Source organism: Larsenimonas suaedae, from assembly GCF_023712105.1.
Taxonomy (GTDB): domain Bacteria; phylum Pseudomonadota; class Gammaproteobacteria; order Pseudomonadales; family Halomonadaceae; genus Larsenimonas; species Larsenimonas suaedae.
Window position 1 is genome coordinate 228,486 of sequence record NZ_JAMLJI010000001.1, and the last position, 229,053, is coordinate 457,538.

215 protein-coding genes, 6 tRNA genes, 1 pseudogene and 2 riboswitches (2 of these 224 running past the window's edge) are annotated in these 229,053 nt (G+C 58.6%); of the genes and pseudogenes, 128 read left to right on the top strand and 94 right to left on the bottom strand.

Annotation, left to right across the window (positions count from 1 at the left end; genetic code table 11):
- Together NAT49_RS01055 and NAT49_RS01060 are read left to right on the top strand one after the other, a co-directional pair.
- Window positions 1–290, top strand: partial view of a lipoprotein-releasing ABC transporter permease subunit gene (locus NAT49_RS01055; protein ID WP_251589663.1) — the 3' end only. 955 nt of this gene lie to the left of the window's left edge; 290 of the gene's 1,245 nt are visible here — the last part of the coding sequence; the start codon falls outside the window, past its left edge; its stop codon occupies window positions 288–290.
- Window positions 283–969, top strand: a complete 687-nt coding sequence (locus tag NAT49_RS01060; protein ID WP_251589665.1) for an ABC transporter ATP-binding protein — start codon at window positions 283–285, stop codon at window positions 967–969. Before NAT49_RS01055 ends, NAT49_RS01060 begins: the two co-directional genes overlap by 8 nt.
- Before the next feature lie 105 nt (window positions 970–1,074).
- On the opposite strand, the gene NAT49_RS01065 is transcribed toward NAT49_RS01060, so the two are convergent.
- A complete protein-coding gene (locus tag NAT49_RS01065; protein ID WP_251589666.1) occupies window positions 1,075–1,593 on the bottom strand; it encodes a DUF2062 domain-containing protein in 519 nt (172 codons plus the stop codon).
- Between the two features lie 186 nt (window positions 1,594–1,779).
- Between NAT49_RS01065 and NAT49_RS01070 the strand changes: the two genes are divergently transcribed.
- From NAT49_RS01070 to murB, 7 genes are all read left to right on the top strand, one after another.
- On the top strand, window positions 1,780–3,972 hold the full coding sequence (locus tag NAT49_RS01070; protein WP_251589668.1) for a DNA internalization-related competence protein ComEC/Rec2: 2,193 nt from the start codon (window positions 1,780–1,782) through the stop codon (window positions 3,970–3,972).
- A gap of 109 nt (window positions 3,973–4,081) precedes the next feature.
- Window positions 4,082–5,779: a lipid A export permease/ATP-binding protein MsbA gene (gene msbA / locus NAT49_RS01075; RefSeq protein ID WP_374708799.1), complete on the top strand. Its 1,698-nt coding sequence runs from the start codon at window positions 4,082–4,084 to the stop codon at window positions 5,777–5,779.
- Window positions 5,780–5,794: 15 nt separating this feature from the next.
- Window positions 5,795–6,778, top strand: coding sequence for a tetraacyldisaccharide 4'-kinase (lpxK, locus tag NAT49_RS01080; RefSeq protein WP_251589673.1), 984 nt, complete (start codon window positions 5,795–5,797; stop codon window positions 6,776–6,778).
- A gap of 15 nt (window positions 6,779–6,793) precedes the next feature.
- A complete protein-coding gene (locus tag NAT49_RS01085; protein ID WP_251589675.1) occupies window positions 6,794–6,985 on the top strand; it encodes a Trm112 family protein in 192 nt (63 codons plus the stop codon).
- Complete coding sequence (gene kdsB / locus NAT49_RS01090) at window positions 6,982–7,746, top strand: 3-deoxy-manno-octulosonate cytidylyltransferase (protein WP_251589676.1); 765 nt, start codon at window positions 6,982–6,984, stop codon at window positions 7,744–7,746. Before NAT49_RS01085 ends, kdsB begins: the two co-directional genes overlap by 4 nt.
- A 1-nt stretch (window position 7,747) precedes the next feature.
- The gene (locus NAT49_RS01095) at window positions 7,748–8,239 is read left to right on the top strand and encodes a low molecular weight protein-tyrosine-phosphatase (protein ID WP_251589679.1); all 492 of its coding nucleotides are present in this window, start codon (window positions 7,748–7,750) and stop codon (window positions 8,237–8,239) included.
- Window positions 8,227–9,252 carry a UDP-N-acetylmuramate dehydrogenase gene (gene murB, locus NAT49_RS01100; RefSeq protein WP_251589681.1) on the top strand — a complete coding sequence of 342 codons (1,026 nt, stop codon included), beginning with the start codon at window positions 8,227–8,229 and terminating at the stop codon, window positions 9,250–9,252. The genes NAT49_RS01095 and murB overlap by 13 nt, the downstream gene beginning before the upstream one ends.
- A 99-nt stretch (window positions 9,253–9,351) precedes the next feature.
- Here the strand turns inward: murB and rne are convergent, their stop codons facing one another.
- Complete coding sequence (gene rne, locus NAT49_RS01105; RefSeq protein ID WP_251589683.1) at window positions 9,352–12,477, bottom strand: ribonuclease E; 3,126 nt, start codon at window positions 12,475–12,477, stop codon at window positions 9,352–9,354.
- A 632-nt stretch (window positions 12,478–13,109) separates the two neighbouring features.
- Between rne and NAT49_RS01110 the strand changes: the two genes are divergently transcribed.
- From NAT49_RS01110 to sppA, 3 genes are read left to right on the top strand one after another with little or no spacing between them, the layout of a single operon-like run.
- Window positions 13,110–14,057, top strand: coding sequence for an RluA family pseudouridine synthase (locus NAT49_RS01110; protein WP_251589685.1), 948 nt, complete (start codon window positions 13,110–13,112; stop codon window positions 14,055–14,057).
- A gap of 23 nt (window positions 14,058–14,080) precedes the next feature.
- The gene (locus NAT49_RS01115; RefSeq protein WP_251589687.1) at window positions 14,081–14,740 is read left to right on the top strand and encodes an HAD-IA family hydrolase; all 660 of its coding nucleotides are present in this window, start codon (window positions 14,081–14,083) and stop codon (window positions 14,738–14,740) included.
- 28 nt (window positions 14,741–14,768) lie between these two features.
- Entirely contained in the window at window positions 14,769–15,857 is a 1,089-nt protein-coding gene (gene sppA, locus NAT49_RS01120; RefSeq protein WP_251589689.1) for a signal peptide peptidase SppA, read from the top strand.
- Here sppA and NAT49_RS01125 read toward each other — a convergent pair.
- Together NAT49_RS01125 and NAT49_RS01130 are read right to left on the bottom strand one after the other, a co-directional pair.
- Window positions 15,842–16,444, bottom strand: coding sequence for a Maf family protein (locus tag NAT49_RS01125; RefSeq protein ID WP_285835982.1), 603 nt, complete (start codon window positions 16,442–16,444; stop codon window positions 15,842–15,844). The genes sppA and NAT49_RS01125 overlap by 16 nt on opposite strands.
- Before the next feature lie 108 nt (window positions 16,445–16,552).
- Entirely contained in the window at window positions 16,553–16,747 is a 195-nt protein-coding gene (locus tag NAT49_RS01130; protein WP_251589691.1) for a hypothetical protein, read from the bottom strand.
- 39 nt (window positions 16,748–16,786) lie between these two features.
- Between NAT49_RS01130 and NAT49_RS01135 the strand changes: the two genes are divergently transcribed.
- From NAT49_RS01135 to NAT49_RS01205, 15 genes are all read left to right on the top strand, one after another.
- Window positions 16,787–17,077, top strand: coding sequence for a YceD family protein (locus NAT49_RS01135; protein WP_251589693.1), 291 nt, complete (start codon window positions 16,787–16,789; stop codon window positions 17,075–17,077).
- A 27-nt stretch (window positions 17,078–17,104) separates the two neighbouring features.
- On the top strand, window positions 17,105–17,278 hold the full coding sequence (gene rpmF / locus NAT49_RS01140; RefSeq protein ID WP_251589694.1) for a 50S ribosomal protein L32: 174 nt from the start codon (window positions 17,105–17,107) through the stop codon (window positions 17,276–17,278).
- A gap of 23 nt (window positions 17,279–17,301) precedes the next feature.
- On the top strand, window positions 17,302–18,318 hold the full coding sequence (plsX, locus tag NAT49_RS01145) for a phosphate acyltransferase PlsX (RefSeq protein ID WP_251589695.1): 1,017 nt from the start codon (window positions 17,302–17,304) through the stop codon (window positions 18,316–18,318).
- A 141-nt stretch (window positions 18,319–18,459) separates the two neighbouring features.
- On the top strand, window positions 18,460–19,416 hold the full coding sequence (fabD, locus tag NAT49_RS01150; RefSeq protein WP_251589696.1) for an ACP S-malonyltransferase: 957 nt from the start codon (window positions 18,460–18,462) through the stop codon (window positions 19,414–19,416).
- Between the two features lie 11 nt (window positions 19,417–19,427).
- Window positions 19,428–20,171, top strand: coding sequence for a 3-oxoacyl-ACP reductase FabG (gene fabG / locus NAT49_RS01155; RefSeq protein ID WP_251589697.1), 744 nt, complete (start codon window positions 19,428–19,430; stop codon window positions 20,169–20,171).
- 95 nt (window positions 20,172–20,266) lie between these two features.
- Window positions 20,267–20,500, top strand: coding sequence for an acyl carrier protein (acpP, locus tag NAT49_RS01160; RefSeq protein WP_250937436.1), 234 nt, complete (start codon window positions 20,267–20,269; stop codon window positions 20,498–20,500).
- A gap of 238 nt (window positions 20,501–20,738) precedes the next feature.
- Entirely contained in the window at window positions 20,739–21,971 is a 1,233-nt protein-coding gene (fabF, locus tag NAT49_RS01165) for a beta-ketoacyl-ACP synthase II (protein WP_251589698.1), read from the top strand.
- Between the two features lie 2 nt (window positions 21,972–21,973).
- Window positions 21,974–22,777, top strand: a complete 804-nt coding sequence (gene pabC, locus NAT49_RS01170; protein ID WP_251589699.1) for an aminodeoxychorismate lyase — start codon at window positions 21,974–21,976, stop codon at window positions 22,775–22,777.
- Between the two features lie 34 nt (window positions 22,778–22,811).
- A complete protein-coding gene (gene mltG, locus NAT49_RS01175; protein WP_251589701.1) occupies window positions 22,812–23,816 on the top strand; it encodes an endolytic transglycosylase MltG in 1,005 nt (334 codons plus the stop codon).
- A gap of 13 nt (window positions 23,817–23,829) precedes the next feature.
- Entirely contained in the window at window positions 23,830–24,474 is a 645-nt protein-coding gene (gene tmk, locus NAT49_RS01180; RefSeq protein ID WP_251589703.1) for a dTMP kinase, read from the top strand.
- Window positions 24,465–25,457 carry a DNA polymerase III subunit delta' gene (locus tag NAT49_RS01185; RefSeq protein ID WP_251589705.1) on the top strand — a complete coding sequence of 331 codons (993 nt, stop codon included), beginning with the start codon at window positions 24,465–24,467 and terminating at the stop codon, window positions 25,455–25,457. The genes tmk and NAT49_RS01185 overlap by 10 nt, the downstream gene beginning before the upstream one ends.
- A 31-nt stretch (window positions 25,458–25,488) precedes the next feature.
- A complete protein-coding gene (locus NAT49_RS01190) occupies window positions 25,489–25,827 on the top strand; it encodes a PilZ domain-containing protein (RefSeq protein WP_251589706.1) in 339 nt (112 codons plus the stop codon).
- Between the two features lie 90 nt (window positions 25,828–25,917).
- On the top strand, window positions 25,918–26,793 hold the full coding sequence (locus NAT49_RS01195) for a TatD family hydrolase (RefSeq protein ID WP_251589707.1): 876 nt from the start codon (window positions 25,918–25,920) through the stop codon (window positions 26,791–26,793).
- 11 nt (window positions 26,794–26,804) lie between these two features.
- On the top strand, window positions 26,805–27,344 hold the full coding sequence (locus NAT49_RS01200; RefSeq protein WP_251589708.1) for a DUF1285 domain-containing protein: 540 nt from the start codon (window positions 26,805–26,807) through the stop codon (window positions 27,342–27,344).
- A complete protein-coding gene (locus tag NAT49_RS01205) occupies window positions 27,341–29,554 on the top strand; it encodes an ATP-dependent helicase (RefSeq protein ID WP_251589709.1) in 2,214 nt (737 codons plus the stop codon). Before NAT49_RS01200 ends, NAT49_RS01205 begins: the two co-directional genes overlap by 4 nt.
- Window positions 29,555–29,578: 24 nt before the next feature.
- Here the strand turns inward: NAT49_RS01205 and NAT49_RS01210 are convergent, their stop codons facing one another.
- Window positions 29,579–31,231 carry an electron transfer flavoprotein-ubiquinone oxidoreductase gene (locus NAT49_RS01210; RefSeq protein ID WP_309619137.1) on the bottom strand — a complete coding sequence of 551 codons (1,653 nt, stop codon included), beginning with the start codon at window positions 31,229–31,231 and terminating at the stop codon, window positions 29,579–29,581.
- Between the two features lie 358 nt (window positions 31,232–31,589).
- Here NAT49_RS01210 and NAT49_RS01215 point away from each other — a divergent pair, with 358 nt between their 5' ends.
- The 8 genes from NAT49_RS01215 (at window position 31,590) to NAT49_RS01250 (ending at window position 38,547) form a co-directional block, all read left to right on the top strand.
- Window positions 31,590–32,339 carry an electron transfer flavoprotein subunit beta/FixA family protein gene (locus NAT49_RS01215; RefSeq protein WP_251589710.1) on the top strand — a complete coding sequence of 250 codons (750 nt, stop codon included), beginning with the start codon at window positions 31,590–31,592 and terminating at the stop codon, window positions 32,337–32,339.
- Window positions 32,339–33,265: an electron transfer flavoprotein subunit alpha/FixB family protein gene (locus tag NAT49_RS01220; RefSeq protein WP_251589711.1), complete on the top strand. Its 927-nt coding sequence runs from the start codon at window positions 32,339–32,341 to the stop codon at window positions 33,263–33,265. Before NAT49_RS01215 ends, NAT49_RS01220 begins: the two co-directional genes overlap by 1 nt.
- 216 nt (window positions 33,266–33,481) lie before the next feature.
- Complete coding sequence (locus tag NAT49_RS01225) at window positions 33,482–34,324, top strand: DUF3450 domain-containing protein (protein WP_251589712.1); 843 nt, start codon at window positions 33,482–33,484, stop codon at window positions 34,322–34,324.
- Window positions 34,321–35,676: a MotA/TolQ/ExbB proton channel family protein gene (locus NAT49_RS01230; protein ID WP_251589713.1), complete on the top strand. Its 1,356-nt coding sequence runs from the start codon at window positions 34,321–34,323 to the stop codon at window positions 35,674–35,676. The genes NAT49_RS01225 and NAT49_RS01230 overlap by 4 nt, the downstream gene beginning before the upstream one ends.
- Window positions 35,660–36,196, top strand: coding sequence for a MotA/TolQ/ExbB proton channel family protein (locus NAT49_RS01235; protein WP_251589715.1), 537 nt, complete (start codon window positions 35,660–35,662; stop codon window positions 36,194–36,196). The genes NAT49_RS01230 and NAT49_RS01235 overlap by 17 nt, the downstream gene beginning before the upstream one ends.
- Complete coding sequence (locus NAT49_RS01240) at window positions 36,189–36,599, top strand: ExbD/TolR family protein (protein ID WP_251589717.1); 411 nt, start codon at window positions 36,189–36,191, stop codon at window positions 36,597–36,599. The genes NAT49_RS01235 and NAT49_RS01240 overlap by 8 nt, the downstream gene beginning before the upstream one ends.
- Window positions 36,596–37,327, top strand: a complete 732-nt coding sequence (locus NAT49_RS01245; RefSeq protein WP_251589719.1) for an energy transducer TonB — start codon at window positions 36,596–36,598, stop codon at window positions 37,325–37,327. Before NAT49_RS01240 ends, NAT49_RS01245 begins: the two co-directional genes overlap by 4 nt.
- 2 nt (window positions 37,328–37,329) lie before the next feature.
- A complete protein-coding gene (locus NAT49_RS01250; protein WP_251589720.1) occupies window positions 37,330–38,547 on the top strand; it encodes a tetratricopeptide repeat protein in 1,218 nt (405 codons plus the stop codon).
- A gap of 30 nt (window positions 38,548–38,577) precedes the next feature.
- On the opposite strand, the gene xthA is transcribed toward NAT49_RS01250, so the two are convergent.
- Window positions 38,578–39,414 (bottom strand): exodeoxyribonuclease III, encoded by an 837-nt coding sequence (gene xthA / locus NAT49_RS01255; protein WP_251589721.1) that lies wholly within the window; start codon window positions 39,412–39,414, stop codon window positions 38,578–38,580.
- 2 nt (window positions 39,415–39,416) lie between these two features.
- Window positions 39,417–39,701: a hypothetical protein gene (locus NAT49_RS01260; RefSeq protein WP_251589722.1), complete on the bottom strand. Its 285-nt coding sequence runs from the start codon at window positions 39,699–39,701 to the stop codon at window positions 39,417–39,419.
- Between the two features lie 267 nt (window positions 39,702–39,968).
- Here NAT49_RS01260 and NAT49_RS01265 point away from each other — a divergent pair.
- A pseudogene (locus tag NAT49_RS01265) lies at window positions 39,969–41,255 on the top strand (DEAD/DEAH box helicase); the annotation flags it as partial.
- 1,014 nt (window positions 41,256–42,269) lie between these two features.
- Window positions 42,270–44,396, top strand: coding sequence for an ATP-dependent DNA helicase DinG (gene dinG, locus NAT49_RS01270; protein ID WP_251589723.1), 2,127 nt, complete (start codon window positions 42,270–42,272; stop codon window positions 44,394–44,396).
- A 73-nt stretch (window positions 44,397–44,469) separates the two neighbouring features.
- Here dinG and NAT49_RS01275 read toward each other — a convergent pair whose 3' ends face one another.
- Window positions 44,470–45,546, bottom strand: coding sequence for a 3-deoxy-7-phosphoheptulonate synthase (locus NAT49_RS01275; RefSeq protein ID WP_251589724.1), 1,077 nt, complete (start codon window positions 45,544–45,546; stop codon window positions 44,470–44,472).
- A gap of 296 nt (window positions 45,547–45,842) precedes the next feature.
- On the opposite strand from NAT49_RS01275, the gene rpoE reads away from it, so the two are divergent.
- From rpoE to NAT49_RS01290, 3 genes are all read left to right on the top strand, one after another.
- Complete coding sequence (rpoE, locus tag NAT49_RS01280) at window positions 45,843–46,436, top strand: RNA polymerase sigma factor RpoE (protein ID WP_251589725.1); 594 nt, start codon at window positions 45,843–45,845, stop codon at window positions 46,434–46,436.
- A gap of 94 nt (window positions 46,437–46,530) precedes the next feature.
- Entirely contained in the window at window positions 46,531–47,205 is a 675-nt protein-coding gene (locus NAT49_RS01285) for a sigma-E factor negative regulatory protein (RefSeq protein WP_251589726.1), read from the top strand.
- Between the two features lie 189 nt (window positions 47,206–47,394).
- A complete protein-coding gene (locus NAT49_RS01290; protein ID WP_251589728.1) occupies window positions 47,395–48,816 on the top strand; it encodes a DegQ family serine endoprotease in 1,422 nt (473 codons plus the stop codon).
- Between the two features lie 56 nt (window positions 48,817–48,872).
- Here NAT49_RS01290 and NAT49_RS01295 read toward each other — a convergent pair whose 3' ends face one another.
- Window positions 48,873–49,061, bottom strand: coding sequence for a hypothetical protein (locus NAT49_RS01295; RefSeq protein ID WP_251589730.1), 189 nt, complete (start codon window positions 49,059–49,061; stop codon window positions 48,873–48,875).
- Window positions 49,062–49,389: 328 nt separating this feature from the next.
- Between NAT49_RS01295 and lepA the strand changes: the two genes are divergently transcribed.
- The 12 genes from lepA (at window position 49,390) to NAT49_RS01355 (ending at window position 64,285) form a co-directional block, all read left to right on the top strand.
- A complete protein-coding gene (gene lepA / locus NAT49_RS01300) occupies window positions 49,390–51,207 on the top strand; it encodes a translation elongation factor 4 (protein ID WP_251589732.1) in 1,818 nt (605 codons plus the stop codon).
- Window positions 51,208–51,221: 14 nt separating this feature from the next.
- Window positions 51,222–51,980: a signal peptidase I gene (gene lepB, locus NAT49_RS01305; protein ID WP_251589734.1), complete on the top strand. Its 759-nt coding sequence runs from the start codon at window positions 51,222–51,224 to the stop codon at window positions 51,978–51,980.
- 71 nt (window positions 51,981–52,051) lie between these two features.
- On the top strand, window positions 52,052–52,747 hold the full coding sequence (gene rnc / locus NAT49_RS01310) for a ribonuclease III (RefSeq protein ID WP_251589736.1): 696 nt from the start codon (window positions 52,052–52,054) through the stop codon (window positions 52,745–52,747).
- Window positions 52,744–53,670, top strand: a complete 927-nt coding sequence (gene era / locus NAT49_RS01315; protein ID WP_251589738.1) for a GTPase Era — start codon at window positions 52,744–52,746, stop codon at window positions 53,668–53,670. Before rnc ends, era begins: the two co-directional genes overlap by 4 nt.
- A gap of 4 nt (window positions 53,671–53,674) precedes the next feature.
- Entirely contained in the window at window positions 53,675–54,370 is a 696-nt protein-coding gene (gene recO / locus NAT49_RS01320) for a DNA repair protein RecO (RefSeq protein WP_251589740.1), read from the top strand.
- 32 nt (window positions 54,371–54,402) lie between these two features.
- Complete coding sequence (gene pdxJ, locus NAT49_RS01325) at window positions 54,403–55,209, top strand: pyridoxine 5'-phosphate synthase (RefSeq protein WP_251589742.1); 807 nt, start codon at window positions 54,403–54,405, stop codon at window positions 55,207–55,209.
- A 50-nt stretch (window positions 55,210–55,259) separates the two neighbouring features.
- Window positions 55,260–56,159, top strand: coding sequence for a cysteine synthase CysM (gene cysM / locus NAT49_RS01330; protein WP_251589744.1), 900 nt, complete (start codon window positions 55,260–55,262; stop codon window positions 56,157–56,159).
- A gap of 3 nt (window positions 56,160–56,162) precedes the next feature.
- A complete protein-coding gene (rlmD, locus tag NAT49_RS01335; protein WP_251589746.1) occupies window positions 56,163–57,527 on the top strand; it encodes a 23S rRNA (uracil(1939)-C(5))-methyltransferase RlmD in 1,365 nt (454 codons plus the stop codon).
- Between the two features lie 73 nt (window positions 57,528–57,600).
- On the top strand, window positions 57,601–59,874 hold the full coding sequence (gene relA / locus NAT49_RS01340) for a GTP diphosphokinase (protein WP_251589747.1): 2,274 nt from the start codon (window positions 57,601–57,603) through the stop codon (window positions 59,872–59,874).
- Window positions 59,871–60,692, top strand: coding sequence for a nucleoside triphosphate pyrophosphohydrolase (mazG, locus tag NAT49_RS01345; RefSeq protein ID WP_251589749.1), 822 nt, complete (start codon window positions 59,871–59,873; stop codon window positions 60,690–60,692). The genes relA and mazG overlap by 4 nt, the downstream gene beginning before the upstream one ends.
- A 138-nt stretch (window positions 60,693–60,830) precedes the next feature.
- Entirely contained in the window at window positions 60,831–63,482 is a 2,652-nt protein-coding gene (ppc, locus tag NAT49_RS01350) for a phosphoenolpyruvate carboxylase (RefSeq protein WP_251589752.1), read from the top strand.
- Between the two features lie 173 nt (window positions 63,483–63,655).
- A complete protein-coding gene (locus NAT49_RS01355) occupies window positions 63,656–64,285 on the top strand; it encodes a superoxide dismutase (RefSeq protein ID WP_251589753.1) in 630 nt (209 codons plus the stop codon).
- 67 nt (window positions 64,286–64,352) lie between these two features.
- Here NAT49_RS01355 and NAT49_RS01360 read toward each other — a convergent pair whose 3' ends face one another.
- Window positions 64,353–66,326 (bottom strand): DNA topoisomerase III, encoded by a 1,974-nt coding sequence (locus NAT49_RS01360; RefSeq protein ID WP_251589755.1) that lies wholly within the window; start codon window positions 66,324–66,326, stop codon window positions 64,353–64,355.
- A 149-nt stretch (window positions 66,327–66,475) separates the two neighbouring features.
- Entirely contained in the window at window positions 66,476–68,377 is a 1,902-nt protein-coding gene (locus NAT49_RS01365; protein ID WP_251589757.1) for a hypothetical protein, read from the bottom strand.
- 169 nt (window positions 68,378–68,546) lie between these two features.
- On the opposite strand from NAT49_RS01365, the gene NAT49_RS01370 reads away from it, so the two are divergent.
- Entirely contained in the window at window positions 68,547–70,364 is a 1,818-nt protein-coding gene (locus NAT49_RS01370; RefSeq protein ID WP_251589759.1) for an SEC-C domain-containing protein, read from the top strand.
- Here NAT49_RS01370 and NAT49_RS01375 read toward each other — a convergent pair.
- From NAT49_RS01375 to NAT49_RS01420, 10 genes are all read right to left on the bottom strand, one after another.
- Window positions 70,361–71,548 carry a glycosyltransferase family protein gene (locus NAT49_RS01375; protein ID WP_251589761.1) on the bottom strand — a complete coding sequence of 396 codons (1,188 nt, stop codon included), beginning with the start codon at window positions 71,546–71,548 and terminating at the stop codon, window positions 70,361–70,363. The two genes, NAT49_RS01370 and NAT49_RS01375, sit on opposite strands and share 4 nt — an antisense overlap.
- An 11-nt stretch (window positions 71,549–71,559) precedes the next feature.
- Complete coding sequence (locus NAT49_RS01380) at window positions 71,560–73,044, bottom strand: WecB/TagA/CpsF family glycosyltransferase (protein ID WP_251589763.1); 1,485 nt, start codon at window positions 73,042–73,044, stop codon at window positions 71,560–71,562.
- Window positions 73,044–74,072, bottom strand: a complete 1,029-nt coding sequence (locus NAT49_RS01385; RefSeq protein ID WP_251589765.1) for a glycosyltransferase family 2 protein — start codon at window positions 74,070–74,072, stop codon at window positions 73,044–73,046. Before NAT49_RS01385 ends, NAT49_RS01380 begins: the two co-directional genes overlap by 1 nt.
- Complete coding sequence (locus NAT49_RS01390) at window positions 74,069–75,355, bottom strand: oligosaccharide flippase family protein (RefSeq protein WP_251589768.1); 1,287 nt, start codon at window positions 75,353–75,355, stop codon at window positions 74,069–74,071. The genes NAT49_RS01385 and NAT49_RS01390 overlap by 4 nt, the downstream gene beginning before the upstream one ends.
- Before the next feature lie 7 nt (window positions 75,356–75,362).
- On the bottom strand, window positions 75,363–76,571 hold the full coding sequence (locus NAT49_RS01395; RefSeq protein WP_251589770.1) for a glycosyltransferase family 4 protein: 1,209 nt from the start codon (window positions 76,569–76,571) through the stop codon (window positions 75,363–75,365).
- The gene (locus tag NAT49_RS01400; protein WP_251589773.1) at window positions 76,568–77,821 is read right to left on the bottom strand and encodes an O-antigen ligase domain-containing protein; all 1,254 of its coding nucleotides are present in this window, start codon (window positions 77,819–77,821) and stop codon (window positions 76,568–76,570) included. The genes NAT49_RS01395 and NAT49_RS01400 overlap by 4 nt, the downstream gene beginning before the upstream one ends.
- Window positions 77,776–79,209, bottom strand: coding sequence for a GumC family protein (locus tag NAT49_RS01405; RefSeq protein WP_251589775.1), 1,434 nt, complete (start codon window positions 79,207–79,209; stop codon window positions 77,776–77,778). Before NAT49_RS01405 ends, NAT49_RS01400 begins: the two co-directional genes overlap by 46 nt.
- A gap of 21 nt (window positions 79,210–79,230) precedes the next feature.
- Window positions 79,231–80,364 carry a polysaccharide biosynthesis/export family protein gene (locus NAT49_RS01410; RefSeq protein WP_251589776.1) on the bottom strand — a complete coding sequence of 378 codons (1,134 nt, stop codon included), beginning with the start codon at window positions 80,362–80,364 and terminating at the stop codon, window positions 79,231–79,233.
- On the bottom strand, window positions 80,361–80,732 hold the full coding sequence (locus NAT49_RS01415) for an STAS domain-containing protein (protein WP_251589779.1): 372 nt from the start codon (window positions 80,730–80,732) through the stop codon (window positions 80,361–80,363). Before NAT49_RS01415 ends, NAT49_RS01410 begins: the two co-directional genes overlap by 4 nt.
- Before the next feature lie 98 nt (window positions 80,733–80,830).
- Window positions 80,831–82,054 carry an AmpG family muropeptide MFS transporter gene (locus NAT49_RS01420; RefSeq protein WP_251589781.1) on the bottom strand — a complete coding sequence of 408 codons (1,224 nt, stop codon included), beginning with the start codon at window positions 82,052–82,054 and terminating at the stop codon, window positions 80,831–80,833.
- 271 nt (window positions 82,055–82,325) lie between these two features.
- On the opposite strand from NAT49_RS01420, the gene NAT49_RS01425 reads away from it, so the two are divergent.
- Window positions 82,326–82,832 carry an FKBP-type peptidyl-prolyl cis-trans isomerase gene (locus NAT49_RS01425; RefSeq protein ID WP_251589783.1) on the top strand — a complete coding sequence of 169 codons (507 nt, stop codon included), beginning with the start codon at window positions 82,326–82,328 and terminating at the stop codon, window positions 82,830–82,832.
- Between the two features lie 20 nt (window positions 82,833–82,852).
- Here NAT49_RS01425 and NAT49_RS01430 read toward each other — a convergent pair whose 3' ends face one another.
- From NAT49_RS01430 to NAT49_RS01465, 8 genes are all read right to left on the bottom strand, one after another.
- A complete protein-coding gene (locus NAT49_RS01430; protein WP_251589785.1) occupies window positions 82,853–83,467 on the bottom strand; it encodes a lytic transglycosylase domain-containing protein in 615 nt (204 codons plus the stop codon).
- Window positions 83,406–85,109 (bottom strand): proline--tRNA ligase, encoded by a 1,704-nt coding sequence (locus tag NAT49_RS01435; RefSeq protein WP_251589787.1) that lies wholly within the window; start codon window positions 85,107–85,109, stop codon window positions 83,406–83,408. Before NAT49_RS01435 ends, NAT49_RS01430 begins: the two co-directional genes overlap by 62 nt.
- 104 nt (window positions 85,110–85,213) lie before the next feature.
- A complete protein-coding gene (locus NAT49_RS01440) occupies window positions 85,214–86,935 on the bottom strand; it encodes an ABC transporter ATP-binding protein/permease (protein WP_251589789.1) in 1,722 nt (573 codons plus the stop codon).
- 59 nt (window positions 86,936–86,994) lie between these two features.
- Window positions 86,995–87,762 carry an RNA methyltransferase gene (locus NAT49_RS01445; RefSeq protein WP_251589791.1) on the bottom strand — a complete coding sequence of 256 codons (768 nt, stop codon included), beginning with the start codon at window positions 87,760–87,762 and terminating at the stop codon, window positions 86,995–86,997.
- Between the two features lie 122 nt (window positions 87,763–87,884).
- Window positions 87,885–89,531, bottom strand: a complete 1,647-nt coding sequence (groL, locus tag NAT49_RS01450; RefSeq protein ID WP_309619142.1) for a chaperonin GroEL — start codon at window positions 89,529–89,531, stop codon at window positions 87,885–87,887.
- Between the two features lie 51 nt (window positions 89,532–89,582).
- Complete coding sequence (locus tag NAT49_RS01455; protein ID WP_251589793.1) at window positions 89,583–89,876, bottom strand: co-chaperone GroES; 294 nt, start codon at window positions 89,874–89,876, stop codon at window positions 89,583–89,585.
- Window positions 89,877–90,035: 159 nt separating this feature from the next.
- Complete coding sequence (locus NAT49_RS01460; protein WP_251589794.1) at window positions 90,036–90,527, bottom strand: FxsA family protein; 492 nt, start codon at window positions 90,525–90,527, stop codon at window positions 90,036–90,038.
- Between the two features lie 151 nt (window positions 90,528–90,678).
- Complete coding sequence (locus NAT49_RS01465; protein WP_309619138.1) at window positions 90,679–90,960, bottom strand: ComEA family DNA-binding protein; 282 nt, start codon at window positions 90,958–90,960, stop codon at window positions 90,679–90,681.
- A 185-nt stretch (window positions 90,961–91,145) separates the two neighbouring features.
- Here NAT49_RS01465 and pyrF point away from each other — a divergent pair, with 185 nt between their 5' ends.
- Window positions 91,146–91,835 (top strand): orotidine-5'-phosphate decarboxylase, encoded by a 690-nt coding sequence (gene pyrF / locus NAT49_RS01470; RefSeq protein ID WP_251589795.1) that lies wholly within the window; start codon window positions 91,146–91,148, stop codon window positions 91,833–91,835.
- 30 nt (window positions 91,836–91,865) lie between these two features.
- Here the strand turns inward: pyrF and lapB are convergent, their stop codons facing one another.
- From lapB to NAT49_RS01485, 3 genes are read right to left on the bottom strand one after another with little or no spacing between them, the layout of a single operon-like run.
- Complete coding sequence (lapB, locus tag NAT49_RS01475) at window positions 91,866–93,050, bottom strand: lipopolysaccharide assembly protein LapB (RefSeq protein WP_251589796.1); 1,185 nt, start codon at window positions 93,048–93,050, stop codon at window positions 91,866–91,868.
- 2 nt (window positions 93,051–93,052) lie between these two features.
- Window positions 93,053–93,358 carry a lipopolysaccharide assembly protein LapA domain-containing protein gene (locus NAT49_RS01480; protein ID WP_251589797.1) on the bottom strand — a complete coding sequence of 102 codons (306 nt, stop codon included), beginning with the start codon at window positions 93,356–93,358 and terminating at the stop codon, window positions 93,053–93,055.
- A gap of 50 nt (window positions 93,359–93,408) precedes the next feature.
- A complete protein-coding gene (locus NAT49_RS01485; protein ID WP_251589798.1) occupies window positions 93,409–93,705 on the bottom strand; it encodes an integration host factor subunit beta in 297 nt (98 codons plus the stop codon).
- Window positions 93,706–93,904: 199 nt separating this feature from the next.
- On the opposite strand from NAT49_RS01485, the gene NAT49_RS01490 reads away from it, so the two are divergent.
- Together NAT49_RS01490 and NAT49_RS01495 are read left to right on the top strand one after the other, a co-directional pair.
- A complete protein-coding gene (locus NAT49_RS01490) occupies window positions 93,905–94,180 on the top strand; it encodes an FAD assembly factor SdhE (RefSeq protein WP_374708795.1) in 276 nt (91 codons plus the stop codon).
- Window positions 94,181–94,274: 94 nt separating this feature from the next.
- On the top strand, window positions 94,275–94,523 hold the full coding sequence (locus NAT49_RS01495; RefSeq protein ID WP_251589802.1) for a hypothetical protein: 249 nt from the start codon (window positions 94,275–94,277) through the stop codon (window positions 94,521–94,523).
- Here NAT49_RS01495 and NAT49_RS01500 read toward each other — a convergent pair.
- Both NAT49_RS01500 and NAT49_RS01505 read right to left on the bottom strand, forming a co-directional pair.
- A complete protein-coding gene (locus NAT49_RS01500) occupies window positions 94,514–95,647 on the bottom strand; it encodes an FUSC family protein (RefSeq protein ID WP_251589804.1) in 1,134 nt (377 codons plus the stop codon). The two genes, NAT49_RS01495 and NAT49_RS01500, sit on opposite strands and share 10 nt — an antisense overlap.
- 1 nt (window position 95,648) lies before the next feature.
- Entirely contained in the window at window positions 95,649–96,569 is a 921-nt protein-coding gene (locus NAT49_RS01505; RefSeq protein WP_349773774.1) for a S66 peptidase family protein, read from the bottom strand.
- A 731-nt stretch (window positions 96,570–97,300) separates the two neighbouring features.
- On the opposite strand from NAT49_RS01505, the gene NAT49_RS01510 reads away from it, so the two are divergent.
- Window positions 97,301–97,510: a hypothetical protein gene (locus NAT49_RS01510; protein ID WP_251589808.1), complete on the top strand. Its 210-nt coding sequence runs from the start codon at window positions 97,301–97,303 to the stop codon at window positions 97,508–97,510.
- 51 nt (window positions 97,511–97,561) lie between these two features.
- Here the strand turns inward: NAT49_RS01510 and NAT49_RS01515 are convergent, their stop codons facing one another.
- From NAT49_RS01515 to uvrC, 6 genes are all read right to left on the bottom strand, one after another.
- The gene (locus NAT49_RS01515) at window positions 97,562–98,539 is read right to left on the bottom strand and encodes a calcium/sodium antiporter (protein ID WP_251589810.1); all 978 of its coding nucleotides are present in this window, start codon (window positions 98,537–98,539) and stop codon (window positions 97,562–97,564) included.
- 439 nt (window positions 98,540–98,978) lie between these two features.
- Window positions 98,979–99,065, bottom strand: a tRNA-Leu gene (locus NAT49_RS01520).
- Between the two features lie 23 nt (window positions 99,066–99,088).
- Window positions 99,089–99,162: transfer RNA gene (locus NAT49_RS01525), tRNA-Cys, on the bottom strand.
- Window positions 99,163–99,171: 9 nt separating this feature from the next.
- A tRNA-Gly gene (locus NAT49_RS01530) sits at window positions 99,172–99,246 on the bottom strand.
- An 84-nt stretch (window positions 99,247–99,330) separates the two neighbouring features.
- Window positions 99,331–99,879 (bottom strand): CDP-diacylglycerol--glycerol-3-phosphate 3-phosphatidyltransferase, encoded by a 549-nt coding sequence (pgsA, locus tag NAT49_RS01535; protein ID WP_251589812.1) that lies wholly within the window; start codon window positions 99,877–99,879, stop codon window positions 99,331–99,333.
- Between the two features lie 75 nt (window positions 99,880–99,954).
- Window positions 99,955–101,772: an excinuclease ABC subunit UvrC gene (uvrC, locus tag NAT49_RS01540; RefSeq protein WP_251589814.1), complete on the bottom strand. Its 1,818-nt coding sequence runs from the start codon at window positions 101,770–101,772 to the stop codon at window positions 99,955–99,957.
- Window positions 101,773–101,945: 173 nt separating this feature from the next.
- On the opposite strand from uvrC, the gene NAT49_RS01545 reads away from it, so the two are divergent.
- Window positions 101,946–102,021 (top strand) — tRNA-Ala (locus NAT49_RS01545).
- Window positions 102,022–102,182: 161 nt separating this feature from the next.
- Here NAT49_RS01545 and argF read toward each other — a convergent pair.
- Window positions 102,183–103,103: an ornithine carbamoyltransferase gene (gene argF / locus NAT49_RS01550; RefSeq protein WP_251589816.1), complete on the bottom strand. Its 921-nt coding sequence runs from the start codon at window positions 103,101–103,103 to the stop codon at window positions 102,183–102,185.
- 280 nt (window positions 103,104–103,383) lie between these two features.
- On the opposite strand from argF, the gene grxD reads away from it, so the two are divergent.
- Window positions 103,384–103,734 (top strand): Grx4 family monothiol glutaredoxin, encoded by a 351-nt coding sequence (gene grxD, locus NAT49_RS01555; protein ID WP_251589818.1) that lies wholly within the window; start codon window positions 103,384–103,386, stop codon window positions 103,732–103,734.
- A 98-nt stretch (window positions 103,735–103,832) separates the two neighbouring features.
- On the opposite strand, the gene astE is transcribed toward grxD, so the two are convergent.
- The 8 genes from astE to NAT49_RS01595 form a co-directional block, all read right to left on the bottom strand.
- On the bottom strand, window positions 103,833–104,873 hold the full coding sequence (astE, locus tag NAT49_RS01560) for a succinylglutamate desuccinylase (RefSeq protein WP_251589820.1): 1,041 nt from the start codon (window positions 104,871–104,873) through the stop codon (window positions 103,833–103,835).
- A 16-nt stretch (window positions 104,874–104,889) separates the two neighbouring features.
- Window positions 104,890–106,242, bottom strand: coding sequence for an N-succinylarginine dihydrolase (gene astB, locus NAT49_RS01565; protein ID WP_251589822.1), 1,353 nt, complete (start codon window positions 106,240–106,242; stop codon window positions 104,890–104,892).
- Window positions 106,239–107,699 (bottom strand): succinylglutamate-semialdehyde dehydrogenase, encoded by a 1,461-nt coding sequence (gene astD, locus NAT49_RS01570; protein WP_251589824.1) that lies wholly within the window; start codon window positions 107,697–107,699, stop codon window positions 106,239–106,241. Before astD ends, astB begins: the two co-directional genes overlap by 4 nt.
- Window positions 107,696–108,739: an arginine N-succinyltransferase gene (astA, locus tag NAT49_RS01575; protein WP_251589826.1), complete on the bottom strand. Its 1,044-nt coding sequence runs from the start codon at window positions 108,737–108,739 to the stop codon at window positions 107,696–107,698. The genes astD and astA overlap by 4 nt, the downstream gene beginning before the upstream one ends.
- A gap of 10 nt (window positions 108,740–108,749) precedes the next feature.
- The gene (locus NAT49_RS01580; protein WP_251589827.1) at window positions 108,750–109,733 is read right to left on the bottom strand and encodes an arginine N-succinyltransferase; all 984 of its coding nucleotides are present in this window, start codon (window positions 109,731–109,733) and stop codon (window positions 108,750–108,752) included.
- A gap of 198 nt (window positions 109,734–109,931) precedes the next feature.
- The gene (locus NAT49_RS01585) at window positions 109,932–110,384 is read right to left on the bottom strand and encodes an Lrp/AsnC family transcriptional regulator (RefSeq protein WP_251589828.1); all 453 of its coding nucleotides are present in this window, start codon (window positions 110,382–110,384) and stop codon (window positions 109,932–109,934) included.
- Window positions 110,385–110,423: 39 nt separating this feature from the next.
- A complete protein-coding gene (locus tag NAT49_RS01590; RefSeq protein ID WP_251589829.1) occupies window positions 110,424–110,900 on the bottom strand; it encodes a 6,7-dimethyl-8-ribityllumazine synthase in 477 nt (158 codons plus the stop codon).
- A gap of 79 nt (window positions 110,901–110,979) precedes the next feature.
- Window positions 110,980–111,127: riboswitch (FMN riboswitch) on the bottom strand.
- A 51-nt stretch (window positions 111,128–111,178) separates the two neighbouring features.
- On the bottom strand, window positions 111,179–113,458 hold the full coding sequence (locus tag NAT49_RS01595) for a putative bifunctional diguanylate cyclase/phosphodiesterase (RefSeq protein ID WP_251589830.1): 2,280 nt from the start codon (window positions 113,456–113,458) through the stop codon (window positions 111,179–111,181).
- 323 nt (window positions 113,459–113,781) lie between these two features.
- Between NAT49_RS01595 and NAT49_RS01600 the strand changes: the two genes are divergently transcribed.
- Together NAT49_RS01600 and NAT49_RS01605 are read left to right on the top strand one after the other, a co-directional pair.
- Window positions 113,782–113,958 (top strand): hypothetical protein, encoded by a 177-nt coding sequence (locus tag NAT49_RS01600; RefSeq protein ID WP_251589831.1) that lies wholly within the window; start codon window positions 113,782–113,784, stop codon window positions 113,956–113,958.
- A 273-nt stretch (window positions 113,959–114,231) separates the two neighbouring features.
- Window positions 114,232–114,408 carry a hypothetical protein gene (locus NAT49_RS01605; RefSeq protein ID WP_251589832.1) on the top strand — a complete coding sequence of 59 codons (177 nt, stop codon included), beginning with the start codon at window positions 114,232–114,234 and terminating at the stop codon, window positions 114,406–114,408.
- A 61-nt stretch (window positions 114,409–114,469) separates the two neighbouring features.
- Here NAT49_RS01605 and gpgF read toward each other — a convergent pair whose 3' ends face one another.
- The 6 genes from gpgF to NAT49_RS01635 all read right to left on the bottom strand — a co-directional run bounded on the left by gpgF (window position 114,470) and on the right by NAT49_RS01635 (window position 121,293).
- Window positions 114,470–115,492, bottom strand: a complete 1,023-nt coding sequence (gene gpgF, locus NAT49_RS01610; protein ID WP_251589834.1) for a glucosaminyl phosphatidylglycerol flippase — start codon at window positions 115,490–115,492, stop codon at window positions 114,470–114,472.
- A gap of 38 nt (window positions 115,493–115,530) precedes the next feature.
- On the bottom strand, window positions 115,531–116,310 hold the full coding sequence (gene gpgD / locus NAT49_RS01615) for an N-acetylglucosaminyl phosphatidylglycerol deacetylase (protein WP_251589836.1): 780 nt from the start codon (window positions 116,308–116,310) through the stop codon (window positions 115,531–115,533).
- Window positions 116,303–117,430 (bottom strand): N-acetylglucosaminyl phosphatidylglycerol synthase, encoded by a 1,128-nt coding sequence (gene gpgS, locus NAT49_RS01620; protein WP_251589837.1) that lies wholly within the window; start codon window positions 117,428–117,430, stop codon window positions 116,303–116,305. The genes gpgD and gpgS overlap by 8 nt, the downstream gene beginning before the upstream one ends.
- A gap of 75 nt (window positions 117,431–117,505) precedes the next feature.
- Window positions 117,506–119,467, bottom strand: coding sequence for an exoribonuclease II (locus NAT49_RS01625; RefSeq protein ID WP_251589839.1), 1,962 nt, complete (start codon window positions 119,465–119,467; stop codon window positions 117,506–117,508).
- A gap of 86 nt (window positions 119,468–119,553) precedes the next feature.
- Window positions 119,554–120,186, bottom strand: coding sequence for an SDR family oxidoreductase (locus NAT49_RS01630; protein WP_251589841.1), 633 nt, complete (start codon window positions 120,184–120,186; stop codon window positions 119,554–119,556).
- A gap of 72 nt (window positions 120,187–120,258) precedes the next feature.
- Window positions 120,259–121,293 carry a CobW family GTP-binding protein gene (locus tag NAT49_RS01635; protein WP_251589843.1) on the bottom strand — a complete coding sequence of 345 codons (1,035 nt, stop codon included), beginning with the start codon at window positions 121,291–121,293 and terminating at the stop codon, window positions 120,259–120,261.
- Window positions 121,294–121,482: 189 nt separating this feature from the next.
- On the opposite strand from NAT49_RS01635, the gene nagA reads away from it, so the two are divergent.
- The 5 genes from nagA to NAT49_RS01660 all read left to right on the top strand — a co-directional run bounded on the left by nagA (window position 121,483) and on the right by NAT49_RS01660 (window position 126,356).
- On the top strand, window positions 121,483–122,595 hold the full coding sequence (gene nagA / locus NAT49_RS01640; protein ID WP_251589844.1) for an N-acetylglucosamine-6-phosphate deacetylase: 1,113 nt from the start codon (window positions 121,483–121,485) through the stop codon (window positions 122,593–122,595).
- On the top strand, window positions 122,588–123,481 hold the full coding sequence (locus tag NAT49_RS01645; RefSeq protein ID WP_251589846.1) for a glucosamine kinase nucleotide-binding domain-containing protein: 894 nt from the start codon (window positions 122,588–122,590) through the stop codon (window positions 123,479–123,481). Before nagA ends, NAT49_RS01645 begins: the two co-directional genes overlap by 8 nt.
- Window positions 123,478–124,275, top strand: a complete 798-nt coding sequence (locus NAT49_RS01650) for a Cof-type HAD-IIB family hydrolase (protein ID WP_251589847.1) — start codon at window positions 123,478–123,480, stop codon at window positions 124,273–124,275. The genes NAT49_RS01645 and NAT49_RS01650 overlap by 4 nt, the downstream gene beginning before the upstream one ends.
- A gap of 225 nt (window positions 124,276–124,500) precedes the next feature.
- Window positions 124,501–125,577 carry a FecCD family ABC transporter permease gene (locus NAT49_RS01655; RefSeq protein ID WP_251589848.1) on the top strand — a complete coding sequence of 359 codons (1,077 nt, stop codon included), beginning with the start codon at window positions 124,501–124,503 and terminating at the stop codon, window positions 125,575–125,577.
- The gene (locus NAT49_RS01660; protein WP_251589849.1) at window positions 125,574–126,356 is read left to right on the top strand and encodes an ABC transporter ATP-binding protein; all 783 of its coding nucleotides are present in this window, start codon (window positions 125,574–125,576) and stop codon (window positions 126,354–126,356) included. Before NAT49_RS01655 ends, NAT49_RS01660 begins: the two co-directional genes overlap by 4 nt.
- A 15-nt stretch (window positions 126,357–126,371) precedes the next feature.
- On the opposite strand, the gene NAT49_RS01665 is transcribed toward NAT49_RS01660, so the two are convergent.
- The 3 genes from NAT49_RS01665 to NAT49_RS01675 form a co-directional block, all read right to left on the bottom strand.
- Entirely contained in the window at window positions 126,372–127,397 is a 1,026-nt protein-coding gene (locus NAT49_RS01665; RefSeq protein WP_251589850.1) for a YcjF family protein, read from the bottom strand.
- Window positions 127,394–128,782 (bottom strand): YcjX family GTP-binding protein, encoded by a 1,389-nt coding sequence (locus NAT49_RS01670; RefSeq protein WP_251589851.1) that lies wholly within the window; start codon window positions 128,780–128,782, stop codon window positions 127,394–127,396. Before NAT49_RS01670 ends, NAT49_RS01665 begins: the two co-directional genes overlap by 4 nt.
- 97 nt (window positions 128,783–128,879) lie before the next feature.
- The gene (locus NAT49_RS01675) at window positions 128,880–129,362 is read right to left on the bottom strand and encodes an FKBP-type peptidyl-prolyl cis-trans isomerase (RefSeq protein ID WP_285835984.1); all 483 of its coding nucleotides are present in this window, start codon (window positions 129,360–129,362) and stop codon (window positions 128,880–128,882) included.
- Window positions 129,363–129,608: 246 nt separating this feature from the next.
- On the opposite strand from NAT49_RS01675, the gene NAT49_RS01680 reads away from it, so the two are divergent.
- Window positions 129,609–130,259, top strand: coding sequence for an MBL fold metallo-hydrolase (locus NAT49_RS01680; protein WP_251589853.1), 651 nt, complete (start codon window positions 129,609–129,611; stop codon window positions 130,257–130,259).
- Between the two features lie 50 nt (window positions 130,260–130,309).
- Complete coding sequence (locus NAT49_RS01685; RefSeq protein WP_251589854.1) at window positions 130,310–130,585, top strand: hypothetical protein; 276 nt, start codon at window positions 130,310–130,312, stop codon at window positions 130,583–130,585.
- A 211-nt stretch (window positions 130,586–130,796) separates the two neighbouring features.
- On the opposite strand, the gene putP is transcribed toward NAT49_RS01685, so the two are convergent.
- The 7 genes from putP to NAT49_RS01720 form a co-directional block, all read right to left on the bottom strand.
- Window positions 130,797–132,278, bottom strand: a complete 1,482-nt coding sequence (putP, locus tag NAT49_RS01690) for a sodium/proline symporter PutP (RefSeq protein ID WP_251589855.1) — start codon at window positions 132,276–132,278, stop codon at window positions 130,797–130,799.
- 82 nt (window positions 132,279–132,360) lie between these two features.
- On the bottom strand, window positions 132,361–135,549 hold the full coding sequence (gene putA / locus NAT49_RS01695; protein WP_251589856.1) for a bifunctional proline dehydrogenase/L-glutamate gamma-semialdehyde dehydrogenase PutA: 3,189 nt from the start codon (window positions 135,547–135,549) through the stop codon (window positions 132,361–132,363).
- A gap of 185 nt (window positions 135,550–135,734) precedes the next feature.
- Window positions 135,735–136,505, bottom strand: a complete 771-nt coding sequence (locus NAT49_RS01700) for an AraC family transcriptional regulator (RefSeq protein ID WP_251589857.1) — start codon at window positions 136,503–136,505, stop codon at window positions 135,735–135,737.
- 29 nt (window positions 136,506–136,534) lie between these two features.
- Window positions 136,535–136,906, bottom strand: coding sequence for a hypothetical protein (locus NAT49_RS01705; RefSeq protein ID WP_251589858.1), 372 nt, complete (start codon window positions 136,904–136,906; stop codon window positions 136,535–136,537).
- Window positions 136,907–137,122: 216 nt separating this feature from the next.
- Window positions 137,123–138,628 (bottom strand): tripartite tricarboxylate transporter permease, encoded by a 1,506-nt coding sequence (locus tag NAT49_RS01710; RefSeq protein WP_251589859.1) that lies wholly within the window; start codon window positions 138,626–138,628, stop codon window positions 137,123–137,125.
- The gene (locus NAT49_RS01715; RefSeq protein ID WP_251589860.1) at window positions 138,628–139,071 is read right to left on the bottom strand and encodes a tripartite tricarboxylate transporter TctB family protein; all 444 of its coding nucleotides are present in this window, start codon (window positions 139,069–139,071) and stop codon (window positions 138,628–138,630) included. The genes NAT49_RS01710 and NAT49_RS01715 overlap by 1 nt, the downstream gene beginning before the upstream one ends.
- Window positions 139,071–140,063, bottom strand: a complete 993-nt coding sequence (locus NAT49_RS01720) for a Bug family tripartite tricarboxylate transporter substrate binding protein (RefSeq protein ID WP_251589862.1) — start codon at window positions 140,061–140,063, stop codon at window positions 139,071–139,073. Before NAT49_RS01720 ends, NAT49_RS01715 begins: the two co-directional genes overlap by 1 nt.
- 209 nt (window positions 140,064–140,272) lie before the next feature.
- Between NAT49_RS01720 and NAT49_RS01725 the strand changes: the two genes are divergently transcribed.
- Entirely contained in the window at window positions 140,273–141,277 is a 1,005-nt protein-coding gene (locus NAT49_RS01725) for an adenosine deaminase (RefSeq protein WP_251589864.1), read from the top strand.
- Window positions 141,278–141,315: 38 nt separating this feature from the next.
- On the opposite strand, the gene NAT49_RS01730 is transcribed toward NAT49_RS01725, so the two are convergent.
- Window positions 141,316–141,471: a hypothetical protein gene (locus NAT49_RS01730; RefSeq protein ID WP_251589866.1), complete on the bottom strand. Its 156-nt coding sequence runs from the start codon at window positions 141,469–141,471 to the stop codon at window positions 141,316–141,318.
- A 357-nt stretch (window positions 141,472–141,828) separates the two neighbouring features.
- On the opposite strand from NAT49_RS01730, the gene NAT49_RS01735 reads away from it, so the two are divergent.
- Complete coding sequence (locus NAT49_RS01735; RefSeq protein ID WP_251589868.1) at window positions 141,829–142,893, top strand: acyltransferase family protein; 1,065 nt, start codon at window positions 141,829–141,831, stop codon at window positions 142,891–142,893.
- Between the two features lie 502 nt (window positions 142,894–143,395).
- Here NAT49_RS01735 and purH read toward each other — a convergent pair.
- The 8 genes from purH to ppa form a co-directional block, all read right to left on the bottom strand.
- Window positions 143,396–144,970 (bottom strand): bifunctional phosphoribosylaminoimidazolecarboxamide formyltransferase/IMP cyclohydrolase, encoded by a 1,575-nt coding sequence (gene purH / locus NAT49_RS01740; protein ID WP_251589869.1) that lies wholly within the window; start codon window positions 144,968–144,970, stop codon window positions 143,396–143,398.
- A gap of 42 nt (window positions 144,971–145,012) precedes the next feature.
- Window positions 145,013–145,288, bottom strand: a complete 276-nt coding sequence (gene fis / locus NAT49_RS01745) for a DNA-binding transcriptional regulator Fis (RefSeq protein WP_251591900.1) — start codon at window positions 145,286–145,288, stop codon at window positions 145,013–145,015.
- A gap of 11 nt (window positions 145,289–145,299) precedes the next feature.
- The gene (dusB, locus tag NAT49_RS01750) at window positions 145,300–146,310 is read right to left on the bottom strand and encodes a tRNA dihydrouridine synthase DusB (protein ID WP_251589870.1); all 1,011 of its coding nucleotides are present in this window, start codon (window positions 146,308–146,310) and stop codon (window positions 145,300–145,302) included.
- Window positions 146,311–146,403: 93 nt separating this feature from the next.
- Complete coding sequence (prmA, locus tag NAT49_RS01755; RefSeq protein ID WP_251589871.1) at window positions 146,404–147,324, bottom strand: 50S ribosomal protein L11 methyltransferase; 921 nt, start codon at window positions 147,322–147,324, stop codon at window positions 146,404–146,406.
- 70 nt (window positions 147,325–147,394) lie between these two features.
- Window positions 147,395–148,738 (bottom strand): acetyl-CoA carboxylase biotin carboxylase subunit, encoded by a 1,344-nt coding sequence (gene accC / locus NAT49_RS01760; protein WP_251589872.1) that lies wholly within the window; start codon window positions 148,736–148,738, stop codon window positions 147,395–147,397.
- Window positions 148,739–148,756: 18 nt separating this feature from the next.
- Complete coding sequence (gene accB, locus NAT49_RS01765; protein WP_251589873.1) at window positions 148,757–149,227, bottom strand: acetyl-CoA carboxylase biotin carboxyl carrier protein; 471 nt, start codon at window positions 149,225–149,227, stop codon at window positions 148,757–148,759.
- Window positions 149,228–149,436: 209 nt separating this feature from the next.
- Window positions 149,437–151,401 (bottom strand): protein-disulfide reductase DsbD, encoded by a 1,965-nt coding sequence (gene dsbD / locus NAT49_RS01770; protein WP_251589875.1) that lies wholly within the window; start codon window positions 151,399–151,401, stop codon window positions 149,437–149,439.
- A 134-nt stretch (window positions 151,402–151,535) separates the two neighbouring features.
- Window positions 151,536–152,072: an inorganic diphosphatase gene (ppa, locus tag NAT49_RS01775; protein WP_251589877.1), complete on the bottom strand. Its 537-nt coding sequence runs from the start codon at window positions 152,070–152,072 to the stop codon at window positions 151,536–151,538.
- A 204-nt stretch (window positions 152,073–152,276) separates the two neighbouring features.
- On the opposite strand from ppa, the gene NAT49_RS01780 reads away from it, so the two are divergent.
- Window positions 152,277–154,013 (top strand): bifunctional protein-serine/threonine kinase/phosphatase, encoded by a 1,737-nt coding sequence (locus NAT49_RS01780; protein ID WP_251589878.1) that lies wholly within the window; start codon window positions 152,277–152,279, stop codon window positions 154,011–154,013.
- A 33-nt stretch (window positions 154,014–154,046) separates the two neighbouring features.
- Here NAT49_RS01780 and NAT49_RS01785 read toward each other — a convergent pair whose 3' ends face one another.
- Entirely contained in the window at window positions 154,047–155,306 is a 1,260-nt protein-coding gene (locus NAT49_RS01785; RefSeq protein ID WP_251589879.1) for a 6-phosphofructokinase, read from the bottom strand.
- A 174-nt stretch (window positions 155,307–155,480) separates the two neighbouring features.
- Between NAT49_RS01785 and mpl the strand changes: the two genes are divergently transcribed.
- Window positions 155,481–156,857, top strand: coding sequence for a UDP-N-acetylmuramate:L-alanyl-gamma-D-glutamyl-meso-diaminopimelate ligase (gene mpl / locus NAT49_RS01790; RefSeq protein WP_251589880.1), 1,377 nt, complete (start codon window positions 155,481–155,483; stop codon window positions 156,855–156,857).
- 26 nt (window positions 156,858–156,883) lie between these two features.
- Here the strand turns inward: mpl and NAT49_RS01795 are convergent, their stop codons facing one another.
- On the bottom strand, window positions 156,884–158,293 hold the full coding sequence (locus NAT49_RS01795) for a bifunctional DedA family/phosphatase PAP2 family protein (RefSeq protein WP_251589881.1): 1,410 nt from the start codon (window positions 158,291–158,293) through the stop codon (window positions 156,884–156,886).
- Between the two features lie 136 nt (window positions 158,294–158,429).
- On the opposite strand from NAT49_RS01795, the gene NAT49_RS01800 reads away from it, so the two are divergent.
- From NAT49_RS01800 to NAT49_RS01870, 15 genes are all read left to right on the top strand, one after another.
- A complete protein-coding gene (locus tag NAT49_RS01800) occupies window positions 158,430–159,707 on the top strand; it encodes a glutamate-5-semialdehyde dehydrogenase (protein ID WP_251589882.1) in 1,278 nt (425 codons plus the stop codon).
- Window positions 159,708–159,717: 10 nt separating this feature from the next.
- Window positions 159,718–160,338 (top strand): nicotinate-nucleotide adenylyltransferase, encoded by a 621-nt coding sequence (nadD, locus tag NAT49_RS01805; RefSeq protein WP_251589883.1) that lies wholly within the window; start codon window positions 159,718–159,720, stop codon window positions 160,336–160,338.
- 65 nt (window positions 160,339–160,403) lie between these two features.
- Window positions 160,404–160,763, top strand: coding sequence for a ribosome silencing factor (rsfS, locus tag NAT49_RS01810; RefSeq protein ID WP_251589885.1), 360 nt, complete (start codon window positions 160,404–160,406; stop codon window positions 160,761–160,763).
- The gene (gene rlmH / locus NAT49_RS01815; protein WP_251589886.1) at window positions 160,760–161,227 is read left to right on the top strand and encodes a 23S rRNA (pseudouridine(1915)-N(3))-methyltransferase RlmH; all 468 of its coding nucleotides are present in this window, start codon (window positions 160,760–160,762) and stop codon (window positions 161,225–161,227) included. Before rsfS ends, rlmH begins: the two co-directional genes overlap by 4 nt.
- 23 nt (window positions 161,228–161,250) lie before the next feature.
- Window positions 161,251–163,155: a penicillin-binding protein 2 gene (gene mrdA / locus NAT49_RS01820; RefSeq protein WP_251589887.1), complete on the top strand. Its 1,905-nt coding sequence runs from the start codon at window positions 161,251–161,253 to the stop codon at window positions 163,153–163,155.
- A gap of 8 nt (window positions 163,156–163,163) precedes the next feature.
- A complete protein-coding gene (rodA, locus tag NAT49_RS01825; RefSeq protein ID WP_251589888.1) occupies window positions 163,164–164,282 on the top strand; it encodes a rod shape-determining protein RodA in 1,119 nt (372 codons plus the stop codon).
- Window positions 164,283–164,298: 16 nt separating this feature from the next.
- Complete coding sequence (gene mltB, locus NAT49_RS01830; protein WP_251589889.1) at window positions 164,299–165,330, top strand: lytic murein transglycosylase B; 1,032 nt, start codon at window positions 164,299–164,301, stop codon at window positions 165,328–165,330.
- Between the two features lie 136 nt (window positions 165,331–165,466).
- A complete protein-coding gene (locus NAT49_RS01835; protein WP_251589890.1) occupies window positions 165,467–166,207 on the top strand; it encodes a septal ring lytic transglycosylase RlpA family protein in 741 nt (246 codons plus the stop codon).
- A 79-nt stretch (window positions 166,208–166,286) separates the two neighbouring features.
- Window positions 166,287–167,447, top strand: a complete 1,161-nt coding sequence (locus tag NAT49_RS01840; RefSeq protein ID WP_251589891.1) for a D-alanyl-D-alanine carboxypeptidase family protein — start codon at window positions 166,287–166,289, stop codon at window positions 167,445–167,447.
- Between the two features lie 121 nt (window positions 167,448–167,568).
- On the top strand, window positions 167,569–167,844 hold the full coding sequence (locus NAT49_RS01845) for an HP0495 family protein (protein ID WP_251589893.1): 276 nt from the start codon (window positions 167,569–167,571) through the stop codon (window positions 167,842–167,844).
- The gene (lipB, locus tag NAT49_RS01850) at window positions 167,841–168,536 is read left to right on the top strand and encodes a lipoyl(octanoyl) transferase LipB (RefSeq protein WP_251589895.1); all 696 of its coding nucleotides are present in this window, start codon (window positions 167,841–167,843) and stop codon (window positions 168,534–168,536) included. The genes NAT49_RS01845 and lipB overlap by 4 nt, the downstream gene beginning before the upstream one ends.
- Window positions 168,533–169,507 carry a lipoyl synthase gene (lipA, locus tag NAT49_RS01855; protein WP_251589897.1) on the top strand — a complete coding sequence of 325 codons (975 nt, stop codon included), beginning with the start codon at window positions 168,533–168,535 and terminating at the stop codon, window positions 169,505–169,507. The genes lipB and lipA overlap by 4 nt, the downstream gene beginning before the upstream one ends.
- A 166-nt stretch (window positions 169,508–169,673) precedes the next feature.
- A complete protein-coding gene (locus NAT49_RS01860) occupies window positions 169,674–170,711 on the top strand; it encodes an ABC transporter substrate-binding protein (RefSeq protein WP_251589898.1) in 1,038 nt (345 codons plus the stop codon).
- Window positions 170,711–171,739, top strand: coding sequence for a FecCD family ABC transporter permease (locus NAT49_RS01865; protein ID WP_251589899.1), 1,029 nt, complete (start codon window positions 170,711–170,713; stop codon window positions 171,737–171,739). Before NAT49_RS01860 ends, NAT49_RS01865 begins: the two co-directional genes overlap by 1 nt.
- A 28-nt stretch (window positions 171,740–171,767) precedes the next feature.
- Window positions 171,768–172,529 carry an ABC transporter ATP-binding protein gene (locus NAT49_RS01870; RefSeq protein WP_251589900.1) on the top strand — a complete coding sequence of 254 codons (762 nt, stop codon included), beginning with the start codon at window positions 171,768–171,770 and terminating at the stop codon, window positions 172,527–172,529.
- A gap of 189 nt (window positions 172,530–172,718) precedes the next feature.
- On the opposite strand, the gene NAT49_RS01875 is transcribed toward NAT49_RS01870, so the two are convergent.
- A tRNA-Pro gene (locus NAT49_RS01875) sits at window positions 172,719–172,795 on the bottom strand.
- Between the two features lie 139 nt (window positions 172,796–172,934).
- On the opposite strand from NAT49_RS01875, the gene NAT49_RS01880 reads away from it, so the two are divergent.
- The 3 genes from NAT49_RS01880 to NAT49_RS01890 are packed head-to-tail and all read left to right on the top strand — an operon-like array spanning window position 172,935 to window position 174,862.
- On the top strand, window positions 172,935–173,303 hold the full coding sequence (locus tag NAT49_RS01880) for a CidA/LrgA family protein (RefSeq protein WP_251589901.1): 369 nt from the start codon (window positions 172,935–172,937) through the stop codon (window positions 173,301–173,303).
- A complete protein-coding gene (locus NAT49_RS01885; protein WP_251589902.1) occupies window positions 173,300–174,025 on the top strand; it encodes an LrgB family protein in 726 nt (241 codons plus the stop codon). The genes NAT49_RS01880 and NAT49_RS01885 overlap by 4 nt, the downstream gene beginning before the upstream one ends.
- 48 nt (window positions 174,026–174,073) lie before the next feature.
- The gene (locus NAT49_RS01890; protein ID WP_251589904.1) at window positions 174,074–174,862 is read left to right on the top strand and encodes an amidohydrolase; all 789 of its coding nucleotides are present in this window, start codon (window positions 174,074–174,076) and stop codon (window positions 174,860–174,862) included.
- A gap of 101 nt (window positions 174,863–174,963) precedes the next feature.
- Here NAT49_RS01890 and NAT49_RS01895 read toward each other — a convergent pair whose 3' ends face one another.
- Complete coding sequence (locus NAT49_RS01895; RefSeq protein WP_251589906.1) at window positions 174,964–176,271, bottom strand: LysM peptidoglycan-binding domain-containing protein; 1,308 nt, start codon at window positions 176,269–176,271, stop codon at window positions 174,964–174,966.
- A gap of 20 nt (window positions 176,272–176,291) precedes the next feature.
- A complete protein-coding gene (gene gloB, locus NAT49_RS01900) occupies window positions 176,292–177,059 on the bottom strand; it encodes a hydroxyacylglutathione hydrolase (RefSeq protein WP_251589907.1) in 768 nt (255 codons plus the stop codon).
- An 81-nt stretch (window positions 177,060–177,140) separates the two neighbouring features.
- Here gloB and NAT49_RS01905 point away from each other — a divergent pair, with 81 nt between their 5' ends.
- From NAT49_RS01905 to nudC, 4 genes are read left to right on the top strand one after another with little or no spacing between them, the layout of a single operon-like run.
- Window positions 177,141–177,935, top strand: coding sequence for a class I SAM-dependent methyltransferase (locus NAT49_RS01905; protein WP_251589909.1), 795 nt, complete (start codon window positions 177,141–177,143; stop codon window positions 177,933–177,935).
- 56 nt (window positions 177,936–177,991) lie between these two features.
- Entirely contained in the window at window positions 177,992–178,426 is a 435-nt protein-coding gene (gene rnhA / locus NAT49_RS01910) for a ribonuclease HI (protein ID WP_251589910.1), read from the top strand.
- Between the two features lie 39 nt (window positions 178,427–178,465).
- The gene (gene dnaQ, locus NAT49_RS01915; protein WP_251589911.1) at window positions 178,466–179,233 is read left to right on the top strand and encodes a DNA polymerase III subunit epsilon; all 768 of its coding nucleotides are present in this window, start codon (window positions 178,466–178,468) and stop codon (window positions 179,231–179,233) included.
- A gap of 3 nt (window positions 179,234–179,236) precedes the next feature.
- Complete coding sequence (nudC, locus tag NAT49_RS01920; RefSeq protein WP_251589912.1) at window positions 179,237–180,001, top strand: NAD(+) diphosphatase; 765 nt, start codon at window positions 179,237–179,239, stop codon at window positions 179,999–180,001.
- Between the two features lie 10 nt (window positions 180,002–180,011).
- Here nudC and NAT49_RS01925 read toward each other — a convergent pair whose 3' ends face one another.
- Window positions 180,012–180,338, bottom strand: coding sequence for an SCP2 sterol-binding domain-containing protein (locus NAT49_RS01925; RefSeq protein WP_251589913.1), 327 nt, complete (start codon window positions 180,336–180,338; stop codon window positions 180,012–180,014).
- 84 nt (window positions 180,339–180,422) lie between these two features.
- Between NAT49_RS01925 and sohB the strand changes: the two genes are divergently transcribed.
- Complete coding sequence (gene sohB, locus NAT49_RS01930) at window positions 180,423–181,475, top strand: protease SohB (RefSeq protein WP_285835986.1); 1,053 nt, start codon at window positions 180,423–180,425, stop codon at window positions 181,473–181,475.
- Window positions 181,476–181,571: 96 nt separating this feature from the next.
- On the opposite strand, the gene NAT49_RS01935 is transcribed toward sohB, so the two are convergent.
- Entirely contained in the window at window positions 181,572–181,886 is a 315-nt protein-coding gene (locus NAT49_RS01935) for an ArsR/SmtB family transcription factor (RefSeq protein WP_251589914.1), read from the bottom strand.
- A gap of 208 nt (window positions 181,887–182,094) precedes the next feature.
- Here NAT49_RS01935 and NAT49_RS01940 point away from each other — a divergent pair, with 208 nt between their 5' ends.
- Genes NAT49_RS01940 through NAT49_RS01950 form a run of 3 tightly spaced genes read left to right on the top strand, consistent with a single transcriptional unit; the run spans window position 182,095 to window position 184,479 of the window.
- On the top strand, window positions 182,095–182,748 hold the full coding sequence (locus NAT49_RS01940) for a queuosine precursor transporter (protein WP_251589915.1): 654 nt from the start codon (window positions 182,095–182,097) through the stop codon (window positions 182,746–182,748).
- Window positions 182,749–182,778: 30 nt separating this feature from the next.
- A complete protein-coding gene (locus NAT49_RS01945) occupies window positions 182,779–183,690 on the top strand; it encodes a LysR family transcriptional regulator (protein WP_251589917.1) in 912 nt (303 codons plus the stop codon).
- A 9-nt stretch (window positions 183,691–183,699) separates the two neighbouring features.
- Window positions 183,700–184,479, top strand: coding sequence for an alpha/beta fold hydrolase (locus tag NAT49_RS01950; RefSeq protein WP_251589918.1), 780 nt, complete (start codon window positions 183,700–183,702; stop codon window positions 184,477–184,479).
- 28 nt (window positions 184,480–184,507) lie between these two features.
- On the opposite strand, the gene NAT49_RS01955 is transcribed toward NAT49_RS01950, so the two are convergent.
- The 5 genes from NAT49_RS01955 to NAT49_RS01975 form a co-directional block, all read right to left on the bottom strand.
- A complete protein-coding gene (locus NAT49_RS01955) occupies window positions 184,508–185,770 on the bottom strand; it encodes a GIY-YIG nuclease family protein (RefSeq protein ID WP_251589919.1) in 1,263 nt (420 codons plus the stop codon).
- Between the two features lie 26 nt (window positions 185,771–185,796).
- Window positions 185,797–186,270, bottom strand: a complete 474-nt coding sequence (mntR, locus tag NAT49_RS01960) for a manganese-binding transcriptional regulator MntR (RefSeq protein WP_374708801.1) — start codon at window positions 186,268–186,270, stop codon at window positions 185,797–185,799.
- 156 nt (window positions 186,271–186,426) lie between these two features.
- Window positions 186,427–187,293, bottom strand: coding sequence for an ABC transporter substrate-binding protein (locus NAT49_RS01965; protein WP_251589921.1), 867 nt, complete (start codon window positions 187,291–187,293; stop codon window positions 186,427–186,429).
- Between the two features lie 236 nt (window positions 187,294–187,529).
- Window positions 187,530–188,297 (bottom strand): ABC transporter permease, encoded by a 768-nt coding sequence (locus tag NAT49_RS01970; protein ID WP_251589922.1) that lies wholly within the window; start codon window positions 188,295–188,297, stop codon window positions 187,530–187,532.
- Entirely contained in the window at window positions 188,294–189,031 is a 738-nt protein-coding gene (locus NAT49_RS01975; RefSeq protein ID WP_251589923.1) for an ABC transporter ATP-binding protein, read from the bottom strand. Before NAT49_RS01975 ends, NAT49_RS01970 begins: the two co-directional genes overlap by 4 nt.
- A 19-nt stretch (window positions 189,032–189,050) precedes the next feature.
- A riboswitch (TPP riboswitch) is annotated at window positions 189,051–189,151 on the bottom strand.
- Window positions 189,152–189,344: 193 nt separating this feature from the next.
- Here NAT49_RS01975 and NAT49_RS01980 point away from each other — a divergent pair.
- The 5 genes from NAT49_RS01980 to flhC all read left to right on the top strand — a co-directional run bounded on the left by NAT49_RS01980 (window position 189,345) and on the right by flhC (window position 193,724).
- A complete protein-coding gene (locus NAT49_RS01980) occupies window positions 189,345–190,064 on the top strand; it encodes a hypothetical protein (protein ID WP_251589925.1) in 720 nt (239 codons plus the stop codon).
- Between the two features lie 27 nt (window positions 190,065–190,091).
- Complete coding sequence (locus NAT49_RS01985) at window positions 190,092–191,798, top strand: potassium/proton antiporter (RefSeq protein WP_251589927.1); 1,707 nt, start codon at window positions 190,092–190,094, stop codon at window positions 191,796–191,798.
- Window positions 191,799–191,990: 192 nt separating this feature from the next.
- The gene (locus NAT49_RS01990; protein WP_251589928.1) at window positions 191,991–192,344 is read left to right on the top strand and encodes a hypothetical protein; all 354 of its coding nucleotides are present in this window, start codon (window positions 191,991–191,993) and stop codon (window positions 192,342–192,344) included.
- 476 nt (window positions 192,345–192,820) lie between these two features.
- On the top strand, window positions 192,821–193,168 hold the full coding sequence (flhD, locus tag NAT49_RS01995) for a flagellar transcriptional regulator FlhD (protein WP_251589929.1): 348 nt from the start codon (window positions 192,821–192,823) through the stop codon (window positions 193,166–193,168).
- Window positions 193,161–193,724, top strand: a complete 564-nt coding sequence (flhC, locus tag NAT49_RS02000; protein ID WP_251589930.1) for a flagellar transcriptional regulator FlhC — start codon at window positions 193,161–193,163, stop codon at window positions 193,722–193,724. Before flhD ends, flhC begins: the two co-directional genes overlap by 8 nt.
- A 119-nt stretch (window positions 193,725–193,843) precedes the next feature.
- On the opposite strand, the gene NAT49_RS02005 is transcribed toward flhC, so the two are convergent.
- Entirely contained in the window at window positions 193,844–195,100 is a 1,257-nt protein-coding gene (locus NAT49_RS02005; RefSeq protein WP_251589931.1) for an SGNH/GDSL hydrolase family protein, read from the bottom strand.
- A gap of 501 nt (window positions 195,101–195,601) precedes the next feature.
- Window positions 195,602–195,686: transfer RNA gene (locus NAT49_RS02010), tRNA-Leu, on the bottom strand.
- 181 nt (window positions 195,687–195,867) lie between these two features.
- On the opposite strand from NAT49_RS02010, the gene NAT49_RS02015 reads away from it, so the two are divergent.
- From NAT49_RS02015 to NAT49_RS02035, 5 genes are all read left to right on the top strand, one after another.
- On the top strand, window positions 195,868–196,548 hold the full coding sequence (locus NAT49_RS02015) for a ComF family protein (RefSeq protein WP_251589932.1): 681 nt from the start codon (window positions 195,868–195,870) through the stop codon (window positions 196,546–196,548).
- Window positions 196,532–197,506 (top strand): serine/threonine protein kinase, encoded by a 975-nt coding sequence (locus tag NAT49_RS02020; RefSeq protein ID WP_251589933.1) that lies wholly within the window; start codon window positions 196,532–196,534, stop codon window positions 197,504–197,506. Before NAT49_RS02015 ends, NAT49_RS02020 begins: the two co-directional genes overlap by 17 nt.
- Window positions 197,475–198,665, top strand: coding sequence for a murein transglycosylase domain-containing protein (locus NAT49_RS02025; protein ID WP_251589934.1), 1,191 nt, complete (start codon window positions 197,475–197,477; stop codon window positions 198,663–198,665). Before NAT49_RS02020 ends, NAT49_RS02025 begins: the two co-directional genes overlap by 32 nt.
- Window positions 198,666–198,764: 99 nt before the next feature.
- Window positions 198,765–199,322, top strand: a complete 558-nt coding sequence (gene folE / locus NAT49_RS02030) for a GTP cyclohydrolase I FolE (protein ID WP_251589936.1) — start codon at window positions 198,765–198,767, stop codon at window positions 199,320–199,322.
- 42 nt (window positions 199,323–199,364) lie between these two features.
- A complete protein-coding gene (locus NAT49_RS02035; RefSeq protein WP_251589938.1) occupies window positions 199,365–200,822 on the top strand; it encodes an NAD-dependent succinate-semialdehyde dehydrogenase in 1,458 nt (485 codons plus the stop codon).
- Window positions 200,823–200,900: 78 nt separating this feature from the next.
- On the opposite strand, the gene guaD is transcribed toward NAT49_RS02035, so the two are convergent.
- Entirely contained in the window at window positions 200,901–202,217 is a 1,317-nt protein-coding gene (gene guaD / locus NAT49_RS02040; protein WP_251589939.1) for a guanine deaminase, read from the bottom strand.
- 262 nt (window positions 202,218–202,479) lie between these two features.
- On the opposite strand from guaD, the gene NAT49_RS14975 reads away from it, so the two are divergent.
- Together NAT49_RS14975 and NAT49_RS02055 are read left to right on the top strand one after the other, a co-directional pair.
- Window positions 202,480–204,237, top strand: a complete 1,758-nt coding sequence (locus tag NAT49_RS14975; protein ID WP_285835987.1) for a methyl-accepting chemotaxis protein — start codon at window positions 202,480–202,482, stop codon at window positions 204,235–204,237.
- 243 nt (window positions 204,238–204,480) lie between these two features.
- Window positions 204,481–205,734 carry an O-antigen ligase family protein gene (locus tag NAT49_RS02055; protein WP_251589940.1) on the top strand — a complete coding sequence of 418 codons (1,254 nt, stop codon included), beginning with the start codon at window positions 204,481–204,483 and terminating at the stop codon, window positions 205,732–205,734.
- Between the two features lie 85 nt (window positions 205,735–205,819).
- Here NAT49_RS02055 and NAT49_RS02060 read toward each other — a convergent pair whose 3' ends face one another.
- Window positions 205,820–207,256, bottom strand: coding sequence for an SLC13 family permease (locus tag NAT49_RS02060; protein WP_251589941.1), 1,437 nt, complete (start codon window positions 207,254–207,256; stop codon window positions 205,820–205,822).
- 165 nt (window positions 207,257–207,421) lie between these two features.
- On the opposite strand from NAT49_RS02060, the gene galE reads away from it, so the two are divergent.
- The 14 genes from galE (at window position 207,422) to NAT49_RS02130 (ending at window position 220,838) form a co-directional block, all read left to right on the top strand.
- Window positions 207,422–208,441, top strand: coding sequence for a UDP-glucose 4-epimerase GalE (gene galE / locus NAT49_RS02065; RefSeq protein WP_251589942.1), 1,020 nt, complete (start codon window positions 207,422–207,424; stop codon window positions 208,439–208,441).
- An 86-nt stretch (window positions 208,442–208,527) separates the two neighbouring features.
- Complete coding sequence (locus NAT49_RS02070; RefSeq protein ID WP_251589943.1) at window positions 208,528–209,874, top strand: UDP-glucose dehydrogenase family protein; 1,347 nt, start codon at window positions 208,528–208,530, stop codon at window positions 209,872–209,874.
- Between the two features lie 11 nt (window positions 209,875–209,885).
- Window positions 209,886–211,037 carry a glycosyltransferase family 4 protein gene (locus NAT49_RS02075; protein ID WP_251589944.1) on the top strand — a complete coding sequence of 384 codons (1,152 nt, stop codon included), beginning with the start codon at window positions 209,886–209,888 and terminating at the stop codon, window positions 211,035–211,037.
- Window positions 211,034–211,522: a DUF2489 domain-containing protein gene (locus NAT49_RS02080; protein WP_251589946.1), complete on the top strand. Its 489-nt coding sequence runs from the start codon at window positions 211,034–211,036 to the stop codon at window positions 211,520–211,522. Before NAT49_RS02075 ends, NAT49_RS02080 begins: the two co-directional genes overlap by 4 nt.
- Before the next feature lie 284 nt (window positions 211,523–211,806).
- On the top strand, window positions 211,807–212,706 hold the full coding sequence (locus NAT49_RS02085) for an OmpA family protein (RefSeq protein WP_251589948.1): 900 nt from the start codon (window positions 211,807–211,809) through the stop codon (window positions 212,704–212,706).
- 218 nt (window positions 212,707–212,924) lie between these two features.
- Window positions 212,925–214,835 carry a threonine--tRNA ligase gene (gene thrS, locus NAT49_RS02090; RefSeq protein WP_251589950.1) on the top strand — a complete coding sequence of 637 codons (1,911 nt, stop codon included), beginning with the start codon at window positions 212,925–212,927 and terminating at the stop codon, window positions 214,833–214,835.
- Window positions 214,729–215,394, top strand: coding sequence for a translation initiation factor IF-3 (infC, locus tag NAT49_RS02095; RefSeq protein ID WP_432806148.1), 666 nt, complete (start codon window positions 214,729–214,731; stop codon window positions 215,392–215,394). The genes thrS and infC overlap by 107 nt, the downstream gene beginning before the upstream one ends.
- A gap of 71 nt (window positions 215,395–215,465) precedes the next feature.
- On the top strand, window positions 215,466–215,660 hold the full coding sequence (gene rpmI, locus NAT49_RS02100; RefSeq protein ID WP_251589951.1) for a 50S ribosomal protein L35: 195 nt from the start codon (window positions 215,466–215,468) through the stop codon (window positions 215,658–215,660).
- A gap of 30 nt (window positions 215,661–215,690) precedes the next feature.
- Window positions 215,691–216,047, top strand: a complete 357-nt coding sequence (rplT, locus tag NAT49_RS02105) for a 50S ribosomal protein L20 (protein WP_251589952.1) — start codon at window positions 215,691–215,693, stop codon at window positions 216,045–216,047.
- 136 nt (window positions 216,048–216,183) lie between these two features.
- Window positions 216,184–217,203 carry a phenylalanine--tRNA ligase subunit alpha gene (pheS, locus tag NAT49_RS02110; protein ID WP_251589953.1) on the top strand — a complete coding sequence of 340 codons (1,020 nt, stop codon included), beginning with the start codon at window positions 216,184–216,186 and terminating at the stop codon, window positions 217,201–217,203.
- A gap of 21 nt (window positions 217,204–217,224) precedes the next feature.
- Window positions 217,225–219,597 (top strand): phenylalanine--tRNA ligase subunit beta, encoded by a 2,373-nt coding sequence (pheT, locus tag NAT49_RS02115; protein WP_251589954.1) that lies wholly within the window; start codon window positions 217,225–217,227, stop codon window positions 219,595–219,597.
- Between the two features lie 19 nt (window positions 219,598–219,616).
- Window positions 219,617–219,928: an integration host factor subunit alpha gene (gene ihfA, locus NAT49_RS02120; RefSeq protein WP_251589955.1), complete on the top strand. Its 312-nt coding sequence runs from the start codon at window positions 219,617–219,619 to the stop codon at window positions 219,926–219,928.
- A 71-nt stretch (window positions 219,929–219,999) separates the two neighbouring features.
- A complete protein-coding gene (locus tag NAT49_RS02125; protein ID WP_251589956.1) occupies window positions 220,000–220,449 on the top strand; it encodes a flavodoxin domain-containing protein in 450 nt (149 codons plus the stop codon).
- Complete coding sequence (locus tag NAT49_RS02130; protein ID WP_251589957.1) at window positions 220,431–220,838, top strand: hypothetical protein; 408 nt, start codon at window positions 220,431–220,433, stop codon at window positions 220,836–220,838. Before NAT49_RS02125 ends, NAT49_RS02130 begins: the two co-directional genes overlap by 19 nt.
- 74 nt (window positions 220,839–220,912) lie before the next feature.
- Here the strand turns inward: NAT49_RS02130 and ppnN are convergent, their stop codons facing one another.
- Together ppnN and NAT49_RS02140 are read right to left on the bottom strand one after the other, a co-directional pair.
- Window positions 220,913–222,274 carry a nucleotide 5'-monophosphate nucleosidase PpnN gene (gene ppnN / locus NAT49_RS02135; RefSeq protein ID WP_251589959.1) on the bottom strand — a complete coding sequence of 454 codons (1,362 nt, stop codon included), beginning with the start codon at window positions 222,272–222,274 and terminating at the stop codon, window positions 220,913–220,915.
- The gene (locus tag NAT49_RS02140; RefSeq protein ID WP_251589960.1) at window positions 222,271–222,576 is read right to left on the bottom strand and encodes a hypothetical protein; all 306 of its coding nucleotides are present in this window, start codon (window positions 222,574–222,576) and stop codon (window positions 222,271–222,273) included. Before NAT49_RS02140 ends, ppnN begins: the two co-directional genes overlap by 4 nt.
- A gap of 182 nt (window positions 222,577–222,758) precedes the next feature.
- Between NAT49_RS02140 and NAT49_RS02145 the strand changes: the two genes are divergently transcribed.
- Window positions 222,759–223,685, top strand: a complete 927-nt coding sequence (locus NAT49_RS02145) for a LysR family transcriptional regulator (RefSeq protein ID WP_251589961.1) — start codon at window positions 222,759–222,761, stop codon at window positions 223,683–223,685.
- Window positions 223,686–223,829: 144 nt separating this feature from the next.
- On the opposite strand, the gene gcvP is transcribed toward NAT49_RS02145, so the two are convergent.
- On the bottom strand, window positions 223,830–226,706 hold the full coding sequence (gcvP, locus tag NAT49_RS02150) for an aminomethyl-transferring glycine dehydrogenase (RefSeq protein WP_251589962.1): 2,877 nt from the start codon (window positions 226,704–226,706) through the stop codon (window positions 223,830–223,832).
- Window positions 226,707–226,796: 90 nt separating this feature from the next.
- Window positions 226,797–227,189, bottom strand: a complete 393-nt coding sequence (gene gcvH, locus NAT49_RS02155) for a glycine cleavage system protein GcvH (RefSeq protein ID WP_251589963.1) — start codon at window positions 227,187–227,189, stop codon at window positions 226,797–226,799.
- 247 nt (window positions 227,190–227,436) lie between these two features.
- On the opposite strand from gcvH, the gene NAT49_RS02160 reads away from it, so the two are divergent.
- Together NAT49_RS02160 and gcvT are read left to right on the top strand one after the other, a co-directional pair.
- The gene (locus NAT49_RS02160; RefSeq protein ID WP_251589964.1) at window positions 227,437–228,801 is read left to right on the top strand and encodes an alanine/glycine:cation symporter family protein; all 1,365 of its coding nucleotides are present in this window, start codon (window positions 227,437–227,439) and stop codon (window positions 228,799–228,801) included.
- A 72-nt stretch (window positions 228,802–228,873) separates the two neighbouring features.
- Window positions 228,874–229,053, top strand: the 5' portion of a protein-coding gene (gene gcvT, locus NAT49_RS02165) for a glycine cleavage system aminomethyltransferase GcvT (RefSeq protein WP_251589965.1). 930 nt of this gene lie beyond the right edge of the window; the window shows 180 of its 1,110 coding nt (coding positions 1–180); it begins with the start codon at window positions 228,874–228,876; its stop codon lies off the right edge, out of view.

Consider the following 229,053-nt stretch of genomic DNA (forward strand, 5'->3'; position numbering starts at 1 on the left):
TTATCGTGCAGGGGCTGACCATCGGTGTGGTGGGCATCATTTTAGGGGTGATTTTCGGCATCGTTGGCGCGCTAACCGTTGCCGACGTGGTGGCCTGGATTCAGGGCATGTTCGGGGTTACCTTCCTAGACCCCAATGTCTATTTCATCAGCTACCTGCCCTCGCGGCTCGAGCTGTCGGATGTGCTTGTGATCACGGGCTTTGCCCTGTTGTTGAGTTTCCTATCGACGCTTTATCCCGCCTGGCGGGCGGCGCGTATTCAGCCGGCGGAGGTGCTGCGTTATGAGTGAGCGGACAATGCTTGAATGTCAGGGGGTCACTCGAGTCTATAACGAAGGCCCGCAAGATCTGACCGTGCTCGACCAGCTGTCGCTGAACGTGCGCGCCGGTGAGCGCGTTGCCGTGGTCGGAAGCTCCGGCTCCGGCAAGACTACGCTCTTGAATCTATTGGGCGGACTCGACCGGGCGAGCGAGGGCGATATCGTTATTGCCGGGCAGTCGATCAAGGGGCTGTCGGAGGCCGAGATCGGGCGCTTTCGTAACCGCCACATCGGCTTCGTCTATCAGTTTCATCACCTGCTGGCCGAGTTCACCGCCGATGAAAACGTGGCCATGCCGCTGATCATCCGTGGAATGCGCCGGCGTGAGGCGCGGGCTCAGGCGCGAACGCTGCTTGCTCGGGTCGGAATGGAGCCACGGGCAGCGCACAAGCCGGGCGAGCTTTCAGGCGGTGAACGTCAGCGCGTTGCCATTGCGCGTGCGCTGGTGACTGACCCGAGTCTTGTGTTGATGGATGAGCCGACTGGTAACCTCGATCAGACCACGGCCGGCCGGATTCTCGAGCTGATGGACGACATTGCGCGCACGAGTCAGTGTGCCTTTGTGATCGTGACCCACGATACCGGTCTCGCGCGTCATCAGGACCGTGTGCTGCACCTCGATCAAGGGCGGCTTGTCGAGCAACCCTGAAGCAGACAGTCACTGGCGGATCGATCGCGTCACTGGTGGATTGATCGATGATGGATTGAAAACGGGCGGCTCATTGAGCCGCCCGTTTTCATGTGGGAATGTAAGTTACTGCGCGCGACGCCTGCGACGGCGGCGCCACTGCCGAGAGACATGCCACCGCCAGATCAGGCGGATTAAGACATTGCAGGCCCCGCCAAGCACCACACCGGCAATGATCGACCCCACCAGCAGCGGCGGCAGAATGTCGGCAAGCTGCGTTGCAAGCCAATGTGCGCTGAAGTGATCCGGCACATCTCGATGGGGTGAGTTTAGAACCCAGGTGCCCAGCCGATAGGTGCTGTAGAAAATGACGGGCATCGTCAATGGGTTGGTGATCCAGACCAGCGCGATCGACAGCGGCAGGTTGCACCTGAGCAGCCATGCGCCGGCGGCAGCAACAAGCATCTGGGCTGGAATGGGCAGAAGGGCGCAGAAGATACCGACCATGAAGGCATTGCCGACTGTCCGTCGCGATACCTGCCACAAGGCAGGTATCGCGATGAAGTGGCTGACGCAGCGCAGTGATTTCTTTCGGCGCAGCGTTTCAGGTTTTGGCAGATAGCGCTGGATCAGTCGACGAGGCATTGGATGTGCCGAAATTTCACGTGATCGAAATGGGCGAAATACATGGTGCGCGCCCCGCGTATGCATTGAGCGATGGTACAGGCAATGCACAGTATGGGTGAAGCACCGTTTCATCGGCCATTACAATCGGCGATGACGCTGCCTCTTGCCGGGTTATCGGCCCTGGCAGGCGTGACGTTAGAGCCAATGCCGCTTTTTTGGCTGGCACTTGCCCTGGCAGTGCTGGCCGTTATCGCCCGCCCATGGCGCTGGGCGGCGGTATTTTCGCTGGCGGTGCTCATGCTGTCAGGGCTTGATCTTCGACTGCGCGCGCCCGAGCCGATGCCCGAATCCATGGGGACAGTAACGCTTGAGCGTGTGATTCGAATCGAGGCGCTTGAGCGCGATGCAAACCGCGTGCGTTTTCGGGGGCGGGTAGATACCTGTCCAGATAAACGCGACTCGGTAGTGTGCAAGCCCGGTCAAGCCTATCGGCTTTCCTGGTATGACCCCGAGCCATCATTGCACTCAGGCCAGCGCTGGCATGTGACGCTTCGACTCAAGCCCAATCACGGGTATCACAACTTCGATCGGTTCGATTATGGCGCGTGGCTATCAAGGGAGGGGTATGTCGCGACGGGCTACGTTTTAGCGCATAACGTGCGGTTGCCCGATGCGTCCGTCACGCTCAGGGCACGGCTATCCTCGATGCTTTCGCATCTCGACGCTCGGGGTGGGCGCTGGCTCGATGCGCTGACGCTTGGGCAGGGCAAGGCGCTGACACGCGATGAGTGGGATCAGCTGCGCGATACCGGCACGACGCATCTGTTCGTGGTGTCCGGACTGCATGTGGGGTTGATCGTCGGTGGACTTTGGTGGGTCAGCAGGCGCGTTATCACGCTGCTGTGCCCGCTTGACTGGCGAACACGCCGGGCGCCCTGGCTTGTTGCCGGAGTGGGAGCGCTTCTCTATGCAACGCTTGTGGGTTGGGGGCCGGCGGTAAGTCGGGCAACGATCATGGCATTGATCGCACTTTGGGTGCGAAGCGGCTACCGGTCGCCGAGTCCATGGCAAGGCTGGTGGCTGGCGCTTGTCCTGGTGATTCTGATCGATCCGAGCGCACCCGGTCGCAGTGGATTCTGGCTGTCGTTCGGTGCCGTGGCTTGGCTTTTGATGATGTGGCTTGACCGCCCGCGGCCTCGCCCGTGGGTGTTCCTCGCGCGTACGCAGCTTTTTCTGACGCTTGCGATGGCGGCCATGCTGGCGCTGTCTCATGGGCAGTGGGCGCCGATCTCGCTGCCAGTGAACCTGATTGCCGTGCCCTGGGTCAGTCTCGTGATGATGCCGCTTGCGTGTCTGGCCTGGATCGGGGTGCTGTCGGGTATTGAGAGTTTCGTGTTGCCTTTTTACGCAGCGTCCACCGCGTTCTGGGAGGTCACCGCAGTGGCCGCTCGTCTCGCCCCGGTCTGGACGCTTCCGGCGGCGATAACATCGGTTTGGGTGCTTGGCGTGAGCGGTGCCGCTCTGTGTCTTTTGCTGCCGGGGCTTGGGTTGAGAACGCGCGGTGTGTGCGTGTGTGCGATGCTCTGCCCGGTGGCCCTGGCGCTTTTGAATCCGGCCACGCCGTCGTTTCGGGTTACGGTGCACGATGTTGGGCAAGGACTTGCCGTGTCGGTCGAGCAGGCGAGCTATCACGTCCTCTACGACACCGGGGCTCGGTTTCGTTCCGGATTTGCGCCAATTTCGACGCTTTGGGACCGGCCGCCCGCGTTTGACGAGGTGGTGGTCAGCCATGGCGATAACGACCATTCCGGAGGCCTTGGTTGGCTTCACGAGCAGGCGGTGGTGATGGCGCGCATCTGGCGGCCTGTGGCCGAGACTGGCGCGGTCTCAACTGCGCGCTGTCGCGCCGGGAGGGGCTGGTCCCACGCAGGAACCCGGTTCACGTTTCTGTGGCCGCCGGCCGGCAACGCGTTGCCCGAGGACAGCAATGACCGCTCCTGTGTACTCTTGATCGAGCACGAAGCCATCAAGATACTTCTGATGGGGGATGTCGGGCGCGGGGTAGAGCGACAGCTTCTTAAGCGCTACGGCGACGCGCTTCGCGATGTGGATGTCATGGTGGCAAGTCATCATGGCAGTCGAACCGGGTCTGACCCGGCGGTCATCCGTGCGCTTTCACCCCGTCATGTGGTCTTCAGCGCGGGCAAGGCCAATCGCTATGGCCATCCGCATCCGGAGGTGGTGGCATCGTTCAGGGCGGTGGGCGTCTGTCAGTGGCGCAGCGATCTCCATGGTGCCGTTCGCTTTGACTACGTCCACGGTGAACTTAAAGGCGCAAGCTCACGCACGCCCCGTGGTATCGATCCCGGCTGCCTTGGGGTAGAATCCGCGCGGTAGTGGAAGGCAGCGCGTGCATGGGGTTGGCGCGCGGTTTCTCGTCGGTGCAAGGATGGTCTTTGGAGTGGATGTGAACAACACCGGTAGCTGGCCGTTGTACAAACGGCTAATGCGGTACGTGCGCCCCTACTGGCGATTTTTCGCGATCGCGGTCGTGGGGTATGCGATCTACGCCGCCTCGAGCACGGCGTTTGCCAAGGTCATGGAGTACCTGACCAACGGCATACAGAATCCGGACGCCGAATTTCGTCAGTTTCTGCCGTTGATGGTGATTCTGATGTTCGGGCTGCGGGGAGTGGGCACATTTCTTGGCAGTTACTTCATGCAGAAGGTGGCGCGCAATACCGTGCACGCCTTGCGCGTGGACGTATTCAAGCGAATGCTGCATCTGCCCGGGCGGTTTTTCGATCAGCACTCGGGAGGGCACCTGCTTTCTCGTGTGACCTATCACGTCGAACAGATCACCGGCGCGGTTACCAAGGCGGTGACGGTCATCGTGCAGGAGGGGCTCTATGTGCTTGGCCTGACCTGCTACCTGTTCTGGACCAACTGGAAGCTGACGCTCGTTTTTATCGCTGTCACGCCGTTGATCGCAGGTGTCGTTGCCTACGCCAGTCGCCGGTTTCGAAAGCTTGCCCGGCGGATTCAGCGCTCGGTGGGCGATGTGACGCATGTTGCCTCCGAAAGCATTACCGGTTACCGCGTCGTTCGCATGCACGGCGCCGAGCAGTACGAGTACGAACGCTTCTACGCCGCGAGCGAATACAATCGGGTGCAAAGCCTCAAGGAAGGCTTGACCAAATCCATCAGTGCACCGGTCATCCAGACGCTGATGGCGGTGTCGCTGGCGCTGCTGGTCTGGCTTGCCCTGCGCCCTGACATCATGGGCAACATGAACGCCGGTCAGTTTGTCGGCTTTATTACAGCCGCGTCGCTCATGGCCAAGCCGATCAAATCGCTGACCGAGATCAATGGCATGATCCAAAAGGGGCTGTCGGCGGCCCATGAGCTGTTCTTGATCATCGATCATCCCCCTGAGCCTGACACCGGCGATCTCGACCCCGGCCGGGTGCGTGGCGCCGTGCATTTCGAGGGCGTGCGATTTGCCTATGGCGAAGGCGAGAGCAATGTACTTCACGGCATCGACCTTGAGGTCAACGCCGGTGAAATGGTCGCGCTGGTGGGGCGTTCGGGCAGCGGCAAATCAACGCTCATCAGCCTGCTGAGCCGCTTCTACGACCCAAGTGACGGGCGCATCCTGATCGACGGTCAGGACACTCGCGAGATGGACCTCAAGGCCCTTCGTCGTCAGATGGCGCTGGTCACCCAGCAGGTCACGCTGTTCAACGCAACCGTTGCCGAAAACATCGCCTATGCCCACCCCGAGGCGAGCCGTGAATCCATCGTGGCGGCAGCGAAGGCGGCGTACGTCGATGAGTTCATCGAGCGGTTGCCCAACGGCTACGATACCCTGATCGGCGACAATGGTGTCATGCTCTCCGGCGGTCAGCGTCAACGGCTCGCGATCGCCCGGGCGATCTTCAAGGACGCGCCGATTCTGATTCTTGATGAAGCGACCTCGGCGCTTGATACCGAATCGGAGCGCTATATTCAAAAGGCGCTCGAGGATGTGTGCCGGGATCGAACGACGTTTGTTATCGCTCACCGTCTATCCACGATCGAGCGGGCCGACCGGATCGTGGTGATGGAAAACGGGCATATGGTGGAAACGGGCACTCATGAAGAACTTCTGGCCCGGGATGGGGCGTATGCAGCGCTGCACCGTGTTCAATTTCAGCAATCCTAACGCAGGGCAGGCCCCATGAATCGACTCGAACGCGCATGGTACAACGGCGCCCGCTGGCCCAAGCTCCTGTGGCCTCTGGAACTGGTGTACAAGGCAGGTGTTGCTCGCCGCAATCGGCAGTTTGCCCGGGGGCAGAAGGCGACCTGGGAGGCGTCGGTGCCCGTGATCGTGGTGGGTAACATCACCGTGGGCGGCACTGGAAAATCGCCGCTTGTGGCCTGGCTTGTGCGCTGGCTGCAGGAGCAGGGCTGGCGGCCGGGCATTATCTCTCGAGGCTACGGCGGTCACGCGCCGCGCTACCCGCTTTACGTCGATGAGACCACCTCGCCGGATCTGGCCGGGGACGAGCCGGTGATGCTTGCGCAGCAGACCGGGCTGCCGGTCGCTGTCGACCCCGACCGCCCGCGGGCGGCGCGAAAGCTCATTGCGGCCGGCTGCGATATTTTGGTGTCTGACGATGGGTTACAGCATCACTATCTGGGCCGGGACATCGAGCTGGTGGTGGTCGATGGTCAGAAGGGCTTCGGTAACCGGCACTGTCTGCCGGTCGGGCCGCTTCGAGAGCCGCTTGACCGACTCACCTCCGTCGATGCGGTCATCACCAACGGCGATCTGTCGTGCCCGACCGACGCCAGTACCTTCGGTATGACGCTGACCCCGAATGCGTGGCGGCACTTGAGCGATGGCGTGTGCTACCCGATCGAGGCTCGACCCTTTACCGGCCCGGTGCATGCCACCGCCGGCATCGGCAACCCGCAGCGATTTTTCAATACGCTGGACGCCCTTGGCGTCGAGTTTGAGCGCCACCCCCACGGTGATCATCATCGCTTCACGCCTCAGGATTTGAAGTTTGCCGATAATCGACCGGTGGTCATGACGGCCAAGGACGCGGTCAAGTGCCGAGGCTTTGCCAACGAGCGCTGCTGGTCACTTGATGTCGAGGCCCGCCCAGAACCTGCACTGATCGACTATCTTCGAACACGTCTTTCGGTACTTTGAGTCAAGGAGAATTCCATGGATAAAGAATTGCTGGCCATGCTGGTCTGTCCCCAGAGCCAAGAGGCGCTCGAGTTCGACAAGACGGCCAATGAGCTTGTGTGCCGTCAAAGCGGTCTGGCGTATCCGGTTCGTGACGGCATCCCCGTGATGATTGTCGAAGAAGCGCGCGTGCTCGACGCCGACGAGGTCATGGCGAAGCGCTCATGAGTGCATTTGTTGTCGTCATTCCGGCTCGGTTCGGCTCCACGCGCTTGCCGGGCAAGCCGCTTGAAGACATCGGCGGTGAACCGATGGTCGTGCGGGTCTGGCGCCAGGCGTGCGCCTCCGAGGCCGCCCGGGTCGTGATTGCAACCGATGATGTGCGTATTCAACGCGCCGCACAGGCCTCCGGTGCCGAGGTGGTCATGACCGATCAAGCGCATCCGAACGGCACCTCGCGTCTTGCAGAAGTGGCCGAGCAGCTCGGACTCGATGACACCGCCTGTGTGGTGAACGTGCAAGGCGATGAGCCCATGATTCCGCCTGAGCTTATTGATCAGGTGGCAAGGGCCCTGCAAACGTCCGAGGCATCGATTTCAACGCTTGCCGAGCCGATCACGTCAACTGATACCCTGCTGTCTCCAAGTGTTGTGAAGGTGGTCTGCGACCGGGCCGGTCGGGCGCTTTATTTTTCAAGAGCGCCTATCCCCTGGGACCGTGATCGATTTCCGCCGGCGACGGGCAACACGCTCGAGTCAGGCTGGCTCAGACACATCGGCCTTTACGCTTATCGGGTCGGGTTCTTGCGTCAGTACGTGACTTGGTCCGAGGCGCCGATCGAGGGGCTTGAATCGCTTGAGCAGCTCAGGGCGCTTTATGAGGGTCACGTCATCCAGGTGAGCGTGTGCGATCAGGAGTATCCAGCGGGCGTGGACACCGAGGCTGATCTCGTGCGTGTGCGCCAATGCTTCAACGAGCCGGGAGTGTGACATGAGTCAGACCGTTCGAGTGTTGTTCGTGTGTTTGGGAAACATCTGCCGTTCGCCTACGGCAGAAGGCATTTTCCGGGATAAGGTCGCTGCTCGGGGGCTCGATGAGCGCTTTGAGATCGATTCCTGCGGTACCGGCGACTGGCATGCGGGTTCACCGCCGGATGCAAGGGCTCGCCAGGAAGCGACGCGCCGAGGCATCAATATCGATCACCTTCGCGCCCGCGAGCTCCGTTCGAGCGATTTCGAGGACTTCGACTGGATCCTCGTCATGGACAACGACAATCTGGCCAATGTGGCACGCCGTTGTCCGGCGGATTCCACCGCGCGCTATGCAAAGCTTCTTTCCTGGACCACGCCGGCGCCTGGCGATGACGTTCCTGACCCGTACCGTGGTAACGGTGACGATTTTTCTCACGTTTATGACCTCATCGAGCGCGCCTGTGATGCGTTTATCGACGAGCGGGTCGCCGAGCATCAATGGTCCAGCTGACACATCGGGCCGACCTTGGTGGCGCCAATACGTTTCACTTGCCCTGCACGGCGCGCTTTAGCGCCGAAGTGGGTTCGGTCGAGGGGCTTCGTGCGGTGCTTGCGTTTTCCTCGGCCGAGGGTGTGCCGCTCAAGGTGCTTGGCGGTGGCAGTAATGTCATCCTGCCGAACATGCTGTCATCGCTTGTGCTTCGCTATATCGGAAACCGGGCCTGGTGGGGCGAGTGGGTGTCTGATACCGAGCGGCTCCATCACGTGGAGGCGGGCGCGGATTGGCACGGGCTTGTCATGGCGCTTGCATCCAGTGGGTGGTGGGGGGTCGAAAATCTCGCGCTGATACCGGGAACGGTCGGTGCTGCACCGATTCAAAACATTGGCGCCTACGGGGTCGAGCTTGCCGATGTGGTCGAGGAGGTGCACGTTGTCGAGCGGGCGAGCGGTCAGTACCGACGTCTAGCGCAGTCGGAATGCATGTTCGGTTACCGCGACAGCATCTTCAAACAGGCGCTGTCCGAGCAGGTCGTGATCGTGCGTGTCGTACTGCGGCTGTCCTCCAGGCCAACGCCCAAATTGGCCTATCAGGGGCTCGACGCCCTTGCCGGTCTTGAGGTGTTAACGCCCTTGATGGTTGCCGAGCGCGTGTGCGCGTTGCGCCGGGCCAAATTGCCGGACCCGGCTGAGATCGGTAATGCCGGCAGCTACTTCAAGAATCCGGTTGTGCCTCTGGCGCTTGCCGAGCATCTTCGAGCGAGTCATCAAACGCTGCCGACGTACCCCGTGGCTGAGCCCGGGTTCATCAAGCTGGCGGCGGGCTGGCTGATCGATCAATGTGGGTTCAAGGGCGCGCGCGACCCCTCGGGCGTTGGCGTGCATGAGCATCAGGCGTTGGTGGTCGTTAACGAGGGTCATGGCCGGGCCGAGGATATTCTCGCGCTGGAAACCCGTATTCGTGAGGCGGTTCAGACCCGCTTCGGTGTGACTCTTGAGCGCGAACCCGGTTTCTGGGGGGAGTAGCGCGAGACGGTGCGACACGGTATTGGATACAAGAACGCCCGGCCATGGCCGGGCGTTCTTGTATCTAACCGGGGCAACCTTGCCCCGGTTGGTGTGGCATCAAGTGCTGGACTTTTGGTCCGAACCTGCCTGCGCAGTCTGCTTTTGTGCTTCCAGACGACGCTTTTTAACCTCGCGCGGATCATTGTAGGCCCGCTGAGGCTTGCCAGACGACTGTGTTGCTGCAGCGCTTTGGGCGTCAGATGCTGGCGCTTCTGTAGTTTTAGTCGGCGATTGGTCGGCAACGGGCTTGCTGGATGAGGCCGGCTGGGTCGACACTGGTTCAGCCTTTTCAGCCTTTTCAGCCTTTTCAGCCTTTTCAGCCTTTTCAGCCTTTTCAGCCTTTTCAGCCTTTTCAGCCTTTTCAGCCTTTTCAGCCTTTTCAGCCTTTTCAGCCTTTTCAGCCTGAGGGGCCGAGGTGCTGTCGGTCAGCGTCGGTTTGGTCTTCGGCGTAGCCTCGGTTGCAGACTTGGTCGAACGCGCGTCTGAGTCATTACCGTTTGATGAGGTGTGTGACGCGGGAGTCTTGTGATACAGGCTCGGAGCACGAGACGGGGCCGTTGAAGCCTTGTCCTGTGCGGCGTCTTTTGACGAATCCTTGGCGGCTGATGCTTTGGGCTGAGACGTACTCGTCTCCGCGCTGGATGTCGCCTTGGGCGAGGCGTTGGATTTGCCATCGCGCTTGGCCTGCTGAGCATTATCCGCCTTGCCCTGATCTACGTTCTTTGACGTGTCCGTCGCCGTAGCTGCCACGCTTTCCTCGGAAGAGGTCGCTGTCTGGGTCGCATCAGCAGGTGCGGTGCCGCCCGCATTCTGGGCTTCTACCGCCTTGGGGTCCAGCGCATGAGTGCGCGACCGCTTACGTGGGTTATTGCGCGTGCGCTTGGGTTTGGCAGGCTGCTCGTCCTTGGCGCTGTGCTCAGGCTTTGAGGCGGTGTCAGCGGCGCTCTCGCTCGGCTTGACGCTTGCCTTGTCATCCTTGCCGGAAGACGGCTGCTCGGATTTATCGGCCGCCGTATCGAACTTGCCGGATTTATCCTCGGATTTGCTGGCTTTTTGCGGCGCTGGCTTGGCGGACTTTTTCTCGTTCTGCTTGCCGTTGCTCGCGGTATCGCCCTCCTTGTGGGAGGCACTGCTTTGCTTGTCCGATTCGTCAACACGTGAGGGCGCTCGCTTGGATTTCGACTCGCCGGCGGTGTTTTTCTCGCCACGCCCGGTGTCTTTGGGCTCGGTTCTGCCCTTGCTGGAGCGGTTGCCGCTGTCTCGACGGTCGCTGCTGTCTCGACGGTCGCTGCCTGAGGCGCCACTCGATGCAGTGCTTGATGACGTTCGCGTATTCGACGACGTGTCCGGTCTTTCCTTGCTGGCCTGTTCCTGGCCGCGACTGCGCTCGGTGCCTTGTGTGCTCGAGCGTTCCGGCTTGGCCGAGGCTTCACTGCTGGAGGGGCGACGAGGCTCCGTTGTTGCGGTGTCATTGCCCAGTAGGCGACTTACGCCACGGAAGAGGCGTCCCATAAACCCGCCGCTTTCCGGCTGTGGCGCTGGTGCGGCCTCATCCTGTTGCTTGAGCGAGTCAGGCGCAGGGGCATGAGCCACGGTTTTAACGGCCGCTTCCGGGCGAGAAACCGGCTTGTCGGTGGCCAGTGACTCATCGTGCTGCTGATATTCAAATTCAGCGGAAAGCTCATAGCTTGATTTGCCCAGATCGTTTTCATCGACCTGATCGTCTCTGAATCGCTGAACCTCGAAATGCGGCGTATCCATGTCCGGCTGAGGCAGCAGCATGACACGAACGTTCTGGCGGCTTTCGACGGCGGCAAGCACGCTTCGCTTTTCGTTGAGCAAATAGGTTGCAACCGGCACCGGCAGGAGGGCACGAATCTGTGAGCTGCGCTCTTTCATGGCCTCTTCTTCGATCAGGCGCATGACGGAAAGCGACAGGGAACGCACGTCGCGAATGGTGCCCTGGCCGTCACAGCGCGGGCAGACCACACCACTGGTTTCACCCAGTGACGGGCGCAGGCGCTGGCGCGACATTTCCATCAGGCCAAAGCGTGAGATGCTGCCGGTCTGTACGCGGGCGCGGTCGAGCTTGACCGAGTCGCGCAGGCGGTTTTCCACGTCGCGGCGATTTCTGGCCGGAGACATGTCGATGAAGTCGATAACGATCAGACCGCCGATGTCGCGAAGACGCAGCTGACGGGCGATTTCCTCGGCCGCTTCCAGATTGGTCTGGAGGGCGGTTTCCTCGATGTCGCCACCCTTGGTCGCACGAGCGGAGTTGATGTCGATCGACACCAGAGCTTCCGTGTGGTCGATGACAATGGAGCCGCCCGAGGGCAGTTTGACGTCGCGCTGATAGGCGGTTTCGATCTGGGATTCGATCTGAAAGCGTGAGAACAGCGGGACATCGTCGGTGTAGAGCTTGATCTTGTTTTCATACGTCGGCATGACCGAGCGCACGAACGCCATCGCTTCTTGATGAATGGCCGGACTGTCGATCAGTACCTCACCGATGTCCTGGCGAAGATAATCGCGCATGGCGCGAATGATGACGTTGGATTCACGATAGATCAGAAACGGTGCGGCGCGCTTGCTGGCCTCGGTCGTGATCGCTTCCCACGCCTGCACGAGGTATTGGAGGTCCCATTGAAGCTCTTCGGTCGAGCGGCCGATGCCGGCCGTGCGGACGATCACACCCATTTTCTCGGGCATGTCGAGCTGGCTCATCGCTTCCTTGAGTTCAGCACGTTCCTCACCCTCGATCCGGCGAGAGATGCCACCGGCGCGTGGGTTATTGGGCATGAGGACCAGAAAGCGTCCGGCAAGGCTTACAAAGGTGGTCAGTGCCGCGCCCTTGTTGCCGCGCTCTTCCTTGTCGACCTGAACGATGACTTCCTGACCTTCCTTGAGGACTTCCCGAATATTGGGACGGCCATTGACGTCCTTGACGAAGTATTCGCGGGAGATTTCCTTCATGGGGAGGAAGCCGTGGCGCTCGGCGCCGAAATCGACAAAGGCCGCTTCAAGGCTTGGCTCGACGCGGGTGATCTTGCCGCGATAGATATTGGCTTTTTTCTGTTCTCGGGCGCCGGACTCGATGTCCAGATCGTAAAGGCGTTGCCCGTCCACCATGGCGACCCGCAGTTCTTCTGGCTGGGTGCCGTTGATTAGCATTCGTTTCATGTTGTCTCGCACAAATAAAGCGCGTCGTAAGACAGCCATGAACCAGTGTCCAGCCCCGTTATCAGGACGGGGGCCAAGGCAACAAACTATGTCGGGTGTCGTCCACCCTCAAGACCATTGTCATTGTAGTGCCCGCATAAGAGGGCGGGGCTCGGCATTGGCTCAAAGCATCGGTGATGCCGAACCGGCAAGCGTTGTGCTGTGCTCAGTGCATGTCGAGAAGGCGCCTCATGCCTTTGGGAAATCCCCAGTGCATGAGTGATCATGTTGAGTACGCGGTGGTATCAGGACGTGTCGCGGTGATGTGTTTATCTACCGGCCCTTGTTTCTACCACCAGACACCTGGCATTCGTCGGTTCGGCGACGCCGGTCTTTTCGACACGGAGGTCAGTTGCTTCCTGGTGTGAATGGTTCACATTCAGGCGTTTAAAATACGGTTATATACAGTCGATATTCGTTGCTTGAGCCTGCGTAAATATCGTGTTGCAGGCGCGTTGACAAGCGAAAAAACGGGCTCATCCAAGCGTTTAGCAATATATCAGTTAACCTCCACCCCAGCAATTCGCGCTTGCGGATCGATTATCCGTTACCATGCGCGTTTGAGTTTCGGCCGAGGCAAGTGAGGATAAGCGATGTCGCAGGGGCATGACGTACAGTGGATCGAGATCGACGAAGGCCATGCCGGCCAACGGCTGGACAACTTTTTAATGACGCGCCTCAAGGGCGCGCCGCGCTCGCTGGTGTATCGCATCATTCGAAAGGGTGAGGTTCGCATCAATAAAAAGCGGGCGAAGGCAGACCGTCGACTTGAGCTCGGGGACGTCGTCCGTGTACCGCCGCTGAGGCTCAGGCCCGAGGAGGCGGTCAAGGATGTCAGTGACAATCTGAAAAACGTGCTGGCGTCCTCGGTGTTGGCCGAAACCGATCAATGGCTCGTGATCAACAAGCCTTCAGGGCTTGCCGTGCATGGTGGCAGCGGCGTGAAAATCGGGCTTATTGAAGCGCTTCGACAGATTCGAACCGACTTAAGCTTTCTGGAACTGGTGCATCGGCTTGACCGGGATACGTCAGGCTGTCTGCTGCTGGCCAAATCGCGCGAGGCGCTGCTTTCATTGAACGAGGCCATGAAGCAAAAGCAGATGGATAAGCGCTATATGGCGCTGGTGGAGGGGCGGTGGCCCGCCCGTCGCGACTGGGTCAGCGCGCCACTGGACCGGTTCGATGCAGGTAACGGTGAGCGTCGCGTTCGTGTGGACAAGGAGGGCAAGCGTTCCCGCACGCGCATCGCCGTATTGGAAACATTTCCCGAGATGACGCTGATCGAGGCCGAGCCGGTGACCGGGCGTACCCACCAGATTCGAGTGCATGCCCAGCATGTAGGCCACCCGCTTTTGGGCGACAGCAAGTACGGTTCGCGAAACGGGGAAACGCTTGCCCGAAGCGTCGGGCTTCAGCGACTGTTCTTGCATGCCCACACGCTTGGTTTTCCCGATCCGAAAACGGGGCGCACGATCACGATCACGGCCTCACTGGGTGCCGACCTTGCCAAGGTGTTGGAAAACGCACGCCATCGCGGTTGATGCTTGATTCGATTGGAGTCCACATGACGTATGACCTGATCATTTTCGACTGGGATGGCACGCTGATGGATTCAGCGGCCCGGATCGTCGCCAGCATGCAGCATGCCGGTCAGGACGCTTCCGTGCCCGTGCCCAGTGGCGAGGCGGTACGCCGCATTATCGGGCTTGGGCTGCCTGAGGCGATTCAGACCCTCTGGCCGGAGCAGGACAGCACTACCCGGGAGCGGATTCAAGCCCGTTATTCCCATCACTTTGTGCACGCCGAGACTCATGAGGCGCCCCTGTCGTTCTTTGAGGGGGTCCCCGAGGGCATTGCACGCCTTCGTGCTCACGGGGCGCTCAAGCTCGCGGTCGCGACCGGGAAGAGCCGCAAGGGACTTGATCGCGTTTTCAGGGATCATCAGTGTGGCGATTGGTTTGAGGCCAGTCGAACTGCCGATATGACGGCCTCAAAGCCCGACCCCAGAATGCTCGAAGAGCTATTGAGTGAGCTTGGGTGTTCGCCAGACAGAGCGCTCATGGTGGGCGATACCACCTTCGATCTCGAGATGGCCGAGCGCCTGGGCATGGACCGAGTGGCGATGACGTACGGGGTGCATGATCGTGACGAGCTTCTAAGGCACACCCCGGTCTTTGAAACGTGTGACTTCCTGGCGCTGGTGCGCTGGGTACTCGAATCGTGATTCCCGTGATCGATAAGGAGTGGCCTTTATGAGTGATGAGCGACCGGATGACCCCTGGCGAGAAGGTGGCAAGGACCACCCGAATGACCAAGGCAGTAATGATGGGCGCAGTGAGTGGGCGCGAAGGGATGATGTAGCACGACTTGAAAAGCGCCTTGATGAGCGTGAGGACGAGCGCACATTGATGGCGCGCTGGGCGCGTGAGGTCACGGCCGAACAGCGCCGAGCCCGGCGGTGGAAGATTTTCTTTCGTCTGGTGCTTTTGGTGATTGTCGTGTCACTAATCGGGCTTGGTTACAAGGCAATGACGCGCGGCGGTAGTGATGTGAGCGTGCGGGCGGCCAAGCCTCACGTGGCTGTGGTATCGCTTGACGGTGTGATCGACTCGAAGGGGCGAGCCAGCGCCGATACGATTATTGAAGGGCTTCAGAACGCCGCACGGGATGACCGCGCCAAGGCGCTGATCCTTCGAATCAATAGCCCGGGCGGTTCACCTGTGCAGTCACAGCGTATCTATCAGGAAGTCACTCGGATCAAGGGGCAGCTCGATGCGCCGGTGATCGCCGTCATCGAAGACATCGGCGCAAGCGGTGCCTACTACGTCGCCGCCGCGGCCGATGAAATCTATGCAGCGCCTGCAAGCCTTGTCGGCTCGATCGGGGTGATCTATTCAGGCTTTGGCTTAAAAGATGCGATCCAGAAGCTCGGCGTGGAACGGCGTGTGTTCACCGCGGGTGACAACAAGGATTTTCTTGATCCATTTCAGGACGTCACACCCGAGCAGCGTGCGTTCTGGCAGCGCATTCTGACGCTTACGCATCAGCAGTTCATCAATGACGTCAAGGCCGGGCGAGGTGATCGTCTGAAAAACGAGCCCGAGCTCTTTTCAGGGCTTGTCTGGACCGGTGAGCAGGCGGTCGAGCTTGGCTTGACCGATGGCGTTGATACGTTCGACCACCTGATTCGTGGACGGTTTGAAACCGATGACACGAAGGATTATACCCCGGAGCCAGACCCCTTTGAGCGCTTGTCCAGAAAGCTTGGTCAGGTCGCGGCCGAATGGCTTGAGGTCGGTGTTGACTCCAGTGCATCGCCTGTTCGCTACGAGTTGCCCTGAGTATTCCGTAGCGGGTGGCAGTCAAACTCGGTCAAAAGGCGGCTCAAGGCGATCAGTGGCAGGCCAATGAGGGCGGTGGGGTCATCGCCCTCGAGGCGCTCGAACAGCGTGATGCCAAGCCCTTCCATCTTGAAGCTGCCCGCGCACTCAAATGGCTGCTCCTTGTCGATGTAGGCGTAAATTTCGTCCTGGGTCAGGGTGCGAAAGTGCACGCGATAGGGCTCGACATGCAGGCGCATTCCATGATGTGGGTGATAAAGCGCAAGGCTTGTCAGAAACAGCACGCTTTGTCCGGAAAAGCGGGCAAGCTGCGCGCAGGCGCGCTGAGTATCGCCCGGCTTTCCGAGTATTTCGTTTCGATGCAGTGCCACCTGGTCGCTTGCAATGACCAGGTGGTCCGGGCGGATTCCTGCGACCGTCTCGGCCTTTTGTTGGCCCAGGCGCCTGACCAGCGCCTCGGGCGATTCATCGGGCAAGGGCGTTTCATCGATGTCGGGTGAGAGGGTGTCGAAGGGCAGGCCCAGGCGAGTCAGCAGCGTCTTTCGGGCTGGTGAGCGTGACGCCAGAACAAGAGGCAGTGCGAGCATCGTGATTTCCGAGAGTCGATGGGTGGTGCGTTTATAAGCATGTCATGAACGAGGCCGGCAATAGGTTTTGACAGCACACAAGACAATCCCTATTATTGCGCGCCTATGTCAACCACTAGATTGCCAAATACCGTCGAGCCCTATCGGCTTGCTGCTCAGGGTGAAGTCCTGAGCGGCGCTGTTGCGCTTGACCGCTTTGCTCGCCTTGTCGATGCTGTCGGCCAGCAAACGGGCGAGTGTCAGGTTGAGCTGGTGTTTGGGATCGATATGCAGCGCCAGCATTATATTGAAGGCCGTTTGCATGCCGATGTCGATATGCCATGTCAACGGTGCCTTCAGCCGATGTCAATTTCGCTCGACAGCTCATTTCTCTTGGGAATGGTAAGCTCCGATGCATTGGCTGCGCAGATGCAAAAGCGCTATGAGCCGGTGTTCGTGGAAGACGAGCAGCTCGATCTATTCCCGCTCGTCGAAGATGAGCTGTTACTGACGCTGCCGCAGGTGCTGTATCACGATGAAGATGAGTGTCCGGTCGGTCAGGATGCGCTTCAAAGTGGCGACCCTGTAGCAGAGGGTGAAGAGACCAAAACGAATCCATTTAGCGTGCTCGGCTCGTTAAAGGACAAAAACTGATTTAGCTATCACGACTGGAGATCCGTCATGGCAGTTCAAAAAAGCAGCAAGACCCGTTCCAAGCGCGGCATGCGCCGTTCGCACGACTCATTGAGCGCTCCGACGCTGTCCGTTAACGAAAACGGTGATACGCATCGTCGTCATCACGTTTCCCCGGATGGCTTCTACCGTGGTCGCCAGGTTGTTGAAGCCAGCGAGTAAGCATCTCGCAGACGCGCGTTCGCGTGCGTATTGCCGTTGATGCCATGGGCGGGGACTTAGGTCCCCGCGCTACTGTTGAAGGTGTGGCTCATGCCTTGAGTCTATTGCCTGCCAACAGTGCCGTACTGCACGGCCCCTCTCATGTGCTTGATGCACAGCTTGATGCTCTCCCCAAATCCCTGCGCTTTACGCGCTCACGTCTTCAAGTCTCGCACGCCGATACGGTGGTTCATGAGGCTGACAGACCTTCCCAGCTTCTTAGAATGCCCGAAGAGACCAGTCTTCACCGCTGTTTAATGTCATTGGCTCGCGACGAGGTGTCTGCGGCCATCAGTGGGGGCAGTACTGGGGCGCTCATGGTGCTTGCGCGCCGCTATATCGGCATGAGTGCCGGTCTGGAGCGTCCGGCGATCAGTTGCGCTGTTCCTACCGAGGGCGGTGGACGTTGTTATCTGCTCGACCTGGGCGCCAATGTGGACTCGTCACCCGAAATGCTGGTGCAGTTTGCGCATATGGGCGCCGCCATGGCCTCGGTTGTGGATGGGGTGGCAAGGCCTCGGGTGGCGTTACTGAACGTGGGTGTGGAGCCGAGCAAGGGGGCGCACCGTGTTCGTCAGGCCCATGTCCGTTTGAGCGCCGTGCCCTATCGGTCATTTGAATACACGGGGTTTGTCGAAGGCGGTGGAATGTTTGCCGGCGACGTCGATGTCGTGGTCTGTGACGGTGATGTGGGTAATGCGGTTCTAAAAAGCAGTGAAGGGCTTGCAAGGATGCTTGGAAAGCGCCTTCAACACCGGTTCGAGGACGGGATTTGGACGCGGATCGTAAGCTTTATGGCGCGGCCGGCTCTGACCCGGTTTCATCATGAATTGGATCCCGTGCGCTATAATGGCGCAAGTTTTCTAGGGCTTGCCAAAACGGTGGTTAAAAGCCACGGCAGCGCTGATGCGCGGGGCTTTTCGTTTGCTGTGCAGCGGGCGTTTTCCGAGGCGGAAGAGCGGCTTCCGCAGCGGCTTGCGAGTCGATTATTGGATGTATAAGACCATCGACGGTTTTGATTCGTGCGCCGGTAACGTATTATGCGCGGCGAACTTAACGTGCTCTTTACCAAGCAGGCCTCGTGCTTTGTAAAGAGCACGCTCGGTGCTCACGTGTGTAACGAGAATAAATAGGTGATCATCATGACCAACACTCTGGCCTTCGTCTTTCCCGGACAGGGCTCTCAGCAGGTTGGAATGCTGCGCGAGCTGGCTGAGCGCTATAGCGTTGTGCGGACAACCTTCGAAGAGGGTGCCTCTGCGCTGGGATACGACCTCTGGAGCGTGGTTCAGGAAGGCCCCGAGGCATCGTTGAACGACACGGCATGCACGCAGCCGGCGCTGTTGACGGCAAGCGTTGCCATCTGGCGTGTCTGGCAGGAGCTCGAAGGGCCGCGTCCAGGTGTCATGGCCGGCCACAGCCTGGGCGAGTACAGCGCACTGGTCTGTGCAGGCGCCCTGGGGTTTGCCGATGCCGTGCGTCTCGTGCGTGCGCGCGGTGAAGCCATGCAGGCGGCTGTGCCTCAGGGGCGTGGTGCCATGGCTGCGATTCTCGGGCTTGATAACGCCGTGATTGAGCAGGCGTGTATTGATGCCGCCCAGGGCGAGGTGGTTTCTGCCGTCAATTACAATGCGCCTGGTCAGGTTGTTATCGCCGGTGACAAGGCAGCGGTCGAGCGCGCAATCTCTGCCTGCCAGGACGCTGGGGCCAAGCGGGCGATCCTTCTGCCAGTGTCGGTGCCATCGCACTGCGCGTTGATGGAGCCGGCTTCCAAAACGCTTGAGCGCCAGCTTGCGGGGATGGACATTAAATCGCCGCGCTACAAGGTGTACCAGAATGTTGATGCACGGGTCGCCCAGGACGTGGCAACGCTTACCGACAATCTCGTCCAGCAGCTCTATCGTCCGGTACGTTGGGTCGATTGCGTAACAGCCATGAGTGAGGCCGGTGCGTCGACCTTTATTGAATGCGGGCCTGGTAAGGTGTTGACCGGGCTTGGCAAGCGGATCAATCGCCAAAGTCGTGGTCAGGCCATCAATGATCCTGAAAGCCTTGCTGATGCGCTTGAAATGGCGCGCGAAAGTGTCAGCGACAATTGAGAGAATGATGTATGTCGGATATGCGTAAAGTGGCCCTGGTGACTGGCGCCAGTCGAGGAATCGGTCAGGCCATCGCCCGTGAACTGGGCAAGCAGGGAATGATCGTTGTCGGTACAGCGACCTCCGAGTCCGGTGCCGAGCGAATCGGTGCTGACCTTGAGGCTCACGGCATCGACGGGCGTGGTCTTGCGCTTGATGTGACAAGCGCCGAATCCATCGATGCTGCACTCAAGGCAATTGCCGAAGAATTTGGCGCGCCCACCGTATTGGTTAACAATGCGGGGATTACCCAGGATAATCTGCTGATGCGGATGAAAGAAGGGGAGTGGGACTCGGTACTGGATACCAATTTGAAATCCGTCTACCGTGTTTCTAAAGCGTGTCTGCGCGGGATGACCAAGGCACGCTTCGGTCGTATCATAAGCGTAAGTTCGGTGGTTGCGTCATCGGGCAATCTTGGTCAGACCAACTACGCTGCGGCCAAGGCTGGAATGGAAGGCTTCTCCCGTTCATTGGCACGCGAAGTGGCTTCACGTAATATTACCGTCAATTGTGTTGCGCCGGGGTTCATCGCAACCGATATGACAGAAAAGTTGCCGGAAGAGCACCGCGAGGCCCTTCTGGGTCAGGTGCCACTGACGCGCCTCGGTACGCCGGAAGAAATTGCGGCGGCCGTTGGTTTTCTGGCCAGTGATGGTGCAGGTTACATCACTGGCGAAACTATCCATGTCAATGGCGGCATGAACATGCGCTGATTGCTGCGGGGCCGCGGTTGCGTCCCCCGGTAGTGGCCTATAAACTACCCGCTGATTTGAGCTAGCGGATTCGTCCTACTAGGAGTAAGTAAATAATGAGTACCATCGAAGAGCGCGTAAAGAAAGTCGTGGCGGAACGCCTGAATGTCAAGGAAGACGAGATCCAGAACAGCTCTTCCTTCACCGAAGACCTTGGCGCGGACTCTCTTGACACCGTTGAGCTGGTGATGGCGCTTGAAGAGGAATTCGACACCGAAATTCCCGATGAAGAAGCGGAAAAGATTACCACTGTGCAGGAAGCAATCGACTACATCAACGCCCACCAGTAAGTAGGCGTTGTCGAGCGTCCCCGCGACGCCTGCCGGTTACGAAGCCGTTCTGGAGACAGAACGGCTTCGTCTTGTATGGGCAACCGATTGAGCGAACACGCCTTCTATCGTCGTTTACCCATCCCAAGTGGCGCGTTTATCAGTATAATGCGGGGTTTGTTGCCTGCACCCATAGATCTGCAGGGCGTTTTAAGTGCGGCCATGACCCGCATTCACTAGGTAGTTTGGAGGAATATCAATGCCTCGCAGAAGAGTCGTGGTGACCGGCTTGGGCATGCTGACCCCCGTTGGCAATAGCGTGGACGACACCTGGGCCAACATCAAAGCCGGTAAAAGCGGGATCGGGCCGATCGAGCACTTCGACGCCTCGAACTTCAATACGCGGTTCAGCGGTGCGATCAAGAATTTCGAACCTGGGCGTTACTTCAATCCCAAAGATGCCCGCAAGATGGATCTGTTCATTCAGTACGGCATCGCAGCGGCCGTTCAGTCGATTCAGGACGCAGGTCTTGAATGCACTGAAGAAAACGCCGAGCGCATTGGCGTGGCGATCGGTTCCGGCATCGGTGGTTTACCGATGATCGAAAATAATCACCAGTCGATGCTCAAGGGCGGTGCGCGACGTATTTCACCGTTTTTCGTGCCGGGCTCGATCATCAACATGATTGCGGGCAACCTGGCGATCCAATACGGATTCAAGGGGCCGAACATCGCCATCACCACGGCCTGCACGACCGGTACACACAACATCGGGTATTCCGCACGCACCATCGCCTACGGCGACGCCGACGTCATGATCTGCGGCGGTGCCGAGATGGCCTCGACGCCGCTCGGTGTTGGCGGTTTTGGGGCGGCTCGGGCGCTATCGACTCGTAATGACAATCCGCAGGCGGCCAGCCGGCCGTGGGACCGTGATCGGGATGGCTTCGTGCTTTCTGACGGCGCGGGTGTCATGGTGCTCGAGGAGTACGAGCACGCCAAGGCTCGAGGCGCCACCATTTATGCCGAGCTTACCGGTTTCGGCATGAGCGATGATGCCCACCACATCACCTCGCCCAATGGCACCGGCGCGGGCCAGGCCATGCGTCAGGCGCTTCGGGACGCAGAGCTCAACCCCGAGCAGATTCAGTACATCAATGCTCACGGAACGTCGACCCAGGCCGGCGATGTGGCCGAGAGCCAGGCGGTTGAAACGGTGCTTGGCGAGGCCGCCAAGAATGTTGCCGTCAGCTCGACCAAGTCGATGATCGGCCATTTGCTGGGTGCGGCCGGGTCGGTCGAGGCGATCTTTTCGGTACTTGCCATCCGTGATCAGGTGGCGCCGCCCACCATCAATCTGGATGAACCCGGTGAAGGCTGTGTGCTTGACTACGTGCCCAACACCGCACGGGACATGCACATCGACAACGTCCTCACCAACTCCTTCGGGTTCGGCGGAACCAACGGTTCGCTGGTGTTCAGTCGCATCTGATCATGAGTACCCAGCAGGTCGATTCCTTTCCCATGAGCGATCGTGGCCTCGCGTACGGGGATGGTCTTTTCGAGACCATTCTCGTGCGAAATGGCTCGCCGTTTTTCTGGAACGAGCACATGGAAAGGCTGGCTGATGGGGCTGCGCGGCTTGGCTTCACGCCTCCATGTCGATCCGAGCTCGAGGCTGTTCTGACCCGGGCAGGCGCTGGGCTTTGTGTGCTGAAGCTTCTCTTCACCCGAGGCAGCGGTGGACGCGGCTACGCGCCGCCCGCGCAGGCGCTGCCCTCGTGGAGCTATCATTTTTCCCCTTTTGAGCCCGACCGAGCGCGCCAGCATCAAGGCGTCACGGTGAGGCTGTGTGCGCTTAAACTGAGCATTCAGCCCCAGCTTGCCGGCATCAAGCACTTGAGTCGGCTCGAAAACGTGCTGGCGCGGCAGGAATGGTCAGACTCGAGAATTGCCGAAGGGGTGCTCTCCGACCTTGATGGTCACGTGATCGAGGCCACCGCGATGAATGTCGCATGGTTCGATGGTCGTCAGTGGCTCACGCCGAGGCTCGACCGCTGTGGAGTAGGCGGCACACTTCGCCGTGCCTTGATCGAGCGGGGTTTCCTCACTCAAGCGGTGCTCAGGACGCAAAACCTGCCTTCAGTACAGGCGATGATCGTTTTCAATTCGGTGCAGGGCTGCTGGCCGGTGACTTCGCTTGTAAGCGCGGATGGCGCGCCGGTGACGCACTGGGCCTTGTCCGAGCCCGTCAAGACCATGACCCGGCAGGCCAATGCGCTGCTCGGGTATGACTAGGTTTCAAGAAGCTAGGTTTCAAGGAGAGCGTGTCGTGAAACGGATCATCACCTTCATCGTCGTACTGATACTGCTGTGCGGCGCGGCGTTGGGAGGCGGCTATGCCTACTGGCGCCACACGCTTGCTTCGCCCGTGGCGCTTTCATCACCGGCGGTGTTCGAGGTCGAACGTGGGGAAGGGGCGCGACAGGTCCTTGAGCGTTTGCAGTCGGCGAACATCATCAGTGCGCAGTGGCCTTATAAGGTGCTGGGTGTGCTCGAGCCTGAACGGTTGAGGCAGTTGAAAGCCGGCGAGTTTCGCATCGATCCGGACATGACAGGCTATGAGATGCTTGAAAGGCTCTCGAGCAATGAGGTGGTCACGTATCGCTTCACCGTGCCCGAGGGATGGACGTTTTCCAACATGCGCGCGCACATCGATGCGCTCGACAAGCTCGATCATTCGACAAAGGAATTGAGCAACGAAGCCCTGATGGCCAAGCTTGGTCACGAAGGGATAGACCCCGAAGGGCGTTTCTTTCCCTCGACCTATCAGTACCACAAGGGCACCAGTGATCTAAGGCTCTACCGCGCCGCGTTCGAGCGCATGACATCGACGCTCGATCAGGCCTGGGCTGAGCGCGACGAAAACCTGCCGCTCGAGTCGCCGTATCAGGCGCTGATTCTGGCCTCGTTGATCGAAAAGGAAACCGGTGCGCCCGAAGAGCGTCGAGAGATTGCCGGTGTCTTCGTGCGCCGGCTCGAAAAAGGCATGCGGCTTCAGACCGACCCCACGGTGATCTATGGCCTTGGCAAGAGCTATGACGGCAACATCACCCGGGCCGATCTCGAAACGGCCACCGCCTACAATACCTACGTCATCCATGGTCTGCCGCCGACGCCGATCGCGCTGCCGGGCAAGGCGGCCATCGATGCCGCCGTTCATCCGGCGCCGGGCACCGCGCTTTATTTCGTGGCGCGGGGCGAAGGCCGGCATTATTTCTCCGATACGTTGGCCGAGCACAATCGCGCGGTCAGAAAATATCTGCTCAACAAATGAAAGGGCATCAGCGATGACAGTACGCCGGGGCGCCTTCATTACGCTTGAAGGGTCGGAAGGGGTGGGCAAGACCACCAATGTTCGATTCGTGTGCGAGCGCCTCGAATCGATGGGGCATGAGGTCATTCGTACCCGTGAACCCGGGGGGACACCTCGCGCCGAGCAGATTCGTGGCTTACTGTTGGCGCCTGATAGCGAAGAGCCGTTGAGCGACCTGGCTGAGCTGCTGCTGGTCTTCTCCGCGCGAGCCCAGCATCTCGAGCAGGTGATTCGCCCGGCGCTCGCGCGCGGGGCGTTCGTGGTCTGTGACCGTTTCACGGACGCGACCTACGCCTATCAGGGCGCGGCCAGGGGCTGCGATACAAAAGCCATTGAGCACCTTGAAGCGCTGGTGCAACAAGGGCTGAGCCCTGATCTTACGCTGCTGCTCGATATGCCGGTCTCGGCAGCGGCCGAGCGTCTGGCATCGCGTGGCGGGCAGGCGGATCGTTTCGAACAGGAACGCTCGGTCTTTTTCGAGCGTGTGCGAGCCGGGTATCTGGCCGCGGCTCAGCGCGCGCCGGAGCGCATCGAGACGATTGACGCCGCTCGTCCCCTCGAGGACGTTCAGGGGAGCATCGATGAGGCACTGACGCGGTTGCTGGCGGCATGGAACTGACGCCCTATCCCTGGCAGGCGCCCCTGTTCGAGCAGTTCACACGCCTTTTGACGCATGAGCGTCTGCCGCACGCCCTTATGCTTAGCGGGCCGGAAGGCGTCGGCAAGGCCCAGCTTGCCAGCGCGTTTGCCGCGCGGGTGCTGTGTCGGCATGCGCGTGGCGCCGCTCACGCCTGCGGTGAATGCCATGATTGTCGAATGTGGCGCGCCGGACACCACCCGGATGTGCTTCATGTGCATCCACAGGACGCCGGGCGCTTGATTCGTGTCGATACCATTCGGGATGTCAGTACGTTTGTCTCGCAAACCGCGCAGCAGGGCGGGTACCGCGTCATCGATCTTTCGCCTGCAGAGCGTATGAATACGGCGGCGGCCAATGCGCTTTTGAAAAGTCTGGAAGAGCCGGGGGAGCGTACGCTCTTTCTGCTGAGTGCTGATGTGGTGTCGCGGGTCATGCCGACCATTCGAAGCCGGTGTCAGCAGTGGACGCTGCCGTTGCCGCGTCATGACGTGGCTCTTCAGTGGCTTGGTGAGACGTACCAGATGAGCCCGGATGACGCCGAATTCTGGCTGAACGTGGCCGGGGATGTGCCGCTTCTGGCTGCGCGTCTGGCCGAGCCCGAGCGTCGAAAACTCAGACAGCAGCTGATGGACAGCTTCGACGGCCTGATTCGCGGCGCCGACCCGGTCTCTGAAGCGGCGCGGCTTGATCGCCAGACGCTTGATCTTTCGCTTTGGTATGGCATTACCTGGCTGGAGGATTTGATCCGACTTGGCCTTTCCGGCGATGAGCGGGGGGTACGCAATCGCGACCTGTTGCCGTTATACCGTCAAGCGATCAAGAACGGCCGGGTACGGGACTGGTTTCGTCTGCTCGATTACGCCAAGGAGCAGCGTCAACTGGTGGCGAAGGGCGGGAACCCCAATGCGCAGCTGGTGTTCGAAGCCTGGCTGATTCGGTGGGCGGCGCTGCTTCGCGCGTGACCCGGTCGCGTTGGCCTGGAAAGGAGGTGTCATGAGTTCGTCCAATAAAGCGCTGTCTCTAAGCTTTGATAATCTCGATACGCTCTTGTCGGCGTACATGCCGTTTCTGGAATATGGCGGGGTATTCGTGCCGACCCGAGACCGGTTTGAGCTCGGTCAACGCGTTTTTCTTCTGTTGTCGCTGCCGGGAAGCAATGACCTGATGCCGGTCTCCGGCCGCGTGGCCTGGGTCTCTCCGGCAGGGATGAGCGGCCGTCGCCTGCCCGGCATTGGGGTTCATTTCGACCCCGGTGAAAGCGGGCTCTGTGCAACGATCGAGGCGCTGCTCGGTGAGCGGCTTGCCGAACCGCACATGAGTTATACCCTCTGATTCAAGGCATGCCCCACGCGCGAACTCTGCGAGAATGGCCTTCAAGCTGCTAAACTGGCGCCTTTATCGATCAATGAAAAGGCAGTACGCATGACTTCGCAAGCCAACCCGATCCCGATGATCGACTCCCATTGCCATCTGGACATGCTGGGCCTTGCCGATAACGACGACGGCATCGATGCGCTGCTTACGCGCGCACGCGCCGACGGCGTCAGCCAGTTCCTGGCCATCATCACCGACCCTGACGACGCCCAGAAAACCATCGACATCAGCCGTGCTCATGACGATGTGATCTATGCGCTCGGCGTGCATCCGCTCAAGTCGCGGGAAACGGAGCTTGAACGCCAGGCGCTCATCGACGCCATCGACGCCTTCGAGCCGGTCGCAGTCGGAGAAATCGGGCTCGATTTCGTCGAGCACCGAGGTCAGCCGCCTCGGGTGCCGATCGATGTTCAGCGCGAACGCTTTGCGTGTCACCTGCAGGTCGCACGTGAAAGCGAACTGCCGGTCATCATCCATACGCGCGGGGCCAAGGAGGAGACGCTTGAGCTGCTCGAGCGTTACATTGATCCTGCGGTGGGCGGGGTGCTGCACTGCTTTACCGATGATCTTGATATGGCCCGTCGGGCCATCGCGATGGGCTTTTATATTTCGCTTTCCGGCATCGTGACCTTCAATCAGGCAGAAAACGTGCGTGAGCTTGCGCGGGTCTTGCCGCTTGACCGACTCCTGATCGAAACCGACAGCCCCTATCTCGCGCCCGTACCTTACCGTGGCAAGACCAACGAGCCGGCCTATGTGGTCGAGGTCGCCCGCACCATTGCAGATGTTCGAGGCATTTCACTCGATGAAGTGGCCATGCAGACCACAGCCAACTTCTATCACCTATTCAAACGCGCGGCACCCAAGATGCCGCAGCGCATTCAAAGCCAGCTGGGTCAGCTCAACGCGGCCTTTCGAGGCTGAGGCGTCACGATATGTTGCAACGAATCATCGCTCATCTGGACGGCCATCCGCCGGATTCCATTCCCCCATTGATGGCCTGGGATCCGCCGTTTTGTGGTGACATGCCGCTTGAAATAGACCATGACGGTCAGTGGTGGCACGAAGGCGCGCTCATTACCCGTGAGCGCCTGCGGCGGCTTCTGGCAACGCTAATGCGTCGTGAAGACGATGGGCACTACTATCTGGTCACGCCCGCCGAAAAGCTGCGCATCAAGGTCGAGGACACCCCGTTCGTGATCATCGACGTTGAGCCGATCGAGGCGGGCTGGGTGCTGATCAGTGATGTTGGCGATCGCATCCCGCTTGACGGTGAACATCCCCTGCGCCTCGATGGCGACGACACGCCGCCAAGAGTGGACGTGCGTTTCGGGCTGACCGCGCGGCTTCATCGCAATGTGTTCTACCGCTGGGTCGAGAGCGGTGACACGCGTGAAAGCGACGGCGTGCTGGAGGTCGGTGTCGAAAGTCAGGGGCACTGGCACGTACTGGGGCGGATGACGTCGGCCTCATGAGTTCGGAGCACGCGCCCGCACGGGCGCTTACACGTGAGCAGCAGTGCGTCATAGCGCATGGAACCGGCCACGCGCGGGTCACGGCGGTGGCCGGCGCCGGCAAGACCACCACCATGGTTGCCCGGGTCGAGCACCTACTTGCTGCAGGCGTTGCTGCGCCGCGGGTGATGGTGCTGATGTTCAACCGGCAGGCCAAGGATGATTTTTCCAGAAAGCTGTCACAGACGCTTGCCGGCGTCTATCCGATGCCTCAGGTGCGAACCTTCCATTCCATCGGCCACCGGCTGACTCAAACGCTGACCCGCTGGGGCGCGCTTGCGCCCCGGCAATTGATTCAGGCCGACTGGCAGCGTGAACGGCTATTGAAACAGGCCGTGGGTGCGGTGATCGGGGAGGATCGTGAGCGCCTTGAATGGGCGCTGGAGCCCGAGCGGCTCGAGGAATTCGGTCAATTCTGCGAGCTGGTCAAGGCTGAGCTGGTAACGCCTGAGGCGCTGTTCGAGCGTGATGGCTATGGCCGTGAGGCGCGCTATTACATCGAGGCCTACGCCGAGCTTCAGCAAAGCATGGAGGCTCAAGGGCTCATGACCTACAGCGATCTGCTGTTTCGGCCCTATCAGGCGCTTCTGACTGACCCGGCCCTGCGCCAGCGCGTGCAGGGGTTCGTCGAGCACATCATTGTCGATGAGTATCAGGACATCAACGAAGGCCAGCTTCAGCTTTTGGCCCAGATCGCCGGACCCGATGCGTCGATCATGGCCGTCGGTGACGCCGATCAGTGCATTTATGAATGGCGGGGCGCTCGGCCGGATGCAATGAGCGAGGCCTTCACGCGCACCTTCGGTGACAGCACCCAGTTCGCACTGCCGCATACCTTTCGTCATGGCCATCGCATCGCGCTGATGGCCAACCATCTGATTCGCCACAACCCGCGCACGGACCGCCCCTTATGCGTCGCTGCGCCAGGCACGCCGTCCAGCACCTTCGAGCGGGTCTCGACTCTTGAGCAGGCACTAACCACGCTCAAGGACGACGCATCAGAGCTTTCAAATACCGCTGTCCTGGTGCGGCACTGGTCATTGAGCGTGCCGGTGCAGCTTCAACTGCTGCGGGCCGGCATTCCGTTTCAGGTCGGACGTCAGGAGCGGTTCGTGTTTCGTCTGCCGCTGGTGCAGGCGTTGGCGGGGTATCTGGAGCTTGCGCGCAGCCCTCGGCTGATTCATGAGCCCGAGCATCTTTTGTTGCTGTTTGCTCAACCCACGCCCTTTGTCGCCCGCGAGCGGTTGCAGGTGCTGTGCCGGCAGCTGGCGCTTCAAAACGCCTGGTTCGAACGGGGCGACCCGATGCTCAATGGCCTGTCCCGCGCGCAACAGCGTACGCTCAAGAAGCGCTGGCAGCTGATCGATGATCTGGCGCGAAACGCCGGCCGCTGGACGCCGGCAACCGTGCTGTCTCACGTGATTGATACCCTGAACGCACACGCGGTGTTAAAGCGCGCGGCGGCTCGGCCGGACAAGGGGGAAGAGGATGGCCGTCTGCTTGATGTGCTGCTTGAACAGGCGCGGGTGATGGAAAGCGACCCGGCGGGCTTCATCGATATGCTGAAGGCGCCGATCGAGGATCGAAACGATGGTGTGGTGGTCTCGACGGTGCATGGGGCCAAGGGGCTCGAGTGGGATCATGTGATCCTGTTCGGGCTCAACGAGGAAGACTTTCCGTTCTACCATCGTGACAGTCCGCTGACCCCCTCGAGGCTTCTTGAAGAGCGCCGTCTTTTCTACGTTGGCATTACCCGGGCCCGGTCGCGGTTGACGCTTGTATGTGAGCCGGGGCAAACGCTGAGCCGATTTGTTGACGAGTGCGCGCCTGAATGCGCCAACCGCATCGCAGAAGCCCTTGCCAGTGAGGTTGGTGATACGCCGGTGGCGGTCAGTGAACCGGCCCTCGCGGCCCGTTACGCCGATGCAGTGGGTGCTTCCACCGTAGCGTTTGAGCCGATGACCGGTGGGGGAGGTGATTCATCGTTCGTTGCAGGCGCCCAGGCAACGAACTGGGTCGCCGGACAGGCAATCATTCACGATGTGTTCGGCGCAGGAACGATCGAGGCCATTGAAGGCGAGGGCGCACGGACGATTCTGACCGTGCGGTTCGATAAGGCCGGCACTCGGAAGCTGGTGGCCGATCGGGCGCCGCTGCGGCCTGGCCGCTAGGCAGCGCCCGAGTGCGTCCGGTGGTTACATGTTGGGGTAGTTGGGGCCGCCGCCGCCTTCCGGGGCGACCCAGACGATGTTCTGCTCCGGGTCCTTGATGTCGCAGGTCTTGCAGTGCACGCAGTTCTGGAAGTTGATCTGGAACTGGGGTGCACCGCTCTGGTCCTCGACCACTTCATAGACCCCGGCCGGGCAGTAGCGCTGTGCGGGCTCGGCGTACATGGGCAGATTGACCCGAATCGGAACGCCTGGGTCTTTAAGCCTTAGATGACTCGGCTGGTCTTCATCGTGGTTGGTGTTGGACAGATACACCGACGAGGCCTTGTCGAACGACAGCACGCCATCCGGTTTCGGGTAGTCGATCGGCTCGAAGCGGTCCTTGTTTTCAAGCTTGGCGTAGTCGGCCGTACGGTCATGAAGCGTCGGAAGCTTGCCCTTGATCGCCTGATCCAGCGTGTTCCAGGCGCCACCGAGCAGGGTGCCGAACTTGTGGATCGCCGGGCCGAAGTTTCGCGCCTGATAAAGCTCTTCATACACCCAGCTCTGCTCGAAGCGCTCGGCGTGGCCGCTTAACGTGTTGCCGCCCTCATCGCCCGAGGCCAGGGCCTCGAACACGCTCTCGGCGGCAAGCATCCCGGATTTCATCGCGGTGTGCAGGCCCTTGATCTTGGCAAAGTTCAGGGTGCCGGCGTCACAGCCGATCAGAAGCCCGCCCGGGAACGCCATCTTCGGCAGGCAGTTGTAGCCGCCCTTGGCAATCGCACGGGCGCCGTAGGCCACGCGGGTGCCGCCCTTCAAGTGCTCGCTGATGACGGGGTGATGCTTCATCCGCTGCATTTCATCAAACGGGGACACCCACGGGTTTTCGTAGCTCAGATCGAGGATCAGTCCGACCATGACCTGCTGATTGTCGCCGTGGTAGAGAAAGCCACCGCCATGGGCGTGGCCCTCGGTCGGCCAGCCGGTGGTGTGAACGACACGGCCGGGCTGATGGTGCTCGGCCGGCACGTCCCAAAGCTCCTTGATGCCGATGGCGTAGTGCTGCGGGTCGCTGTCGGCGTCGAGTGCGTAATGCTCGATCAGCGCCTTGCCCAGATGCCCACGCGCACCTTCGGCAAAGAGCGTGTACTTGCCGCGAATGCCCATGCCGGGCATATAGGTGTCCTTGGGCTCGCCATCGTGGCCGACCCCCATGTCACCGGTGAGAATGCCCTGAACCTCGCCATCGTCCCCGAAAAGCACTTCTTGAGCGGCAAAACCCGGGAAAACATCGACGCCGAGCTCTTCGGCCTGTTCGGCCAGCCAGCGGCAGAGATTGCCGGCGCTGATGACGTAGTTGCCGTCGTTCAGCATCGTTTTCGGCGCGGCAAGATGGGGAATGCGGGTGGCATTTTCCTCATCGCGGAGAAGGTAGATGTCGTCGGCGCTGACCGGTGTGGTCAAAGGCGCCTTGCGTGCCTCCCAGTCCGGAAACAGCTCGTCCAGGGCGCGGGGCTCGAACACGGCGCCCGACAGGATATGGGCACCGACTTCCGCCCCTTTTTCCAAAACGCAGACGGAGAGCTCCGTGCCGGCCTCGTTGGCCTGCTGCATCAATCGGCAGCCCGCGGCAAGCCCCGACGGGCCGGCGCCAACGATTACCACGTCGAAATCCATGTACTCGCGTTCATCATCCACTAGACGGTCTCTCCTCTCATTCGGGGCGGTCCGAACATGCTCTTTTATTCATTGGGCCTGATCTCCATATAAGCTGGAGCGGCTTCATCTTTTTTGAGCCGTGTTACACTCTGACTCATTCCATCAAGCGCCGCGTCTTCGCTGAATGCGTGCGCGATGTAAGTTGTCGCTATTGTGGCATTTTTTTATCGAATGCGGGAATCTCGGCCGGCCGTATCGGCACAGGCCAAGCGCGCGTTCGAACGGATCCAGACGGTGCCACCGCCTTGATCTGACATATGTTTTACGGGTTTAGACGCCACGCCGGAACTGCTTTTCTTATAAGGCATTTCGGCCTACTTAAAGAAACGAGGACCTCATGAAAGTACTCGTCGCGGTAAAACGCGTGATTGATTACAACGTCAAGGTTCGGGTCAAGCCCGACAACTCAGACGTTGATCTGACCAATGTAAAAATGGCCATGAATCCCTTTTGCGAGATCGCGGTCGAAGAAGCGGTTCAGCTGAAAGAGCGCGGCATCGCATCCGAGGTCGTGGCCGTCACGGTCGGGCCAAAGGCCGCCCAGGAACAGCTTCGCACCGCGCTGGCGCTCGGGGCGGATCGGGCCATTCATCTTGAAACCGATGAGGTGGTCGAGTCGTTGGGTGTGGCGAAGCTCCTCAAGAAGGTGGTCGAGGATGAGCAGCCGAACCTTGTCCTGATGGGCAAGCAGTCCATCGACACCGACAACAACCAGACCGGCCAGATGCTTTCCGCGCTGATGGGCTGGGCTCAGGCGACATTTGCGTCCAAGGTTGCGATCGAGGGCGATACTGCAACGGTCGAGCGTGAAATCGATGGCGGCCTGCAAACACTGTCGCTGAACCTGCCGGCGGTGATTACCACCGACCTTCGTTTGAACGAGCCGCGCTACGCCAAGCTCCCCGACATCATGAAGGCCAAGAAAAAACCGGTCGACACCCGCGCTGTGGCCGATCTGGGCGTGGACATCGCGCCCCGGGTCGAGCTGGTGCGGGTCGAGTTGCCCACCGAGCGTCAGGAAGGCGTGCGTGTGGGCAGTGTCGATGAACTGGTGGATAAACTGAAAAACGAAGCGAAGGTGATTTGATGGCAACCCTTATTTTCGCAGAGCACCAGGACGGTGCGCTCGACCCGGCCACGGCGCGCGTGGTTGCAGGCGCCAAGGCACTTGGTGAGCCGATCGACGTGGTTCTGATGGGCCATCAGATCGATGGCGCCGCGCGTCAGGCTGCCGAAATCGACGGTGTCTCTCGCGTGCTTGTTGCGGACAACGAGGCCTATCAGCACGTGTTGGCCGAGAACGTTTCCAAGGTTCTGGTCGAGCTCTCTGGTGAGTACACGCACCTGCTCGCAAGCGCCTCTACCACCGGCAAGAACGTCCTGCCGCGGGTGGCCGCGCTCAAGGACGTGTCACCGTTGACCGACGTCATCGCCATTGAATCAAGCGATACCTTCCGTCGCCCGATCTATGCCGGCAGTGCCATTGCCACCGTCAAGAGTCTCGATGCGCTCAAGATCGTGAGCCTTCGGGCCACGGCGTTTGAGCCGGCTGGCCAGCAAAGCGCCGCGTCGATTGAGCCGGTGACCGTGGTCGAAGTCTCGACCACCTCACGCTTTGTCAGCGAAGCGCGTCCGGAAGGCGAGCGGCCAGAGCTTACCAGCGCCGGCGTCGTTGTTTCCGGTGGCCGTGGCATGGGCAATGGTGAAAACTTCAAGCTGCTCGAGGCGGTCGCCGACAAGCTGGGCGCCGCGATCGGCGCTTCTCGCGCCGCCGTCGATGCAGGCTATGTGCCCAACGACATGCAGGTCGGCCAGACCGGCAAGATCGTGGCGCCAGAGCTTTACATCGCCGTTGGTATTTCAGGCTCCATCCAGCACCTGGCCGGCATGAAGGATTCGCGGGTCATCGTCGCCATCAACAACGACGATGAAGCGCCCATCTTCAAGGTTGCCGATTACGGGCTGGTCGGGGATCTGTTCGAGGTGCTGCCGGAGCTTGCCCAAAAGCTCTGAAGTCCCCTCGCGTAAGGCACGATCAAAGGCATGGCTTCGCCATGCCTTTTTGCGTTTATAGACCCCATGAACGGCAGGCGCGGCGAACTGATCCGATGGCAAGTTTAATTGATAATTGTTCTTGTTTGTATTAGCGTACGCCTTGCCGAATTAACCGGGTGCGGTGTATCAAGGCACCCATGATTACCCTTTCATGCGATGAGTCTGGAGATGCGAGTGAAGTGTCGGATACCAACCGGGCGGCTGGCGGCCATGACGGGCGCGCTGGGTGTGGCGCTGTTGTCATTGCCGGCGATCGGAGCCCCGTCTGCGCTCAGAGACGCCACCACCGAACATCAGGCGACACAGCAGGCCATTCAGTCGGCGATTAACGATGCCGACGATGAAACCAAGGAACTCTTGATCAAGCTGCGTGACACCGAGCAATCCGCCAAGCGTCTGTCGACGTATAACGAGTCGCTCGAGCGCCAGGTCAACGATCAATCCCAGCGCATCAAGTCGCAAACGCGAGCACTTGAACAGGCTGGCAGCCTGAAGCAGGCGCTTCCGAGCGAACTGGAGGCGATGGTGTCGCGGCTCAGGGCGCTGGTCGAGGCCGATCTTCCCTTTCGTCGCGACGACCGGCTGGCCCGAATCGACAGCCTTGAAACCATGCTTGGTCAATCCGACATGAGCGCAAGCGACAAGCTCAAGCGCATTCTTAGCGTATGGCGCGCCGAGATTGGCTATGGCGACGGGCTTGATACCTGGCGGGGGGCGTTGTCTCTCGATGAAAAGGCCGATAGTGAGGCCCCGGCACAGGTTCAGTTCGTACGCATCGGCCGGGTGGGGTACTACTACCTGAGTCTTGACGGCAAGCGCGGCGCCGTCTGGCGTGAAGGCGCCTGGCAGCCGCTCGAGCATGATCAGGTCGTGACCCTGCGTCACGCGGTCAAGATGGCGCATGATCAGCAGGCCCCCGAGCTTCTGACATTGCCGCTGTCGCTGGATGCCACTCAACGCGGCGCGTCCGCCGCCACCGACAACGACAACGACAATGCTCAGGGAGGTGCCCAATGATGCGTACTGCAAAAGCGCTGCTTCTGGGCACGCTTACCGTGCTTGGGGCGTCGCATGCGCTTGCGGCGCCGACCTCGCTTGATGAGGCGGTCAAGCAGTATACCGCCGAGGCGCAGAAGGCCGAGGCGCGTGATCAGGCACGCTTGACCGAGCTTGCCAATGACAAGAGCGCGCTTCAGGCCGAACTTGACAAGGCCACTGACCGGCTCACTCAGGCCAAGGCCAAACAGTCGAGGCTCGAGGCCCGATTCGATGAGCAACAACAAGTGCTTGATGATCTAGGCACCCAGCGAGGCCAGCAGGGCGGTGACGTCACCGCGATTACCTCGACGCTCAATGCGCAGCTTGGCAAGCTCGACCAGTCACTCGATGCGAGCTGGGCGCACGCGTTCAAGGGCGTCACGGTACCTGGCCCGCTGGACGACGATGCGCTGCCGGGCGCGGATACGCTCTCAAACCTGAACGATCAGCTGGCAAGCCTCCTGGTGGCCACCGGGCAGGTAAGCGTTGATTCAGAGCCGGTGGCCGGGCAGGACGGCACGGTCGCACCGGCGTCTGTTGCGCGCATCGGTAACGTCATGGCCTTTACCGATCAGGGCCTCTTGCGGCTTCCTAAGGCCGGCCAGCCGCTGACGCTTGCACCCGCAACGCCTGGTGACGTCAAGAACGCGATGGCGCGTTTCATTGACTCAGGCGGCATCGTGCCGCTGGACGTCTCCGATGGCGAGATCGTCAAGGCGCTGGCGGATCAGCCAAGTCTTACCGACCGCCTCGCTCAGGGCGGGGTGGTTGGTTACATCACGCTCGGGCTCGGCGTGTTGGGGCTTCTGGTCGCGATCGCGCAGTGGGCGTATCTGCAGCGCATCTATCAAAAGGTGCGTGCTCAGGTGAAATCATTGAACACGCCCAGCACTGACAATCCGCTTGGCCGCGTGCTGGCCCGGTTCAAGAACGTTCATCCCGGCAGCGAGCCCGAAGCGCTCGAGGCGCGACTCGATGAGCTGCTCCTGGCCGAGCAGCCGGTGATCGAGCGCGGCCAGTCATTGGTCAAGCTGATTGCGGCCATTGCGCCCTTGATGGGGCTACTGGGGACCGTGACCGGCATGATCGGCACGTTCCAGTCAATCACGGTATTTGGCAGCAGTGACCCCAAACTGATGGCGGGTGGCATCTCGCAGGCGCTGATCACGACCGTGATCGGTCTGATCGTTGCGATTCCTTTGCTGTTCGCGCATACGGCCTTGAGCTCACGCAGCCGCAAACTGTTGAACGTGCTCGAAGGGCAGGCCAGTGCCCATCTGGCCGAGCGGCTCGAAGGCGGCGAGGGCAAGGGTCATGTACCAACTGCTTGATCCCATCGAGCGCCTGAGCGATGCCGGCGGGCCGGTGCTGGTCGCGATCCTGTTCGTGGCCATGGTGCTCTTTGGCCTTGCAGTCGAGCGCCTGCTTTACTGGCGCCTCGGGTACCGACGCGACCGGCGCCAGCTGCTGGATCGCTGGCAGCGCCGGCGCGACCACTCAAGCTGGAGCGCGCGCACCCTTCGCGCCTACTGGAGCGATGAGCTTCTGCGCAGACTCCGGGGCACATTGCCGTGGGTGAAGGTGCTGGTGGCGCTTTGCCCGCTTTTGGGGCTTTTGGGGACGGTGACCGGCATGATTCAGGTGTTTGACACGCTTGCGTTTGCCGGCACCGGTCAGTCCCGCGCCATGTCCGATGGTGTCGCGCGCGCAACGCTTCCGACGCTTGCCGGTATGGCCGTGGCGGTGGTGGGGCTGTTGTTTGCCAGTCATTTCGAACACATCGTCCGGCGTGAGGATCAGCGGCTGCATGACCGCATGGCTCGCGCCCTGGAGGAGCAGGGTAATGCGTAGACGTCGTCGTCAACTTCAAGAAGACGCCACGGCCGGGGTCGACCTGACCCCGATGCTGGATGTGGTCTTCATCATGCTGATCTTTTTTATCGTGACGACCAGTTTCGTGCGCGAAAGCGGTGTCGAGATCGACCGGCCCGAAGCCAAGGGGGCCGTGTCTCAGCAAAGCGCGCAGGTGCTGGTCGCGATTACTGCCAATGGCACGCTCTGGCTCAACGGCGAAACGGTCAGCCCCGATCAGGTCGGTCAGAAAGTGGCCGATGCCGTGCGCCAGGGCAGCGGCAACGTGGTGGTGCAGGCCGATCGCCGCTCGCAGACCGGGCTTCTGGTCGAAACGATGGACGCGATCCGCCAGGCGGGGGTCGATAACGTGGCCGTGGCGGCTACCCGGAGCGGCCCATGAGCTATCTGCGTCGCCTGGGGGGGCTGACGTTCGGTGCGGTGCTGGCGCTGGCGCTTTTTTACATGCTGGCGCTTATGGTTGCGCCGCCGGAGCGCATTGAGGAGCCGCCGAAGAAGCTTTCGATCTCGATGACCGAAGCGGTTCAGGCGCAGAAGGCAAAAGGTGAGACCGCCAAGCCCGAGGCGGCGCGTCCCAGCACGCCGCCGGCCGCGCCGCCTCGGCCAGAGGCGCAGCCGGCGCCGTCGGCTTCGGCCCAGAGTCCGGTAACGCTTCCGCCGACCAAGACACCGCCGGTGTCGCCCAAGGTCACGCCAACCAAGACCTCAACGCCTCAGCTGGAGGTTGCCAAGGCGGCGCCCAAACCGACGCCTCAGCCGGCAAAACCGTCCAAGAGTGCGCCGACCGAGACCCAGACCGCCTCGAGCGCCAGCGGCGGCTCGATGAAGGAAACCACCGCCGAGCGCTCCGGGTCGCCCAACCCGACGCGCAAGGTGCTGCCTGAATACCCGCGCAGGGCTCGGCTTCGGGGAACCGAGGGGTTTGTTGAGCTTCAATACGTCATTCAGCGAAACGGGCGGGTCGATAAGGCCTCGATCCGCGTTATTGAGTCGCGCCCGGGCTCGACGTTCAATGAGGCGGCCAAGGACGCGGTGGCTCAGTGGCGCTATCCGCCGCAGCCCCAAATGCGCCAGACCCGTCAGCGCATCGAATTCAAGCTGCGAGGCTAGCCATGAACCAACGACGCTCTTTTCGTATCGCGCTTGCCGCGCTGGGTCTTAGTTTAAGCATGGGCGTGCAGGCCGCTGGGCCTGCGCTGTCGCAGTCCACGGTGGACCGGATCGACGCGCTTTCGAGCACGCTTTCCTCGAATCCGGCGGCAGTGGTTCAAAAGGCCGGCGCGTCAATCGAGGCGCTTGGCAAAGGCCGAAGCCAAAGCCAAAGCGATCGCTGGGCCAGGGCGCTTTATGAACACTTGATGGCCAGGGCCTACGCTCATCAGGGCCAGCCGGGTGAGGCCGCACGGTATTTTGCCCGTGCTCATTCAGATGACGTGGTGCCGCTGTCGCTTCGTCGCGAGTGGCTTCGAGAGGAGGCGCGCTATCGGCTTGAGGCCGGCCAGACCCGCCGGGGCCGGGCGCTGTTCGAGCGGTGGGCGGCTCAGGCGCGTCCGGATGCCAACGATTACTGGACGCTGACCGAGCTTGCGGCCGAGGCCCGGGACTGGCCCGGTGCGGCGCGCTATCTCAAGCGCTCGCGTCGGGCCGGCATCGACCTGACGCCACAGCGTCAATCACTTGCCGATGCCATTCACCAGCACAGCGGAGATTACGCCTCGCTGCTGTCGCCGCTTCTTAAGCGACTCGATGCCCACCCCGGCGATCAAGCCCTTCGACTCCGGGCTGTCGCGCTCTATCAACGACTCGGAGAGGCCGGCAAGGCCGCAGCCATATGGGAGGCGGGCTGGCAGCGTGGGGTGCTGTCAGGCGCGAAGGCGCTCGATCGGCTTGTTGCACTCCACCTTGCTGCCGGCACGCCCGCGCGGGCAGCCGAATGGCTTGAAAAAGGGCTGTCTTCCGGCACGCTCGAGGAGACAACCGCACGGCGTCGCACACTGGCTGAGGCTTGGACGGCGGCTCGAGCACGGGGCAAGGCCCTTGCGAGCTGGACTGCGCTTGCCGAGCGCACCGGGGCCCCCGAGGACTGGCGCGACCTGGGCGAACTCGCCTACAGCTGGGGGGGCTGGTCGCAGGTCATTACCGCGATGACCAACGCACGCAAGGCAGGGCTTGAAGACACCGGGCGAAGTTGGCTGTTGCAGGGTGTTGCCGCGTTTTCGCTCGAAAAGGACGCCGAGGCCACTCAGGCGCTCGAGCAGGCGATCGCCACGGCGCAAGGGCAAACCAGGACGCAGGCCCAAGCCTGGTATAAAGCGCTGACGGCCTCGTGAGAGGCCGTTTCAAAACGGGGTGATGGCCGCCTAAAGCGACAGTTCGGTCCAGACCGGGGCGTGGTCGGAGGGCTTTTCCATCGCGCGACAGTCGTAATCGATGCCGGCGCCGGTGATGGCGTTCTTGAGCGGTTCACTGACCATGATCAGATCGATCCGAAGCCCGCGTTTCGGGTCCCGGTCAAAGCCCTTCGAGCGGTAGTCGAACCAGCTGAAGTAGTCTGTCGATGTCGGGTGGCACAGCCGGTAGCTGTCGCTCATGCCGAGCGCCTCGAGGCGCTTCATCCAAGAGCGTTCTTCCGGCTGAAAGCTGGTCTTTCCTTCCTTGAGCCACCGCTTGCGGTTGGCCTCGCCAATGCCGATATCGATGTCCTGCGGTGACACGTTGTAGTCGCCCATGACGACCACGTTGTCGCCGGCGTCATGATGCTGCTCCAGCAGGGCAAACAGCTGGGAATAGTACCGCTGCTTGTGGGGAAACTTGACGGGATGCTCGATGTTTTCGCCTTGTGGAAAGTAGCCGTTCCACACGGTGACCGGCCCCTTGGGGCTGTCGAGCGTGACCCCGATCATGCGCCGCTGCGCGTCGCCGGCGTGCGGGGCAACGTCGGTTTCAAGTGTGTCCGGAAAACCGTAGTGCACCGACAGCGGCGCCGCCCTGGTCATGAGCGCGACGCCGTAGTGGCCCTTCTGACCGAAGAAGTGCACGTGATAGCCCAGCGCCTCGAGATCACTGAGCGGAAACTCGCTGTCTTGAACCTTGGTTTCCTGCAGGCCGATCACATCCGGGGCATGAGTTTCAACGAGCTGTGCCAGCTGATGCGGGCGCGCCCGCACACCGTTGATGTTGAAGGAAATCAGCTTCATGGTCAGTCGTCGCTCTTGGTGGTCTCGTCACCGGCAGACGCGTCAGGCGTGCTTGTTTCGTCCGGGGACGACGCCGAGTGCAGCGGCAGGGTGAACCCCTCGCGGGCCTGACGCTCAAGCTTACTGTCGGACTGGGCCTTGCGCTGGCGCTTCTTCTTTTGGGTGTAACGGCGCGAGGAGGTGACCTCGTCGGGATTGTCGCGACGCCATTTGCGATAATCCTTGCGCTTGCCGGTACGAATGGTGACCTTGTCGGCCAGGGAGCGGGTCTTCTTGTGTCGTGTCATGGAGTGGGTCGACATGTTGGTGAGTAATTGCCGCCCATCTTACCAAGTCTGGCACCGCTTCGTCGCCCTGAAGGACCCATGTGTGCCAAGCGGTGTGTCATTGCACCGGACGCTACCGACAACTCCTGATACAATGCGTGTCTTTGAGTCGTCATCGGTGTTGGCAGGGAGCATTTCAGTTCGCCGCTTCCTTGAGGCACAATGACCGCCCCGGGGTGGATGTGTTCAGCGCCGGATTTTTCTTATCTAACGAAGTGATGATGATCTATGAGCGAGTCGGATAAGACCTCTCAACCGACCAATAACGCGAACCGTCAGCCCAAGCGTCGGCGTCGCAACAATAAATCCCGCCGTGGCAACGGTGCCCGTCAGCAACGCTGGGACCTGTCCCAGTTCCAGGTGCCTGTGGTGCCCGGCAAGTGGCGTTTTCATGACTTCAACCTGCCGTTGCCATTGATGCGCGCCATTCACGCGCAGGGATTCGAGTACTGCACACCAATTCAGTTCGAGTCGCTTCAAAAGACGCTGCTCGGTGGCGACATCGTTGGCAAGGCGCAGACCGGCACCGGCAAGACGGCGGCCTTTCTGATTTCGATTCTGGCCTACTTCCTCGAAGAAGAGCTGCCGGACGGTCAGAAAGAGGGCGCACCGCGTGCCTTGATCGTTGCGCCGACGCGCGAACTCGCGCTTCAGATCGAGAAGGACGCCAAGGCGCTGATGCGCTTCACGCGCTTGAAAGTCGCAAGTGCTGTTGGTGGCATGGACTATCAGAAGCAGAAGAACGCGCTGTCTCGACAGCTCGACGTGCTGGTCGCAACGCCTGGGCGACTGCTTGATTTCCATCAAAAGCGTGACCTCGATCTGTCCCAGGTCGAAGTGCTGGTGCTCGACGAAGCCGACCGCATGCTGTCGATGGGTTTCATTCCAGACGTCAAGCGCATTATCCGCCTGACGCCGAAAAAGGAAGAGCGTCAGACCTTCCTTTACTCGGCCACGTTCACGCAGGACATAATGAACCTGGCGGCGCAGTGGACCCATGAGGCCGAGTTCGTCGAAATCGAAACCGACCCTCAGACGGCCAACAATATCGAGCAGCGGGTCTATCTGGTCAGCGACACGGAAAAACTCAACGTGTTGACCAACCTGATTCGTGAAGAACAGGTGACCAAAGCCATCGTATTCGCGAACCGCCGCGATCTGGTGCGAACGCTCAATGACCAGCTCGGCAAGGCCGGCGTCAAGGTCGCGATGCTTTCCGGTGAAGTGCCGCAGCCCAAGCGCATTAAGACGCTCGAGCAGCTTCGAAACGGTGAGATCGACATTCTGGTCGCAACCGACGTTGCCGGCCGTGGCATTCACATCGACGATGTCAGCCACGTCATCAACTATACGCTCCCTGAAGACCCGGAAGACTACGTCCACCGCATCGGCCGGACCGGCCGCGCGGGCGCCTCGGGCGTGTCCGTAAGCTTTGTCGGTGAAGAGGACGGGTTCGCGCTTCCCGACATCGAGGCCTACATCAAGGATACGCTTCCCTGTGTTCAGCCACCGGAGCACCTGTGCACGCCGGCGGTAACGGCTGCGCAGCACGACGCGCGAGTTCGTAAGAATGAGGCCGTTGACGCCTCGAGCGAACATAGCTCCGAGGATAAGGCGGTATCCAGCCCTGACGCGGCAAGCGCTCAGGCCGATGCTGAGCCCGCGGGCGCGCCCAACGCTTTTGAGCGTGATCAAAACGCGCCTTCGGAGCGCGCGCCCATGGAAGGCAATGCCAAACCGACCGACGACGCTGATTCGGCGTCAGCCCCGGCCAGCGCGTCAGAGCCTGCCTCTGATGAGGCACTGGTCGCTGACAAGACAGCGGATGCTGACAGGGATGCACCGGGCACGCGCGATACGCGCAAGCCGCGGTCGAAAAGCGGTCGAGGCAAGCGCGCACAAAACGTGGAGCAGGACGCGACGCCAGAGCCCGCGACTGATGCGGCCGAAAGTGCCCAGGCGCCAATGGCCACGGACGTATCGCTTGGCAGTGAGCCTAAAGCGAGCGCGGATACACTGGCTGCGCCGGAGACAGCTCCTTCCTCCAGCCCGGCCGGCGATGCCGACCAAGCGGTGAGCACGGCGGTTGAGCCCGACAGCACGTCAGGCGATAAGGCAGTCAGTGCGCCCGCCAAACGTGATGCTAACGACGCCGCTGAGTACACGTCATCAGTGGCGTCAGAGCCTGCGTCAACGCCGCAGCCGAACGCGTCTGACGCGACCGGTGACGGTGCCCGCCATGCTCAGTCGGAGGCGCCGGGCACCGAGAAGGTTGCTGCGGATGCGCCGGTAGCGGTTGCCAAGGATACGCACGCCACTGAAAACGCGGCGGGCACGGCATCCACGGAAGACACGTCGTCAACGGCGCGGCCTTCACACGCAGATGAGGCTTCGACCGATACGCGCGGTGATGGCGAGACGCCGGCGCCGGATACTGCTGCCGAATGGCAGAACAGTGACCCGCTTCGTGAAAAACCGGCATCGAGCGCTGACTCGGATTCGTCTCAGAGCAAGCCATGAGGCGGTGCCATGCTGGATGAGGCGCTCAAGAGCGAAATACAGAGCGCCTATCGTCAGGTGGTGGAGTCGCTGTCGCTGACCCCCCGCTATGGTCAGCGTCTGATGATGGCGGAGATTGCTCGGACGCTCGGTGACATCGAGCAGGACGATGAAGGGCGACGTGTCGGCAACGAGCATGTGTGTGTGCTTGAAGCCGGCACCGGCACCGGCAAGACGCTGGCATACCTGCTGGCGGCCTTGCCGATTGCGAAAGCCCGTGGCAAGCGTCTGGTGATCTCGACCGCAACGGTCGCGCTTCAGGAGCAGGTGCTTCATCAGGACCTGCCGCGTTTGAAAAAGCACAGCAACCTCACCTTCGACTACACGCTTGCCAAGGGGCGCGGGCGCTATATCTGCCTGACCCGCCTGGAGCAGATTCTCGATGGCAAGGAGCCCCAGGCCAACCTGGCGCTTTTTGAGCAGTTTGCGAGCGAGCCAGGCGTGACGGCGCTTGCCGAAGAGCTTGCCGAGGCGCTTGGCAGCGGGGAGTGGAGTGGCGACCGCGACAGCTGGCCTGAATCCATCGACGCGGTGCACTGGCAACAGTTGACCATGGATCATCGTCAGTGCACCAACCGCCGTTGCCCCCACTTCAGCGCCTGCCCCTTCTTCAAGGCGCGTCGCCGTCAGGACGAGGCGGACGTGATCGTGACCAATCACGATCTGCTGTTGGCGGATCTGTCGCTCGGCGGCGGGATGGTCCTTCCAGCCCCCAAGGAGTGCATTTACGTACTCGATGAAGGACATCATCTGCCTGACAAGGCGCTGGATCACTTTCATTCACGGGTCCCCGTCAACGCAACGCTTCGCTGGCTCGCGCAGTTCAAGAAATCCCAGACCGAACTTCTGGCCGCACTCGGGCATCAGGCTGCGTTCGCGCGCCTGATCGAGGGCGTGTCTGAGGCGCTGTCGCAGGCTGAAAGCGGTGTCAGTGACGCGGTACAGGTGACGCGCCAGTTCGCGGCGTTCGAGGGTGACAACGACAGCGGGCGCGACCGTCATCACCGATTCGAAAAAGGGCTGTTGCCGCAGCCGCTCAGAGAGCAGGCCGAACGGCTGGTTGTCCCGTTTGCAACGCTTTGTCGGGCGCTTGAGAGCATGACCGACATCCTGCGTGACAGCCTCGACCCGGACAAGGCGACCGGCATCGAGCGTGATGAAGCCGAGCGCTGGCTGCCGATGCTGTCGATGCTTCACGGTCGAGCCCTTGAAAGTCACGGCTTGTGGCAGGCCTATGCCGCGCAGGACGATCCGACCAAACCGCCTCAGGCGCGCTGGTTGACCCAGGCCTTTCAAGAGCAGGGCGACGGCGAGCTTTTGTTTTCGGCAAGCCCGGTCAGTGCCGCGGAGACGCTGGCCCGCCATCTGTGGGGCGCATGTTTTGGCGCGATCGTGACCTCGGCCACACTGACCGCACTTGGTCGGTTTGACCGGCTTCAGGAGCAGGCGGGGCTTGCCAACCGTTTTCGCTATCAGTGCATGCCGAGCGCGCTCGATTATTCGAAGGGGCGGCTGTGTGTGCCGAAACTGGCCGTCGACCCATCCAATCGTGAGGCCCACGACAAGGCGATCGTCACGTTTTTGAGCAAGCGGCCTGACGATGAGGCGCTATTGGTGCTCTTTTCGTCGCGAGCGCAGCTCAAGAGTGTCTCGGATGCCTTGCCGGAGGCGGTCGGTGCGCGGGTGCTGTCACAAACGCGGCTGCCGAAGCGGGAGTTGATCGAGCGCCACCGAGCCGCGGTCGATGGCGGCAAGGGCAGTATGATCTTCGGCCTGGCAAGTTTTGCAGAAGGCATTGATCTGCCGGGAAATTACTTGACGCACGTGGTGATCACGCGGCTCCCGTTTTCGGTGCCGGATGATCCGGTCGGGGCAACGCTTGCCGAGTGGATCGAGTCTCAGGGCGGTAACCCGTTCATGCGAATTTCGGTGCCGGATGCGTCGATCAAATTGATTCAGGCCACGGGGCGATTGATTCGAAAGGAAGGCGATTCGGGCACGATTACGCTGCTGGACCGTCGGGTGTTGACGCGGCGCTACGGCAAGGCACTGCTTGATGCGCTGCCGCCGTTCGAGCGGGTGATCGAGCAGGAGTGATCGAGCAGAGATGATCGAGGCAGGCGGGATTGAAGAAGACGTCGTCCGTGACGTCTTCTTCGTAGGGCCTGTGTCAGCCGTTCAATCGCGCCTTGAGTGCAGGCGCAAGCTTGTCGGCCATTTCGATGAATGTCTGCTCGGTGGTGGGCCAGTCGATGCAGGCATCGGTGATTGAAACGCCGTACTCGAGATCGCTCAGAGTTGCGGGAATCTTCTGGCTGCCCCAGTTGATGTGGGATTCAACCATGACACCGATGATCGAGCGATTGCCTTCGAGAATCTGCTGGGTGACGTTGTCGAGTACCAGCGGCTGAAGGCCCGGGTCCTTGTTGGAGTTGGCGTGGGAGCAGTCGACCATGATGTTGGTTTTCAGTCCGGCCTTTTCGAGTTCACGCTCGGCAAGGGCAACGCTTACGCTGTCGTAATTGGGCTTGCCGTTGCCGCCACGAAGGACGATGTGGCCGTATCGGTTGCCGCGGGTGCGTGTGATCGCGACCTTGCCGTCCTTGTCGATGCCGAGGAAGTTATGCGGGCTCGCGACCGATTTCAAGGCGTTGGTGGCCACGTCCAGGCTGCCGTCGGTGCCATTTTTGAATCCGACCGGGCCGGATAGGCCGGACGCCATTTCACGGTGAGTCTGGGATTCGGTGGTGCGCGCGCCGATGGCCGACCAGCTGATGCAGTCCTGCAGGTACTGCGGCGAAATCGGGTCGAGCGCTTCGGTGGCAAGCGGCAGGCCCAGCTCGGTCAGGTCGACCAGAAGCTTGCGTGCCATCTTGAGGCCGGTTTCGATGTCGAAGGAGTCATCGATGTGGGGGTCATTGATCAAGCCTTTCCAGCCGGTAGTCGTTCGCGGCTTTTCGAAGTAGACCCGCATCACCAGAAACATGCTGTCGCTGACGCGGTCGTGCAATGCCTTGAGTTTTTTGGCGTAGTCCATTGCGGCATCGATGTCGTGAATCGAACAGGGGCCGACCACGACCAGCAGGCGAGGGTCTTCACCATCGAGAATGCGCTGGATGGTCTGTCGACCTTCGACCACGGTGCGTTCGGCACTCTCGCTCAAGGGAATGGCGCGGGTAAGCTCTGACGGCGTGGTAAGCACGTCTTGTGAGAGGATGTTGAGGTTGTTGACCTGTTGTTCTGACATGGTGATCGACACCTGAGTTATTTGAGAGCGTATGCAACGCAGTGATTGGCACGTCATAGTAACATGGGGTCGGTGACGGAAAAGCGTACCCCATGGCGCTGAAAATCCTTTTTAACGCCTTGATAGCCTTTCTATAAACAGGAACACTAGCACCCTTCTCAATGGATAAGGCCGAATGGCATGCGGTTGAGCCTTTTGCACATGACTATCTTTACAGCCTTCACGCAGGGTCTTGATACCTCAAGCGGTCGCAACACCGCCGTGGCCGAATGCGCGTTTGAATACAGGTCGATGCCATGACGGATAACGTGACCGACCAGCAGCTGGTCGCTCGAGCTCAAAAAGGGGACAGCGCGGCGTTCGATCTGCTGGTCAGAAAATATCAGCACAAGATCATCGGGCTGATCGGGCGCTACGTGAACGATCAGGCCGAGGTTCAGGACGTCGCCCAGGAAGCGTTCATCAAGGCGTATCGGGCGCTTGGCAAGTTTCGCAGCGAAAGTGCGTTCTATACCTGGATCTATCGCATCGCCATCAATACGGCAAAGAATCATCTGGTGTCCAAGGGGCGACGGCCTCCCGGCAGTGATCTGGACATCATGGACGCTGAAGTAGTCGATGCAAGCGGTCGACTGTCCGACATGGAAACCCCCGAGGCCGCCCTTGCCCGGGATCAGCTCGAAAAGGCCGTGTTCGATGCTATTGACGCCCTGCCGGAGGATCTAAAGACCGCGATCACGCTGAGAGAATTCGAGGGGCTGTCCTACGAGGACATCGCGAGCATCATGCAGTGTCCGGTGGGCACGGTTCGCTCGCGCATCTTTCGGGCCCGTGATTTTGTCGATCAGCGCATCGCGCCGTTGATGACCGGCAAGGACGATGCGCATTAACGATGATCTTTTTTAAGCGAAACGTAAAACTTCCTGGCGCGACTGTGGTCTATGGGGGGAAGCGAAACACCGTGTTCAGTATGAGGGAGGTGCAATGAACCAGGATCAACGCGAATCTCTATCGGCCGTGATGGACGGCGAGGGTGATGAGCTGTCCTTGCCGCGCGTGCTCAAGTCGCTCGAGGGCAACGAGGAAATGGCCGATCAGTGGCGTCGATACCACGTGGCGCGAAGCATCATGAAGCGCGAACGTGATATCGACGTCTCGATGGACATCTCGGCGGCCGTGCGCCAGCGCATCGAGCAGGAGCCCATGGTCGATCAGGCCGAAACAGCCACGACCGAGGCAGCAAAAACCGGGCGTACCGCCCGACGCCACGCGCCGTTTTCCTTCATGGGCAGTGCCGCAATTGCAGCAGCAGTTAGCCTGATGGTCATCACCGGCGTTCAGGTCTTCAGAGGTGGGGATGAGGTCGGCACCGGGACATCTCTTCCGGGCAGTAACGACTTTGCCCTTCAGGACGCCTCTGTCCAGGGAGGCGAGGGCGCCAGTCGGCTTAGAACCAATGTGTCACTGGTCAGCCTGCCGATCTTCGAAAGTGGTGCCGAGGCCAAGAGCGGCCCGATCCGGGTCAATGCCTCGACGCCCTGGATGACCGAAGGCAGCGCCAATGACAGCGATGATGCCTGGGCGCAGTATCTCTCGACGCTACCCAGCGACCAACTTAATCGCATGAATGATCTGGCTCCGCTTCGCGCCGCGCAGTAACTGAACGCCCCTCCTTGATCGAACGCATCGACGCAGTGCCTGGCACTGCGTTTTTTTGTGCGCGATGTTTTTGCTTAAGTTTCGGTTATGTTGTTACGGCCAGTGAACTTCTTGTAAGTTTCGGCGTCTCATCCACGCGACATGTCGCCCGACCCATGACCCATTAAACGATGATTCCAGGAGTGCTTCATGGATGCTGTTTATCGACGCTTTTACACCTGGCTGATGGCGGCCGTAATGGTCCTCGGGGCGCAAATGGCCCTTGCCGCACCGCCTCAGTCGCAGTTGCCCAATTTCACCGGGCTTGTCAAAAGCGCAGCCCCGGCGGTCGTCAATATCTCGACCACGCGTGAAATGAGCCGTTCGAGTGCTGCGTACAATCAGCAAATCCCCGAGATTTTTCGTCACTTTTTCGGCAACCAGCTTCCGCCGGGGTTCATGGGGCCGCAGCCTCGTGGTAACCGCGAGCTGAGCTCGCTCGGTTCGGGCTTTATCATCAGCAAGGATGGCTACATCCTGACCAACGCTCACGTGGTCGATGGCGCCGATTCGATCAAGGTTCGATTGAACGATCGTCGTGAGCTCGATGGCACGCTGGTCGGTGAGGACAAGAAAACCGACGTGGCCTTGATCAAGGTCGATGCCAATGATCTTCCCACACTTGAGCTTGGCGATTCCGATGCGTTGGAAGTGGGGCAATGGGTGGTCGCCATCGGTTCACCGTTCGGCTTCGACCACTCGGTGACCTCCGGCATCGTCAGCGCGATCGACCGGACCCTGCCCGACGATACCTACGTGCCGTTCATTCAGACCGATGTGGCGATCAATCCGGGCAACTCCGGTGGGCCGCTGTTTGACCTTGACGGCAAGGTGGTCGGCATCAACTCCCAGATCTACACCCAGAGTGGCGGCTTCATGGGGCTCTCGTTCGCGATTCCGATCAATGTAGCCATGGACATCGCCGACCAGCTCAAGACGGACGGCGAAGTGCATCGAGGCTGGCTCGGTGTCGTCATTCAGCCGGTGTCGAAGGATCTGGCCGATTCCTTCGGGCTCGATGAGGCGCGCGGCGCCCTGATCGCGGATGTCGCGCCGGATGGCCCGGCGCAGAAGGCCGGACTCAAGGCCGGGGACATCATTTTGTCGGCCAATGGCGAGGCGATCGATTCCTCCGACAAGCTCCCACGGATCGTCGGGCATCTATCACCGGGGGATGGGCTGACTCTCAAGGTTCTGCGTGATGGCAAGCAGCGCACCCTCAAGGCGTCCGTGGCAGACTGGCCGGACCAGGGCGGCGATGCTCAAGGGCAGTCCGACCGGGAAGGCAAGCGCTCACTTGGCATGCAGGTGTCGCCCCTGGATGCGCAACTCAAGGAGCAGCTTGGCGTCGATCAGGGCGTGGTGGTCGAAGACCTCGATCCGCGTGGTACTGCGGCCAGGGCCGGCGTTCAGCCAGGCGATGTTATCGTCTCACTCAATGGCGAGCCTATCGACTCGGTCGCCGCGCTTAGAAAGGCGATCAAGCGTCTGCCGGAAGACAAGGCCGTGCCGCTTCGCCTCAGTCGGGAAGGTCAGTCGCTTTATGTCGCGATTCGCCTGCCCAAGTCGTAAGGCCTGAAACGAAAAAGCCCGCGTCAAGCGGGCTTTTTTATGTCACTGTGCAACGATCATTCCGCGTCGAGATGACCGGCACGCTGCTGACGCTTGAAAGAGATGTGCCAATCGACCATGGCGTCAAACCGAGCGCGGTAGGCGGTGTCACCGGATTGCATCCATTTCCACCATGCCAGGAAATTGGCGTCGCAGGGTTCGGTGCTGGCGTTTTGGGTGTTATTGGCAGAGGACGGCTTTTCCATAACGAATCGATCTCTTGGCGTGTGCAAATTGATAGGCGTGATCAGGGGTGCGTCACGCAAGGCGGCAAGGTGCCGAGCAAGTGAGTCCATGGTACTCAATTCCCCAATACGCTTTTGTGCCAGATGGCTCGCCCGGGCCCGTGGGACTGTGCCGTAGCGCGCGTTGGGTCGGTTTCGAGCTCGAGCCGTGCCTTTGACAGGTGTCGACCTTAGTTTATCCCTGCGCTGTAACTCGCCGGGCGATATCGGTACAATGCCCGACAATTTTTATCATCAGCCTGCACGGCAGCACGACGCGCGTGAGGGCTAAAAAGGCGGACAGTGTTTCATGGCGCAAGACGCATCTCGTCGCGATCTCAGCAAGATTCGTAATTTCTCGATCATCGCTCACATCGACCACGGCAAATCCACGCTTGCCGACCGGATCATTCAGGTCTGCGGCGGGCTGACCGACCGGGAACTGAAAGAGCAGGTGCTTGACTCGATGGACCTCGAGCGTGAACGCGGCATCACCATCAAGGCGCAGTCGGTCACGCTCGACTATCACGCCCAGGATGGTGAGATCTATCAGCTCAACTTCATCGATACACCGGGCCACGTCGACTTTTCCTACGAAGTCTCTCGCTCGCTGTATGCCTGTGAAGGGGCGCTGCTGGTGGTCGATGCAGGTCAGGGGGTCGAGGCGCAGTCGGTCGCCAACTGTTACACCGCCATCGAGCAGAATCTGGAAGTCCTGCCGGTGCTCAACAAGATGGACCTGCCTCAGGCAGACCCCGAGCGGGTCGCGCACGAGATCGAGGAAATCATCGGGCTCGAGGCGCAGGACGCCGTTCGCGTTTCTGCCAAGAGCGGGCTGAATATCGATCTGCTGCTCGAACGCCTGGTGCGTGATATTCCGCCGCCCAAGGGCGACCGGGATGGCGACCTTCAGGCGCTGATCATCGATTCCTGGTTCGATAACTATCAGGGCGTCGTGTCACTGGTGCGTCTGTTTGACGGCACGCTCAAAAAGGGCGACAAGATTCAAATGAAGTCGACCGGCCGGGACTGGGAGGTGACCGACATCGGCATCTTCACGCCCAAGCAGCACAGCACCGGTATGCTGCGCGCCGGTGAAGTCGGCTTCGTGATTGCAGGCATCAAGGACATCCACGGGGCGCCGGTGGGCGATACCATCACCCACACCAAGACCAAGCACGTCGAGCGGCTGCCGGGCTTTCAGAAAGTGAAGCCGCAGGTGTATGCCGGCATGTTCCCGGTGAGCTCCGATGATTATGAGGATTTTCGTGACGCGCTTGAAAAGCTGGCGCTCAACGACGCCTCGCTCGACTATGTGCCGGAAAACTCGGACGCCCTCGGGTTTGGCTTTCGCGTCGGCTTTCTCGGCACGCTGCACATGGAAATCATCCAGGAGCGGCTCGAGCGTGAGTACAACCTCGATCTGCTGACCACGGCGCCGACGGTTATCTATGAGCTTCTGATGGATAACGGGGAAGTGGTTTACATCGCGAACCCCTCTAAACTTCCGGATCTGGCCAACGTGCAGGAAATGCGCGAGCCGATCGTGCGTGCCAACATCCTGGTGCCGCAGGAGTTCGTGGGTAACGTGATCTCCGAGTGTGTCAATCGTCGCGGTGTACAGCTTGACATGCAGGTGCTCGGTAATCAGATGCAGCTGGTCTATGAGCTGCCGATGGCCGAGGTCGTGATGGATTTCTTCGACCGGCTCAAGTCGATTTCCAAGGGCTACGCCTCGCTCGATTACAGCTTCGAGCGGTTCGATCCGGCGAAGCTTGTGCGGCTCGACATCATGATCAACGGCGACCGGGTCGATGCCCTGGCGCTGATCATTCATCGCGATCACGCGCATTCGCGCGGTCGGATACTGGTCGACAAGATGAAAGAGCTTATTCCGCGTCAGATGTTTGACGTGGCCGTACAGGCGGCAATCGGCGGGCACGTGGTCGCGCGCTCAACCGTGAAGGCGCTTCGCAAGAACGTGACCGCCAAGTGCTATGGCGGTGACGTGACTCGAAAGAAAAAGCTGCTTGAAAAGCAGAAGCAGGGGAAAAAACGGATGAAGCAGGTCGGTAAGGTCGAAATCCCTCAGGACGCCTTCCTGGCCGTACTCAAAGTCAATGATTGACCAAGGATGAAAGCATGAGTTTTTCCCTGCTGCTGGTAATTGCGGTTGTTGTCACGGGTGTGGTCTGGTTGCTTGACAAACTGGTGCTCCGAAAGCGCCGAACGCCAGTGGAGGGTGGCCAAGCGGGGAAAGACCCTTGGTACGTCGACTATTCGAAGTCGTTCTTTCCGGTCCTGTTGATCGTCTTGATCGTGCGCTCTTTTATCGTCGAGCCGTTTCAGATTCCGTCCGGCTCGATGCGCCCGACGCTCAAGATCGGCGATTACATCGTGGTCAACAAGTTTGCCTACGGATTGAGACTGCCCGTTGTGAACACCAAGATTCTGGATGTGTCCGAGCCCGAGCGCGGTGACATCATGGTCTTTCGATTCCCGGGTGATCCGAACGTCGATTTCATCAAGCGTGTGATTGGCCTCCCGGGCGATACCATCCGCTATGAAAACAAGCAGCTCTTTGTTAACGGCGAGCCGGTTCCCAAGTCGCTGCTTGAGGCCGATGCGCCGGATAACGCGGGTGAGAAACTCCTTGAGGAGCAGCTTGGCGATGTCTCGCACCGCATCTACAACAACCCGGCCGACCCCGGCCCGCAGGTTGGCACCATCGAAGTGCCGCCGGGGCACTACTTCATGATGGGTGACAACCGGGACCACTCCAACGACAGCCGTTACTGGGGCTTCGTGCCGGAAGAAAATATCGTAGGCAAGGCCTTCGCCGTGTGGATGCACTGGCCCGACGGTCTGCCTGACTTTACAAAAGCTCGTCTTCTACACTGAGCACACGGTGATCCGGCGGCTTTCGTCCGCCGGGTACGTATTCGTATCAAATGGATAAAAACAGGACGATCGTGAGCAGTTCTTTACAGGCGTTAAGCCAGCGCATCGGTTACGAGTTCAATGACGTGACATGGCTGGAACTTGCAATGACGCATCGAAGTTATGGCGGTGACAATAATGAGCGCCTCGAGTTTCTCGGTGATTCGATTGTCAATTTCATTGTGGGTGAGGCGCTCTATCGCCGCTTTCCGGAGGCGCGTGAAGGGCAGTTGTCCAGACTGCGTGCGCGTATGGTCAAGGGCCAGACCCTGGCGGAGCTTGCGCGCGAGTTCAAGCTCGGTGAGTTTCTGCGCCTTGGCACCGGCGAAATGAAAAGCGGCGGCCATCGACGCGAGTCGATTCTTGCAGATGCAATGGAGGCCGTGATCGGGGCGATCTATCTGGATGGCGGCATGACTCATGTCAATGAGCGCGTGCTGGACTGGTATGAAAGCCGTCTTCAAAAGCTCGACCTTAAAGACACCCAGAAAGACCCCAAGACTCGACTCCAGGAATACCTGCAGTCCCGACAGTACGCGCTGCCGCGCTATGAAGTCCTGTCGGTGGAAGGCGAGGCGCACGCACAGACGTTCACGGTCGCCTGCCACATCGATCTTTTTTCGACCCCCACGCAAGGGGAAGGCGCAAGCCGACGCTACGCCGAACAGCAGGCCGCCGAGTCTGCTCTCAAACAACTGGAAGCCATGACTAAAGGGACCCGGGTATGAACGACGAACCCATCGACACCGGTGAGGCCGTGCGCTGCGGTTTTGTCGCGATTGTCGGCCGACCCAACGTCGGCAAATCCACGCTGATGAACCGGATTCTCGGACAAAAGATTTCGATCACTTCTCGTCGGCCACAAACGACGCGCCATCAGGTGCTCGGCGTCAAGACCGAAGGCGCACGCCAGGCCGTCTACATCGACACGCCCGGCATGCACGTGATGCACAAGGACCGCAATCGCGCCATTAACCAGTTCATGAACCAGGCCGCCACTCAGGCACTTCGAGACGTGGACTGCGTGGTCTTCATCGTCGATCGAACCAAATGGACCGATGAAGACGATGTGGTGCTCTCACGGCTTGAGAACGTCAAGGCGCCGGTGATTGTCGTGATCAACAAGGTCGACTGGCTCAATGACAAGAGTGCGCTGCTGCCCTGGATCGAGACGTTGAAGGCGAAGCGCGAGTTCGCGGCGATCCTTCCGATATCGGCCAAGCACGGTACTCAGGTCGACCAACTCGAGCAGGAAGTGGCAAGCTATCTGCCTGAAAGCGAGCACTTTTTCCCCGAAGATCAGATTACCGACAAGAGCTCGCGCTTTATCGCCGCCGAGCTTGTGCGTGAAAAGGTCATGCGCCAGCTTGGCGATGAGCTGCCGTATCAGATGACCGTCGAGATCGAAGAGTTTCGAAGCGAGCCCAACATCATTCACATCAGCGCCCTGATGCTGGTGGAGCGTGACGGTCAGAAAAAGATTCTGATCGGTGAGAAGGGCGAGCGCATCAAGCAGATCGGTCGCGAGGCGCGCCTTGATATGGAAAAAATGTTCGATTCCAAGGTCATGCTCAAGCTCTGGGTCAAGGTCAAGCGCGGCTGGTCCGACGATGAACGGGCACTGAAAAGCCTGGGCTACCACCTGGACTGACGCGATGCAGCTTCAGCCGGCCTATTTGCTCCATCGACGCCCGTACCGGGAAACCAGTGCGCTAGTGGATCTCGTTACGATGGAGCACGGCCGCATCCGGGCCGTGGCGCGGGGCATCATGCGCCCAAGCAGCAAGGCGCGTTCGAGGCTTCAGCCCTTTACGCCGCTTCACATTACCTGGAGCGGCGAGCGCGAGCTCAAGACCCTCAAGCAGTACGAATCCGGCGTGCCAGGGCCGATGCTTGCCGGTGAATCGCTGGTCTGCGGCATCTACGCCAATGAGCTTCTGACCCGATGCTTGCCGCTTGAAGGTGCCGTGCCGACGGTGTTTGCTGGGTACAGTGTGCTGCTTAACGATTTGCCAAGCCCTGCAAAGCGTCAAGGCGCGCTCAGGCGCTTCGAGCATGCCTTGCTCGAAGCACTCGACGCCGAGCCCGTTTTCACGACCCAGCACGAGGCGCCGCTCGAGCCCAAGATGCACTATCTTTACGACAGTTCAACGCGCCGCTTCTATCCGGTAGCACCCGGCGAGGGCATCGATGGGCGTTCCCTGAACGCGCTGGCACGCGATGACTGGGGCGCGCCCGGTCATGCGCGCACCACCAAGTATCTCGCTCGTACTGCCCTCGCGCCGCTTCTGGGCGCAAAGCCGCTTCGTTCAAGAGAGCTGATTCACCGGCTCAATCGCACCACTGACTAAATTCCCGTTTCCACCACTGGAAGGACCTTCGCATGCACCCACCTCGCATCCAGCTTGGGATCAATATCGATCATGTTGCAACGCTTCGTCAGGCGCGTGGCACACGTTATCCGGATCCGGTGCAGGCCGCGCTTCTGGCCGAGGAAGCCGGGGCCGATGGCATCACGTTGCACCTTCGCGAAGATCGCCGCCACATTCAGGAGCGCGACGTTCGCCTGATCGCGGAGGTGATCGCCACCCGTATGAACCTCGAGATGGCGGTTACCGAGGACATGATCGCCTTTGCCGAGGCGCTCGCGCCTCGCCACGTCTGCCTCGTGCCCGAAAAGCGCGAAGAGCTGACCACGGAAGGCGGGCTCGACGTTATCGGTCAGTTCGAGTCGATCGCATCCGCCTGTCGCCGGCTGAGCGCGGTGGGCGTCGAAGTGTCCTTATTCATCGACCCCGAGCCCGATCAGATTCAAAAGGCCTTTGAGGCCGGAGCGCCTGCCGTCGAGCTGCACACTGGCGGCTACGCCGATGCGGTTGGCGAAAACGCGCGTCGCGAACACGCACGGATCACCGCCGCGGCGGAAATGGCCAGCGAGCTTGGGTTGATCGTCAATGCAGGCCACGGGCTCAACTACCATAACGTCGAGGCCATCGCCGCGATCACCGGCATCAACGAGCTCAATATCGGCCACGCCGTGATGGCTCGGGCCATGTTCGTCGGCCTGAAGGAGGCTGTGGCGGAGATGAAACGGCTGGTGATCAGCGGGCAGGAAAACGGATTGATGATGGCGCTCGATGAGCATGACCATCACGATCATGACGACGACTGTGGCTGCGACCACGACTAAGCTTAAGACCGACACCCGCGTGAGACGGGTTTGGTGACGATGAGGATGTGATGGCGTACAAGACACTGGAAGACACGATCGGCCACACGCCGCTTGTGGCACTGAGACGAATCACGGCAGGGCGCAACAACACGCTGCTTGCAAAGCTTGAGGGCAACAACCCGGCCGGCTCGGTCAAGGACCGTCCGGCAGTGTCGATGCTGACGCACGCCGAGCGCCGCGGTGAGATTGCCCCGGGTGATACGTTGATCGAGGCGACCTCCGGCAACACCGGTATTGCCCTGGCCATGGCCGCGGCGATCAAGGGCTATCGGATGGTGCTGATCATGCCGGAGAACGCCAGCAGCGAGCGCAAGCAGGCGATGGCCGCCTACGGTGCCCAACTGATCGAGGTGACCAAGGACGAGGGCATGGAAGGCGCGCGGGACGTGGCCGAACGGATGATTGCCGAAGGCAAGGGCAAACCGCTCAATCAGTTTGCCAACACCGACAATCCCCTGGCGCACTATCAGACCACCGGGCCCGAGCTCTGGAGCCAGACCAACGGCGAGATCACCCATTTTATCAGCTCGATGGGCACCACCGGTACCATCATGGGCACCTCCAGGTACCTGAAAGAGCAGAATCCGAACATCGAGATCGTGGGCCTTCAGCCGGCCGATGGCGCAAGCATTGCGGGCATTCGACGTTGGCCGGAAGCGTACCGCCCGAGCATTTTCGAGGACTTTCGGGTTGATCGTATCCTCGACATTACCCAGGACGCGGCCGAAGACAACATGCGTCGGCTGGCCCGTGAAGAGGGTATTCTGGCGGGGGTCTCCTCCGGCGGTGCGCTGGCCGGTGCGCTGCAGCTTGCCGAGACGCTTGAGAACGCCGTCATCGTGTTTATTGTGTGTGACCGGGGTGACCGCTATCTCTCCACCGGTCTTTTCGCACCGGGGCAGGAGTAAGCCGTGGCACGTTTGGGCCAGAAACGAGCGTCGCGTTCCGCAACGCGACGAGTGCTCGAGTCGCGCACGGCACACGAGCAGGGCGAGACCGAGGGTGTGATCGAGCGGCTGTCGTATGAAGGTCGTGGCGTTACTCGCAGCCAGGATGGCAAGGCGGTTTTTGTCGAACGAACGCTTCCCGGTGAGCGCGTCGTGTTTGCCGTGCATACCAGCCACCGTCGCTTCGATGAAGCGCATCCGAAAGAGATTCTTGTGGCCTCGCCCGAGCGGGTCGAGCCCATGTGTGTTCATTTTGGCGTCTGCGGGGGCTGTGACCTTCAGCATGCATCGATCGAAACGCAACGCCGCCACAAGCTCGAGACCCTCAGGGCGCACTTCGAGCAGCAGCGCATCGATGCCCCTGAGCCCTTGCTGCTTGCCGGCGCCGAAGCCGGGTATCGCCGCCGGGCGCGTCTGGGTGTTCGGGTCAACCGAGACGGCGAGGTGCTTCTTGGGTATCGCCGGCGCGGCAGTGACCGTCTGTTTGCGATCACCCAATGCCCGGTGCTGGTGCCCGCGCTCGAGTCACTGATTTCGCCGCTGCGCGAGTGCATCACGCAGCTCGAACACCCGCGCCATGTCGGCCACATTCAGCTCAACGATTCCGATCAGGGCGTCGAGGTCAGCGTTCGATTGATGAAACGTGTGCCCGAGGATCTCGAGCGCTTAAACGCGTTCGCCTGTGCAGAAGGCATCAGTCTCAGCGTGGTGGTCGGCCGTGATACGCCGAGCGTTGAGTGCATCAACGGTGAGGCCGAACACGGCTATACGCTGACGATTGATGGGCTAGACCCGGTGAGCCTTGCGTTCGGCAGCGGCGATTTCGTTCAGGTCAACGCGTCGGTCAATCAACAGATGGTAGACCGTCTGGTTGAGTGGTGCGGCCCGCTGGCGCAATCGGTGGTGGTTGATCTGTTCGCGGGCATCGGTAATTTCAGTCTGCCGCTGGCTCGATTGGGGGCGCAGATTCAGGCATTTGAAGGCCAACAGAGCATGGTGACCCGGCTGCTCGATAATGCCCGTGCCAATGGTCTTGATTCGCACATTGAAGGGCACGTGGCGGATCTCAGCCGGGCGCTTCGAGGTACGACGCTTGCCTCTGCCGATCTTGTCGTGCTCGACCCCCCTCGCGCCGGGGCAGAAGCCATTGCCCGTCAACTTGCCGACCACGGGCCTGAACGCATTCTTTATATCGCCTGTGATCCGGCGACACTTGCGCGCGACGTCGCGCATCTGTGCGAGGGTGGATACCGAGTGGTCGAGCTGACGGTCGCGGATATGTTTCCCCAGACGGCCCATCTTGAAACGATGGTATTGCTGGAGCGGTAAGTTCCAGATAAAACTAATATAATAAGCAATCAAGAACGAAGTCTTACGGGAGACCCCGGATGGGGGATAGGCCATGGTAAAAGTACGAGAGTCTCAGCCGCTCGGCGCCGACGGGCGAATCGATGTCACCGCGTGGCTTGAGGCGTTTGCCGCTCAGGTGCCGCTCAAGGAGCCCGATCGGTTTGCCCGGGCCTGCCGGCTTGCCGAGCGCCTGGCGGTGGAGGCGGAGGCACGTCATTCGGAAAGTGCCTGGCGCGACCCGGGCGCAAGTCTCCATATCGGACTTGAGATGGCAAGCATCGTTGCCGAGCTCAAGCTCGATGAGTCGGCGCTGATTGCGGCCGTGCTTTACCGCTGCGTGCGTGAATCCCTGACCACGGTCGAGGCCGTTACCAAGGAGTTCGGCTCTGAAGTCGGTCAGTTGGTGGATGGCGTACTGAAAATGGCCGCCATCAGCCAGCTCCAAGCGCCTGCCCACGGGCTCGACCAGCACAACCAGCAGGACAACCTGCGCAAGATGCTGGTGACCATGATCGATGACGTGCGGGTGGCGCTGATTAAGATCGTGGAGCGAACCTGCATGCTGCGCGAGGTTCGCAACAGCTCGCGCGAGCGCTGCCTGCGCGTGGCCCGTGAGGTATTCGATATCTACGCGCCGCTGGCCCATCGGCTCGGGGTCGGACAGCTCAAGTGGGAGCTCGAGGACCTGTCGTTTCGCTATCTGCATGAAACGGACTACAAATCGATTGCCAAGCAGCTTTCCGAAAAGCGCCTTGATCGCGACCGCTACATTTCGGAAGTAATCTCGATGCTCGAGACCATGCTCACCGAGCAGGGCATCGTGCCCTACGATATTTCCGGGCGCGCCAAGCACATCTATTCGATCTGGCGAAAGATGAAGCGCAAGCGCATCGATTTCTCTGAAGTCTATGACGTGCGTGCCGTCCGCATTCTGGTCCCGAAAGTCGCCGACTGCTACACGCTGCTCGGACTGGTGCATTCGAAATGGCACCACGTCCCCAATGAATTCGACGACTACATCGCCAACCCCAAGAAAAACGGCTATCAGTCGCTGCATACCGCGGTCATCGGGCCTGAAAACAAGGTGCTCGAAATCCAGGTGCGTACCTTCGACATGCACGAGGAGGCCGAGCTCGGGGTCTGCGCCCACTGGCGGTACAAGGGCACCGATGTCGATTCCAAGAGCCGCGGCTATGAAGAAAAGATCGCCTGGCTACGGCAAGTGCTCGAGTGGCAGGAAGAGCTTGGTGAGCTTGGTGACATCAGTCAGGGGCTTCGCTCGGACGTGGCCCCGGACCGCATCTATGTATTCACCCCCGAAGGCCACGTTATTGACCTGCCGAGCAAGGCCACCCCGATCGATTTCGCCTACCGCGTTCATACCGAAGTCGGCCATCTGTGCCGGGGCGCGAAGGTCAATGGCCGGATCGTGCCGCTGACCTATCTTCTAAAGACCGGGCAGCAGGTCGAGATCCTGACCGCGACCCGCGGCGGGCCAAGCCGCGACTGGCTCAACCCAAGCCTCGGCTTCGTTCGAACTTCGCGGGCGCGCGCCAAGATTCAGTCGCGGTTCAAGGAACAGGACCGCGCGCAGAATCTGGAAGAGGGGCGTTCACTGCTTGAAAAAGAGTTCAAGCGGCTCGATCTGGACAACCTTGACCGCGTAAAGCTTGCCAAGGCGGTCAATTACACCGCCGTTGATGACATGTACGCAGCGATCGGCGCGGGTGACCTTCGCATCGGTCAGGTGCTTTCCCAGGCGCAGAACCTGTTCGGTGAAGACGATTCCGACCAGGAGCAGCTCGATCGACTCCTGACTCGCCCCCGCAAGGGCGCCGCACCCGACAGCGACAGCATCACGGTGCTCGGGGTCGGCAATCTCAAGACGCAGATGGCCAACTGCTGCCATCCGGTGCCCGGCGATCAGATTGTCGGGTTCATCACCCAGGGCCGGGGTGTGACCATTCACCGTCAGGATTGCCCCAATCTGTTGCAGCTCAAAAGCGATGAGCCCCAGCGCATCGTCGAGGTCGAGTGGGGCGATCGTCAAATCGCGCAGTACCCGGTCGACATTGAAATTCAGGCCTGGGACCGAAACGGGTTGCTTCGTGACGTCACTACCGTGTTGACCGGCGAGAAGGTCAACGTGCTCTCGGTCAATACCCGCACCAATACGCAGGAGCATATGGCCACGCTCAATATCACGCTCGAGGTGTCGAGCATCGAAGCGCTGGGGCGTCTGTTCAGCCGTATTCAGCAACTCTCCAATGTGACCGACATCAAGCGGCTGCGTCAGGGCGGCCCATCAGAGCGAGGCGAACCATGACCGCGGCGACCCCGTACACATTGAGCGATCTGCGCTATTTGATGGCCACGCTTCGCGACCCGGAGCAGGGGTGCCCGTGGGACCTCAAGCAGCGCTTCGAAACGATCGTGCCGCATACGATAGAAGAGGCGTACGAAGTGGCCGACGCCATCGAGTGCAAGGCCTTCGATGAGCTGCCGGGGGAGCTTGGCGATTTACTGTTTCAGGTGGTGTTCTACGCCCAGATTGCCGATGAGGACGCCAGGTTCGATCTTGATGATGTGATCGATACGTTGGTGCGCAAGATGGTGCGTCGCCACCCGCACGTGTTTCTCGATGGCACGCTCTACGGCGAAAAGAACGACGGTAACTCTCAGCATGAGGCGTCAATCAACGCCCGCTGGGAAGCGATCAAGGCTTACGAGCGCGAAACGCGGGATGCATCCTCGCTGCTTGATGACGTGCCGGTCGGGCTTCCGGCCCTGACCCGGGCGGGCAAGCTTTCAAAGCGCGCCGCGCGAGGCGGGTTCGATTGGCCGGACGCCCGGGGCGCGCTTGCCAAGGTGCATGAAGAGCTTGCAGAACTTGAGCAGGCCATGGCCGAGGGCCAGGCTGATGCCTGTGAGGACGAACTGGGCGATGTGCTGTTTTCGGTCGTGAACCTTGCCCGCAAGCAGGGGATCGATCCGGAACAGGCGCTTAGGCGCACCAACGCCAAGTTCGAGCGGCGGTTTCGCTACGTTGAACGCGCGATCGGCGATGAGGGCGGTGCGCTTGAATCAGCGTCGCTCGACACAATGGAAGCGCACTGGCAAGCGGCCAAGCGTCAGGAGCGTTGACGCGGGTGCCTCGCGGCTGAGCCGACGCCTTTAAAATGCGACCTAGGTCGCATTTTTTATGCGCGGGTGACAGCATTGAACCGGGTTTCTCGGCTAAGCTGCTAGCGCAGCACCGTCAATACACTAAGGGGGATCACCATGAGCGATGACTTGCACGAGTCCTTGAGAGAAAACGTTCGTATTCTCGGCGACAACCTGGGACAGACCATCGCCTCGGACATGGGCAAGGATTTCCTGGCCAAGATCGAACGCATTCGCGCGCTGGCCAAGGACGGGCGGCGTGAGGGCAGTGATGAGCGCAAGGAACTGATCGATTACCTGCGCCGGCTCCCCGAAAGTGAATTGTTGCCCGTCACCCGTGCGTTCAACCAGTTCCTGAACCTTGCCAACCTCGCCGAGCAGCACTACCGCACTCGAGCGCGCCGGGTCGAGGATTATCGTCCCGGTAGCCAGCCTGAGATGGGCGAGCTTCTGGAGCGCATTCATCAAAAGGGCCACGACGCTCAGGCCATCATTCGGGCATTCGAGGAAATGCGGGTCGAGCTCGTTCTAACGGCGCACCCGACCGAGGTCGTACGGCGCACGCTGATCCAGAAATACGACGCCATTGATGAATGTCTGACGCTGCTCGAGCAGGCAACTGATCATCCCGAGCTTGAAACGCGGGTCAGCAGTCGTTTGACCGAGCTGGTAAGCCAAGCCTGGCACACCGACGAGATTCGCAAGGAACGCCCAACACCGGTCGATGAAGCGCGCTGGGGCTTTGCCGTCATCGAGAATTCGCTGTGGCAGGCGGTGCCCGAGTTCTACCGTGATCTGGACAATCGGCTGCTCGAGCTTGCCGGTGAGCGGCTGCCGCTTGACGCCTCGCCGCTGCGTTTTGCCTCCTGGATGGGCGGTGACCGCGATGGCAACCCGAACGTGACCGCCAGTGTGACCCGGGAAGTGCTGTTGCTCGGACGGTGGATGGCGGCGGATCTCTACGCGCGGGATCTTCTTCAGCTCAAGCGTGAGCTCTCGATGTGGAAGGCCACCTCTGCGCTTCGCGCGGAAACCGGCGATGTGGCCGAACCTTACCGGGAGCTCTTGAGACGGTTGCTGCACCGCGTGGAAGAAACCCGTGACTGGGCCAAGGCGCGCCTTGACGGCAAGCCGTTCACGCCGTCGGTGGCTGTCATCGAGACACGCGAACAGCTCTTCGCACCGCTTCTGCTGTGCTACCGCTCCCTGTGTGACTGCGGTCTTCACACCATCGCCAACGGCGCGCTGCTGGACACCCTTCGGCGAGTGGCGTGTTTCGGTGTGACGCTTACCAAACTCGATGTGCGTCAGGAATCCTCGCGCCATTCGGAAGCGCTCGATGAGCTGACCGAGCATTTGGGTCTTGGGCATTATCTTGATTGGGACGAGGCCCAGCGTCAGCGGTTTCTGCTCGAGGAACTCACCTCCAAGCGGCCGTTGGTGCCACCGCACTGGCAGTGCTCCGAGCCAACGCGCGAAGTGCTTGATACGTTCGAGGTGGTGGCCTCGGAGCCGAAGGAGGCGCTTGGTTCCTACGTGATTTCGATGGCAGGCCAGCCTTCCGATGTGCTGGCGGTGGCGCTGTTGATGAAGGAGTACGGCGGCAGCGTAAAGCTTCCGATTTCACCGCTGTTTGAAACCCTTGATGATCTTGATCGCGCAAGTTCAGTGGTCGACACCCTGCTTGGGTTTGAGGCGTACCGCGCGGTAATTGATGACCGCCAGGAAGTGATGATTGGCTACTCCGACTCGGCCAAGGACGCCGGTCAACTGGCGGCGGCCTGGGCGCAGTACCGCGCTCAGGAAACGCTGGTCGAGGTCTGCAAGGCGCAGGGCGTCTCGCTGACGCTCTTTCACGGGCGCGGCGGCACGGTCGGGCGCGGTGGCGGCCCGGCGCACGCCGCGATTCTTTCGCAGCCCCCCGGCTCCGTCAATGGCAGTCTGCGCGTCACCGAGCAGGGCGAGATGATCCGTTTCAAGTTCGGCCAGCCCGGCATTGCCGTGCGGTCGATGGAAATCTACGCCTGCGCGGTGCTCGAGGCCTCGCTTCTGCCGCCGCCCAAGCCCAAGCAGCACTGGCGCGATGAGATGGATACGCTGGCGCGCTGTGCGCACGAGGTATATCGAAGCGTGGTGCGTGAGGATCCGAGCTTCGTACCGTATTTCCGCGCTGTCACGCCTGAAACCGCGCTGTCGCGCCTGCCGCTCGGCTCGCGCCCGGCCAAGCGCCGACAGGACGGCGGGGTCGAAACGCTCAGAGCGATTCCCTGGATCTTTGCCTGGACACAGACGCGTCTGATGCTGCCGGCCTGGCTTGGTAGCGGTGAGGCCTTCCGGCAGCGCGCCGACAGCGCCGAGGGTCTTGGCGTGCTGCGCGAAATGATGGAGCAGTGGCCATTTTTCGGTACCTACGTCGACATGCTCGAAATGCTCTTGGCCAAGGCCGATGTCGACATCACCGCCTACTACGAACAGCGTCTGGTGGATGAGCCGCTGCTTCGTGCGCTGGGCGAGAAGCTTCGAACGCGCTTTACCGAGCTTGTCGATGTGCTGCTCGAGATTCGCGAGCAGGATCAGCTTCTTGAGCATGCGCCGCTGATTCGTCAGGCGATCGAGGTGCGAAATCCCTACCTTGATCCGCTCCATGGGGTTCAGGCCGAGCTTTTACAGCGAAATCGCAACGCCGACGGCGCGATTTCCTCGGAGCTTTCCAGGGCGCTGATGGTCAGTATGGCTGGAATCGCCGCCGGGCTTCGAAATACCGGCTAACGCAAAATTTTTTTAGAAGCCCGCCCTTGAAATGCGTCTCATGGCACCTAATGTTGTGGGGTAGAACAACATGTGGCAGTGGCAATCTTGCCGCTGCCGATCGTGGTTTTAGAGCGGGCACATGAAGGTGCCTTCCCGTAAAACCGAAAGCTGTCGTAAAAGGAGTCCTTCCAATGGCTTATCAGCTTCCTGAACTTCCGTATGCGTACAACGCGCTCGAGCCGCATTTCGACGCGATGACCATGGAAATTCACCACACCAAGCACCACAACACCTACGTGACCAATGCCAATGGCGCGTTGGAAAAACTCCCGGAAGAGCTTGGCCAGCTGTCAGCCGAGGAACTTGTTCAGAAAATCGATCAGGTCCCGGAAGCTCAGCGCACTGCCGTGCGCAATAACGCTGGCGGTCACGCCAACCACAGCCTGTTCTGGACTGTTCTGTCTCCTGAAGGTGGCGGTGAGCCGAAAGGCGACGTGGCAGACGCGATCAAGGAAACCTTTGGCAGCGTCGATGCGTTCAAGGAACAGTTCGAAACCGCGGCGAAAGGCCGTTTCGGTTCCGGTTGGGCCTGGCTTGCAGTCAAAGACGGCAAGCTGATCGTCACTTCGACGGCCAACCAAGACAGCGCCCTGATGCCTGAATCCTTCGGCGGCGCCTCCGCTACGCCGATTCTAGGACTCGACGTCTGGGAGCATGCGTACTATCTGAACTTCCAGAACCGTCGCCCGGACTACATCAAGGCGTTCTGGAACCTCGTCAACTGGGACGAAGTTGAAAAGCGCTATCAGGCGGCCAAATAACCGGTCTTCCTGCACACGCGAAAAACCCGGCCTAGGCCGGGTTTTTTTATGGCTGTGACATGATCGGTCAGGAGGTTTTCCTTGGCGCTCGTTGACGACGCGTTGTTTTCTTGCTCTTGTCGCCCTTGCTTCCCTTGCTTCCCTTGCTTCCCTTGCTTCCCTTGCTTCCCTTGCTTCCCTTGCCTCGAAGTGCCGAGAAATCGCTGCGCTCGACCTCCGAAATCAGCGTTTTGAGTTCATGGGTGAGCGGCTGCATGAACTGCGCATAACGCATTCGCTTGTCGCTGATGGCCTCGAGCTGGGATTCCCAATGTGCGGTCATGTCAGGCACAACCATTCGATTAGGCAGGCTTTTCACGAGTTGGCGGCCGATATCGGTCGAGTGGATTTCCTTGCCTTTTTTGGTCAAAAATCCACGTTTGAACAGCAGCTCGATAATGCCGGCGCGGGTGGCTTCCGTGCCGAGCCCGTCGGTATCCTTGAGCACCTTCCGGATGTCAGGGTCGGAGACAAATCGCGCGATACCGGTCATGGCCGATAGAAGGCCTGCATCGGTGAACCGTTTCGGCGGGCTGGTTTCCTTGTCATCCACCCGGGCCTCGCGGCAGGTGAGATCGTCTCCAACGTTGACCTCGGGCAGAGGTGATGATGAACATTCGGACGCCTTGGTGCCTTTTCGGGGCGGCAGCAGGGTTTTCCAGCCGTCCCTCAGAACCGATGTCTGTTTGGCAACGAATAGCCCACCTTCAACCTGACTGTCGATCTGATGTTCGGCGTACTCGAACGCTGGATAGAACTGCATCAGGTACTGCCGGGCCACAAGATCGTAGATATTCTTTTCATCCTGGGTCAGCCGGTCGGCCGATACCGCCTTGGATGTCGGAATAATGGCGTGGTGTGCGCCCACCTTGGCGTCGTTCCAGGCCTTGCTCTTGAGGTCAAGATTTGCCTGCTGGGCCGGATCAAAAAGCGCGTCGCTGGTTTTGGCGATGGCCTGAGTGACCGTGTGCCGGTCGCTGTAGTGTCCCTTGGGTAAATACCGACAGTCCGAACGCGGGTAGGTAATCAGGGTGTGGCGCTCATAGAGCTGCTGGCAGATATCCAGTGTTTTCTGGGCGTTCAGGTTGAAGCGTTTCGAGGCGTCGATCTGAAGCGTGGACAGATTATAGGGCAGCGGCGCAGCCTGCTTTTTGACTGTGCGCTCGACGTTTCGAACGTGGCCGGGTTTTCCGGTTACTTTCTTTACAACGGTGTCGGCAAGCTTTCTTGAAAGCACCCGACCGTCGTCGTCCATGTACGGGGCGCAGGCCTCGCTCGGGACCCACTTGGCGCTGAAGGTATCACCGGCTGCGGTGGCAAGCGTGACGACGACCTCGTAAAACGGCTTGGGTACGAACTGTTCGATGGCTTCATCGCGATGAACCACAAGGCCAAGCACCGGCGTTTGTACCCGCCCGATCGACAACACGCCGTTGTAGCCTGCGTTTTGACCGAGCAGGGTGCACAGGCGGGTCATGTTGATGCCGTAGAGCCAATCGGCCCGCGCCCGTGCAAGCGCCGAGGTGGCAAGCGGGATGAAATCGCTGTTCGGGCGAAGATCATCCAGGGCTTTCTTGATCGCGGCCGGGTTCATGTCATTGACCAGGCAGCGAAGGGTGGCGGCGCGCTTGGCCTTGCTGATACCTGAATGATTGATCACCTCATCGACCAGAATCTGGCCGACCCGGTCGGGGTCGCCCATGTTGATGAGCTGATCGGCCTCCCTGATCAGCTTCTTGACCGTGGTGAACTGCTGGCGGGTCTTTGACTTGATCTGTTGCTTCCACTCGCTCGGGACGATTGGAAGATGCGCGCGCTTCCAGCTCTTGTAGGCGGGGTCATAAGCCTCGGGCTCGGCCTGCTCGAGGAGGTGACCGATACACCAGGTCACCACGTCGCCCTTGGCGGTACGGATGAATCCGTCGCCTTTCTGGTGCGGTTTCGGCAGAACCTCCGCAACCGCGCGGCCCACGCTTGGTTTTTCGGCGATGATCAGGCGCAAAACATCAAATCCATGTGGTTTTATACAGTGTCATGGTAACCACGGTCAGGGGGACTGTCGATCCAGGGCACTGTCGACTCAAAGTACTGTCGACTCAAAGTACTTTCGATTCAGGGCACTTTCGATTTATAACACTGCTGATCCGGGAGCTAGCCCAGCGCTCGACGCGCCCGAACCAGCGCGCGGTACCATTTCCGCGGGCGCTTGCCGATAACCGGGGGGCGATGGGTCAGAAGGCTCACCGGGCTGTAGTCGGCGCTGTGATAGCCGGCGATCATGCTGAGTGTCGCCTCACGCGCCTTGTAATGCGTGATCAGAAACTCGGCCGCCGAATCGTCCAGTGGTACGCCATAGTGGCGCACCAGTGCCAGAGCCAGGGATTCGGCAGAGCGCGATAGATCCGGCTCAATGCTCTTGACCATGGCCGCGCCGATCGCGGCCTTGGCCGGCGCCGACATGTTGGGCTCGAGCTGGCCGAAGTAGGCGGCGTTGGTTGCGTTGATCGCGCGTTGCACTTCGGGGCGAGAGAGGTGGATATGCGGTTCGAGGGTCAGGGCCACATCGATGGCGAACCGTTTAAGCGTATCCGAGCCGTGATTGAGCAGCGTTTCATGGCTCAAGGGCGTATGGCGGGGGTGCCCCCAGTGGCGAATATTGACGCCCTGCATCAGTTTTGACAGTGCCCGGCAGACGTCAGCCTTGGCCGCATCGTCGAGCGCGATGCGTTTTTCGCGAACGCGAAGGCCTCGCCGTCCGCGCCCGGTTCGAAGTTTCTGGGTCTGCTTCTCGCTTGAATGCATTTCCTCCCAGCGGGTCGACAGACGCAGTAGCTGTGCGTGGCTGCGGCCGGCGTTTTCATAAGCCTCCTGCACACTCTTGAAGAGCTTCAAGGCGTTGGTCAGGATGTCCGATTGCTGTCGAAGGCGGGCACGAAGCTGGCTGTCGAATGCGCGCTCGAGGTCTGCGGCGTCGCGTACGATCTGATCGGCCAGCGCATCCATCGCCTCACGAGAGCGGGCCAGGAGGACTTCGGCGCGAAGGCCGGACGCGGCGTCCTCAACCAGGGTGTCCGACTGTTCGGCGAGATAGACCGTCAATGCCTTCACGCGTGAAAGCCCGGTGGCCTGTGCGATGCGATAGCGCGCGCGCGCGTCCTCGAGCTGATCGAGCGCCCGCGCCAGGTGCCATTGACCGCGGTACTCGAACGTCAGCATGGTGATCTCGCGCCCGCTGATCAGCTCAAACGCGAGAATCAACAATTCCTCCACGTCCTGAAGCGTCATCAGCAGGTCGTTGTCCTGCTCGCTGGCGGCGAGAATTCGCTCGAGAAAGTTGTCATCGCGCGGCACGCCGTGATGGAGATTGGGCGCGATGCCGTAGAAACGATCCCGCAGAAGGCCGATGGCTTCCGGCGCAACGTCGGCAAGGTCTGTGAACTGAGGCTCCAGCGTGTCGCTGTAGAGGCTGTTCAAATCCCGGATACGGGCGTATAGCCCGACCCGGCGATAGATGTCGATCCGTGCTATGATTCGCGCCGAATCCGCATCGTTTAAAAGCTCCTGAACGGCCAGTTCGACCCCCTCAGGGGACAGGTCCTGCTTTCTGAGCAGCATGGCGGCTGCTTCACGCCGTCGGGCATCGCCCTCCAGACTTTCAACGATCAGGTTGCGGGTGGTGAGAATCAGATCCGGAAGCGTATCGATGACGCGCGAAATCTTGGCTTCGGTACGCTCGTATTGGCGTCCTCGGGTCAAATGATGCACCAGATTGGCCAGTACCCCGGCCACACCCGTAATGACCGTGTAGGAGATGAAAAACACGTAGTTTTCCATGGTCGGTGCCTTGCCATACCCCATGAGGTAGCCGCCCCAGGCACCAATCAGAGTGACGGGTCCGGCGGTCCAGAGGATCTGCATCAGGCTGATCGACCACGGCACCTTTTCGACCGCCTGGGTGATTCGCCGGATTTCATCACGGCCTTCACGTTCGAGGCTGACTGTTGAGGTGCGTTTTTCGTCTGCGCGGCGTTTGAGTAGGGGAAGAGGCAGCACAAGAAACCTTAAGCGACAGGATGGGTCATCGGCCGCTGACTTGGCGGACCGAGTGGCTATAGTACCGCCTTCGTCTGGCGGTCACAAAGCGGCTTGCGTATCCTGTTCGGGTAGAAATCTTTGGCGTGGGATGTGGCACAAATACATGATGGCGCAGGGAACACTTTGAATGTTGGCGAATTGGGTTGATCAGTTGCTTGGGTTTGCCACGAAAGCGCAGGCCGTCATCCATCAAGACGAGCAGTACCCCGAACTTACGCGCTGGGCCCGACGCGAGGGCGCAACGCTTTTAGGCGACGATGTGTCGCTTGCCCAGGCGTTGACGCCGCTTCTCTGGAACCAGACGCCCTTGGTCCGGTGCGGCTTTGCCTGCGAACCGTTGGCGCCGCCCGCCGTTGATGAGCCCTGCTGGTGCGATTCGGGCAAGCGGTTCGATCGCTGCTGCGGAGCGGTGACCCTGCCCGGGCCTGTGCCTTCACATCTGATGTGGATGTTGAGCCTGCAGGAATGGCGGGGGGAGCGTCTTCGTCGTGCGCTTCTGTCACTTAAGGCGCCGACCCAGGCCCTGCTCGAGGCCGCCATCATCAGCGTCGAAACCGGCCAGCTCGGTCGCGCCCAGCGCCTGCTCGAAGCCTTTTTTCAGCTCGATGAGTGGGAAGCCACGCCTGAAACGTCCGAGTCGGCCTTTGAGCTTCTGACGGACGTCTATCATGAGCGCGGCTTCACGCGGAAAAAGGACGCGTTCGTTGATGATATCGTCGATCGGGGCCCGAATTTTCTGAAAGGTGCGGCGCTCGAGCGGGTCTGCCTTGCGTTCATGGACAGCGACGACCTGAGCGGGGCACGAGACGCGTTCTTGAAGGCGCTCAAGCTGATTCCCGATGCCCCGTCACTTGCCTACATCGAAACCATGCTCCTGCTGCATGAAGGCCAACCCCAGGAAGCCGGCGAGCGTGCCGGCTTCTGGGCGCGTCGCCTCAAGCGGCAGGCGGGGCTTGATGAAGAGTATCTGGACTTTCTTGAGCAGCTCGCGCATGCGCCGGCAGATACCCTCGCTGAGCAGATGATCTATTCCGAGGAAGAGCTTGCCGAGCCGCTTGCCATGCTGTCCACGGTCCTCATGGAATACCCGCCGGTCGAAGAGCTGCCGCTGAGCCGCAATGAATGCGGCACGCTCATGTATCTGCCCACGGCTGACCACACAGCGGATTACACGCAGTGGCGCCAATACTTTACCGCCGACGATGTAGGTGAGCCCGGCAAGAACGCCAGCAGCGACCTGTGGGTCGATGCGCTCAAGTGGCTCGATGGGCTGTGCGAGCACCCGGACTGGCTGGCAACTCCTGCCATTTTGCAGGAGCTGACCATGGCGCTGGCCGTCCGGTTTGGCAATCTGCCGTGGATGATGCGGCCCTTTTTCGAACCGATCGCCAAACAGTTCGAGCTGTGGCTTGGCTGCATCGAGCAGGAACAGGGTGTCTTCAGCTGGGAAGAGGGGGACAACGACATCATCTACCAGCTCGGGCTCGGTCTGATCATGGGAATGGAGCGCGGTGATCCGCTTCGCTCGAAAGCGTTGTCGGAGCGGCTTTTGAGTCTCGACAAGCAGGACGATCTAGGGCTTCGAGAGGTTCTGCTCGAACAGCACCTGCGTCAGGGCGAGGACGACAAGGCCCTGTCACTGGTCGACCCGCTCCTGCCCGAGCAGTCAGACTGGCTTGGTCTGTTGGTCGGGCGCGCACTGGTGTTCTACCGGCTCGGACGCATGGATGAGGCGCAAGGGGCACTTTCCCTCATTCATCAGCACAACCCCCACATGCTGACCCTTCTTGCCAGGGCCAACCCCAAGCGTGAGCACAATGAAGCCCATTCTGTGGCGCCAGGCTCTCGTGGCGAGGCCTGGCAGTATCGTGTGCTGTTGCGCGGCCAGTGGCTTGCAACGCCAGGTGCCATCGACTGGTTGAAGCGGGCACTCAAGCGGTTTTAGTGGCCCCGCTTCAACGAGACCATTCGAAGCAGGACCTGGCGAAGCTTGGGGTATTCGGTCAAGCGAATCGCATCGATGCAGTCGGCCACGATGTCGGGGCGTAGGCGGCGCTTTGGGCCGATGAAAACGCCGCGGGTCACACGAGCGGCGTAGCCGAGAATGGCTGGTGTGTGTTCGATGTTGGGGCCGAACAGGCGCTGCTGCTGACCCACCACCTTGGCAAGCTCCCCACGCAGTGCCCGTGTCTTGCCGGCAAGCGGCAGCACCATGACCCAAAGCAGTGCCGAGAGCAGGCGCTCGCTCTTGCCCGGTCGGTGTTGCGGTTTGAAGGCCACGCCGCGAAGCACCAGCGTACCGGCCTGACGACGGTCCTTGAACCAGTAGCCGAGTTTGGGGTCGAGCAGTTGCCCCTCGTAATAGATGCCGTTTTTAAGGCGCTGCACGCCGCCTACATGGGAGTAGGGCATCACGACCATGTTTTCGAGTTCGGCGCCTTCCTCGAGATAGCAGCCGGTTTCGAGGCTGCAGTGGCCGGTAAGCCAGGCCCCTCGCTCAACATGGGCAACTGCCCCCATGAATCCCTGTTCAAGTACGGACGTGTCTGGCGTTGCCGTGCCGGCCGAGCCCCAGAGTCTGTCCAGAACCTCGGTGCCATGCGGGGCTACCGGCGTCTGGCGCTGCAGGATATCCATCGTCAACTGGTGATAATCCGAAAGCGAGGCGAGCAGGCACGGGCTCAACGTGCGCTCCTCTCGAAGCTCGCTCCAGCGAAGGCGAATCAGGTTAAGATCCTCCGGGCCCCGGGCGACCACGACGGGCGCGTCCTTGCCGGGTGCCTTGATCCAGTCGGGGTGCAGCAGAATATCACCGCGTACCACAAGGCAGGGGTACATCACGTTGCCGCCCAGACGCAGTAGGTGTTCGCGCGGGTCACGCTCGCCAATGACCGGATAAAGCTCGATCGGCATGCCCCAGCGGTCGCTTCGATTGAACATCGCGCGAAACAACTCCGACGAGCGCCCATACAGCAGGCACGCTGCCTGAATGTTGGGCGTATCCGCCAGGAGGTCCAGATTGCGTTCCAGCACGCTGCGCCCGACGAGCGGCAGCAGGGCAGGCGGATAGCGCTGATCCATCGGGGCCATTTCCTGACCCATGCGATCGGCAAGAATGATCACTTGCATCGACGTTCTCCTCAGTACGCCCCACGCCCCTTGATGACGGCGGGTATGGTTCTTAGAAGCAGCTTGATGTCTTCACGGATGCCCTGTCGGTGCAGGTAGAACAGGTCGAGGTTGATCTGTTCGTCAAACGACAGGTCAGACCGGCCGGATACCTGCCAAAGCCCGGTCAGCCCTGGACGTGCGTCAAGACGCATCCGTGCGCGGGCTTCGTAAAGCGCGACTTCCCGAGGCAGGGCGGGCCTTGGGCCGACCAGCGCCATGTCTCCCTTCAAGACGTTCCAGAGCTGCGGGATCTCATCGATCGACAGTTTTCGAATGATTCGCCCGGGTGTGGTGATCCGTGGGTCCTTTTTCATCTTGAACAGCACGTTGCCAGACGATTCGTTGCGCTCGGTAAGCTCTCTCAGGCGTTCCTCGGCATCAACGTACATCGAGCGGAATTTCCACATCTTGAACAGGCTGCCGGATTGACCGACGCGGGTCTGGCTGAAAAAGATCGGGCCCCTGGAGTCGAGCTTGATCCAGAGCATGACCAGCACCAGAAAAGGCCCGCCAAAACCGAGAATCGACAGTGATAGACCGATGTCCAGAAGCCGCCGGGCCTTCGGGCCGTACCAGCGTCTGAATAACCACCAACAGCGCCGTGCAAACGAGCGCCATTTGTAAAAGGTTGGATAGTCGCCTTCCAGGTAGCTCCGAAGACGTCGGCACGGGCGCTGACCGTGTCGTGTGATGTTCAAAAGAAAGACTGGATTGCCGACCACGTAGCGCTTCCACATGCGCCCGGGTTCCTGCATCAGTCGCCAGCTCCATTCCATGCCGATCGAGCGCAGCCATTTCGGCGCGCGACTGACTTTCTCGGCGCTGAAATCAAATAGCCCACCTACACCCATGGCCAGTTTGACCTTGAGTCGATGGCGATAGCGTTCGACCCAAAGCTCCTGATGCGGTACGCCCATGGCAACGCACAGGAGGTCGGGGCGCGCCTCATTGATCTTGTCGATGACCTGATCGGTGCCGGTGGTACCGAAAAAGCCATGCTGTACGCCAACAATCTCAAGCTTTGGAAAGCGCTGCTTGAGCTTATCCGCCATGGTATCGGCCACACCCGGCGCTGCGCCAAGCAGGAACAGCCGAAGCCCTTCCTCTGCCATCTGCTCACAGATCAGTGGAAAAAGGTCCGTGCCATTTAGGTTGGCAACCAGTGATTCGCCTACGCGCTTGCACGCGATGGCTACGCCGCTGCCATCCGGCAGCACCATGTTGGCGTTCAAAAGCGCCTGATAATAGCGGGGATGGTTTTGAGCGACGTTGGCGCAGTGAGCATTGATGAAATGCACCGTTGCGTTGGTGTGCGGGGCGCGCATGTAGTCAAACAGGGCCTCAAGCGCTTCCTCGCGGCTGATATTGACAAACGGCAGCCCGAGAACGGTGACAGTCGGGCGCGGTGGTGCCTGCTCGTTTTCCAGTTCGACACTATAGGCGTGTAACCCCATCAGACATCCCCCGAGTTGATGCGACGGCGCTGAGCGCTGCCGATGATGGACTGCGCGATGGCTTCGAAAAACAGATAAAGCCGTGTCGGGATGGTGCCAAGTAAGATGGCTGCGCCAGTGGTGGCGACTGTGCGCCCCGGCTCATCCAGCCAGATGCCCGGCCAGCTTTTCGTCGCTCTCAACAGTGCCTTCAGGGCGTAGCGCCCGTCCCGCAGCCGGATGGCCTGACGGGCGAGGTAGCGAAGCTGATAGGCCCTTGCGCGCTTTTCGGCGCGGGCAATGAAGTCCGGGGCGTAACCGCGGGTCTTTTCGACCAGCTCGACCCAGGAAGCGAACTGCTGGTCGAGTGAGGCCGAGAGACCGCCGGCGTTGAGTCGGTATAGGGTTAACGGAGCATTGAGGCCTTCGATATCCCAATGGGTCGTAAGCGCCAGCCGCACCCAACACTCGATGTCTTCGCTGCGCCGTAGCTGTTCATCGAAATAGCAGGAGGCATGGTTTTCGCCCGCGATGTCGGCAATAAAAGCGATGTCCTCGAGCGCTTCTCGGCGCATCACCGGCGCCGAGCCATTACCGACCGGGTTGCGGCAAAAAAGATACTCGGGGTCGATGTCACTCAGCCGGGGCATCTGATAGTAATTCATGGGCGCGCCGGCGGCGTCGATGAAGGCTGAGCGTGAAAAGGAAAGGCCAACACGAGGTGCGGTTTCGAAGTGGCGCTGATGTGCGGCGAGCTTGCCCGGAAGCCAGATGTCGTCGGAATCGATAAAGGCAATGTACTCCCCCTGCGCGGCGCGCACGCCGGTATTTCGAGCGCCGGCAAGGCCTCGATTGACAGGGTGGGTCAGTATACGAAGCCGTGGGTCGTCGTAGCGCTCGCATATGGCTCGGCTGCCATCGGTGGCGACATCGTCAACGATCAAAAGCTCGAAATCGGTCACGGTCTGGGCAAGCACGCTGTCGATGGCATGCTCGATAAACGCCTCGACGTTGTACATGGGCATGATTACGGAAAACAGGGGCGTCATGGTGAGAGTACCTCGGGCGTTGTGGGGGCGAGACGTCGGTGCGTCAGGGCGTAGGCAGGCAATGCCGCAAGGGTCGTTCCGATCAAGATGCCGGTGGCAACGCCCTGAATGCCCCAGGGAAGACCTGCCATCATGCCCACGCCGAACAGCACCGTGGTCAGCAGTTGCAGTTTGAGATCGATACCGGGTACGCCAGCCGCGCGAAGGCCCTGGGAGCAGGTGTCGAGTACGATGCGTGGCAGTGCCGACAGACAGATCAGAATCAGAATGGGCAGAGCGCCCAGTTCGACCCAGCGCTCGCCGAAGAGAATGGGAACGTACCAGGGCGCCAACAGGCACTGAGCCAGAATGACCGGCACCGCAAAACGGGCGAACAGACGCATGCCCCGAAGCATGCTGTCGCCCTTTTGGGCTTCGCTGGTGGCGCAGAGATGAGGAAACAGGGCGGTGGAATAGGCGCGCAGCAGGCCAAGGCTCAACCCAAGCCCCGCGTTGAAGGCAAAGTAGTAGACCCCCAGAACGTCAAGGCTCAGGAAAAAACCGATCAGCAGATAATCCATGTGGTTTCTGAGCGCAAAGACCACCTCGTTGCCGATCATCGGGCCGGAAAATCGGGTCAGTGCGGGAGGAATACGCCAGTGGTTTGGCGGCGTAGGTGTCCAGCTTGTTGCCCTGCGGTAGACATAGGTCCAGTAGGGGGCGGTCAGAAGCTTGGGCAGAACCAGCGCCCAGAACCCAAACCCTGCCACTGCGAACACGATGATCAATACCGCCTCGCCCAGGCTCTGGCCCATTTCGGCACGGGCGACCACGTTGAGCCGGTTTTCGCGTAACACCTTGGCGGCGTGGATCGTGGCTGGCGGCAGGCACAGAAAGCTCAGTGACAGCACCGCGATGGCCGGGAACAGAATCGGGTCGTTATAGGCAAGGCTTACGCCGTAGCCGATGGCACACTGAAGCCCCATCAAAAGAATGCACAAAAGCCAGTTCAGGCGGTGAGCATGATTGCAAAGCATGTCAAAGGCATCGTCTCGTGCCTGAACCAGTGCGGGCACGAACGCTGAATGGGTGATGGCGTTGACAAGCTCATGCACGGTCAAAACGATCGCGGCGATACCGAACGCTTCCGGCATTAGAAGGCGCGCCGCGATCAGCGTCGCGCCGAGTCGGGCGATGCGATGCACGCCCTGAGTCAACGCCATCCACAGCATATTGCGGCCGAACGACGGCTTTTCGGTACGAAGCCGGTTCAAGAGCGCTTTGGGTTTCAGCGTGTTCGGCATGACAACCTCATTGTGATCGGGATGACACCAGTTGGGTATAAAGCGCTTCCAGTCGCTGGGTGAGTGCCGGCCAATGGTAGAGCGTGGTCAACCGGCGGTGGCCCTCACGGCCCAGTGTGTGTCGAAGCGTCGAGTCGTTCAGTAGTAAAAGAATTTTCTCATGTAGGTCCTTTCCATCTAAACGGCCGAGCAGCCCGGCTTCTTTATGACCAATCACCTCTTTTAAGACCGGAAGATCGAGCGCAATTACCGGCTTTTCGAACGACCACGCTTCTAAAAACACCACACCGAGCCCTTCGTGAAGCGACGGAACACACAAAAGGTCGCAGGTCGCAAGCGCCGAGGCCTTGTCGTGCTGGGAGGGCATGGGAATACGTATGAGCCGTGGGTCATCGCTGTGATCGTGTTCGAACTGCACTTGGCCATCCGGACCCATCATCACCACTCGAAGCTCAGGCACGCGCGCCCAAACGGGGCCGAGTGCGTTATGAAGCAAGTGAACGCCTTTTAGCTGATCATGGCGGCCGAGAAACAACAGAACAGGCGCCTCGCCGAGGCCATGGGTTCGGCGAAATTCGTCGGCATCAAAGGTATTTGAAAGTAGGGTCGAGACCGGAATGATATGGGTGCGCTCCGAGGCCGCGCCTTGCTTGATCAGCCAATCGCGCTCGAACGCGGTCAGCCCGATGACCGCGTTGGCGCGGCGATAAAGGCGCTTGAACCGTGGCGTTGTCCAGGCCGATGCCACGCCGACTTCGCCGCACAGCGGCGTGAATACGAACGGAACCTGATGCTTTCGAGCGAGGCTTTCGGCCAGCTCGGCAAGCCCGGTCATGCCGTTGTAGATCACGTGTACTGCATCAGCGCGCTCGATCAGCTGCTCGAGCTGAGGTCTCAACGCCTTTTTGAGGAGGTACGTGTAAAGCGGTCGCACCCAGCGCGTTGTTCCGACAAGGCCCCCGAGCCGGCTCAAGAGCCCACGCGTTTTGCCATGGGCGCGAAGGCGAACCACGGCCGGGCCGTCCTCGTCGATGATGGCTGGGTTCGAATCAGTCACTGCCACTTCCAGCAGGCTGTTGCTGTCCTGGGCGATACAGGCGACCGTTGCCTCGATACGATCACTGTGTTTTAAAAGCTCGCGGGTATGAAGCTCGGCGCCGCCGACCGCCGGCCAATAGCGTGGAATGATGTAGAGAACAGCCAGCTTATCGCTCATTGCTTGAGCCTCGCATCGTGATGGGCCTTGCCGATCAGCATTAGCCCCGGCCAGATGAGGTACGCCAGAATCTCGAGGTTCTCACCGAAGGAGTAAACGACAAGAAGACCCACCATGATCAGTCCGCTGCGGGCGATGTCTGAGTTTGGCGCGTGGAAAAGGAGGTGGAGAAAGCTTATGGCCATGGGGGCGGCCAAGGCGTAGAAGCCGACAATGCCCTTGACGAACAAGAGCCCATACCAGCTGTGATGTGAGCCGATCGGCATGTATTCGACCAGGTGTGGTCCGCGTTCGACGATGCCGTGTCCCCAGGTCGGGTTTTCGGTTTTCCAGCGATGTACCGCGATGCGCCCAAGAGCCGCACGTACGCGGGTCGAATCCGCCCTGGAATTTTTGAAGCCGGTGATGAACGAGTCGATCGCTTCCAGAAGTTGTTCCCCGATGACGCCAAGGCCAAGCGTGGCGCCGCTGGCGGTGAACCAGAGCCCTGGCGTTTTAAGCCGCTGCAGGAAAAACTGGCCACCCACGATCAAGACAATCGCGACCAGCGCCATGCGCGAGCCCGACATCAGAATCATCAAAACACTTCCGAACATGCCGATGGCCTTCCAGCGCTTGTTCTGCTCGATCAGGGCGAACACGAAGTAGATGTTGGCAACAAAGCCCACCGCGGGCGCCCATGGGGTGAAAAGACGCCAGCGGGGCAGGCCGGAACCGGGGTCGATCTCATATAGCGACAGTGCAAAGAACTCCGGACCCGGCCCGCCGATGGCTTTCAGTGGTGAGATGTAGGGGGTTTGAGGCAGGCCCGCGGCCCAGGCGCCGACAAACACCGGCAGCAGCAGGATGGTATAGAGACAGACCTTCATGCAGGCCCGGGCGATCAATTCGATACGAATCGGCAGGCAACCAAGGATCGGAAAGACCGCCAGAAGCGCCCAGCCCTTGGCCCAGCCAATAGAAGACTTGATGGTCTTGCCGGTGCCGAGGTCGTTGATCATGTGCCCCATCAACAGCGCCACCTCCATCACGATCATGCCGATAATCCAGGCCCAGATCGGGAACGGCAGTTTTGGAAAGGTGCGCTCTTTCTTGATGCACAGGAGCACGTAATACCCAAGCAGTGACCACGCAAGCACCGGTGCCAGCACATAAAGACCTCCGATTACATAGATCGGGTAGGTCGCTGTGATCGAGAGCCAGACTATTCGCTCTTCTGGAGTTTGCGGAGATAGGGTTTTCGAATCCATAGCAGCACCATACCGATGGTCGCGAAGAGCGTGGCTCCAACGGCGCCCAGGAGCGTGAGTTTCTTGCCGAGCTTATCGGGCTGCTCTGGCATCAGTGGCGGTGCGAGCATCTGAAGCATCGGGTAGCTGGTGAACGGGTCGATCTTGGCGATGTCCATCTTGGCAAGTGCGGTGGTGTAGACCGCTGTCGCCACCTGCTGTTCGCGCTGAAGGGCTTGAAGCCGCGCTGCTTCCTCGACCGTATCGTTAAGCGTGCGCTCCCGGGCCTGATAGGTGATGCGGTAGTTATCGAGCTCGCTTTTCAAGCCACGATAGGTGATTTCAAACGAAACGATCTGTTGAATAAGGGCCTCTTGCGTGCTCCGGCTGGCGAATCCGCTCAGTGTCTTGAATTCGGCGCGGGTCAGTGACGAGGACAGAAGCTGTCGCGCTCGGGTAAGCATTTCGCGATCAAGCGCGTCGAGCCCGGCCTGGCTGGTCAAGACCTCCGGGTGGCGCGCGCCCCATTTGCCGCGCTGTTCGGCAATGGTTGAGCCAAGCGTTGCGCGCTCCTGCATCAGGGCCTGAAATTCGGCGTCACGGTGTAGCACAAGCGCTTGGCCTGCCTGCGTTGAGCTCACGCCCAGGCGTGCCATCAGGGTGTCGCGCTTGATCTTGGCCGCGTCCAGCTGCGCGTTGGTCTGGTCGATTTTTTCCTTGAGATTGCTAAGCGAGACAAGAAGTGACTGAAACTGGTCGGCGGAGACAATCTTCGATTGGCGTTGGAACTCGAGCAGCTTGCGTTCGGTTTGCTTGAGCGTCTTTTCATAGATATCGACCGACAGGCGCGTTGACTGCTCACGGGTGGCAAATTCGTCCTTTCGCAAAAACGCCAGCACCTCTTGCAGGGACTGATAGTGGGAAATGGCTTTTTGATACGCCTGCTCGGCCGTTGGGGCGGTGATACTGAAGTTCATCAATGCGGTCTGGTCGACCAGCTTGATCTTGAGCGAGGCGAAATCGTCGTAGCTTGATGCGCTTTTTTCAGCGGCCTTTAAAAGCACCGGATCACTGGTTGCGATGGCTTGGTAGTTGACCTTGGGGTCGACCGAGGTATTGCCATAGGGGGAGCTTGATTGAGCACTGGCCTGCCCAATGCTTTCGAGACTGACTGCAAGACCCGCGCCCGTGCCGGGCAGGATCACCACCCAGCGGGTGGTGTAGGCGGTAGGTGCGGTCGACACCAGGGTTATCGCGATCGCCCAGATCGCGCCCCAGATGCTTCCAAGCAAAATGAGATAGGTGGCCAGCCGTTTGGACAGGCGCATGCTGGAGCCATAGGCCACCCACCGCCAGACCCAGGCAAGCAGGCGTCGATGCAGAGTGAATTTAGGCAGACGTAGGCGCATCAGTAGGGGTTCCCTAACCGACTAGAACAGGCTAAACGGCAGAACCAGTTCCGTGATGGTTTTGGCAACATCTCTGAGATTTGTCACCCCCGAGTCGTAGCAGCTGACAGTGTCGCCGGGCATCAGCCATGGGTTGATGCCAGTGTCGTTGGAGTTTCTGACCAGTTCGCCGGCCGAGCGCTCGATGACCACCGGTTTGCCGGTGATCAGGTCAGTACTGATCAACACGATGTGGCGGCCGCCCGAGGTTGCCTGTGTGCCCCCGACACAGTTCGATTTAATCGCAGCCTGCAGAAAGCGTGCGCCATAGGGAAAGCTCATTGCGTCTTCGTTGAGCGCGGAGCCTGCGTTGTGTGAGGCCGGAAGCGTCAGATTCGAGGCATAGATCTTGAGGCCTGGCAGGGTAATGGGCAGCGGACGCATCAGGGCGGGTGAAAAATAGCCGGAACTTTCGATGATCAGGCGATCGCCCGCCTGAAGGTAGGGGTCGATCACCGTGGTGCCATCCAGAAACCCGGAGAGGTCGATGTCGAAGTGAACCTCGTTTCGGATCAAGGTGACCCTGTGGATGTCGGCATCGGGCCTGACGCCGCCGGCGGCGGCAATGGCGTTCGAAAGCCGCCGACCGGAGCCTGCCTCTCCTGAGGCCACAGCCTGACGCTCGCTGCGGTCGATGGCGCTGCGGGCGCTGATGTCGACGCGGCCGGGATTGAAAACCGCCCCTTCGATGCGCACGCTAATCGGTGCCCAGCTGTGAAGCTGAACCGTTACGTAGGCAAGCCCGCGCCTGAAAAGGCCCTCGTCCTCGAGCTTGGCCGCAAGGGTTTTCGATACATCCTCGACGGTACGACCGGTAACCTGGGTTGGTGTAATCCAGGGCATGCGCAGCGTGCCGTCATGATCGATTTCATAAAGCCCATTGAAATGCTCGCCGGCGGCAATCGTGATTTTTACGCGATCACCCGGCGAGAGCTGCTGTCGGTTAAGCTCTTCCAGATAGCCCGGATAGGCCGGGACGGCAGTCAGTGCGTTTGTCCAGTTCTGCTGATTCTGCCAGTAAGCCTCTGGCGATACGCGGCTGTGCGAGATCGGGGTGCATCCGCTGACAATCAACAGGGCCATGCCCATCAAGCCACATGCAACGCGCGCGATCATGAGGCGTACCGGCGATCGTCTGCGCCACTCAGCAGGATCGGCATGACGTACTTGCGATCGAAATAAATGTCGAAATGCTCGAACAGGCGCAGCGACTCAAGGTGTCGCAGCATGTTTTTCGACGGTTCAATCACCTTGAGCGGGCGGTGGGCGATATCGGTGTGCAAAAAAGCCATGACCGACAGGCCGCGGGCATCGATCCGGGTGACCGGATGCACATCGAAATAGAGGTCGGCGCCGTCAGCGAGCGGATAGCTTGCGAAATAGTCCTTGATGAGCACCTTGAACTGGTAAGCGTCCTCCCCGGTAAAGTCCGCCGGGGGGATCAGCAGCATATGGGCTTCATCGAGAGCGAAAATATGGCGCATCGTTACAACCTCATGCTGTTTGATGAGGTAACTAACGGCGCTACAAGGAAATAGTTAAGAAATTCCTTGTGAAGAAAAGCGCTCTATATAAGCGCCAATTAGGCGCTTACGAGATACCGCTTGAGCCTAAGCAGCAGCAGTAGCCCCGGAAGCGCAACCAGCGTGCAGACGATAAAGAAGCCATCCCAGCCGACGCTGTCGGCCAGATAGCCACTGGGGGCGGCGATAACCACGCGAGGCAGGCCCATGACGGATGACAACAGGGCGTATTGGCCGGCCGTGAAGCGCTTGTCGGTCAGCGACGCCATGAACGCCGTGAAGGCGGCAGTTCCCATGCCGGCGGCCACGTTTTCGAAGCTGACTACAGCGGCGAGCCAGTAGAGGTGATGGCCCATGTGATTCAGGAGCACGAATCCGGCGGTCGAGAGCATCTGCAGAATTCCGAAGATCACCAGCGAGCGGTAAATACCCCAGCGCATGATCAAAAGGCCGCCGATAAAGATGCCGCCCAGAAGTGGCCACAACCCGAAGATTTTGACCGTGGCGCCAATTTCGGCATTGGTAAACCCAAGGGCCTTATAGAAGGGGGTGGTCAAATTGCCTGCCACCGAGTCGCCAAGCTTGTACAGCAAAATGAACAGCAACAGACCGAAGGCACCGGGGCGGCTGATGAAGTTGACGATAGGGTCCAGAAAGGTCTGGTGAAACTTGCGTGGCGGCGCCATCTCGACCCGTACCGGCTCCGGTGCCCAGAGCGTGACCAGCATGGCCACGCCAAGAAGGCCGGCCATGAGCAGGTAGGTTTGGGTAAAGCCAATGACATCGGCAAGCATTAGACCGCCGCCGGAGGCGAGCAGCATGCCGACACGATAGCCGTAGACGTAAAACCCTGACCCAAGCCCCAGCTCGTTGTCCGGCAGGTGTTCACGGCGGTAGGCATCGATCACGATGTCCTGAGTGGCGCTCAGGAAGCTGACGCCGAGGGCGACCAGCCCCATGAACAGGGGCGTGATGGCCGGATCAGTCAGTGCCATCACGATCAGCATGCCAACAAGCAGGGCCTGGGTGATCAAAAGCCAGCCGCGTCGTCGTCCGAGAAACGGCAGATGAAAGCGGTCCAACAGCGGCGCCCAGGCGAACTTCAGGGTATACGGCAGCCCGACCAGGGCCAGAAGTCCCACGTTTTCGAGCGACACGCCTGAGTCGGTCATCCAGGCCTGTAGCACACTGCCGGTCAACAGCAGGGGCAACCCGGAGGCAAAGCCCATCAAGAAGGTGATGACGTGACGACGAATCATTGAAAGACGGGAGGTACTGATCACCGTGAGCCTGCTTCCTTACCTGGATATGAACGACCCGTGGCCGCGATGCAGTGCAAAGGTCGCATGGCGATTGCCCCTTCGCAAGGCGTTCGAAACGCGCGGCCTCGAAAAAAGCCGTTGAACGCTGTGAAAGACGGCCAAAAAGCGCATTCAACATCGAAAGGTTACTTGACTCATGCCATCATGTAACAAAGTAAGATGCGCCGTTTTGCACCGCTTTCCTCGAAATGAGGCGCAGAGTTTTTCGTCCAGGGCAGCAAGAAGGTTTTGAATGACCCCAATAGAATCGCATCAAGTCGTCGGGTTTCACTATGTACTGCGCGATGAGCGCCACCGAGTGCTCGATGACTCCTTCAAGCGGGCCAAACCGCTTTATTATCTCCACGGTCATGCCAACATCATGACGGCACTCGAACATGAAATCGACGGGCGAACGCCAGGCGAGACGTTCGAGATCACAATCGATCCTGCAAACGCCTACGGTGAGCGCAACGAAGCGTTGATGCAGTCCGTCAACCGCGCTGCATTCGGCAATGCCGAGTTGGCCCCGGGTATGCGCTTCGAAGCCAACGGGCCAGATGGCGCGCGGACCGTCACGGTGGTCGATATTGATGAAAACGCTGTCACCGTGGATGCCAATCATCCGCTGGCCGGTCGCACGCTCAATTATTACGTCGAACTGCTTGATCAGCGCGAGGCCACTCGCGCCGAGCTTGCCAAGGGCCATCCGCTCGACCCGAGTGTGCAGCCTTCGGAGGTCGAGGATAAGAAGCTCTGAGCTTCTTACCCTTTCAGACGTCAGCGCATGACCCACCAATTGTGATCCCAGGCGCGCATGACGCGCTCTGGGTACCATGTCTGGCCAAGGCTTCCGTTGTAGCGTGCCAGGGCCTGCGTCATGTCGCCGCCGCTTCGTTTGAGGTAGTGCGCTAAAATCGCACAGCCGTAGCGGAGGTTGGTGGCAGGGTCGAGCAAGTCGTCGCCAGGGCGGTCAAACACCGTTTTCCAAAACGGCATGATCTGCATGAGGCCGACAGCGCCGGCCGGCGATACCGCCCTGGGGTCAAAAAGGCTTTCCACCTCGATCACCGACAGCACCAGCTCGGGCGATAGCCCAGCTCGGCTGGATTCCTGAATAATCAGCGTCAAAAAGCCATGGCGAAAGGTGGCATCCGAGAGGTAACGGCTCAACCTGAAATCCATGTCGAGCTGCCAGACACGGGCGTCGAGGTCGGTATCGAAGTAGCTGGTAGAGGCGGTGGGGAGGGCAGCGAGCAGGCTTGATTCGTCGGTCAGTGCAGCCCCTGCCGGGGCTGCACTCAGAAGTGATACGCAGGCGCTTAGGCCGAGGTTAACGGCCCACCGTGTGAAGGTGTTCGATGATCGCGTCTTGCGCCACCATCGTAGCGTCACTGTCTCGTCGTCCCTTGTATTCGTACTCACCCGTTTTAAGCCCTCGATCACCGATGACAATCCGATGTGGCACGCCCAGAAGCTCGAGGTCGGCAAACTTGTTGCCGGGGCGAAGGTCACGATCATCGAGCAGGACATCGAACCCGGCGCTTGTAAGCGTCTGATAAAGCGCTTCCGACGCCTCGCGAACGGCCTCTGACTTGTGCGCATTCATCGGCACCAGCGCGACATCGAACGGTGCGAGCGCCTGCGGCCAGGTAATGCCCTGCTCATCGTGATTCTGCTCGATGGCAGCCGCCACGATGCGTGAGACTCCGATGCCGTAGCAGCCCATGCTCATGGGCACGGCCTGGCCGGTTTCATCGAGCACGGTCGCGCCCATGGCCTCGGAATACTTGCAGCCGAGCTGGAACACATGACCGACCTCGATGCCGCGGGCAATCGACAGTGCGCCGGAGCCGTCCGGGGCCGGGTCACCTGCGACCACGTTGCGAATGTCGGCAACCTCGGGCAGTGGCAGATCTCGCTCCCAGTTGATGTTGACGTAGTGCTTGCCATCCTGGTTCGCGCCGGCCGCAAAATCGCTCATGACTGCCACATCCCGGTCTATAACGGCGGGAAGGTCGAGACCTACAGGGCCGATTGAGCCGAATCCGGCGCCTACTGCGTTTCGAACTTCCTCATCGCTTGCCATGGTCAGCGGCGCTTTCACCTGAGGCAGGTGCTCGGCCTTGACTTCGTTAAGCTCGTGATCACCGCGCACCAAAAGCGCGACGAGGCCGTCTTCGCCATGAACGATCAAGGTCTTGATGGTTTTTTCGATCGCAAGACCGTGCTCGTCGACCAGCGCCTTGATGGTCTTGGCGTTCGGTGTATCGATCAGCGACATCGGCGCCGTCGGCGCAGCACGCTCGGCGGAGGGCGCCTCAGCGGACGCCTTCTCCATGTTGGCTGCGTAGTCTGAGTTGGCCGAAAACACGATGGCGTCTTCGCCGGAATCGGCAATCACATGAAACTCATGGGAGCCTTCACCGCCAATGGAGCCGTTGTCGGCGATCACGGCGCGAAAATCAAGGCCAAGGCGCGTAAAGACGCGCACATAGGCGTCGAACATGCGCTGGTAGGTCTCGGCAAGCGAGGCCTGGTCGAGGTGGAAGGAGTAGGCGTCCTTCATGATGAATTCGCGCGAGCGCATCACGCCAAAGCGCGGACGGATTTCATCGCGAAACTTGGTCTGAATCTGGAAGAAATTGACCGGCAGTTGCTTGTAGGAGCGAAGCTCACGGCGAGCCAGGTCGGTAATGACCTCTTCGTGGGTCGGGCCGATGCAGAATTCACGCGCGTGACGGTCGTGCACCCGTAGAAGCTCCGGGCCGTACTGCTCCCAGCGGCCAGACTCCTGCCACAGCTCACCCGGTTGCACGGCTGGCATCAGTATTTCCTGAGCGCCGGCCTGGGTCATCTCTTCCCGAACGATCGCTTCGACCTTTCGAAGGGTTTTAATCCCAAGGGGCAGCCAGGTGTAAAGGCCGGAGGCGAGCCTGCGAATCATGCCGGCGCGCAGCATCAATTGGTGGCTGATGATCTCGGCGTCGGCCGGCGTCTCTTTAAGCGTTGAAATCAATAGATCGGTGGCGCGCATCGTGCCGCATTCCTTTTTTATAAGGGCAACTGAAGAGGTAGGGGCCGATTGTACGGTCTAACGTGAACTCCGGCAAAGCGCCTGCCGCCTTGCCGGCAATGCCCTCAAGGTGAGGGCGTCTTGAAGTCTGAAAGATTGAGTGTGTGTTCGTGAAATGCGCCGAGGCTGTCCCGGTGAGCGATGCTCACTCGGGTAGTGTCTGGAAGCCGCTCGGCCAGAAGCTCATAGAGCGCGCGCTCGGTGTCCATGTCGAGCGCCGAGGTTGCCTCATCCAGAAACAGCCACTCTGGCGCCTTGAGCAGGGCGCGTGCGAACGCCAGCCGCTGCTGCTCGCCGGGCGAGAGCTGCTGGGCCCAGTGATCGTAATCATCCAGACGCTCGGCAAGTGCATCCAGTCGGCACGCCTTGAGCAGCGCTTTCAGTGCCTGATCGGTTTGATCGGTGGTGCGCTCTGGGTAGATCAAGGCCTCTCTCAAGGTGCCGATCGGCAGATAGGGGCTTTGAGGCAGAAACATCAGTTGCTCACTGCGCTCAATCTGGCCTTCCCACCAGGGCCAGATGCCGGCAAGCGTTCGGAAAAGAACACTCTTGCCGGTGCCGGAGGGGGCAGTGATCAGCGTGTGCTGACCGGGGTCGAGCCGCAGGTGATCAATGTTGATCAGCGACCGGCCATCGGGCAGACCGAGCGTGACGTTATTCAGATCAATGGCGTGTGCGGTGGTGTCGAAGTGCTGTTTTTCCCGCAGATTGGGCGGCGTCAGTTGGGCCATGTTCTCGTTCATGGTGGTCAAGCGATCGACGACCGAGCGCCAGGCGGCAAGCGCTGCGTAGTTATCGACAAACCAGCTCAACGCATCCTGAACGCGCCCAAAGGCGTTGACGACCCGCATCAACCCACCAAGCTGCATGGCACCGCCGAAGTACGCCGGCGCCGCGATCAGAATCGGGAAGATGATGGCTGCCTGGCTGTAGGCCGAGGTGAAGCCCACCAGGTATTTTTGCGTGTTCATGATGCTCATGAAGTTGCGCCAGACCATGGTAAATCGCTGACGCAGAAAGTGCTTTTCTGTCTCTTCACCCCCGTACAGTGCAATGCGCTCCGAATTTTCGCGAAGCCTTGCCATCGAGAAACGAAAGTTGGCCTCATAGCGCTGCTGAGTGAAATTCAAGGAGATCAAGCGGCGGCCGACGTAGTGAGTGATGACGCTGCCGATCACCGCGTATAAAAGCGCGGCCCACAGCATGAAGCCCGGGATGGCGATTTCTGTGTCGCCGAGATTGAACGTCACGGCGGTGGAGAGGTGCCAAAGGATGACAGAGAAGCTTGCGAGCGAGACAAGTGAGCGCAGCAGGCCAAGTGACAGGCTCAAGGTGTTGTCTGTAAACCGGTCGATGTCTTCCGAGATACGCTGATCGGGGTTGTCCGACTCGTCGTGGCGAAGCTCCATCAAATAATAGGTCTTGTTGTCCAGCCAGCGGTCGAAGTAGACGTTGGTCAGCCAGCGACGCCACCGAATCTTGAGCCAGGCCGTGAGGTAGTACTGCAGCACCGCGAAAAAGATATAGATTGAGGCCAGAATCGAAAAGTAGCCGATCAGCGACCAGAACGCCTCGAGATCGAGCTCTTGAAGGGCATTGTAGAACTTGCCGTTCCACTCATTGAGCAGCACCGTGAAATAGACCATCAAGAGCGACATCGAGATGATCGTGATCAATAGCGCCCAGGCCGACCAGCGTTCTTCAGAGGTTGTCCAATAAGGCTTGGTCAGTGCCCAGACCTTGGCCAGAAAGTGGCGATGGCGGGACGTATTCAAGAGTCGAGACAAGAGAGTTCCTTAACACATCGATCGGTGCGCGGTTGTCAGTCGTTCAATCAGGCAGGCTATTAGTCCGGGTTTTGGCGCACGGGTTCCCCTCGGGAAGACTCATCGGTCGGCGATTGCAAGGCATTGATCATGCCTCGAAGCATCGACAGTTCTTTCTTGCTGGGCTGGGCGCGGGTAAATACCGCCCGCAGCCGATCAAACGTTCGAGCATGAGGCTGGTTGTGAAAGCCGGCGTCGTCAAGGCGCTGCTCGAGGTGATGAAAAAACGCCTGCATTTGGGCCTGCGTTGGTTTTTCAGCTTCCCGGGGCGCCTGCAGCCGGTAGTCGCTTTCCGGCAGCTTGCGCCACGCGTTAAAGACTTCATGGGCGCAGATCTGAACGGCTTGCGCCAGATTCAAGACCGGGTAGTCGGGCGCGGTCGGGAGTGTCATTTGATGGGTGCAGCACTGAATCTCGTCATTGGTCAGGCCGAACCGCTCACGACCGAACACCAGCGCGACACTGCCGCTTCTGGCTTCATCGAGCACCTGATGTGCCATATCGTCGGGTTCGCTGAAGTGCGGCAGGGGAAAGCTTCGAAGCCGGGCACTGGCGCCGATCACCATTGTGCAGTCGCTGACGGCGTCTTCCAGGCGCTCGACAACGGTGGCGCACTCCAGAAGGTCGGTAGCGCCAGCGGCCATGGCCGACGCGTTATTGTCTGGAAAGCTTCGTGGGGCGACCAGCGTGAGCTGGTTCAGCCCCATGGTTTTCATGGCTCGAGCGGCCGAACCGATGTTGCCTGGGTGGTAGGTTTGAACCAGTACAATTTTGATATTGGAGAGCATAGCGACTCGATCAAGCGGGGTTGGTGCGCAGGCTAGCGTAAAGCACACTCGCTTAAAAGGCACGGCATAAAAAAGCCCCGCCAGTGGCGGGGCTTGATCGTGCTATGGCGAAGGGGTGGGGCTTACATCATGCCGCCCATGCCACCCATTCCGCCCATGCCACCCATGTCGGCGCCGCCTGAGTCTTTCTCATCAGGGTCGTCTGCGATCATGGCTTCGGTGGTGATCATCAGACCGCCGATGGAGCCTGCAGACTGCAGTGCAGTACGGGTAACCTTGGCCGGATCGAGTACGCCCATGTCGAACAGGTCGCCGTACTCGCCGGTTGCAGCGTTGTAGCCATAGTTGCCGCTGCCGGCCTTGACGTTGTTGACGATGACGGACGCTTCTTCACCGGCGTTGGTGACGATCTGGCGAAGCGGCGATTCCATGGCGCGAAGCGCGATCACGATGCCGTGCGTCTGGTCTTCGTTTTCACCACGAAGGCCTTCGAGGTTGGTCAGCGCGCGAATCAGTGCAGTACCACCACCCGGGACAACGCCTTCTTCGACGGCGGCGCGTGTGGAGTGCAGCGCGTCTTCAACACGTGCTTTCTTCTCTTTCATCTCGACTTCGGTGGCTGCACCGACGCGAATCACGGCAACACCGCCGGCCAGCTTGGCCACACGTTCCTGCAGTTTTTCGCGGTCGTAGTCGGACGAGGTTTCCTCGATCTGAGCGCGGATCTGGCTGACACGTGCTTCGATGTCGGCTTCAACACCAGCGCCATCGATGATGGTGGTGTTTTCCTTGCTCATGGTTACGCGCTTGGCGGTACCGAGGTGATCAAGAGTCGCTTCTTCAAGTGTCATGCCGACTTCTTCGGAGATGACGGTACCGCCGGTCAGGATCGCGATGTCCTGAAGCATGGCCTTGCGGCGATCACCGAAGCCCGGCGCCTTGACGGCTGCAACCTTGACGATGCCACGCATGTTGTTCACGACCAGAGTCGCCAGCGCTTCACCTTCAATGTCTTCAGCAACGATCATGAGCGGCTTGCCGGCCTTGGCAACGGCTTCGAGCGTCGGCAGCAGTTCACGAATGTTGGAAATCTTCTTGTCGACCAGCAGGATGAACGGGTCTTCAAGTTCGACCGCCATGGTTTCCTGGTTGGTGACGAAGTAGGGCGAAAGGTAGCCACGGTCGAACTGCATGCCTTCGACGACTTCGAGCTCGTCTTCGAAACCACGGCCTTCATCGACAGTGATGACGCCTTCCTTGCCAACTTTTTCCATCGCGTCGGCGATGATGCGACCGATGTTGCTGTCGCCGTTGGCAGAAATTGTACCGACCTGAGCAATGGCCTTGTTGTCAGTGCACGGGACGGACAGCTTCTTGACTTCTTCGACGGCGGCGGCGACGGCTTGGTCGATGCCGCGCTTGAGGTCCATCGGATTCATGCCGGCAATGACGCCTTTCAGGCCTTCATTAACGATGGACTGCGCCAGAACAGTTGCTGTCGTGGTGCCGTCACCGGCGGCGTCGGAGGTCTTGGAAGCAACTTCCTTGACCATCTGTGCGCCCATGTTTTCGAACTTGTCTTTCAGCTCGATCTCTTTGGCAACGCTAACGCCGTCCTTTGTGACTGTCGGTGCACCGAAGGATTTCTCGAGTACAACGTTACGGCCTTTCGGGCCCAGTGTCGTCTTGACCGCGTCGGCGAGGGTGTTGACCCCGCGCGCCATGCGTTTGCGAGCGTCGTCAGAGAAACGAATCTGTTTAGCCATGATTAGTTCTGCCTCGAAAAAATGATGTATTTAGTAATGAAGACTGTTTCTTGATCAGCTTTCGAGTACGCCAAGAACGTCGCTTTCGCTCATGATCAATACTTCTTCGCCATCGATGTTTTGTTTTTCGATACCGAAGCCGTCCTTGAAGATCACTGTGTCGCCGACTTTGACGTCCAGCGGGCGCGTGTCACCGTTATCCAGGATGCGGCCATTACCTACAGCGAGGATTTCGCCACGGGTCGGCTTCTCTTTGGCATTACCAGGCAAAACGATGCCACCGGCGGTTTTTTCTTCTTCTTCGACGCGGCGAACTACGACGCGATCGTGCAAGGGACGAATGTTCATTGCTCACGTTCTCCTGATGGTTGCATGAACTCAAACGAGAATGTTCAAGGTTCGGAAGGCCACGGCCTTCGCAGTTTCAAGGACCCCAATTCGTCTTTCTGGGTCGTGACTGCTTAATGTGGTCACCAAGAGAAGTTTCAAGGGGATAAGCCAAAAAAATTATCGACGCGAGTCATCATCCTTGGGCACGTATTCGCCTTCGATGGTGGTGCCGGATTGATCGTTCTGCGCATCGTGGCGCTGGGTGTGATGTGTCGAGCTGTCAAGGGTCTGGCCTGAGGCGGTGGGGCCTGCGCCGTGAACACCCTGACGCTCCCTGAGCTTTCGAGACACCATGGGGCGCATGAACGGCATCAGCATGAAAAGCCCGGCAATGTCGGAGAGCGGCCCTGGTAGAATGAGCAGTACCCCGGCAAACACGTAGGCGGCCACTTGGATGAAGGTGTCGCTCGGTGCGGCCTGGCCTGCCATGACGCTTTCCTGGGCTTCACGAAGCGTTGCCAGTCCTTCACGTCGAATGAGATGCGTGCCAATTGCGAAGGAGCCAATGATCCAGAGTAGGGTCAACAAAAAGCCCAGCTGCTGGCCAAGCATCACAAGAGCTGTGAAATCCAGGATCAGCAACAGGGCGAGAATAAACAGTATGGGCATGAGTGGTCCCCGGTTTCATGATAGAGGGTGAGTCATGATGGCGAGTGTACACAAATGCAAGTGCCCCGACATCGGGGGCACTCTTAATGCGCCGCATGCTACGCCTTTTGGCATAATCGTTGATGCGGCATTGAAATGGGTAAAGGCGGATTCAATTGGAGGAAATGTGCATTCGATCCCGGTTTTTTTCGATCAGGCTCTCGCCGATGCCCTTGACGTCACTTAATCCCTCCAGATGCTCGAAAGGCCCGTTCGCTTCGCGGTAAGCAACGATGGCTTCGGCTTTTTTCTCACCGATGCCCTTGAGTTCCGAAAGCTGCTCAACCGTTGCGGTGTTGATGTCGATCTGAGTATTGGTATCGCTTGCAAAGGCTTGTGTGTGCGCCATCGATAGGGCCGCTGTTGTGATCAGTGCGGCAACGAGTTTTTTCATGAAAGCCTCTCTGAGTCAGAAGGTAATTGAGTTCTTTAATATGAGGTAATGCCGATTCATACTAATGTGAGGCTTTTCTTATCTATCTGTTTTTTTGATGGGTAAAACGTATCCATTTATCGGCTTTGGACCGCTTGGGTTCTAATTTCGTATACTCACGTTTTTCCGATTCGATAGGACCCCTGATGACACCTCTGATCATCGCGCTGGACAAGATGGATTGTGCTCAGGCGCTGGCGCTGGCCGATACACTCGACCCCGCGCAGTGTCGCGTGAAAGTAGGCAAGGAAATTTTCACCCGTGAGGGTCCGGCGGTGATCAATGCCCTGCATGCCAAGGGATTCGAGGTGTTTCTCGATCTCAAGTTTCACGATATCCCCCATACTGTTGCCCAGGCCGTTGAAGCTTCGGCCGATCTGGGCGTCTGGATGGTAAACGTACACGCCCAGGGTGGGCCTGCAATGCTCGAGGCGGCGGCCAGTCGATTGGCTGCGGGCGGCTATTCCACCAAATTGATTGCCGTTACCGTACTGACGAGTATGTCAGAACAGGAGTTGAGCCACATTGGGGTGAGCGGATCCCTGGAAGCGCATGTCACGCGACTGGCCGCCATGAGCTTTAACGCAGGGCTTGATGGGGTCGTGTGCTCGGCGCACGAGGCATCAATGATTCGAAAGGCAACAAGCGATGCGTTTTTGAGAGTGACCCCAGGCATTCGGCCTGCCTTTGCGGCGAAGGACGATCAGTCGCGCATAATGACGCCAAAGCAGGCGCTTGAGGCTGGAAGTACACATTTGGTCATCGGGCGACCGGTAACTCAGGCAGCGGCGCCCCAACACGCGTTGGAGCATATCATTCAGGAACTTAACGAATAAGGCCTGGAGATATTCACGCTTGAACAGGAATTATTCGCCCTCGATGCCTGTAATCGGCAGTATGGCACCCCACTGTCGGCACTGTGGGCACTGCCAGTAGTGCTGACGGGATTTGAACCCGCATTCGCCGCACTGAAAACTCGGGCGCAGTTTGAGAAGGTGCTCGGTATGCTGTTTCAACAAATCGAGCTGCTGCTCGAGCGCGTCGGTGGCGCCGCCACCTTCAAGGTACAGTGCAAGCAGATAGTCGACGCCCTTTAGGCTTGGAGAACGCTTGAGCTGTTGGCTCAATAGCTCTGCCGCCCTGGCCGGGCCATCTTCGGTGCGGGTGCGCTCGGCAAGTGCGATCAGTGCGGAGCTGTTGGGGTGGTGGTGCAAGAGGGCGTTCAGGTACTGAACCAGGCCATCATGATCATCGAGCGCGTTATACGTACCGACAATGCGTGGAAGCGTCAGGCCTACGATATGGCTGTCCTGGGTATGCATGCGCTTCAAGTATTTAAGCTCATCCTCGTAGCGCGCATTGATGTGCTCGATGTCGGCCAGTAGCCAGTTGGCTCTCAAGCAGTTCGCATCGATCGATAGTGCCTGTCTTAGCTGCTTTCGCGCTTGGGGAAGCTGACCATGATCGATGCTTTTCTGAGCAAGCTCGCACTGCCAATAGGATGCGTCTCGTCGAAGCTTTTTATCCTGTTTGAGCAGGGGTTGGGCGGTATCAAGGGCTTCGTGCCATTCCCGCTCACGCTCGAAAATATCGATCAGAAGTCGTCGAGAGGCCTGTGTGACATCCGTGAACGTATCGGTTTTAAGAAGCGAGACCAGCAGACGCTCCGAGCGGTCCAATACACCGAGTCGAAAGAAGTCCCGTGCCAGTTCAAGTTGAACCTGCGCACTTTGATGGTCTGAAAGCGCGGGCCTGGCCAGAAGGTTCTGGTGGATCTTGGCTGCGCGGTCAGCCTCGCCGCGAAGGCGAAAGACATTGCCGAGTGCGATATGCGTATCGATCGTGTCGCTGTTGACTTCGAGTGCGTGCGAGAAGGTTTCGATGGCCTTGTCGGGCTGCTCGTTAAGCAGGTAGTTCAGCCCGACGAAATAGTCCTTGGAAAGTGTCCTGGTGTCAGATGCAGTGCGTGGCGTCGATCGTTTGATGCGACCCAGTGCCCAGCCGATGGCAAGCGCAGCGACCAGCAGTAAGAACGTACCCGCATCGAACATGGTCAGGAGGCTTCCTTGAGCTCCCGGGTTCTGAGCTGATCGAGTTCTTTCTGTTGGGTTCGCTGGTCATGGCGTGCACGTACAAGCGCTGTTCTAAGTCGCAAATACATCCCTGTCATTGCAAGCATGCCAAGCAGAACGCCGACAACCAGCGTGGAGAGCAACCAAAGTGAAAGCGAAGCCGGGGGAAGTTTGGCCCAGATAATATCGAGCGGGATCGCTGCCTGGTTTCTAACGGCGAACAGGATTCCGAAAATCAAGACAATCAGTGCAATGATTGCGAGGATGACGCCTTTTATCCAGCGCATGAGTGGTCCTTTATCATAGTGTGCACGCGCAAATAGGCGCGGGGAAGCGGTCAGTATCCGAGCGAGCGGCTGGCATCAACCTGCTCTCGAAGCTCTTTTCCCGGTTTAAAGTGAGGTACGTATTTCCCGGTCAGTGGCACCGGATCACCGGTCTTGGGGTTGCGTCCTACGCGAGGCTCTCGGTAGTGCAGTGAAAAACTGCCGAAACCCCGGATTTCGACACGACCGCCTTCGGCGAGCTCGTCGGTAATATCATCAAGAATCAATCGCACGGCTGACTCAACATCTCTTAACGAGAGAGAGGTCTGCCTACCGGCAATCTGTTCGATCAGCTCGGATTTGGTCATCGCGTCCACTCCGTAGTCGCTTCCTTGGCTGGGCACATTTTTATTGTGTCGAAAGCATAGCGGCTAACCGCCTTCAAAACAACGAATTAGCTTTGGAAGGTTATCCATAATCGTGCATGCTTTTCAAGCTCATGTCGTGATTGGGTGCATGACGGTATACTGACTTAAATTCAATGTATGGCTTTTGAGGACGATGAACATGGAAGACGCGCAGCGCAAACGGCTTTACTGGCATTCCCGCCGCGGCATGTGGGAGCTTGATCTCATGTTGGTACCGTTTCTTGAACGCCGTTTCGATACACTCGATGACGCTGACCAGCAGGCGTATGTTGCGCTGTTGGCCGAGGAAGATCAGGACTTGTTCATGTGGCTGATGCGTCGCGAGCAACCCGAAGACGCATCGCTTCGCCAAATCGTGGGGCTGATTATCGATGACGCAGAAAACGCTAGCACCAGTCAGGTTCGTCCCTTCTAGACACGCGCTCCTGTTCGCGCTAGTGGTCACGGCATTGGCAACCTTGTTTCTGACCTATTTCTCGCCCGTAGCAGGGTTCATTCTGGGGCCGTGTATGGCCTTGGTTGCAGCGCACGAGGCTCGCCGGTATCCACCGCCACTGTCGTACGTTAAGGATGCGCGATGGCAGCAGATGGATGAGCGGGCCGAGTGGTTACCCGCGCGCGTACAGGTCGTATATCTGGGGCGTGTTCTGATCGGGCTCAAGGTCGAGCGGCGCCTTTACTGGGTGTTTCCGGATAGCGCCGAGCCTCACGCGCTTTGGCATTTTCGGCGCCTGTGTTCGGCAGAGTTTCAGCGCTGATCATCCCGCTCGGGCAAGGGGAGGGGTTTTTCCTCGCTCAGGAGATAATGGCGTTTGGCGCGCCTTTGAAGCCGCTGGCTGGGAAGGCGCTGCATATTGGATAAGAACGTGATCATCGCGTTTGTCTGGCGTCCAAGTTCACGGTTCAGCCATAAATAGCCCGCCGGGCTGAACAAGGGGCGGCCCGATTGGCTGCGTGCCCCCATGGCTCGTTCGGCGTGAGTGTCGAGGCTGAACGCTTTTGCACGCAGGTCGATGTTCTGGCCGGTTTTGACCTGATAAGCCAGCGTACTTAGTGACGTTGTAAGCAGATACTGCTCCTCACGAAGTCCTTCCAGATGCTCGATGATGTCGTGACCGTCACGGGTTGCCCAATGTGTTTCGAGCAGCAGTTCAACCGTTGAGATCATTCGGCGCTCAAGCGAGAGAGTCTCGCTCAACGCCCCGCGTTTCAATCGCCCCTCTTGGTGAACGGCATCGATCAGTCCGCGCTGTTTGACCAACTGTGAGGTGATCTTTTTGAGCATGTACTGCACGTCATCGTCGTCGTAACGCTTGTCATTGGTATGGGCGTGATAAAGACGAGACAGCTTGTCGAGGTTGTCGGCGATAAGAAAGCGCATCTGATCGGTTGCTTTCTGAGGTAGAAATACCGCCGTGACCGTGATGCCAATCACGGTGCCGATCAAGACATTGAACGAACGCCATAGGGCAATGGCAATGTCGTGATTGCCGTCACCGACCACCATGACCAATGTGATACCGAAAATAAGTGAACTGTATCCGAAGCGACTACTGAAGGTTGCATGGATCGCCAGGGCAATGGCGGCGAGGGTGGCCGCTGGAATCAAGAGTGGGGGCGGTGAGGGAATGCACAGCAATAAAAGCCCGAGCACCGCACCCAGCAGGGTGCCAAGCAGGCGCTGAGCGCCTTTATCGAGGACGCCGCCAATATGGGGTAGATTGCCCATGACCATGAGGGTGCTGACCAGGGCCCAGGCACTGTGGGGTAGAGCAAAAACCGTAATGACGGTGTAGGTCAGGGCAAGAGCCAGCGACGAGCGCAGTACGTGGATCTGCTTTCGGTGCCGATGGATTCGATACGGATCGAGAAAACGAAACATGCTAGTGCGCCTTTAAAAAACGCAGTGACACCCTATCCAGAATGGCGCGTTCACCATAGGGCCAGGCGAGGTTGCGTGGGCCGTGCCCGACCGGAAGCCCTGCGACAAGCTTAATGTCGTGGGCGTCGAGGTGTTCTTGGGTCATGGCGATAATAGCGTCTGTCTCCCCGCAGCCAATAAATTCGCCCAGCCCAACGGCGCTGACGCTACCTTTCGGAAGACTCTCGAGTAACTGACACAGGCTCCGCTCGAGTCGATACAGTGGCTCGCCGACATCCTCGAGAATCAGGATGGCCCCGGGTGGTGGTGAGGGCGCGTATGGCGTGCCGCAAAGACTGGCAAGAACCGTTAGATTGCCCCCAATCACCGCGCCTTCGACAGGCGTATCGATACTCACTGGCGTGACGTCAAACACAGGCCATGTGCCAGCCAAAAGTGCGGTGACCGAGTTTAGAGAGCGTTGGCGCTCGATCTGTTCGGCGCTCGTTTCACCCTCGATTGCCCATTCGGTCAGAACCGGCCCGTGAATGCCCGGTAACCCCTGGCGGCGGGCGTATTCAAGCCAGGCAGTCAAGTCCGAATAACCGATCAGCGGCTTTGCATGAGAGAGCTCTTTCCAGTCAAACGACTCGAGGAGCTGAGCGCAGCCATAGCCACCGCGAAGCGCCCACAGGGCGTCGATGTCCGGGCTCTTGTATGCGTGATGCAAGTCCGATAGCCGTTCAGTGACTGTGCCGGCCATCGCGCGATGTTTTTGTCTTACATGTTCGCCGAGCCAGAAGTTGCAATGGCGTTCCTCGAGCGCCTTAACGCAGCGGTCAAGTCGTGCCGGTGATAGTGTGCCGGAAGGGGCGACCAGGCCAATATGTGTGGCGTCGGGCCAGTCGATTCCAAAATCAGGCAAGGAAGGTTCAAGGGGCAAAGCAGTGCCTTATGCGGAAAGGGCCCGCAATTAACATTGATGGCCAACTATAAAGAGCGTCCACGCCCGGGCGCAAACGCCATGTCATCAATGCGTCACTAAACGATCACTAAAACATCATTTCAAGAAATTGTTTCGTAAGGATTTTCCCCATAGATTCAATAAAGCGTTACGGAGTTGATCTGGACGCTCGGACTAAGGGGAAACTCATGGCAATCTGCTTGATCGATACACACCGCCGACACGATGGTTTGATTCAACTCTCATGTCGCAGCTGTGACGGCCGAGTCGAATCTCATTTCGACTGGAGTCACTTTTTCAAGTTCGCAACCGCCCCGCTCGAGCATGGTGGACGATATGTGCTGTGCAAGAAGTGCACGTCTAGCGCCGTCATGAAGGATTCGTGGGTGGCGGCCTCACATGGAAGTGATTCGGTATCCGATGTGGAGAGGGTTGGCCTTCGATAATCTAGAAAGCGCCTTGCCTATTTTGGTGGCTTTATTATCGAAAGGTATGTGTGGTCAAGTGCGCCCACTGCACTTTATGCGCAGTTTGACAGCGAGGCCTCGTATCTACATTCACACCATAAAGCGATAAACAGGCTGAGCGGTTCTCGCTTTTTCCGAACATAACTTCGGTTTATCTCCCTCACAATGACTGCGATCAAGGAGCATCGGTTTTTCGATGTTTTCCCGCGTTTAAAGGCAGGTTAAAGAGAGAGCATAAGCGCCATGAACGAGTCACGTGATGCTGTCGAGCTCAATCAGCGCGTTGGTCAGACGTTTCAGAGTGTCAGGGGGCATGAGTGGCATGGTAAACATCGCTCGCGCCTGTTCTGGAAAAGTAGGCAGCGATGCAGGCGCATTGTCCGTAACTTGAAACGGAAACTGGTGCGGGCGCTTTGCAGTAGCCTCGGCCTTGATGAAAACGATCTGCCCTGACTCGATTCATCTACCTGGCAAACCCGGCACCCGATGATGCGCCATGTTCGCTTAGCTGCCTATAACTGAAGTAACCAGCCAACCGGTGTAGATGACAAAGGTTGTCAACAGCACACCCCCTTCGACACGATTGATCCTCCCCGGTCGCCGAACTCCCAGGCCCATGATGAGCAGGGCGACGGTCAAGGCCATCATGATGCTCCAATCCCTTGCGACCACTTCGGGGGCCAATGCCTGCATGGGGGATATGGCGCCTGCGATGCCGATAACCGCCAGAATGTTGAAAAGGTTCGAGCCTACAACATTGCCGATAGCGAGGCTGCTTTCGCCCTTGCGTGCGGCAATGATCGACGCGGCAAGTTCAGGCAGGGATGTGCCGATCGCCACGACGGTCAGCCCGATGATCAGGTCACTGATGCCAAGGCTTTGAGCGATCAAGACCGCGCCCCATACCAACAGTCGAGAGCTCACGATCAAAAGCACCAGCCCAATGATCAGCCAGGTGATTGCCCGCCCAAGCGAGGACGTCTTTTCGGTGTGAGCTGCGGAATCGGACGCTAGTGAATCCGTGGTCGTGCGCGTCTTGAGAGCGGTCCTTATCGACCAGCCAATCAGTGCGACAAGTGCCAGAAGCAAAATGAATGCCTCTGTACGGCCGAGCGCGTGATCCCAAAGCAATAGCCCGGCCAGAGCGCTTGCGCCTAAAAGCAGCGGCAGCTCTCTGCGTACGATGGCGGAGTCGACCGCGATGGGTGCGATAAGCGCCGTGAGTCCAAGAATTAGGCCGATATTGGCAATATTCGAACCGAGCGCATTACCCAGGGCAAGCCCCGGGTTGCCATCGATCGCGGCTGATGCTGAAACGACCATTTCCGGGGCGGATGTACCAAAGCCGATGACCACCATGCCAATCAAAAGTGGCGGCATGCCAGCATGACGCGCGGTTGCCGCGGCGCCGTCCACAAAACGGTCGGCACTCCAGATCAGTAGGATCAGACCGCCGATAACGGCCAATACCGCAAGCAACATAATCGCTCCTAAGCTCTATCGTATTGAGTTGAATGCAGGGTAGCGAGGAATCGAGCGATTCGCACCCTTGAAGGGCGGTATCATGGTTGGTTGTTAGAGAGCGGTTGTGCGTCGGGAGCAGTGGGTGAGAACGCGTGGCTTCATCGAATGCTCGCGGTATTAAACAGTTATTGGCTTGGTGCGATTCAAGGGTCAATACGGTGATTACTCATTGACGAGCTTGGCGCCGATTTTTTCGTTTTTAATCGATCAAGTGGGCTACACGGATTGGTGGTCAGAAAGTGCTGAACTGTCGATTTAAACGCGTTGGATCGCAATAATGATCAGGCCCGGTAAATGATCGGGATCAGTGTTGGTTGCGAAAGCGATGGGTATAAAGAGGATGGATCTAAAAGAAAAATGCTGTCAGGAGGGTGACGCAGTCAGGAAGAAGGGGACATGGTGCCCGGAGCCGGAATCGAACCGGCACGCCCTAACGGGCGAGGGATTTTAAGTCCCTTGCGTCTACCTATTCCGCCATCCGGGCGGATGCGCGTCTTTGTTCGGAAATGGAGGCTGGAGTCGGAATCGAACCGGCGTACACGGAGTTGCAGTCCGCTGCATGACCACTCTGCCATCCAGCCTCTTCAAGTTGGAGCGGGAAAGGAGATTCGAACTCCCGACCCTCGCCTTGGCAAGGCGATGCTCTACCACTGAGCTATTCCCGCTCAACTCGGGGAGGTATTATACGTGCTGATCGCCCCGTGTCAAACCCAGTCGTAAAAAAGCCGCGTAAAAGCGATGGTTTACGCTTACAGCGATTGACTCATCTCAGGCCAGGCCGCCTTGAGGTACTTCCACATTGACCAGAGCGTAAGAATCGCCGCCAAATAGAGCAGGACGACGCCTACAAGACCGAATGCACTTTCCGGTGCAAAGGCAAGCAGCGCAAAAATGGCGATCATCTGAAGTGTGGTCTTGAGCTTGCCGATGTAGGACACCGCAACGCTCTTGCGCTTGCCAATCTCTGCCATCCATTCTCGAAGCGCCGAAATGACGATTTCACGGCCGATAATCACCAGCGCGGGCAGCGTCATCAACGGCGTGTTGTAAACCTCGATCAAAAGGCCGAGTGCAACCGCCACCATCAGCTTGTCGGCCACCGGGTCCAGAAAGGCGCCGAAGGGTGTGCTCTGGTCGAGTTTTCTGGCCAGATAGCCATCGAACCAGTCTGTGATGCCTGCGGCTGCGAAAATCAGACCGGCAGCCCAGTGAGCCCAGTCAACCGGAAGATAAAAGATCACGACCAGAAGCGGGATACACACGATCCGGATCATGGTCAGGATGTTGGGTATATTCATGGAGCACGTTTATCCTTAACGAATGGCTGAGTTGGGTGAGCGCCGACCCTAGTGTATCGCGCCAGATGCATCTTCTCAGCCATGAAGTGCCAGATAAATCTGTTCGGCCAGCTGCGCATTGATGCCGGGCACCCGAATCAGTTCGTCTCGCGTGGCCTGGCGCACGCCCTGGAGCCCGCCGAAGAACTTCAAAAGCTCGCGTCGACGCTTTGGGCCGACGCCTGCAATTTCCTCGAGACTCGAGGTTCTTCGCGTCTTGTCACGGCGCTGGCGGTGGCCCGTGATGGCAAATCGGTGCGATTCGTCTCGAATGTGCTGGATCAGATGAAGGGCCGGCTGGGTGCTGTCGAGCACGACGCTTTGATCGATGGTTTCGATAAAAAGCGTCTCGAGACCGGGTTTGCGCGTCGTGCCCTTGGCCACGCCGATGAGAATCACGCCGGTGACGCCGAGTTCCTCGAACACTTCCCGAGCCATGTTGAGCTGGCCCTTGCCACCGTCGACCACCAGAATATCGGGCTTTTTGGCTTCCTTGTTCTGGATGCGCTTGTAGCGGCGGGTCAGTGCCTGCTTCATGGCGCCATAGTCATCGCCGGCCTCGATGTCTTCGATATTGAATCGACGATAATCCGACTTGACCGGTCCATTGGTTTCAAACACCACGCACGAAGCAACCGTTGCCTCGCCATGGCTATGACTGATGTCAAAGCATTCCAACCGGCTTGGCGCCACCTTGAGTCCCAGCACGTTTCGAAGATCCTCGAAGCGGCGGTCCATCTGCTGTTGGCCACTGAGCTGTGTGGTGAGGTGCTGTTCCGCGTTGGTGCGGGCAAGCGTCAGCCACTGGGCGCGGTAGCCGCGGACCTGATCGGTCAAGCGGATACGGCGCTCGGCCTGTTCACTGAACGCCTGCTCCAGTACCTGTTGACCGGGTAAGGCGTGCGTGACCAGCACTTCCTGAGGAAGCTCATGGCTCTGGCCCAGATAGTACTGACTGACGAAGCTCTCGAGCAGCTCGCCGCCACTGAGGCCGAGTTCGTTTTTGGGCATGAAGTGGCGTGCGCCGAGCATTCGGCCATCCCGCACCGCCAGTACGCTGATGCTGCTGCCGCCCGGCCGCTCGGCGAGTGCAAAGATATCGGCATGCCCACTGTCGGTTTCGACCGACTGCTGGCTTTGCATGCTGCGAAGATCACCGATTTGATCGCGCAGAAACGCCGCCTTTTCAAACTCGAGTGCCTGACTCGCGGTCTCCATGTCCTGTTCGAGCTGGCGGGTCACCTGCTCGCTCTTGCCGGACAGACACATCACCGCATGCTCGACGTCACGTTGATAGTCCTCCTTGCTGATGTAATCAACGCAGGGCGCGGTGCAGCGGCCGATCTGATACTGCAGGCACGGGCGGCTTCGGTTTGAAAAGACGCTGTCCTCGCAGTTTCGAATACGAAAGATTTTCTGCATCAGGTTGAGGCTTTCACGAACCGCACCTGAACTCGGGTAGGGGCCGAAATAGCGTCCGTCGTTGCCTCGGCTTCGTACACGTTTGAACTCGAGCGCCGGGTAGGCATGTCGGTCGCTGACAAAGACGTAGGGGTACGACTTGTCGTCGCGCATCAGGATGTTGTACGGCGGGCGATAGGATTTGATCAGCGTCTGTTCGAGGATCAGGGCCTCGGTCTCGCTTCGGGTGATTGTGACCTGAATGTCGGCGATGCGTGCGACCAGCGCCTGAGTCTTTGCGTTGAGACCGCGGTTTCTGAAATAGCTTGAAAGCCGGGCCTTGAGCCGTTTGGCCTTGCCGACATAAAGCACGTTGCTGTCCTCGTCGAACATGCGGTACACGCCCGGGGATTCCGAAACGGTCTTTAAAAAGGTCTTAGCGTCAAAGGCCATGGGTGTCCTAAAAGCGATGAGTGTCCCGAAAGCGATGGGGATCTGAAAAATCGAAGCGCCACGAGCTTAGTAATGGCGCTGATTGCTTGAAAACTCAAGGCAAGTAATTGAAAGATTTATTGTTGGTACTTGACGAGCCTGCTCGATCCCCGTAAAGTTCGCACTCGTTGAAAGGGGCCTTAGCTCAGCTGGGAGAGCGCGACGCTGGCAGCGTCGAGGTCATCGGTTCGATCCCGATAGGCTCCACCAAATATCAAACCGCCGACTCTCTAATCGAGAGTCGGCGGTTTTTTTATGCCTATCGAAAAAGCTCATCTGCCGAAAAGCCCATCTGTTATCCGTGCGCGTATAAAATCTTTATGCGGTGCCGATACCACCTTTCAAAAAAGCCCGCGTTCGCGGGCTTTTTATCAATCGTTGATCTGTCCGAGCACCAGAAACTCCATCAGCGCCTTTTGAGCATGGAGACGGTTGCCGGCCTCCTGCCATACGGACGCGCGGGGGTCGTCAAGCAGCGTCTCGCTGATCTCTTCGCCACGATGTGCCGGCAGGCAATGAAGAAACAGCACGTCCTCATCGGCGGCGTCCAGCATCTGTTCGGTCACCTGGAAGCTCTTGAAGGCCGCTTCACGGGTGGCCTGCTCTTCTTCCTGGCCCATTGAGGCCCAGACGTCGGTGGTGATCAAGTGCGCGCCCTTGACGGCGGCCATCGGGTCACGTTCGATGCGCACCCGGTCGCCTGCAGCCGCCATGATCGATTCATCCGGGTCGAAGCCTTCGGGGCAGGCGATGACCAGATTGAAATCGAACTGACGTGCCGCGTTGATCCAGGAGTGGCACATGTTGTTGCCATCGCCGACCCATACGGCGGTCTTGCCTTTCATCGGGCCGCGGCACTCCTTCCAGGTCTGCATGTCCGCGAGCAGCTGGCAGGGATGGTAGTCATCGGACAGCGCGTTGATCACCGGCACCTGGCTGTAATTGGCGAACTCGACGAGTTTTTGATGTTCGAAGGTTCGAATCATGACCAGATCAACCATTTCCGAGAGAACGCGGGCCGTGTCCGGCACCGGCTCGCCGCGGCCGAGCTGGGTGTCGCGGTTGGATAGAAACAGGGCGTGCCCACCGAACTGCGCCATGCCACTTTCAAACGAGACACGGGTACGGGTCGATGATTTCTCGAAAATCATCGCAAGCGTGCGGTTATTGAACGGTGTGTAGGTCGGGCCGTCGGCCTTCAGGCGGGTCTTGAGCGTAATGGCGCGGTCGATCAGGTGATCGAGTTCAGCGGGGGTGAAATCCAACAACGTAAGAAAGTGTCGTACGGCCATGATGGCGCTCCTGTTTCCCTTTGTTATCACATTGGCGAGACCGGCAATGAAAAAAGCGCTACGTTGCAACGCAGCGCCTCTCTGGCGCGGCCCGGCAGGGCCGCCTTGATTCGGAAAACGCTACATCCTAGCGTCTGTCCTTGTCTGACGCAATTATGCCCCCATCTAGACCATAATCGGCGGCCAGGCCCCCTGATTTTTTGGCCGGCCATGCGTAGAATGACCGTATTCGCCCACTCACGAAAGCGACTTTCGTGACGCAATTACTCGAGGAAACACCATGAGCGCGACGCTTGATACGATTAAGCAGCAGATCGAAGAAAACAGCATTCTGCTTTACATGAAAGGCACGCCCCAGCTGCCGCAGTGCGGTTTCTCGGCGCAGGCCGTTCAGGCCCTGATGGGCTGTGGCGAGCAGTTTGCCTTCGTCAACATTCTGGACAATCCCGATATTCGGGCAGAGCTTCCGAAATACGCCAACTGGCCGACGTTTCCGCAGCTTTGGGTCGACCATGAGCTGGTCGGTGGCTGCGACATCATCGTTGAGATGTATCAAAACGGTGAACTTCAGGACGTGATCAACAAGGCGGCCAGCAAGCGCAACGCGCAGTCAGAATCTGACGCCGAATAAGCGTGACGGCCCGCTGTCTGAAAAGCCCGCCTTTGGCGGGCTTTTTTTATGCCGTAATGCGTGGGAGTGTGTCTGCTTCAAGCACTTGCACGGCCAAATCACGTGATGTAAGAGCGGCCCGACGTGTCGCTGGATGTGAAGGTGGGGCGCTCGTGCAGCACAATGCCCGCCCTTAACCCAAGCGCAACGTTCGGGTTGGGAAAGATCAGCCAGTTGCGCTTTGAGCCTGTGATCCAGCGCGTATCGCCGTCCTCGGCCAGGCATGCGCCTTTTGCGTACTCGACGAAGTTGGGCTGATCGTCGTTGACGTGCAGCACGAACGCCTCGCTTTGTTTCAGGATCTCAAAGCTCACGCCAAAGCAACGAAGCGGGCGGCGGGGCGCCGCGGTATCAAGCCATCCGGTCGCGATCAGCGCAGTCAGTGTGTGCTCGAGTGCACTGACGTCGACGTCCTGGTTCTGACCAAAGGGGCGGGCCTTGCCAAGCTCGAGCGTGACCGCATGCGCATTGAGCTGACCGTAGGTGAAGTTACTGAAGGTGATGCCAAGCCTTGACTGCTCCACTACCGCCTCGATGTCGGTGCACGCCAACAGCTCAAGCATCTCTGTATCGCGGGGGTGTTCCGGGGTGCCGGGCACCAGCGCGAATTTGATCAGGTGCGAGGCGCGAATCGCGGTGTGCATGTCGATGTGATAGCGCCGCCGGTGTTGCTCGTGGTCGCGGTAAAAGGCCTCGACCGTCTGTTCGATCACCTTGGCCCGCTGATGTTCGGCGAGAGGGCCCTGGTGTGCTGCATTGAACTGGCGGTTGAGGTCAACCTCTACATAGCGCGTGCCGTGTCGAATGGCCTCGGGGTTACCCAGTACGATCAGAAGCGGCCCGGCCGGAATCAGCTTATCTTCGGCGATGGCCCTAAGCAGTCGGTCGAGCAGCTCCATCGGCGCGGTCTCGTTACCGTGAATGCCGGCTGAAAGTACCAGCGCTGGCGCTGCGGGTTCGGCTGTGGCCGGGGTGACGCGCAGTAACCCATCATCCAGCCAGTCAAGCACGGTCCCGCGCGCGGTTCGTTCGTGATGGGCTCGCGGCCTTTTGTTGGCGCGGGTCAAGTCTAAAAGCGCGCCCAGTTCCTGCACTGTCATCGGATCTTTCCTCTCATCAGATCTCTCCCTGCCGCTGGAAATCGTAGAGCGCGCCAAGCCCGAGCAGGTGTGTCAGCTCATCCAATGCCGTGTGCACCTCCTCGAGCAGGCTCGGATCAAACAGATCCTCGGCGCTGAGCCGGTCGCGGTAATGGCGCTCGACCCACGCTGTCAGGCAATCCAGGCGCTCGTGGGTCATCATTGCGCCGGGTGCCACCGCGGCGCGTTCGCGTTCGGTGAGTGCGACTCGAAGGCGCAGACACGCCGGGCCGCCGCCGTTTTGCATGCTCTGCTTCAAGTCGAAGGCTTGAACGTCGCTGATTGGCCCATCGCCTTGAAGAAGCTCGTCCAGAAACGCGTGAACGCTTGGGGTAGTCAAACACTCCTGAGGCACGATCAGGCGCATTTGACCCTTGCCGGCGTCCAGAAGCTGGCTGTTGAACAGGTAGCTTGCGACGGCGTCCTCGAGACTTACGCGATTATCGGGCACTTCGATCGGAACCAGCTCGGTGCCGAGCTTATTAAGTGCGTGGCCAAGCGCGCTCAGCACGCGGTCTGACTCCAGGAAGGCGCGCTGGTGGTAAAACAGCGCGCGCAGATTGCCAACGGCGATCACGTCGTTATGGAAGACGCCAGCATCAATGGCGTCCGGAGTCTGCTGGGCAAAGACCACGCGCTCAGCGTTCAGGCCGTGCTGGCGAGCCACTGCCTGGCTTGCCTCGAGCGTCTGTCTGGCCGGGTAGCGGCGCGGTCTGGGTGCCTTTGGTGAGAGCGCCTCGCGGCCGTAGACGAAGAGCCCAATGCCTGGCTGGTCGTAGTCGGCGCACAGGCGCGTGTGATTGGCCGCCCCCTCGTCACCGAACGCAGCCACGTCTGGAAGCGCCGGATGATGCGCGAAGTGCGCCGGGTCCTTGAAGAGAGCGCTGAGTGCTCGGGCGGTGGTGGGGTGCTCGAGGCTTCGATGCAGGCTCGCATTCAGGTTGGCCGGCGTGAAATGCACGCGGCCATCGCGGGTGTCCGCAGATGGGCTGACAGTGGCGGCGTTGGCGACCCACATGCTGGCAGAAGAACTGACCTGGCTTAAAAGCGCTGGGGCCTCTCTGGCAACTCGCGCGAGTACGGATCGATCATCGCCTGTGAAGCCAAGCCGCCTGAGCGTGGGTAAATGCGGGCGCTCCTGAGGCGGAATCACGCCCTGGCTATAGCCCAGATCCAGCAGTGCGCGCATCTTGGCAATGCCCTGAAGCGCCGCAGCTTTTGGGTTGGAGGGCCGGTGTCCGTGGCGCTGGCTTGCCCGATTGCCCGCCGCGAGGGCACCGTAGTGGTGCGTCGGGCCGACCAGGCCGTCGAAATTGGTTTCAAGCGTCATGACGTCATCCCCGGTGGCAGTTTATCCGGGGCGGTGGCGGCCGGTTTTTCCATTGAGGCCACCGGGTAGGCGCAGTAGTCGGCGGCGTACCAGGCGCTGGCGCGGTGGTTGCCGGAATCGCCGATACCGCCGAACGGCGCTGTGCTGGCCGCACCGGTCAGTGGCGTGTTCCAGTTGACGATGCCGGCGCGGCTTTCAATACGAAAGCGCTCGAACTGCGCGGGCTCGTCCGAGATCAGCCCCGCCGACAGGCCGAACCGGGTGGCGTTGGCGCGCGCGAGCGCATCGTCGAACTGACGATAGCGCACCACCTGCAGCAAGGGCCCGAACCACTCTTCGTCAGGGGGCTCGATGGCACTCACATCGATGATGCCCGGGGTGACCAGAGCGCTCTCGGGCGACGGCTGGGTCAATGTAAGCAGTGCTTTGGCACCTTGCTCGAGTAGGCGTGCCTGGGCCTCGATCAGCGCCTGGGCGGCGCTCGGTGAAATCACGCTGCCCATGAAGGGCGCCGGGTCATCGTCGAAATGGCCAACCTTCAGCGCGCGAGTGCGCTCGACCAGCGCCTCAAGAAGTGCATCACCCCATGCGCCTTCGGGCACGAACAGGCGGCGTGCGCAGGTGCAGCGCTGACCGGCGGACAGAAACGCGGACTGTAAAATGGTGAACAGCGCGCCTTCCTGATCGGCCACTTCCTCGACCACGAGCGGGTTATTACCGCCCATCTCGAGCGCCAGCAGCTTGCCGGGCTGGCCGCTGAACTGCTGGTGCAGTGCCTTGCCGGTGGCGCTGGAGCCGGTGAACAACAGGCCATCGAGCTGGGGATGGCTGGCCACGGCCTGACCGGCGTCGCGGGCACCCTGTACCAGATTCAAGACGCCATCGGGAAGCCCTGCGGCCTGCCACAGTTCGACGGTCTTTTCAGCGACCGCCGGGGTCTGTTCGCTGGGTTTGAACACCACCGTGTTGCCGGCCAGAAGCGCCGGGACGATGTGGCCGTTGGGCAGGTGGCCGGGAAAGTTATAGGGCCCGAATACCGCCATTACGCCGTGAGGGCGATGGGTCAACGCGCTTGTAGCACCGTTCTGCTCGCGTCGATGGTCGCCGGTGCGCTGAGCCTGACTGTCGATCGAGATAGCGATCTTGTTGATCATCGCCTGGACTTCAGTCGCGCTTTCCCACAGCGGCTTACCGGTTTCCGAGCCGATCAGGTGCGCAAGCGTCTCCTTGTGCGCCTCGAGCTCGCGTGCAAAGCGCTCGACAATGGCCTGACGATGTTCAAGCGATTGGCGCGCCCAGGCCGGGAACGCGGCGCGTGCGGCGTCGAACGCGCGGTCGACATCGCGACTGTCCGCGCTCATTCCCTGCCACACGAGGCAGCCTTTTGAGGGATTGGTGGACACAAGTTTCGGCCCGTGGCCTGCAAGCCACTGGCCATTGATGAAAAGTGAGTTCATGAAACGCTCCTGTGTTGGCGTGTGGCGGCAAGGGGGGCGGCGCTGACGGTTGTCCCGGTCAGGCATTCGAGCCGACGCAAGGTGTCGTCATCGACGAAAAGGATCTCGTCTTTCATGTAAGCCAACGCCGTCGTCATACGGCAGTGGTCCAGCTCGCCGGCAAGTACCAGAAAGGGTTCGGCAAGCGTGCTTTTGACGCTGCCTTCAAGCGTAGCCAGGGTCACCGACACGCGGTCGTTAACCAGGCGCAGTCGGTCAAGCGGGCACTCGAGCGCGGGGCCGGCATCGAAGATGTCGATGTGGTGGTTGTAGTGAAAGCCTTCCTGCTCCAACAGTCGCCGTGCGCCCTGGGTATCCGGGTGGACCTGTGCGATCGCTGCGCGCGCTTCGTCGCTTAGGTAGGTGGTGTATATGGGGTAGCGCGGCATGAGCTCTGCGATGAAGCGCTTGTTGCCGATGCCGGTCAGCCAGTCGGCGTCACTGAAGGTCATGTCGAAGAAGTGGCGTCCCAGACTCTCCCAGAACGGGGAACGGCCGCTGTCGTCGCTGACGCCTCGTAGCTCGGCGACCAGTGAGTCACCAAACCGCTCGGGGTGATGCGCCACGAACAACAGCCGGGATTTGGACAGCAGCCGCCCGGCCTGACCGCCGCGAAAGCCTGGGTCGAGAAACAGCGAGCACAGCTCGGATTTTCCCGTCAGGTCATTGGAGCGCATCAGGATGTCCTGGTGCTTGATGACGCCCAGGGTGTCGCTTGAGGCCACCGACAGGCTGACTCGATAGTTGTACCAGGGCGCCTGAATGCCGACGGCGTCCATCAGACCGCACATGCCGATTACCTGGCTGTCATCGGTTTCGAGCACGAACAGAAAATCCCCTTCGCCATAGACATTATGGCCCTTGAACGTGCGCTCGGCGTGATCGATACGCGCAGCAAGTCGCGTTCGATCCGAGGGCAGGGAGGTCAGCCCCTTGCCGGCCTTGGCCGACAGGCGAATCAAATCATCGAGATCGGTCGCACGGACCGGGCGAACTCTCATCGGTGAACTCTCATCGGCAATCTCCGGCAGACGAGGCGCTGGTGGGGTACGGCGCCTCAAAGTACTGAATAAGGGCGTCAGGCTCGAACGCAGTATCCTGGTCGGTATCGAGTAGCCCGGCTTCAAAGGGGGTTGTTGCGCTGGGCGGTCTGACCCAAAGACTTCCCGGTGGCGGGGACGTCGTCGCTTGGGTGCGGCGCGTTCGAGCGCTTAGATGATCGGCGGTGGCGATGAGGGTGGGGCCCCCGTGGAAAATGTCCAGATACTCGCTTTCGACGAAGCCGAGCGCCTCCAATGCGTGACGCCAGGGCGTTAGGGTTTCGTGTTCGACGCCGAGCGCGGCTTGAGTCGTTTCAGGCAGAAGAGGCACGTACAGCGGATAAAGCGGCAGCATGTCAGCCAGGAAATCGCGCTGGCGGGCTTGCCACAGCGCCTCGGCTCGAGCGTGGCTTACGCCGAAAAAGCGCCCGCCGACGCCGTGCCAGAAGGGGCTTTCACCGTGCGCGTCGGACGTACCTGGCAGTTCGCATAGAACCGGGGCGCGCGCGTGATTGGCGGTCAATAAATACCCGAGACAGCCCGCTGCGAGCAGTTGGGTCGTTTCAACATCGGCGGTATCGAACAAGCCAATCGGGCCGAGGCGAATGTGATGGGTCAACGCGTTGGTGATGCCAAGGGTCTCAAGGGGGCGGTGCACGTCTAGCGCATGGGAGTGGCTGGTGATTCGGTCGCGATGGAAACTGAAAAACGGCGGTGTCCCTTCGACGGCGCCAAGGGCCAATGCCGCGAAGGCCACAATGTCGCCATGGGTGTTTTCAATCATCAGGATGACCGCGTGACCTGATTTCGGTGTCTCGCGTGCATCAGCGCAGGGGTCGGCAAGCTGACACAACGCGTCATCAAGGGTGTCCTGTGGCCACCAGGGGTGCAGTCGCGAGCGCAGCGCATCGAGTCTGGGGCGATCATCAAAAGTGGCGGTGCGAACAACGGGCATGGGCGCTCCGAAACGAGAGGTCATCTCTGACTGTAGACGACGTGGTCTGACTATTGTCGATGTTCTTCGCGCGCAATCCCGGTCGTTTTATAGCGTAGGCACACTGTTTTCAGCTGTATGGCGAAAGCTAAACAGCGTAATCGGCTGTTTGGGGGGGTAATAAAGAGATGTACTTCGGTGTTGATGTGCGGGAAGCGCTCAGGCGTAGGGGTGTTTGAGTACGCTGAGCTCTGGGTTGCTGACCAGCTTGTCGATCTCGAACTCGGTATGGTTCAGCCACGTTTCGGTCAGCTGGCGGTAATGTTCCATATCGGCGCACTGCATGCGAAGGCTGTAATCGAACGCGCCGCTGATCAGGCGGCACTCGATGACTTCGTCGCAGTTTTGCATCAATGCCTCGAAACGCCGTTGAGCCTGGCGGCCGCCCAGACTCGACAGCGCGACCAGGACCAGAAGGGAGAGTCCTGGACGTGCGGCTGAATCATCGACGAGCGCGCAGTACCCCCGAATCACACCCATGCGTTCGAGTTTTCGCACCCGAGCCTGACAGGGGCGCGGCGTTAGATGAACGCGCTCGGACAGCGCCTGAAAACTGATGCGGGCATCGCGTTTCAGGATGTCGAGAATGGCGAGATCGATGCGGTCGAGCATGGGTATAGCCGGCCCGGTGCGCAGCACCGGGCCGGTGGCTCAACGCTTGAGCGTTGCCATGTTGTCAAGTGTCATGCGGCAGGCGTTGGCCGCTTCCTGACCCTTGGCGACAAAGTGCTCGCGGAAAAATGCCTCATGCGCTTCGCTTTCCTGGAAATTGTGCGGTGTGAGTACCACGGAAAGCACAGGTACGAGGCTATCGAGCTGAACGCGCATCAGGGCATCGATGACTGTGCTCGAGACGAAGTCGTGGCGATAGATGCCACCATCGACGATGAATCCGGCTGCAACGATCAGATCGCACTGATTCTGTTCGGCCATGAGGCGCGCCTGAAGTGGAATCTCGAGCACACCCGGAACCGTGACATCAATGATCTGCTGTTCATTGAGGCCCAGCGCCTCGAGGGCCTGGCCGAAGCCGTGGCGTGCCTTTGAAACAATATCGCTGTGCCAGTCGGCCTGAATGAAGCCGATACGGGCCTTGGTTGCGTAACTTGAAGGTGAGAGCTGATTCATGGCTTTTATCTCTAGGTCGTGTCACCAGAATCAGGGCATGAGCATGGAATGCAGGCGACGCCATGAGCGCAGGCTGAAATCTCATTCTCTTTCATCCGGACTATCACCGTCGGCTCCGGAGTCTCACCGGATCTGCTGACCCTGTCGATGCAGGCGCTCGCGGGCTTGTCGACACACTGTGCCGAACCACCGCCGGTGGGGACTTGCACCCCGCCCTGAGAACGAATGCCCCTTGGGGGCGAGTCGATAATAGCGGGCCTTGGCCGCGTTGAAAACCATCAGTGTGTCAGCGGCAAGGCCAGGTCTTCCAGTGGGCTGGGGCGGCCGAAATAATACCCCTGTAACGCATGGCAGCCGAGTTCTTTGAGAAGGAAGGCCTGTGCCTCGGTTTCGACCCCCTCGGCGGTCACGCGCAGGTCGAGTTCACGGGCAAGCAAAATGATGGTCGAGATGATCGGCTGACTGTCCTTGACGCTTCCGAGCTGATTGACGAACGAACGGTCGATCTTGAGCGTATCGAACGGAAACAGGTTCAAGTAGGCCAGCGAGGAGTACCCGGTGCCGAAGTCGTCGAGCGCAAGCGTCACGCCGAGTTCATGAAAGCGCTCGAGTAGAATCTTGGCCTCGGTGGCATTTTGCATCAGTGCGCTTTCCGTGACCTCAAGCGTTAGACGGCTTGGAGATACGTTGGCTTCAAGCAAGGCTTCGGTGATATTCGAATAAAGCGCCGGGTCGACCAATTGATGAGCCGACAGGTTGATCGCAAGCCCCTGGGTCTCGGGAAGCGCTGCAAGCAGGGTGCAGGCCTGTTTGATCACGAAGTTGCCCAGCGGGTGAATCAGGCCGGTTTCCTCGGCCAGCGGAATGAATATGTCGGGCCCTATCATTCCCCGGGTGGGGTGCTGCCAGCGCAGCAGGGCTTCGTAGTGATCAATACTTTGCTTGCTTGCCTCGACGATCGGCTGCAGGTAAAGCGAGAGCTGATCGGTGTCGAGGGCGGCCTTCAAATCGTGAATGAGTGTCTGGCGCTCGGAAATTCGCTCGCCGAGGGCCTGGTCGAAGTTAACAAGCGTTTGCCCCCCGAGGCGCTTGGCCTCATACATCGCGATGTCGGCGTTGAGGATCAGATGTTGAGGCGTTGTGTGTTCACCACGTGGCAGAAGGGCCAGGCCGATTGAAAACTGAGCCTTGATGGCATGCTGATAGACGGGAAGCGGTGTGAGAAATTGTGTGAACAGCGACCGGGAAAACTGTTTGGCCTCATCCAGGTCGGTAACGTGCAGGATAATGGCAAACTCATCGCCACCCAAACGAACGGCGTGGCTCGACCAGCCGCCGAGTGCGCTTTGAAGGCGCTCTGAGAAACGCACCAGAAACTTGTCACCGAAGCTGTGACCATAGTGGTCGTTGATCGGTTTGAAGTTGTCGATGTCGAGAATCATCAGTGCAAGGCGTTTCGGCGGGGGATCCAGGGTATCCTTTTGCGTTTGCACCTGAAGGTATTGCAAAAACCAGCTCCGGTTCTTGAGGCCGGTCAGGCTGTCATGCTCGGCGAGATACGCCATGCCGAGACTCGCGCGCTGGCGTGCAGTTACGTCGCTGCAGACGCCTCGGTACCCGATGAAGCGCCCCGAATCATCGAAGCTTGGCTTACCGGTAATTTCCCACCAGTGACTCGAGCCTTTCAAATCAAAGCGAACGACCACACGGCTGAAGGGCTTGCGTGCCCGAACGCACTCGGTAAGTTCCTGATAGCTTTCATTGCAGGCAAACTCCCGCACCAGTTCGGTGACCGGGCGCGCCGCCAACTCCTGTTCGCTCATCCGAGTCACCCGCATGAGGCGGGGCGAAATATGGGTCAGGGTGAAACGGGCATCGGTTTCCCACAGCCAATCGCTTAAAGAGTGTTCCAGCTCATTGAGCAAGACCCCCATGAACTCGTTGCGGTGGGCAAGTTCAGCCTCGCTGTGGCTCCGGGCTTGAAGAGTCTTGAAGAGCTTGTAACTGATGACCGAGATCACCAGACAATAACAGGAAACGATCAACAGAAAGTGCCATAGAAGCTTGTCGGGCATCATGCTGATGGCAATAGCGCAGCCAGTGCAGATCACGACAATCCAGCTGGTGAACACTTTCGGATAGGCGGCCCGGGTGAAGCTGCCTGCGCCGATGACACCTGCAATGGCAAGGCTTATAAACACCTGAAGGTCCGGTGATGTGCCGGGAAACGTAACGATCGGTAGTGCTGCCCAGCACGCGGCCAGAAGCAGGCTGTAGATGAAAAAGGCACGCTCAAACAGTTTATGGTCCCAGTTCTGCCATCGGCGTTGAAGCAGCAGCAGGGTGATTGAAAGCGTGCAGATCGCTGCCGCCCACAGCGGGAGTAAGCCGGTCTCGCCGTTGACTCCGGGAACGAACAGCATGATCAGTGCGCAAAATACCTGGGCTGCGGCTGAAAAGAGGGTCGAGCCTCGGGTGTAATCACGCTGCGCCGCGATCAGAAACCGCGCTTTATAATCGGCGGGCGTCGGGGGAATTGAGTGGGCCAGAGTATCCATGTATAAGTCTGCGCGGCGCGGTCCTTGGATGGTATAGGTATCTTATCGTCGGTGTATGCAATAAATTGAAGCGATGGCCGATAACTCTTTTGTTCCAGACGCTTAATGTCGCAATCGTACGTCTTTCATGTACCGCGAGCGCCAGTAAGGCACTATGCAATTTTCATTCCATGCAAAGAGAGTAGTGAGTGAGGCCAAGTGAGGTGCAGGGCAGGCGACACGCCGTGAATCCGCGTATCGTTTTAAGGGCGCTACTGCACCACTTCGATGCGCTAGGCGCTCAGAATGCTTTAAATAAGTTCAGTCAGAGGGGGAGAGGTTTAATGTTGCTATCGCGCTGTTTGTTTGTTGTGTTGGCTGCCTTGATGGTTTCGGCATGCAGCTATCACCCGGCCCGCATTTCGGCTGAACCACCGGTCATCATCGATGATGGCCACAACGGCCATCACGGTCAGGGTGGGTTCTGTCCGCCCGGCCAGGCCAAGAAAGGCAACTGCTGAACCAAACGCCCCAATGGGGCGTTTTTTTGTGGCTGTGCCAGACTTGACTGTCATCTGGACGCATCAACAAAGGACACACACCATGGATGGCGACGCTCCGGTTAGTACCCGCTCGCGGTCGTGACCGAGCTTGTGTTCGAGCTGATCGAGCGTGTCGCGATTCCAGCGCACATGCGCGGACACACTGACCCCCGTACAGGCGCCTAGCGACACAGGCGCTACACTGGAAGGCTTCATGCTGGGTAATGAAAACAATCGGACAGGAGGAAGGCGATGAACCCTTACACACTGGCAGTCGCGGCGCTCGTTCTTGCATTAACGGGCTGCGCAGGCGGGGGCGGCAGCGACTATACGGTCAAGCTCGACCCGCCCAAGGTGGACAATGAAGGCTCTCAAACCGCGGCCGCGCCGTGCGTGCCGGGGCCCGAGTCGCCGTCCTCATGCAACTGAATCAAGGGGTTTTCGAGTCGAGGTATCTGAAACTTGGGTAAACGCCGCATTGCGGCGTTTTTCAGTTTAGCTCCTGAAAGTCGTCCTTGGACGTCTTGCCCCGCAGAATGCGCTTGAGCAGAGGGCGGCCAGCCAGCATCAGAAAGATGGGCGCGCCTGCGATCAGGTAGAAGTAATACGTGATGCCGCGCCAGATCAGGATGGCGGCGGCGGTGGTGCTCTGGCCAAGAATCGGGGCGAGAAGAGCGGATGAGCTCAGTTCGGTGCCGCCGGCGCCGCCCGGCAGCAGCGTCAGCTGACCGGCCGCCATTGAGAGCATCTGTACCAGAAAGGTCCAGGTCCAGTCCAGATGCTTGCCAAGACCGATCACCGTGAAATAGAGAATGCTGTAGCGCACCAGCCAGTGCGCGACACTCACCACGAAGGCACTGATTAGCAGCATTCGCGGCATCTTGAGGGTTTCTCGAAGCGAGTCCCGAAAGATCAGCAGGCGACGGTTCAAGCGCTGGCGCCGCTCCGGTTTGATGCGAAAGCGCACCAGGCACTGGGCGACGAACCGGATGGCGCGGTCGTGGTAGCGCGCAATCAGAAACAGAAGGCTGAGCCCGACCGTCAGCAAAAGAATCGGCACGCCCAGAAGCCAGCCGACCTGCAGATCCACTGCCTTGATCAGGATGTAGATCGACAGTGCGATCAGGGAAGACAGAAAGAACAGAAGATCGATCAACTGATCGACGGCGAATACCGCCGTGGTCTGGGCCGGGCGCAGGCCGTGACGCGTCAAAAGTGAGATCAGCGTCAGCGGGCCGCCAGTGCCGCCGGGGGTTGCGCAGATGGCGAACTCGCTTGCCATCACCACGCCGAAGGCCCGCATGTGGCCAAAATCGGTCGCTCGCCCTTTCAAAAGGATTCGAAGCTTCAGTGCGTTCAGGTTCCAGCAGACGACGATCATGCCAAGCATGGTCAACAACAGCGTCAACGGAAAATCCTGCAATTGGGCGAAGAGACCGCTTCCGCCAAGAAACAGGGGAACCAGCAATATGGCCAGAAGGCCTGCGCCTAGAAGCCAAAGCGTTCGTGTCATAACCGCATCCGATGCAGATTAAATAGAAGGGGTGTGCATCAGGCGCTGGCCCGATGGGGCCGGCCGGCGCGAAGCCATTGATGTTTGGTGCGTGGCGTCCGGCCCTCGTCCAGCATGTCCTCGATCGCCTTGATCCAGTAATCGAACGCGACCGAATAGCGCATATCCACCGGGTGCAGCCCGAGTCTTACGACCTGAGCCTCACGATGCTTGTGCTTGGCGCGTTCGTTGACCAGATACGACATCTTGCGACGCCAGGCACTGCGGGCGCTCCAGACCAGGGTCGGGGCCGAATGGGCCTCGAACTCGGGCAGGCTGTAGATGGTTTTAGGGTCGGTGGTGTAATCAAGCCCGCTGGTGCGAAGCGCCGAGCGGGTGCCCTCGCTCATGAGCCAGGCCGGGGCGACGAAGCCCTTGAGCGGCCAGCCCTGGCGTTCAAACAGCGCCATGCCGGCGTTCAGGCGCTCGGTGGCCTCGCGCTCTGCCAGTCCGTAGAACTCGCCTTCGACGGTGTAGAGCCGGCGCATGAAGTAGTCCTTCGGCGTGCGGGGCGCGGGGGCATCATCACAGTGGTAATAGCCGTGAAGCACCAGCTCATCGCCCTTGGCAAGGCGCGATTCCAGAAGCGACATGAACGCTGGATCATCGAAGGTTGACTTGCCGTGATGAAATTCAGGCACGACCAGCCAGGTCATCGGAACCGAGACCGACATGCGATCGATCGCCTCGACGAACGGGCGGTAGTCCTGCCAGGTTTGCGGGGCGATATCATGCAGGGCGACCAGCATGTCCCGGCCCGAATGAATAAGTTCAGCCATGTTCGATTTCCAGTTCGGAGGCCGGGGCCCCCGTCAGCAGTTCCTGATAATGACCGCGCAGCCGCTCGACGATGATGTCCCAGTCGTGGCGGCGCTCGACAAACTGGCGCGCGTGTCGAGAAAGCACGTCTTGATCGCTTTCAAACAGCGAGCGCACCGCATCGGCCATTGCCGCGGGGTCGTCCGGGCGGCACAGGCGTCCACAGGTTTCCGGCACGTTTTCCGGCAAGGCGCCTGCGCGTACGGCCACCACCGGCGTACCGCAGGCCATGGCTTCCAATACGATCAATCCAAAGGTCTCCTGCGTGCCGGCGTGCAGCAGGGCATCGCTTGAGGCCATGTAGCGGGCGACCTCATCGGGCGTGCAGAAGTGGTCTGTGCAGCTGACGTTCTCGGGCAGCTGCGTTGGAAGGTTGGAGCCGACCAACAGCAGGTGATAGCCGTCGCCGAGCTGACGGGCGGTTTCCAGAAGGATCGGCATGTTCTTTTCAGGCGAGCCACGACCGGCAAACATCAGAAGTCGCGTCTCGTCATCAAGGCCGAGCTCCCGTTTGACGCGTGCGCTGTCGTCAAGTTCCGGACGAAATGTCGTGAGGTCGACTCCGAGCGGCTGAACACTTACGTGGCGAACGCCTGCCTGTTCGAGCTTGTTGGCCATCAGGGCACTTGGTGCGAGCACACGCTGATAATGCCCATAAAGCCGTTTGACGTAGCGCTGGGTCAGGCGCTCGACAGAGGTGCCGAACCGCTTGCCAAGAAGCACCGGTAAATCGGAGTGATAAAAACCGACCACCGGCACATCAAGGCGCCGGGCGCTGTCACGCACGGCCCAGCCGGTGACGTACGGGTCGCCCGCTTCGATGATGTCCGGCCGATGCCGCTCAAGCGCCTGACACCAGTGGTGACGGCGCAGGGGAAAGCGGTAGCCGGTACTGAAGGGCAGCGGCGGTGCCGGCACGGTATAGAGATGAGTGTCGATCTCGCGGTGCTCGGTACCGGGGATGAAGACGCTATGCCGCGTCTGCCCCGGCTGGGGCAGGCGACGGCGCTTGGCATCGATATAGGTGCGAACGCCTCCACTTGAAGGCGCATAGAACATCGTAACATCGGCAATGTGCACGGTGCCGATACCTCCGTCGGGCCCATCGCCGGGCCGAGTGTGAAACAGGCAAGGCCCGCGAATGCGGGCGTTGGCTTACTGGGCGGCGGCGGGGCGACCGATCAACGAGCGCGTGTCTTCACGTGCTTCGCTGAGTTCGATGCGAACCGCATCACCGAGTCGGTAGGCAACGGCGTCACTGATACGAACGATACCGTCCTTGTCATCGATGGCCACAGCCGTCTTGTCGCTGTGAAGCGTCGAGCTTGGCATGAACACCGTGGCGCCGTTGTCGAGAAGCCGGACGCGCATGCCGCCCCGTTTGATGTCCATGATCTCGGCATCGAAGGGCTGGTTGGTCTCGGCCGCCTCGCGCAGAAAACGCACATAGAGCCAATCCTTGACGTCGCGTTCGGCCATGCGGTTCAGCCGGCGACGCTCGGTCAGGTGTTCGGTCTCGGTTTCGGTTTCCGCGGCCGGCAGCGCCGTTTCGCCCTGAGCGAGTGTTTGCTTGAGCAAGCGATGGTTGATCATGTCGCCGTACTTTCGAATCGGCGAGGTCCAGGTCGCGTAGGCCTCAAGGCCCATGCCGAAATGGGGGCCGGGTGTCGCCGTGATGGTGACATAGCCCTGGAACCGGCGCAGACGAGCGTCGAGCCAGGCATCGCCCTTGGCTTCGATCGAACGACGAAGGGCGGTGAACCGCTCGAGTTCGCCGAGCTGGTCGGGTGTTGCTTCCACGCCCTGGGTTGCCAGAAACTCGACCGCCTGGTCGCGTTTTTCAGGCGCAACGCCTGTGTGAACGTTATAGATGCCGTGGCCTACATGCTCGGCCAGATGCTTGGCACAGCAGATGTTGGCAAGAATCATCGATTCTTCGATCATCCGCATGGCGATACGGCGAGGCTCGGCGTGAATGGCCAGCACGTTGCCGACTTCGTCGAGCTCGAACGCATAATCCGGACGGTCCGCGAACACCAGTGCATTGGCCAGGCGCCATTGATAGCGGGCATGGGTCAGTGCCTCGAGCGCCTTGAGCTGGGATTCACCGTGATCGAAATCCGGTGTCCAGGTGGCGCCCTCGGTGCCTTCGAGCCAGTTGGATACGTTGTCGTAGCTGAGCTTGGCCTTGGAGGTCACATGGGCGGCAAAGAAACGGTGGTCCTCGATGCTGCCGTCGGCGGCGACGGTGATGTCGCAGGCAAGCGCCGGACGCACCTGATCTTCCTTCAGCGAGCACAGGTCGTTGGCCAGCGTTTCCGGCAGCATGGTGACGTTCTGACCCGGCAGATAGACCGTGAACGCGCGTTGACGCGCTTCGAGATCGACACTGTCGCCAGCTTGAACGTAGGCGGTCGGGTCAGCGATGGCAACCGTCAGTACCCAGCCGCCTTCGTCACGTTCGCGAATGCACAGGGCATCGTCCATGTCCTGGGTAGAGGCGCTGTCGATGGTGAAAAACGGCCGGTCGGTCAGGTCTTCCCGCGCAAGGCTGTCCTCAAGCAGCGGCCACTCGCTCTTGTCGCTCGGCGAGGCCTGCTCCAGTGCGTGACGGGCAAGCGTGACACGCCAGGGCACATCGGCGGCATCGGACGGCGCGATCAACGCCTCGACCTGGACGTAGAAGCTGCGATCATCCGGCTTTAGCGGGTGACGCAAAAGCTTTGCCTCGACCCAGTCGCCGTCATTGATCGTGCTGTCATCGAGCTGCTTGGCAAGGCGTGCACTCAGGGTGTTTCGAATCGAGGGGTGATCCGGCACGACCGACACGCGACCCTCGCGCTTTTTAACGCGACCGATGAAACGGGATAGGCCGGGCTCGAGCAGAACTTCCGGCTCCACGCTCTGGCGTTCGTTTTCGGTATGAAGCGCCGCTTCGACGCGATCGCCATGGATCACGTTTTTCATGTGGGGCGGCGGAATGAAATAGCTGTTGCCATCATCGCCGTCCATGAAGCCATAGCTTTTGTCAGTGGCCTTGATCGTGCCAGTAACGCGCGGAGTCTGGCTTCGGATGTCTTGCTTGAGTTGAGCAAGCAACGAGTTGTTTTGCAGCATAGTGTCAATCGTGTCTGGCGGGTCAGGGCGCCCCACTATAAGGGGTCGCCCTTGATGGGGAAAGGGATTTTCAGTGATCCGGCGGCTCAGAGCGCACTTTTGAACGACGACCAGTCCTGTTCGCCGTCAAGCAGATCGAACTCGAGTTCAAAAAGTGTTGGATCACTCATAAGTTCACACACCACCTGAGCCACGTTATCGCGCGAGACCTCACCGTTATTGGCGCCGTCTGTAAATTGGCTGAAATGATTGCTTCCGGATTCATCGGTCAGCTTGCCCGGACGCACGATGACATGGGGCACCGGGCTTTGCGCGACACGGTAGTCGGCGGCCTTTTTGGCCGAGAGATAGGGTTTAAGCGCCTCGGGCCCGTCGAGCGGATCGGTATGGCGGGTGCTGACCATGATGACGCGCTTGAAGCCGAAGGCTTCTGCAAGCTCTGCGCAGCGGTAGGCACCGTTGAGATCGATCATCAACGTCTTGTCGAGGCCGGTATCGGGGCCGGAGCCGGCGGTAAAGACAAGCTCATCGCAGCCCTTGAACGCGTGCTCGAGTGACCCTTCAAGATCGCCGAGCACGGTCTCGACGCCCAGGGCTTCAAGACGCTTTTGCTGTTCTTCGTTTCGCACCAGTGCACGGATGGGCTGGCCGGCGCTCACGGCCAGCTGGCAAAGGCGCTGGCCGATCTTGCCATGCGCGCCAACGATCAATGTGGTCATGGGTCCTCCCTTGGGGCGTTATACCGGCAAAATGATGTCCTCGAATGGATATGGCTTCATTCAGGGCCGAGTTCAACCCTCAAGGCGTTTGGCCAGGCGCATCAGGGCGCTCTTGAGCGTCGGCGTCGCTGGACGGTGTGCGATCAAGAGGAGCTCAAGCCCCTCGTCACCTGGGCTTTCCGTCGAAGCGGTTCGCGTCGGGGCGCGGCTGTGATGCAGGCCCTGGCTATAGATGCAGCGCCCGGTCCGGCTCTTGAGGCGCGCCTTGAAGCGAACGATCTCCTTACCGGCGTCATGAGTCAGCTCGTCGATGGCCTGCTCGAGCGACTCGGCACTCAGGTGCTCGGCCTGCTCGATGTGAATGCGGTGAACCTCAAAGCGTTCGGTGTGCGCCGGTGCCATGCTCGGGGTCAGCAGTGAGCCGGGCTGTGACATCGTTCCGGGCACGGTGAAGGTCAAGGGCGCCTCGACCTTGACGGCTTGCGTCAGGCGCTCGAGCACCGTCGCGCCCTCCGTGTCGCGTGCGTCGAGCATCGGTGCGTGGGGCGAATGGGCGCGCACCAGAGTTGCAAGGGCGTTTTGTTGGAAGGTGGTGATCAGGTCAGTCTTGGTCGTGAGCACCAGATCGGCGCTTGCAAGCTGTGCGCTGGCGTCCGGGTAGGCGCTCAGCGAATGCGCCGCGTGGGCGCCATCCACGGTCACGAGAGTGCCTTCGAAGTGCAGCTTTCGGGCAAGCCGGGCATCGCTTGCCAGCGTATGAACGATCGGTGCCGGGTTGGCGACCCCGGTGGTCTCGATCAGGATGCGATCGAACTGCGGCGTGCCCTGGCGGGCGAAGCGCCACAGGGCATCCTTCAAGGTGTGAAGCAGGTCCTTTTCAAGTGTGCAGCAGATGCAACCGCCCGTCAGAGTCAGCGTGGTTGGCGTGTCCTCGCCTCGGGAGTGAGCGCGCAAGGGGTGATCGAGGTCGATGTCGCCAAACTCATTGATGATGACCAGCGTGCGTGCCATGCCGGGTTCCTGAACCCAGTGGTTGATCAGGGTGGTCTTGCCGCTGCCGAGAAACCCGCTTACGACAATGACGGGCAGGGTAGTATTTGAAGGCATGTCGATTTCGTGGCCGCTCGATGAGTGAGTTAGTAGTGTGCCATGATCGCGCTCGTTGTTTTTATACCGTTATATTGTCCGCGCTACGCACTTTGCGTGCGCCTTGAAAATGAACCGCGTACAGTACGCGACCGCATCGACCATTTTTTATGTTCGAACATGGCATTGACCTTGAGGGCCTTGAACGACATGACGCTGACTGGACACATTCTGACCCCGACCGGATGGCAATGGGGCACGCTCGAGATTCTGGAGGGCGCGATAACGGCGGTTACGCCGGCCGATAAGGCAACGCCACCGGGCACGGACGCCCCTTATCTTGTACCCGGTTTCATCGATCTGCACGTCCACGGCGGCGGGGGTAGTGATGCGATGGAGGCGGGGGAGGCGGCGCATGTCATGGCCTCGACACACGCCCGATTTGGCACCACCAGCCTGCTTGCCACGACCATGACCGCGCCGATGGCGGATATCGAGGCGGCGCTTGACGCCATTGCCGAGGCAATGAGGCATCAGGCACCTGATGAGGCGCGGCTTTTGGGGGTGCATCTGGAAGGCCCGTTCATTCATCCCGACAAGCTCGGCGCCCAGCCGCCTTATGCGTGCCCCGGCACGCCCGCGCAGTTCGACACGCTTCTGGCGCGGGCACCGATTAAGGTCATGACGCTTGCGCCTGATATCGAGGGGCACGACGCGCTGATCACGCACGCCACCGCCCGGCAGGTTCGAGTGCAGATCGGTCACACCTGCGGCACGTTCGAGGACGGCTGCACAGCACTCTCCCGAGGCGCCAGCGGGTTTACCCACCTCTATAATGCCATGACGCCGCTTGGGCACCGCAATGCCGGCATCGTCGGGGCTGCGCTTGCGCATGCGACGTTTTGTGAAATCATCCCGGATCTGGTGCACGTTGAAGCTGGCGCGATGCATGCTGCCATGCGGGCGATTCCAAGGCTTTACGGCATCACCGATGCAACCGCTGCCGCCGGCATGCCCGAAGGCGAGTACCGGCTCGGGGCCCAGCGGGTGTTCAAACAGGGCGACAGTGTGCGGCTCGAGGATGGCACGCTTGCCGGCAGCGCACTGACCATGAACCAGGCGCTTAAGAATTTCATGACGCTCGGAGACACGCTGGCGCAGGCCGTACACCGACTGTCGACCTGGCCGGCGGAGTATCTGGGGCTTTCTGATCGCGGTGTGCTGGCGCCGGGCCGTCGCGCCGATGTGCTCGCGCTCGATCGAGACGGCAACCTCCAGGGCGTCTGGATCGGTGGGCAGCGCGTCGAGGCCGACCATGGCTGAGCCGACCCTTTGGGTGGCCGTTGACGGCGGCGGCAGCGGGACACGCCTTCGCGCACGCGCGTCGACCGGCGCCTTCATTGAACTCGAGGGCGGCCCCTCGGCGCTCTCGCGCGGGGCGTCAAGTGCCTGGGGCGTGATCGAGCCGCTGATCCACCGCGCCGGCGCTGCGCTCGGTGTATCGATTGACTGGTCGACCACCGCGCTTGCCATCGGGCTTGCCGGGCTTAATCAGCCCGAATGGCATCGCGTGTTCAAAAGCGCGCTGCCGGTGTGTCATACGCTGGTGCTTGAAAGCGACGTTACGACGGCGCTGGTCGGTGCCCATCAACGCCGCGCAGGCGTTCTTCTGGCGCTCGGCACAGGCAGTATCGGCGCCGCCGTGAATGCGGCGCGGGAGGTGTCGCTGGTGGGTGGCTTCGGGTTTCCGGTCGGCGATGAAGCCAGTGGGGCCTGGCTTGGCCTTCATGCCTCGCGCCATCTCCAAAAGGCCTTTGATGGGCGCTGCGTGCCGGATGCCTTTTCAGAGGCGCTGGCGCAAGCGCTCAAGGTTACGGACATCGAAGCGCTGGTGGCTCGCTTGAGTGCAATGGACGCCAATGCGTTCGCGCGGCTTGCACCGATTGTGCTTGTGCACTCGACTCATCCTAAAGCCCGTGAGCTTTTGAATTGGGCGGGCCGGGAAATGGCCGAGATGATCGAGGCGCTCGACCCCGAGGGCCGGTTGCCGCTGGCGTTGTCCGGAGGGCTCGGTGGCCCGCTGTCCGAGTGGTTGCCTGAGCGCTATCGCGCGCGTCTGGTTGATGCTCAGGGCGACGCCCTCGACGGCGCGCTGGCGCTGCTGCATGATCCCACGTTACTTACACCGATCCATAAAGGCCTGTCATGACGCCACAATTAATAGTCACCGACCTCGATAATACCCTGCTTGATAGCCAGCATGCGCTGGACCCGCTGACGGTCGAGACCTTTCAGGCGCTCGAGGCAAAAGGCCATCATCTGGCCATCGCCTCGGGGCGCCACGTCGAGGACATTCGAGAGGTGCGGCGCCAATTGGGCGTCTCGGCACACATCATCAGCACCAATGGCGCCTATTTGCACGCGCCGGATGATCAGCTGGTGTTCGAGCGTCCGCTCGATGCCGCTCTGGCGAGCGCCTTGATCGGTGAGCTGGATGTCCCGGGCGATGTTCGAGTCAATGTATATACCGCCGATCACTGGTGGATCGACGCCGAGTCACCCAATCTGCTGGCCTTTCACGAAAGCACGGGGTTTTCCTATCGCGTGGGCGACCTGGCCGCCCTCGAGGGGCAGCACGTCGGCAAGGTCTTTTTCATCGGTGAGCCGCGCCTTCTGGCTGCGCTTGAAACCGAGTTGCGCGCTCGCTTTGAAGCTCAGGTTCATATCACCTATTCGCTGCCCAATTCGCTCGAGGTCATGGCGAAAGGGGCCACCAAGGGCTCGGCGCTTGAGGCGCTGCTCGACCGTCTGTCACTGCCGGCGTCGGCGTGCCTGGCCTTTGGTGACAATCTCAACGATTACGAGATGCTGTCGGTGGCCGGCCAGGCGCACCTGGTGTCGAATGCGCATCCGCATCTCTTCACGGCGCTTCCAGAGGTGACCGTCATCGGTGATCACAGCGACGCGGCCGTGGCACGTACCTTGAAGGCGCGACTGCTCTAAGTCGGGAGGAGACGAGGACAGGTCGAGCCAAAAGGTGAGTGATTGTCGGATGCAAAGAAGAATGTTTATACTTCAGCGCCTGATTTTCGGGTGGTCGCGTTGAAGCGGGGCCGGCCCGAAGGCCATGTCGGCCGCTTGCCACGCGGCCATGAAACGCCGACCGGTGTCGCTTGACGCCGTGTCAGGCCTTTTTTCAAGGTGTGTCTGAACCAACCGTGGAGTGACATGGCTTCTTTTGTAACCCAGACCCGTGCCGGTCAGGCTGAACGCTACAGCGCCAGTGTCGGTCGTCGTACGCTGTTGCTGGTGCTTTTGATCGCGCTGGCATTCGCGGCCCTCATTGCCGACATCATGGTGGGCTCGGGGACATTGTCGCTGTCTGAGGTGCTCAACGGACTCTTTCGCCCGGATGAGGTCTCGGCAAGCACCCGCGTGATCATCTGGCAGCTCCGCATGCCGATGACCCTGATGGCCGTGCTGACCGGCATGGGGCTGGCGCTTGCCGGGCTCTTGATGCAGACCGTGTTGAACAACCCGCTTGCTGAACCCCTGACGCTTGGGGTGTCGTCGGCTGCCGGCTTCGGTGCGTCGCTGGCGCTTGCCTTCAATGCGTCAGTGCTCTCGGCGCTGCCGTTTTTGAATCAGAGCCTGCTGGTTGCGACCAACGCGTTTTTCTTTTCGCTGTTGACGGTCGGTCTGATCTTGATGCTTGCCGGGCGGCGTATGGGCCTTCAGACCATCACGTTACTGGGTATCGCGCTGCATTTCGTATTCAGCGCACTGCTGGGGCTGGTTCAGTACCTGGCAAGTGCCGATCAGCTTCAAAGCATGGTGTTTTGGCAGATGGGGTCACTGATGCGCGCCTCATGGACACAGATTCAGCTGTGTGCCGCGGTCATGGTGGTGGCGCTGGTGCTTGTTTTCACGCGAACCTGGGCGTTGACCGCGCTTCGAAGCTTTGGCGATGAGGCGGCCGTATTCGGGCTTAACGTGCGACGGCTTCGCATCCTCATGCTGGCGCTTGCGGCGGTGCTCGCCGGCGCCGTCACCTCGGTTGTCGGCATCATCGGGTTCGTCGGGCTGGTGGCGCCGCACGTCGCGCGCATGCTGGTGGGCGAGGACCAGCGCTTCATGGTCGGGGTGACGCTTGCCTGTGGCGTCATCTTCATGACACTTGCCTCGCTTGCCAGCAAGTTGATCATCCCCGGTGTTGCGTTACCGATCGGTATGATGACCTCATTGATTGGCCTGCCATTTTTCATTGTCTTGATCATGCGTGATCAGAGGTTGTCTGTCCGATGAGCATCACGGTGTCCGAACTCTGCATTGATCGCAGCGGCAAGCGCATTGTCGATCACGTGTCATTCTCGGTCGACGACGGCTGTTCGCTGTCGATCCTTGGCCCCAACGGCGCCGGCAAGACAACGCTGATGCGGGCGCTGTGCGGGCTGTTGCCTTATTCGGGAACGGTTGACGTTGACGGTGAGCGCCTTGATCGGCTGACAAGGGTCGAGGCTGCCAAGCGCATTGGCTACGTGGCACAGGACATGACCGCGCTGAACGTGCGTCTGAGCGTCTTTGAGCTGCTGCTGCTTGCCCAGAACAGCCACCGGGTGTCCTGGCGCACCGGCAGTGGCAATCAGGACGCCGCGATGGAGGTGCTGTCCCGGCTCGGGCTCGAGCGTTTCGCCGACGCCGTACCGCAGGCGCTGTCCGGTGGTGAGCGGCAGATGATTGCGCTTGCGCTGGCGCTGGTGAAAAAGCCACGGCTGTTGCTGCTCGATGAGCCAACCTCGGCGCTGGATCTCGCCAATCAGCTGACGATGCTCGAGGCGGTGCACCGATACACCCGGGAGAAGGGCATCGTGACCCTCTCGATTCTGCATGACATGAATCTTGCCACGCGCTACGCCGATGACGCGTTAATGCTGGTCGATGGCACGCGGCGCTACCATGGCGCGACGGCGGAGATCATGACCCCCGAGCGATTATCGGAGGTCTATGGCGTGACCTGCCGGACGCTATCGGTCGATGACGGCGCCTACACCGCCATCTATCCGGTCAACGTGCGTCGAGGCTGACGCACTATCTATACGTCAGCCCCGGCGCTCATCGGTGCGCTTGAGCTGCTGCCACAGGGCCTTTCGAACGTGCCCAAGCGTTGGCTGTTCCTGGCGGGTAAAGGGCAACGGCCTGAGCAAGCGCTGAGCGCGAAGCCCCAGTCGTGCGGTCATGAGCCCGCTTCCAAGCCCCTGAGCTGCGCGACTTGAGAGCTTTTCAGCCAGATTCATGCCAAGCAGTTCACTGCCCATGTCCACCGCGATCTCGGAAGCTCCGGCAAACGCCAGGTTGGCCAGTACGTGTCGGTACAGGCGCAGGCGGCTGGCGTAGCCAAGTTCGAGCCCATAAATGTCGGCCAGTCGGTCGATCATTCGCATGTTGCGCCAGGCGACCAGCCCCATATCCAGCAGGGTGATCGGGCTGATGGCAACCATGGCGGCGGTCTCGCTCGACATCCGCGTGATCAGCTGAGACGCGGCCCGGTCTCTCGGCCCCAGCAGGTGATGCGAGAAAAGCGTGCGGATATCGTCGCCGTCGTGATGCGCATTGACCGCATTCTGATAGGAGCGCCAGTGCGGGTCATCCCTTGACACACGCATGTGACGCGCGGTATCGGCAAGAAGAGGCTGATCGAGCGGAGTATTTTCGAGCCGCTTGCGCACCTTGGCGTGGCGGCGAAGCCGTTTGAGCCGCAGCAGTTCCTTTCCGCCGCTTCGGGCAAGAAGGCCTGCCCCAAATACGCCCAGTGCGGCCCAGAGCCCGCTGAATGGATCGTTTTGGATCACGGCCTCGTACACCTGCACGCCGCACTGTATCCCGCCAATAACGAGACTGGCGCTCAATAGCGTCATAAGGCCCCAGCGGCGTTTTCTGGGCGGGCTAAGGGCATCGTCGACGGCGCGCTCGGCGCGGGTGTCGGATTCAGGTGTCTCCTCGACCCGGGCGCCGACGCTTTCCAGCGGAAAATGCTGGGCAGTGGCAAGTGACGGGATGGGCTGTGGCGCCGTCTTGGCGGATTCGGTGGGCACCTCGAAGCGGCGAGGTGGTTTAGGGTCGGTCATTGCCACTTGTCTCCCAGAAGCCAATCCAGCAGGGCATCCATTCTCAGATGGGGCAACGGGCCCTCGGTATGCGGACGCGGGCGAAACCCGGTGAACTGAAAGCCCTGCCGGGCCCAGAACGCTGCGTCCGGAAGTTTCGAAGGCACTTCGCCTGGAAACATCAGCACGTGTTCGCCTTCAAGTGTCGTGCCGCTCAGGGCCTGAGCGTCGTGTTCTTCGAGACGGCGCGCCTCGGTGGCGGCAATGGAGGCCAGTGCGAAGGCCTTGCTCTCGATGTCACCGAAACGAAGGTCGTTCAAGGGCTCGTTCATGAGCTGGGTCAACAACTCGACCAGCGCGGCGTGCTGATCGGGGGTGACGTGATCGGCCTTGGTGGCGGCGATGGCAAGCTTGTCGATGCGCGGGGCGAACAGGCGATTGATCAGGCCCGCACGCCCATAGCTGAAGCTTTGCATCAGGGCTTCCATCGTGGTTCGAAGTTCATCGAACGCCTCCGGGCCACTGTTCAGTGCCGTCAACACATCAACGAGGACCACCTGTCGGTCGAAGCGTTGAAAATGCTGACGATAAAACGGAGTGATGACCGTTTTCAGATAGTGATCGAACCGGGCCTTCAAGGTCTTGTAAAGACTTTCGGGCGGCAACGCCTCGAGCGCCTCATCGGACCAGTCGGCGCAGCTGAGCAAGGGGAAAAACTGCAGAACCGGCGCGCCTGCGAGTTCGCCGGGCAAAAGAAACCGGCCGGGCTGAATGAAGTAGCCCCCGTTATTGCGTACGCGATGAAGGCCTTCGGTGTAGTGGGCGCTTAGATCCGCGAGCTGCTGTTCATCGGCCGGCTGGTCCGGTGACAGGTCCGATTGAGCCTCGAGCCACTCGGCCATGTGCGTACGGCGCGACGGGGTCAATAGCGCATTCATGGTCTGTGACCAGTCAAGAAAGCTCTGCCTGAGCATCGGAAGGTCAAGCAGCCACTCACCTGGGTAGTCGATCAGATCCAGTGTCAGCGTCGAGGTTTCCCCCAGAAGACGCTTGCTCGGGCGCTCGCTCTTGTAGCGAATCGACAGTCTCAGCTCGCTCATGCCACGGGTGGGCGTCGGCCAGCGTGGGGGCGTCTCGCCAAGACTCGATAAAGCCTCGTCGTAGGGAAAGCGGGCAAGGGAAAGATCCGGCTGAAGCTCGCGCTTGGCGCCGAGCAGCCGGCCTTCTCGCGAGGCCTTGATCAGATGCAGTTGGGCATCTAGGCCTGCGTGGCGGAGCTGATTGATCAGCGAGGTCAGAAAGGCCGTCTTGCCGGCTCGAGACAGTCCGGTCACCGCCAGTCGAACCTGACGGTCGAGCCCGCGCTCGGCGACGTCTCGAATGTGTCTGGGTAACGTCCACGCCATGAAGGCTACTCCACCCCCTGAATCTTTTTGTTCAGCCTACAAAAAAGCAGCGCAATATGCGCTGCTTTTAAAGACTCGCTTAAAGCGAATGAGACGATCAGTGCTCGTGGCCGTCTTCGCCGTGCACGTGGCCATGCTCGACTTCTTCAGCGCTCGCTTCGCGAACTTCCTGAATGCTTACGTCGAAGTTCAGTGCTTCGCCGGCGAGCGGGTGGTTGCCGTCGACAGTGACGGTATCGCCCTGGACATCCTTGACGGTGACCAGCAGCGGGCCGCCTTCAGTCTGTGCCTGGAACTGCATGCCCGGCTCGACGTTGTCGACGCCCTGGAACGCATCACGCGGAACTTCCTGAACCAGCGCCGGCTGAACTTCGCCGTAGCCTTCAGCGGAATCAACGCGTACTTCGAATTTTTCGCCTTCGGTTTTGCCGGCCATTTCCTTTTCAAGGCCCGGTACGATGTTGCCCGCACCGTGAAGGTATGTCAGCGGCTCACGGCCTTCGGAGCTGTCGAGGACTTCGCCCGAATCGTTTTTGAGCGTGTAATGAAAGGCGACGACAGTGTTTTGTGCGATTTCCATAATTGGATCCTAAGGTCGGTCAGTGCATGTCGAAAAGTTCGGGTCAGACGTTAAGTGCTTCGTAACATCTCAATCAATCTCTCGGGAGATATCCCGTCCATGATCACTACGTTGTGATGGCCTGATCCGCTTTCAAGGGAGAGAAGCGAATTTTTTTGAAAAAAAGCACGTAAAACGCCTTAAATTGCACCGTGCCCTGTCTCAAGGCTAGGCTTGCCGCTTGAACACCGTCCTTGGATACCTTTTATGAGCCTTGATTACCTCTGCGTGCCCGTGACGCCCTTTGCCCAGAACTGCACCGTACTGTACTGCACCGATACCCTTGAGGCAGCCATCGTCGACCCCGGCGGTGACGCCGATAGAATCATCGCGGCGGTCGAGCGGCTGGGCGTTCGGCCGACCAAGATTCTGTTGACGCATGCCCACCTGGATCACGTCGGCGGTGTGATGGATATCGCCGAGCGCTTCGAGGTGCCGGTAATTGGTCCGCATCAGGCCGATGAGCCACTGATTGCGGCGCTTTCACAGCAGGCCTCGATGTTCGGGCTTACCCCACCACGAACGCCGGTCATCGATCAGTGGCTTGTCCACGGGGACCGAGTGGGGCTGGGGGCGCGTGAGCTGGCGGTTTATCACTGCCCTGGGCATGCGCCGGGCCACGTTATTTTCGTCGATCACGATGCAGGGCTTTCCCAGACCGGTGATGTTCTGTTCAAGGGCTCCATCGGGCGAACGGATCTGCCAGGCGGCGACTTCGACACACTTGTTCACTCGATCAAGACGACGCTTTGGTCACTCGGCAATGACATGCGCTTCGTGCCGGGCCATGGCGAGGCCTCGACCATTGGGCAGGAACGATCGAACAATCCCTTCGTTGGCGATCACGTAATTGCGTGAGTGTCTGTTAGACTGTTCCCGCATGACCCTGACAGTGATGGAGAGAAATGATGGTAGCTTTGATTTGGATCGTTGTTTGCGGCCTGGTGGCCTTCTTCGCCAACAAGGCGTGGGATGGTTCGTTCGGTCAATTCGTACAGAAATGGGTGCCGGATGCCCTGCACGTCGATGACTACGATCGCTACGTCTGGAGCGGTGTGGCCGGGGTGCTGGTTGCAACCTTCATCGTCAAGCCGATTTCGATGTTTCTGACCCTGATCCTTCTGGCTCTCATCGGATTTGCCGCCAAGGCAGTGATGGGCTGGGCGGTCAAAAAGATTCATTGATCGATGCTTGAAACACAAAAAACCCCGGCTTGGCCGGGGTTTTTTGTGTCTGATTCAGAGGGTCTGGCGAGCCTGGGGGCTAGCAAGCCAGGGATTTAGCGAACCAAAAGCCGTGAACACGGGCAATGAAGGTGGTAACGCTTGGGCATGGAGAGCGTGGTGCGCATAAAAAAAGCCCGCCAGAGGCGGGCCAAGAGCACTGTGGCGCCGCTTACCGCTCGGCCACCACGCTATCGAACTCGTCCTGAATTTCCTGAGACGGCGCCTTGGTCATCATCGACACCAGCGCGATCGCGATGTAGGAGAGGATAACGCCCGGTACGATCTCATAAAGGTCGAAGATACCGCCGGACAGTTCCGCCCAGACCAGTACAGTCACGCCGCCCACAACGATACCGGCAAGCGCGCCCCAGCGTGTCATGCGCTTCCAGAACAGCGACAGGATCAAGGCCGGGCCAAAGGCTGCACCAAATCCGGCCCAGGCGTAGGACACCAGGGTCAGAACGCTTGAATCCGGGTTGAGCGCCAGAAGGTATGCAAGCAGGGCAATGCCGAGCACCGAGACGCGACCGACCCACACAAGCTCTTTTTGAGTGGCGTTTTTGCGAAACAGGGCCTTGTAGAAGTCATCGGCAAGCGCTGAAGACGACACCAGCAGCTGAGAGTCGGCGGTGGACATGACCGCGGCCAGAATCGCGGCCAGAAGTACGCCGGCAACGGCTGGATGGAAGATGAAGTTCACCATGATCATGAAAATCTTCTCGCCATCGGCCAGATCCTTCGGCACATACACAAGACCCAGCAGACCGATGCAGACCGCTGCGATCAGGCCAAGCATTGACCAGATGACCGCAATGCGGCGCGCCGCCGGAACGTCGCTCGGGCTACGGATGGCCGAAAAGCGCGCAAGGATATGCGGCTGGCCGAAATAGCCAAGGCCCCAGGCCAGTGACGAGACGATGGCGATCCAGGTCAGGTTTTCACCGGTGGCAGCGTCTCGGAACCATTCGAGCAGCATCGGGTTCTCGGCGTTGATGCGGGCAATCGAGTTGCTGAGACCGCCCATGTCGAACACGGCAACGATCGGTACGATTACCAGCGCCACGGCCATCATCAGGCCCTGAATCAGGTCAGTCCATGAGACCGCCAGAAAGCCGCCGAAGAAGGTGTAGGAAATGATGGCGATGGTGCCGAAGGTCACGGCCCAGAAATAGTCGATACCGAAAACGGTATTGAACAGCTTGCCACCGGCGACCAGTCCTGAGCTTGTGTAGAACAGGAAGAAGATCAGGATGAAGATGGCCGAGATGACGCGGAGCATATGGCTGTGATCGCGAAAGCGGCGCTCGAAGAACTCCGGAAGCGTCAGCGAGTCGCTGGCAATGAAGCTGTACACGCGAAGCCGCCGTGCTACCAGTAGCCAGTTGAGCCAGGTGCCGGCCAGAAGGCCAACCGCAATCCAGCTGGCGGAAAGCCCGCTGATGTAGGCGGCGCCGGGGAGACCCAGCAGCAGCCAGCCGGACATGTCAGACGCGCCGGCGGAGATGGCCGAGGTCCACGGACCGAGTGAACGGCCACCGAGGATGTAGTCCGAGAGGTCGCTGGTGCGCTTGTAGGCCAGAACCCCGATGCCCAGCATTATTAAAAGATAGATGGCAAACGTGATGCCGATCGTGATGTTGTTTTCAACCATGGTCATTATCCCTGGGTTGTTGTTGTCCGGGGCGTGGCAATGGCCACGCCCACCGTAGGCCAGGAGTTACAGGCCGTTCGCGCTACTCGTCGCCAAGCGCAAGCAGAGACGCATTGCCTCCAAGCGCTGCCGTATTGATCGTACGTGTCTTTTCCGTTGCGAAACGCAGCAGGTAATGTGGCCCGCCGGCCTTGGGGCCCGTTCCGGAAAAACCTTGTCCGCCAAATGGTTGGACACCGACGACAGCGCCAATGATATTGCGATTGACGTAGACATTGCCAACACGAACGCGCTCGGCCACATACCGGGTGAAGCTCTCGTTACGGCTGTGTACGCCGAAGGTCAGTCCATACCCCTTGGCGTTGATGGTATTGATGACCTCATCGACCTCGCTGGCCTTGAAGGTGACGATGTGCAGGATGGGTCCGAACTGTTCGGTCTCCAGCGCATCCATGCCGTCGATCTTGAACGCCGTGGGTGTAATGAAGGAACCATGCCCGGTCGCCTCGGGGTCCATTGGCGTTTCGGCGATCAAGCGGCCTTCACCCTTGAGCTTGTCGATGTGTGCCTGAAGATCGGCGCGAGCGTCGTCGTCAATCACCGGGCCAACGTCGGTCGAGAGCTTGCCGGGGTGCCCAACGCTGAGCTCTGCCATGGCGCCCTTGAGGGTTTCGATCACGCGCTCGGCGACGTCTTCCTGGATATAGAGCACGCGAAGCGCCGAACAGCGCTGGCCAGCGCTTTGGAAGCCGGAGGCGACGACGTCTGACACGACCTGCTCGGGCAGGGCGGTCGAATCGACGATCATGGCATTCAGTCCGCCGGTTTCGGCAATCAGCGTCGGCAGTGCGGCGTTTTCACGGCCAGCAAGCGAGCGGTTGATCAGCTGTGCGGTCTGGGTTGAGCCTGTGAACGCGACACCGGTGATCCGGGCGTCGCCTGAAAGCACCGCACCGACCGTTGGGCCATCGCCTGGCAGCAACTGAACGACGTCCCGTGGCATGCCGGCTTCATAAAGAAGCTCGATCACGCGGCTTGCGATCAGCGATGTCTGTTCGGCGGGCTTGGCAAGCACCGTGTTGCCGGCAACGGCCGCTGCGACCGTCTGGCCACAGAAGATGGCAACCGGGAAGTTCCACGGGCTGATGGTTGCGAATACGCCACGACCCATCATGAAAAGTTCGTTGGATTCACCGGTCGGCCCCGGCAGTACCGTTGGCGCGCCGAAGATTTCGCGGGCGCGTTTGGCGTAGTAACGGCAGAAATCGACCGCCTCGCGAATCTCGTCCACGCCATCGGTCAGCAGCTTGCCGCCTTCTCGGGTACACAGTGCCATCAGCTCGCCCATGTTCGCTTCGAGCTTGTCGGCAAAGCGCTCAAGAATCTGGCTGCGCTCTTCAACGGGTGTGGCGTCCCACTTAGGGAAGGCTTTCCAGGCAGCTTCGACGGCCTTTTCGGCCTGCTCGGCGGTGGTCCACTGAATGGTGCCGACGGTCTGACGGCGATCATATGGAGAGCACACGGTCTTGACCTGGTCGCGGTCCTCACTCACATCGAAGCCGAGCAAGGGGCGATAGTGGTATGGCGTCTCCATGAAGCGCGCCATCTCATCCATCAGCGGTCGGTACTGGCTATTGATGTTGAGGTTCACGCCCTTCGAGTTCTTGCGCTCGGGGCCATAGATGGCCGGCGGCAACGGAATGCGCTGATTGGCGTAGGTATCGTAGTGGGAAAGCGTTTCGATCGGATGCACACAAAGCGTCTCGACCGGGACCTTGGGATCAACCAGCTGGTGCACGAACGATGAGTTTGCGCCGTTTTCAAGCAGGCGACGCACCAGGTATGGCAGCAGATCCTTGTGGGCACCGACCGGGGCGTAGATGCGGCAATACGTGCCCTTGGGGGCGCGCTTGAGCGCGGCGTCGTACAGTGCCTCACCCATGCCGTGCAGGCGCTGGAACTCGAACGGGCGGCTTGAGCGTTCGGCGATGTCCAGTACGGCGCTGATGGTGTGCGCATTGTGGGTCGCGAACTGCGGGAAGATGCGATCACAGGTGTTGTCGGACAGCAAAAACGCCGCACAGGCTAGATAGGAGACGTCGCTGCACGCCTTGCGGGTGAAGACGGGATAGCCGTCGATGCCGATCTGCTGGGCTTCCTTGATCTCGGTATCCCAGTAGGCGCCCTTGACCAGGCGAATCGGAATCAGATCGCCTTGATCGGCAAGCTTGTTCAGCCAGTGAAGTACGGGCAGTGCGCGCTTGGAGTAGGCTTGAACCACGAGCCCGAACTTGCCCCAGCCCCTGGCGGCGTCGCTTTCATAGACGGCCTTGAAGACTTCAAGCGAAAGCTCGAGCCGGTCGACTTCCTCGGCATCGATGGTGATGGCAACATCGCGCTCGCGCGCCATGGTGACCAGTTCTCTAACGGTTGCGACCAGTTCCTCGAGCACCTGACTGCGGTGGCCGAACTCGTAGCGCGGATGCAGGGCCGACAGCTTGATCGAGACCGACGGCGACGGCGATTTCTTGCCGAGCTGCTTGACGGTGCCGCCGACGGCGTCGATTGCCTTGGCGTAGTCGTCGAAATAGCGCTTGGCGTCGGCGCGGGTCAGTGCCGCTTCGCCGAGCATGTCGTAGGAGTAGGTGTAGCCTTTCTTGAACAGTGGCTTCGAGCGCTTCAACGCCTCATCGATATCACGCCCCAAGACGAACTGGCGTCCCATCACCTTCATCGCCTGCATCATCGCCTGGCGAATGACAGGCTCGCCCATGCGGTTGACGAGCTTGTTGATGAAGCTGGCTGGTTGGCCGTCTTTCGGCTGATCGAGCTTCAGCACACGCCCGGTGGTCAAAAGGCCCCAGGTCGAGGCGTTGACGAACCAGGATTCGCTCTTGCCGAGGTGCGCCTTCCAGTCGGCCACGCCCAGCTTGTCGTCGATCAGGGCGTCGGCGGTTGCCGGGTCGGGGATGCGCAGCAGGGCTTCTGCCAGACACATCAGCAACACGCCTTCCTGGGTGTCGAGGCTGTATTGCTGCAAAAGCTCGTCGATCGAATCGACCGAGGTATCCATGGCGCGGACTTCTCGAACCAGTTCCGCGGTCTTGTCGCCGATGCGCTCAATGTCGGCATCGGAGCCGTGAATCAGGTGAGCCAGTGCTTCGACGTAGGTGTCTTCGTCAACGATGTAATGATCGCTGATCCGATCGAACAGTCGTTTCAGGGGATGCTGCCAGGTGGACGGGGCGAGCATTTGATCGGTCGATAGCATATGCGTTCCTCTCGAGGCCAAATGAGCGCTGTACTCGGGCATGGAGGATGCCAAAGTGATTTGTTGGTGTTGTTCCCGGATCGGGATAAGAAAGCGCCCGGCATGACTTTAAGGACAGGCAGGTTACAGCGTCTTGTCAATTTTCATGTCATGCGTGTCAAAAACGCGGAAGATGAGTCGTTTTGTCATCTTGCGTGAGCGCTTTGCACGCGTTCTCGGGTCGGCGTGTGGCCGATGTGGCGTTTGAATGCATGGGACAGGGCGCTCTGGTTGGCAAAGCCGCAGCGTTCCGCGATCTGGGTCAGCGAGTTTGAGGTGGTCCTGAGCATGACACGCGCCTGTTCGAGGCGCTTTTTCATGATGTATTGGTAGGGTGACAGACCTGTCTGCTCCCGAAAGAGCGCACTGAAATGCGCCGGGCTCAGAAAACTCAGCCGGGCAAGCGCCCCCACTGCCACGCCATCCATCATGTGCCGCTCGATGTAGTCGTCGATGGCGCAAAGATCGAGCCGGCCGCTTTGGGTAAGCCCGGTCGGAAACTGGCGGTGGTAGATGCTGCTGAGCAGCGTCGAGGCCAGAAGATCGCTGTCGGCGCGGCTGGCGTGCTGGTCGAGCTCGCGCACCATGAAGGCAAGATAATGCGTTAGAGCGTCATCGAGTTCGAAATAGCAGGGCGCATCGAACAGCTTGAGATGCTCGCGATAGTGCCCGGAGAGCGCCGGCGCATGCTCGGGGAGGTCAAGGATGAGCTGGCTGTTATCGCCAAGGCCTGCAAAGGCGTGGGTGCGACTTGCCGGCACCAGGCAGCCCTGGAAGGCGCCGACTTCGCCTCCGCGGCCATCGATATCGAACGCGGCCCGGCCGGACAGGCCAATCACGATCTGATAATGCGCGTGGGCGTGGTGCTGGCTGACCGTGGCCAGAGGGGCAATGCGTATCAGGCTATTGGACGACATGACCGATGACTCCTGACGTGAGGGCAGCTTCAAGTGGCGTTTGATCTGCGAAGCGTCAAGCGCGCATTGAGGTGGACCCGAATCGCCTCGAGTTCGCTCATGCCCTGAGTCGAAAACAGACGCCCATTGCGCTCGACCAGCCACGGCTGACCGTGATTGTCCATGATCGCCTGACAGCGGCGTCGCAGGCTTTCAAGGTAGGGGTCGTGGCGGATGGGATACCCGATCACGGCGTTCCACTCATTCTCGCTCAGGGTGCAGGCAAGCGCCGAGTCGATCAGCGACAGCAGCTGCTCCGGGTCGGTGCGATAACGAGAGGTGCGTCGCGTCAATACCAGGGCAACGACCATGAAGCTCGAGATCGTAAGACACACGATAAAGGTCAAAAGGTAGATGGCCATCGGGGCATCCGAGCGTCATAAAAGAAACATTTTATCACGCGCAGGTGGGCGACGACGACACGACATTCAGGGTGTTGATCAACGGCCAAAGCGAGCGGCAGCGACCAGAAAAAGGAACAGCGAACAGGAGAAAGCGGATGGACAAAGGCGCAGCGGACAGCAGCGAAGGGCGTTGCAGTTGCGAACGCGCGCCCGGGCGGGCGCGCGTTGGGTCCATCAGGACGGTTTGTGCATCTTGCGGCGAAGAAGCGGTCCGAGCAGATACGGAAGGACCAGGCCGGCGATGGCAATGGCCCAAATGCCGATCGACAGGCCGCTGCTCCAAAGCACGGTCCAGTCCCCGTCGGACAGCATCATGGCGTGGCGCAGGTTCTTTTCCATTTCCGGTCCGAGCAGCAGGCCGAGAATGATCGGCACCAATGGAATGTCGATCTTGCGAAAGACGTAGCCCAGCACGCCAAAGGCCACCATGAAGTACAGATCGAACGCCGAGTGGCTGATCGAATAGATGCCGACGATGGCTACCAGCGTGACGATCGGCATCAAATACTTGGGCGGTACGGACAACAGTTTGACGAAGATGCCGACCATGGGAATGTTCAATAAAAGCAGCAGCACGTTACCCAGCAGCAGGGCCGCGATAACGCCCCAGACAATGTCGGCGTGCTGTTGGAACATCATCGGCCCCGGTGTGATGTTTAACGACACCAGCATGGCCAGAAGCACTGCGGTCGTGCCACTTCCAGGAATACCAAGCGTCAACATCGGCACCAGTGCACCGCTGGCGGCGCCGTTGTTGCCGGCTTCCGGCGCGGCCACCCCCCTGGGATCACCATTGCCGAAGTCGTTCTTGCGTCCGAGAATGCGCTTTTCGACCGTATAGCTCAAAAAGCTGCCAAGCGAGGCGCCCGCACCCGGTAAAACGCCTGAAATGAAGCCCACCACACCGCCGCGAAGGCTGGTCGGCAGCACTGCGATCAGCTCTTTGACGTTGATCTTGAGCTTGTTCATCTTGACCATGCTGTCGCCATCGCCCATGTGACGCTCGATGAAGAACATCAGCTCTGAAATGGCGAACAGCCCGACAATGGCGATGATGAAATCGATGCCCTCGAACAGTTCAAGCATGCCGAAGGTGTAGCGAGGCTGGCCGGTCGAAATATCGATGCCGATGGTCGACATCATCAGTCCGATGGCGGCGGCGACCAGCGTCTTGACCGGATTCTTGCCGGTAATGCCGCCAAGCGTTGCGAACGCCAGTACGAACAGCGCGAAATACTCGGCCGAACCAAAGCTCAGGGCGAAATTCGCAAGCAGTGGCGCCAGAAGGATCAGCCCGATGGTGGCAACGATGCTTCCAATAAAGGAAGCAACCGCCGAGATGGTGAGTGCTTCGGCGGCCTTGCCCTGCTTGGCCATCGGATAGCCGTCGAGACAGGTCATCATCGCCGGCTCATCGCCTGGGATGTTCAAGAGAATGGAGGAAATGCGTCCGCCGTACATGGCGCCTGCATAGACCGCGGTCAGCATGATCAGCGCCGATTCCGGCGGCAGGCCAAGCGTGAAGGCGAGCGGAATAAGGATCGCCACTCCGTTGGCCGGGCCGAGCCCGGGCAGTGCGCCGATCAAGGTGCCCAGAAACGAGCCGATCAGCGCAAGCAGCAGATTCTGAGGGGTGAGTGCGACCTCGAACCCCTGTAAAAGGTAATTGATCGTATCCATTAACCCAGCTCCAGGATGCCGTTAGGCAAGGTCAGCTCGAGGCCGTAATTGAACAGAACGAACGCAACGACGGCGCTGATCAGTCCGGTCAGAAAGGCCTTGAGCGGCGGGGCATGCATTCGCCAGCTCAAAAGGCCAACGGCCAGGGTGGTCATGATGATGAAGCCAACCGATTCGAGCAGGGCGGTGTAGACCACAAGAATTACCACCACACCGATCAGCTCGAAGAGCGTCTTGCCGACCGGCCAGCCGCTGTCCGGGTCGGGACGAATCATCATGTAGAGGCTGCCAAGGCCGAGCACGACCGCAAGCAGCGTTGGGAAGGTCGACGGGCCGATGCTTTCACTGCCGCCCAGCGGTTCGGGGAACTGCTGGGCCTGCCAGCCGTATGCCACGGCCAGCAGGAGAAACACGACGCCGAACAGTCGGTCGTTGATGTGCATCACTTGGTCATTCCGATGTCTTTGGAGAGTTTGGCGATGTCTGCGATCTGCTCTTTTACATACGCGGTGAACTCATCACCGGACATGTGGAAGGGCATCAAGCCATTTTGTTTCATCACCTTTTGCCAGGCGTCAGTGGTATAGAGCTGATCAAGCGTCTGGACCCACCACTGATAGGCATCGTCGGAAACCTGGCCCGGCATGTAGAACCCACGCCAGTTGGCACCGACCGAATCGATGCCCTGTTCCTCGGCGGTCGGGATGTCCTCCAGCGGCTCCGGCAGGCGCTTGTCAGACAGTACGGCCAGGACTTTTAGATCGCCTGACTCGACAAAGCCAACCGACTCGGAGATATCCCCAGTAAACGCCGTGATATGGCCGCCGAGAATCTGGGTAATGGCCTCACCGCCGTTGTTGTAGGAGAGGTATTTGATCTTCTTGAGTTTATCCACGCCGGCCGCTTCGGCGGTCTGGAGCACTTTCAGGTGATCCCAGCCACCGGTCGCACTGCCGCCGGCAAAGGAAATCGCCCGGGGGTCTTTCTTGACCGCGTCCATCAGCTCCGGCAGCGAGTTGTAGGGCGAGTCCTTGCGTACGGCGATGATGCCGTAATCCGCGCCCAGCGCTGCGACCCACTTGACCATGTCGGCGTTCATGCCGGGGAACTGTTTCTGGGCAAGGCGTGTGGTGGTGGCGGTACTGGCCGCAACAATCAGGCTCTCATCCTTGCGGCGCTTGCTGACGGTATGCGCGAAGGCAACCCCACCGCCGGCACCGGCCATGTTGGTGGTCTGTACGTTGCCCGAGACCTTGTCCTGCTGCTCAAGCAGGCGGCCGACGCTACGGCAGGTGAAATCCCAGCCGCCGCCCGGATCAGAAGGTGCGATGCAGTCCACCTTGCCCTGGGGCTCAAAAGCCAGAGCGGTGGGTGCGGTTACGGCAAGCGCCGATGCGGCGGCAAGAGCAAGCGTCGAGCGAATGTATCTTGTCATTGTAGATATCTCCCAGCGGGCAGGTCGTAACCTTACAGTTCTGTAAGGTAGAATATTGTTCTTTCAAGTAGAATCTAATCGTGACCTCCGTTGCCTGTACAGACGGCTTTCGTCTAATCGCGAAACGACGTGGATGCTGTCCTGATCAGGCATTTCGACGTAAAACATGGGACAATGGCGCGCTTCTTATGATGTATGTGGAGACCCCCGTGAACGCCTTTCTTGAATCACTTCCAAAGATCGAACTGCATTTGCACATCGAGGGCACGCTCGAGCCTGAGCTGATGTTCGAGCTGGCGCGTCGCAATGACGTGACCCTGCCGTTCGACTCGGTCGAGCAGGTCAGGCAGGCGTACGAATTCGAGGATCTACAGTCCTTCTTGAATTTGTACTATCAGGGCATGAACGTGCTTTACACCGAGCAGGACTTTTTTGACCTGACGGCGGCCTATCTGAAGCGCTGTCATGACAACGCGGTGATGCATACCGAGCTTTTTTTCGACCCTCAGGCGCATCTTGCGCGAGGCGTCAGTATCTCGACCCAGGTGGCGGGCATCACGCGGGCACTTGATGAGGCGGAAGCGACCTACGGCATCACCAGTGGGTTGATCCTGAGCTTTTTGCGAGACATGTCCGAAGAGCATGCGCTCGAAACCTACGAAGCGGCGCTTCCGTACCGCGAGCACTTCATCGGCGTGGGCCTTGATTCGGCCGAGGTGGGCAATCCGCCCGAAAAGTTCGAGCGTGTCTTCGAGCGTGCCCGGAGCGACGGCTTTCATGTCGTCGTGCATGCCGGAGAAGAGGGGCCGGCTGAGTACATCAAGGGAGCGCTCGAGGTGCTCAAGGCCGAGCGCATCGATCACGGCATTCGAAGCCTGGAGGACCCCGAGCTTGCAAAAACGCTCGTTGAACGGCGTATCCCGCTGACGGTGTGTCCACTGTCGAACGTGTACTTGAAAACGGTGCCGGACATGTCAGCACACCCGTTGCCGGCGCTGATCGAACACGGGCTTTGCGTCACCCTGCATTCCGATGATCCGGCCTATTTCGGCGGGTACATGAACGCCAACTTCCTTGCAGTGCAGGCCGCCTTTGATCTTTCCAGAGACACCTGGCGTACCCTGAGTCTGAACGCGGTAGAGGCAGCGTTCGTGAGCGACATGCGTCGGGACGCGTTGCGCCAGCGCATCGAGGCGTACTTCGAGCAGTCCTAGCATTGGATAGGCCCGGTACTGAACAAACCGAGTGCGCGTCAAGGTAGCTTGGCTACAAGGCGCCGGTATAGATAGAAAAAAAGGCCATGCAACTGCATGGCTTTTTTGGTGGTCGGGTTTATCGCTTGAAAAAACAGTGCGGTGTTGGCTGTGAGCGAGCGCCAAGCCATCGGCAGTGCTTGCTCGGTGAACAAGACTCATTCTTTTAGCTGAGGATTTTGTTGGTCTTGTTACAAAATGCAACGTGTATAGCGTGATCTGGATGAGTCCGATGTTTTTGTGTGCAACGCTGTCGTTGAGAGTGAGAGGTTTTCCGATTTATTTGTGAATATTAGAAAGCTAGTAAATTATTATTATGTTTGAGTGATCTGGTGCTCAAGAGTAGCCGAAATGAATAACCGGGATAATCAGGCGGTAATAAATAGGTGGTAACCAAAGTCAGCTGGCTTGAATGTTAACTTATATTTATTTGGTGGTAGTTTGGTTATCCGACCTCGACAACAGGATCCAATTCACTAACTATCTGCGCCGATTACATCGGAGCTGCAATAATGACGGCATCAAGCCAACCCAAGTCACGCATCGACTGGATCGATGCGGCCAAAGGCGCCTGTATCGTTCTGGTCGTGCTTTATCACGCCGTTTATTTCATGATGGACGCCTCGCCTTTTCAGGACACGCTAGCCCACACCCTGTGGTTCAAATTGGTGGTCGCACTCAAGCCCTTGAGGATGCCGCTGTTCTTTCTGATTTCGGGGCTTTTGGCGCACTCCGCGATCGTAAGCCGCCCCTGGCAGATTACTCTCAAGCCTCGGCTTGCGATGATGCTGTGGCTCTACGTGCTGTGGGTGATTCTTCGAACTGTTTCCGCGTTTCTGCTGGTCCAGTTTGCCAACCCCGAGTATGTGCCGAACGCGGGCACGCTGCCGTTGACGCTTGATGAGCAGATTGAAACGGTGCTGTTCGGCACCAACGGTGTCTGGTACCTCTATGCGCTTGCGGCCTATTTCGTGGTGTTCAAGGCGCTCAACCGCTTGGCAGCGATTGTCGTTCCAGTCACGTTTTTACTGTCGATTTTCTCGATTGTCTTGATCGATAACTGGGGCATTCGGGGCATCGTCGAAAACGCCTTCTTTTTTGCCGCAGGCTGTTTCTACAAGCAGCGTTTTTTCGAGGCGTTTGCCACGTTCAAGCCAAAGCGGTTCATGCTGACCACCACCATGACGTTGATCATTTTGCCAATCGAAATCCTGAACGACTGGTTCTACGCACCGGGGGGGCGAACGCTCCTGGCGGTCTTCATGGTGCTTGCGGGAATGGACGCCTGCTGCTGGGCATCGACGCGTTTCAGCCTTAAAACGCTCAAGACACTGGGTCAAAAAACACTGCCGATCTACGTCATGCACAAGATTACGATTCTGATCACTTGCCAGTTCGTATTTGCGCTTGGCGCCTATCAGCTCAACGCCGAAGTCGTGGCAGCGCTTGCGCCGCCCATTGCAGTTGTTTTAAACATCGCAGTCTGCTTGATGCTCTACCGGTTACTCAATGTCGGTGCCGGCAAGCTTCTTTTCGATGTGCCGACCTTGACGCTTCGACGCGCACAGCCTGTATGAGACGCTTGTCTCGATAAGAAATTCTAAATAAAAGACATAAAAAAAAGCTGCCCGAGGGCAGCTTTTTCATACTGACTGGCTATCAGTTGCAGATGGCAGCCGGTACAGAGTCACCGCTGAATACACTGGTAGAAGTGTAAGAGGTGGTCTGTGAGTAAGCGTAGGCGCCTGCGCTGACAGTTACAGTTACAACGATAGAAGTGATGATCTTGAACACGTCATGTTCCTTGTGCGTTGGTGGAGTTATGGTGAAGCCCTAGCTGCGCTTCGCCGCTAATGGTAGGGAAGGATACAACTAATGTCTGTGCAAAGATGCCCAAAGAAGGCGTAATTTATGTAGCAATATGTTATTTTAGAACGGTATTAGAAAGGTAAGTAGAAATACTGCAAACGTTTTGAAATAAAGCGGACTAGAAGGCCCGCTTTATAACGTCATTTAAAAAGGCGTCAGGTATTAAAAAAGCAGCCCTTGGGCTGCTTTTTTGTGTTGTCCATACTGCGGTCAGTGACGAAAGTGGCGCATGCCGGTAAAGATCATGGCAATGCCCGCTTCGTTGGCAGCGTCAATGACTTCCTGGTCACGCATCGAGCCACCTGGCTGGATAACGGCCTTGATGCCTGCCTTGGCGGCGTTATCGATGCCGTCACGGAACGGGAAAAACGCATCGGAGGCCATGACAGAGCCCGCGACATCAAAGCCTGCGTGTTCGGCCTTGATGCCTGCGATGCGCGCAGAGTTGACCCGGCTCATCTGGCCTGCGCCAATGCCGACGGTCTGCTCGGCTTTCGCATACACGATGGCGTTGGATTTGACGAACTTGGCCACTTTCCAGGCAAAGAGCAGATCATTGATTTCCTGATCGCTTGGCGTGCGCTCGGTCACGACCTTGAGATCATCCACACCGACCATGCCTTGATCACGGCTTTGAACCAGAAGGCCGCCCTTGACGCGCTTCAGATCCCAATCCGGTGTCGCTTCGGCGCCGTCCCACTGACCACATTCGAGCACACGCACATTGGTCTTGGCGGCAAGAATCGGTCGAGCCTGCTCCTCGACGCTTGGCGCGATGATGACTTCAACGAACTGCCGATCGATGATGGCGCGTGCCGTTTCTGCGTCCAGTGGGCGATTGAAGGCAATGATGCCGCCGAACGCGGATTCACTGTCGGTCTGGAAGGCGCGCTCATAGGCCTCGAGCTGGCTTTCCTTGCTGGTGGCCACACCGCAGGGATTGGCGTGCTTGACGATCACGCAGGCGATGTCATCAAACGCCTTGACGCACTCAAGCGCGGCATCGGTGTCTGCCACGTTATTGTAGGAAAGGGCCTTGCCCTGAAGCTGCTCTGCGGTGGATACGCTCGGCTCGCTTGCCTCGGCTTCAACGTAAAACGCCGCACTTTGATGGGGGTTTTCGCCATAACGCATGGACTGTTTCTTGAGGTACTGCGTGCTCCAGGTCGCGGGAAACCCGTCACTTTCCTGCTGGCGGCTCAGATACGTCGCAATCGCTGAATCGTAGCCTGCCGTATGCTCGAAGGCCTTGACCGCGAGTGCGTAGCGCAGCGGCTTCGGAACTTCCCCATTGTGCTCGCCAAGTGCCTTTAAAACCGCGTCATAATCGCCGTGATTAACCACTATGGTGGTGTAGGCGTGGTTCTTGGCGCAGGAGCGCACCATGGTCGGGCCGCCGATGTCGATGTTCTCGATGGCGTCTTCAAGGGTGCAGTCGTCCTTGGCAACGGTGGCTGCGAACGGGTACAGGTTGACCACTACCAGATCGATCGGCGCGATATCATGCTCGGCCATGACAGCATCGTCCTGTCCGCGACGGCCCAGAATGCCTCCGTGGATGCGAGGGTGCAGCGTCTTGACTCGGCCATCCATGATTTCCGGAAACCCGGTGTGTTCAGACACCTCGGTGACCGCGACGCCCTCGCTTTTCAGAAGGCGGTAGGTGCCGCCGGTGGAAAGAAGCTCGACGCCACGTGCTTCAAGGGCGCGGGCGAACGGAACGAGGTCGGTCTTGTCGGAGACGCTTAAAAGGGCGCGGCGGACTGGAGTTGCGTGTTCAGCCATGATGATTCAGCTCGATAGAGTGTGTGAGGCGTTAGGAACGCGTTATAGAAGGTCGTACTGTTTCAGTTTCTTGCGCAGCGTTCCCCGGTTCAAACCGAGTACCTGAGACGCCACTGTCTGGTTGCCCTGGGTATGCACCATGACGGCCTGGAGCAGCGGCGCTTCGACTTCAGCCATCACCATGGCGTAAAGGTCGGTGACATTGCCGCCGTCAAGGTGCTCGAAATAGCGCGCCATCGATGTTTCCACGGCTTCTCTGAGTGTTTGAGACGTGGGCGCCTCGGCCGGAGATGCGTCGTTCATGGTACTGACAATCATCGGTCTGCTGTTCATGCGGCAACGGTTCCATCCGGCAGGGTGTGAGGGAGGGGGTGGCTCAGGACGTCGTCCACGAACACGTGTTGATCAGACGGGCTTTCAAGCGTGTTGAATGCTTTCTTGGCCTCCATGCTTGCGTGTGCGGCCAGATACCAGCCAACGTGCTTGCGGGCGATGCGCGTGCCCATATGCTCGCCGTAATGGGCGTAGAGCGCATCGAGATGCTCGTGCATGATCAGGGCACGTTCGTCTCGAGTGACCGGCGGCAGTCGTTCGCCATGGTTCAGATAATGGACGATGTCGCGAAAGATCCAGGGGTTGCCCTGAGCCGGCCGACCGATCATGAGTCCATCGGCGCCGGTGTTTTCAAGAACCTGTACGGCCTTCTCCGGTGAGTCGATGTCGCCATTGGCGATCACCGGGATCGACACCGCCTGTTTGACCGCGGCAATGGTTGCGTACTCGGCAGCGCCTTCATAGCGTTGCGTGCGGGTGCGGCCATGCACGGCCAGCGCCTGAATGCCGGCCTGCTCGGCCATGCGGGCGATGCGCACCGCATTGCGGTTATCCTCTGACCATCCGGTGCGCATCTTGAGTGTGACCGGGATGGAGACGGCGTTGACCACGGCCTCTAGAATCCGCTCGACCAGCGCCTCATCGCGCATCAGTGCCGAGCCTGCGGCCTTGTTGCACACTTTCTTGGCCGGGCAGCCCATGTTGATGTCGATGAGTTCAGCGCCGTGGTCGGCGTTGGCTCGCGCGGCGTCGGCCAGCATGTCCGGGTCGCCGCCGGCGATCTGTACGCTTTTCAAGCCGTGTTCACCGCTATGATCCAGGCGCAGCCGTGATTTCGGGGTGTGCCAGAGCCGCTTGTCGGCAGTAACCATTTCCGACACGGTCATGCCGGCGCCAAGCCGATAGCATAGCGTTCGAAAGGGGCGGTCGGTCACGCCGGCCATCGGGGCGAGAACCACGCGATTATCAAGGGTGTACGGACCGATTCGAAGCATCGAAGATCGCATAGCCTGTCTAGGTGGTGTAATGGACGGTCACTGAAAGCGCTCCATGATACCGAGCGCTGGCGCCATATTGAAGGGAAAATGCATGTGTTTCGTTCAGGCGGTGTGCTCGGAGCGAAACCCGTCCAGCCGAACCCAGCCGTCTTCTTCAACCGGTGAGTTCATGATCAGCCCCTGCGCTTCATAGGCACTCATGACGCTATCGGCCTGATGAGCAAGAATGCCCGACAGGGCAATCAGCCCGCCCGGAGCGACGCTGCCGGCAATCTGGGGGGCGAGCTCGATCAGCGGCGCGGCCAGAATGTTGGCGATCACGATGGGGTAGCGCGCAGACGGGGCGTGTTCGGGGTAGTGAAGTTCGAACCGGTCGTCTTCGATCTGATTGCGCTGCGCATTGTCGCGGCTGGCCTGAAGGGCCTGGGGATCGATGTCGGTACCTACCGCGTGGGCTGCGCCGAGTTTCAGGGCGGCAATCGCCAGAATGCCCGAGCCGCAGCCGACGTCGAGCACATGCTGATCGGCTAGACGGTTCTGGGTGGCAAGACTGTCGAGCCAGCGCATGCACAGCGCCGTGGTCGGATGGGTGCCGGTGCCAAAGGCAAGGCCTGGATCAAGCAGCAGGTTGACAGCGTCGGGCTCCGGAGCCTCGTGCCAGCTTGGAACGATCCAGAGCCGGCTGCCCATCTGCATCGGATGGAAGTTGTCCATCCAGGCCCGGTTCCAGTCCTGATCATCGAGAATTTCATAGGTAATGACCGGGCAGGGTTCGCCAGGCTGGGCGATGGACCAGCCGGCGGCCACACGGGCGAGCATGGCGTCGGCGCCTTCGAGGTCATCGTAGAGACCGGTCAGGACGGTCTGATTCCAGAGCGGCGTCGATCCGCGCTCGGGCTCGAACACCGGCGTGTCTTCGGCGTCCTCGAGTGTAATGGCGTTGGCGCCTTCTGCGAGAAGCAGCTCTTCGAGCGGTTCCGCGTGTTCGGGGGGGATATGGGCTTTGAGTTGTAGCCAGGGCATGGGGCAGATCCTGAGTGCTCAAACAAAAAAAGGGCGATGCAATCGCCCTCATGATCCACTGGTGCCGGCGTTAGCTCAGGCCCAGTTTCTTTTCGAGATAGTGGATGTTGACGCCACCTTGCTGGAATGCGCCGTCGCGAACCAGATCCTTTTGCAGATCGATGTTGGTCTTGATGCCTTCGACCAGCAGCTCATCGAGCGCGTTCTTCATGCGCGTCAATGCACTTTCACGGTGCTCGCCCCAGGTGATCAGCTTGCCGATCAGGGAGTCGTAGTGCGGTGGAACCGTGTAACCGGTATAGAGGTGCGAGTCCATGCGCACGCCGAGCCCGCCGGGGGCGTGGTAGAAGGTGACCTTGCCGGGGGAGGGCATGAACGTGCGTGCGTCTTCTGCATTGATGCGGCACTCAAACGCATGGCCGTCGCACTTGACCTCATCCTGCGTGATCGAGAGCTTCTGACCCGAGGCGATCTTCAGCTGTTCCTTGACGATGTCGACGCCCGTAACCATTTCGGTAACCGGATGCTCGACCTGGACGCGGGTGTTCATCTCGATGAAGTAGAACTCGCCGTCTTCGTACAGGAACTCGAACGTGCCGGCGCCGCGGTAGTTGAGTTCAACGCAGGCATCGGTGCAGGCCTTGAGCACTTTCTCTCGGGCGGCTGGATCGATGTGTGGCGCGGGCGCTTCTTCCAGGACTTTCTGGTGGCGGCGCTGTAGCGAGCAGTCACGGTCGAACAGGTGAATGGCGTTACCCTGGCCGTCGGCCAGCACCTGCACCTCGACGTGACGCGGTTTCTCCAGATACTTCTCCATGTAGACCACGCCACTGCCGAAGGCCGCGTTGGCCTCGCTCTTGGTGACGCTGACCGAGGACAGCAGCTGGCTTTCCTTGTGAACGACGCGCATGCCACGACCGCCGCCGCCGGCAGCCGCCTTGATCATGATCGGGTAACCGATGCGGCGTGCTGTTTCGAGCACTTCCTCGTCGTTGTCAGACAGCGGGCCATCGGAGCCTGGCACCGTGGGTACGCCGGCTTTTTTCATGGCCTCGATCGCCGAGACCTTGTCGCCCATCAGGCGGATGACGCTTGCGGACGGGCCAACAAAGACGAAGCCGGAGCGCTCGACCTGTTCGGCAAAGTTGGCGTTTTCGGACAGAAACCCGTAGCCCGGATGAATGGCGGTCGAATCGGTCACTTCCGCGGCGGAAATCAGCGCGGGAATGTTCAGATACGACGCGCTGGAAGGGGCCGGGCCGATGCAGACAGCCTCATCGGCCAGACGAACATGGATCAGGTCGCGATCGGCCTTGGAATGGACGGCGACCGTTTTGATGCCAAGTTCCTTGCACGCGCGGAGAATGCGCAGTGCGACTTCGCCTCGATTGGCGATCAGTACCTTTTCCAACATGATGGACCCTATGCCGTCTTAGGAGATGATGATCAATGGCTGATCGAATTCGACCGGCTCGCCGTCTTCCACAAGAATGGCCTCGATGGTGCCGTCTTTGTCGGCCTCGATCTGGTTCATCATCTTCATGGCCTCGACGATGCAGATGACGTCGCCTTTCTTGACGCTGTGACCGATCTCGACGAACGGCTTGGCGCCCGGGGCGGGGGAGCGATAGAAGGTACCGACCATGGGTGAAAGCAGTTCATGGCCTGCAGGCTGTGCCGGTGCGCTTGGCTCTTCGGTCGCTGCGGCCTGAGGCTGTTGCGCCTGCTGAGGGGCGGGCGCCTGCTGGGGATAATATCCGCCGGCCATGGGTGCGCCGTATTGCGGTACATTGCCCATGTTTCGACTGATACGAACGGACTCCTCGCCTTCCTGAATCTCGATTTCACTGATGTTGGATTCTTCCAGAAGTTCGATCAGTTTCTTGACCTTGCGAATGTCCATAGAGCATATCCTGGCTGTTTAAGACGTGAATGGCCGCATGAATCGACCGATGACATGATGAGGTGCGATGCGCTGTTAACCTTATCCTGTTTCGACACGATCACATCATGATCATGCAAGATAACGTGCAAAGCAGTTGTTGGCGGATTTTGCAGAAAAAACGAGAGTGTGTCCAGTCTGGCACAAAAGGTTAGTAAACACCGTTTGGTTCACGTTTTCGGGGCAACGACGCGCAGGACGTCGAGCAGTTCGGCATGCGTGGGCTCACCCACCAGACGCTGCGCTTTTAGCTCTGTCGAATCGCTGTAAAAGAGAAGGCTCGGCGGCCCGAAAAGGGCCAGTGCCTCAAGGGCGTTTCGCGTCTGTGGTGTGGTCCTTGTAACGTCGAGCTTGATCAGCGCCATCCGATCGAGATGGGTTCTGATGTCCGGGGCCTTGAATAGCGTGCGCTCCATCTCGAGGCAGCTGATGCACCAGTCAGCGTAGACATCAACCATCACCGGGCGCCCCTGTTGCCGGGCACGTTCAACGGCGCGCTCAAGCGCATCGAGCGATGTGACCGTGGTGAACTCGGGCTCGGTCGTATCGCTTGATGCGCGATGTTCGCCGCTGTAGAGAGACAGCGGCGAAAGAATCGCTTGTCCGCCACCCAGCGCGCCAACAAGCGCCGCCGCGCCATACAGCGTAAGCGGGAGTGCGATCAAAAGCGGCAGGGTTCTAAGCGGCTTTTTGAAGATCAGCACTGCGTTAAGAGCCCCCACCGCAAGGGCCAGGCCGATACCGAGTGCCAAGAGCCCCCACAGTGCCAGACTGAGTGTGGGCGGTAGCCAGCGCATGGAAAGCCACAGGCTCATCGCGAGCATCAAGACACCAAACGCGTATTTGATGCTGGTCATCCACGGGCCGCTTTTAGGAAGCAGGCGAACGCCGAGCGTTGTGATCAGGATAAGCGGCGCGCCCATGCCGAGCCCGAGCGCAGCAAGCGCGAGCGCGCCCTTGATGACGTCACCGGTGGTCGACAGATAAAGAAGGATGCCGGCCAGCGGTGCGGAAATGCACGGTGAAACAATCAGCGTTGACAGCGCCCCTGCGCCCATGAGGCCCAGGGTACCATGCCCGTGAAGCCGGTCCTGCAGGCGGCTCAGGCGCTGTTGCAGGGCGCCGCCGCTTGGCAGATGGATCCGGTCAAAAAGCCACAGCGCAAACACGACGAACAGCAGTGAAAACCCGCCAAGCACCCACGGCGATTGAAGCTTCGCCTGAAGATTGAGCTGTGCCCCGAAAAGGCCGATAAGACTGCCAAGAAGGGTGTAGGCGCCGACCATGCCCAGCACATAGCTGCACGACAGTGTAAATGCTCGGCGGCGTGTGGCGTGTTGACCCGCGATCAGTGAGGAAAGGATGGGGAGCATCGGCAATACGCACGGGGTAAAGGTTAGCCCCAGGCCTGCCAGAACGTACAGGCCGAGCTGCCACCACGAAAACGCGGTCGGACTCTGAGGCGCAAGCACTGGCGAAGAAGCGCCTTTTGGCATGGGTTCTCGCGCCTGAGTGCTGGAATCAGCCGGCTCATTACTTTGAGAGATGCCAGTGCTTTGAGAGATGCCAGTGCTTTGAGAGATGTCAGTACTTTGAGGGGTGTCAGTGCTGAGCGTTTGATCGGTACCTTGAGGCGATACATCCGTTGCCGTCGAGGCGTCATTGGTATCTTGCGTGACCGAAAGAGTGCGGCTTTCCGGCGGATAGCAAAGCCCCTTGTCCGCGCAGCCCTGAAAGCCGAGCGTTGCATCGACTGTGTCGAGATCACCGCGCGCTGTCTGAATCGGCGCTGATAGGGTCGTCTGCCCGTAATAGGCTACGATGTCACCCAGATAGTCGTCGTGTTTTGGCTTGCCCGGCGGGAGCGTTAGAGCCCCAAGAGTGACGCCTTCGGTGGTGCTTTCAAGTGAAAACTGACGCTTATAAAGGTAGTAACCGTCGGCGTTATCGAAGCGGACATAAAGCCTGCCGTCGTCGACCCAGCTGGTGTAGGGGAAGGCACTATCGACCGGAAGAAACTGGTGCTCGTTGAGCGGTGCGGAGGTGTCGTTGTCGCTGAACCAGTCGCTTCTGGCCTGAAAGGACACTCCGAGTAGACACAGAAGGACCATGCAGGAAAGAAGGCGAGCAAGCATCTAACGTCCTCGGTGTGGATAAGCGGCGACTTGGCGTGTATGAGGCAACGGTTCGGGAAAAACGTTCATAATCAACAGGGCCACCTCGAAGGGTGGCCCTGTTGGAACGTACAGCTGAATGAGCGTTTAAGCGCTCAGCGTGCGTCGTTCTGGTATGCGGCGACGGACTTTTCGATGGCTTTCTTGGCCGCGTCGGCGTTGTCCCAGGACTCCACCTTGACCCATTTACCTTTCTCGAGATCCTTGTAGTTCTCGAAAAAGTGAGCGATCTGCTGGCGAAGAAGCTCGGGCAGGTCGGTTACTTCATGAACGTCGTCATAAAGCGCGCTCAGTTTTTCGTGCGGGACACAGACAAGCTTGGCATCTTCACCGGCTTCATCGGTCATGTTGAGAACGCCGACCGGGCGGGCGCGGATGACAGAACCCGGCTGGACCGGATACGGCGTGACAACAAGCGCGTCGAGGGGGTCGCCGTCATCGGCCAGCGTGTTGGGGATAAAGCCGTAGTTGGCCGGGTAGAACATGGGGGTCGCCATGAAACGGTCGACGAGCAGCGCGTCCATTTCCTTATCAATTTCGTACTTGATGGGCGCGTGATTGGCGGGAATCTCGATCGCTACGTAAATGTCGTTCGGAAGGTCTTTCCCGGCCGGAATCTTGTCGAAACTCATGGGTGAGTCCTTGGTCTGGTCAATAGAATACAGCGTTAAAGTAGAAGGAATTATACGAATTGCCCATCCCGATTACCAATAGGCGGCAAGGATTGTTACGCTTTGGCACAATTTTGTGCATTGCATCAAACGGCGACTCAACGCGCCCGCCCGAATGCTTTACCATAACAACAACTTCAAGCTGTACGCACCGTGAGACGCTTTATGGAGCACGCCATCCAACTGAGTTACGGCCAGGCCTTCGTGGCGACCGACAAGCGCCACCATCGCTCCTCGATGGCGGTTCAGGTGCCCGTCGATGACACCTTGGTGTCCCAGGGCGCCTGTGCGCTCATTGCCGATTCCACCTCGAAAAACGCCATTGCGCGTCAGGCCGGCGATCTATCGATTCGCGGATTTCTTGCCGATTATTATTCGACGCCTGAACACTGGGACGTGAAAACCGCGGCGACCCGGGTGTTGCGCGCCCTGAACGGGTGGTGCTTCAGTCAAAGCCGCTTCGTCAAGGGCGGCGGGTATGTGAGCTCCCTGTCGGCGCTGGTGCTCAAGGAGCGCCAGGCCCATCTGTTTCATGCCGGTGACACGCTGGTGTTTCGGCTGCGTGGTGCCGAGTTCGAGCAGATTTCCCGCGATCACGTCACCGACATCGGCGGCTACCTTTATCCCTCCCGTGCACTCGGCATGGACGCAAGCGTCGATATCGATTATCTGACGCTGCCCCTCAAGCAGGGCGATATTTTCCTGTTCACCACTCAGGCCGTGCGTGGGACGCTGTTGCCGTCGGATTACGTCAGTGAAATTCGACGGCATGCGCATTCGCTCGATGAGGCGTGTCGGTATTTGGCCAAGGCTGCCGCCGAGCGGGCAAGCGAGCGCGGCTATGACGGTCATTCCTTCTGCTTTCAGATGGTGCGGGTCGACCAGCTGCCCGAAGAGCGAGTCGAGGCGCCCAATCTGCATTATGGCAAGCTGCCGATTCCGCCGGAGTTGAATGAGGGTGATCGTTTTGAAGGGTTCGAGGTGCTCGAAGGGTTATCGCCACGGGGCAAGGCGCGCGTCTATCGGGTTCGAGATATTGACAGCGGTCAGCACCTGATCATGAAAACCCCGAGCCCCGAGCTTGCCCTCAAGGACACGTATCTGAAGCACTTCATGCTTCAGCAGTGGGTGGCCGAACGGATCAATTCGCCGTTTATCGTTAAATCGGTCGCTCAAAAGCGCCCGCGGCGCTATCTCTACTACCTGATGGAAAACGTGGAAGGAGAGCGGCTGAGCACCTGGCTCGAGCGTCATCCAAACGCCACGCTTGCCCAGCGTCTCGACATCGCCCAGCAGCTCTGCAAGGCCGTTCATGCGCTTAACCGCAAGAACGTACTTCACCAGCGGATCTGCCCCAGCAACATCATGCTCGATCAGCATGATCAGGTGATTCTGATTGACTTCGGGACCTGTCATTTTCTCGAGCAGGACAGTCAGGAAACCGCGCGGGAGCTGGTCCGGGAGGTCGGTCTCACGCCGCACAGCGCGCCTGAGTATGCGCTCGATGGCAATATCAGCCGGCGCAGTGATCAGTACTCGCTGGCCTCGGTGATCTACTGGATGATTGCAGGGCATCTGCCCTATGGGGAGGGTGTGCTGGCGGTCAAAAGTGAAGCTGACCTGGAGGCAATGACATATACGCCATTGAGCAAACCGGGGTCCGTGCTGCCGCCGGTGCTCGACGAAACGCTCGAACGGGCCTTGATGCCGAAGAAACCGTTGCGGTTTAGGCGCTTGTCAGAGCTGGTTTACGGACTCAAGCTGACGCGTCAGGCCATGCATGGTCCCGTGAAGGATGACTCGTTGGATGTGGAACCTGCCTCGCTTGGAGACCCGGCCCGGCGCTGGAAATGGCTGACCGGTCTTTTGATCATTGCGCTGATTGCGAGTTTCTGGCTATAGCGCCAGGGCGATGCCCTGGCGCATATACGTCCTTTACAGAGAGAACGGCGCCAGTTTCTGGGGAACGCCGACCAGCTTGAGCTGGGCGTAATCCGGTAGGCCGTTAACGTAGGGCGGCTCGTCCTCACCCTGAATCAGCGGCTCCAGGTAGTCGCGGCAGGCCTGCGTGATGCCGAAGCCGTCTTCACGGATGTAATCTTCCGGCATGAATTTTTCCTGATTGGCCACCTCGGACAGCGGCGCGTCGAAGATCGACCATTCAAACGGTGATTGATTATCGCGGCGGATGGCCGGCATCACGGCGTTCTTGCCTTCGATCGCACACTCGACAGCACGTACGCCGACGGCGTAGGCCTGTTCGACATCGACCTTGGACGCCAGATGGCGCGCCGAACGCTGCAGGTAGTCAGGCACGGACCAGTGATACTTGTAGCCCAGATCCTGCTTGATCATGCCCGCAAGCGTCGGGGCAACGCCGCCGAGCTGGCGGTGGCCGAAGGCGTCGGTGTTGCCTGCGTCGGCCAGGAAGGTGCCGTCTTCGTAACGAACGCCTTCGGAGACCACGATCACGCAGTAGCCATACTGCTTGACGGTTTCGTCGACCTTGCGCATGACCCGGCGGCGATCAAACGCGATCTCGGGGAACAGCACCATGTGCGGAGGTGCACTGCCTTCGCCGCCACCCAGGGCGCCGGACGCTGCGATCCAGCCGGCGTGGCGGCCCATCGCTTCCATGACGAACACCTTGGTGGAGGTGGCGCACATCGACAGAACGTCAAGCGCGGCTTCTCGAACCGAGGTGGCGATGTATTTGGCGACCGAGCCAAAGCCCGGCGAGCAATCGGTCAGCGGCAGGTCGTTATCGATGGTCTTGGGAACGTGAATGGCCTGAAGCGGATAGCCCATGCGCTCCGAGAGCTGAGAGACTTTCAGGCAGGTATCTGCACTGTCGCCGCCGCCGTTATAGAAGAAGTAACGGATGTTGTGGGCTTGAAAGACTTCGATCAGGCGCTCGTACTGGACGCGATGGGTGTCGATGTCCTTGAGTTTGTAGCGGCAGGAGCCGAATGCACCGCCTGGCGTATGACGAAGGGCGGCAATCGATTCATCGCTTTCTTCGCCGACGTCAATCAGATTCTCCGTCAAGGCGCCGATGATGCCATTGCGCCCGGCGTATAGCGTGCCGATCTTGTCACTGTGTTTGCGGCACGTTTCGATCACGCCACATGCGCTGGCGTTGATTACTGATGAAACGCCACCGGACTGCGCATAAAAGGCATTGTATCTGGTCATGGAAGCATCCTGCTGTTTTATGTGTTCTGCTCTCTCTCATCCCGCGGGCATCGCTGTCGGCCGTCGGGTGCGGCCGCCATCTTAGTCGAAAGCGATGACAGCCGCGAGACTGAGACTGACGACTTATCGATCCCCATGCTAGTCTGATCCGGCTTTATCGATGAGTCATAAATCATGCATGTTCATATTCTAGGTATTTGCGGCACCTTCATGGGCAGCCTTGCGCTGCTGGCCAAGGCCCGGGGCGACCGGGTTACCGGCAGTGACGCCAAGGTCTATCCGCCCATGAGTACCCAGCTCGAGGCGCAGGGCATCGAGTTGCTCGATGGTTTTGATCCAGCCCATCTCGATCCAACGCCGGATCTGGTGATCATCGGCAACGCGCTCTCTCGGGGCAACCCCGAGGTCGAGGCGGTGCTCGATCGCAAGCTTCCTTATACCTCAGGGCCTGAATGGCTTGCGCGTCACGTGCTGCCCGGCCATACGGTGCTTGCGGTGGCGGGCACGCACGGCAAGACCACGACCAGCAGCATGCTGGCCTGGATCCTTGAGCATGAAGGGTTGGCCCCGGGCTTTCTGATCGGCGGCGTGCCGGATAATTTCGGCCTTTCTGCGCGCCTTGCGGGCGGGGATAAACCGATGTTTGTGGTCGAGGCCGACGAATACGACACCGCGTTTTTCGATAAGCGCTCCAAGTTAGTGCATTACCGTCCCGATGTGGCGGTGCTCAATAACCTCGAGTTCGATCACGCCGACATCTTTCCAGACCTCGCCGCAATCGAGCGTCAGTTTCATCATCTTGTGCGCACTGTTCCCGGGAAGGGCCGCCTGGTCGTTGCTGACGACACACCTGCACTCGACCGGGTATTGGCGCTTGGGGCGTGGACGCCCATCGAGCGTTTTGGAAGCGCCGGCAGCGACTGGCAGGTGTCGATTGCCCGTGGCGGGCGCTCGCTAACGCTTTATCACGCCGGTGCCTCGTTTGAGCTTGAGTGGACGCTTTCCGGTGCGCACAACGCTCAGAACGCGCTGGCGGCGCTTGCGGCTGCATACGCGGTCGGTGTGCCGGTCAGTCGCGGCGTCAAGGCGCTGCACGCGTTCAAATCGCCCAAGCGGCGACAGGAGGTGCGCGGTGAGGTGCGGGGTGTAATGGTCATCGACGATTTCGCCCATCACCCGACCGCCATTGCAGCCACGCTCGACGGGCTTAAATCCCAGAGTGATGAACGAGGTGGCCGACTTTGGGCCGTGATTGAGCCGCGGTCGAACACCATGCGCCTGGGCACCATGAAAGAGCGATTGAATGAAAGCGTCGTGTCCGCTGACGGCGTCTGGTGGTATCAGCCGCCGACACTGGACTGGTCGCTTGAGCATCTTCTCGATACGGCTGAGCGCCCGGCAGAAGTGCACCGCGATATCGATGCACTGGTCGAGCGCGTCTGTGAGACCGCCGAAGCCGGCGATGTGATCGTTGTTATGAGCAACGGCGGGTTCGAAGGCGTGCACGAGCGCCTTCTCAAGGCCCTCGCGACACGCTCACACATCGATTGACTGAGTTTGACCGGCGGGAAGGTACCCTAGACCGGCGGGAAGAACAGTACACGGGCGGCCATCAGAAGTACGGTGGCTGCCCCCAGCGCCTTCCAGGGCAATTGGGTGATTGGCCGGTAGGCAAACCGGTGGTAGCTGATGCGCACGACCGCGCACATCGCGAATCCGAGCAGGGTGCCGCCGAGCAGGTCGCTGACCCAATGAACCCCCATCATCAGGCGTGACCACGCCATCAGCGCGATCAAAAGCGTTGCCCCGCAGTAGATCCAGTGGCGCCGTGCCGGGCTCTTAACGCCGTCTGCCATGAAGGCCGCTGCCAGGCCGTATACGACCACTGCGCCCGAGGTATGCGCGCTTGGAAATGAAAATGAGCCTTCCAGGTAGTCCGGAGTCATCGGGCGAGGCCTACCGACCCAGGCCTTGAACAGGATATTGGCAAGCCCGATGCCGCCGATGGCGAGCGCCCAATGGAGCAGGGCCGTGCCATAGCGCTGCCAGATGAGCCACAGTGTCCAGGGGGCTAGCAAAATGACGATACCGAGTTTGTCACCGACCTTTGCAAGCACTAGCGCCAGTTGAGATGCCAGCGGCACATCGAGCGATTTGAAAAACGCATTGGCGTTGTGATCGAGTGCGAACGGCGCCGGATGATGCGCGACAATCACTGCAAGTACGCCAAAGCCTGTCGCTGAGGCAAGAAAAAGCGCCAGAGACGGTATGGGAGGCGCGCCGCCGGGGACGTTCATTCGAAATGAAAGCCAGGTGCGCCGGCCCCATTTCGAGCGCCTGGCGCCTGCCAGCGCAAGCCGGTAGAGCGCGCCCATGCGCTCTGCGTGCTGGCGGCCCCAGGTAAACATCCACGCCAGAAAAATCAAGGCGCCGCCAAGGGCAAGAAGCCAGCCGAAACTGTCCTGATACGGGCCAAGAAACGCCTTCCAGGTTCGACCCAGATAATACCCCGGCAACACGTAGACGGGCGCCCAGGCAAGTGCCGAGGCGATGTTGACTACAAAAAATCGGGTTGAGGGCATGTTGCACATGCCGGCAATGAGCGGGATGACCGGGCGCAGCGGGCCGATGAAGCGCCCAAGCACGACGGAGGTGGCGCCGTAGCGCTCAAAAAATCGTTGTCCTTTTTTCAGTGCCTCAGGATAACGACTCAGCGGCCATATCGAGGCAACCCGGTGGCGATAGCGGTGGCCGAGCCAGAAGCTGATCGCATCCCCGAGTACAGCGCCTGCAGTGGCAAAGGCCAGGGCCAGGGGGACTGACATCGAGTCGTGGCCGGCCAGTGAGGCGAGTGCTGTAATGACAACCACGCCGGGGAAGGCAAGCCCGACCAGGGCAAGTGATTCCAGTAGTGCCACCAGCCCCAGCGCGGTAAACAACAGAAGTGGGTCTCGGGCCAGAGGCTCGAGCCAGTTCATGACATCCATGTGATTGCGTATCCAAGCGTTTGGCAGAGGTGGCCATTCTGCCATAGGCAACCCTGCGTATTGTCATTTTTACTTGTACAAGGCGCTGCCTTATAGTGGGTTTTCAACCATTCAAAAACATCGGTGAAGGTGCTTCATGACGCAGACTGTGGCTGATACCGCTTCCGTGAACGATTATATTCGCCGCTTGGGCCGTACTGCCCGAGAGGCTAGCCAAGTCCTGCGCAGTGCGCCAACCGCGATCAAGAACCAGGCATTGCTGGCCATGGCGCAGGCGCTTGAAGTTGAACGCGAGGCGCTCAAGGTGGCCAACGACGAAGATTTGACTCGTGCGCGCGCCAATGGGCTCAGCGAGGCCCTGATCGACCGGCTGGCCCTGACCGATGCGCGCATCGACAGCATGATCAAGGGGCTTGAAACGGTCGTGTCCCTGCCGGACCCCGTTGGCACCATCGATCAATTGAAAGCGCAGGCCAACGGGCTTCGCATCGGCAAGCGTCGTACCCCGATCGGTGTCATCGGCATCATTTATGAGTCGCGCCCGAACGTGACCATCGATGCCGCGGCGCTGTGCCTAAAGGCCGGCAATGCTGCGATCCTGCGCGGTGGCTCTGAGGCCAGTGCCTCCAATGCCGCGATCGCGCGGTGCGTCGTACGTGGCCTTGAGGCGGCAGGGCTCCCTGCGCACTGCATCAGCGTGGTCGAGACCACCGATCGAGCCGCCGTGGGTGCTCTTATTCAAGACAGTGAACACGTTGATCTGATCATTCCGCGCGGTGGCAAGTCGCTGATCGAGCGCATTTCCCGTGACGCCACGGTGCCGGTGCTCAAGCATCTGGAAGGCCTGTGCCACGTGTATATCGATGCGTTCGCGGATCTTTCCATCGCGGAGGATATCGCGTTCAATGCCAAGTGTTTCCGGTACGGCATCTGCGGCGCGATGGAAACCCTGTTGGTGCATGAGTCGGTCGCCACTCAGGTGCTGCCGTCACTGTGCGCACGCCTTGAAGCGTACGGCGTTGAACTGAAAGGCTGTCCCGCTACATGTGAGGTCGTCGAGATGGCAGCTGCAAGCGAGGAGGATTGGGCGACTGAATACCTCGGTCCGACACTTTCGATCAAGACAGTCGCCTCGCTCGATGAGGCGATGAAGCACATCAATCACTACGGCTCGCACCACAGCGACGCGATCGTGACCGAGCATCTCTCCAACAGCGAACGGTTCATGTCAGACGTTGATTCGAGCTCGGTCATGCTCAACGCGCCGACCTGCTTTGCCGACGGCGCTGAATACGGGCTCGGCGCTGAAATCGGTATTTCCACCGATAAACTGCACGCCCGTGGGCCTGTGGGCCTTGAAGGGCTTACTACCCAGAAGTACATCGTGCTCGGGCAGGGTCAGCTTCGTGGTTAAACGCTGGGCCATGCTTGGAGGAACTTTCAATCCGGTGCATCTGGCGCACCTGCGAAGTGCCATCGAGCTCAAGGAAACGCTTGGGCTTGATGAGGTGCGCATGGTGCCGTGCCACGTGCCGCCCCACCGGGATGAACCACAAACGCCCGCGCATCAGCGCCTTGAAATGCTGTCACTGGCCCTTGAGGGCGTGCCAGGGGTGATTGCCGATGATCGAGAGCTTCGTCGTGATGGGCCCTCGTTTTCACTCGATACGCTCAAGTCGTTTCGCGGTGAGCTTGATAAAGATGACTCGTTGATCATGGCGATCGGCGAAGACGCGTTTTCCAAGCTTGACCGCTGGCGCGCCCCCGAAGCGCTGTTTGAGCTTGCCCATGTGGTGGTGATCGCCCGCCCGGATCATGGCCTTGACGTGCCGGCCGGGCTCAGTGATTTTCTTGCCGCGCGTCGAGCTCATTCGGCCGAGGCGCTGTCCGGGCCAAGCGGGCGTTGGCTTGCATTGAGCCTCGCCTCGCCCATGGCTATTTCCTCGACCGATATTCGCGCACGACTCAGGCGCGGTCAGGATATTCGGTATCTGGTGCCCGAGGTGGTTCGACATTACGTCGAACGCCACGGGCTGTACCTTTAATTAATACTGGCGAAAGTTGATCGGCCCAGTACAATGCCGCTTTTTCATCGAACTGACAGGACACTATGCAAACCGAAGCCCTGAAGACACTGGTTGTAAACGCGCTGGAAGACACCAAGGCGCAGGATGTCGTCACCATGGATGTTGCCAAGCTGACCAGCGTGACCGACGTGATGGTCGTTGCCAGCGGAACCTCGAGCCGCCACATCAGTGCGTTGGCCAACGGGGTTGTCAAGGACGTCAAGGAACAGGGCATCCAGCCCATCGGCGTTGAAGGCAAGCAGGGCAGTGAGTGGGTGCTGGTCGATCTTGGCGATGTGGTCGTCCACATCATGACGCCGGCCACCCGTGAGCTTTATGACCTCGAGCGCCTCTGGAGTGACCTGCCGACCGACCTGGAACGCGATGGCAAGGCCCGCTCGTGAAGCTTCGAATACTCGCGGTCGGTACCAAAATGCCGGGGTGGGTGGAACAAGGCGTTTCAGAATACGTCAAACGCATGCCGCGTGAGATGCCGGTGGAATTTGTCGAAATCGCGCCGGGCACGCGTTCGAAAAACAGTGTGACCGACAAGGCGATTGCCCAGGAAGGGGATCGCATGCTGAGCAAGCTCCGCGAGCAGGATCTGGTGGTCACACTCGAGGTGACCGGGCGCGCCTGGAGCACCGAAACCCTGTCGGACCGGCTCGGTGAATGGCGACAAGAGGGGCGTGACGTTGCCCTGATGGTCGGAGGCCCGGATGGGCTCGACCCGCGTATCAGCGCCCGCGCCGAACAGCGCTGGTCGCTGTCGGCATTGACGCTTCCGCACCCGCTGGTCCGGATCGTGCTGGCCGAGCAACTGTATCGCGCCTGGAGTCTGCTGGCGGGGCATCCTTATCACCGCTGATCTGACCTGAAGTAAGAATCGACATGCGTTCACGCCGAAGGGCGACACTCAATAACACTCAGGAAGAACTCGGTCTATTCAGGCGTCGGTCAATCGTCGCCATGGTCGTTGTTCTCATCATGCTGTCCACGCTGGTCGGGCGGCTGGTGTATCTGCAAGTGATCAAGCATGACGTATTTATCACCCGCTCGGACAGCAACCGCATGCGGGTCGAGCCCCTGCCGCCAAACCGTGGGCTGATCTTTGATCGAAATCACAAGGTGTTGGCGGAAAACCGGCCTACCTATAATCTCACGATCGTGCGTGAGCGCGCCGATGATCTCGATCAGACGCTCGACCTGTTGGTCGACATTTTAGGTCTCAGCGACGACAAGATCGACACCTTCAAGAAGCGCTCGCGCCAGCGTCAGCGCCCGTATCAGCCGGCACTTCTGATGAGCGATTTGAGCGAGGCTCAGATCGCGAGCCTTGCGGTCAACCGCTACCGTTTGCCCGGCGTAAGCGTCGAGGCGCAGCTTCTTCGTTACTACCCTGAAAGCGTTGCGATGTCGCATGTGCTGGGGTATGTCGGCCGCATCAGCGAAAGCGATCTTGAGCGTCTGGACAGCAGTAACTACGCCGGCACCCACTTTGTCGGCAAGCTCGGCGTCGAGCGCTTTTACGAAAATGAGCTGCACGGCAAGGTCGGCTATCGCACCGTCGAGACCAATGCCCGTGGCCGTGCGCTGCGTGAGCTTGACCGCACGCCGCCGGAATCCGGCAGGAATCTGACGCTTACCATCGACAGCGACCTTCAAGCGCTGGGCTACAAGCTTTTGACCGGCAAGCGCGGTGCGATCGTTGCGATCAATCCGCAGACCGGCGGTATTCTCGCGATGGTGTCGACGCCTGGGTACGACACCAATCAGTTCGTGACCGGCATCGACAGCAAAAGCTATCGGGCGCTCCAGGACGATCTGGACCTGCCGCTTTATAACCGCGCTGTACGCGGTCAGTACCCACCAGCCTCCACCGTTAAGCCCTACATGTCGCTTGCTGGACTCGAAAACGGCGTCATCACCCCTCAGACCACGGTGTATGACCCCGGTTACTACAAGCTTCCAAACGACTCGCGGCGCTATCGTAACTGGCTGAGGTGGGGGCATGGCCGGGTGGATATGCGCCGGGCCATACGCGTGTCCAACGACACCTATTTCTATACGGTGGCCCATCGCCTCGGTATTTCCCGGCTGTCGGAATTCATGCACCGCTTTGGCTACGGAGAGGCGCACAGCCTTGACGTTTGGGGCGCTCAAAGCGGCATCATGCCCTCCCAGGAGTGGAAACGGGGGCGTTTCGGCAAGCCCTGGTACCCCGGAGAGACGCTTTCTGTCGGTATCGGGCAGGGGTACTGGCTTGCAACGCCGCTTCAAATGGCGACCGCGGCGTCGGTGCTTGCGAACAAGGGCAAGTGGATTCGACCGCACTTGGCCAAGGAGATCGGCGATACGGAGGTGGCGCCGCCGTTTCCGGAGACCCCCCCGGACATCGAGCTCAAGAACAGCAACTGGTGGAACCTGGTCGATCAGGGCCTTGAAGACGTGATTCAAAGCGGCGAAGGGACGGCGCGGTCGCTCCAGCAGGGGCTTCAGTACACCATGGCCGGCAAGACCGGGACCGCTCAGGTGTTCACGCTCGGTCAAAACCAGAAGTACAACGCCTCGGAGCTTCGCGAGCGGTTGCGAGACCATGCGCTTTTCATTGCCTTTGCACCGGTTGACGACCCGCAGATCGCGATTGCGTTGATCATCGAAAACGGCGGTGGTGATCACCTGGCCGCACCGATCGGGCGCAAGATGCTGGATGAGTGGCTATTGCTGCGGCTTGACAAGGCCGACAGCGAAACGCCTCGGCTGGATGAATTGGCTCGTGGGGCCTCCGACCACTAGGAGTTGTCATGCAGGAACATACGTCCGTGCGTCGGCGCCGGGTCGCTTTCAACTGGCGACGCTGGCGCATCGATCCCTGGCTTTCGCTGTTGCTGTTGGTGCTGGTCGGCAGTGGGCTGGGTGTCCTCTATAGCGCCGGGGGTGAGTCCAGGTATCTGGTCGAGGCGCAGTCGATGCGCTTTCTCGCCGCGTTCGCCGTGATGGCGATCGTTGCGCAGTGTCCGCCCCATTTTCTGATGCGCATGGTGCCGGTGCTGTATCTTTTGATCGTCGCGATGCTGGTGGCGGTCGATGTCATCGGCTCACACGCCATGGGCGCCACGCGCTGGCTCGAAATTCCGGGGGTGATTCGGTTTCAGCCTTCCGAGCTCATGAAGATCGTGATGCCGATGATTATCGCGGCGTACCTTTCCAAGCGTGACCTACCACCGAACTGGACCGACCTTGGCGTGTGTCTGCTGCTGATGGGGCTTCCGGTAGCGCTGATTGCCAAGCAGCCCGATCTCGGGACGTCGCTTCTGGTGGCGTCATCGGCGATATTCGTGGTGCTGCTGGCAGGGCTTTCCTGGCGGCTGGTGGGCTTTTTTTTCGTGTTGGCTCTGGCGGCGTTGCCGCTTCTCTGGCTCAACATGCACGGCTATCAGAAGCAGCGCGTACTGACCTTTTTGAATCCGGAAAGTGATCCGCTCGGTGCGGGCTGGAACATCATTCAGTCAAAGACCGCAATCGGCTCGGGCGGGCTTACCGGCAAGGGATGGATGGAAGGCACGCAGTCACAGCTTGAATTTTTGCCCGAACGCCATACCGATTTCATCGTCGCGGTGCTTGGTGAAGAGTTCGGTCTGATGGGTATGCTATTGCTTTTATTGTGCTATCTGCTGATCATCGCCCGAGGGCTTTATATGGCCAACAAGGGTGCGGATACCTTTGGTCGGTTGTTGGCCGGTAGCTTGATACTTACATTTTTTGTCTATGTGTTCGTCAATATCGGAATGGTCAGTGGACTGCTGCCGGTGGTCGGCGTGCCGTTGCCGCTGGTCAGTTATGGGGGCACGGCCAGCGTGACCTTGATGGCCGGCTTCGGTATCCTGATGAGCATTTATACCCACCGCAAGTCCACGTCGTGAATACAGGGAGTGGTGCATGACACTACGGGGTGTTATCGGAAAGAAGCTGGCGATCGCGTGTGTGCTCGGCGCGCTTGGCACGAATGCATCGCTTGCCACGGCAGCCGGTGAGTTCGACCCGGCCGACAACGCAGACGTTCGAAAGATGGTCGATGAGCTGTCTCAGCAGGGGTATACCCGCTCGACCCTGAACGCCATCATGGCCAAGGCGAGTCATCAGCAGAGCATCATCAATGCGATGAACCGTCCGGCGGAGCGTCATTTACGCTGGGACGAATACCGCAACATCTTCATCCAGCCAAAGCGTGCGCGTCTTGGCGCCGAGTTCATACGTACTCACCGCGAGGCGATGGACAAGGCCGAGCGTGAATACGGCGTGCCGCCCGAAATCATTGCAGCGATCATTGGTGTCGAGACCAACTACGGTGGCAACAAGGGCTCTTACCGAGTGCTCGATGCACTGTCGACGCTCGCCTTTGATTATCCCAAGCGCGCCACGTTCTTTCGCAAGGAGCTGATTTCCTACCTGCAGATCACGCTGGCGCAAGGGTTGGATCCGGCTGAAATGAAAGGCTCCTATGCAGGCGCCATGGGTTATCCCCAGTTCATGCCAAGCAGCTATCAGGCCTACGCAGTGGACTTCAATGGCGATGGCATCAAGGACCTGTGGGATGAGCCCGAGGACGCCATTGGTAGCGTGGCCAACTATTTTGCCAAGCATCATTGGCGAAAGGGGGCACCGATCTACGTTGAAGCGAACGGCCCGGCCGACAAGCCCGAAAATATCGACTTCAACAACGTACGAAACGGCGGGCTCAACACCTCGATCCAGGCACTTGAAAGCGCCGGCGTCACCGCGGCAGGCAACCTGCCAAGCGATGCCATGGTGCTTCCAATGGCGCTCGATTTCGAGGATGGCCACTACCGATACGTGCTCGGCATGCACAACTTCTATGTGATCACTCGGTACAACCACAGCCATATGTATGGCATGGCCGTGGCAACGCTTGCCGAGCAGATCAAGGCAGTTCTGGCACAGGAGTCCTAGTGTGTCGAAGTTGTGCTGGATAGTGGCGTTTGCCGTTGTGCTTTCCGGGTGTGCCGCGAGCGGAGGAGGAAGCAGTTCATCCGGCGGTGGGCGCTACAGTCAAAGCAATGACGGGTATCCAGACGGGATGCCCGACATGTCTCACATCGTGGACGCGGTACCAAAGGATGAGCCGAGGTCTCGAAGCGGCAACCGCTCGACGTATTCCGTCTGGGGAAAGACCTATCACGTGCTCGACACCAGTAAAGGGTACGCCGCCACCGGGCTCGCCTCCTTTTATGGTACGAAATTTCAGGGTTACGCCACGGCCAGTGGCGAGCTTTACGATATGTACACGATGAGCGCGGCGCACAAGACGCTGCCGCTGCCGACCTATGCGCGGGTCACCAACCTCGACAATGGCCGAAGCGTCATCGTCAAGGTCAACGACCGCGGCCCGTTCCATGACGACCGCCTGATTGATCTGTCCTACGCCGCGGCCTATCGCCTTGATATCCTGAAGCAGGGGACGGGTCGGGTGCGGGTCGAGGCCATCGACCCCAAGACCTGGAAGCCCAGCCAGGCGCCGACGCCGGCCAGGGCCATAAAGACCGTGAATGCACCTGCTTCGTCAGCTCCAGCTGCTAGCTCGGGGCAGTCGACCGGGCCAGGGCGCTTCATTCAGGTGGCAGCGCTTGGCGAGCGTTCGGCGGCTGAGCGGCTCAAAAGCACTCTCGAGGCGCGAGTCGGCCATCCAGTACGCATTATCGCCGCGCCCGGCGCCTATAAGGTTCAGGTCGGTCCACTGACGGATCCAATCATGGTGGAGTCGACCAAATCGACACTCAAGCGCGCAGGTTACGATCAAGCGTTTACGGTTACTCCTTCCACCGAATAGCAGGCTAAACGAGAGAAGCCCTATGATTTTTTCTGCAACTCCCTTGTCCCTTCTTCGCCGCTGTTCCCTGGCGGTCTCGATGAGCATGGCACTTGTCGCTGCGGGGCCCACGCTTGCCGACGACCCGGCGCCGAAGCCTGGCCCGCAGCCGAACGTGTCGAGTTTCGTGCCGGCCCCGCCCGAGCTCAATGCCAAATCCTGGGTGTTGATGGACGCAAAGACGGGCAAGCTTCTGGTGCAGCACGATGCAGACATGCGCCTGCCGCCTGCAAGTCTTACCAAGATGATGACGGCCTACATCTCCGAGTATGAGATCGACAGTGGTGGACTGTCGCCGGATGACAAGGTGCGCATCAGTGAAAATGCCTGGCGCACGGGTGGCTCTCGAATGTTCGTCAAGGTCGGCTCCTATGTGCCGGTCAAGGAGCTGATGCAGGGCATCGTGGTGCAGTCGGGCAATGACGCAACGGTTGCCATGGCGGAGCACATCGCCGGCAGCGAGTCGTCCTTTGCCGACCTCATGAACCAGTTTGCAAACCGCATGGGGCTCAAGAACACGCACTTCATGAACCCGACCGGGCTGCCAGACGATGAGCATTATTCAAGTGCCCATGATCTGGCGACCATCGCACGCCATATCGTCGAGGACTTCCCGGACCACTATAAGCTCTATTCCGAGAAGTACTTCACCTGGAATGGCATCCGCCAGCCCAATCGCAACCTGCTGCTGTGGCGTGATTCCCGCGTGGACGGCCTGAAGACCGGCCATACCGAAGCGGCGGGCTTTTGCCTGGTGTCCTCAGGCGTTGAGAATGGTACACGGCTTATTTCCGTGGTCATGGGCACCAATTCAGAAAACGCCCGTGCCCAGGAGTCGCAAAAGCTCTTGAGCTACGGATTCCGTTATTTCAAATCCCAGAAGGTGTATGACAAGGGCGCCGAGCTCAAGACCGTTCGCGTCTGGGGGGGCAAGAGCAACGAGCTGTCAGCGGGCGTCAATCATGACGTCTACATCACTCTCGGCCGCCAGGGCGACACCAACCTGACTGCTCGGATCAATGTCGACCAGGAGCTCAATGCGCCGATCAAGAAGGATCAAAAGATCGGGACCGTCGACATCGTCCAGAACGGCAGCGTGATTCATACCGAGCCGCTGGTGGCGCTCGAGGCGATCGACGAGGGCAGCTTCTTCAAGCGCATCTGGGACAAGGTCGTTCATTTCGTGATGGATCTGTTCTAGAGGCCAAAGGGGCGTGAGCCACAACCGGCTCATGCGCACGCGCTGAAAAGGCGATCCGGCTGACGGATCGCCTTTTTTTGCGTAGACTATCCGGCAATTGTTTTGACATGGAGAACAGGTCATGTCTTCGACCGATAACACGCCGGAGATCGAATATCCACGCGACTACGGGCTTCGCGTGGTGGGCGATAACGTGGATCAGCTCGAGCGCGATGTGGTCGCGATTCTAGAGCACCACTGCCCGGAGAGTTTCGATTCGCGCAACGTCACGTCTCAGAAAAGCACCAGCGGCAACTACAAGTCTGTTCGAGTGCGCTTTCGGGCCGAAAGCGCCGAGCACGTTTCCGTGGTCTATCAGGCGTTGAGCGGCCATCAGCTAGTGCGGATGGTGCTTTGACCACGACCGCCCCCATTCGGGTGTTTGAGCTCGGTGTCGTGCCTTATGAAACCACCTGGCGCGCCATGAAGGCCTTCACCGATGAGCGCACGGAAGACGACCCGGATGAACTCTGGATCGTCGAGCATCCGCCCGTGTTCACGCAAGGTCAGGCGGGCAAGGCCGAGCATGTGCTCAAGACGTCCGATATTCCAATCGTTCAGACCGACCGAGGCGGGCAGGTCACCTACCACGGCCCCGGTCAGCTGGTGATCTATCCGCTCATCAATCTACGCCGGCGTGGGCTTGGCGTTCGCGATATGGTCAGCGCGCTCGAAAACACCATTATCGACAGCCTGTCTGATCACGGGCTTGACGCCCATGCTCGACCGGATGCGCCGGGTGTCTATGTCGAGGCGCGCAAGATTGCCTCGCTTGGCTTGAGAGTGCGAAAGGGGGCCAGCTACCATGGCGTGGCCTACAACGTATCGATGGATCTATCGCCGTTTGGCTACATCAATCCCTGCGGATACGCAGGCCTTGCCATGACGGATCTTTCCACCGAGCTTGCCACGTGCATGGATCCAGCCCATGAGCGCGAGCGCGTTGTTGCACATCTCACACGTCACCTGAATCACGCCGCCTGGTTTAAAGAGTCGGGGTTGCCCGCGTCCCTGGCTGACACTTCTTCCGATGTAGGATCGCTTAAATGACTGAAACACATGCTTCTTCCCAAAAGCGCCGAGTGGAACGTGGTGTAAAACTGCGCGGCGCGGATAAGGTGTCACGCATCCCGGTCAAGGTCATTCCGACCGAAACACTGCCCAAGAAGCCGGACTGGCTGCGCGTACGCATGCCCGTCTCTCAGGAGGTGACACGCATCAAGGAAACGCTTCGAAAGCACAAGCTCCATACGGTATGCGAGGAAGCGTCCTGCCCGAACCTGGGTGAGTGCTTCAATGGCGGCACGGCCACGTTCATGATCATGGGCGACATCTGCACTCGGCGCTGCCCGTTCTGCGATGTAGCCCACGGCCGCCCCAACGCGCTCAATGAAGATGAGCCGCGCGAGCTTGCCGACGCCATCGCCGAGATGCGTCTCAAGTACGTCGTGATTACCTCGGTCGACCGTGATGACCTTCGTGACGGCGGCGCTCAGCATTTCAACAACTGCATTCGCGAGATTCGTGCCTCAAGCCCCAATATCGAGATCGAAGTTCTGGTGCCGGATTTCCGTGGTCGTATGGATGTCGCCATCGATACCATGCGACAAGAGCCGCCCGACGTCTTCAACCACAACCTCGAGACCGTGCCGTCGCTTTATCGCAAGGTCCGCCCGGGCGCCGACTATCAGTGGTCGCTGGATCTTCTGAAGCGCTACAAGGAGGTGCGACCGGAAGTGCTGACAAAGTCCGGTTTGATGCTGGGCGTGGGTGAAACGGACGAACAGGTTGTCGAGGTCATGAAAGACCTTCGTGCGCACAACGTCGACATGTTGACCCTTGGCCAGTACATGCAGCCCTCGCGCAACCACCTGCCGGTGGATCGCTGGGTGCATCCGGATACGTTTGACTGGTTTGCCGAAAAAGGGCGCGAGCTGGGCTTTGTCCACGTTGCCTCGGGGCCGCTGGTTCGCTCGAGCTATCACGCCGACAAGCAGGCGCACGGCGAAACAGTGAAGTAACTCGTCACCTCGACCGTGTATGACAGGAACCCGCCGCCATGGCGGGTTTTTCATGAGCGCGGCTCATGGCGCGTACGCGCAATTTTCAACGGATACGATTACCGCTTATCGAGTCGTTTTCTATAGAATGCCTTCCCTTGACCCACGCTCAAGGAATGCCTGTCCCATGATGCCGCTCCGGCCGTTTTTGAATACCGCCCTGATGATCTCCGCCCTTTTGCTTGGCGTGGGCGTTCATGGCGCCGAGCGCGAGCATACTCGATACCCGTTAACGATCGATAACTGCGGCCATGAGCAGACCTTTACGGCACCTCCAAAGCGCATCGTGACGCTTGGTCAGCTTGAGAGCGAGCTGTTGATGGCGCTTGGCGTGGCGGATCGTATCAAGGGCACCTCGGTCTGGCTGGGGCCGGTGAGTGCAGATCTTCACGCCGTTAGCGAAACGGTACCGGTACTAAGTCGCAGTGTGCCGAGTTTCGAATCGGTCACCCAGCTGCGCCCGGACCTGGTCGCGGCTCAATTTACCTACCACCTCGGTAAGCGGGGTGAAGTGGCCACCCGTGAGCAGTTCGAGCAGCTCGGGATCGCGACCTGGGTCTCGCCAAGCGATTGCCTTGGCAAGCAGATTACCGAGTCGTCCAACAGCGATGGGGCGCGAAAACGCCCGTTTACCATGGCAATGATCCGTGACGAAATAAGCCAGCTTGCTCGAATACTGGATGTGATTCCGCAAGGGCAGGCGCTGACCGAGCGATTGGATGCGCGTCTTGCCGCGGCTCAACACCTTCGCCCACATACCGATAGGCAGCCGACGGTTCTGTACTGGTTTTCGAGTACGCGCCTTCAGGGCGATGCCTGGGTCGGTGGCAGTTATGGCGCGCCTGAAGCCATTTCCCGGGCGCTGGGCCTCAAGAACGTGATTGAAAGCGATCAGGAGTGGCCTGCGGTCAGCTGGGAGCGGATCGCCGACCTGAACCCTGACATTATCGTGATTGCCTCGATGGACCGGCGCAATTTTGCCGCCGATGATGCCGCCAAGAAACGCGCCTTTCTGGAATCGGACCCGGTGGCGCGTGAACTCAGCGCGGTCAAAAGCGGGCATGTCATCACGGTGGACGCTCAGGGTCTTAATCCGTCGATGCATGTGCTCGATGCCATGGAGACAATCGCCGAGCACCTCGATACTGCCCGCGTCGCTGAGTGATGTTTCCATCCAAATCCGCGCTCACGCTCTGGGCCGTATTCTTGGCAGCGGCGCTACTGCTTTGTGTCAACATCGTGCTGGCGGCGTCTATCGGCGAAATGCGCATTCCTTTCATGGTCACTCTTCAAAGCATTGCCCATGGGCTCGGCGTCAGCGATGTCTCGCTCGATCCCATCCAGCAGGGCATCATCTGGCAATACCGCATGAGCCGCGCGCTGATTGCGGCGTTCAGCGGAGCGGGGCTTGCGCTGTGCGGAGTGGTGCTGCAGGCCCTGCTTCGAAATGCCCTGGCCGAGCCCTATGTGCTTGGTGTGTCGGCGGGTGCCTCGACTGGAGCGGTCTCGGTGATGCTTCTTGGGGTCGGCGGGGGCGCCATTGGTGTGTCGGCCGGTGCGTTTCTTGGGGCGTTGATGGCGTTTGCGGTTGTGATGTTTCTGGCGTCTGGCGTTAGACGGGGCGTTACGCGCGTGATTCTTGCAGGCGTCGCTGCCGCGCAGCTGTTCAATGCGATCACGGCGTGGCTTGTAAGCACATCGGCCAATGCCGAGCAGTCTCGAAGCATCATGTTCTGGCTATTGGGGAGCCTTGGTGGCGTGCGATGGCCCGATGTCGAACTCGCCGCCATCGTGGTCAGCGCGGGCTTCGTGCTGTGTTTTTATTTCGCCCGGACGATGGACGCCTTTGCGTTCGGCGAAGACGCCGCCGCCTCGCTTGGGGTGTCGGTGCGGGGCGTGCGGGCGGTGCTTCTGATACTGACCGCACTCATCACGGCAACGCTTGTCAGTATTGTCGGTGCAGTGGGGTTCGTCGGGCTGGTTATCCCGCACGCGGCGCGCTTTCTGATCGGGCCGGGGCATGTGCGGCTTTTACCTGCCACGGCCTTGATCGGCGCCAATTTCATGGTGCTGTCCGATATAGTGTCTCGCGTCATCGTTGCCCAGCAGACGCTGCCCATCGGCGTGGTGACGGCGCTTTTTGGGGCGCCGGCCTTTGCGCTCATTCTCTACCGCGTAAGAACCGAGGAATGAAAGCACCGAGGAATGAAAGGACCGAGAAATGAACATCGAAGGGCGTGAGCTCAGCTGGATACGACAGCACGAGCGTATTGTCGATGGCGTTACGCTCACTGTCGGGCCGGGTGAAACGCTTGGGCTGATCGGCCCCAATGGCTCGGGTAAATCGTCGCTTCTGCATTTGCTTGCAGGGCTTCGTCGACCAAGCAGCGGGCGTGTGTATCTGGATCATGAGCCCATCGACGGATTTTCACGGCGCCAGGTGGCGCAAAAGGTCGCATTGGTGGCGCAGCACTCGACCACCGACGCTGACCTGAGGGTCGAAGAGGTGGTCAGACTGGGTCGAATTCCCCACCGGGGGCCTTTGCAGGGCTGGACCCAAAGTGACGTTGAGCACGTCGAACAGGCACTGGTGCAGGCGGGACTCGTGGCGCTGAGACACCGTCGCTGGCATACGCTCTCCGGTGGCGAACGCCAGCGCACTCAGTTGGCGCGCGCGATGGCGCAGCAACCTGGCGTGCTGCTGCTGGATGAGCCGACCAATCATCTGGACATTCAGCATCAGCTCGATCTCTTGACGCGAGTGCGGGCTCTGGCCACGTCGAACATCATTGCCTTGCATGACCTGAATCTGGCCGCGATGTTCTGTGATCGACTGGTGGTTTTGAGCGAGGGGCGGCTGGTTGCGCAGGGGGCGCCCGAGGACGTGTTGACGCCCGCCCTGATCTGGCGGATCTATGGCGTCGATGCGGCTGTCGAGCGATCGCCTCATCACGGCAAGGCTCAGATTCATTATCTCGTGTAGCGGCTGAGGTTATGACTTGCGCCGATCGATCTGAATCGATGGCTGCGGCTAGAGGGCTGGTCACGCCTTGTGCCTGTTTGGACGAGCTGGAGCGGTACGAGTGAATGGTATGGAAAGACTGAAAGAGAGGCACCGAAACACTAAAAACGCCGCTCGGCATGACCCGTTAGCGGCGTTTTCAGTTGTATCTGGTCGGAGCGACAGGATTCGAACCTGCGACCTCTGCAACCCCATTGCAGCGCGCTACCAAGCTGCGCCACGCTCCGGCTCCGAAGTCTTGCCTTCAGAACGCTGCGTATCCTACACCACTGTTTAGAAAAAGGAAAGGGAAGACTTTTTTATTGTTTATCGATCAAGGGATGGCCGAAAATGAGGTGATGCGTGGGTCAATGGATCGAGGGATAAATGGCGGTATTGATTGGGTTTGTGGGGTTGCTGGCGTGCCAGCTTCTGGGTGAGTTGATCGTCAAGGCGGGGCATCTGCCGATCCCCGGCCCTGTGGCGGGCATGATCGTGATGCTTATCGCCCTGATGGTGAGAGGGCGCGTGCCAGATGGCGTGCGCCTGGTGTCCGAGGGGCTTTTAAAGTACCTGACTCTTTTATATGTGCCGGCAGGGGTCGGCATCATGGTGTACTTCGCAACGCTTGGCCAGAACCTGCTGACGATTGCGGTCACGCTGGTCGGCTCGATCGTGCTGACCCAGGTCGTGACTGCTCTGGTGCTCAAGGCGCTGACGCGAAAGCGCGGCCAAAACGAGGCTGATTGCTCATGACGCCCGCGATCGATCAGCTTTGGGTCTATCTGACCTCCGAGCCGCTCCTTAATCTCTTGCTGACGTTTGTGGCGTACATGATCGGTGTGACGCTGCATCGTTTCTTCCGAGGGTTTGCGCTGTTTCATCCGGTGATCGTTGCCACGACGCTGATCGTTTTGACGTTGCTCGGCACCGGAACCTCCTACACGCGTTACTTCGATGGCGCACAGTTCATTCACTTTCTGCTGGGGCCGGCGACCGTCGCTCTGGCCATCCCACTGTACGACCACCTGGGTAAGGTGCGTCAGATGCTGTTTCCGATCATGAGTGCCTGTGTGATCGGCATTCTGGTCGCCGCGGTCACGACGCTTGGCATAGCCTACGCCATGGGGGCGTCTCACGAGCTTTTGATGACGCTTGCGCCTCGGTCGGTCACAACGCCGATCGCCATGGGCGTGGCCGATGAGCTGGGGGGCATTCCGCCTCTGGCCGTTGGGTTCGTGCTGTTGACGGGCGCCATCGGGGCGACGACCGGGCCGCTTTTGTTCAAGCTGTTGCGCATCGACGACCCTGCCGTGCAAGGGTTCACCATGGGGCTTTCTGCGCATGGGTTTGGAACTGCACAGAGTTTTTCGACGCTCGGACCGGTTGCCGGGGCCTTTGCGGGATTGTCGATGGGGCTGACAGGCCTTGTCACCGCCTTTTTGCTGCCGGTACTGGTGATGTGGTTAGGTGGTTAGAATCACCGCTGCCGGCACGTGCATTCAACGTTTGATGGAGAACACCGCATGAGTACGCTCGATATCACCCTGGTTCAGCCCGACCTTCATTGGGAGCAACCCGAACGAAACCGGGCCGAGCTTAAGCGTTTGCTGGAGCCGCTGGCACCGACCGATGTGATCGTGTTGCCGGAGATGTTCGCCACCGGGTTCACGATGAATTCCCGAGAAATGGCGGAGCCCATGGCCTCGAGCGAGACGTTGGCCTGGATGGTCGACATGGCTCGCCATACCGGTGCGGTCATGACGGGGAGTGTTGCGATCGAGGACGAGGGTGAATGCTACAACCGGATGCTCTGGGTCACGCCGGAAGGCGAGGTCGTTCACTACGACAAGCGTCATCTTTTTCGTATGGCCGGTGAGCATGAACGCTACGGCGTGGGCACCAAGCCTGTCATCGTCGAGCGCAATGGCATCAAGCTGATGCTGAGTGTGTGTTACGACCTGAGGTTTCCGGTGTGGCATCGCAATACCACGCTTCGCTATGACGCGCTTCTTTGCATCGCGAATTGGCCGGCGCCTCGCCGCATGGCGTGGCGGACGCTGCTCATGGCGCGTGCGATCGAAAATCTGAGCTACGTCATCGGCGTCAACCGGGTCGGGGAAGATGCAAAGGGGCTTGCGTACAGCGGTGATTCGATGGCCATCGATTTCAAGGGGGCACCGCTGCTGGATGAACCTGAGGGGCAGCCCTTCGTTAAAACGGTACGTCTTGATAAAGCGGAGCTCGACCGCTTTCGCGATACTTTCCCAGCCTGGCAGGACGCCGATGCGTTCGAGCTTCATATCGGTTCGTGAACTGCGCAAACCTCGAGCGCGAACGTTGAGAGTGAATAGAGTAAATATTGAAAGGGCCGCCCGGGGGCGGCCCCTCGTTCAACGAGGCAGATGCTACAGCTCTATTGCAGGTTAAGGCGTTGCCCTGGGTGGATTGGGCTGTCGGTCTTCAAGTCGTTAAGGCGTGCAAGGCGGCGCGTGGATAGCCCGTTTCTTGCGGCAATAGCGCTTAAAGAGTCACCCGAGCGCACGGTAACCGTGGCGCTTTGAGCGGTGCTGCTTGCAAGCATCTGATCGGTACTTCCAGGTACCAGCAGTGTCTGGCCGGCTCGTAGCCGGTTTCCGCTCAGTTGATTGCGCGCCTTGATGACGCTTATTGGTGTGCCGTAGCGCTGAGCGATCACCGACAGCGCATCGCCTGACTTGACCGTGTAGGACGACCACACCGTGCGCTCACTGGCCGGGAGCGATGCGAGCGCGCGCTCAAAGCGCTGCTTGCTTTTTGCGGGAATCAAAAGCGGTCCATTGCCAGCCGGTCGAGTGGCCCAGCGGCGATACCCCGGATTCAACGCCCGTATTTCTTCAATGCTTGTGTTTGCAAGGCGGGCGGCGAGCTCGAGATCCAGCTGGCCGTTGGTCTCGACCTCGGCGATCGCCTTGTGATCCGGGACATTTGGCAGGTCCAGCCCGAATTTTTGCGGATCGGCAACGATCGCTGAAAGCGCCAGGAGCTTGGGCACGTAGTCCATGGTTTCGCTGGGCAGTGTCAAATGCCAGTAATCGGTCGGCTCACCTTGCGTGGCCGAACGCGCCTGGGCGCGATTGACCGTGCCGGGGCCGGCATTATAGGCGGCAAGGGCCAGCGACCAGTCGCCGCTGTACCAGCGGCTTCTCATGGTGTCGAGGTAGGTCAGCGCCGCGGTGGTGGCGGAAATGACGTCCTTGCGGCCGTCGTACCACCAGGTGCGATCCAGTCCCATCTCATCGCCGGTGACCGGCATGAACTGCCACATCCCGGTTGCGCCGCTGTAAGGGTGGCGGGCGGTCGGGTTGTAGCCGCTCTCGACGAAGGGCAGCAGGGCAATTTCGCTCGGGATGTGTCGGTGCTCGACCTGTCGGGTCACGAAGCGAAGCCAGGGCCGCGCGTGTTCGACGACACCACGCAGGTGCTGAGGGTGGGTCTGATACCAGGTGATCCAGGCCTGCACGCGGGGGTTGTCGGTATCATGGTTCAGCCGAAAACCGCCACGAAGCCGTTGCCAGAGATCGTTGAAGGGCTTTTCATCCAATACGAGCTCTGTGTAAAACCCGTTGTAGGTACTGGCTGCGGTTGCTGGCGCTGCAAGGCTTGGCGGTGACAAGAGTAACGAGGCCATGGCCAGCGAGCCGGCAAGGCCTGAGGTAGTGCGTATGACAAATTTAGTGATCATCGAAGGGAATATCCTGAGGATTAAAAGCGGTCCTTCCATGACCGGAGCGTGGTGAAGGTGCTCAAGGCGTCATCGGCTGCGCCTTGGGTCGACGCTGTTGCCTGAACATCAGGGCGGTCGGTGCGCAGAAATGGATTGAGCGTTTTTTCACGACCGATGGTGCTTGGCAGGGTCGGCCGGCCGAGCGAACGTTCGCGCTCGCACGCTTTTTCGAACGCCTCGAGCGCCGTGTTGTCGGGGTCGGCCGCGCGGGCAAACGCCACGTTGGCCTGGGTGTATTCATGACCTGCAAAGACCAGCGTGTCATCACCGAGACTGCCCAGACGTTTGAGCGAGGAGAACATCTGCTTTGAGGTGCCCTCGAACAAACGGCCGCACCCGGCGCAGAACAGAGTGTCACCGCAAAACAGCAGGCTCGGGGTGCCGGCGGCAAGAAAGCTCACGTGATCAAGCGTATGGCCTGGAGTGGCAAGCACTTCGAAGGCACGGCCCATGACGCGAACGGTATCGCCGTCGCTGACCGGGTCGGTCACTTCGTCGATGACCGAGTTGGCCGGGCCGATGATGCGCGGGTTGAAACGCTCGGCGAGTTCTTTAAGACCGCCGGTATGATCCTTATGGTGATGTGTCACCAGAATCGTTGTCAGTACACGCTCGTTGCGCTCGATGTACTCGATGACAGGCGCGGCGTCGCCCGGGTCAACGACGGCAATCTGGGGGTCATTGTCCTGCTGTAGAATCCATATATAGTTGTCTTGAAACGCAGGAAGGGGTTTCACGGTCAACATGAAGACCTCGATATAAGTTACGCGATAAACGGGGATGGTCTTGCCTTTGAACGGCGTAAACCTTGCGTGGGAGTGCGGCATATGTCAAATCTCGAGCACCTGATGCGCCCCTTCGGGCCGTGGGCCGAGTGGTACGCGCGCAACGAGGCGTTCTGGGCCGAGCCTGGTGGTCAACGTCTTCTGCGTAACGAGCGTGCCGTGCTCGGGCCACGGCTGGAGCAGGCGCGCGGTCGATTTGGCCTTGAGCTCTCAAGCGTCGATGCCTTTCTCAATGCCGCGCCAGTGGGCAAGCGCATCTACTGGGCACCCAGTGTCGAGCACGCGGCCAAACCCAGCCCGCTCGTATGTTTGCCGACCGCGCTGCCACTGCCGGATGCGAGCATGGATGCGGTGGTGCTTCATCACATGCTTGAAAGCATGCCGTCGCCACACCAGGTATTAAAGGAGGCGGCCCGCGTTACCTCCGACAAGGGGCGTTTGTTCGTGGTGGCCTGGAACCCGCTCGGCGCGTCACGCTTTAGTGGTCGCTATTTAAGTGCTCTTAGACGTGAGTCACGTACCGCCTGGCGTACAGCTCAACAGCTTGGCGACTGGCTTGCGTTCGTGGACTTCAAGGTGGTTGGCGTGCACTACTGCAATTTCCCTTCTGCGTTTCGAAAGGAGGGGCGTTTCGAAACGCTCGGCCGACGTTACAACATGCCGCTTGGCGCCGATTCATTTGTCATCGAAGCCTCACGCAAGGGAGTGCCGGTGCAGCCGATTCCGGTGCGTCAGGCGCTCGGGAAATGGTTGCCGGCGTCGTTTACCAACCGCGCCGGCATTGCCTGTGATGGGGTTCAGCCTGGTCCGCCTCGGGCGAAAAAGGACGGTCAGTGATAAACTCGACCGCCCATGTATGCTAGACAGGTTCCGATGTGCGTGAACGACCGAGTGTGACGATCTATACCGATGGAGGCTGTCGTGGAAACCCGGGGCCGGGCGGCTGGGGGGCAGTGCTCCAATCCGGCGGCCATGAGAAGTGCCTAAAAGGCGGGGATCCGGCCACGACCAACAATCGCATGGAACTGATGGCAGCGATTCAGGCACTGAAGGCGCTGACCGTGCCCTGCACCGTGGATCTCTGGACCGATTCACAATACGTTCGAAAGGGCATGACGGAGTGGATTCAGGGCTGGATCAAGAAGGGCTGGAAAACCGCGTCCAAGCAGCCGGTCAAGAACGACGATCTCTGGAAGGCATTGCTCGAGGAGTGCGAGCGTCATGATGTCGAGTGGCATTGGGTCAAGGGGCACAATGGTCACCCGGGCAATGAGCGTGCCGATCAATTGGCGAATGACGCCATGGACGAGGCGAAAGCGAGCTCGTGACGCGCGCTTTAATCAAACAGTTACTCAGGTAGGTCTGTAATGGCGGGCAGAAGTATAGTGCTTGATACCGAAACCACCGGTATCGACCCCAAAGAAGGGCATCGGCTGGTTGAGATCGGTGCGGTCGAAGTGGTCAATCGCCGATTCACCGGGCGTGTTTACCATCAATACATCAATCCTGAGCGTCACATCGATGACGAGGTCGTGGCCATTCATGGTATCGATAACGCAAAGGTGGCCAATGAGCCCACCTTTCGTGAGGTAGCCGATGAATTCTGGACCTTCATCCAGGGGGCAGAGCTGATTATTCATAACGCGGCCTTTGATGTAGGGTTCCTCGATTTCGAATTCGACATGCTCAACAAGGAACGCGGTTCGCCGGTTCTTGGGCCGATCAAGTCGCACTGCAGCGTGCTCGATACGCTGAAGATGGCGCGCGACCGCCATCCAGGGCAGCGAAACAATCTCGATGCCCTGTGCAAGCGTTATGATGTGAACAATAGCCATCGTGAGCTTCACGGCGCCCTGCTTGACGCTGAAATCCTGGCCGACGTCTATCTTGCCATGACCGGCGGCCAAACCGCGTTGGTGCTCGGTGACTCGGACCATCAACAGAGTCAGGAGAATCAGCGCCTGGCCGATGATCATGCCTCGACTGCGATTCAGGCCGACCGGCAAGCGCTTCGAGTCATTGCACCAACCGATGCCGAGTGGCAGGCGCACCGGCAAAAACTCGACAACATCCGAAGCAAGGCCGGCAGCTGCTTTTGGGACACATTGACCGTTAGCCAAACGGAGCGTGATTGAGCCATGTTCGAACGGTCTCTGGTAGGGCTTGATCGCACACGAAAAGGGGCGCTGATTCGAATGAACGGGGTTGGGGTCTGCCCTGGAGACGACGGGGTACTCGCCCTCGACCGACGCTGGCCGGATCATGCCGTCGCGCTCGGATGGTTTCGAACGCACCCAGTGGCAGTAGTGTTTGAGCCTGAAAACACCGAGGAGTGGCCTGGCGCCCGCGGCTGGTTTTCCCAGCTCGATGGCGCACAGACTGAACTGTTATCGACAGCGCTTCAGGTAGCGAGCTGGCAGCGCGATCATCGGTTTTGTGGCCGCTGCGGTCATGAAATGCGACGAAAACCGTTTGAGTTCGCCATGGTCTGCCCGTCGTGCAGGTTCGTAAGCTTTCCCCGCATCTCGCCGTGCATCATTACGTTGATCACGCGTGGCGATGCGCTGCTGCTGGCAAGAAGCCCCCGATTTTCCGTCGGCCGATTCAGTACGCTTGCAGGCTTTATTGAGCCGGGCGAGACGGTCGAGGCCGCGGTGCGCCGTGAGGTAATGGAGGAAGTGGGCGTCCGTGTCGGTGAGGTCGAGTATTTCGGCAGTCAGTCCTGGCCGTTTCCCCATTCGCTGATGATGGGGTTTTATGGTGAGGCGCTGAGCGAGGAGATCACCATTGATGGTGTCGAGATCGAGGCAGCGGACTGGTTCTATCCAGACCAGCTGCCTGGGCTTCCGCCCTCATTTTCGATTGCGAGGGCGCTGATCGATAATTTTATTGAAGGCCGATGAGACCGCTCGATCAGGCCTTCATGTGTGGAAACAGACGCTTTAAGCGGGTGGCCACGATCCAATCGCCCTTGACCTTGATGTCGCCCATCATCATGGCGGTTGCGCCGCTGGCTTCCCCGTTGAAAATCTTCTTGAGTGTGTCCCGGTCGGTCATGAAAACGATGTCGGGGGTAGGGTGGGCGCCCTCGTGGAACTGCATGGTGCCGTCATCAACGGTCAGCGTGTAGGTGTCGCCGTCGCTGAGCTCGAACATGAAGACATTATGAATGTTGCGTGCGGCTTTAGGGTTGAAATGCTGATGCAGCTTGGCCTTGATGCTTTCGACCAGTGTTGACATGTGTGTATCCTCTAACGTTTCTGCCGTCAAACGGGCCCATGATGGGTGCAGGGCGGTGGCCGAGTATTCAGCATAGGAACAATCATGGATTGGTTATTCGAGTTCGGGCTCTTCTTCGCCAAGGTAGCGACGTTCGTTATTGCCTTCGGGGTACTCATCGTCATCATCGCCAAGGCCCGGGGCGGTTCAACAGCGCGTCAGCACCTCCGAATTCGCGATCGTCAGGAGTATTATCGCCAGTATCGCGAACAACTGGAGGCCGCGCAGCAGGAAAAAAGCGCGCGCCAGCAGTTCAAGAAGGCCCGTGCCAAGGCTGACAAGAAAGCGTTGAAGTCTGCCAGGAAGGCGCACAAGCAGGATAAAAAGGCGCCTGCAACGCCAACGCTTTGGGTGCTCGATTTCAACGGTGACATACGCGCCTCGCGTGAGCCGTCGTTCAGCCAGGAGATAACAGCGCTGCTGCCGCTTTTGAAGAAGGGCGATGAAGTAGTCGTTCGACTCGAGTCCGGAGGGGGGCTAGTGCATGCCTACGGCCTTGCTGCGTCCCAGATCGAGCGCCTCAAGCAGGGGGGCGCTCGTTTGAGCGTATGCGTGGATAAAGTTGCGGCCAGTGGCGGTTACATGATGGCCTGTTGCGCAGATCATGTGGTGGCTGCGCCCTTTGCGGTGATCGGCTCGATCGGCGTAGTCGCGCAGGTGCCCAATTTTCATCGGTTTCTCAAGAAAAACGATGTGGATGTCGAGGTACTGACGGCCGGCCGTCATAAGCGAACGCTGACGCTTCTTGGTGAAAATACTGAAGAAGGTCGCCAGAAGTTTCTGGAGGACCTGAAAAGCACGCACCAGTTGTTCAAGTCCCACGTCAGTGCGCGTCGCCCTGGACTGGACATCGAGCAAGTGGCCGATGGCGAAATCTGGTACGGCCAGCAGGCGCTCGACAAGGGGTTGATCGATCAGGTGACGACAAGCGATGAGTACATCGAATCGAAGTCGGCGTCATTCAAGGTGCTTGAGGTCACACTGGTTGAGAAACAGTCGCCACTTTCTCGTCTGGGCGGGCGCGTTCAGTCGCTGGTTGAGCGCGGAGTGGATGCTCGAATCAAGCAGGTGATGGAGCAGGAGTGGCAGCGTTATTAGGTGTCCTAATAAGGTGTTGTGTTACTCATGAAAAAAGCCGGCAAATGCCGGCTTTTTTTGTTCTCGACAGAACGCCGAGACGGTGGTGTATAGCAATTAGCCCTGAAGGGTGCCGAGCGTTTTCAGTACGGCCTTGGCGTGCTCGCCCTTGAGCGAGTAGTAAATGGTCTGTGAGGCGCGACGTGTGCTCACGAGGCCTTCACGACGAAGAACTGCCAGGTGCTGGGAAAGCGCGGACTGACTGAGCTCCAGTTTTGCATTCAGTTCTGAAACCGATTGCTCGCCTTCCTGCAGAAGACACAGGATGCGCAGACGGTTTTCGTTGGCCATGGCCTTGAGTATCGGAGTAGCTTCAAGAATAACCATTTCGGACTCGGTGCTGTTGGTGTGTGCGGTATCAAAAAGGCCCATAAGACGTCCTCAGGTGTTTAGGAAAAATGATTAAGGGAATAATCATTTAAATACCCCTCATTGTACAAATGCCGAATTAAACGTTTTTTCATCGCTATCAACGTTTTCACGTGCGACGGAGATTTTGGACAACGTCCGCGTCTCTGGTTAAAATCGGTTTCCGTTCAAGGGGTTCCCTTACCCCCTTAGTTAAAAAGGCATTTTTGCAATGGTATTTGGCCGTCGTTCAACGACCCCCCTCGAAGCCAGGCTGGTTCTTGCGCACCTCACGATAATTTGTATCAGTAATATATTGGTACAATATCCCTTAACCTTGTTTGGATGGCACACCACCTGGGGGGCATTCAGCTTTCCGCTGATTTTCGTGTTGACTGATCTAACCGTGCGGCTGGTTGGCCAGAGCTCGGCCAGAAACGTGGTCTTTATGGCAATGCTGCCCGCGCTTGTGCTTTCTTACCTTGCCTCGCTCATGCTCAATCACGAAGGGCCACTGTTTTCGCTAAATACGCTTTTGGACCCGGTCGGTACGCGAGTGGCTCTGGCAAGTTTCGGTGCCTACGTGGTAGGACAGCTGTGTGACGTCATTTGTTTCGCGCGCCTTCGCAAACGTGGATACGGAGCGGGAGCGCCGGTTCTTTCAACGATTTTCGGAAATTTGCTCGATACATTTACGTTTTTTGCCATTGCGTTCTACGCAAGCTCCAATACGTTCATGGCTGCTCATTGGGTCGAGATCGCCTGGGTGGATTACCTGATCAAGCTCACGGCAAGCGCCTTCATATTTCTGCCGCTCTATGGTCTCGGTGTCAGTGTGCTCAAACGTCGGATCAGTACGTATACTCTGTCGTTGTCCAGCCACTGATGCGCCGTCGCGCACTTCAAGGATGTTTTGATGACCAGTCGTATCACCCTCCGTCAGCTCAGTGTATTCGTGGCCGTTGCACGGTCGGGGTCTGTGAGCGCTGCGGCTCGAAAGCTTGGGTTATCTCAGTCGGCGACAAGCCAGGCCTTGACCGAATTTGAGCGCCAGCTTGGCGTGAGTGTGGCCGAACGTCTTGGGCGGCGGCTCGAGTTGAACGCCGTTGGTCAGCGGCTTCTTGCCCGCGCGGAGCGGCTGCTCGATGAGGTCGATCAGTTCGAAAGCGAAGCACAGGAGCCGGATGGGCCTCTGAGCGGTGAGCTGCGCCTCTCGGCCAGCGCCACCGTCGGGAGTTACCTCATGCCGCGTATTATCGGCGAATTTACTGCGCGCTACCCAGACGTTCGGCTGGACTTGAAGCTGCGCAATACGTTCGATGTTATTGAAAGCGTGCGCAAGTTTGAGGCCGACCTAGGGCTGATCGAAGGAATCTGTAATCAGCGAGAGTTGATCAGCGTGCCGTGGCAGGAAGATCGCCTGGTCATTGTTGCAGCGCCTACGCATCCACTGGCTGCTCAAGTGACGGTGACCGAGCAGGAGCTTGCCAGGGCCGATTGGGTGCTGCGCGAGGAAGGATCGGGTACGCGTGCTGTTTTCGAGGCGGCCATTCATGAGCGTCTTGAGCGGTTGAATATCCGCCTGGAGCTTGGGCAGCACGAAGCGATCAAGCAGGCCGTTCGTGCGGGGCTTGGGCTTGGGTGTCTCTCGGAGCTTGCGGTGGAAGAGGAGTTGGCGTCGGGCAGTCTGGTCGAGCTGAGCCTCGAGGGGCTGTCACTCAAGCGCCACTTTTACATGGTTTGGCACGCCAGCCGCTATCGAAGCCCGGTCTGGCAAGCCTTCAAGGTCCATCTTGACGATATGACCCGAGCTGCGCGCTCGGCGTAAGGAGCGATCATGAGTGTGACATTGGCGTCACTGGACAGCGGAGAAGCATCGGGCGCGTTCTTGCCGGTTGTTATTCTGCACGGACTGATGGGTAGCGCGGATAACTGGCGCTCCTATATCAAGGAGTGGAGTGCCCATACCCGGGTCGTTGCCTTTGACCTAAGAAATCATGGCCGTTCGCCGCATGTCGAGGGTATGGACTACGAGTCGATGGCCGATGACGTGATGGCCGCGTTCAAGACCCATGGCATAACACGGTGCTGTCTGATTGGGCATTCCATGGGTGGAAAGGTTGCCATGACACTTGCAAGGCGCCATTCCGAGTGCGTGGAGCGCCTGGTCGTGGCCGATGTGGCGCCAGTGGCCTACCAACACGGCCACGATGATGTCTTCAAGGCCATGCGAGCGGTCGAGGCTGCGCGACCAAAAAGCCGCTCTGAAGCCGATGATGTCATGAAAAATGTGATCGATAGCATCGCTACACGCCAGTTTCTGGCAACGAATCTTACGCGTGGCGAAGGCGAGTTTGTCTGGCGTGTCGGGCTTGACGAGATCGAGGCAGGTTATGAGTCGATCATCGCGGCGCCGGGGGGCTCCGAGACGTTTGAAAAGCCAACGCTGTTTCTTCGAGGCGGGGCCTCATCGTATGTCGATGAAGCGGGTATCGAGGCGGCGCGGTCTCTATTCACGGATTTAACGATCGAAACACTGGAAGGGATTGGTCACTGGGTCCACGCTGAAGCTCCGAAAGCATTTCGTGAACATGTCGTACGCTTTTTGACGAGCTAGTTCGTCATTGAACTAAGTGCACTCGTGACTAGAGCTCGTCCAGCGGAACGATTGTCAATGTCTGTCTAAGCGCCGGTTTCAGAAGGAATCGGTTAAGCAAATGATAGATGTCGACGTCGAAGGGGGCGCTCGTCACGGCTGCGCTTTCTCCGACCTGGCCCAGGTAACACCAGTGATCGAACACATGGCCTCGTTGCGTGTCATCGCCTTCAAAAATGGCCACCGGCCCCTCCCAGGGCCATGCGGTGAGCCGCCAGGCACCCAGCGCGGCTTCGGCCCGTTCGTCATGATGCTCAAGAGGCTCGATGCCCTGACAGGCACCCCGGCATCGGCCGATCTGATAGGCAAAGCACCGACCCTTGCCAGACTCCAGCCCCATGAGCTTGGGGCAAAGGGCGTTGTTTCGGGTCAACTCCGTCATGGCGTCTATGGCGTCGCGTTTTCGTCGAAAAAGCCCGTAATACGCGCCGTCGCTGTCCGAATGTCGCTCCGTGCTCAACGCCGGACGCGTCTGTCCTCTGTTCCAGTGCCAACTAAATAGGGTCTTGGCGCGTCTCAGTTTCCGATTGAACAAGGGCGCACGGGCCTTGATCAATGTGCTTTCGATGAGTTGGGCGCTGAAATCCCCGCCGGTCAATCGATATTCGATGTGCTCGATCTGTTGGGTCATCTTGAGGGTGCGGTCATCTTGCAATGCGCCGGTAAAGTGGCTTGCGATACGGGTTTTCAGATCGACGCTCTTGCCGATATAGAGCAGCACGTCGTTGTGTCCGTAAAACAGATACACCCCTGGATGGTGGGGAATATGGTGCCACTCAGCCGGTGAAACGTGCGCCGGTAGGCTCCTGGAACGCAGTTGCATCTCGATCTGTTGATCGACCATGGCGTTGCCTGCGCGGTCGACCAGGGCCTGCCAGGCATTTTGCAGATCGGCTGCGCCAAGGGGGGAAAGCGGCTCGTGGCCGATGTCGAGGGCGGAGTAAAGGCGTTTTAGGCCGATAGTATGGCGGGCAGTCGACATCGCATGAGGAGCCGCACGTTTCAAGAAGGCAAGCCATCTGCGCGCGTCGAGAACAACCAGCCTTGATGACGAGCACCAGGCAATCAGATCATCCACGGCACGTTGCTCGTGCCCCTTTGATACGCTTTGCTGCCACAGGGCAGTGCCCGAGCTTGAATGCGTCTGCGCGCAGAGACGGGTGATTCTGTCTCGAGACGGCCGGGGACCCGACGTCTCGAAATGAATAAAGGTGGTTTGAGGCTCAGTGCCCGGTGAGAGCGTCTCGGTCATGTTGGGCGCCACATGCCCCTTGATGTTTAGCGGGAGGCGGTTTCGAGGTCGGCGTGATAACGCTGGATGAACTGGCGCATGGCCTCGACCGTTTCATCGCTGCAGTGGTGCTCTATGCCTTCGGAATCTGCGCGAGCAACGGCATCGGGGACGCCGAGTGCGAGAAGTGTGTTCAACACGACTTCGTGACGCTTGGCGACCTTGAGCGCCAGATTCTCGCCCTGTTCCGTCAGGAAAATGCCACGATAGGGGCGCGCATTGACCAGCCCGTCACGTTTCAACCGGGTAACCACCTTTGACACCGCCGCAGGACTCACGCCAAAGCGCTCTGCGAGATCGCTGGCCCGCGCTTCACCCAGATGCTGGTGGAGATGCGCGATCTCTTCCACATAGTCTTCGACGAGTTCGCGTTGATGATCCTGACGAACGCGCTCGAAATGCTCGTGATGTGGGGTTGCAGTCATGAGTCTCTCTTTATCACTCGCTATGGCACGTAAGATAACATAAAGCGGTTATTCGGTAACGGGCATGGCTCGCTGTTACCGAAGATCAATGGTGTTCGGGCGACACTCCACTTTGAAGGATATAGTACCACGCCGGTATTGAATCGCCTAAGAGGCGCACTGCATCGCATGTATGCACCTCGACTACTGAACTCAGGCGTTGATGTCGATTGCAAGTGAGCGAATGTCATTGGCTTGATCGATGGCGCCACTGTCATGCAGGAAGCGATCAAAGCGGCGGTAGCGCCCCGTATCAAGCGCTGCGGGTCTTAACGCAAACCGAACGATGCTATCGAACCACGCGCTTTGATTGATCTGGTTATCAAGTACCGGATCATACTGTTTGAACGTTTCCCAACCCTCTTGCGGATGGTTGACGATCCACAGCGCGGCTTGCTCTAGAGCGGACATGAAGCGGGCATAGGCTTCTCTCTTTGAGGCAATTTGACTGCGCTCTGCGATGAAGATCAGTTCCTCATAAGCCGGGATACCGTGCTCTTCTATAAAGAAGGGGCGGCCCTCCACGCCCTCCTGACGCATCTGTGCGAGTTCGAAATTTCGAAACGCGCCCGTTACAGCGTCCACTTTCCGGCTGATCAATGCAGGTGTCAGAGAAAAATTGACGTTGACAAGATCGACATCGGCCTCGCTCAAGCCGCTGTCCTTGAGCATGCCATCAAGTAGAACCCGCTCGACACCACCGACCGAATAGCCGATGCGCTTGCCTTTCAAATCCGACAGGCGCTCTATGCCACTGTCCTTGCGGACCACCAGAACGTTTAGAGGGGTGTCGATCAAGGTGCCGATGCGGGTCAGGGGCAACCCACTGGCTGCATGCAGATGAAGCTGAGGCTGATAGCTCAGGGCAAGATCGATCTTGCCAGCGGCCACCAGTTTTGGGGGGGCTGATGGGTCTGTTGGCGCCTGAATGGTGAGGTCAATGCCGTGTGCGTCGAAAAGCCCTTTTTGTTTGGCAATGATCAATGGGCCGTGACTTGGGTTGGCGTACCAGTCGAGCATGACGGTCAATGATACTGGCGTTGAGCGAGCTTGAGTATCATTGCCGTGAGTCTGGGCACGAGAACTTTGAGACGTCTCGGCACGCGCCGAGTGGGAAAAAACTGTGCTCGGAAGCAGGGTGGCCGCACTCAGGGCCGAAGCATGCTTGAGCCAGGCTCTTCGGGAAAACGGACGTTTTATAGGCATGGTGCACATCTCTTTATCGGGTGTAATGAACGAGTGTCGTATGCGTGCGCTCAGTGCTCACTGAGGCTCTGCCAGGGCACCAGCCAGCGGCAGAGCCAATCGACGCCTTGGTAAAGCAGCACGGCAATGACGATCAAAATGAATAGGGCGGCGAACATAAGATCCGTTTGCATGCGCCCGTTGGCTTGAAGCATCAAGTAGCCCAACCCATGGCTTGAACCGACCCATTCGCCGATAACCGCCCCGATGGGAGCAGCGGTTGCCGCCATTCGAAGCCCTGAGCAGAGTGATGGCAGGGCAGCCGGGAAGCGAATCCGAAAGAGCTGCTGGGCGTTCGATGCGCCGAGTGTCTGGCCGAGATCCGTCCAGGCGGTGGGCGTCTGACGAAGGCCGTCGTAGCAGGTTGATGCGATCGGGAAATAGATGATGAGCGTGGCCATGACTACTTTCGAGGCGAGCCCATAACCCAGCCAAAGCATCAAAATCGGCGCAATTGCAAAGATCGGAATGGTCTGAGAGGCCAGCAGTAGCGGCAGCACCAGTTTTCGCACGGGGGACCAGGCGGCAAGCGTTAGTGCAGTGGCAATGCCCAAAAGCGTTCCGCTGATGAATCCGAGCACGACTTCAAGGCCGGTGGTGAGTCCATGCGACCACAATAGCGATGAGTAACGGACAAGTGCGGCAAGGACGGCCTCAGGGCTTGGAAGGATATAGCGAGGCACATCGGTGATGCTGACGATGAGTTGCCAGCCTGATATCAAGAGCAGTACAGCCAGTAGAGCAAACGCTGCATTTGACAGTGAACGAGAGTCTTTCATTGATGACCTAAAAGGGTGATGAGCTCTTGTTCAGCGTCTGCTCGCTGTGAAAGCGACAGTGCCTTGGGCGGGCCACCGCAGTCGAAGGGGGCCAGTCGCCCTGATGGGCTCAACACGAGAATGCGGTCGCTTAAATGCAGGGCTTCACCGGGGTCGTGGGTTACCATCAAAACCGTTCTATCGGACAAAAGCGACGTGGCCAGTTGGTGCAGGTCGTAACGGGTAATGGCATCGACGGCCGAGAAGGGCTCATCCATCAAAACGATTGGTGATGGGCGCATCAAGGTTCGAGCCAGGGCAACGCGTTGGCGCTGGCCACCGGAGAGCACGTAAGGTCGGGCTTCAGCTTTATCTGCCAGATTCAGTGTCTCCAGCAAGGCGATTGCTTCGGCTCGTCGGGCCGAACTTTTCGATTGACCTTGAAGGCGGTCTCCGAGCAGTAGATTCTCGATCACGCTGAGCCAGGGAAAGAGCGCATCCTGCTGAGCCATCCAGGCAAAGGCTTGAGCGGGGAGTGCGTTGCCGGCATGGTCGCTCAGGCGAACCTTCGCGCCTTTGGACGTGTCCAGGCCAGCAATCAATCGAAGTAGCGAGCTTTTACCGCACCCGCTTCGACCCAGCAGGCAACACCAACTGCTTGGAGAAAGAGTCAGGGAAAGGTTTTCAAAAAGAGGTGTGCCCTGATAGGCAAGACTGGCCTCCTCGACGGTGAGCCCTAGAGGAGTCGATGTCACGGCGCGTGGCCGATAGGCATGAATAGATACATGGATATCCCTCCGCCGGTATGATCCGGATCAGGTTCGATGGGTTGTGCGCTGTGCACTCTCAGCCGTAAGGCACCCCAATCCTTTCTGGTACTCTAACGTGTCCACCATATGGCTGGCTAGCATGTGAGGTAAAATGCATCTCCCCCCTGAGCACCTGACGGCTGCGCTTGAACAGTTGCTCCTTGAAGCGCCTTTGGCACCCTTGCCGCTTTTATTTCGCGACAGCGCAAATTGGTTATGGCGAGCGCCAGAATCGGATCAGTTGATCAAGGTGGCACGTATGTCACCGGCAGATGACCCTTTTTGGAAGGGTGTGGCGACACTTTTCGGCCATGATCGATGGGAAGACGCATCCCTTTTACCTGAGCTTCGTGAGCGAATTGCTCAAACGCATTCGGGGTTTCTTGGACTTGACTATAAAGGTCGGGTAGAACAGCGCCCGGTCTGGGCGCTGCCCTGGGTTGATGGATGCGCGCCTGATGCAGCGCAAGTGGCTGACTGGCTTGGAGAATGGCTGGTAACGCAGGTCCAATTCGACGGCTTAAATCGGTACGAGTATGGCAGTATAACCAAGCCCGAGTATCGGCGACCGTTATCGACGTGGCCTCAAGTGCTTATCGCCTATGTTCGCGAACACGTTCCGGCTTCAAGCGTTGCCCAGTTGCCGGACAGTACCGAGCTTGAGGGCGGCCCTGGCGCCGTATATTGCCTGGTCGATGCGCGCTGCGATCAATTCATGGACACGCCGACGGGTCTTTGGTGCGTTGACTGGGAGGCCTGTGTGGTTGCACCTCTGGATTTTACGCTGGCCATGATCGAGCTTGTCTTTGCGCGAGCGCCGTCATCGGTGCATGCACGCTTCAAGGCGCATTTTCAGAATGTATACTCGTTGACGCCATGTCAGCGCGCCTGGTGCCGGTCGGCACTATGGGCAATGAATAGTACGGGAGACAGTGATTGGCAATGCGTGATCGATCTGCCGAACTGGCTGGATGTCTGAACCACTCATCGAATGCGGGGATGCCCCTTGGGTGATTTGAATAGTATTTACCTGGTTGCTGGACTGCTGGTTGCCTTTAGCATTTTGGCGAGCCGAATTTCGGCGCGCGTGGGCATGCCGTTGCTGCTGCTTTTTTTGTTCATCGGCATGATGGCGGGGGAAGATGGCCTGCTCGGCATCAATTTCGATGATTATTCGCAGGCGTATGTCATCGGGCAGTTGGCGCTTGCCATGATACTGCTTGATGGGGGCCTTCAAACACGCATGTCTACGTTTCGTGTTGGCTTGAAGCCTGCGCTGTCGCTTGCAACGCTTGGCGTATTCATTACCAGCGGTTTGGTCGGTGTCGCTGCGGTGTGGTTTCTGGATCTGTCGTGGATTCAGGGGCTCTTGGTCGGCTCCATCGTTGGCTCGACGGATGCAGCGGCTGTTTTTTCGATGCTAAAGGGGCAGGGCGTCACGCTTAATGAGCGCGTCGGTGCAACGCTTGAGATCGAATCGGGAACCAACGATCCCATGGCCATTTTCCTGACGCTTGCTTTTTCCCAGACGCTGACAGGTCAAGTCACTGGTGTATCCGACAGTTTATTGTTGTTTGTTCAACAATTTGGCTGGGGACTGGTGTTCGGGCTTGGCGGCGGGTGGTGTGTCGGGCGTTTGCTCAAATGGCTCGATCTTGCGTCCGGGTTATACGCACTTCTGACGCTTGCGCTGGCACTGGCGATCTTTGCCATGACAAACCTTGCCGACGGCAGTGGCTTCCTGGCGATCTATTTGGCGGGTTTGATGATCGGCAACATCAAGGGGCGCCATATTGAGCACATCGTGCCCTTCAACGATGGGCTTGCCTGGCTCAGTCTCATTGTTTTGTTTCTTGTGCTCGGGCTGTTGGTGACCCCGACCCAGCTCATGGCGTATTTCTGGCCCTCGGTCGCGGTATCGGTGCTGCTTATTTTTGGCGCGCGCCCGATCGCGGTCATTCTAAGCCTGAAGCCTTTCTTTCGATTCCGCTGGCGAGAAGTGTTTTTTATTTCCTGGGTCGGTCTACGAGGTGCGGTTCCGATCGTGCTGGCGATTCTACCGGTGATCAGTGGCGTTGAAGACGCCTCACTCTATTTCAATGTCGCCTTTGTCGTAGTGCTCATGTCGCTGGTGGTCCAGGGGATGAGCATCGGACCAATGGCAAAATGGATGCGTGTCATCGTACCGCCGAAATCGGCGCCGTCTCGTCGCAAGACCCTGGGGGTCTTTCCCGAAAACGATTATGAGATGTTGATGTACAAGATCGATAATCGTGGCGTGGAAAACGTGCCTCTGCGCTACTTGAAGTTTCCTTCCGGCACGTCACTTGCGGCCGTATTCCGAAGTAATGCCATGATTCATCCGAAAGGCAGTACTCGGCTGGAAAAAAACGATCTTGTATGTGCCATTGGACGATCGGAAGACGTTTCTTCGCTCAATAAAATGTTTGATGGCGAAGCACGCCTCAAGCTTGCAAGAGATTTTTATGGCGCATTCATCATGGAAGGTGATGCTCCGATGAAAGATATTGCCGGTGCGTATGGTCTGACATTGAGCCTTGGAGAGCAGGAGTCAACGTTAGGCGCGTTCATTGCACGTCGTGTGGGTGGGTACCCGGTCGTTGGTGACGATGTGGACTGGCATGGCATTCACTGGGTGGTGCATGAGGTGGATGGTAATGCAGTTACAAAAGTCGGGCTTAGGTTGCAGTGAAAAATCATCCTTTTTTGGCATGCGTGTAAAGCGTGATCGCGCCGTAATTATTGTGTAACATAAGGTATCTTTTTGGTTTTTTTTGTAGTTCGCTGGCTAATTAGCTTCGTAAACTTCCTTTTTTCAACCTATGCGTTTATGCCTGCGCGAGTAGACTTAGAACCATAAGCAGTACATAGACAGGAGTCGGCCATGACATTAATCGAGCTTTTGGGAAAATACAGGGCGGCAACGCTTGAAACAGAGCGTTTAGTCGCAGAAGGAATGACAGGCGGTGCCTCTTCAGATGAGCTCTTCGAACTGCTGAAGTGGCAGGGCAACATGAAGCATCATTATCAGGTGTTGGTGCGCTTTATGGTTTACCCGTTTATAGCGCCGGATCTTGAATGCGGCCGCTTGACGGAGCAAGCCTATATTAACGACCTCTGCCACGACCTGACGGTCAAGAACGCTAATACGCTTTCACACATCCTACTTTTCCTTTCCAACGCCTATTCAGCTTACGTGCGATGGGATTCCGAGCACGCCCTATCCGCCTCGGTGTAGCTTCTTCGAATTTCCTCTGGCTCCTTTAAAGCGCTTACTCAAGCGCTTTTTTTATTTTCTTTACGCTGCGTTTGTATGTTTTAGGTAACAAAACATGTCGCCCATGTGGATGTAAGCCTCAGGTGAATTCAAGTGGCTTCATCGGCAGTATAATTATCCATCTTATTAAGTATTAGTTTGGTTAATATCTTTGTGCTACTTTGATATTTAGACTAATCTTATGTATGAGGTTTCGGATTGAAAGGCTATTTTCAAGATCTTGTTTCTAAAAGGTTATAGTTATATTCAATCTTTTTTAAGTCTATGGTAGCTATTTTTTTCACAAAAAAGACGGATAAGGGGGGAGAAGGGTTTGTAATCTTTTAGTGCTATGTGTAACCTGTGCTCACAAAGTAACAAAAGATTTCATTCCAGCGAAAAGCTAGCGAATGAGCTTACAAAAAAATACATTAACGGCGACACTCGAGGAAATTATCATGAATCCGACTTCTAGCCTGCTTGAAGATATTCGTAACGTTAATCTTTCATATCTTCTTTTGGTTCAGCGACTTTTGAACGAAGACCGTGATCAAGCCATGTTTCGACTCAAGCTTGAACCCGAAATGGCGAAAAAGCTGAGCGACCTTCCAGTGTCGGAGCTTGCAAAGCTTGCAAGTTCTAGCCAGCTGCTTTGTCATTTCGCACTTGATAGCACCGAAGCGTTAACCACTCTGACCGGCGAGGGTCGTACAAATGACCTTCAACGGACTCATGAAGCCATTTTGCTGGCAGGCCGTTCTGATGCTTCAGAGAAAGTGCTGAGCGGAGGAAAGCGCCGTGGCTGAGAAAAGTGTTCTAGGGGAAGTCAAGCAGGTACAAACCGCGATAGAACTTATTGAGCTGGGCGCGCGCTTGCAGGTTCTTGAGTCGGAAACCGACCTGAGCCGAGGGCGCCTGATTAAATTGTACAAGGAAATTAGAGGCGTATCTCCACCCAAAGGCATGCTTCCGTTTTCCGCAGATTGGTTTGTGACATGGTCGCCAAACATTCATTCATCGCTCTTTTACAATATCTACCAATACGTTAAAGAAAACGGCGATTGCGACAGACTTAATGCATTAATCAAGAGCTATAAGCTGTATCTGGAGCAAGTGTCATTGCTCGAAGAGGATGAAGCGGTTCTGGGTTTGACCCGTGCCTGGACGCTGATCCGGTTTTTCGAAAGCGATCTTCTACAATTAACACGATGCACTCGTTGTGACGGCAAATTCGTGACTCATGCGCATAGTATTGAACACAACTTTGTGTGTGGAATCTGTCAGCCGCCGTCTCGTGCAGGTAAAACCAGGAAAGCTGCCGAGAAAAAACGTCTTCAGCAACAAGAGGGAGTCGACCAATAAAGGACATGCATGTAAGTACTGTGGTGTTGTCGAATTATTCATACCTAAATTCCTTGCTGTGTTAGCCCTGTTGGATATTCCAACAGGGCTTTTTTTACTAATTAACAGAATTTGGTACATCAAATGCTAAATTCGAGCTGCACTCCACTTAGATAGCAAAAGGTGCTTCCAGTAGCTTTTTGCCCCAAGAGCGTCAATTTATCGCCTGTTACTTCAAACCTCATTTTGACGGCTTCGGGCGGATCAAGCGCTGCATCGACACTGTATTTATCGTAGTCGTGGTCTTGAATCCAGAAATCTCCCTTTCGAATGCTATCGTTTGCCTCTCTGCTTGCAATAAGGGTTAACGTGCCACAAAGTCCTTGTGGTAAGCCGTAGATGGTCAGCGCTTCGAACGCTTCATTGTGGCCAGAGTACAATCCGTCCTGAACGAGTGCCGGATGTAATATGCTGGCTTGCTCAGTGTTTGACTCGATCTTTCTACCTTTGTTGGTATGGCCGCTATACCCCATCGATGTTGCCCAAATGCCGTTCAGAGGATGGCCATCGGTTGTAAATATCCGAGAACAACCTGCGGCGCCATTCTTTCCGTTCGTTGTGGCAGACTCGTTGCCTGCAATCATGGCGTTGATGTCAGTAAATGCCTCTTTTTGATCTGGGCTAAAGGAAAGTATTATTTTTTTTCCCTTGAAATCAGGTGCTTTTGCTGGCGGTCTCGAATGCATAAGTTCGCCAATTTTCATTGCCCACCAAGTGCGAATTGCACACCTCATTGGTATTGAGGGGTGAACATTGTCATCTTGAAGCCAGGGCGACAGCATTCGTGTGAGCGCATAGAAATCCCAGGCGGGTCGGTCGTTTTGCCAATCCCAAATCAAGGGAGAAAACTCTTTGATTAGTGGCCAGCAAATTTCTCGATTATATGTTGCGGTTTCACGAGGTTTGGAAGATTCCGGGCGCCTATAGGATAACCCTAGGTAAATTGGTATGAACCCTTTGTCCTCGATCCCTTTCAAGACGGTTCGCATGCCTTGATTAATCTTCTCGCGTGCACCCGGATATGGCCCATTTGCGCTTACGGAATTCCCGGGGCCATGAACCAGAACCAATCCTTTTTTAGCCCCGCTCATGGGAGCAAGCATGTCATCTAATTTGCTGACATAGCCTTCGATAGCCCGGCCAGAGACGGCCATACCGGTCACCCAGTTCGAGGACCGAGGTAGACCTACTTGTGCCAGACGGAATTGCATTTCCTCTGCATCTTCAGTTCCGTTGCCGGTCATCCACATGATTGATGCCCCGAAAGCTCCTATTCGGTCCGGATACCGGGGGACGTGAGTACCGTTGATTGCACCCGCATACGTTGAATAGTCCATGTGCCACCTCTCCGTTTGATAAAGCCAATATGCAAGGCTCATCATGGAAGCATTAAGTACGCTTAGCATTGGAGGGGAAGTGTTGCGTGCACTGGTACACCTGTAGCTTGTCAGTGCAGGCGCTTAGCTGACCCATTAGTACGGGCGCTGAGATAAAGTCCGAAAGGGTCCGATAAAAAGCTGCGCTGTATCTAGAGGAAGGGCGGAGCGCATGAAGATTTCAAACGGTTTTGGATGAAATTCGTGCGATGACGGTGTGTTACAAACATCAGACGGTTCATGCTTCAAGGATAAGAAATATGTCAGCGCGCTTGACTTGTAATCGCTTGATGTATGCCGTTCCTGTTCGTGTATGCCATTTATAGACGAGCATACATCTGGGCATACAGCGCGGAAAACCTAAAAGGGGGGAGCGATTATGTAAGGATATACAGTATATTCTTTCTGAGGGCCGACGCCACTGGGCTTAAAAGAATATCTAGGAAGGATGATAAATGTCTATGGTGCGGAAGGAGAGACTCGAACTCTCACGCCTTGCGGCACTGGAACCTAAATCCAGCGTGTCTACCAATTCCACCACTCCCGCAGTAAGACGGTGTGCATTCTACCGATTTTATGTGTCTATGCAAGTACTTGGGCATCATTACTTAAATTATAAATTCCACAGCCGTTAAGACGTGACTAGACCCATATAAAAAACGAAGAGAGCAATGTCTGTACTATTGAACTGGTGCAACACAAGGTGCGCGCGATGTCAGTGTTCTGCCATGAAAGGACAAAGCCTGTGTCGTTGGTGTCATGACGCACTTCCGTTCAATCGACATGCGTGTAAACAGTGCGCGCTGCCCTTATCAGAGCCAAGGGCAGAATATTGCAGCCAATGTCTTGTTAACGCTGTTACGCCCTTTACCGTCAATGCGCCGTTTGAATACGGCGGTGATCTTGCCTGGCTCATCACGCGCTTTAAATACCATCATGACTTTCGAGCTGGCCGTATTTTGTTGCAGTTGCTGCTCGAGCATGCGCCATTTCAATCCTTGGGCGTTGAAAATCGCTTATTGCCCGTGCCGTCACACCCGTCGCGGCAAAGGGCGCGAGGTTTTGACCCTGTCGCATGGCTCGCTAGTAAACTTTCCAAAAAAATGGGGTGGCCTTTACTGAAAGCCAGTAAATCACGCCGGACCTCTGCTCAACGCTCATTGACCCGCCATCAGCGCCTTCGGCTTTCTCCCCGTGTTTTTACGCTTGAGGAGTCAGTAGAGAGTCAAAATATTGTGATTTTTGATGATGTCATGACGACTGGTGCAACGCTGATCGCGCTATCAACCCTCTGTTTTCATGGGGCGGCGAACAGTGTGCAAGCCCTCGTGATTGCCCGAACACCTAAAGGGAGCGAGTTTGATAACATGCAGGTCAATCCAGGGAGACCTCATGACACATCCTTTTGAAACCCTTTCCCCCGACCGTGCAATCGATATGATTGAAACGCTCGGCTTCGCGGTTGGTCGCGACCCCTTCGCACTCAATAGTTATGAAAATCGTGTATTCGATTTTCAAGATGACAATCGCCGGCGGTTTATATTGAAGGTTTATCGTCCAGATCGTTGGACACGTGTTCAACGCGCCGAAGAGCTTCAGTTCATTGAGTTTCTCGCACAAAGCGGGGTTTCCGTTGGCACTCCTTGGCAAGCTCCAGACGGTCGGGTGCTTCATCGATACGAAGACTTCGAATACGCCATATTCAATGCGTTGCCCGGCCAGGCCCCCGAACTTGATAATCCAAATCACCTATTTGCTCTGGGCGAGCTTGTAGGGAAGCTCCATCGTGCGTCTAAAAGATATTCATTTAACGAACGACCGGTTTGGGCGCCTGTATCTCTGCTCGAACACGCTTCCTCTGTCGTTCTTGAGAGCGCATTTCTTAGTAATCGGCAAGCGAAGGTCTACAAGAAACTGGTCATGGAGTTGATTGACCAGGCCCGGACCTGGCCCCTTGAATCACTGGCCATGTTTCCGGTGCACGGTGACTGTCACATCGGCAATATTCTCGGGCGTGATGATGAGTTTGGGCTGGTGGATTTTGACGATGCCCAGACCGGGCCTGCGGTCATGGATCTTTGGTTGATGCTGACTGCCAAGGAGGCGTCAGAGGCCCAAAGCCAGCTGTCTGAGCTCTTGGAAGGGTATGAGCAATACCTTGATTTTGATCGACGCGAGCTCGACTGGGTCGAGCGGTTACGTGCCGTGAGGATGGTGCGCCATGCCGCATGGATTGTTGAGCGCTGGAGTGACCCGGCCTTTCCGGCCGCCTTTAGCTGGGTAGGTAATGAGGCCTATTGGGACGATCACATAAAAGCTCTGGAACAGCAGCGTCATGCCTTATCCGATCCGCTCTGGCTCGCTTGACCGTCGGCAAGCTCTGCTTGGAATGACGGCGCTTGCCCTGATGCCTTGGACGCAGGTCAGGGCTGATGCGTCGGAAGCGTCCGGGACATGGCTGAGAAAATTTCCAGCATTAGAGCGGCAATTCAATGATGCGATGGCCACTCTTGATGAGTGGGGTGGCCAGGCGCAAGGGGCACTATCGGACTACGACGCGTTGTTTGAAGCGATTCGTTCAAAGGCTGGTGCCTATTGGTCTGATGTAAAGCTTTCGCAACCAAAGCGGCTAGTTGCCTATGATGAGGCCTACCGTAGCCGGGCTGAAATCGATTTCGAGCAGGGCGAAGTAATCATTGAAACGCTCGATACTCACGCATCAACCGATGAGCTTGTTGAGTTGATCAAGCGAACGCTCTCGACACCGGTCGAAGACTCCAGTTTGGACCATGGGCAGTTGAGCCGTAAGCACCGCGATGGTGTTCAGGGACTTCTGAAAGGGCAGGTTGTTGATCAGGGTGGGAAAAGCGTGCGCTTTGCCTGGCGAACCGACCGCTACGCCAAATGGCTTGCCACGCACAAGGTTGAAACCGAGCGGCAAGAAAACGGTAAAGATGTGCTCAAGATAAATATACCGTTATCTTATGATCATTTAAATATTCGCTCTAAGCAGTTTGTACCCTTGGTCGAAAAGGCAAGTCGACGCCATAAAGTGGATCCTGCCCTTATCATGGCCATTATCTCGACCGAGTCGAGCTTCAACCCCTATGCCGTAAGCCATATTCCCGCGTTTGGGCTTATGCAGATCGTTCCTCGTACGGCTGGAAAGGATGTGTTCCATCGCATCTATAAGCGTGCTGGCATGCCTTCTAAAACCTTTTTGTTCGATCCTCGAAAAAACATCGATACGGGAACAGCCTACTTGGCACTTTTGGATACGGTTTACCTGAAGGGCATTCGTAACCCGAGAAGTCGTCGATGGTGTGTTATTGCGGCCTATAACGGTGGTGCCGGGAACGTGTTTCGAGCGTTCGGTGGCGGGCGCTCAAGGGCTCTTGCTCGTATTAACGCGCTCAGCGCGCAGGATGTTTATAAGCATCTGCGCACACGTCATCCCGCCGAAGAAACGCGTCGATATGTCTTGAAAGTGGGAAAAGCCCATCGACGCTTCAAGCCCTTGGTTTAGGGCGAAACTCGAACTGCGAAATGTATGAGGTTGCGATACCATAGGCGCCTTTCGCCGCGCCCGCGGCCAACCTGTCTTTCGAAGAGATTGAATCAGCCCATGTGTGACGAGCTCTCCCACCACTTTCAGGAAATCATCAAGGGTCTGGGCGAAGACCCGAGTCGAGAAGGGTTACGTGATACCCCTACTCGCGCAGCCAAGGCCATGCAGTTTCTGACGCGAGGCTATAATGAGTCATTGGAAACCCTGGTTAATAACGCAGTATTTACCTCAGACACCGATGAGATTGTTCTGGTCAAGGACATCGAGCTGTACTCGATGTGTGAGCACCATATGCTACCGTTCATAGGTAAATGCCACATCGGTTATCTGCCGGATGGCAAGGTGCTGGGTCTTTCGAAATTCGCTCGTATTGTCGATATGTACGCGCGTCGGCTGCAGATCCAGGAAAACCTGACACGGCAGATTGCCGAAGCCGTTAGGCAGGTGACCGGCGCCAAGGGCGTTGGGGTCATTATCGAGGCGAAACATATGTGCATGATGATGCGAGGGGTCGAGAAACAGAATTCGAGCATGAGCACGTCGGTCATGCTTGGCTCGTTCCGTCGTAACATCGAAACCCGGCAGGAATTTTTGTCCTTGGTACGTCATCAATAACCGTACCTTCAAATGCATTCCCGAGATCAGGATGGAAGCGCCATGACTATGCTGCAAGACAATGGATTGTTTCGCCCATTTGCCTTTATTGATGGTAGTTGGGTCGCAGCCGACAGCGGTGAGCAGATTGAGGTTGATAATCCCTCGACCGGCGAGATTATCGCTCGAGTGCCCAAGATGGGGCGCAAGGAAACCGACCGTGCCATCGACGCTGCGTATGCGGCTTTTGAAGCTTGGTCTGAGCGAACCGCACTCGAACGAGCCGATATTCTCTATCGATGGTATGAGTTGATGATGGAGCATCAGGCTGATCTCGGTCGATTAATGACGCTTGAACAGGGCAAGCCTGAAAAGGAAGCCGAAGGTGAGATCGCTTATGCGGCCAGCTTTCTGCGCTGGTACGCCGAAGAAGCTCGAAGGGTTTATGGCGATACCATTCCCGGTGCCAAGTCCGGCCAGCGTATCGTTGTTCTCAAGCAACCCGTGGGTGTCGTTGGGGCGATTACCCCATGGAATTTCCCCTCCTCGATGATTACACGCAAGGCGGGGGCAGCGCTGGCGGCAGGGTGCTCGATCGTTGTCAAGCCGGCAAGCCAGACCCCGCTTTCCGCGACGGCTCTTGCTGTACTTGCCGAGCGTGCGGGCGTGCCCAAGGGGGTTTTCAATGTTCTCCCAGGCAGTGCATCCGATATCGCGGGCGCACTGACGGAGTCGCCCAAGGTTCGAAAGATCACCTTTACCGGGTCGACCGAGGTTGGCCGTACGTTGATGGCCAATGCCGCGCAGAATATTCAAAAGATCTCGCTGGAATTGGGCGGCAACGCGCCATTTATCGTATTCGAGGATGCGGATCTGGACGCAGCCGTTCAAGGGGCGCTGGCGTCCAAGTTTCGAAATGCCGGCCAAACCTGTGTCTGCACCAACCGATTTCTAGTGCAAAACAGCATCATCAATGCGTTCAGCGAAAAGCTCGCAGCGGCCATGAACAGCGATTTGTCGGTCGGTGACGGGTTTGAAAGCGGAGTGACTGTCGGGCCGATGATCGATGACGATGCGGTCAACAAGATGGCTGAACATGTCGAGGATGCGGTCGACAAGGGCGCTGAACTTCTGTTGGGTGGTCAGCGGCACGCAAAAGGCGGGCGCTTTTACCTGCCGACATTGGTCAGTGGCGCGACCCAGGATATGAAGGTCGCTCATGAAGAAACCTTCGGACCATTGGCCGCCGTGTTTGGTTTCGACAGTGAGCGTGAGGCGCTTGAAATGGCAAACGATACCGAGTACGGATTGGCTGCCTATTTCTATAGTAGAGACATCGGTCGCATCTGGCGTGTAGCAGAAAAGCTCGAGTATGGAATGGTAGGCATCAATGAGGGCCTGATCTCCAATGCTGCTGCTCCGTTTGGGGGCGTCAAGGCCTCTGGGCTTGGTCGAGAAGGGTCCAAGTATGGGCTTGATGAATACCTTGAAACAAAGTATCTCTGCTTGAATATCAGTTAAGTTTCATATCTTGCGCCATAAAAAAACCGGTCAAGGACCGGTTTTTTTATGGCGCGCTTTAGGGGGCGTTTCGGTGTATTAAGGCGCAAGCTCCATTTTCCTGCCCTGAACATAAGTGGCATGGATGGCGCGGTCGTCGCCCAGCATCATCAAGTTGAACAGCATTTCAAATAACGTAGTTGCGCGGCTTGCCTTGCGAGCAAGTGCCGGTGATCCCCTTGGGTCGAGAACGACGATATCGGCCTCAAAACCGGGTTTTAGTTGCCCAATGCAGTCATTAAGCGACAACATTACCGCATTGCCATGCGTTACCTGATAAAACCCTTGCCATGGGGTATACGACACCCCCTGGAGCTGACACACCTGGTAGGCCGCCGCCAAAGTATGCAATTGAGACAGGCTGGTACCTGCGCCAATGTCGCTTGCAATTCCAAGCGTTACTTTGCTCTCACGTGCCGCTCGAAAATCAAAAAGCCCGCTGCCCAAAAAGAGATTGGAGGTTGGACAGAATGCAATCCGGCCGCCTGCACTATGAAGTCTCTGGCGAACACTGTCATCGATGTGAATGGCATGTGCAAAAACGGCGCGGTCTTTTAGAAGACCCACCCGATCATAAACATCCAGATAATCCCGCGCGCTTGGGTAGAGGTTGCTGACCCAGGCAATTTCTTTGGTATTTTCGCTCAGGTGCGTTTGAACGATGAGTTCCGGATAGTCCTTGGCAAGGAGGCCGGCCACACGCATCTGTTCGGGTGAAGAGGTGGGAGCAAAACGTGGCGTGATGGCGTACTCAAGACGCCCCTGGCCATGCCAGCGCTCGATCAAAGCGCGACTTTCATGCTCTGCACGTTCTGGTGTATCGGTCAGCGCGGCAGGCGCATTTCGGTCCATCATGACCTTACCGCCAAGCATTCGGCATCCGCGCGCAGAGGCTGCCTTGAATAGGGCATCGACCGAGCTCGGATGACTGGTACAAAACGCCAGTGCGGTAGTGGTTCCGTATCTCAGCATTTCTGAAATGAACGCATCAGCCAGCGCGTCGGCATACGCAGGATCGGCAAACCGGGCTTCTTCGGGGAAGGTGTAATCATTTAGCCAGTCAAGCAGCTGCTTGCCGAACGACGCGATAATATCGAGCTGACTGAAATGCACATGAGGATCAACAAAGCCCGGCATGATGAGCTTGTCAGGGTAGTGATGAAGCTCTGCATCAGCCGGTAGGTGAGCGAGAAGCGCATCGGCCTCTCCGACGTGCTTGATGTGGCCCTGCTCAATCCATAACAGGCCGTCTTCAAGATAGACAACACTTTCGTCTTTTGGGGTGACGTCGACCCCGGGATCGGCTGAAAAACTGAGTAGCGGGCCACGAAGGGCGAGTGTTGGCTGATGAGTCATGGCGTAGGTTGCTTTATGTGTCGGCAATCAGGGCAGTGTCATGCCTATCGACCCGAGGATCAACCCGGCGGTTTTCAATCGACTGACTTTGCCCAGACGCCTATCAAATGAAAATCCGACATGTTTTCTCATATGCGTTTTTCATTACATGCGCTCTTCATTTCCCGACCTTGTTGTCGATAAAGCTTGAGTGAGCGGCTATGTGCCGAGTCTTGGGTGTCTTCAAGCGTTTAATAACGTTCCTGGTGATGGGAAATCTAACATGGCGATTCTTGATCGATTGGCAAGTGTTCGTTACCGACTCATCGGCGCGTTCGGTAGCGGGGTTGTGGTGGTTGTAGGTATCGGTGCGTTTGGAGCCTATGGCATTCAAGAAGCCAATACGGACCTGGAGCGTGTGTATGAACAAAACCTGCTTTCAACTCAAATGGTCGGCAATATCAAAAGCTCGCTTTCCGAAATACGTGGGCAAGCGCTGAGTACAACAACGCTTCGAGATGATCAGGCGACTACCAGGATTTTAAAAGATATCGGGGCCTCACAAGAGGCGCTTGGCACAAGCCTTGCCGCCTATTATCCAGCGATGGTTTCCTCGGAAGAGGAACGCCAAACGGCCATTCGATTCATCAATGCCTATGATCAGATGGATGCGGGTATGGCCCGCATGCTTCAAGCAATTAAAGGGGGTGACTATGATCGCGCCCGCGATGCCTATGTCGATCAGGTCAGGGATGCGTTTGTAGCAACCCGAGGCATCAGTGACGAGTTACTTGGTATTCAAAAGACGCAATCAAAAGCATTCTATGAAGCCGCAGCCAGTCGCGCTGAAACCGAACAGTGGTTGATCTGGATCGCGATGATTCTGGCGGGTATTTCAACGGCGGCTGTCGGTTATTGGACACTTCGCTCCATTATTCCCCCGCTATCTCGCGCGCAGGAGCTTACCGGCTCGATTGCAGAAGGGCGTCTTGATAACGAGATCGATACGCAGCGTACCGATGAGTTCGGCGACATGCTGCGGGGCCTCCATGCAATGCAGCAACGCCTGGCATCTGTAGTCACTCGTGTGCACGATAACTCCGAGTCTGTGAGTTCGGCCGCTCGGGAAATTGCATCCGGCAATGACGATCTGAGCCGTCGAACACAGGAGCAGGCCGCAAGCCTTGAACAGACCGCTGCGTCCATGGAGCAAATGACCTCGACGGTACGCCAGAACGCTGAAAACGCGATTCAGGCCAATGAGTTGGCCTCAGGGGTGAGTGCTCAGGCCCAGGAAGGGGGAGAAGTAGTCGAGCGGGCCGTTCAGGCCATGAGCGAAATCAATGCATCGAGTAAAAAGATCGCCGATATCGTGGGCATGATTGATGAGATTGCGTTCCAGACCAATCTTCTTGCCTTGAACGCAGCGGTCGAGGCTGCGCGTGCCGGTGAGCAGGGGCGCGGGTTTGCTGTGGTTGCCTCCGAGGTGCGCAACCTTGCGCAACGTAGCGCCAAGGCCGCCAAGGAAATTACAGGACTGGTCGAGGAAAGCGTTCATAAAGTGGAGTCCGGCTCTCAGCTTGTTACGCTTTCTGGGCAAACGCTGACCGAAATCGTGGAAAGCGTTAAAAAGGTCAGCAATATCGTTGCCGAGATTTCCAATGCAAGCCAGGAGCAGTCGACCGGGATTGATCAGGTGAACCAGGCTGTTTCACAAATGGATCAAGGCACACAACAGAATGCTGCGCTGGTCGAAGAGGCGGCGGCTTCAAGCCGTACGCTTGAAGAACAGGCTGATCAGCTACGACGTGAGGTCGGTTTCTTCCAACTCGGTGCGTTAGGCGCAAATCAGCGCCTTGATGCTCGTCTCGCGCCACCGGTGCCCTCGATGAGTGCCCGGAAAGCTGACCACGCCTCAAGCCCTCGTAAAACATCGCCCACTAAGGCGAAAGCGTCACCGGTTTCAGCCAAGCCCTCTCGCCCAAAACAAGCACCGGCCATGACGACCGCAGCTGGCGATGATGATTGGGAAACGTTTTGATCGTTAGGAAATGAGTTGTCAATAAAAGGTTAATCGGTTCCCCGCTTGCCGTGTATGGAGTGCCAAGGTCCATACACGGCCTTTTTGCGTTTAACGGGGCACGTTGGAGCTATGTTCAGGTGGCTTTCTTGTTTTAGCTTTCTCATGATAAAGGCTTTAAATCATGGGCTTTTAAAGCAGCGAGGTTTTAATGCTGATGGTAGTATTCGCCGGCAATGATCCGGTGGGTAAGGCGCCAAAACGATGAAAGGCAACAACCATTTTTTAAGTCTCTTCGCTCAAATGGGCATGTTTTTAACCCTTGCGTTGACGCTGTCGCTCGATGGCGGATATAGCTACGGCGCTATAATAGTGTTGCTTGGGAGCTTGTTGGGGTTGGGAGCGTTCAGGTTATATCGCGGCCAGCGCCTTGCCCGTGAGGATAGGCAGCTGCTGTTGGTGTTTGTCCTTTACGGGCTTAGTTTCTTGTTTTTTCGAGCGTACCACGTGTTTGAATGGAGTGGGCTGGATAAACCGTCGAGGTTTATTCTGGTCTGCTTGATTTTCCTGTTTCTGCGTTCGGTGGCCCTGAAGGGATATTTGTTATGGCTTGGGGCTGCAGTCGGCACGTATTCGGGTGTGGGTGTTGCAATCTACCAGCACTTTATAGATGACAAGGCGCGGGCTAACGGCTTTCAGCATCCGATCATGTTTGGGAACTTCGGTGTACTGCTGGGCATGATTTGCTTTGCCGGGTTCATTTTCTATATCGGCAAAAAACAGTATACGTATGCTTTTTTGATGTTTCTGGCAGGCGTTTCGGGTCTATTGGTGTCTATTTTGTCGGGATCGCGTGGAGGGTGGCTGGCCATTCCTGTCGGTCTTGTCTATCTCTTCTGGCAAAGTCGTGATGTCATCGGTGCCCGGCTCGTAAAGCAGGCAGCGGTATTTTTTGTGGCTGCAATGGTGGCTGTAATTGCGATACCTCAGACCGGGGTGTCTCATCGGATTGGCCAGGCCGTATCAGACATTGAAAACTACGTTGAGCCCGATGGTAGCGCACGAACCTCGGTTGGGCTTCGCTTTGAAATGTGGAAAGCGGCTCTCCATCTTTATAAGGAATCGCCCATTCTCGGGGTCGGTGAGTTCGATATTCAGGCCAAGAAACAGGTGCTGGCGGACGAGGGAATCATTGATCAAGCGGCCGTTCATTTTGGTCATGCCCATAACGAGTATCTGACGAACCTGAGCGAGTATGGAACGATCGGATTTATCCTGCTGATGATCCTTTATATCGTGCCATTGCGTCTTTTTAATCAAAAGATTCGCGCTTATCCATCGGATTGGAATATTCGGTGCTATGCCATGGCTGGTGGCTTGATTCCAGCGTGTTATATGGATTTTGCGCTGAGTCAGTCCATGTTTTCCCATAACTCGGGCGTTATGCTGTTTTCGTTAGGCATCATGTATTTTTGGAGTGTTGTAAGAAACCTTGAAGCCGAGAAAGCTGTTGGCTGAAGCGGCATCTCTTCCGAAGTAAGTTATTCAGTTTTTTAAGCAAAAAGGGGCCTTTTGGCCCCTTTTTTTGATCGCGATTACGCAATTATTGCCATGCCAGCGAAATAAGGAAATAGCTGAGCAGGGTGACGATGAATATTCCGGCAATATTCAGCGCAAACCCTGCTGAAATCATGGACTTTATCTTCATTTTCCCGGTTGCAAATACGATGGCGTTCGGTGGGGTCGCAACCGGCATCATGAAGGCGCAGCTGGCAGCAAGTGCTGCAGGCACGGTGATCAAGAGCAGTGATTGATCAAGCGATATGGCAAGCGCGCCCAAAAGCGGCAAGAATGCGGCAGCTGTTGCTGTGTTCGAGGTAACCTCGGTCAAAAAGATGATGACCATGACGACGATCATGATCAGCAACAGTAAAGGCAGGTTGCCGAATATGGCCAAGTGTTCGGCGATCCAGGTTGCAAGCCCTGAGCTTTTGACGGCGCCTGCAAGTGAAAGCCCCCCGCCAAACAGTAGCAATACCCCCCAAGGCAAGTCGCTTGCGTTATCCCAGCTCATGAGCCTTGATTGACCTTCCTGGCCCGAGGGAATCAGAAACAGCCCGACCCCGATGATCATCGCGATACCGGTATCCGAAAGCCAGGGTAAGCCATAGGCATTCAAGAGCGGGCGGAAAATCCAGAATCCGGCGGCCAGCACAAAGGCAATCGCGACCCGTTTTTCGGCGTGGCTCATGGGACCCAGTTCGTTGAGCTTTTCTCGAAAGAGCGCGCTGCTGTCGGTGTCTTCGATATTGCCAAGCCCGCGCGTAAGCCAGAACCAGGCAAAAAGCATCATCACAATGGCAATCGGTAGTCCGACCACCATCCATTGACCGAAGCCGATGTCGATGGACTGATCGTTTGAGAGATAGCCTGCCAGCAAGGCGTTGGGCGGGGTGCCAATCAGGGTGGCGACGCCGCCAATGCTTGCAGCATAGGCGATAGCCAGCAAAAGCGACGTGGCGTAACGGTTATCGGTGACGGCGTCTTTCTCGGTCAGCATGGTGATCACCGACATGCCAATTGGCAACATCATGATCGCCGTCGCGGTATTGGAAACCCACATGCTGATAAAGCCTGTGGCCAGCATGAACCCGGCGACCTGCCGCTTCGGTGACTGTCCGACCATCAACAGAATCTTAAGCGCCAGGCGCTTGTGTAGATTCCAGTACTGCATGGCCAACCCTAAAAGGAAACCGCCCAAGAATAGAAAGATGATTGGGTTAGCGTAGGGGGCTGTTGCGGTTTTGACGTCGCCGATGCCCATGGCCGGAATCAATATGATTGGAAGTAACGAGGTCACGGGGATCGGGATGGCTTCTGTTGACCACCATGTCGCCATAAGCAGGGCAAGACCGATACAATGCCAGGCTGAAGAGGGAATATCGCCGGGGGCGGGAATGATCAAGACGCTGATGGCAAAGATCAGGCCTAATACCAACCCGATGCGTGGCGCCATGGTTGACGTTTCCTGGGTGCTCATATCGAGTCCTTTTTTAAAAAACGGTAATATTGCTAGCGCATCTTTTCGCGCTGAAACACTTTGGCATATAAGCCCTTCGTATAATGTGTTTTCATTGGCCGCATAAAAAGCGGCTGCGCTCGGGTGGCCGTGTCCGTTTTTACTGTTGCTCATAGGAGAAATGCGATGATTCTAGTGACCGGAGGCGCGGGCTATATCGGCTCGCACACGGTTGTTGCTCTGATGGATGCAGGGCATGAGGTACTGGTGTTGGATAATCTGTCCAATTCGAGTGAAGAAGCGTTGTCACGCGTGGCCAGTCTGGTCGGGCGGGACGTGCCGTTCATGGAAGGCGACATTCGCAACGAAGCGCTTCTTGATCGCATTTTCGAGCAGCATGAGATTACGTCGGTCGTTCATTTCGCGGGGCTCAAGGCCGTAGGTGAGAGCGTTGAGAAACCGATCAAGTATTACGATAACAACGTCAACGGCACGCTCGTGCTGTGCCGAGCCATGGCACGCGCAGGCGTCAAGAGCATCGTGTTCAGCTCATCAGCAACGGTTTATGGCGATCCGGAAACCGTACCGATCAATGAAAACTTTCCGACGGCGGCGACCAATCCGTACGGACGTTCCAAGCTGATGGTCGAGGAGATTCTTCGTGATCTCGCCGTTGCCGATCCAAGCTGGCGTGTCTGCTTGCTGCGTTATTTCAATCCGGTGGGTGCACATGAAAGTGGCCAGATCGGAGAGGATCCGCAAGGTATTCCCAACAATCTTGTTCCCTTTATCAGTCAGGTTGCCGTAGGACGCCGTGAGCGACTTTCCGTGTTCGGAAGTGACTATGCGACTCACGACGGTACGGGCGTACGTGATTATATCCACGTGGTTGACCTGGCCGATGGCCACCTCAAGGCGCTCGAATATCTGGGAAGCAACGAAGGGGTGTTCACCTTCAATTTGGGCACCGGTCAAGGCTATAGCGTTCTCGATGTGGTCAAGGCCTTCGAAAAGGCCAGCGAGATCGAGGTGCCATATAAGCTCGAACCTCGTCGCCCGGGTGATATTGCCCAGTGTTACGCTGATCCGGCGTATGCCGAAACCGAACTTGGCTGGACTGCGAAAAAGGGCATCGAGGCCATGATGGCCGACACCTGGCGTTGGCAATATAATAACCCCCACGGATACGGGTCGGACTCTAACTGACCGCGTGGGCAATCGCTTGTAACGTAGAACCATGAGCAGGTATTTAACTCTGCTCGTCTTGGGTCGTTGTTTTAAAGGAAGATACATTGAAAATTACAGTCTTTGGTACCGGATACGTCGGCCTCGTGACAGGCACCTGCCTTGCAGACGTCGGTCATGATGTGATGTGCATGGACGTGGATGCCGACAAGATCGCGCGCCTTGAGCAGGGCGAAATTCCGATTTTCGAACCCGGTCTAACGCCGATGGTTGAGCGCAACGTCTCCGCGGGTCGTCTGCGCTTCACAACGGATGCCAAAACCGCTGTCGAGCACGGTGTGCTTCAGTTCATCGCCGTTGGTACGCCGCCGGATGAAGATGGCAGTGCCGATCTTAAATACGTTCTGGCGGTTGCCAATACGATCGGTGAGTACATGACCGATTATCGCGTCGTTATCGATAAGTCGACGGTGCCAGTTGGCACGGCAGACCGTGTTCACCAGGCGCTTTCCAAGGCGCTGAATGCGCGTGGTTCCAAGATCGATTTCGACGTTTGCTCCAACCCTGAATTCCTGAAGGAAGGGGCGGCTATCGACGATTTCACCCGTGGTGCGCGAATCGTGGTGGGTACCGAGTCTGATAAGGTCAAGGAGCTGATGCGTGAATGCTACGGCCCCTATAACCGTAATCATGACAAGCTGATGTTCATGGACATCCGTGCCGCAGAGCTGACCAAGTATGCTGCGAACGCCATGCTTGCAACCAAGATCAGTTTCATGAACGAAATCGCCAATCTGGCTGAGCGTCTGGGTGCTGACATTGAAGCCGTACGTCGTGGTATCGGCAGTGACCCGCGTATCGGATATCACTTCATTTATCCAGGGTGTGGTTACGGCGGTTCCTGTTTCCCCAAAGACGTTCAGGCTCTGGCCCGCACGGCATCTCAGGTTGGTTATGAAGCCGAATTGCTCAACGCTGTCGAAACGGTCAACTATCGCCAGAAAACAACGTTGTTCCGCAAGCTGTCCGCGGCATTTGATGGCGATCTTGCCGGCAAGACCATTGCGGTCTGGGGTCTTGCGTTCAAACCAAACACCGATGACATGCGTGAAGCGCCGAGCCGCACGCTGATGGAAGCGATCTGGGACGCGGGCGGCAAGGTTCAGGCTTATGACCCGGAGGCGATGAAGGAATGCCGCCGCATCTACGGTGAGCGTGATGACCTCGTGCTGGTGGCGGATCGGATTCAGGCTGTTCGCGGCGCGGATGCGCTCGTGATCGTTACCGAATGGAAAGAGTTCCGTACGCTTGATTTCAAGTGGCTCAAGGAACAGCTTTCCCTGCCGGTGCTGATCGATGGCCGTAACCTGTATGAGCCGAGCGCCGTGCACGAAGCCGGGCTTATGTATTACGCTATCGGCCGTGGTGAATCCCTCACCATGTCCAACGAGTAATCATTTGTTCCATGACGGTATCTCAAAAACCGCTTGCCGCGATTGCTATCCGGCAAGTGGAAAAAAACACGGGAGCGAGTCGTAACGCTTTCGAGCAGGCTCATGCACTGCATGAACTGGGGTATCGAGTCGTGATTCTGGCCGAGCGGGCTCGGCCAGAATTGATTAATGCCAGTGGCGTACAATGGGTGCGTTGCTGGCGTTTTCCGTTTAAGGGCGCGATTCGACGCTTCTGGTTCAATCGCTGTGTTCAGCGCTGGGTCAAAAAGCATTCTCCTGCCTTGCTGGTGAGCCATGGCGATGTAGAAACGCCCGACATAGTGTATTTACACAACTGTGTTCATCTGGCGAGCGAGCGAATTTACGGCACTTCCTTGCCCGCGCGCCACGAGGTTGCGGCAATACATGATCATGTATTAAGCCGGCAACGTTTTAAAAAAGTGGCGGTGAACTCCCATCTTATGGGCGAGGATCTCAAGGCACGTTATGGCATCAGCGATGAGCGGATCGAGATAAGTTATCCTGGCTATGACGCTGCGCGCTTCAACCCCCAAAACGCCCGTCTTCGTCGTGACGAAATGAGGGCGCGGTTCGGCTGTGACCATGATGAGTGCTTGATTGGTCTTGTCACGTCTGGGAATTTTGCCAAGCGTAACGTCAAAGGGTTTATCGAGTTGGCTGCAGCGCTTGATAAACGCCACGATAACCTGCGCTTTCTTGTTGTTGGTAAAGACGACGCCACACCATTCAAGGAGCAGGCGTCTGCGCTCGGCATTGGTGATCGCGTATATTGGCAAACGACCATTGATGATGTTCAAGCGCTTTATGGTGCGCTTGACGTTTTCGTGTTGCCCGCTCATATAGAGGAGTTCGGGCGCGTCGCGCTTGAGGCCATGGCGTGTGGCACTCCCGTAATACTCTCCAAGTACGTTGGTAGCGCCGAGTTGATTGCCTCTCGCTGGCCGCAGTTGGTCATTGACCCGGATGATCAAACCAGCTGGTCAGACCAGCTTGATGGTTTTCTGCAATCTCCGGTTCAACGTCAACAGATCGGAAGCGATATGGCGAAACTTGCAACGGGCTTTGCACATGAAAAACAGTCTCGGAAATTGATGGCGTCCTTTCAGGCTCTATCGTCTACACAGGAAGCGCGCTCGAAATGAACCTTTCTTCCACAGTCCTGGTCCTTGTCCTGGTAATTGGCATAAGTGTCGTTTTAGGGCTCGCCTTTTACGCTAAAAAACTCTGGGGTGAAGTCGACAAACGCCAGAAACAAGCGCAAGCCGAGCATGACCGCGCCAAACAGCAGTGTCTTGCCAACCTCGATGTGCTGTCCCAGGCTGTCATTGCCGATCAGGTCGACCTGATTGAAGGGGTTTTGCGCTGCTGCGTTATTCTAGACATCTACGATGCAAGCTTGTTCGAGCGGTCCGCCCTGAAACCGCTTTTGAATATTCGTGAAAAAGCCCAGCGGTTTCACACGCACGGCGCTCGTCAGGAATTGACGCCACGGGAACGGATGAAGGAAGACAAAGAGCGGCTTGAGCTTGCCGGCGAATATCGCAACGATATCCGGGCGGCAGCGTTTGATATCCAAACCTTTAGTGCGGGGCACGCCGGCGCCGTTATGGCGCATGAAGCCCATTGAAGAAACATCATGTACTTTAAGCCGGGTGCACAGACTTTTATTGCTTCATGTTATGGGCTATCTTCTTGAACAGTTTGATTGAAAACGCTGTTCGACTATTGCATCATGTCAGTCGTTGGGGCACTTTGTAATCCCTACCAGAGGTGGACTACTCTGACGGGGTAGGTGGGGGCGGAGAGAGCGGTGTTGGATTGCTTACCCCCGAGCGCCGAACTCGCCTGCTTTCATCATAAAACACGGCTAACATGAAGCTAGCCTAGGTTGTACTAAGAAGGAGTTTTTAAATGAATAAATCAGCGACTGGCTTACTGCTCGGTTCGGCGCTTGTTGTCGGTCTTTCCGGCTGTGCAAGCTCGGGCGGTGCGACATCTTCCAGCTCATCCGACCAGCCCTGGTACTCCACTCCGTTCGTCTGCGGCCTTGCCGGCGGTTTGATCGGTGGCGGTATCGGCTACAGCGTAAGCGGCGATGATGACGAAGAAACCGGTGGTGCTATCGGCGGCGTTGCAGGCGCAACCACGGGTGCTCTGTTGTGCTCTAACAACGAGCCGACAGTCATGGATTCCGACAACGATGGCGTGCCGGACGATCGTGACGAGTGCCCGGGTACACCTGCTGGCGTAGCGGTAGATGCCAAAGGTTGCCCGCTTGATTCCGACAGCGACGGTGTGCCTGACTATCAGGACCAGTGTCCGGGAACTCCGGCTGGCGTTAGCGTAGACGCTAAAGGCTGCCCGCTGGATTCCGACGGTGACGGCGTGCCTGACTATCAGGACCAGTGCCCGAACACGCCAGCTGGTACCAAAGTCAATGCGCTTGGTTGCCCGGCAAACGTTGTTCTGAATGACGTCAACTTCAAGTTCGATTCTGCTCAGCTGACTTCCAGCGCCGAACAGATCCTCGACGGCGTTGCCGAGAAGCTGAATGCTAATGACAGCGTTCGCGTCCGTGTTGAAGGGTATACCGACTCCGTCGGCTCTGACTCTTACAACAAAGATCTTTCTCAGCGTCGTGCTGACTCCGTCAAGAGCTACCTGGTAAGCCAGGGCGTTGACAGCAGCCGTCTCGAGACCAAAGGTCTGGGCGAAAGCAACTTCGTTGCAACCAACAACACTGCAGAAGGTCGTGCTCAGAACCGTCGTGTTGAGCTGCGTCCCCTCGGTGATGCCGGTCAACTTAACTAAGCATTTAGTTTTGTGATCGAGAAAGCCCCGTCTATCGGGGCTTTTTTATTTTTGAGTGGACGTTTGAGAAAAAGCATTGATAGAGTACGTCCTTCTCAATAGGCATCAAGGTACTATCTTACCGCTGTGTATGGCGGGCTTTTGCCTTGAGCGCGGAAACACAAGCACTGATTCAAGTGATCCTTGGTAGGGGCCACCACTGAATATAAGGATTTTAAATGCCAGTTATTACGCTTCCTGATGGCGCCAAGAAAGAATTCGAAGGGCCAGTTACAGTCATGGACGTCGCCGCCTCGATTGGTGCCGGCCTTGCAAAAGCTGCTGTTGCCGGTCGGATCGACGGAGTACTTGTTGACGCAAGCGATGTTATCGAACAAGACGCCAATGTTTCGATTATCACCGCAAAGAATCAGGAAGGTCTCGAAATCATTCGGCATACGTGTGCTCACCTTTTAGGGCATGCGGTCAAGCAGCTGTATCCGAACGCCAAGATGGCGATTGGTCCAGTGATTGACGATGGCTTCTATTACGATATCGATTTTGGTGAGTCCATATCATCAGAAGATCTCGGTGAGATTGAAAAGCGGATGAAGACGCTGATCGATACTGAGTACGACGTTGTTCGAGAGTATGTGAGCAGCGAGCACGCTCATGAAGTATTTGTCGAGCGCGACGAACCTTACAAGCAGGAAATCATCGATGGTATCGGCCGGGGTGAAACAGTTCGCCTGTATCATCATCAGGAATACATCGATATGTGCCGTGGGCCTCATGTGCCCAATACCCGCCATTTGAAATCGTTCAAGCTACTCAAGCTTGCCGGAGCGTACTGGCGAGGTGACGCTTCAAATCAGATGCTAACGCGTATTTACGGTACGGCCTGGGGCGACAAGAAGCAGCTAAAGGCATACCTGACCCGCCTGGAAGAGGCAGAGAAGCGCGATCATAGAAAGCTTGCCAAGCGTATGGACCTTTTTCATCTCCAGGAAGAAGCGCCTGGCATGGTGTTCTGGCATCCCAATGGTTGGTCATTGTGGCAGGTAATCGAGCAGTATCTTAGGGATGTCTATAAGCAGGGCGGCTATCAGGAGGTGCGCTGCCCACAGGTGATGGATGTCTCGCTCTGGAAAAAATCGGGTCACTGGGATAACTATTCCGAAAACATGTTTTTCACTGAATCGGAAAAACGTGAATTCGCACTGAAGCCGATGAACTGCCCGGGCCATGTGCAGCTTTTCAATCAGGGGCTTAAAAGCTACCGGGATCTACCGATTCGCTTTGGTGAGTTCGGTGGGTGTCATCGTAATGAGCCTTCTGGCGCGCTGCACGGTATCATGCGTGTGCGAGGCTTCACTCAGGACGATGGCCATGTCTTTTGTACCGAGGCTCAGATCGAGCCTGAAGTTACTGCCTTTCACAGGCAGGCGCTGAGTGTCTACAAGGATTTCGGCTTCGATGATATCGAAGTCAAGATCGCGCTGCGCCCTGAAAAACGCCTGGGCGATGACTACGTATGGGACCAGGCTGAGGCGGCGCTCAGAAATGCATTATCCGCGTGCGACGTTGAATGGACGGAGCTGCCGGGTGAAGGTGCATTTTACGGGCCCAAGATCGAATACCACATGAAGGACTGCCTGGGTCGTGAGTGGCAGGTCGGAACCATGCAGGTCGATTTCATGATGCCGACCCGTCTGGGTGCGCAGTATGTGGCAGAGGATGGAAATCGTTATGCACCGGTGATGCTGCATCGTGCCATCGTTGGCTCAATGGAGCGTTTTATCGGTATTCTCGTTGAACACTATGCAGGGAATCTGCCAGCATGGTTGGCGCCTGTACAGGCAGTTGCCATGTGTATCACCGATGCGCAGGCGGACTATGTCAATCAGGTGGTGGATCAATTACAATCTGCCGGTGTTCGTGTCAAGTCTGACTTGAGAAATGAGAAGATAGGTTTTAAAATCCGCGAACATACGTTAACGAAAGTTCCTTATCTGCTGGTAATCGGAGATAAGGAAGCCGAGAATGGAAAGGTCGCAGTGCGAACACGCACCGGAGAAGATTTGGGCGTGCTTTCCGTTTCGGAACTTCTTGCTACACTGGAAAGTACACGCAAGCAGTCTTTTTCTTAAAACTAACGGAGACGTAGCGATTAAGCGGAATAATCAACGTGGGCGCGCTCAAGAGAAGCGCCCCCCAATCAATGATCGAATTCGCGCAGATGAGGTTCGCCTCATAGACGCCGAAGGTGAGCAGCTAGGTGTTGTCACATTGGACGACGCCCTGGCAAAAGCCACTGAAGCCGGTATGGATCTTGTTCAGATATCCAGCGGCGATCCGATCGTTTGTAAGATCATGGATTACGGCAAGTTTCTTTTTGAGCAGAAAAAGCAGAAATCTGCTCAGAAAAAGAAACAGAAGCAGATTCAGATCAAGGAAGTTAAATTCCGTCCTGGAACGGATGAAGGCGATTATCAGGTTAAGTTACGAAACCTGATTCGCTTTCTCGAAGATGGCGACAAGGGCAAAGTTACCTTGCGCTTTCGCGGCCGGGAAATGGCGCACCAAGACATCGGCCGTAAGCTGATGGAGCGAATCGAGAGCGATCTTGAAGAGCTGGCGGTGGTCGAATCCCGACCGAAAATGGAAGGCCGGCAAATGATAATGATGCTGGCTCCCAAGAAGAAGTGATCCGATGGCAGTTAAACGGGTGCGCTTGAAGCGCACCGGCCTTGGATTTTCTTAAAAAAGTTGGAGTTCTCATGCCTAAGATCAAGACTAACCGGGGCGCTGCCAAGCGCTTCAAGAAATCTGCTAATGGCTTCAAGCACAAGCAGTCTTTCCGTAGCCACATCCTGACCAAAAAGTCGACCAAGCGTAAGCGTCAGCTGCGCGGTATGAAGCAGGTCCACGATTCCGATCGTCCCCTGATCATCCGTATGTTGCCGAACCTTTAATCCGACTTTTAATCCTTTCAGGAGAGCGTTATGCCCCGCGTTAAACGTGGCGTCGTTGCACGCCGTCGTCACAATAAGATTTTGAAGCAAGCCAAAGGCTATTATGGTGCGCGTTCGCGTACATTTCGTGTAGCCAAGCAGGCCGTCATCAAGGCCGGTCAGTACGCATACCGCGACCGTCGTCAGCGTAAGCGTCAGTTCCGCGCCCTCTGGATCACTCGTATCAATGCGGCTGCTCGTATTCACGGCATGTCGTACAGCAAGTTTGTTGCCGGCCTCAAGAAGAGCGGCATCGAGATCGACCGTAAGGTTCTTGCTGATCTTGCAGTACATGAAAAAGCTGCATTTGGTGCGATTGTAGAGAAAGCCAAGGCTGCTCAATCGTAAGGATACTTGCTCCTTTCCGGAGCTTGTAGCCACTTCGTAAGGGAAGAGCATGCCGCTCTTCCCTTATTTTTTGTCGGTCTGCCTGTGTTTTGCAATCTAACCAGGTGAGACCAGCCATTGGTCAGTGGAGCACAGGATGGATCAACTTTCCTCATTGGTCACCGAAGCTGAGCGCGCGATTGAGGAGGCGGGAGACGTTCAATCCCTTGATGCGTTACGCGTTCACTATTTGGGGAAAAAGGGCGAGTTGACAGCTCAGCTCAAAACGCTTGGTAAATTGCCTGCTGAAGACCGGCCCAAAGCCGGCGAAGCGATCAACAAGGCCAAGCAAACGCTTTCTACGCGTATCGATGAAAAAAAGCAGACGTTGGAAAGTGCTGCTTTGAACGAACGGCTTGCGTCCGAGCGTGTGGATGTGACCTTACCCGGCCGGTCCGGGCCTCAGGGTGGCTTGCACCCGGTAACCAAGACGCTCGAGCGCATTGAGAATCTGTTTACGCATATTGGTTATAGCGTGGCGGAGGGCCCTGAAATCGAAGACGATTTCCATAACTTCGAAGCGCTCAATATTCCCTCGCATCACCCCGCACGCGCCATGCACGATACGTTCTACTTTGATGCCTCGCGGCTTTTAAGAACGCATACGTCGCCTGTCCAGATTCGCACCATGGCTTCCCAGGAGCCCCCGGTCCGTATCGTATGTCCCGGTCGTGTCTATCGCTGCGATTCTGATCTGACCCACAGCCCGATGTTCCACCAGGTTGAAGGGCTCTTGGTCGACGAAAATGTAAGCTTTGCCGACTTGAAAGGTACGGTCGAAGCATTCTTGCGTGCGTTTTTTGAAAAGGATGAGCTTGATGTGCGGTTCCGTCCTTCCTATTTCCCGTTCACAGAGCCCTCTGCAGAAGTCGATGTTCAGTGCGTGATGTGTCTGGGTGATGGGTGTCGTGTGTGCTCTCACACCGGCTGGCTTGAGGTCATGGGCTGCGGCATGGTGCACCCCGAGGTATTTCGTCACGCAGGCGTTGATGCCTCTCGTTTCAGTGGATTCGCATTTGGCATGGGCGCCGAACGCCTTGCGATGTTGCGTTATGGGGTCAATGACCTTCGACTATTTTTCGAAAACGATCTGCGGTTCTTGCGGCAGTTTCAGTAAAAGGCAGGCGAGTGAGTCTCTATGAAAGTTTCTGAAAAATGGCTGCGCGAATGGGTGTCGCCAGCCCTTGATACCCAGGCGCTTGCCGACCAGATCACCATGGCAGGGCTTGAAGTGGATGGCATCGAGCCGGCATGTCCTGCCTTCAGCGGCGTGGTCGTTGCCCATGTTGTTGAGGTTAGCCCCCACCCGGATGCCGACAAGCTGAACGTGTGTCAAGTCGATACCGGCAGTGAGCGCGTCCAGGTCGTTTGTGGTGCTCGCAATATCGCAGCGGGTCAGCGGATTGCATTTGCAACGGTCGGTGCCGTTCTGCCTGGCGATTTCAAGATCAAGAAAGCCAAACTGCGCGGCGTTGAATCCCGTGGCATGGTCTGTGCAGCTTCCGAGCTCGGTCTTGAGGAAGGGAGTTCTGATGGCATTCTCGTCCTGCCGGAGACAGCGCCGGTCGGGGAGGATTTTCGCACATGGCTCGACCTTGATGATTCGGTGATTGAGGTCGACCTGACGCCCAACCGTGGTGACTGCTTAAGCGTTCGTGGTATTGCTCGTGAAGTAGGTGTGCTTAATCGGCTTGGCGTGACTGCCCCGGAAATGGCGGATGCGCCCACTACACTGGACGAGCGCCCGACGGTCGAGCTCGCCGCGACCGATCTCTGCCCTCATTATCTGAGTCGAATCGTCAAGGGAGTCGATGTTTCGGCGCCAACACCGCTTTGGATGCAGGAGCGTCTTCGCCGTGCAGGCCTTCGGTCGATCGACATCGTGGTCGATGTGACAAACTATGTGTTGCTCGAGCTGGGACAGCCCCTGCATGCCTTCGATTTCGAGGCAATTTCGGGGGGAATCCAGATTCGCCGTGCCCAGGCAGGTGAATCGCTTGAGCTGTTGGGCGGGCAGAAGGTCGATCTGCGAGACGACACATTGATCATTGCCGATGACAGTGGGCCGCTGGCCATCGCCGGTATTATGGGTGGCGCTTCTTCCGGTGTTACCGAGAAGACTGCCTCGGTACTGCTTGAAGCCGCATTTTTTACGCCACTGGCCATCGCCGGGCGCGCACGCTCTTATGGTCTTCACACCGATGCATCACACCGGTTCGAGCGTGGGGTTGATCCGGGCCAGACCGAGCAGGCCATGATGCGGGCTTCAAGTTTGCTCGTTCAATACGCCGGCGGTCAGGCTGGGCCGATTGTGAGTGCCGGTGGCCGCGATGAGACGGCTCGCGTTATAGAGCTGAGTGCCGAACGTATCGAACGCACTCTCGGCGTTGCTTTGCCGGAATGGGAGGTCGTGGATATCCTGACCCGGCTTGGTATGACGGTTCACGCCGAAGGAAATGCGCAGTGGCGCGTTGACGTACCCAGCTGGCGCTTCGATATCTCGATTGATGCCGACTTGATCGAGGAACTCGCCCGCGTCTACGGCTACAACAACATGCCTGTTCGTCATCCTGCGATGGATATGGCGCCGGTTGTGCGAAATGAGGCCGTCATCTCCGATCGCACACTTAGAGACCGATTGGTTGATCTTGGCTATCAGGAAGCGATCACCTACAGCTTCATTTCGTCAGAGCTTCAGCATCAGTTTCATCCGGATGCAGTCTCGCCAGAGCTTCTGAATCCGATCTCAAGTGACATGGCCGTGATGCGCAGCACACTGTGGCCTGGCTTGATCAAAACGCTGCAGCACAATCTGAATCGACAGCAGTCTCGTGTACGGCTTTTCGAAATAGGGCAAGTGTTCAACGGGTCACTCGATGCGCTGTCTCAGGATAAGCGTTTGGGTGGGCTCATCTATGGCAGCCGCCATCCGGAAGACTGGTTCAACCGTTCGGGCGAGGTGGATTTTTTCGACATCAAGGCCGACGTCGAAGCCATCATGGCGCTCGGCGGCGAGCGTCAATGGCGTTTCGTCCAGTGCGAGCACAGCACGCTTCACCCGGGGCAATCGGCGCAAATCCTTGATGGCGAGACACCGATTGGCTGGGTCGGGGCACTGCATCCCTCGATCACGCAAGCCCTTGGTCTCAAGAGCAATGTCTTCGTGTTCGAGCTGGACTATTCTAGTGTCACGATGCGGCGCGTTCCGAGTTTCGAGCCGCTGTCGCGCTATCCTGAAGTTCGGCGTGACCTTGCCATTGTCGTCGACGAGCGTGTGGTGCTCTCCGATATAACCGACGCCATTGCGACGGTTGCCGGTGAATGGCTGGTCGACTGGCGCTTGTTTGATGTCTATCAGGGCAAGGGTGTTGAACCGGGCAGCAAGAGCCTGGCGATCGGCTTGACCTGGCAACACCCATCACGCACTCTCAACGATGATGAGGTGAGCCAGTGGGTTTCGGCCATAATCGAAACGCTCGAAGATCGGTTCGAGGCAAGCCTTAGACGCTAAAATAAGGAGAAACACGGCAATGAGTGCGTTAACCAAGGCCGAACTGGCCGAGCACCTGCATACAGAGCTTGGCCTTTCAAAGCGTGATGCCAAGGATATGGTCGAATCCTTTTTCGATGAAATTCGCGGGTGTCTGCGGGAAAACGAACAGGTCAAGCTGTCGGGGTTCGGCAACTTTGATCTGCGCGACAAGAGCGAGCGACCGGGGCGCAATCCAAAGACCGGGGAAGAAATTCCCATCTCGGCGCGTCGGGTGGTGACCTTTCGTCCGGGCCAGAAGCTCAAAAGCCGTGTGGAAGCTTATAGTGGCAATAACGATGATCAGGTATGAGCCATGCCTGTTCTGTGTGAAAGGCGCCTTTTGGCGCCTTTTTCATGAATGCATGTTGTAGGAGAAAAATCGTGCCAACCTTGAATATCGTGGTTGCAACAGTGTATGGCGGCGCCCTGGATGTTGCCGAGCAGGTTCAGCCTGTATTCGAACAGGCCGGTTACGACGTCAGCATCCTCGAGTCGCCTTCGATCGATGATGTGACGGTCAAGGCGGCCGAGCTAACGCTGTTTTGTATCTCGACCACCGGCAGTGGGGATTACCCTGGGGGACTGGTGCCGTTTGCTGCGGCATTGAAGGATCGCCATCCCGACCTTGCAAACCTTCGTTATGGGATGATCGCGCTGGGCGATAGCTCCTATGGTGATACCTTCTGTGGCGCCGGGCGCGCGCTCGATGCGCTTTTGAGCGAGTGCGGCGCCATACGTCAGGGTGAACGTCTTGAAATCGATGCGATGGAAACCTTCATGGCCGACGACGCGGCCTTGCCCTGGGTTGAGCAATGGATCGAAACGCTTTGAACACCAATCTTGCTGCCGCGAGACTCTCGACCATGTGGGGGCTTGCGGTAACGATGCTGGTCGCTATTCCGTATTACTGGTGGTTGCGCGACGACACGCGAGAGATTCTGCTCGGCGGCGGAGCCATTGCCGTGGTGATTGCAGCGCTGTTACGCCAGAAAAAGGAGGGGGTTGCCCCACGAGACGTATTGGCTCGGTTTTTGGGCTGGCTCGTGCTTTTCCTGGGAGTTTACGCCATCGGGCTTTCGGTGGACGCACTTGGATTACTGCCGTCACTGCTTGATGCCCAGCGCGTGCCTGCCGCGCTCGCCTGGCTGCCCAAGGCCGGTATCATCGCATTGGTGGTGCAGATAGTTCATGGCCTTTTGAAGCGGCGTCGCGAGGCGTAAGCGTGCTTTCAATGGCGGACTTCAGCAGGGCCTTGCCGAGTGCGGCAAGGCCCCTTGGTGCCTCGATGTACGCTCTACAGGGTGTAACAGGGCACGTATTCGCTGCCGGGCAGCTTCATGCGGCCTTGCTCGACGAAGGACGTGAGTAGCTCATCAAGTCGCGCCATCAGTGCCGGCTCAGCGTTCAGCTTGAACGGGCCATGTTCTTCGATGGCTCGAATCCCGTTTTCCTTCACGTTACCCGCAACGATGCCCGAAAAAGCGCGTCGCAGATTCGCTGCGAGCGCGTGGGTCGGCTGTTCCTTGTGCAAGGCGAGCGCCGCCATGGCTTCATGGGTCGGTTCGAACGGGGCCTGAAAATCTTCCGGGATACTCAAGCGCCAGTTGAAATAGAACGCGTCCTGTTGGTTGCGTCGGAACTCGGTGACGTCATCAACGCCTGCGCGCATGGTGCGTGCCACTTCCGCCGGGTCATCGATGATGATCTTGTAGAGTTTTCGAGCTTCTTCGCCGAGCGTGTACGCAATGAAGTCATCGATCTTGCGGAAATACTCCTCGCTGCTGCTCGGGCCGGTAAAGATGACCGGGAATGGAACGTCCTTGTTCTTGGGATCAAGCAAAATGCCAAGCAGGTAAAGGATCTCTTCGGCGGTACCAACGCCGCCCGGGAAGACGATAATGCCGTGGCCCATGCGAACGAACGCTTCGAGGCGTTTTTCGATGTCCGGCATGATGATCAGCTGATTCACGATCGGGTTCGGAGATTCGGCGGCGATAATGCCGGGCTCCGAGATACCAAGATAGCGCCCGTGTTTGCGACGCTGCTTGGCGTGCGCAACGTTTGCGCCTTTCATTGGGCCTTTCATGGCGCCCGGGCCACAGCCGGTGCAGATATCCAGGTCCCGAAGCCCCAGGTGGTAGCCGACGGACTTGCTGTAATCATATTCGACGCGCCCAATGGAGTGGCCGCCCCAGCATACGACCAGGCTGGGGTCGTTTGAAGGTGCGAGCACGCCTGCGTTTCGTAGGATATGAAACACTGCGTTGGTTACGCCGTCGGTGGAGTTCAGGTCGAATTTGGGCTGATCCTGAATCTCGTTACTGACGTAGACGATGTCACGCAGTACCGAGGAAAGCAGTTCGCGAATGCCTCGAATCATGCGGCCGTCGACAAACGCATGAGCCGGGGCATTGGTCAGTTTCAAACGTACGCCGCGATCCTGCTGGAGCACTTCGATATCGAAGTCATGATAGGTTTCCAGCACGCTTCGGCTGTCATCGGTCAGGGCGCCGTAGTTAAGAATCGCCAATGCGCAGCGGCGCAGAATATCGTGGACGCCGCCGGTAGACGTGTCTCTCAGGCGATTCACTTCCTGCTGTGATAGGACCTCGAGGCTGCCTTCGGGGGAGATGATGGTTGAAACGGTATCGGTCATTGATGGCTTTCCTGTAGAGCTGAAGCGGTCTGACGGGCGTCTTCCCAAAGTGTATGGATGCGGTCGCGGTCGGTGTCGTTCATGGCGTCCTGGTCGAATGCCATGCTTAACCAGTGTTCAAAGGTAGCGTCGAAATCATCAGCTGTGACGTCGGCCGGGTCATAGTCGGCCATTTCAAGCACCAGTTCGACCTGAGGAATGAGGTAGCCCAATTCAAACAGGTCCTCTTCACTGGCCTTGCTTTCCATTTCCAAAAGGCGAGCCTTGATGGCTTCACCGCGCTGCAATAACAAATCCGGCATGAGTTCAGAGATCTCGTAGGTTGAAACGTGACCGGATGCTAACACGGATTTCCAGTCGCGCTCAGCGCTGCGCAACCGATGCGGTTCTGGTATTATCGCCCGCGCACGATGTTGAGCATTGCCGCGTGCTGCAGCGTTTTTCCCACCGCGTTTCAAAGTCTCAGTGAGTTTTTTTATCCCTCATGTTTAACGCCCAGTATTTTCGGACCTTTATTACCCTGGTCGAGACCGGCAGCTTTACGCACACGGCACGCAAGCTGGAAATGACCCAGCCCGGTGTCAGTCAGCATATTCGAAAGCTCGAGAATTACCTCGACAAGACCCTGCTTCGACGTCACGGGCGGCGATTTACGCTGACCGATGCCGGTCGGCGCGCCTACGACTACGCCATCAAGCTGTTTGCAGAGCATGAGCACTTCCGTCATTCCCTTGATGATGATTCCTTGCACAGTGGTGAGTTTCGCATCGCGAGCCCGTCAAGCATCGGTCTGATGTTCTATCCCTTCATGCTTGGCTACCAGCAGGTTCATAGCGGGCTAACGTTCAATTACAACTTCGCCTTCAATCAGGACATCGTCCAGGATGTGGCGGCAGGGCGCTATGACCTCGGGCTTGTGTCTGACCCGATCAAACGCTCGGAGCTTTCCTATACGCTTTGGCATCATGAGCCGCTGTGTCTGGTTGCGCCCGCCGATTTTCGAGGCAACGGCCTGAGCGAGCTGATGGCGCTTGGATTTATCAACTATTCCGACGGCATCAATAACGCAAGTCAGCTTTTAAGGGCTAACTACAGCGGGGAATTTCGCTCAATGAGCCATTTTCCGCTCAAGGGCTATACCAATGAGGTGGGCGTTGTTCTCGACGCCGTCGCACGCGGGCTCGGATTTACGGTGGTATCGCGGGCCGTGCTCGAGACCTCACCCTGGCAGCGTCAGGTAATCGAGGTGCCACTGAGTACGCCAGCCTATGAGCCGTTTTATATCGTGACTCGCCAGGACGCGGAGCTGGCCAAACGCTATGACCAGCTGTTGGGCGAGTTTCGTGAGCAGCGCCGAACCGTACTTTATGGCTACAGTGAAGAGCCCTCGACCGATGTTGTCGAGGATTAAAAGATGTGCTTTGAGATGTGAAAGCGTCGAGTCATGTAACGCGCTACAAAAAACGCCCACCGAGATCTCGGTGGGCGTTTTTTGTAGCGGTTCAATCCAGCTGAACCGTAGACCGCCAAGGCCCTTATCGATAAAGGCCCTTATTTATCGATAGTGCTCGATGGACGGGCAGCTGCACACGAGGTTTCGGTCGCCGTGAACATTGTCGACTCGGTTGACGCTCGGCCAGTACTTGCTGTCGATGTCGCCGGACGGGTAGAGCGCGGTGGTGAGGCTGTACGGGCGCTGCCATTCGGCCAGGCTGTCTCGATGCGTGTGCGGTGCATTGACCAGCGGGTTGTCGTCGGCAGGCCATTCGCCTGAGACGATACGATCAATCTCCTTGCGAATGCCGATCATGGCATCACAGAAGCGGTCCAGCTCTCTGAGCGACTCGGATTCGGTCGGCTCGACCATCAGCGTACCCGCCACCGGGAACGACATGGTCGGTGCATGGAAGCCGTAATCGATTAGCCGCTTGGCGATGTCTTCCTCGCTGATGCCGGCTTCCGCCTTGAGACGGCGAAGATCAAGAATGCATTCGTGAGCAACGTTGCCCTGTGTGCCCTTGTAGAGAATCGTGTAATGCGATGAAAGCCGGTGGGCGATGTAGTTGGCATTGACAATGGCAAGCTCTGAGGCGCGTGTCAGGCCCTTTTCGCCCATCATGGTGATGTACATCCACGAGATCGGCAGGATCGAGGCGCTGCCGAACGGCGCCGAGGCGACCGCACCGGTTGCGTCATTGGTGCTGGTGCTGCGATGCCCAGGCAGATACGCCGCCAGATGCGCCTTGACGCCGATCGGGCCCATGCCCGGCCCGCCACCGCCGTGGGGGATACAGAAGGTCTTGTGCAGGTTCAGGTGCGAGACGTCACCGCCATAGTCGCCAGGGCGACACAGGCCGACCTGAGCGTTCATGTTGGCGCCGTCGATGTACACCTGCCCACCGTGCTCATGAACGATCTCACAGGCCTTGCGCACGCCCGCTTCGAACACACCGTGCGTCGACGGGTAGGTCAACATGATGGCGGAGAGGTTATCGCTGTGCTTGGCCGCCTTGGACGCGAGATCGTCGAGATCGATGTTGCCCTGGCTGTCGCACTCAACGACCACCACTTGCATATCGGCCATGGTCGCAGAGGCCGGGTTGGTGCCGTGGGCGGAGCTTGGAATCAAACAGATGTTTCTGTGTGCCTGGCCGTTGGCCTTCTGATAGCCACGAATGGCGATCAATCCGGCGTATTCACCCTGGGCACCTGAATTGGGCTGCATCGAGACACTGTCGTAGCCGGTGATTTCGGCAAGGTAGTCTGAAAGCTCGGTGATCAGCGCCGCGTAGCCGTGGGTCTGCTCGGACGGCGCGAACGGGTGCATGTTGGCAAATTCCGGCCAGCTGATCGGAATCATTTCGCTGGCGGCGTTCAGCTTCATGGTGCAGGAGCCGAGCGGGATCATCGAGTGCACCAACGAGAGATCCTTGTTCTCGAGCCGCTTCATGTAACGCATGAGTTCGGTTTCGCTGCGATAGCGTGTGAACACCGGGTGCGTCAGAAAATCAGAGGTACGTTCGAGCGATTCCGGAATGCCGGAGATGTTCTGCTCGATAACGCGTTGATCAAGCGAGGACCAGCTCTTCTCTCGGTTTTTCGGAATCAGCACCTCACACAGGCGGTCAAGGTCTGTAAGCGTGGTGGTTTCGTTCAGGCTGATTCCGACTCCGCCATCGGGTCGATAGCGAAGGTTGATGCCAAGCGCTTCCGCCCGCGCTCTGAGCTCAGCCGGGGCATAGTCATCGAGGGTCAACGTATCAAAGTAGCGCTCATTTCGAAGAGAGATGCCGGCCTCACGCAGCGTCTGTGCCAGGAGTGTCGTCAGGCGGTGGACGCGAGAGGCGATGGTAATCAACCCGTCCTTACCGTGATAGACCGCATAGAAGCTTGCCATGTTGGCCAGTAGTGCCTGGGCGGTGCAGATGTTGGACGTCGCTTTCTCTCGACGGATGTGCTGCTCGCGCGTCTGCATGGCCATGCGCAGCGCCACCTGGTCGCGGCTGTCCTTGGAGACGCCAATGATCCGGCCGGGGATGGAGCGTTTCAGCGCATCGCTTGCGGCAAAGAAGGCGGCATGAGGGCCGCCATACCCCATCGGGACACCAAAGCGCTGGGCGCTTCCAAAGACGATGTCGGCGCCGAACTGGCCCGGTGCTTCGAGAAGGGCAAGGCTCAGCGGGTCGGCTGCAACGGCCACCATGGCGTTGCTGTTATGGGCCGTGTCGATGAGCGGGGCAAGCTCATGAATGTGCCCGCTTTCGCCACAATACTGTACCAGCGCCCCGAAGACGTCGTACTCGCCCAGCGTTTCGGCCGGGCCCGTGACCAGCTCGATGCCCATGTAGTGGGCACGGGTTTCCACCACGTCTCGCGTTTGCGCGAAGACATCGTCTGCAATGAAGAAGCGGTTGCTCTTGTTCTTGCGATTGGCTCGACGACAAAGCGCCATGGCCTCGGCCGCGGCCGTTCCCTCATCGAGCAGCGACGCATTTGCCACCGGCATGCCGGTCAGATCGATGATCATCTGCTGAAAATTGAGCAACGCTTCCAGCCGGCCCTGGGATATTTCGGGCTGATAGGGCGTGTAGGCGGTGTACCAGCCCGGGTTTTCAAGCACGTTGCGCAGGATCGGCGACGGCGTGTGGGTGGGGTAGTACCCCTGGCCGAGATAGCAGGTGGCTACGGTATTTTGCGACGCGATGGCCCGCAGCCGCGTCAGCGCTTCTGCCTCGCTGGTCGGCGGCGCCAGCGCCAGCGGTTTATCCAGGCGAATGTCTGCCGGGATGGTGGCCTCGATAAGGTGGTTGACCGTATCCCACCCCATGTCGCCGAGCATATGAGTCAAGGCATTGGTGTCCGGCCCGTTGTGCCGGCTCAGAAATGCATCGGATTGGACGAGGTCTTGAAGCGGGCGAGCGTCGAACGTCATGCAGGTGCCTGTATCAGGTGGAAACCGAAGAGATAAGGATGCGCCACGGTCAATTCAAACGCTCCGTGGCGCGATCGAGAGAGATGTTTGTCAGCCTTCCTGCTCGAGCAACTGCTGATAGGCCGTTGCATCAAGAAGCTTTTCAAGTTCGCTTGAATCCTCGAGCTGCACCTTGATCAACCAGGCATCCTCATAGGGGCTTTCGTTGATGCTTTCAGGGGCGTCCTCGAGGCTTTCATTGATGGCAACGACTTCACCCGAAAGCGGGGCATAGAGATCGGAGGCGGCCTTGACCGACTCGATCACACCGAATTCTTCGCCCGAGACGAGGGCCTGACCAAGCTCTGGCAGTTCGACGAAGACGACATCACCCAACGCGTCCTGAGCATGGTCGGTAATGCCGAGCGTGACCGTGCCGTCGTTGTGGTCAAGGATCCACTCGTGGCTGTCGCTATATTTGAGGTTTTCAGGGATCTGGCTCATTGTTTTTCCTGTGAAGTCGTCGTGCGTTTAAGGGCAGTTGGCGCATTATGCCTGATTCAGCAAGGCGGGCCTATAGAGTGCGCCGCTTGCGGTTGGCAAATCGCGATGGCAATACCGAGTGCGCCAGCACGTCGTTTTATCCCAATGCGGGGATAGACTAAAGTAGGCGCCCACCGGGTCGCATTCGTTGACTCGGCAGCGCAATACATGAGGGGATTTCCCCCGACAACAATAATAGGAGACAGGCATGGAGCAGGTCACTGCAATCGTAAATTCCATCAATGGGGTGGTATGGGGACCATTGATGCTGGTGCTCCTTCTGGGGGTTGGTATCTTTTTGCAGGTGGGGCTCAAGTTGATGCCCGTCCGAAAGCTTGGGACGGGCATCAGGCTTTTATGGCGGGGCCGCGCCGATTCATCCGATGAGGGTGAGATCTCACCGTTCAATGCCTTGATGACGTCGCTGTCGGCGACCATTGGTACCGGCAATATCGCAGGGGTTGCCACCGCGATCGCCCTCGGTGGCCCGGGTGCCGTATTCTGGATGTGGGTGACCGCGCTGGTGGGGATGGCGACCAAGTACAGCGAGGCGGTCTGCGCCGTCAAGTTTCGAGAGACCGACCGCAACGGCAACTATGTGGGCGGACCGATGTATTACATCAAGAACGGGCTGGCGGATTCAGGCCCGATCCTTTCCGCCCTTGCACCGGTGCTTGCGGTTTTGTTTGCCATTTTCGGCACCATTGCCTCGTTCGGTATCGGTAATACCGTACAGGCCAATTCCGTGGCGGATGCGTTGAACGCGTCGTTTGGTATTCCAAGCTGGCTGACCGGTCTTGTCATCATGGTTTTGGCCGGTGCGGTAATTCTTGGCGGGCTTAAGCGCATTTCAACGGTTGCCGGTCGGCTGGTGCCGCTCATGGCCGTGTTCTATTTCGTGGCGGGCCTGGTGATCCTTGTTATCAATGCCAATGAATTGCTTCCGGCGCTTGGTCTGATCATCTCTCACGCCTTTACCCCGATTTCCGCTGCTGGCGGATTTGCCGGGGCCGCGGTCGTTCAGGCGATCCGGTTCGGGGTGGCTCGTGGCGTATTCTCGAACGAGGCTGGTCTCGGAAGCGCGCCGATCGCCCATGCGGCAGCCAAGACGCGTGATCCGGTACGCCAGGGGCTGGTAGCCATGCTCGGTACCTTCATTGACACCATCGTGGTGTGCACGATTACCGCGCTTGCGATCATTACCTCCGGCCAATGGCTGACCGGTGAAAGCGGTGCGGCATTGACATCGATGGCATTTCGTCATGCGCTCCCCGGGCCAGGCGATTACATCGTTGCCCTGGCACTTGCCGTGTTTGCGTTCACAACGATTCTCGGGTGGTCCTATTACGGAGAACGCTGCTTCCAGTATCTGTTCGGGGAGCGCGCCTGTATCGTCTTTCGCGTCATTTTCGTGATCGCACTTCCCATCGGCGCCATGGCTCACCTGGATTTCATCTGGTTGCTGGCGGACACCTTCAATGCTTTGATGGCGATTCCCAACCTGATTGCATTGCTGTTGCTGTCTCCGGTCGTCTTCCGCTTGACCAGGGATTACTTCAAGAATAACGGCTGATTCAAAACAGCGGCTGATACTCAATCGCCACCTGTTTCGGCAGGTGGCTTTTCACGCTTCAAGGACATCTGGATGACTTCCCTACACCAAACGCCTCTTCACGAGCTTCACGCACGCTCAGGTGCAAAGTTCACCGATTTTGCCGGGTACGAAATGCCGGTTCAGTTCGCCATGGGGGTCAAGCGCGAGCATGAGCACACCCGCAGTGCATGTGGCGTGTTCGATGTGTCTCACATGGGGCAGGTGGTGCTC

Coding starts and splice junctions, on each gene's coding strand:
- NAT49_RS01425 (WP_251589783.1), top strand. CDS start 82,326: ATGACCCCAATAGAATCGCATCAAGTCGTCGGGTTTCACTATGTACTG.
- infC (WP_432806148.1), top strand. CDS start 214,729: ATGGAAAGGTCGCAGTGCGAACACGCACCGGAGAAGATTTGGGCGTGC.
- NAT49_RS01680 (WP_251589853.1), top strand. CDS start 129,609: ATGAGCCTTGATTACCTCTGCGTGCCCGTGACGCCCTTTGCCCAGAAC.
- NAT49_RS01125 (WP_285835982.1), bottom strand. CDS start 16,444: ATGCTCGCACTGCCTCTTGTTCTGGCGTCACGCTCACCAGCCCGAAAG.
- NAT49_RS01845 (WP_251589893.1), top strand. CDS start 167,569: ATGTCTTCGACCGATAACACGCCGGAGATCGAATATCCACGCGACTAC.
- rplT (WP_251589952.1), top strand. CDS start 215,691: ATGCCCCGCGTTAAACGTGGCGTCGTTGCACGCCGTCGTCACAATAAG.
- fis (WP_251591900.1), bottom strand. CDS start 145,288: ATGATTGTCAGTACCATGAACGACGCATCTCCGGCCGAGGCGCCCACG.
- fabG (WP_251589697.1), top strand. CDS start 19,428: ATGTCGGATATGCGTAAAGTGGCCCTGGTGACTGGCGCCAGTCGAGGA.
- recO (WP_251589740.1), top strand. CDS start 53,675: ATGCAGCTTCAGCCGGCCTATTTGCTCCATCGACGCCCGTACCGGGAA.
- purH (WP_251589869.1), bottom strand. CDS start 144,970: ATGGCTGAACACGCAACTCCAGTCCGCCGCGCCCTTTTAAGCGTCTCC.
- NAT49_RS01605 (WP_251589832.1), top strand. CDS start 114,232: ATGAACCCTTACACACTGGCAGTCGCGGCGCTCGTTCTTGCATTAACG.
- argF (WP_251589816.1), bottom strand. CDS start 103,103: ATGGCCGTACGACACTTTCTTACGTTGTTGGATTTCACCCCCGCTGAA.
- nadD (WP_251589883.1), top strand. CDS start 159,718: ATGCTTGGAGGAACTTTCAATCCGGTGCATCTGGCGCACCTGCGAAGT.
- NAT49_RS01795 (WP_251589881.1), bottom strand. CDS start 158,293: ATGGATGTCATGAACTGGCTCGAGCCTCTGGCCCGAGACCCACTTCTG.
- NAT49_RS02015 (WP_251589932.1), top strand. CDS start 195,868: ATGAAAGGACAAAGCCTGTGTCGTTGGTGTCATGACGCACTTCCGTTC.
- NAT49_RS01435 (WP_251589787.1), bottom strand. CDS start 85,109: ATGCGCGCCACCGATCTATTGATTTCAACGCTTAAAGAGACGCCGGCC.
- NAT49_RS01455 (WP_251589793.1), bottom strand. CDS start 89,876: ATGAACATTCGTCCCTTGCACGATCGCGTCGTAGTTCGCCGCGTCGAA.
- nudC (WP_251589912.1), top strand. CDS start 179,237: ATGTTCGAACGGTCTCTGGTAGGGCTTGATCGCACACGAAAAGGGGCG.
- NAT49_RS02020 (WP_251589933.1), top strand. CDS start 196,532: ATGACACATCCTTTTGAAACCCTTTCCCCCGACCGTGCAATCGATATG.
- NAT49_RS01480 (WP_251589797.1), bottom strand. CDS start 93,358: ATGCGCTGGATAAAAGGCGTCATCCTCGCAATCATTGCACTGATTGTC.
- NAT49_RS01700 (WP_251589857.1), bottom strand. CDS start 136,505: ATGTCGTCCAATAGCCTGATACGCATTGCCCCTCTGGCCACGGTCAGC.
- nagA (WP_251589844.1), top strand. CDS start 121,483: ATGACGCTGACTGGACACATTCTGACCCCGACCGGATGGCAATGGGGC.
- NAT49_RS01940 (WP_251589915.1), top strand. CDS start 182,095: ATGGTATTTGGCCGTCGTTCAACGACCCCCCTCGAAGCCAGGCTGGTT.
- msbA (WP_374708799.1), top strand. CDS start 4,082: ATGCGGTACGTGCGCCCCTACTGGCGATTTTTCGCGATCGCGGTCGTG.
- NAT49_RS01260 (WP_251589722.1), bottom strand. CDS start 39,701: ATGACACGACACAAGAAGACCCGCTCCCTGGCCGACAAGGTCACCATT.
- murB (WP_251589681.1), top strand. CDS start 8,227: ATGGTCCAGCTGACACATCGGGCCGACCTTGGTGGCGCCAATACGTTT.
- NAT49_RS02080 (WP_251589946.1), top strand. CDS start 211,034: ATGAACCTTTCTTCCACAGTCCTGGTCCTTGTCCTGGTAATTGGCATA.
- NAT49_RS01230 (WP_251589713.1), top strand. CDS start 34,321: ATGATGCGTACTGCAAAAGCGCTGCTTCTGGGCACGCTTACCGTGCTT.
- rpmF (WP_251589694.1), top strand. CDS start 17,105: ATGGCAGTTCAAAAAAGCAGCAAGACCCGTTCCAAGCGCGGCATGCGC.
- NAT49_RS01390 (WP_251589768.1), bottom strand. CDS start 75,355: ATGCCGAACACGCTGAAACCCAAAGCGCTCTTGAACCGGCTTCGTACC.
- NAT49_RS01240 (WP_251589717.1), top strand. CDS start 36,189: ATGCGTAGACGTCGTCGTCAACTTCAAGAAGACGCCACGGCCGGGGTC.
- NAT49_RS01935 (WP_251589914.1), bottom strand. CDS start 181,886: ATGGGCCTTTTTGATACCGCACACACCAACAGCACCGAGTCCGAAATG.
- NAT49_RS14975 (WP_285835987.1), top strand. CDS start 202,480: ATGGCGATTCTTGATCGATTGGCAAGTGTTCGTTACCGACTCATCGGC.
- NAT49_RS01705 (WP_251589858.1), bottom strand. CDS start 136,906: ATGGCCATCTACCTTTTGACCTTTATCGTGTGTCTTACGATCTCGAGC.
- tmk (WP_251589703.1), top strand. CDS start 23,830: ATGACAGTACGCCGGGGCGCCTTCATTACGCTTGAAGGGTCGGAAGGG.
- fabF (WP_251589698.1), top strand. CDS start 20,739: ATGCCTCGCAGAAGAGTCGTGGTGACCGGCTTGGGCATGCTGACCCCC.
- pgsA (WP_251589812.1), bottom strand. CDS start 99,879: ATGAATATACCCAACATCCTGACCATGATCCGGATCGTGTGTATCCCG.
- astA (WP_251589826.1), bottom strand. CDS start 108,739: ATGAGAGTTCGCCCGGTCCGTGCGACCGATCTCGATGATTTGATTCGC.
- dnaQ (WP_251589911.1), top strand. CDS start 178,466: ATGGCGGGCAGAAGTATAGTGCTTGATACCGAAACCACCGGTATCGAC.
- rodA (WP_251589888.1), top strand. CDS start 163,164: ATGCAGGAACATACGTCCGTGCGTCGGCGCCGGGTCGCTTTCAACTGG.
- NAT49_RS01070 (WP_251589668.1), top strand. CDS start 1,780: ATGCCGCTTTTTTGGCTGGCACTTGCCCTGGCAGTGCTGGCCGTTATC.
- gpgD (WP_251589836.1), bottom strand. CDS start 116,310: ATGGCTGAACTTATTCATTCGGGCCGGGACATGCTGGTCGCCCTGCAT.
- NAT49_RS01385 (WP_251589765.1), bottom strand. CDS start 74,072: ATGACGCCCCTGTTTTCCGTAATCATGCCCATGTACAACGTCGAGGCG.
- NAT49_RS01980 (WP_251589925.1), top strand. CDS start 189,345: ATGTCACCGGCAGATGACCCTTTTTGGAAGGGTGTGGCGACACTTTTC.
- NAT49_RS01925 (WP_251589913.1), bottom strand. CDS start 180,338: ATGTCAACACTGGTCGAAAGCATCAAGGCCAAGCTGCATCAGCATTTC.
- gcvH (WP_251589963.1), bottom strand. CDS start 227,189: ATGAGCCAGATCCCTGAAAACCTCAAATATAGCGACAGCCACGAGTGG.
- NAT49_RS01515 (WP_251589810.1), bottom strand. CDS start 98,539: ATGTTGCTTGCGGTATTGGCCGTTATCGGCGGTCTGATCCTACTGATC.
- NAT49_RS01955 (WP_251589919.1), bottom strand. CDS start 185,770: ATGACCGAGACGCTCTCACCGGGCACTGAGCCTCAAACCACCTTTATT.
- fabD (WP_251589696.1), top strand. CDS start 18,460: ATGACCAACACTCTGGCCTTCGTCTTTCCCGGACAGGGCTCTCAGCAG.
- putP (WP_251589855.1), bottom strand. CDS start 132,278: ATGGTTGAAAACAACATCACGATCGGCATCACGTTTGCCATCTATCTT.
- NAT49_RS01590 (WP_251589829.1), bottom strand. CDS start 110,900: ATGAATCAGCTCTCACCTTCAAGTTACGCAACCAAGGCCCGTATCGGC.
- NAT49_RS01190 (WP_251589706.1), top strand. CDS start 25,489: ATGAGTTCGTCCAATAAAGCGCTGTCTCTAAGCTTTGATAATCTCGAT.
- NAT49_RS01715 (WP_251589860.1), bottom strand. CDS start 139,071: ATGCACATCAACGACCGACTGTTCGGCGTCGTGTTTCTCCTGCTGGCC.
- NAT49_RS02075 (WP_251589944.1), top strand. CDS start 209,886: ATGACGGTATCTCAAAAACCGCTTGCCGCGATTGCTATCCGGCAAGTG.
- relA (WP_251589747.1), top strand. CDS start 57,601: ATGGTAAAAGTACGAGAGTCTCAGCCGCTCGGCGCCGACGGGCGAATC.
- mazG (WP_251589749.1), top strand. CDS start 59,871: ATGACCGCGGCGACCCCGTACACATTGAGCGATCTGCGCTATTTGATG.
- dusB (WP_251589870.1), bottom strand. CDS start 146,310: ATGCGATCTTCGATGCTTCGAATCGGTCCGTACACCCTTGATAATCGC.
- NAT49_RS01595 (WP_251589830.1), bottom strand. CDS start 113,458: ATGGATACTCTGGCCCACTCAATTCCCCCGACGCCCGCCGATTATAAA.
- NAT49_RS01460 (WP_251589794.1), bottom strand. CDS start 90,527: ATGCCCATACTGTTTATTCTCGCCCTGTTGCTGATCCTGGATTTCACA.
- NAT49_RS01135 (WP_251589693.1), top strand. CDS start 16,787: ATGTCAATTTCGCTCGACAGCTCATTTCTCTTGGGAATGGTAAGCTCC.
- gcvP (WP_251589962.1), bottom strand. CDS start 226,706: ATGACGTTCGACGCTCGCCCGCTTCAAGACCTCGTCCAATCCGATGCA.
- NAT49_RS02060 (WP_251589941.1), bottom strand. CDS start 207,256: ATGAGCACCCAGGAAACGTCAACCATGGCGCCACGCATCGGGTTGGTA.
- NAT49_RS01060 (WP_251589665.1), top strand. CDS start 283: ATGAGTGAGCGGACAATGCTTGAATGTCAGGGGGTCACTCGAGTCTAT.
- putA (WP_251589856.1), bottom strand. CDS start 135,549: ATGCTATCGACCGATCAAATGCTCGCCCCGTCCACCTGGCAGCATCCC.
- gloB (WP_251589907.1), bottom strand. CDS start 177,059: ATGTTGACCGTGAAACCCCTTCCTGCGTTTCAAGACAACTATATATGG.
- mpl (WP_251589880.1), top strand. CDS start 155,481: ATGCATGTTCATATTCTAGGTATTTGCGGCACCTTCATGGGCAGCCTT.
- rne (WP_251589683.1), bottom strand. CDS start 12,477: ATGAAACGAATGCTAATCAACGGCACCCAGCCAGAAGAACTGCGGGTC.
- NAT49_RS01485 (WP_251589798.1), bottom strand. CDS start 93,705: ATGACCAAATCCGAGCTGATCGAACAGATTGCCGGTAGGCAGACCTCT.
- NAT49_RS01580 (WP_251589827.1), bottom strand. CDS start 109,733: ATGCCCGTTGTTCGCACCGCCACTTTTGATGATCGCCCCAGACTCGAT.
- astB (WP_251589822.1), bottom strand. CDS start 106,242: ATGACGCTTGAAACCAATTTCGACGGCCTGGTCGGCCCGACGCACCAC.
- NAT49_RS02130 (WP_251589957.1), top strand. CDS start 220,431: ATGGATCGAAACGCTTTGAACACCAATCTTGCTGCCGCGAGACTCTCG.
- pdxJ (WP_251589742.1), top strand. CDS start 54,403: ATGCACCCACCTCGCATCCAGCTTGGGATCAATATCGATCATGTTGCA.
- NAT49_RS01735 (WP_251589868.1), top strand. CDS start 141,829: ATGACGGCATCAAGCCAACCCAAGTCACGCATCGACTGGATCGATGCG.
- pabC (WP_251589699.1), top strand. CDS start 21,974: ATGAGTACCCAGCAGGTCGATTCCTTTCCCATGAGCGATCGTGGCCTC.
- sohB (WP_285835986.1), top strand. CDS start 180,423: ATGGATTGGTTATTCGAGTTCGGGCTCTTCTTCGCCAAGGTAGCGACG.
- mltB (WP_251589889.1), top strand. CDS start 164,299: ATGACACTACGGGGTGTTATCGGAAAGAAGCTGGCGATCGCGTGTGTG.
- NAT49_RS01625 (WP_251589839.1), bottom strand. CDS start 119,467: ATGCTGCAAAACAACTCGTTGCTTGCTCAACTCAAGCAAGACATCCGA.
- galE (WP_251589942.1), top strand. CDS start 207,422: ATGATTCTAGTGACCGGAGGCGCGGGCTATATCGGCTCGCACACGGTT.
- NAT49_RS01785 (WP_251589879.1), bottom strand. CDS start 155,306: ATGACCAGATACAATGCCTTTTATGCGCAGTCCGGTGGCGTTTCATCA.
- NAT49_RS01215 (WP_251589710.1), top strand. CDS start 31,590: ATGAAAGTACTCGTCGCGGTAAAACGCGTGATTGATTACAACGTCAAG.
- NAT49_RS01065 (WP_251589666.1), bottom strand. CDS start 1,593: ATGCCTCGTCGACTGATCCAGCGCTATCTGCCAAAACCTGAAACGCTG.
- acpP (WP_250937436.1), top strand. CDS start 20,267: ATGAGTACCATCGAAGAGCGCGTAAAGAAAGTCGTGGCGGAACGCCTG.
- era (WP_251589738.1), top strand. CDS start 52,744: ATGAACGACGAACCCATCGACACCGGTGAGGCCGTGCGCTGCGGTTTT.
- flhD (WP_251589929.1), top strand. CDS start 192,821: ATGAATCCGACTTCTAGCCTGCTTGAAGATATTCGTAACGTTAATCTT.
- gpgF (WP_251589834.1), bottom strand. CDS start 115,492: ATGACACGAACGCTTTGGCTTCTAGGCGCAGGCCTTCTGGCCATATTG.
- pheS (WP_251589953.1), top strand. CDS start 216,184: ATGGATCAACTTTCCTCATTGGTCACCGAAGCTGAGCGCGCGATTGAG.
- NAT49_RS01720 (WP_251589862.1), bottom strand. CDS start 140,063: ATGACAAGATACATTCGCTCGACGCTTGCTCTTGCCGCCGCATCGGCG.
- rpoE (WP_251589725.1), top strand. CDS start 45,843: ATGACGGATAACGTGACCGACCAGCAGCTGGTCGCTCGAGCTCAAAAA.
- NAT49_RS01885 (WP_251589902.1), top strand. CDS start 173,300: ATGACGCCCGCGATCGATCAGCTTTGGGTCTATCTGACCTCCGAGCCG.
- NAT49_RS01205 (WP_251589709.1), top strand. CDS start 27,341: ATGAGTTCGGAGCACGCGCCCGCACGGGCGCTTACACGTGAGCAGCAG.
- NAT49_RS01400 (WP_251589773.1), bottom strand. CDS start 77,821: ATGGATTCGAAAACCCTATCTCCGCAAACTCCAGAAGAGCGAATAGTC.
- NAT49_RS01380 (WP_251589763.1), bottom strand. CDS start 73,044: ATGGGGTTACACGCCTATAGTGTCGAACTGGAAAACGAGCAGGCACCA.
- NAT49_RS01465 (WP_309619138.1), bottom strand. CDS start 90,960: ATGAAAAAACTCGTTGCCGCACTGATCACAACAGCGGCCCTATCGATG.
- NAT49_RS01870 (WP_251589900.1), top strand. CDS start 171,768: ATGAACATCGAAGGGCGTGAGCTCAGCTGGATACGACAGCACGAGCGT.
- dsbD (WP_251589875.1), bottom strand. CDS start 151,401: ATGCTTGCTCGCCTTCTTTCCTGCATGGTCCTTCTGTGTCTACTCGGA.
- NAT49_RS02025 (WP_251589934.1), top strand. CDS start 197,475: ATGCCTTATCCGATCCGCTCTGGCTCGCTTGACCGTCGGCAAGCTCTG.
- NAT49_RS01650 (WP_251589847.1), top strand. CDS start 123,478: ATGACGCCACAATTAATAGTCACCGACCTCGATAATACCCTGCTTGAT.
- lapB (WP_251589796.1), bottom strand. CDS start 93,050: ATGTTCGATGCGGGTACGTTCTTACTGCTGGTCGCTGCGCTTGCCATC.
- NAT49_RS02005 (WP_251589931.1), bottom strand. CDS start 195,100: ATGGACTATTCAACGTATGCGGGTGCAATCAACGGTACTCACGTCCCC.
- ppc (WP_251589752.1), top strand. CDS start 60,831: ATGAGCGATGACTTGCACGAGTCCTTGAGAGAAAACGTTCGTATTCTC.
- NAT49_RS01285 (WP_251589726.1), top strand. CDS start 46,531: ATGAACCAGGATCAACGCGAATCTCTATCGGCCGTGATGGACGGCGAG.
- xthA (WP_251589721.1), bottom strand. CDS start 39,414: ATGAAGCTGATTTCCTTCAACATCAACGGTGTGCGGGCGCGCCCGCAT.
- NAT49_RS01780 (WP_251589878.1), top strand. CDS start 152,277: ATGGAGCACGCCATCCAACTGAGTTACGGCCAGGCCTTCGTGGCGACC.
- NAT49_RS01945 (WP_251589917.1), top strand. CDS start 182,779: ATGACCAGTCGTATCACCCTCCGTCAGCTCAGTGTATTCGTGGCCGTT.
- thrS (WP_251589950.1), top strand. CDS start 212,925: ATGCCAGTTATTACGCTTCCTGATGGCGCCAAGAAAGAATTCGAAGGG.
- NAT49_RS02160 (WP_251589964.1), top strand. CDS start 227,437: ATGGAGCAGGTCACTGCAATCGTAAATTCCATCAATGGGGTGGTATGG.
- astE (WP_251589820.1), bottom strand. CDS start 104,873: ATGACAGTGCAGGAACTGGGCGCGCTTTTAGACTTGACCCGCGCCAAC.
- NAT49_RS01355 (WP_251589753.1), top strand. CDS start 63,656: ATGGCTTATCAGCTTCCTGAACTTCCGTATGCGTACAACGCGCTCGAG.
- NAT49_RS02035 (WP_251589938.1), top strand. CDS start 199,365: ATGACTATGCTGCAAGACAATGGATTGTTTCGCCCATTTGCCTTTATT.
- prmA (WP_251589871.1), bottom strand. CDS start 147,324: ATGCCCTGGCTACAACTCAAAGCCCATATCCCCCCCGAACACGCGGAA.
- NAT49_RS01490 (WP_374708795.1), top strand. CDS start 93,905: ATGGAAGACGCGCAGCGCAAACGGCTTTACTGGCATTCCCGCCGCGGC.
- NAT49_RS01685 (WP_251589854.1), top strand. CDS start 130,310: ATGGTAGCTTTGATTTGGATCGTTGTTTGCGGCCTGGTGGCCTTCTTC.
- lipA (WP_251589897.1), top strand. CDS start 168,533: ATGACTGAAACACATGCTTCTTCCCAAAAGCGCCGAGTGGAACGTGGT.
- NAT49_RS01675 (WP_285835984.1), bottom strand. CDS start 129,362: ATGGAAATCGCACAAAACACTGTCGTCGCCTTTCATTACACGCTCAAA.
- NAT49_RS01375 (WP_251589761.1), bottom strand. CDS start 71,548: ATGCAAGTGATCATTCTTGCCGATCGCATGGGTCAGGAAATGGCCCCG.
- rpmI (WP_251589951.1), top strand. CDS start 215,466: ATGCCTAAGATCAAGACTAACCGGGGCGCTGCCAAGCGCTTCAAGAAA.
- NAT49_RS01970 (WP_251589922.1), bottom strand. CDS start 188,297: ATGAAAGACTCTCGTTCACTGTCAAATGCAGCGTTTGCTCTACTGGCT.
- accC (WP_251589872.1), bottom strand. CDS start 148,738: ATGTTGGAAAAGGTACTGATCGCCAATCGAGGCGAAGTCGCACTGCGC.
- NAT49_RS01655 (WP_251589848.1), top strand. CDS start 124,501: ATGGCTTCTTTTGTAACCCAGACCCGTGCCGGTCAGGCTGAACGCTAC.
- ihfA (WP_251589955.1), top strand. CDS start 219,617: ATGAGTGCGTTAACCAAGGCCGAACTGGCCGAGCACCTGCATACAGAG.
- NAT49_RS01495 (WP_251589802.1), top strand. CDS start 94,275: ATGGCCTTGGTTGCAGCGCACGAGGCTCGCCGGTATCCACCGCCACTG.
- NAT49_RS01840 (WP_251589891.1), top strand. CDS start 166,287: ATGAGCATGGCACTTGTCGCTGCGGGGCCCACGCTTGCCGACGACCCG.
- folE (WP_251589936.1), top strand. CDS start 198,765: ATGTGTGACGAGCTCTCCCACCACTTTCAGGAAATCATCAAGGGTCTG.
- lepA (WP_251589732.1), top strand. CDS start 49,390: ATGGCGCAAGACGCATCTCGTCGCGATCTCAGCAAGATTCGTAATTTC.
- NAT49_RS01860 (WP_251589898.1), top strand. CDS start 169,674: ATGATGCCGCTCCGGCCGTTTTTGAATACCGCCCTGATGATCTCCGCC.
- NAT49_RS01290 (WP_251589728.1), top strand. CDS start 47,395: ATGGATGCTGTTTATCGACGCTTTTACACCTGGCTGATGGCGGCCGTA.
- NAT49_RS01250 (WP_251589720.1), top strand. CDS start 37,330: ATGAACCAACGACGCTCTTTTCGTATCGCGCTTGCCGCGCTGGGTCTT.
- lpxK (WP_251589673.1), top strand. CDS start 5,795: ATGAATCGACTCGAACGCGCATGGTACAACGGCGCCCGCTGGCCCAAG.
- NAT49_RS01585 (WP_251589828.1), bottom strand. CDS start 110,384: ATGCTCGACCGCATCGATCTCGCCATTCTCGACATCCTGAAACGCGAT.
- dinG (WP_251589723.1), top strand. CDS start 42,270: ATGCTGGATGAGGCGCTCAAGAGCGAAATACAGAGCGCCTATCGTCAG.
- NAT49_RS01200 (WP_251589708.1), top strand. CDS start 26,805: ATGTTGCAACGAATCATCGCTCATCTGGACGGCCATCCGCCGGATTCC.
- accB (WP_251589873.1), bottom strand. CDS start 149,227: ATGGACATTCGCAAGGTCAAGAAACTGATCGAACTTCTGGAAGAATCC.
- NAT49_RS01275 (WP_251589724.1), bottom strand. CDS start 45,546: ATGTCAGAACAACAGGTCAACAACCTCAACATCCTCTCACAAGACGTG.
- NAT49_RS02085 (WP_251589948.1), top strand. CDS start 211,807: ATGAATAAATCAGCGACTGGCTTACTGCTCGGTTCGGCGCTTGTTGTC.
- NAT49_RS01295 (WP_251589730.1), bottom strand. CDS start 49,061: ATGGAAAAGCCGTCCTCTGCCAATAACACCCAAAACGCCAGCACCGAA.
- NAT49_RS01500 (WP_251589804.1), bottom strand. CDS start 95,647: ATGTTTCGTTTTCTCGATCCGTATCGAATCCATCGGCACCGAAAGCAG.
- astD (WP_251589824.1), bottom strand. CDS start 107,699: ATGAACTCACTTTTCATCAATGGCCAGTGGCTTGCAGGCCACGGGCCG.
- NAT49_RS01510 (WP_251589808.1), top strand. CDS start 97,301: ATGAACGAGTCACGTGATGCTGTCGAGCTCAATCAGCGCGTTGGTCAG.
- NAT49_RS01395 (WP_251589770.1), bottom strand. CDS start 76,571: ATGAGCGATAAGCTGGCTGTTCTCTACATCATTCCACGCTATTGGCCG.
- grxD (WP_251589818.1), top strand. CDS start 103,384: ATGAGCGCGACGCTTGATACGATTAAGCAGCAGATCGAAGAAAACAGC.
- NAT49_RS01665 (WP_251589850.1), bottom strand. CDS start 127,397: ATGACCGACCCTAAACCACCTCGCCGCTTCGAGGTGCCCACCGAATCC.
- NAT49_RS01235 (WP_251589715.1), top strand. CDS start 35,660: ATGTACCAACTGCTTGATCCCATCGAGCGCCTGAGCGATGCCGGCGGG.
- NAT49_RS01130 (WP_251589691.1), bottom strand. CDS start 16,747: ATGCAAACGGCCTTCAATATAATGCTGGCGCTGCATATCGATCCCAAA.
- NAT49_RS01865 (WP_251589899.1), top strand. CDS start 170,711: ATGTTTCCATCCAAATCCGCGCTCACGCTCTGGGCCGTATTCTTGGCA.
- kdsB (WP_251589676.1), top strand. CDS start 6,982: ATGAGTGCATTTGTTGTCGTCATTCCGGCTCGGTTCGGCTCCACGCGC.
- NAT49_RS01965 (WP_251589921.1), bottom strand. CDS start 187,293: ATGCTCGACTGGTACGCCAACCCAAGTCACGGCCCATTGATCATTGCC.
- NAT49_RS01410 (WP_251589776.1), bottom strand. CDS start 80,364: ATGATCGCGCGCGTTGCATGTGGCTTGATGGGCATGGCCCTGTTGATT.
- cysM (WP_251589744.1), top strand. CDS start 55,260: ATGGCGTACAAGACACTGGAAGACACGATCGGCCACACGCCGCTTGTG.
- pyrF (WP_251589795.1), top strand. CDS start 91,146: ATGACACCTCTGATCATCGCGCTGGACAAGATGGATTGTGCTCAGGCG.
- NAT49_RS01800 (WP_251589882.1), top strand. CDS start 158,430: ATGACGCAGACTGTGGCTGATACCGCTTCCGTGAACGATTATATTCGC.
- ppnN (WP_251589959.1), bottom strand. CDS start 222,274: ATGACCGATACCGTTTCAACCATCATCTCCCCCGAAGGCAGCCTCGAG.
- uvrC (WP_251589814.1), bottom strand. CDS start 101,772: ATGGCCTTTGACGCTAAGACCTTTTTAAAGACCGTTTCGGAATCCCCG.
- NAT49_RS01195 (WP_251589707.1), top strand. CDS start 25,918: ATGACTTCGCAAGCCAACCCGATCCCGATGATCGACTCCCATTGCCAT.
- NAT49_RS01630 (WP_251589841.1), bottom strand. CDS start 120,186: ATGACCACATTGATCGTTGGCGCGCATGGCAAGATCGGCCAGCGCCTT.
- NAT49_RS01220 (WP_251589711.1), top strand. CDS start 32,339: ATGGCAACCCTTATTTTCGCAGAGCACCAGGACGGTGCGCTCGACCCG.
- NAT49_RS01660 (WP_251589849.1), top strand. CDS start 125,574: ATGAGCATCACGGTGTCCGAACTCTGCATTGATCGCAGCGGCAAGCGC.
- ppa (WP_251589877.1), bottom strand. CDS start 152,072: ATGAGTTTCGACAAGATTCCGGCCGGGAAAGACCTTCCGAACGACATT.
- NAT49_RS01370 (WP_251589759.1), top strand. CDS start 68,547: ATGTTGGCGAATTGGGTTGATCAGTTGCTTGGGTTTGCCACGAAAGCG.
- pheT (WP_251589954.1), top strand. CDS start 217,225: ATGAAAGTTTCTGAAAAATGGCTGCGCGAATGGGTGTCGCCAGCCCTT.
- NAT49_RS01880 (WP_251589901.1), top strand. CDS start 172,935: ATGGCGGTATTGATTGGGTTTGTGGGGTTGCTGGCGTGCCAGCTTCTG.
- NAT49_RS01405 (WP_251589775.1), bottom strand. CDS start 79,209: ATGCGCCTACGTCTGCCTAAATTCACTCTGCATCGACGCCTGCTTGCC.
- NAT49_RS01950 (WP_251589918.1), top strand. CDS start 183,700: ATGAGTGTGACATTGGCGTCACTGGACAGCGGAGAAGCATCGGGCGCG.
- NAT49_RS01245 (WP_251589719.1), top strand. CDS start 36,596: ATGAGCTATCTGCGTCGCCTGGGGGGGCTGACGTTCGGTGCGGTGCTG.
- NAT49_RS01990 (WP_251589928.1), top strand. CDS start 191,991: ATGACATTAATCGAGCTTTTGGGAAAATACAGGGCGGCAACGCTTGAA.
- NAT49_RS02145 (WP_251589961.1), top strand. CDS start 222,759: ATGTTTAACGCCCAGTATTTTCGGACCTTTATTACCCTGGTCGAGACC.
- NAT49_RS01835 (WP_251589890.1), top strand. CDS start 165,467: ATGTCTCACATCGTGGACGCGGTACCAAAGGATGAGCCGAGGTCTCGA.
- guaD (WP_251589939.1), bottom strand. CDS start 202,217: ATGACTCATCAGCCAACACTCGCCCTTCGTGGCCCGCTACTCAGTTTT.
- mrdA (WP_251589887.1), top strand. CDS start 161,251: ATGCGTTCACGCCGAAGGGCGACACTCAATAACACTCAGGAAGAACTC.
- NAT49_RS01445 (WP_251589791.1), bottom strand. CDS start 87,762: ATGCTCTCCAATATCAAAATTGTACTGGTTCAAACCTACCACCCAGGC.
- NAT49_RS01890 (WP_251589904.1), top strand. CDS start 174,074: ATGAGTACGCTCGATATCACCCTGGTTCAGCCCGACCTTCATTGGGAG.
- NAT49_RS01905 (WP_251589909.1), top strand. CDS start 177,141: ATGTCAAATCTCGAGCACCTGATGCGCCCCTTCGGGCCGTGGGCCGAG.
- rsfS (WP_251589885.1), top strand. CDS start 160,404: ATGCAAACCGAAGCCCTGAAGACACTGGTTGTAAACGCGCTGGAAGAC.
- NAT49_RS01670 (WP_251589851.1), bottom strand. CDS start 128,782: ATGGCGTGGACGTTACCCAGACACATTCGAGACGTCGCCGAGCGCGGG.
- NAT49_RS01085 (WP_251589675.1), top strand. CDS start 6,794: ATGGATAAAGAATTGCTGGCCATGCTGGTCTGTCCCCAGAGCCAAGAG.
- NAT49_RS01185 (WP_251589705.1), top strand. CDS start 24,465: ATGGAACTGACGCCCTATCCCTGGCAGGCGCCCCTGTTCGAGCAGTTC.
- NAT49_RS01110 (WP_251589685.1), top strand. CDS start 13,110: ATGTCGCAGGGGCATGACGTACAGTGGATCGAGATCGACGAAGGCCAT.
- NAT49_RS02140 (WP_251589960.1), bottom strand. CDS start 222,576: ATGCCGGATTTGTTATTGCAGCGCGGTGAAGCCATCAAGGCTCGCCTT.
- NAT49_RS01415 (WP_251589779.1), bottom strand. CDS start 80,732: ATGCGCCATATTTTCGCTCTCGATGAAGCCCATATGCTGCTGATCCCC.
- sppA (WP_251589689.1), top strand. CDS start 14,769: ATGAGTGATGAGCGACCGGATGACCCCTGGCGAGAAGGTGGCAAGGAC.
- NAT49_RS01095 (WP_251589679.1), top strand. CDS start 7,748: ATGAGTCAGACCGTTCGAGTGTTGTTCGTGTGTTTGGGAAACATCTGC.
- NAT49_RS01115 (WP_251589687.1), top strand. CDS start 14,081: ATGACGTATGACCTGATCATTTTCGACTGGGATGGCACGCTGATGGAT.
- NAT49_RS01600 (WP_251589831.1), top strand. CDS start 113,782: ATGTTGCTATCGCGCTGTTTGTTTGTTGTGTTGGCTGCCTTGATGGTT.
- lepB (WP_251589734.1), top strand. CDS start 51,222: ATGAGTTTTTCCCTGCTGCTGGTAATTGCGGTTGTTGTCACGGGTGTG.
- NAT49_RS01635 (WP_251589843.1), bottom strand. CDS start 121,293: ATGCCTTCAAATACTACCCTGCCCGTCATTGTCGTAAGCGGGTTTCTC.
- NAT49_RS01895 (WP_251589906.1), bottom strand. CDS start 176,271: ATGATCACTAAATTTGTCATACGCACTACCTCAGGCCTTGCCGGCTCG.
- NAT49_RS01645 (WP_251589846.1), top strand. CDS start 122,588: ATGGCTGAGCCGACCCTTTGGGTGGCCGTTGACGGCGGCGGCAGCGGG.
- NAT49_RS01710 (WP_251589859.1), bottom strand. CDS start 138,628: ATGGATACGATCAATTACCTTTTACAGGGGTTCGAGGTCGCACTCACC.
- NAT49_RS02055 (WP_251589940.1), top strand. CDS start 204,481: ATGAAAGGCAACAACCATTTTTTAAGTCTCTTCGCTCAAATGGGCATG.